Origin of the sequence: Microbispora amethystogenes, from assembly GCF_016863015.1 — a bacterium.
Taxonomy (GTDB): domain Bacteria; phylum Actinomycetota; class Actinomycetes; order Streptosporangiales; family Streptosporangiaceae; genus Microbispora; species Microbispora amethystogenes.
This window is the reverse complement of record NZ_BOOB01000017.1, coordinates 1-230686: the sequence shown is the minus strand read 5'-3', so window position 1 is coordinate 230686 and position 230686 is coordinate 1. Positions and strand designations below refer to the sequence as shown.

The 230686-nt window shown below is 72.4% G+C and carries 201 protein-coding genes (1 of these 201 cut by a window edge); 127 read left to right on the top strand and 74 right to left on the bottom strand.

Annotation, left to right across the window (positions count from 1 at the left end; all coding sequences use genetic code 11):
• Positions 1-178: the beginning of an MBL fold metallo-hydrolase gene (locus Mam01_RS13380; protein ID WP_204285655.1), read on the bottom strand. Its footprint begins 467 nt before the window's first position; the window shows 178 of its 645 coding nt (coding positions 1-178); its start codon is at positions 176-178; its stop codon lies off the left edge, out of view.
• A gap of 12 nt (positions 179-190) precedes the next feature.
• Positions 191-1027, bottom strand: a complete 837-nt coding sequence (locus tag Mam01_RS13375) for a maleylpyruvate isomerase family mycothiol-dependent enzyme (RefSeq protein WP_239101272.1) — start codon at positions 1025-1027, stop codon at positions 191-193.
• 268 nt (positions 1028-1295) lie between these two features.
• On the opposite strand from Mam01_RS13375, the gene uvrA reads away from it, so the two are divergent.
• The 11 genes from uvrA to Mam01_RS13325 all read left to right on the top strand — a co-directional run bounded on the left by uvrA (position 1296) and on the right by Mam01_RS13325 (position 14031).
• Positions 1296-4136: an excinuclease ABC subunit UvrA gene (uvrA, locus tag Mam01_RS13370; protein WP_204285653.1), complete on the top strand. Its 2841-nt coding sequence runs from the start codon at positions 1296-1298 to the stop codon at positions 4134-4136.
• Between the two features lie 202 nt (positions 4137-4338).
• A complete protein-coding gene (locus Mam01_RS13365) occupies positions 4339-4764 on the top strand; it encodes a Rieske (2Fe-2S) protein (protein WP_204285652.1) in 426 nt (141 codons plus the stop codon).
• Positions 4765-4947: 183 nt separating this feature from the next.
• Positions 4948-6957: an excinuclease ABC subunit UvrC gene (gene uvrC, locus Mam01_RS13360; RefSeq protein ID WP_239101271.1), complete on the top strand. Its 2010-nt coding sequence runs from the start codon at positions 4948-4950 to the stop codon at positions 6955-6957.
• Between the two features lie 91 nt (positions 6958-7048).
• Positions 7049-7918, top strand: coding sequence for an RNase adapter RapZ (rapZ, locus tag Mam01_RS13355; protein ID WP_204285651.1), 870 nt, complete (start codon positions 7049-7051; stop codon positions 7916-7918).
• Between the two features lie 90 nt (positions 7919-8008).
• Positions 8009-8989: a gluconeogenesis factor YvcK family protein gene (locus Mam01_RS13350; RefSeq protein ID WP_204285650.1), complete on the top strand. Its 981-nt coding sequence runs from the start codon at positions 8009-8011 to the stop codon at positions 8987-8989.
• A gap of 63 nt (positions 8990-9052) precedes the next feature.
• Positions 9053-10033, top strand: a complete 981-nt coding sequence (gene whiA, locus Mam01_RS13345; RefSeq protein ID WP_204285649.1) for a DNA-binding protein WhiA — start codon at positions 9053-9055, stop codon at positions 10031-10033.
• Positions 10034-10236: 203 nt separating this feature from the next.
• Positions 10237-11241 (top strand): type I glyceraldehyde-3-phosphate dehydrogenase, encoded by a 1005-nt coding sequence (gene gap, locus Mam01_RS13340; RefSeq protein ID WP_204285648.1) that lies wholly within the window; start codon positions 10237-10239, stop codon positions 11239-11241.
• Complete coding sequence (locus Mam01_RS36585; RefSeq protein WP_150934615.1) at positions 11241-12428, top strand: phosphoglycerate kinase; 1188 nt, start codon at positions 11241-11243, stop codon at positions 12426-12428. Before gap ends, Mam01_RS36585 begins: the two co-directional genes overlap by 1 nt.
• The gene (gene tpiA / locus Mam01_RS36580) at positions 12429-13208 is read left to right on the top strand and encodes a triose-phosphate isomerase (RefSeq protein ID WP_239101270.1); all 780 of its coding nucleotides are present in this window, start codon (positions 12429-12431) and stop codon (positions 13206-13208) included. It abuts the gene before it with no gap.
• Between the two features lie 172 nt (positions 13209-13380).
• Positions 13381-13611 (top strand): preprotein translocase subunit SecG, encoded by a 231-nt coding sequence (gene secG / locus Mam01_RS13330; protein ID WP_204285647.1) that lies wholly within the window; start codon positions 13381-13383, stop codon positions 13609-13611.
• A gap of 72 nt (positions 13612-13683) precedes the next feature.
• The gene (locus Mam01_RS13325; RefSeq protein ID WP_111699330.1) at positions 13684-14031 is read left to right on the top strand and encodes an RNA polymerase-binding protein RbpA; all 348 of its coding nucleotides are present in this window, start codon (positions 13684-13686) and stop codon (positions 14029-14031) included.
• A gap of 205 nt (positions 14032-14236) precedes the next feature.
• On the opposite strand, the gene Mam01_RS13320 is transcribed toward Mam01_RS13325, so the two are convergent.
• Positions 14237-14704, bottom strand: coding sequence for a MarR family winged helix-turn-helix transcriptional regulator (locus Mam01_RS13320; protein WP_204285646.1), 468 nt, complete (start codon positions 14702-14704; stop codon positions 14237-14239).
• An 80-nt stretch (positions 14705-14784) separates the two neighbouring features.
• Here Mam01_RS13320 and Mam01_RS13315 point away from each other — a divergent pair, with 80 nt between their 5' ends.
• Complete coding sequence (locus tag Mam01_RS13315) at positions 14785-15936, top strand: FAD-dependent oxidoreductase (RefSeq protein WP_204285645.1); 1152 nt, start codon at positions 14785-14787, stop codon at positions 15934-15936.
• A 42-nt stretch (positions 15937-15978) separates the two neighbouring features.
• On the opposite strand, the gene Mam01_RS13310 is transcribed toward Mam01_RS13315, so the two are convergent.
• On the bottom strand, positions 15979-16863 hold the full coding sequence (locus tag Mam01_RS13310) for a LysR family transcriptional regulator (protein ID WP_204285644.1): 885 nt from the start codon (positions 16861-16863) through the stop codon (positions 15979-15981).
• 116 nt (positions 16864-16979) lie between these two features.
• On the opposite strand from Mam01_RS13310, the gene Mam01_RS13305 reads away from it, so the two are divergent.
• Positions 16980-17948, top strand: a complete 969-nt coding sequence (locus tag Mam01_RS13305; protein ID WP_239101269.1) for an MBL fold metallo-hydrolase — start codon at positions 16980-16982, stop codon at positions 17946-17948.
• 22 nt (positions 17949-17970) lie between these two features.
• Here Mam01_RS13305 and Mam01_RS13300 read toward each other — a convergent pair whose 3' ends face one another.
• On the bottom strand, positions 17971-19575 hold the full coding sequence (locus Mam01_RS13300) for an amidohydrolase (RefSeq protein ID WP_204285643.1): 1605 nt from the start codon (positions 19573-19575) through the stop codon (positions 17971-17973).
• A gap of 52 nt (positions 19576-19627) precedes the next feature.
• Positions 19628-21025: an NAD(P)/FAD-dependent oxidoreductase gene (locus Mam01_RS13295; RefSeq protein ID WP_204285642.1), complete on the bottom strand. Its 1398-nt coding sequence runs from the start codon at positions 21023-21025 to the stop codon at positions 19628-19630.
• A 195-nt stretch (positions 21026-21220) separates the two neighbouring features.
• Between Mam01_RS13295 and Mam01_RS13290 the strand changes: the two genes are divergently transcribed.
• On the top strand, positions 21221-22285 hold the full coding sequence (locus tag Mam01_RS13290) for a GNAT family N-acetyltransferase (RefSeq protein WP_204285641.1): 1065 nt from the start codon (positions 21221-21223) through the stop codon (positions 22283-22285).
• A gap of 35 nt (positions 22286-22320) precedes the next feature.
• Here Mam01_RS13290 and Mam01_RS13285 read toward each other — a convergent pair whose 3' ends face one another.
• Entirely contained in the window at positions 22321-22509 is a 189-nt protein-coding gene (locus tag Mam01_RS13285; protein ID WP_204285640.1) for a hypothetical protein, read from the bottom strand.
• Between the two features lie 253 nt (positions 22510-22762).
• On the opposite strand from Mam01_RS13285, the gene Mam01_RS13280 reads away from it, so the two are divergent.
• Both Mam01_RS13280 and Mam01_RS13275 read left to right on the top strand, forming a co-directional pair.
• Positions 22763-24286 (top strand): SMP-30/gluconolactonase/LRE family protein, encoded by a 1524-nt coding sequence (locus Mam01_RS13280; protein WP_204285639.1) that lies wholly within the window; start codon positions 22763-22765, stop codon positions 24284-24286.
• A gap of 99 nt (positions 24287-24385) precedes the next feature.
• Positions 24386-25249, top strand: coding sequence for a hypothetical protein (locus tag Mam01_RS13275; RefSeq protein WP_204285638.1), 864 nt, complete (start codon positions 24386-24388; stop codon positions 25247-25249).
• A 17-nt stretch (positions 25250-25266) separates the two neighbouring features.
• Here Mam01_RS13275 and Mam01_RS13270 read toward each other — a convergent pair whose 3' ends face one another.
• The 7 genes from Mam01_RS13270 to tkt all read right to left on the bottom strand — a co-directional run bounded on the left by Mam01_RS13270 (position 25267) and on the right by tkt (position 35053).
• Positions 25267-26517 (bottom strand): ROK family transcriptional regulator, encoded by a 1251-nt coding sequence (locus Mam01_RS13270; protein ID WP_204285637.1) that lies wholly within the window; start codon positions 26515-26517, stop codon positions 25267-25269.
• Between the two features lie 207 nt (positions 26518-26724).
• Complete coding sequence (gene pgl / locus Mam01_RS13265) at positions 26725-27504, bottom strand: 6-phosphogluconolactonase (RefSeq protein ID WP_204285636.1); 780 nt, start codon at positions 27502-27504, stop codon at positions 26725-26727.
• Positions 27501-28448 (bottom strand): glucose-6-phosphate dehydrogenase assembly protein OpcA, encoded by a 948-nt coding sequence (locus Mam01_RS13260; RefSeq protein ID WP_239101268.1) that lies wholly within the window; start codon positions 28446-28448, stop codon positions 27501-27503. Before Mam01_RS13260 ends, pgl begins: the two co-directional genes overlap by 4 nt.
• Complete coding sequence (gene zwf, locus Mam01_RS13255) at positions 28445-30118, bottom strand: glucose-6-phosphate dehydrogenase (RefSeq protein WP_204285635.1); 1674 nt, start codon at positions 30116-30118, stop codon at positions 28445-28447. The genes Mam01_RS13260 and zwf overlap by 4 nt, the downstream gene beginning before the upstream one ends.
• Before the next feature lie 46 nt (positions 30119-30164).
• On the bottom strand, positions 30165-31790 hold the full coding sequence (locus Mam01_RS13250) for a phosphoglucose isomerase-related protein (RefSeq protein ID WP_204285634.1): 1626 nt from the start codon (positions 31788-31790) through the stop codon (positions 30165-30167).
• A gap of 7 nt (positions 31791-31797) precedes the next feature.
• Complete coding sequence (gene tal, locus Mam01_RS13245; protein ID WP_150934629.1) at positions 31798-32901, bottom strand: transaldolase; 1104 nt, start codon at positions 32899-32901, stop codon at positions 31798-31800.
• Positions 32902-32911: 10 nt separating this feature from the next.
• On the bottom strand, positions 32912-35053 hold the full coding sequence (gene tkt, locus Mam01_RS13240) for a transketolase (RefSeq protein ID WP_204285633.1): 2142 nt from the start codon (positions 35051-35053) through the stop codon (positions 32912-32914).
• A 198-nt stretch (positions 35054-35251) separates the two neighbouring features.
• Here tkt and Mam01_RS13235 point away from each other — a divergent pair, with 198 nt between their 5' ends.
• A complete protein-coding gene (locus Mam01_RS13235) occupies positions 35252-36205 on the top strand; it encodes a heme o synthase (protein ID WP_204285632.1) in 954 nt (317 codons plus the stop codon).
• A 6-nt stretch (positions 36206-36211) separates the two neighbouring features.
• On the opposite strand, the gene Mam01_RS13230 is transcribed toward Mam01_RS13235, so the two are convergent.
• The gene (locus Mam01_RS13230) at positions 36212-37780 is read right to left on the bottom strand and encodes a N,N-dimethylformamidase beta subunit family domain-containing protein (protein ID WP_204285631.1); all 1569 of its coding nucleotides are present in this window, start codon (positions 37778-37780) and stop codon (positions 36212-36214) included.
• 141 nt (positions 37781-37921) lie between these two features.
• On the opposite strand from Mam01_RS13230, the gene Mam01_RS13225 reads away from it, so the two are divergent.
• Both Mam01_RS13225 and Mam01_RS13220 read left to right on the top strand, forming a co-directional pair.
• On the top strand, positions 37922-39289 hold the full coding sequence (locus Mam01_RS13225) for a PrsW family intramembrane metalloprotease (protein WP_204285630.1): 1368 nt from the start codon (positions 37922-37924) through the stop codon (positions 39287-39289).
• Between the two features lie 245 nt (positions 39290-39534).
• Positions 39535-40638: a lytic polysaccharide monooxygenase auxiliary activity family 9 protein gene (locus tag Mam01_RS13220; protein WP_239101267.1), complete on the top strand. Its 1104-nt coding sequence runs from the start codon at positions 39535-39537 to the stop codon at positions 40636-40638.
• Between the two features lie 283 nt (positions 40639-40921).
• Here Mam01_RS13220 and Mam01_RS13215 read toward each other — a convergent pair whose 3' ends face one another.
• Together Mam01_RS13215 and Mam01_RS13210 are read right to left on the bottom strand one after the other, a co-directional pair.
• Entirely contained in the window at positions 40922-41641 is a 720-nt protein-coding gene (locus tag Mam01_RS13215) for a SanA/YdcF family protein (protein ID WP_239101266.1), read from the bottom strand.
• A 5-nt stretch (positions 41642-41646) separates the two neighbouring features.
• Positions 41647-42684 carry a COX15/CtaA family protein gene (locus Mam01_RS13210; protein ID WP_204285629.1) on the bottom strand — a complete coding sequence of 346 codons (1038 nt, stop codon included), beginning with the start codon at positions 42682-42684 and terminating at the stop codon, positions 41647-41649.
• Between the two features lie 292 nt (positions 42685-42976).
• Here Mam01_RS13210 and Mam01_RS13205 point away from each other — a divergent pair, with 292 nt between their 5' ends.
• Complete coding sequence (locus Mam01_RS13205) at positions 42977-43684, top strand: GntR family transcriptional regulator (RefSeq protein WP_225311594.1); 708 nt, start codon at positions 42977-42979, stop codon at positions 43682-43684.
• Positions 43685-43729: 45 nt separating this feature from the next.
• Here the strand turns inward: Mam01_RS13205 and Mam01_RS13200 are convergent, their stop codons facing one another.
• The 3 genes from Mam01_RS13200 to Mam01_RS13190 all read right to left on the bottom strand — a co-directional run bounded on the left by Mam01_RS13200 (position 43730) and on the right by Mam01_RS13190 (position 46445).
• On the bottom strand, positions 43730-44641 hold the full coding sequence (locus tag Mam01_RS13200; protein ID WP_204285627.1) for an EamA family transporter: 912 nt from the start codon (positions 44639-44641) through the stop codon (positions 43730-43732).
• A gap of 92 nt (positions 44642-44733) precedes the next feature.
• A complete protein-coding gene (locus Mam01_RS13195; RefSeq protein ID WP_204285690.1) occupies positions 44734-45462 on the bottom strand; it encodes an ABC transporter permease in 729 nt (242 codons plus the stop codon).
• 56 nt (positions 45463-45518) lie between these two features.
• On the bottom strand, positions 45519-46445 hold the full coding sequence (locus Mam01_RS13190) for an ABC transporter ATP-binding protein (RefSeq protein ID WP_204285689.1): 927 nt from the start codon (positions 46443-46445) through the stop codon (positions 45519-45521).
• Between the two features lie 318 nt (positions 46446-46763).
• Here Mam01_RS13190 and Mam01_RS13185 point away from each other — a divergent pair, with 318 nt between their 5' ends.
• The 9 genes from Mam01_RS13185 (at position 46764) to Mam01_RS13145 (ending at position 55406) form a co-directional block, all read left to right on the top strand.
• Positions 46764-47642, top strand: coding sequence for a helix-turn-helix transcriptional regulator (locus Mam01_RS13185; RefSeq protein WP_239101265.1), 879 nt, complete (start codon positions 46764-46766; stop codon positions 47640-47642).
• The gene (gene sufB, locus Mam01_RS13180; RefSeq protein ID WP_150934638.1) at positions 47639-49051 is read left to right on the top strand and encodes a Fe-S cluster assembly protein SufB; all 1413 of its coding nucleotides are present in this window, start codon (positions 47639-47641) and stop codon (positions 49049-49051) included. Before Mam01_RS13185 ends, sufB begins: the two co-directional genes overlap by 4 nt.
• Positions 49051-50175 carry a Fe-S cluster assembly protein SufD gene (gene sufD / locus Mam01_RS13175; protein ID WP_150934639.1) on the top strand — a complete coding sequence of 375 codons (1125 nt, stop codon included), beginning with the start codon at positions 49051-49053 and terminating at the stop codon, positions 50173-50175. The genes sufB and sufD overlap by 1 nt, the downstream gene beginning before the upstream one ends.
• Positions 50172-50501, top strand: coding sequence for a non-heme iron oxygenase ferredoxin subunit (locus Mam01_RS13170; protein WP_204285625.1), 330 nt, complete (start codon positions 50172-50174; stop codon positions 50499-50501). The genes sufD and Mam01_RS13170 overlap by 4 nt, the downstream gene beginning before the upstream one ends.
• Positions 50502-50508: 7 nt before the next feature.
• Positions 50509-51261, top strand: a complete 753-nt coding sequence (sufC, locus tag Mam01_RS13165) for a Fe-S cluster assembly ATPase SufC (protein WP_150934641.1) — start codon at positions 50509-50511, stop codon at positions 51259-51261.
• The gene (locus Mam01_RS13160; protein ID WP_204285624.1) at positions 51261-52526 is read left to right on the top strand and encodes a cysteine desulfurase; all 1266 of its coding nucleotides are present in this window, start codon (positions 51261-51263) and stop codon (positions 52524-52526) included. The genes sufC and Mam01_RS13160 overlap by 1 nt, the downstream gene beginning before the upstream one ends.
• Before the next feature lie 2 nt (positions 52527-52528).
• Positions 52529-52966, top strand: coding sequence for a Fe-S cluster assembly sulfur transfer protein SufU (sufU, locus tag Mam01_RS13155; RefSeq protein WP_117410045.1), 438 nt, complete (start codon positions 52529-52531; stop codon positions 52964-52966).
• A gap of 73 nt (positions 52967-53039) precedes the next feature.
• Entirely contained in the window at positions 53040-53432 is a 393-nt protein-coding gene (locus Mam01_RS13150; protein WP_373868694.1) for a metal-sulfur cluster assembly factor, read from the top strand.
• Between the two features lie 411 nt (positions 53433-53843).
• Positions 53844-55406 carry a DEAD/DEAH box helicase gene (locus Mam01_RS13145; RefSeq protein ID WP_204285688.1) on the top strand — a complete coding sequence of 521 codons (1563 nt, stop codon included), beginning with the start codon at positions 53844-53846 and terminating at the stop codon, positions 55404-55406.
• 135 nt (positions 55407-55541) lie between these two features.
• Here Mam01_RS13145 and Mam01_RS13140 read toward each other — a convergent pair whose 3' ends face one another.
• The 3 genes from Mam01_RS13140 to Mam01_RS13130 all read right to left on the bottom strand — a co-directional run bounded on the left by Mam01_RS13140 (position 55542) and on the right by Mam01_RS13130 (position 58813).
• Positions 55542-56489 (bottom strand): carbohydrate ABC transporter permease, encoded by a 948-nt coding sequence (locus Mam01_RS13140; protein WP_204285623.1) that lies wholly within the window; start codon positions 56487-56489, stop codon positions 55542-55544.
• Entirely contained in the window at positions 56489-57403 is a 915-nt protein-coding gene (locus tag Mam01_RS13135; protein ID WP_204285622.1) for a carbohydrate ABC transporter permease, read from the bottom strand. The genes Mam01_RS13140 and Mam01_RS13135 overlap by 1 nt, the downstream gene beginning before the upstream one ends.
• Before the next feature lie 129 nt (positions 57404-57532).
• Positions 57533-58813 carry an extracellular solute-binding protein gene (locus Mam01_RS13130; RefSeq protein ID WP_204285621.1) on the bottom strand — a complete coding sequence of 427 codons (1281 nt, stop codon included), beginning with the start codon at positions 58811-58813 and terminating at the stop codon, positions 57533-57535.
• A 336-nt stretch (positions 58814-59149) separates the two neighbouring features.
• Here Mam01_RS13130 and Mam01_RS13125 point away from each other — a divergent pair, with 336 nt between their 5' ends.
• The 7 genes from Mam01_RS13125 to Mam01_RS13095 all read left to right on the top strand — a co-directional run bounded on the left by Mam01_RS13125 (position 59150) and on the right by Mam01_RS13095 (position 64953).
• Positions 59150-60115, top strand: a complete 966-nt coding sequence (locus Mam01_RS13125) for an acetylxylan esterase (RefSeq protein ID WP_204285620.1) — start codon at positions 59150-59152, stop codon at positions 60113-60115.
• Between the two features lie 131 nt (positions 60116-60246).
• Entirely contained in the window at positions 60247-60510 is a 264-nt protein-coding gene (locus Mam01_RS13120) for a phosphoribosyl-ATP diphosphatase (protein WP_150934647.1), read from the top strand.
• A 67-nt stretch (positions 60511-60577) separates the two neighbouring features.
• Positions 60578-61423 (top strand): ATP phosphoribosyltransferase, encoded by an 846-nt coding sequence (hisG, locus tag Mam01_RS13115; RefSeq protein ID WP_204285619.1) that lies wholly within the window; start codon positions 60578-60580, stop codon positions 61421-61423.
• A gap of 106 nt (positions 61424-61529) precedes the next feature.
• Positions 61530-62414, top strand: a complete 885-nt coding sequence (locus Mam01_RS13110) for an ABC transporter ATP-binding protein (RefSeq protein ID WP_204285618.1) — start codon at positions 61530-61532, stop codon at positions 62412-62414.
• Between the two features lie 2 nt (positions 62415-62416).
• Positions 62417-63154, top strand: coding sequence for an ABC transporter permease (locus Mam01_RS13105; RefSeq protein ID WP_204285617.1), 738 nt, complete (start codon positions 62417-62419; stop codon positions 63152-63154).
• A 27-nt stretch (positions 63155-63181) separates the two neighbouring features.
• The gene (locus Mam01_RS13100) at positions 63182-64351 is read left to right on the top strand and encodes a sensor histidine kinase (protein WP_204285616.1); all 1170 of its coding nucleotides are present in this window, start codon (positions 63182-63184) and stop codon (positions 64349-64351) included.
• A complete protein-coding gene (locus tag Mam01_RS13095) occupies positions 64348-64953 on the top strand; it encodes a response regulator transcription factor (RefSeq protein WP_204285615.1) in 606 nt (201 codons plus the stop codon). Before Mam01_RS13100 ends, Mam01_RS13095 begins: the two co-directional genes overlap by 4 nt.
• A 16-nt stretch (positions 64954-64969) precedes the next feature.
• On the opposite strand, the gene Mam01_RS13090 is transcribed toward Mam01_RS13095, so the two are convergent.
• Positions 64970-66397 (bottom strand): EAL domain-containing protein, encoded by a 1428-nt coding sequence (locus Mam01_RS13090; RefSeq protein ID WP_239101264.1) that lies wholly within the window; start codon positions 66395-66397, stop codon positions 64970-64972.
• Between the two features lie 119 nt (positions 66398-66516).
• On the opposite strand from Mam01_RS13090, the gene Mam01_RS13085 reads away from it, so the two are divergent.
• From Mam01_RS13085 to Mam01_RS13065, 5 genes are all read left to right on the top strand, one after another.
• A complete protein-coding gene (locus Mam01_RS13085) occupies positions 66517-67197 on the top strand; it encodes an acVLRF1 family peptidyl-tRNA hydrolase (RefSeq protein ID WP_204285614.1) in 681 nt (226 codons plus the stop codon).
• Between the two features lie 129 nt (positions 67198-67326).
• The gene (locus Mam01_RS13080; RefSeq protein ID WP_150934654.1) at positions 67327-68925 is read left to right on the top strand and encodes an ABC-F family ATP-binding cassette domain-containing protein; all 1599 of its coding nucleotides are present in this window, start codon (positions 67327-67329) and stop codon (positions 68923-68925) included.
• A gap of 115 nt (positions 68926-69040) precedes the next feature.
• The gene (locus Mam01_RS13075) at positions 69041-69256 is read left to right on the top strand and encodes a helix-turn-helix domain-containing protein (protein ID WP_030904785.1); all 216 of its coding nucleotides are present in this window, start codon (positions 69041-69043) and stop codon (positions 69254-69256) included.
• A gap of 198 nt (positions 69257-69454) precedes the next feature.
• Complete coding sequence (locus Mam01_RS13070) at positions 69455-70309, top strand: enoyl-CoA hydratase/isomerase family protein (protein ID WP_204285613.1); 855 nt, start codon at positions 69455-69457, stop codon at positions 70307-70309.
• A 103-nt stretch (positions 70310-70412) separates the two neighbouring features.
• Positions 70413-72320 carry an ABC transporter ATP-binding protein gene (locus Mam01_RS13065; RefSeq protein WP_204285612.1) on the top strand — a complete coding sequence of 636 codons (1908 nt, stop codon included), beginning with the start codon at positions 70413-70415 and terminating at the stop codon, positions 72318-72320.
• Here Mam01_RS13065 and Mam01_RS13060 read toward each other — a convergent pair.
• Positions 72317-73195 (bottom strand): sulfotransferase family protein, encoded by an 879-nt coding sequence (locus Mam01_RS13060; protein ID WP_150934657.1) that lies wholly within the window; start codon positions 73193-73195, stop codon positions 72317-72319. The two genes, Mam01_RS13065 and Mam01_RS13060, sit on opposite strands and share 4 nt — an antisense overlap.
• A gap of 31 nt (positions 73196-73226) precedes the next feature.
• Here Mam01_RS13060 and Mam01_RS13055 point away from each other — a divergent pair, with 31 nt between their 5' ends.
• The 3 genes from Mam01_RS13055 to Mam01_RS13045 all read left to right on the top strand — a co-directional run bounded on the left by Mam01_RS13055 (position 73227) and on the right by Mam01_RS13045 (position 76258).
• Positions 73227-74189 (top strand): S66 peptidase family protein, encoded by a 963-nt coding sequence (locus Mam01_RS13055; protein ID WP_239101263.1) that lies wholly within the window; start codon positions 73227-73229, stop codon positions 74187-74189.
• 43 nt (positions 74190-74232) lie between these two features.
• Positions 74233-75138, top strand: a complete 906-nt coding sequence (locus tag Mam01_RS13050; protein WP_239101262.1) for a hypothetical protein — start codon at positions 74233-74235, stop codon at positions 75136-75138.
• A gap of 130 nt (positions 75139-75268) precedes the next feature.
• Entirely contained in the window at positions 75269-76258 is a 990-nt protein-coding gene (locus Mam01_RS13045) for a pirin family protein (RefSeq protein ID WP_150934658.1), read from the top strand.
• 3 nt (positions 76259-76261) lie between these two features.
• Here the strand turns inward: Mam01_RS13045 and Mam01_RS13040 are convergent, their stop codons facing one another.
• The gene (locus Mam01_RS13040; protein ID WP_204285611.1) at positions 76262-78016 is read right to left on the bottom strand and encodes a glycoside hydrolase family 15 protein; all 1755 of its coding nucleotides are present in this window, start codon (positions 78014-78016) and stop codon (positions 76262-76264) included.
• A 63-nt stretch (positions 78017-78079) separates the two neighbouring features.
• A complete protein-coding gene (locus Mam01_RS13035) occupies positions 78080-78694 on the bottom strand; it encodes a snapalysin family zinc-dependent metalloprotease (protein ID WP_204285610.1) in 615 nt (204 codons plus the stop codon).
• Positions 78695-78951: 257 nt separating this feature from the next.
• Between Mam01_RS13035 and Mam01_RS13030 the strand changes: the two genes are divergently transcribed.
• A complete protein-coding gene (locus tag Mam01_RS13030) occupies positions 78952-79443 on the top strand; it encodes a GNAT family N-acetyltransferase (protein ID WP_204285609.1) in 492 nt (163 codons plus the stop codon).
• A 15-nt stretch (positions 79444-79458) separates the two neighbouring features.
• On the opposite strand, the gene Mam01_RS13025 is transcribed toward Mam01_RS13030, so the two are convergent.
• A complete protein-coding gene (locus tag Mam01_RS13025; RefSeq protein ID WP_204285608.1) occupies positions 79459-81246 on the bottom strand; it encodes a glycoside hydrolase family 15 protein in 1788 nt (595 codons plus the stop codon).
• Positions 81247-81282: 36 nt separating this feature from the next.
• Positions 81283-81921, bottom strand: a complete 639-nt coding sequence (gene yczE / locus Mam01_RS13020) for a membrane protein YczE (protein WP_204285607.1) — start codon at positions 81919-81921, stop codon at positions 81283-81285.
• A gap of 64 nt (positions 81922-81985) precedes the next feature.
• Between yczE and yczR the strand changes: the two genes are divergently transcribed.
• Both yczR and Mam01_RS13010 read left to right on the top strand, forming a co-directional pair.
• Positions 81986-83479: a MocR-like transcription factor YczR gene (gene yczR / locus Mam01_RS13015; protein WP_204285606.1), complete on the top strand. Its 1494-nt coding sequence runs from the start codon at positions 81986-81988 to the stop codon at positions 83477-83479.
• Between the two features lie 735 nt (positions 83480-84214).
• The gene (locus Mam01_RS13010) at positions 84215-86557 is read left to right on the top strand and encodes a DUF222 domain-containing protein (protein ID WP_204285605.1); all 2343 of its coding nucleotides are present in this window, start codon (positions 84215-84217) and stop codon (positions 86555-86557) included.
• Between the two features lie 161 nt (positions 86558-86718).
• Here Mam01_RS13010 and Mam01_RS13005 read toward each other — a convergent pair whose 3' ends face one another.
• Entirely contained in the window at positions 86719-88224 is a 1506-nt protein-coding gene (locus tag Mam01_RS13005; protein ID WP_150934666.1) for a peptide MFS transporter, read from the bottom strand.
• A gap of 168 nt (positions 88225-88392) precedes the next feature.
• On the opposite strand from Mam01_RS13005, the gene Mam01_RS13000 reads away from it, so the two are divergent.
• Positions 88393-90252 carry an AMP-dependent synthetase/ligase gene (locus Mam01_RS13000; protein ID WP_204285604.1) on the top strand — a complete coding sequence of 620 codons (1860 nt, stop codon included), beginning with the start codon at positions 88393-88395 and terminating at the stop codon, positions 90250-90252.
• A gap of 126 nt (positions 90253-90378) precedes the next feature.
• Here Mam01_RS13000 and Mam01_RS12995 read toward each other — a convergent pair whose 3' ends face one another.
• On the bottom strand, positions 90379-90735 hold the full coding sequence (locus Mam01_RS12995) for a hypothetical protein (protein ID WP_204285603.1): 357 nt from the start codon (positions 90733-90735) through the stop codon (positions 90379-90381).
• A gap of 468 nt (positions 90736-91203) precedes the next feature.
• On the opposite strand from Mam01_RS12995, the gene Mam01_RS12990 reads away from it, so the two are divergent.
• The 3 genes from Mam01_RS12990 (at position 91204) to Mam01_RS12980 (ending at position 93603) form a co-directional block, all read left to right on the top strand.
• The gene (locus Mam01_RS12990) at positions 91204-91563 is read left to right on the top strand and encodes a hypothetical protein (protein WP_204285602.1); all 360 of its coding nucleotides are present in this window, start codon (positions 91204-91206) and stop codon (positions 91561-91563) included.
• 171 nt (positions 91564-91734) lie between these two features.
• Complete coding sequence (locus tag Mam01_RS12985; RefSeq protein WP_204285601.1) at positions 91735-92703, top strand: hypothetical protein; 969 nt, start codon at positions 91735-91737, stop codon at positions 92701-92703.
• 243 nt (positions 92704-92946) lie between these two features.
• Positions 92947-93603, top strand: a complete 657-nt coding sequence (locus Mam01_RS12980) for a response regulator transcription factor (protein WP_204285600.1) — start codon at positions 92947-92949, stop codon at positions 93601-93603.
• Here Mam01_RS12980 and Mam01_RS12975 read toward each other — a convergent pair.
• From Mam01_RS12975 to Mam01_RS12930, 10 genes are all read right to left on the bottom strand, one after another.
• Complete coding sequence (locus Mam01_RS12975; RefSeq protein WP_204285599.1) at positions 93505-95289, bottom strand: ATP-binding cassette domain-containing protein; 1785 nt, start codon at positions 95287-95289, stop codon at positions 93505-93507. The genes Mam01_RS12980 and Mam01_RS12975 overlap by 99 nt on opposite strands.
• On the bottom strand, positions 95286-97007 hold the full coding sequence (locus tag Mam01_RS12970) for an ABC transporter ATP-binding protein (RefSeq protein ID WP_204285598.1): 1722 nt from the start codon (positions 97005-97007) through the stop codon (positions 95286-95288). The genes Mam01_RS12975 and Mam01_RS12970 overlap by 4 nt, the downstream gene beginning before the upstream one ends.
• Positions 97008-97112: 105 nt before the next feature.
• Positions 97113-97247 (bottom strand): SapB/AmfS family lanthipeptide, encoded by a 135-nt coding sequence (locus tag Mam01_RS12965; protein WP_204285597.1) that lies wholly within the window; start codon positions 97245-97247, stop codon positions 97113-97115.
• A 150-nt stretch (positions 97248-97397) separates the two neighbouring features.
• Positions 97398-97529: a SapB/AmfS family lanthipeptide gene (locus Mam01_RS12960; protein ID WP_111698776.1), complete on the bottom strand. Its 132-nt coding sequence runs from the start codon at positions 97527-97529 to the stop codon at positions 97398-97400.
• Positions 97530-97600: 71 nt separating this feature from the next.
• On the bottom strand, positions 97601-97726 hold the full coding sequence (locus tag Mam01_RS12955; protein WP_150934675.1) for a SapB/AmfS family lanthipeptide: 126 nt from the start codon (positions 97724-97726) through the stop codon (positions 97601-97603).
• A gap of 6 nt (positions 97727-97732) precedes the next feature.
• Entirely contained in the window at positions 97733-100378 is a 2646-nt protein-coding gene (gene lanKC / locus Mam01_RS12950; RefSeq protein ID WP_204285596.1) for a class III lanthionine synthetase LanKC, read from the bottom strand.
• 254 nt (positions 100379-100632) lie between these two features.
• Entirely contained in the window at positions 100633-101346 is a 714-nt protein-coding gene (locus tag Mam01_RS12945; RefSeq protein WP_204285595.1) for a sensor histidine kinase, read from the bottom strand.
• Positions 101347-101587: 241 nt separating this feature from the next.
• Positions 101588-102649 carry an NAD(P)/FAD-dependent oxidoreductase gene (locus Mam01_RS12940; protein ID WP_204285594.1) on the bottom strand — a complete coding sequence of 354 codons (1062 nt, stop codon included), beginning with the start codon at positions 102647-102649 and terminating at the stop codon, positions 101588-101590.
• Positions 102646-103200, bottom strand: coding sequence for an isoprenylcysteine carboxyl methyltransferase family protein (locus Mam01_RS12935; protein ID WP_204285593.1), 555 nt, complete (start codon positions 103198-103200; stop codon positions 102646-102648). Before Mam01_RS12935 ends, Mam01_RS12940 begins: the two co-directional genes overlap by 4 nt.
• Before the next feature lie 55 nt (positions 103201-103255).
• Entirely contained in the window at positions 103256-104344 is a 1089-nt protein-coding gene (locus Mam01_RS12930) for a type III polyketide synthase (RefSeq protein ID WP_204285592.1), read from the bottom strand.
• A gap of 100 nt (positions 104345-104444) precedes the next feature.
• Here Mam01_RS12930 and Mam01_RS12925 point away from each other — a divergent pair, with 100 nt between their 5' ends.
• Complete coding sequence (locus tag Mam01_RS12925; protein ID WP_204285591.1) at positions 104445-105317, top strand: UbiA family prenyltransferase; 873 nt, start codon at positions 104445-104447, stop codon at positions 105315-105317.
• A gap of 28 nt (positions 105318-105345) precedes the next feature.
• Here Mam01_RS12925 and Mam01_RS12920 read toward each other — a convergent pair whose 3' ends face one another.
• Genes Mam01_RS12920 through Mam01_RS12910 form a run of 3 tightly spaced genes read right to left on the bottom strand, consistent with a single transcriptional unit; the run spans position 105346 to position 107284 of the window.
• Entirely contained in the window at positions 105346-105957 is a 612-nt protein-coding gene (locus tag Mam01_RS12920) for a methyltransferase domain-containing protein (protein WP_204285590.1), read from the bottom strand.
• A complete protein-coding gene (locus tag Mam01_RS12915; RefSeq protein WP_239101261.1) occupies positions 105954-106640 on the bottom strand; it encodes a TIGR04282 family arsenosugar biosynthesis glycosyltransferase in 687 nt (228 codons plus the stop codon). The genes Mam01_RS12920 and Mam01_RS12915 overlap by 4 nt, the downstream gene beginning before the upstream one ends.
• A complete protein-coding gene (locus Mam01_RS12910; RefSeq protein ID WP_204285589.1) occupies positions 106637-107284 on the bottom strand; it encodes a glycosyltransferase family 2 protein in 648 nt (215 codons plus the stop codon). The genes Mam01_RS12915 and Mam01_RS12910 overlap by 4 nt, the downstream gene beginning before the upstream one ends.
• A 92-nt stretch (positions 107285-107376) precedes the next feature.
• Between Mam01_RS12910 and Mam01_RS12905 the strand changes: the two genes are divergently transcribed.
• From Mam01_RS12905 to Mam01_RS12895, 3 genes are all read left to right on the top strand, one after another.
• A complete protein-coding gene (locus tag Mam01_RS12905) occupies positions 107377-108705 on the top strand; it encodes a hypothetical protein (protein WP_204285588.1) in 1329 nt (442 codons plus the stop codon).
• A gap of 145 nt (positions 108706-108850) precedes the next feature.
• Positions 108851-109780 carry a cellulose binding domain-containing protein gene (locus Mam01_RS12900; protein WP_204285587.1) on the top strand — a complete coding sequence of 310 codons (930 nt, stop codon included), beginning with the start codon at positions 108851-108853 and terminating at the stop codon, positions 109778-109780.
• Positions 109781-109866: 86 nt separating this feature from the next.
• Positions 109867-111183 carry a cytochrome P450 gene (locus tag Mam01_RS12895; protein ID WP_204285586.1) on the top strand — a complete coding sequence of 439 codons (1317 nt, stop codon included), beginning with the start codon at positions 109867-109869 and terminating at the stop codon, positions 111181-111183.
• Here the strand turns inward: Mam01_RS12895 and Mam01_RS12890 are convergent.
• Positions 111171-112325: an RtcB family protein gene (locus Mam01_RS12890; protein WP_204285585.1), complete on the bottom strand. Its 1155-nt coding sequence runs from the start codon at positions 112323-112325 to the stop codon at positions 111171-111173. The two genes, Mam01_RS12895 and Mam01_RS12890, sit on opposite strands and share 13 nt — an antisense overlap.
• A gap of 264 nt (positions 112326-112589) precedes the next feature.
• On the opposite strand from Mam01_RS12890, the gene Mam01_RS12885 reads away from it, so the two are divergent.
• Positions 112590-113039 carry a hypothetical protein gene (locus Mam01_RS12885; RefSeq protein WP_204285584.1) on the top strand — a complete coding sequence of 150 codons (450 nt, stop codon included), beginning with the start codon at positions 112590-112592 and terminating at the stop codon, positions 113037-113039.
• 77 nt (positions 113040-113116) lie between these two features.
• On the opposite strand, the gene Mam01_RS12880 is transcribed toward Mam01_RS12885, so the two are convergent.
• Positions 113117-113446: a cupin domain-containing protein gene (locus Mam01_RS12880; RefSeq protein WP_204285583.1), complete on the bottom strand. Its 330-nt coding sequence runs from the start codon at positions 113444-113446 to the stop codon at positions 113117-113119.
• Between the two features lie 128 nt (positions 113447-113574).
• Here Mam01_RS12880 and moaA point away from each other — a divergent pair, with 128 nt between their 5' ends.
• The 3 genes from moaA to Mam01_RS12865 are packed head-to-tail and all read left to right on the top strand — an operon-like array spanning position 113575 to position 115517.
• Positions 113575-114564, top strand: a complete 990-nt coding sequence (gene moaA / locus Mam01_RS12875) for a GTP 3',8-cyclase MoaA (RefSeq protein ID WP_204285582.1) — start codon at positions 113575-113577, stop codon at positions 114562-114564.
• A gap of 12 nt (positions 114565-114576) precedes the next feature.
• Complete coding sequence (gene mobA, locus Mam01_RS12870) at positions 114577-115266, top strand: molybdenum cofactor guanylyltransferase (RefSeq protein ID WP_204285581.1); 690 nt, start codon at positions 114577-114579, stop codon at positions 115264-115266.
• On the top strand, positions 115263-115517 hold the full coding sequence (locus Mam01_RS12865) for a DUF6457 domain-containing protein (protein WP_204285580.1): 255 nt from the start codon (positions 115263-115265) through the stop codon (positions 115515-115517). The genes mobA and Mam01_RS12865 overlap by 4 nt, the downstream gene beginning before the upstream one ends.
• Before the next feature lie 264 nt (positions 115518-115781).
• Here the strand turns inward: Mam01_RS12865 and Mam01_RS12860 are convergent, their stop codons facing one another.
• On the bottom strand, positions 115782-116105 hold the full coding sequence (locus tag Mam01_RS12860) for a DUF3099 domain-containing protein (RefSeq protein WP_204285579.1): 324 nt from the start codon (positions 116103-116105) through the stop codon (positions 115782-115784).
• 86 nt (positions 116106-116191) lie between these two features.
• On the opposite strand from Mam01_RS12860, the gene Mam01_RS12855 reads away from it, so the two are divergent.
• On the top strand, positions 116192-116407 hold the full coding sequence (locus Mam01_RS12855; RefSeq protein WP_204285578.1) for a dodecin: 216 nt from the start codon (positions 116192-116194) through the stop codon (positions 116405-116407).
• Between the two features lie 49 nt (positions 116408-116456).
• Here Mam01_RS12855 and Mam01_RS12850 read toward each other — a convergent pair whose 3' ends face one another.
• Together Mam01_RS12850 and Mam01_RS12845 are read right to left on the bottom strand one after the other, a co-directional pair.
• A complete protein-coding gene (locus Mam01_RS12850) occupies positions 116457-117875 on the bottom strand; it encodes a metallopeptidase TldD-related protein (protein WP_239101260.1) in 1419 nt (472 codons plus the stop codon).
• Positions 117872-119365: a TldD/PmbA family protein gene (locus tag Mam01_RS12845; protein WP_204285577.1), complete on the bottom strand. Its 1494-nt coding sequence runs from the start codon at positions 119363-119365 to the stop codon at positions 117872-117874. The genes Mam01_RS12850 and Mam01_RS12845 overlap by 4 nt, the downstream gene beginning before the upstream one ends.
• Before the next feature lie 76 nt (positions 119366-119441).
• Between Mam01_RS12845 and Mam01_RS12840 the strand changes: the two genes are divergently transcribed.
• Positions 119442-120146 (top strand): beta-ketoacyl-ACP reductase, encoded by a 705-nt coding sequence (locus Mam01_RS12840; protein WP_150934694.1) that lies wholly within the window; start codon positions 119442-119444, stop codon positions 120144-120146.
• Between the two features lie 79 nt (positions 120147-120225).
• The gene (gene fabI, locus Mam01_RS12835) at positions 120226-120990 is read left to right on the top strand and encodes an enoyl-ACP reductase FabI (RefSeq protein ID WP_150934695.1); all 765 of its coding nucleotides are present in this window, start codon (positions 120226-120228) and stop codon (positions 120988-120990) included.
• A 15-nt stretch (positions 120991-121005) separates the two neighbouring features.
• Here fabI and Mam01_RS12830 read toward each other — a convergent pair whose 3' ends face one another.
• Entirely contained in the window at positions 121006-122025 is a 1020-nt protein-coding gene (locus tag Mam01_RS12830; protein ID WP_204285576.1) for a hypothetical protein, read from the bottom strand.
• Between the two features lie 141 nt (positions 122026-122166).
• Positions 122167-123114 (bottom strand): aldo/keto reductase, encoded by a 948-nt coding sequence (locus Mam01_RS12825; protein WP_204285575.1) that lies wholly within the window; start codon positions 123112-123114, stop codon positions 122167-122169.
• A 35-nt stretch (positions 123115-123149) separates the two neighbouring features.
• Between Mam01_RS12825 and Mam01_RS12820 the strand changes: the two genes are divergently transcribed.
• The 6 genes from Mam01_RS12820 (at position 123150) to mshC (ending at position 128220) form a co-directional block, all read left to right on the top strand.
• Positions 123150-123968: an undecaprenyl-diphosphate phosphatase gene (locus Mam01_RS12820; protein WP_117409430.1), complete on the top strand. Its 819-nt coding sequence runs from the start codon at positions 123150-123152 to the stop codon at positions 123966-123968.
• Complete coding sequence (locus tag Mam01_RS12815) at positions 123965-124666, top strand: histidine phosphatase family protein (protein ID WP_204285574.1); 702 nt, start codon at positions 123965-123967, stop codon at positions 124664-124666. Before Mam01_RS12820 ends, Mam01_RS12815 begins: the two co-directional genes overlap by 4 nt.
• Positions 124667-124675: 9 nt before the next feature.
• Positions 124676-125242 carry a DUF3090 domain-containing protein gene (locus tag Mam01_RS12810; RefSeq protein ID WP_204285573.1) on the top strand — a complete coding sequence of 189 codons (567 nt, stop codon included), beginning with the start codon at positions 124676-124678 and terminating at the stop codon, positions 125240-125242.
• A 48-nt stretch (positions 125243-125290) separates the two neighbouring features.
• Entirely contained in the window at positions 125291-126067 is a 777-nt protein-coding gene (locus tag Mam01_RS12805) for an SCO1664 family protein (RefSeq protein WP_150934700.1), read from the top strand.
• A 94-nt stretch (positions 126068-126161) separates the two neighbouring features.
• Positions 126162-126998, top strand: coding sequence for an NRDE family protein (locus Mam01_RS12800; RefSeq protein ID WP_307820004.1), 837 nt, complete (start codon positions 126162-126164; stop codon positions 126996-126998).
• Positions 126999-127008: 10 nt separating this feature from the next.
• Entirely contained in the window at positions 127009-128220 is a 1212-nt protein-coding gene (mshC, locus tag Mam01_RS12795; RefSeq protein WP_204285571.1) for a cysteine--1-D-myo-inosityl 2-amino-2-deoxy-alpha-D-glucopyranoside ligase, read from the top strand.
• Positions 128221-128319: 99 nt separating this feature from the next.
• Here mshC and Mam01_RS12790 read toward each other — a convergent pair whose 3' ends face one another.
• The gene (locus Mam01_RS12790; RefSeq protein WP_204285570.1) at positions 128320-128460 is read right to left on the bottom strand and encodes a hypothetical protein; all 141 of its coding nucleotides are present in this window, start codon (positions 128458-128460) and stop codon (positions 128320-128322) included.
• A 14-nt stretch (positions 128461-128474) separates the two neighbouring features.
• Positions 128475-129137, bottom strand: a complete 663-nt coding sequence (locus Mam01_RS12785; RefSeq protein ID WP_239101259.1) for a class E sortase — start codon at positions 129135-129137, stop codon at positions 128475-128477.
• Positions 129138-129446: 309 nt separating this feature from the next.
• Here Mam01_RS12785 and Mam01_RS12780 point away from each other — a divergent pair, with 309 nt between their 5' ends.
• The 4 genes from Mam01_RS12780 to Mam01_RS12765 all read left to right on the top strand — a co-directional run bounded on the left by Mam01_RS12780 (position 129447) and on the right by Mam01_RS12765 (position 133749).
• On the top strand, positions 129447-130346 hold the full coding sequence (locus Mam01_RS12780) for a hypothetical protein (RefSeq protein ID WP_204285569.1): 900 nt from the start codon (positions 129447-129449) through the stop codon (positions 130344-130346).
• A 201-nt stretch (positions 130347-130547) separates the two neighbouring features.
• Positions 130548-131258 (top strand): hypothetical protein, encoded by a 711-nt coding sequence (locus tag Mam01_RS12775; RefSeq protein ID WP_204285568.1) that lies wholly within the window; start codon positions 130548-130550, stop codon positions 131256-131258.
• A 35-nt stretch (positions 131259-131293) separates the two neighbouring features.
• Positions 131294-133060 (top strand): DUF4012 domain-containing protein, encoded by a 1767-nt coding sequence (locus tag Mam01_RS12770; protein ID WP_204285567.1) that lies wholly within the window; start codon positions 131294-131296, stop codon positions 133058-133060.
• A 101-nt stretch (positions 133061-133161) separates the two neighbouring features.
• Entirely contained in the window at positions 133162-133749 is a 588-nt protein-coding gene (locus Mam01_RS12765) for an arsenate reductase/protein-tyrosine-phosphatase family protein (RefSeq protein ID WP_204285566.1), read from the top strand.
• A 51-nt stretch (positions 133750-133800) separates the two neighbouring features.
• On the opposite strand, the gene Mam01_RS12760 is transcribed toward Mam01_RS12765, so the two are convergent.
• The 5 genes from Mam01_RS12760 to Mam01_RS12740 form a co-directional block, all read right to left on the bottom strand.
• Positions 133801-135201 carry a tyrosine-protein kinase domain-containing protein gene (locus tag Mam01_RS12760; protein ID WP_204285565.1) on the bottom strand — a complete coding sequence of 467 codons (1401 nt, stop codon included), beginning with the start codon at positions 135199-135201 and terminating at the stop codon, positions 133801-133803.
• Between the two features lie 5 nt (positions 135202-135206).
• Positions 135207-136235, bottom strand: a complete 1029-nt coding sequence (locus tag Mam01_RS12755) for an MraY family glycosyltransferase (protein ID WP_204285564.1) — start codon at positions 136233-136235, stop codon at positions 135207-135209.
• Complete coding sequence (locus Mam01_RS12750; RefSeq protein ID WP_204285563.1) at positions 136232-137230, bottom strand: NAD-dependent epimerase/dehydratase family protein; 999 nt, start codon at positions 137228-137230, stop codon at positions 136232-136234. The genes Mam01_RS12755 and Mam01_RS12750 overlap by 4 nt, the downstream gene beginning before the upstream one ends.
• A gap of 65 nt (positions 137231-137295) precedes the next feature.
• Positions 137296-138240 carry an NAD-dependent epimerase/dehydratase family protein gene (locus Mam01_RS12745; RefSeq protein WP_204285562.1) on the bottom strand — a complete coding sequence of 315 codons (945 nt, stop codon included), beginning with the start codon at positions 138238-138240 and terminating at the stop codon, positions 137296-137298.
• Complete coding sequence (locus Mam01_RS12740; RefSeq protein WP_239101258.1) at positions 138237-139397, bottom strand: glycosyltransferase; 1161 nt, start codon at positions 139395-139397, stop codon at positions 138237-138239. The genes Mam01_RS12745 and Mam01_RS12740 overlap by 4 nt, the downstream gene beginning before the upstream one ends.
• A gap of 448 nt (positions 139398-139845) precedes the next feature.
• Between Mam01_RS12740 and Mam01_RS12735 the strand changes: the two genes are divergently transcribed.
• From Mam01_RS12735 to Mam01_RS12705, 7 genes are all read left to right on the top strand, one after another.
• Positions 139846-142053, top strand: a complete 2208-nt coding sequence (locus Mam01_RS12735) for a hypothetical protein (RefSeq protein ID WP_204285561.1) — start codon at positions 139846-139848, stop codon at positions 142051-142053.
• 133 nt (positions 142054-142186) lie between these two features.
• Complete coding sequence (locus Mam01_RS12730) at positions 142187-142918, top strand: class I SAM-dependent methyltransferase (protein WP_204285560.1); 732 nt, start codon at positions 142187-142189, stop codon at positions 142916-142918.
• Positions 142919-142955: 37 nt separating this feature from the next.
• Positions 142956-144059 (top strand): glycosyltransferase, encoded by a 1104-nt coding sequence (locus tag Mam01_RS12725; RefSeq protein ID WP_204285559.1) that lies wholly within the window; start codon positions 142956-142958, stop codon positions 144057-144059.
• A 6-nt stretch (positions 144060-144065) separates the two neighbouring features.
• On the top strand, positions 144066-145328 hold the full coding sequence (locus Mam01_RS12720) for a hypothetical protein (RefSeq protein ID WP_204285558.1): 1263 nt from the start codon (positions 144066-144068) through the stop codon (positions 145326-145328).
• Positions 145329-145338: 10 nt separating this feature from the next.
• Entirely contained in the window at positions 145339-146520 is a 1182-nt protein-coding gene (locus Mam01_RS12715) for a glycosyltransferase (protein WP_204285557.1), read from the top strand.
• Between the two features lie 5 nt (positions 146521-146525).
• Positions 146526-147845, top strand: coding sequence for a lipopolysaccharide biosynthesis protein (locus tag Mam01_RS12710; RefSeq protein WP_204285556.1), 1320 nt, complete (start codon positions 146526-146528; stop codon positions 147843-147845).
• Positions 147842-148969, top strand: coding sequence for a glycosyltransferase family 4 protein (locus Mam01_RS12705; RefSeq protein ID WP_204285555.1), 1128 nt, complete (start codon positions 147842-147844; stop codon positions 148967-148969). The genes Mam01_RS12710 and Mam01_RS12705 overlap by 4 nt, the downstream gene beginning before the upstream one ends.
• Before the next feature lie 4 nt (positions 148970-148973).
• On the opposite strand, the gene Mam01_RS12700 is transcribed toward Mam01_RS12705, so the two are convergent.
• A complete protein-coding gene (locus Mam01_RS12700) occupies positions 148974-152417 on the bottom strand; it encodes a DUF4082 domain-containing protein (RefSeq protein ID WP_239101257.1) in 3444 nt (1147 codons plus the stop codon).
• Between the two features lie 532 nt (positions 152418-152949).
• On the opposite strand from Mam01_RS12700, the gene Mam01_RS12695 reads away from it, so the two are divergent.
• The 7 genes from Mam01_RS12695 (at position 152950) to Mam01_RS12665 (ending at position 162973) form a co-directional block, all read left to right on the top strand.
• Positions 152950-154119, top strand: coding sequence for a collagen-like protein (locus Mam01_RS12695; RefSeq protein ID WP_204285554.1), 1170 nt, complete (start codon positions 152950-152952; stop codon positions 154117-154119).
• Between the two features lie 502 nt (positions 154120-154621).
• Positions 154622-156565, top strand: coding sequence for a DUF4082 domain-containing protein (locus Mam01_RS12690; RefSeq protein WP_204285553.1), 1944 nt, complete (start codon positions 154622-154624; stop codon positions 156563-156565).
• A gap of 180 nt (positions 156566-156745) precedes the next feature.
• Positions 156746-157885 (top strand): ice-binding family protein, encoded by a 1140-nt coding sequence (locus Mam01_RS12685; protein ID WP_204285552.1) that lies wholly within the window; start codon positions 156746-156748, stop codon positions 157883-157885.
• Between the two features lie 111 nt (positions 157886-157996).
• The gene (gene rffA, locus Mam01_RS12680) at positions 157997-159151 is read left to right on the top strand and encodes a dTDP-4-amino-4,6-dideoxygalactose transaminase (RefSeq protein ID WP_239101256.1); all 1155 of its coding nucleotides are present in this window, start codon (positions 157997-157999) and stop codon (positions 159149-159151) included.
• A complete protein-coding gene (locus Mam01_RS12675; RefSeq protein ID WP_204285550.1) occupies positions 159148-159723 on the top strand; it encodes a GtrA family protein in 576 nt (191 codons plus the stop codon). The genes rffA and Mam01_RS12675 overlap by 4 nt, the downstream gene beginning before the upstream one ends.
• A gap of 18 nt (positions 159724-159741) precedes the next feature.
• Positions 159742-160446, top strand: a complete 705-nt coding sequence (locus tag Mam01_RS12670) for a class I SAM-dependent methyltransferase (protein WP_204285549.1) — start codon at positions 159742-159744, stop codon at positions 160444-160446.
• A gap of 265 nt (positions 160447-160711) precedes the next feature.
• Complete coding sequence (locus tag Mam01_RS12665) at positions 160712-162973, top strand: hypothetical protein (protein WP_204285548.1); 2262 nt, start codon at positions 160712-160714, stop codon at positions 162971-162973.
• Here Mam01_RS12665 and Mam01_RS12660 read toward each other — a convergent pair.
• Both Mam01_RS12660 and Mam01_RS12655 read right to left on the bottom strand, forming a co-directional pair.
• Positions 162940-163656, bottom strand: a complete 717-nt coding sequence (locus Mam01_RS12660; RefSeq protein ID WP_204285547.1) for a WbqC family protein — start codon at positions 163654-163656, stop codon at positions 162940-162942. The genes Mam01_RS12665 and Mam01_RS12660 overlap by 34 nt on opposite strands.
• Positions 163653-164672, bottom strand: a complete 1020-nt coding sequence (locus tag Mam01_RS12655) for a glycosyltransferase family 2 protein (RefSeq protein WP_507762927.1) — start codon at positions 164670-164672, stop codon at positions 163653-163655. Before Mam01_RS12655 ends, Mam01_RS12660 begins: the two co-directional genes overlap by 4 nt.
• A 198-nt stretch (positions 164673-164870) precedes the next feature.
• Between Mam01_RS12655 and Mam01_RS12650 the strand changes: the two genes are divergently transcribed.
• Genes Mam01_RS12650 through Mam01_RS12635 form a run of 4 tightly spaced genes read left to right on the top strand, consistent with a single transcriptional unit; the run spans position 164871 to position 168755 of the window.
• Positions 164871-165386, top strand: coding sequence for a GNAT family N-acetyltransferase (locus Mam01_RS12650; protein WP_239101255.1), 516 nt, complete (start codon positions 164871-164873; stop codon positions 165384-165386).
• A 37-nt stretch (positions 165387-165423) separates the two neighbouring features.
• Positions 165424-166491 carry a glucose-1-phosphate thymidylyltransferase gene (locus Mam01_RS12645; protein WP_204285545.1) on the top strand — a complete coding sequence of 356 codons (1068 nt, stop codon included), beginning with the start codon at positions 165424-165426 and terminating at the stop codon, positions 166489-166491.
• The gene (gene rfbB / locus Mam01_RS12640; RefSeq protein WP_204285544.1) at positions 166488-167465 is read left to right on the top strand and encodes a dTDP-glucose 4,6-dehydratase; all 978 of its coding nucleotides are present in this window, start codon (positions 166488-166490) and stop codon (positions 167463-167465) included. The genes Mam01_RS12645 and rfbB overlap by 4 nt, the downstream gene beginning before the upstream one ends.
• A 6-nt stretch (positions 167466-167471) precedes the next feature.
• Positions 167472-168755 (top strand): nucleotide sugar dehydrogenase, encoded by a 1284-nt coding sequence (locus Mam01_RS12635; RefSeq protein WP_239101254.1) that lies wholly within the window; start codon positions 167472-167474, stop codon positions 168753-168755.
• Between the two features lie 20 nt (positions 168756-168775).
• Here Mam01_RS12635 and Mam01_RS12630 read toward each other — a convergent pair whose 3' ends face one another.
• Positions 168776-169591 carry a peptidoglycan recognition protein family protein gene (locus tag Mam01_RS12630; protein ID WP_239101253.1) on the bottom strand — a complete coding sequence of 272 codons (816 nt, stop codon included), beginning with the start codon at positions 169589-169591 and terminating at the stop codon, positions 168776-168778.
• Positions 169592-170128: 537 nt separating this feature from the next.
• On the opposite strand from Mam01_RS12630, the gene Mam01_RS12625 reads away from it, so the two are divergent.
• From Mam01_RS12625 to Mam01_RS12580, 10 genes are all read left to right on the top strand, one after another.
• Positions 170129-171499, top strand: coding sequence for an MFS transporter (locus Mam01_RS12625; protein ID WP_204285542.1), 1371 nt, complete (start codon positions 170129-170131; stop codon positions 171497-171499).
• A 248-nt stretch (positions 171500-171747) separates the two neighbouring features.
• Positions 171748-173868: a molybdopterin oxidoreductase family protein gene (locus Mam01_RS12620; protein WP_239101252.1), complete on the top strand. Its 2121-nt coding sequence runs from the start codon at positions 171748-171750 to the stop codon at positions 173866-173868.
• Positions 173865-175265, top strand: a complete 1401-nt coding sequence (locus Mam01_RS12615; RefSeq protein ID WP_204285540.1) for an FAD-dependent oxidoreductase — start codon at positions 173865-173867, stop codon at positions 175263-175265. The genes Mam01_RS12620 and Mam01_RS12615 overlap by 4 nt, the downstream gene beginning before the upstream one ends.
• 14 nt (positions 175266-175279) lie before the next feature.
• On the top strand, positions 175280-177733 hold the full coding sequence (gene nirB, locus Mam01_RS12610) for a nitrite reductase large subunit NirB (RefSeq protein WP_204285539.1): 2454 nt from the start codon (positions 175280-175282) through the stop codon (positions 177731-177733).
• Positions 177730-178086, top strand: a complete 357-nt coding sequence (gene nirD / locus Mam01_RS12605) for a nitrite reductase small subunit NirD (RefSeq protein ID WP_204285538.1) — start codon at positions 177730-177732, stop codon at positions 178084-178086. Before nirB ends, nirD begins: the two co-directional genes overlap by 4 nt.
• Positions 178083-179246, top strand: coding sequence for a uroporphyrinogen-III synthase (locus Mam01_RS12600; RefSeq protein ID WP_150934728.1), 1164 nt, complete (start codon positions 178083-178085; stop codon positions 179244-179246). The genes nirD and Mam01_RS12600 overlap by 4 nt, the downstream gene beginning before the upstream one ends.
• 112 nt (positions 179247-179358) lie before the next feature.
• Entirely contained in the window at positions 179359-180072 is a 714-nt protein-coding gene (locus tag Mam01_RS12595) for a sirohydrochlorin chelatase (RefSeq protein WP_204285537.1), read from the top strand.
• A gap of 134 nt (positions 180073-180206) precedes the next feature.
• Positions 180207-180605 carry an ArsR/SmtB family transcription factor gene (locus tag Mam01_RS12590; RefSeq protein ID WP_275408966.1) on the top strand — a complete coding sequence of 133 codons (399 nt, stop codon included), beginning with the start codon at positions 180207-180209 and terminating at the stop codon, positions 180603-180605.
• A complete protein-coding gene (locus Mam01_RS12585; RefSeq protein WP_204285536.1) occupies positions 180538-181020 on the top strand; it encodes an SRPBCC family protein in 483 nt (160 codons plus the stop codon). Before Mam01_RS12590 ends, Mam01_RS12585 begins: the two co-directional genes overlap by 68 nt.
• Positions 181007-181579, top strand: a complete 573-nt coding sequence (locus Mam01_RS12580) for a TIGR03086 family metal-binding protein (RefSeq protein ID WP_204285535.1) — start codon at positions 181007-181009, stop codon at positions 181577-181579. The genes Mam01_RS12585 and Mam01_RS12580 overlap by 14 nt, the downstream gene beginning before the upstream one ends.
• A 48-nt stretch (positions 181580-181627) precedes the next feature.
• Here Mam01_RS12580 and Mam01_RS12575 read toward each other — a convergent pair whose 3' ends face one another.
• Entirely contained in the window at positions 181628-182482 is an 855-nt protein-coding gene (locus tag Mam01_RS12575; protein WP_150934730.1) for a PAC2 family protein, read from the bottom strand.
• 219 nt (positions 182483-182701) lie between these two features.
• On the opposite strand from Mam01_RS12575, the gene metH reads away from it, so the two are divergent.
• From metH to Mam01_RS12535, 8 genes are all read left to right on the top strand, one after another.
• Positions 182702-186166 (top strand): methionine synthase, encoded by a 3465-nt coding sequence (gene metH / locus Mam01_RS12570; protein ID WP_204285534.1) that lies wholly within the window; start codon positions 182702-182704, stop codon positions 186164-186166.
• A gap of 100 nt (positions 186167-186266) precedes the next feature.
• On the top strand, positions 186267-186908 hold the full coding sequence (locus Mam01_RS12565) for an HAD family hydrolase (RefSeq protein ID WP_150934732.1): 642 nt from the start codon (positions 186267-186269) through the stop codon (positions 186906-186908).
• 74 nt (positions 186909-186982) lie between these two features.
• The gene (locus Mam01_RS12560; RefSeq protein WP_204285533.1) at positions 186983-187465 is read left to right on the top strand and encodes a cellulose synthase; all 483 of its coding nucleotides are present in this window, start codon (positions 186983-186985) and stop codon (positions 187463-187465) included.
• A 396-nt stretch (positions 187466-187861) separates the two neighbouring features.
• Positions 187862-188851: an ABC transporter permease gene (locus Mam01_RS12555; RefSeq protein WP_373868693.1), complete on the top strand. Its 990-nt coding sequence runs from the start codon at positions 187862-187864 to the stop codon at positions 188849-188851.
• Between the two features lie 78 nt (positions 188852-188929).
• The gene (locus Mam01_RS12550; RefSeq protein WP_239101251.1) at positions 188930-190687 is read left to right on the top strand and encodes an ABC transporter substrate-binding protein; all 1758 of its coding nucleotides are present in this window, start codon (positions 188930-188932) and stop codon (positions 190685-190687) included.
• An 86-nt stretch (positions 190688-190773) separates the two neighbouring features.
• The gene (locus Mam01_RS12545) at positions 190774-191793 is read left to right on the top strand and encodes an ABC transporter permease (protein WP_204285531.1); all 1020 of its coding nucleotides are present in this window, start codon (positions 190774-190776) and stop codon (positions 191791-191793) included.
• Positions 191790-192815: an ABC transporter ATP-binding protein gene (locus Mam01_RS12540; protein ID WP_204285530.1), complete on the top strand. Its 1026-nt coding sequence runs from the start codon at positions 191790-191792 to the stop codon at positions 192813-192815. The genes Mam01_RS12545 and Mam01_RS12540 overlap by 4 nt, the downstream gene beginning before the upstream one ends.
• On the top strand, positions 192812-193879 hold the full coding sequence (locus Mam01_RS12535) for an ABC transporter ATP-binding protein (protein WP_204285529.1): 1068 nt from the start codon (positions 192812-192814) through the stop codon (positions 193877-193879). Before Mam01_RS12540 ends, Mam01_RS12535 begins: the two co-directional genes overlap by 4 nt.
• A 243-nt stretch (positions 193880-194122) precedes the next feature.
• Here the strand turns inward: Mam01_RS12535 and Mam01_RS12530 are convergent, their stop codons facing one another.
• The 3 genes from Mam01_RS12530 to Mam01_RS12520 all read right to left on the bottom strand — a co-directional run bounded on the left by Mam01_RS12530 (position 194123) and on the right by Mam01_RS12520 (position 197330).
• Positions 194123-194806: a response regulator gene (locus tag Mam01_RS12530; protein ID WP_150934737.1), complete on the bottom strand. Its 684-nt coding sequence runs from the start codon at positions 194804-194806 to the stop codon at positions 194123-194125.
• 58 nt (positions 194807-194864) lie between these two features.
• A complete protein-coding gene (locus Mam01_RS12525) occupies positions 194865-196268 on the bottom strand; it encodes a sensor histidine kinase (protein ID WP_204285528.1) in 1404 nt (467 codons plus the stop codon).
• A 201-nt stretch (positions 196269-196469) separates the two neighbouring features.
• Positions 196470-197330 (bottom strand): RecB family exonuclease, encoded by an 861-nt coding sequence (locus Mam01_RS12520; RefSeq protein WP_150934739.1) that lies wholly within the window; start codon positions 197328-197330, stop codon positions 196470-196472.
• Between the two features lie 191 nt (positions 197331-197521).
• Here Mam01_RS12520 and Mam01_RS12515 point away from each other — a divergent pair, with 191 nt between their 5' ends.
• Positions 197522-198652, top strand: a complete 1131-nt coding sequence (locus Mam01_RS12515; RefSeq protein WP_239101250.1) for a site-2 protease family protein — start codon at positions 197522-197524, stop codon at positions 198650-198652.
• A 251-nt stretch (positions 198653-198903) separates the two neighbouring features.
• On the top strand, positions 198904-200526 hold the full coding sequence (locus Mam01_RS12510; RefSeq protein ID WP_204285527.1) for an FHA domain-containing protein: 1623 nt from the start codon (positions 198904-198906) through the stop codon (positions 200524-200526).
• An 80-nt stretch (positions 200527-200606) separates the two neighbouring features.
• Here the strand turns inward: Mam01_RS12510 and Mam01_RS12505 are convergent, their stop codons facing one another.
• Positions 200607-201200 (bottom strand): TetR/AcrR family transcriptional regulator, encoded by a 594-nt coding sequence (locus tag Mam01_RS12505; protein WP_204285526.1) that lies wholly within the window; start codon positions 201198-201200, stop codon positions 200607-200609.
• Positions 201201-201252: 52 nt separating this feature from the next.
• Between Mam01_RS12505 and Mam01_RS12500 the strand changes: the two genes are divergently transcribed.
• Positions 201253-202155: a carbohydrate kinase family protein gene (locus tag Mam01_RS12500; RefSeq protein ID WP_204285525.1), complete on the top strand. Its 903-nt coding sequence runs from the start codon at positions 201253-201255 to the stop codon at positions 202153-202155.
• Between the two features lie 76 nt (positions 202156-202231).
• Positions 202232-203455 (top strand): aminotransferase class III-fold pyridoxal phosphate-dependent enzyme, encoded by a 1224-nt coding sequence (locus tag Mam01_RS12495; protein ID WP_204285524.1) that lies wholly within the window; start codon positions 202232-202234, stop codon positions 203453-203455.
• 156 nt (positions 203456-203611) lie between these two features.
• Here Mam01_RS12495 and Mam01_RS12490 read toward each other — a convergent pair whose 3' ends face one another.
• Complete coding sequence (locus Mam01_RS12490; RefSeq protein WP_204285523.1) at positions 203612-204724, bottom strand: GNAT family N-acetyltransferase; 1113 nt, start codon at positions 204722-204724, stop codon at positions 203612-203614.
• Between the two features lie 118 nt (positions 204725-204842).
• On the opposite strand from Mam01_RS12490, the gene Mam01_RS12485 reads away from it, so the two are divergent.
• The 4 genes from Mam01_RS12485 (at position 204843) to dop (ending at position 210681) form a co-directional block, all read left to right on the top strand.
• Positions 204843-205706, top strand: coding sequence for a tRNA (adenine-N1)-methyltransferase (locus Mam01_RS12485; protein WP_150934746.1), 864 nt, complete (start codon positions 204843-204845; stop codon positions 205704-205706).
• A gap of 205 nt (positions 205707-205911) precedes the next feature.
• Positions 205912-207675, top strand: coding sequence for a proteasome ATPase (gene arc, locus Mam01_RS12480; RefSeq protein WP_117408706.1), 1764 nt, complete (start codon positions 205912-205914; stop codon positions 207673-207675).
• A 201-nt stretch (positions 207676-207876) separates the two neighbouring features.
• On the top strand, positions 207877-209088 hold the full coding sequence (locus Mam01_RS12475) for an acyltransferase family protein (RefSeq protein WP_204285522.1): 1212 nt from the start codon (positions 207877-207879) through the stop codon (positions 209086-209088).
• 75 nt (positions 209089-209163) lie between these two features.
• Complete coding sequence (dop, locus tag Mam01_RS12470) at positions 209164-210681, top strand: depupylase/deamidase Dop (protein ID WP_150934747.1); 1518 nt, start codon at positions 209164-209166, stop codon at positions 210679-210681.
• A 130-nt stretch (positions 210682-210811) separates the two neighbouring features.
• Here dop and Mam01_RS12465 read toward each other — a convergent pair whose 3' ends face one another.
• On the bottom strand, positions 210812-211456 hold the full coding sequence (locus Mam01_RS12465) for a hypothetical protein (protein WP_204285521.1): 645 nt from the start codon (positions 211454-211456) through the stop codon (positions 210812-210814).
• A gap of 157 nt (positions 211457-211613) precedes the next feature.
• Here Mam01_RS12465 and Mam01_RS12460 point away from each other — a divergent pair, with 157 nt between their 5' ends.
• The 3 genes from Mam01_RS12460 (at position 211614) to Mam01_RS12450 (ending at position 214142) form a co-directional block, all read left to right on the top strand.
• Entirely contained in the window at positions 211614-212294 is a 681-nt protein-coding gene (locus tag Mam01_RS12460; RefSeq protein ID WP_204285520.1) for a response regulator transcription factor, read from the top strand.
• A gap of 118 nt (positions 212295-212412) precedes the next feature.
• Positions 212413-213717 (top strand): sensor histidine kinase, encoded by a 1305-nt coding sequence (locus Mam01_RS12455; protein ID WP_204285519.1) that lies wholly within the window; start codon positions 212413-212415, stop codon positions 213715-213717.
• Between the two features lie 35 nt (positions 213718-213752).
• Entirely contained in the window at positions 213753-214142 is a 390-nt protein-coding gene (locus Mam01_RS12450) for a PepSY domain-containing protein (RefSeq protein WP_204285518.1), read from the top strand.
• A 48-nt stretch (positions 214143-214190) separates the two neighbouring features.
• Here the strand turns inward: Mam01_RS12450 and Mam01_RS12445 are convergent, their stop codons facing one another.
• A complete protein-coding gene (locus Mam01_RS12445; protein ID WP_204285517.1) occupies positions 214191-215351 on the bottom strand; it encodes a serine/threonine-protein kinase in 1161 nt (386 codons plus the stop codon).
• Positions 215352-215607: 256 nt separating this feature from the next.
• Between Mam01_RS12445 and Mam01_RS12440 the strand changes: the two genes are divergently transcribed.
• Positions 215608-215820, top strand: coding sequence for a ubiquitin-like protein Pup (locus Mam01_RS12440; RefSeq protein WP_117408698.1), 213 nt, complete (start codon positions 215608-215610; stop codon positions 215818-215820).
• Between the two features lie 98 nt (positions 215821-215918).
• Here the strand turns inward: Mam01_RS12440 and Mam01_RS12435 are convergent, their stop codons facing one another.
• From Mam01_RS12435 to Mam01_RS12420, 3 genes are all read right to left on the bottom strand, one after another.
• Positions 215919-217724, bottom strand: a complete 1806-nt coding sequence (locus tag Mam01_RS12435) for a phosphatase PAP2 family protein (protein ID WP_204285516.1) — start codon at positions 217722-217724, stop codon at positions 215919-215921.
• Between the two features lie 108 nt (positions 217725-217832).
• A complete protein-coding gene (locus tag Mam01_RS36575) occupies positions 217833-221351 on the bottom strand; it encodes a glycoside hydrolase family 38 N-terminal domain-containing protein (protein WP_239101249.1) in 3519 nt (1172 codons plus the stop codon).
• Complete coding sequence (locus Mam01_RS12420; protein ID WP_239101248.1) at positions 221311-222534, bottom strand: Gfo/Idh/MocA family protein; 1224 nt, start codon at positions 222532-222534, stop codon at positions 221311-221313. Before Mam01_RS12420 ends, Mam01_RS36575 begins: the two co-directional genes overlap by 41 nt.
• 371 nt (positions 222535-222905) lie before the next feature.
• Between Mam01_RS12420 and prcB the strand changes: the two genes are divergently transcribed.
• From prcB to Mam01_RS12395, 5 genes are all read left to right on the top strand, one after another.
• Entirely contained in the window at positions 222906-223721 is an 816-nt protein-coding gene (prcB, locus tag Mam01_RS12415; RefSeq protein WP_204285672.1) for a proteasome subunit beta, read from the top strand.
• 21 nt (positions 223722-223742) lie between these two features.
• Complete coding sequence (gene prcA, locus Mam01_RS12410) at positions 223743-224579, top strand: proteasome subunit alpha (protein WP_239101247.1); 837 nt, start codon at positions 223743-223745, stop codon at positions 224577-224579.
• Between the two features lie 192 nt (positions 224580-224771).
• Positions 224772-225458, top strand: coding sequence for a hypothetical protein (locus tag Mam01_RS12405; protein WP_204285515.1), 687 nt, complete (start codon positions 224772-224774; stop codon positions 225456-225458).
• A 69-nt stretch (positions 225459-225527) separates the two neighbouring features.
• A complete protein-coding gene (pafA, locus tag Mam01_RS12400; RefSeq protein WP_150934758.1) occupies positions 225528-226886 on the top strand; it encodes a Pup--protein ligase in 1359 nt (452 codons plus the stop codon).
• A 71-nt stretch (positions 226887-226957) separates the two neighbouring features.
• Positions 226958-227920 carry an FKBP-type peptidyl-prolyl cis-trans isomerase gene (locus Mam01_RS12395; RefSeq protein WP_150934759.1) on the top strand — a complete coding sequence of 321 codons (963 nt, stop codon included), beginning with the start codon at positions 226958-226960 and terminating at the stop codon, positions 227918-227920.
• A 138-nt stretch (positions 227921-228058) separates the two neighbouring features.
• Here the strand turns inward: Mam01_RS12395 and Mam01_RS12390 are convergent, their stop codons facing one another.
• Positions 228059-228946 carry a chitosanase gene (locus Mam01_RS12390; RefSeq protein ID WP_275408963.1) on the bottom strand — a complete coding sequence of 296 codons (888 nt, stop codon included), beginning with the start codon at positions 228944-228946 and terminating at the stop codon, positions 228059-228061.
• A 73-nt stretch (positions 228947-229019) separates the two neighbouring features.
• Between Mam01_RS12390 and Mam01_RS12385 the strand changes: the two genes are divergently transcribed.
• Together Mam01_RS12385 and Mam01_RS12380 are read left to right on the top strand one after the other, a co-directional pair.
• A complete protein-coding gene (locus tag Mam01_RS12385; RefSeq protein WP_204285514.1) occupies positions 229020-229721 on the top strand; it encodes a helix-turn-helix transcriptional regulator in 702 nt (233 codons plus the stop codon).
• A gap of 14 nt (positions 229722-229735) precedes the next feature.
• Positions 229736-230227 carry a DUF3291 domain-containing protein gene (locus tag Mam01_RS12380; RefSeq protein WP_204285513.1) on the top strand — a complete coding sequence of 164 codons (492 nt, stop codon included), beginning with the start codon at positions 229736-229738 and terminating at the stop codon, positions 230225-230227.
• Positions 230228-230686: the final 459 nt, after the last annotated feature.

Below are 230686 nucleotides of genomic sequence, written 5' to 3'. Positions count from 1 at the left end.
CGAGCAGCCGGTCCGGCTCGGCCGCCGCGTCGATCAGCAGCCCGTCGCCCGTGCCCGTGCAGCGCAGCAGGTACGCGTTGTTGCCGAAGTCGCCGACCTCGATCTTGGAGATCGTCAGCCCGGGGACATCCCGCACGTCGGCGGCCCCGCCCTTGGTGACGTTTCCGGTGTAGCTCATCGTCGTTCCTCTCTAACGGTGGACCGGCTCTGACGGCGGCCAGGTCGCCGGGGGCTCGGCGGGCAGTCCCTCCGGGGCGGACTCCGGCCAGGGCGGCGGGGCCGGCGGTCTCCTGTCCGGGATCCGACCCGGCAGCGCGCCGTCCGCCCCGGGGAGCGTGCCGGCCGGGGCGATCCGCAGCCGCTCGCCGGTGGTCCTTCCCGCGAGCCAGGCGAGCAGGTCACGGGGCGATCCCTCCACCGAAGGGCCGTCGCCGAGGTCCGTCCACACACCCGCGATCACGCCGGTCTCCGGTTCCCGCGCGACGACCACGCCCACCGGGCAGTCGCCGCCGAGCCAGCGCAGCGTGTCGTGGAGCTCCCGGCGCACGTACGCCTCGGGCCAGTCGGCCCATCCGTAGCCTGCCCCGAGGTCGGCGTGGTGCACCTCGATCTCCCTGAGCCGGCGGACGGGGACGTACCAGGCGGGATGCTCGGGCGGGGTCATCGCGGAGACCGGCGCGGTCCAGGCGGCGTCGGGCATGGCCGTGACCGCCGCGGCGAACCGCTCGGCACTGTCCCGCAGATCGGCGACCTGCTCCCCGGCCGGGCGCGCGGCGCCCGCCTCGATGCCGGCCTCGCGAGCCGCCGCGGAGGGGTATTGCGGCGTATACACCCCGGTACGCGCCCAGGTGAGCAGATTGACGCAGCTGTCGGCGTTGCGGGCGATGTGGGTGAGCACGTGCCCCCGGGTCCAGCCGGGCAGCGGGGACGGCGCGCGGAGATCCTCGTCGGTGAGGCGGGCGGCGGTCGCCAGCAGGCGCTCCGTCGCCTCGGCCAGCTCCCGCTCGATTTCGTCGATGACGGACATGGAGGAAATCATGCCCCCGGCGCCTCCGGCCGCTCCCCACGGCCCGCCGGGAAGAGCAGGACGTCTCCGGCGGTTGTATGAGCAGGGGTTTCGCGCGGAACGCGGGCGAGGGTTTGACGAAGCTCATACCCTGGTGACGGAGCGTGTCTCCGGACAGCACCCGGGATCGCCCCCTCCGGCCGCCGGACGACGTCCCCTGGAATTGTCGGTGGCTCTGGATAGCCTGCCCGTGCACCTCCATCAACCTCATCGACTTATCGGGACCACCGTGGCTGACCGCCTGATCGTGCGTGGCGCACGCGAACACAATTTGAAGGACGTCTCGCTCGACCTCCCGCGAGACGCTCTGATCGTATTCACCGGGCTCTCGGGCTCCGGCAAGTCCAGCCTGGCCTTCGACACGATCTTCGCCGAGGGGCAGCGGCGGTACGTGGAGTCCCTGTCCGCCTACGCCCGGCAGTTCCTGGGCCAGATGGACAAGCCCGACGTGGACTTCATCGAGGGCCTGTCGCCGGCCGTCTCCATCGACCAGAAGTCGACCAGCCGCAACCCCCGCTCCACCGTCGGCACGATCACCGAGGTCTACGACTACCTTCGGCTGCTGTGGGCCCGCATCGGCAAGCCGCACTGTCCCCAGTGCGGCCGCCCGATCGCCCGCCAGACCCCCCAGCAGATCGTCGACCGCGTGCTCGAACTGGAGGAGGGCACCCGGTTCCAGGTGCTCGCCCCGATCGTGCGCGGGCGCAAGGGGGAGTACGCCGAGCTGTTCCGCGAGCTGCAGACCAAGGGATACGCGCGGGCCCGCGTCGACGGCACGATCGTGCGGCTGGAGGAGCCGCCGACGCTCAAGAAGTACGAGAAGCACGACATCGAGGTCATCGTCGACCGGCTCTCGGTCAAGGAGAGCGCGCGGCGCCGGCTGACCGACTCGGTGGAGACCGCGCTGCAGCTGTCCGGCGGCACGATCACCCTCGACTTCGTCGACCTCCCGGACGACGACCCCAACCGCGAGCGCTTCTACTCCGAGCACCTCTACTGCCCCTACGACGACCTGTCGTTCGAGGAGCTGGAGCCCCGGTCGTTCTCGTTCAACTCGCCGTTCGGCGCCTGCCCCGAATGCACCGGCCTCGGCACCCGCATGGAGGTCGATCCCGACCTCCTCGTGCCCGACCCCGAGCGCACGCTCGGCGACGGCGCGATCAGCCCGTGGGCGAACGGCCACACCAGCGACTACTTCGTCCGCCTGATCGAGGCGCTCGGCAACACGCTCGGCTTCGACCTCGACACCCCCTGGGAACGGCTGACGAAGAAGGCGCGCAAGGCGATCCTGCACGGTCACGACGAGCAGGTGCACATCCGCTACAGCAACCGGTACGGCAGGCAGCGCTCCTACTACACCGACTTCGAGGGCGTGATCCCCTGGGTGCAGCGCCGGCACGCCGAGTCGGAGAGCGACGCCAGCCGGGAGCGGTTCGAGGGCTTCATGCGCGAGGTGCCCTGCCCGGCCTGCCGGGGCCGCCGCCTCAAGCCGGTCTCACTGGCCGTCACCGTGGGGGACGCCTCGATCGCCGAGGTCTCGGGGATGTCGATCGCCGACTGCGCGAGGTTCCTGACCGGCCTGCGCCTCTCCGAGCGTGACATGCACATCGCCGAGCGGGTGGTCAAGGAGATCAACGCGCGGCTGGGCTTCCTGCTCGACGTCGGCCTCGACTACCTGACGCTCGACCGCGCCGCCGGCACGCTGGCGGGCGGCGAGGCGCAGCGGATCCGGCTGGCCACCCAGATCGGGTCGGGCCTGGTCGGCGTGCTCTACGTGCTGGACGAGCCGTCCATCGGCCTGCACCAGCGCGACAACCAGCGCCTGCTGGAGACGCTGATCCGGCTGCGCGACATGGGCAACACGCTGATCGTGGTCGAGCACGACGAGGACACCATCGCCGCCGCCGACTGGGTCGTCGACATCGGCCCCGGCGCGGGCGAGCACGGCGGCCAGGTCGTCGTGTCCGGCACCGTGCCGGAACTGCTCGCCAGCGAGGAGTCGCTGACCGGCGCGTACCTGTCGGGCCGCAAGGCGATCATCGTGCCGGAGATCCGGCGCCCGCGCGACCGCAAGCGGCAGCTCGTCGTGAAGGGCGCCCGTGAGCACAACCTGAAGGGCGTGGACGTCGAGTTCCCGCTCGGCGTGTTCACCGCGGTCACCGGCGTCTCCGGCTCGGGCAAGTCGACGCTCGTCAACGACATCCTGTACGCCGCGCTGGCCAAGGAGCTGAACGGCGCGAAGACCGTGCCCGGACGGCACTCCCGGGTGGCCGGCACCGATCTGGTCGACAAGGTCGTCCACGTCGACCAGTCGCCGATCGGCCGGACGCCGAGGTCCAACCCCGCGACGTACACCGGCGTCTTCGACCACGTCCGCAAGCTGTTCGCGGCCACGGCCGAGGCGAAGGTCCGCGGCTATCTGCAGGGCCGGTTCAGCTTCAACGTCAAGGGCGGGCGCTGCGAGGCGTGCTCGGGCGACGGCACCATCAAGATCGAGATGAACTTCCTGCCGGACGTCTACGTCCCCTGTGAGGTCTGTCACGGCGCCCGGTACAACCGGGAGACCCTGGAGGTCCACTACAAGGGCAAGACGATCTCCGAGGTCCTCGACATGCCGATCGAGGAGGCGCTGGAGTTCTTCGAGGCGATCCCCGCCATCCGCCGCCACCTGCAGACGCTGAACGACGTCGGGCTCGGCTACGTACGGCTGGGCCAGCCGGCCACGACGCTGTCCGGCGGCGAGGCCCAGCGGGTCAAGCTCGCCTCCGAACTGCAGCGGCGCTCGACCGGCCGCACGGTGTACGTGCTGGACGAGCCCACCACCGGCCTCCACTTCGAGGACATCCGGCGGCTGCTCGGCGTGCTCAACCGGCTCGTGGACGCGGGCAACACGGTCATCGTCATCGAGCACAACCTCGACGTCATCAAGACCGCCGACTGGATCGTCGACATGGGACCCGAGGGCGGGTCCGGGGGCGGCACCGTCGTCGCCACCGGCACCCCCGAGGAGGTCGCGAAGGCCGAGGAGAGCCACACTGGCGCGTTCCTCAGGAAAATCCTGGCTGTATGAGAGTTCGTCTCATGATTTCTCCCTACTCTTTCCGCTCGGGCGGCGTCCCCCGGAACGTCCCACTGAACCGGCTCACCGAACGGGCCGGCTGAACCGGCCACGGGTGAAGGCCGTACCTGGACACACAGGGGTGACGCGTCACGCAAGGGGAGAACCCGGGACGGACATCCGTCCCGGGCCGCGGTACGAGGGAAGGAAGAGCATGACGGAATCGACACGCCGGGCCGTGATCTTCAGTGCCGGAGGGGCCGGGGTGGCGGCCGTGCTGAGCGCGTGCTCGGGCGGCGACAGCACGGCCACGTCCGAGCAGGCTCCGGCGGACGGCCAGGCCGCGGCGGGCGGCGGGGAGATCGCGAAGACCTCCGACATCCCGGTCGGGGGCGGCAAGGTCTTCAAGGACCAGGACGTCGTCATCACCCAGCCCGAGGCCGGCACGTTCAAGGCGTTCAGCGCGACCTGCACCCACAAGGGCTGCCCGGTCGGGAGCGTCGCGGACAACGAGATCGTGTGCCCGTGCCACAAGAGCAAGTTCAGCGCCAAGGACGGGTCCGTGACCAACCCTCCGGCGAGCAAGCCCCTCCCGGAGAAGAAGATCACGGTCAGCGGCGACAGCATCACCCTCGCCTGAGCCGCCCGCGGGCCGGTGGGGGCCGTCGCGCGAGATCGTGACGGCCGCCACCGGCCTGCGGCGTACCCGGGACGCGCGCGTCCTTCCGGGCTTTTGATCTACGACGTAAAGGCCGTCTCCCGGAACGCCAGAACGATCGCGGAGGCGGCGGGAATGTCGGTGGGGGCCAGTAGTCTTTGGGTTGTGGCGGACCCGGCAACCTACCGACCGGCGCCCGGATCGATCCCCGAATCGCCAGGCGTCTATCGCTTCCGTGACCCGGACGGCCGGGTCGTCTACGTCGGCAAGGCGAAGAGCCTTCGACAGCGGCTCAACTCCTACTTCGCGGACTTCGCCGGCCTGCACCCCCGGACGCAGACCATGCTCACGACCGCGGCCTCGGTGGACTGGACCGTGGTCGGCAACGAGGTCGAGGCGCTCCAGCTCGAATACTCCTGGATCAAGGAGTTCGACCCGCGGTTCAACGTCAAGTACCGCGACGACAAGTCGTATCCCTTCCTGGCCGTGACGATGGGGGAGGACTTTCCCCGGGTGCAGGTGCTGCGGGGGGCCAAGCGGAAGGGCACCCGCTACTTCGGCCCCTACTCGCACGCCTGGGCCATCCGGGAGACCGTCGACCTGCTGCTGCGAGTCTTCCCCGTGCGCACCTGCTCGGCGGGCGTGTTCAAGCGGGCCGGGCAGATCGGGCGGCCGTGCCTGCTCGGATACATCGACAAGTGCTCCGCGCCCTGCGTCGGCAGGGTCACCCCCGAGGAGCACCGCGCCCTCGCCGAGGACTTCTGCGACTTCATGGCCGGCAACACCGGGCGATTCATCAAGCGGCTGGAGCGCGAGATGCGCGACGCCGCCGCCGTGGAGGAGTACGAGCGGGCCGCCCGGCTCCGTGACGACGTGCAGGCGTTGCAGCGGGCGCTGGAGAAGCAGACGGTGGTGCTCGGCGACGACACCGACTGCGACGTGATCGCCCTCGCGGAGGACCCGCTGGAGGCGGCGGTCCAGGTCTTCTACGTGCGCGGCGGGCGCATCCGCGGCCAGCGCGGCTGGGTGGTCGACAAGGTCGAGGAGACCACTCCGGGCGAGCTGGTCGAGCAGTTCCTGCTCCAGATGTACGGCGAGGCGACGATCCCCCGCGAGATCCTCGTGCCCGCCCGGCCGCCGGACGAGACCGCGCTGGCCGAGCTGCTGAGCGAGCAGCGCGGCTCCCGGGTGGACCTGCGCGTCCCCCAGCGGGGCGACAAGAAGAGCCTCATGGAGACCGTCGAGCGCAACGCGAAGGAGTCGCTGGCCCAGCACAAGCTGCGCCGGGCGAGCGACCTGACCACGCGCAGCCGGGCCCTGCAGGAGATCGCCGACGCCCTCGACCTCGACCAGGTGCCACTGCGGATCGAGTGCTACGACGTTTCCCACATCCAGGGGGAGAACGTGGTCGCCTCGATGGTGGTCTTCGAGGACGGCCTCGTCCGCAAGAGCGAGTACCGCCGCTTCTCCATCCGGAGCGGCGAGGGCGACGTGGCCTCGATATACGAGGTCATCTGCCGCAGGTTCAAGCGCTATCTGGAAGAGCGCGTGGCGACCGGGGAGCTGGACACCGAGCCGGCGGGGGACACTGCAGCAGGCCCGGGCACGGAGGCGGCCGGAGTGGATACTGACGCCGGCTTCGACGACGGCGCGCGCGAACCGGCGGTGGGGACGCCGATCGACCCGGAGACCGGCCGTCCCCGGAAGTTCGCCTATCCCCCCAACCTCGTCGTGGTGGACGGCGGCCCGGCGCAGGCCGCGGCCGCCCGGCGGGCGCTGGACGAGCTCGGCGTCGACGACGTCGCGGTCTGCGGCCTGGCCAAGCGGCTGGAAGAGGTCTGGCTGCCCGGCGACGACCAGCCGGTGATCCTTCCGCGCAGCAGCGAGGGACTGTACCTGTTGCAGCGTGTCCGGGACGAGGCGCACCGGTTCGCCATCACCTACCATCGATCGAAGAGGTCGAAACCGCTCCGGGAGAGCGCGCTCGACCAGGTGCCGGGCCTGGGCCCGGCGCGACGGCAGGCGCTGCTGCGTCACTTCGGCTCGGTGAAGCGGCTGCGCGAGGCCAGCGCGGAGGAGATCCAGACGGTCCCCGGCATCGGGCCGGCGACCGCCGAGGCCATCGTGGCGGCGCTGCGCGGGCAGAGCCCGTCACCCGCCGGGCAGGGGTCGTGAACGGGCGATGCCCGGGTGCGTCGCGGGGTGCCGCGGGACGGCCGGTTGATAGGTTGGGCTGGACATCGGGCGGCAAGGCGGTGAGCGGGCGATGAGCACGACTGAGCCGGCATTCGTGGTGATCACGGGAATGTCGGGCGCGGGGCGCAGCACCGCTGCGAAGGCTCTGGAGGACCTCGGCTGGTTCGTCATCGACAACCTGCCGCCCGGCCTGCTGTCCTCGCTCGCCGAGGAGGCGGGCCGGGTGAACGTGGCCGCCGACCGGGTCGCGGCCGTGGTGGACGTGCGCAGCCTCGCCTTCACCACCGACCTCAACGCCGCGATCAAGGAACTCGACGGGCGCGGCGTCGGCGTCCGGGTGGTGTTCCTCGAAGCCAGCGACGAGGGGCTGGTGCGCAGGTTCGAGAACGTGCGGCGGCCCCACCCCCTGCAGGGCGACGGGCGGCTCGTCGACGGGATCGACCGCGAGCGCGGCATCCTCCGCGAGATCCGCGCCAACGCCGACCTGGTCATCGACACGTCCCTGCTGAACGTCCACGAGCTGCGCAAGAAGATCGTTTCGTTCTTCGGCGGCGAGGACCGTCCCGGCCTCAAGGTGAACGTGGTGTCCTTCGGCTACAAGTACGGCATGCCGGTCGACGCCGACCTCGTGGTCGACTGCCGGTTCCTGCCCAATCCCCACTGGGTGCCGGAGCTGCGGCCGATGAACGGCCTCGACGCGCCCGTGCGCGACTATGTGCTCGGCCAGCCCGGCGCCAAGGAGTTCCTCGACGGCTACGAGGAGGTCTTCGGCGTGGTGGCCGCCGGATACGCCCGCGAGGGCAAGAGCTACGCCACCCTCGCCGTCGGCTGCACCGGCGGCAAGCACCGCAGCGTGGCGATGGCCGAGCAACTCGGCGCCCGCTTCCGCGACCGCGGCATGGACGTCCAGGTCAGCCACCGGGACGTGGGCCGCGAGTAGACCTCGCCCGCCCGGCACGGAGTCCTCCGTCATGCTCGCGTGACGACGCATGTAGGGCGAATCACGCCGGAAGGGGCGTACGGTGACTGGATGCTGAACGACCCCCTCAGCGGCCCCCGGAATGACGCGGCACCCGCGAGCAGCGGTCCCAAGGTCGTCGCGCTCGGCGGCGGTCACGGCCTGTACGCCTCCCTGTCGGCCCTCAGGACCGTCACCGATGATCTGTCGGCCGTGGTGACCGTCGCCGACGACGGCGGCTCCAGCGGCCGTCTCAGGCGTGAGCTCGGCGTCCTGCCCCCCGGCGACCTGCGGATGGCGCTCGCGGCCCTGTGCGGCGACGACGAGTGGGGCAGGACCTGGAGCGAGGTGGTCCAGCACCGTTTCCGCAGCGAGGGCGACCTGCACGGGCACGCCGTCGGCAACCTGCTCATCGTCGCCCTGTGGGAGCTCCTGGAGGACCCCGTCGTCGGCCTGGAGTGGGTGGGCCGGCTGCTCGGCGCCCACGGCCGGGTGCTGCCGATGGCGTCGGTGCCGCTCGACATCCAGGCGGAGGTCGAGCTGGACGGCGCCGTCACGACGGTGCGCGGGCAGGTCGCCTGCGCGCTGACGCCCGGCCGGGTGCGCTCCATCTCGCTGCTGCCGCCCGACCCGCCCGCCTGTCCCCAGGCGATCGAGGCCATCGAGGCCGCCGACTGGGTGGTCTTCGGGCCGGGGTCGTGGTTCACCAGCGTGCTGCCGCACCTCAAGGTGCCCGAGCTCGCCCGGGCGCTGCACGAGAGCGCCGCCCGCCGGTTGCTGATCCTCAACCTGGCGCCGCAGGCCGGCGAGACCGATGGTTTCTCCCCCGAACGGCACCTGGAGGTGCTCAGGGAGCACGCCCCCGCCCTGCTCCTCGACGCGGTGGTCGCCGACCGTGCGGTCGTGGGCGACGCGAGGGCGCTGGAGAAGGCCGCGGGGGCGATGGGCGCCCGGGTCGTTCTGGCCGATGTGGCAGCGTCTGACGGATCTGCCCGGCACGACGGACCACGACTTGCCGCTGTCCTGGCCGAGATTTTCCGCGCGAAGCGGTGATTGCCTGCTCCCAAGGTGCGAGAGACTGACGGGCAGAGTCTGTTTGGGGGAGGACACGCGCAGATGGCCATGACGGGCGTGGTGAAAGACGAGCTGAGCCGCCTTCCGGTGCTCAAGCCGTGCTGCCGCAAGGCCGAGGTGTCGACGCTGCTGCGGTTCGCCAGCGGGCTGCACCTCGTGGGCGGGCGGATCGTGATCGAGGCCGAGCTCGACACCAACGCCACGGCCCGCCGGCTCATCAAGGACATCGGGGAGGTCTTCGGCCACAAGGCCGAGGTGCTCGTGCTGGCCCCGGCCGGGCTGCGCAAGGGCTCGCGCTACGTCGTACGGGTCTACAAGGACGGCGAGGCGCTCGCCCGGCAGACCGGTCTCATCGACAACCACGGCCGGCCGGTGCGCGGCCTGCCCCGGCAGGTCGTGTCCGGCGCCACCTGCGACGCCGAGGCGGCCTGGCGGGGAGCCTTCCTCGCCCACGGCTCGCTGACCGAGCCGGGCCGGTCGATGTCGCTGGAGGTGACCTGCCCCGGGCCGGAGGCGGCGCTGGCCCTGGTCGGCTCCGCCCGGCGCCTGAAGATCCACGCCAAGGCCCGTGAGGTGCGCGGGGTCGACCGGGTGGTCGTGCGCGACGGCGACGCGATCAGCGCGCTGCTGACCCGGCTCGGCGCGCACGACAGCGTGCTGGCCTGGGAGGAGCGGCGGATGCGTCGCGAGGTGCGGGCCACCGCCAACCGCCTGGCCAACTTCGACGACGCCAACCTCCGCAGGTCCGCCCGGGCGGCCGTGGCGGCGGGGGCGAGGGTCCAGCGCGCACTGGAGATCCTCGGCGACGACGCCCCCGAGCACCTGGTGATCGCGGGCCGGCTCCGGGTGGAGCACAAGCAGGCGTCCCTGGAGGAGCTGGGCCAGATCGCCGACCCGCCGCTGACCAAGGACGCCATCGCGGGGCGCATCCGGCGGCTGCTCGCCATGGCCGACAAGCGCGCCCAGGACCTCGGCATCGCCAACACCGAGGCCAACCTCACCGCCGACATGCTCGCGCACTGACCCGCTCCCGGCCGTCGCCGGGAGGGTTTCCGGGGCCGCCGCCTGGGAGAACGGAGCCGTTCACCGGCTCGCGGGGCCGGACACGCCGCCAAAACACGGCCCCGTGGTCTACACCAATTTGGGTCCGATAGGGTCTGTCATTGAGGTTTAACACAGCCCTGGCGCCGGTACACCGGCGCACGACGTACGAGGAGATCGGATCCGTGAGCATCCGCGTAGGCGTCAACGGCTTCGGCCGTATCGGCCGCAACTTCTGGCGCGCTGTGGCGGCCAGCGGCAAGGACATCGAGGTCGTGGCCGTCAACGACCTCACCGACAACGCCACGCTGGCCCACCTGCTGAAGTACGACAGCATCCTGGGCCGCCTGCCGTACGAGGTCAAGTCCTCGGCTGACGAGATCACCGTCGACGGCAAGGCGATCAAGGCCTTCGCCGAGCGCGACCCGGCCAAGCTGCCCTGGGGCGACCTGGGCGTCGACGTCGTCGTCGAGTCGACCGGTCTGTTCACCGACGCCGCCAAGGCCAAGGTGCACGCCGACAACGGCGCGAAGAAGGTCATCATCTCCGCGCCGGCGAAGAACGAAGACGTGACGATCGTCATGGGCGTGAACCACGACAAGTACGACCCGGCGGCTCACACGATCATCTCGAACGCCTCCTGCACCACCAACTGCCTGGCCCCGATGGCCAAGGTCATCAACGACACCTTCGGTATCGAGAAGGGTCTGATGACCACCATCCACGCCTACACGCAGGACCAGAACCTGCAGGACGGCCCGCACAAGGACCTGCGCCGCGCCCGCGCCGCCGCGCTGAACATCGTCCCGACCTCCACCGGCGCCGCCAAGGCCATCGGCCTGGTCCTGCCCGAGCTCAAGGGCAAGCTCGACGGCTACGCGCTGCGGGTGCCGATCCCGACGGGCTCGGCCACCGACCTGACCGTCGAGGTGGGCCGCGAGACCTCCGTCGAGGAGGTCAACGCCGCGCTGAAGGCCGCCGCCGAGGGCCCGCTCAAGGGCTTCCTGACCTACACCGAGGACGAGATCGTCTCCAGCGACATCGTCACCGACCCGTCGTCCTGCATCTTCGACGCCGGTCTCACCAAGGTCATCGGCAACCAGGTCAAGGTCGTCGGCTGGTACGACAACGAGTGGGGCTACTCCAACCGCCTCGGTGACCTCATCGAGTTCGTGGGCGCCTCCCTCTGATGATCGGAATCGACGAGCTCGACGTGAAGGGCCGGCGCGTGTTCGTGCGCGCCGACCTCAACGTCCCCCTCGACGGGGAGACGATCACCGACGACGGGCGCATCCGCGCGTCGGTGCCGACGATCAGGAAGCTGCTGGAGCGCGGCGCGAAGGTCGTCGTCGCCGCGCACCTCGGCCGGCCCAAGGGCTCCGTCACGCCGAAGTACTCGCTCGCCCCGGTCTCCCGGCGGCTGGCCGAGCTGCTCGGCGAGGACGTGGCGTTCGCCTCCGACACGGTCGGCGAGTCGGCCCAGAGCGTGGTCGCGGGCCTTCAGGACGGGCAGGTCGCCCTGCTGGAGAACCTGCGCTTCGAGCCGGGCGAGGAGTCCAAGGACGACGCGGTCAGGGCCGAGTTCGCGGAGCGGCTCGCCGCCCTCGCCGACGTCTACGTCGGCGACGGCTTCGGCGCCGTGCACCGCAAGCACGCCAGCGTCTACGACCTGCCCAAGCGGCTGCCGCACGCGGCGGGCGACCTGGTCCTCGCCGAGGTCGACGTGCTGCGCAGGCTCACCGAGGACCCGGCCAGGCCGTACGTCGTCGTCCTGGGCGGCGCGAAGGTCTCCGACAAGCTCGGCGTGATCGCCAACCTGCTGGCCAAGGTGGACCGCCTGCTCATCGGCGGCGGCATGGCTTACACCTTCCTCAAGGCCCAGGGCCACGAGGTGGGCAAGTCGCTGCTGCAGGAGGACCAGATCGACCAGGTGAAGGGCTTCCTCGACGAGGCGGCCTCCCGCGGGGTCGAGCTGGTGCTGCCGGTCGACGTGCTGGCCGCGACCGAGTTCGGGGCCGACGCCCCGCACGACGTCGTGGAGGCCACCGCGATCCCGGCCGACCGTGAGGGCCTCGACATCGGCCCCCGCACCCGTGAGCTGTTCGCCTCCAAGCTGGCCGACGCGCGGACCGTGTTCTGGAACGGCCCGATGGGCGTGTTCGAGTTCGACGCGTTCTCCGGCGGCACCCGCGCGGTGGCCGAGGCGCTGGTGGCGTCCGAGGCGTTCACCGTGGTCGGCGGCGGCGACTCCGCCGCGGCCGTACGCAGGCTCGGGCTGCCCGAGGACGGCTTCTCGCACATTTCCACCGGTGGCGGCGCCAGCCTCGAGTACCTCGAAGGCAAGACGCTGCCCGGACTCGCGGCGCTGGAGGACTAGATGGCGCGCAAGCCGCTTTTCGCCGGCAACTGGAAGATGAACCTCAACCACCTCGAGGCCATCAACCTGGTGCAGAAGCTGGCGTTCTCGCTGAACGACCGCGACCACGACAGGGCGGAGGTGGCGGTCATCCCGCCGTTCACCGACCTGCGCAGCGTGCAGACGCTGGTGGACGCCGACAAGCTGCGCATCGCCTACGGCGCGCAGGACCTGTCCGCGCAGGACTCCGGGGCGTACACCGGGGAGATCTCCGGGGCGATGCTGGGCAAGCTCGGCTGCGCCTACGTCCTCGTGGGTCACTCGGAGCGGCGGCAGTACCACGGCGAGGACGACGCGCTGTGCAACGCCAAGGTCAAGGCCGCCTACCGGCACTCGCTGACGCCCATCCTGTGTGTGGGCGAAGGGCTGCCGGTGCGCCAGGAGGGCCGCCAGGTCGAGCACACGCTGGCGCAGCTCGACGGCGCGCTGGACGGCGTGCCCGCCGACCAGGTGAAGTCGATCGTGGTCGCGTACGAGCCGGTCTGGGCGATCGGGACCGGCGAGGTCGCCACCCCGAAGGACGCCCAGGAGGTGTGCGGCGCAATCAGGACGCGACTCGCCGAGCTCTACGGTGACGATGTGGCCGCCGCTGTCCGTATCCTTTACGGTGGCTCGGTGAAGTCGGACAACGTCGCCGGGATCATGGCGGAAGCCGACATCGACGGCGCCCTCGTCGGAGGGGCCAGCCTCGATGCGGTGGAGTACGTCAAGATCTGCCGTTTCGGCGAAGTCTCCGGCTAGCTGTGCCGTTCGGGGGGTGCGACTTGACAACAAGTCGTACCCTCGAAGGACACAAATGAATCGTCACGCTGATGGCATCGTGCATCCGCAACGCTGACGGCATCGTGCACTCGCACGTTGATGACGCCGTGCACCGCGTCGTGCACGCCCGGATATTAGGAACAGGTCTACGGTGATAATCGGAATCTCCATCGCCCTCATCCTGGCGAGCGCCTTGATGGTGCTGCTCGTGCTGCTTCACAAGGGCAAGGGCGGCGGCCTGTCCGACCTGTTCGGCGGCGGCTTCTCGTCGTCCTTCGGCGGATCGTCGGTGGTCGAGCGCAACCTCGACCGCCTGACCGTCATCACGGGCACCGTCTGGTTCGTCTGCATCATCGCGCTGGGCCTGCTGCTCAAGCCGTAGACGGTCTCCGGCCACGCGTGACAGAGATTCACCTTCCCCCGTCCGCGGGGCGATCGAGCAAGGAGTTCATCGGTGGGTAGTGGCAACGCGATCCGTGGCAGCCGAGTCGGCGCCGGCCCCATGGGAGAGGCCGAACGCGGCGAGGCCGCCCCCCGTGTGCGGGTCCCGTTCTGGTGCGCCAACATGCACGAGACGCGCCCGAGCTTCGCCAGCGACGCGGCCGTCCCCGAGTTCTGGGACTGCCCGCGGTGCGGGCTGCCGGCCGGGCAGGACCAGTCGAACCCTCCGGCTCCGCCGCGCAACGAGCCGTACAAGACGCACCTCGCGTACGTGAAGGAGCGCCGCAGCGACAAGGACGGCGCGCAGATCCTCGCCGAGGCGCTGGAGCGGCTGCGCTCCTCCTCCCGCCCGATCTACTGACCGGCGAGGTCGCCCGGACGGCGTCCGCGGGGATCATCGATCCGCGGACGACGAGGAAGTAACCGGGTGCCCGGGGCCGCGAGAGTGGTCCCGGCAACCTGAGCAGGCCCGGAGCCTTCACGGCTCCGGGCTTTCGCGTTTCCGCCCACACCGCCGTTCCGCCCACGCCGGTCCTGCACGCAGCCGGCTCTCGCGGGCGGGCCGTTCAGGCGTCCTGTCTGAGGTTGCGCAGCATTCGCTCCAGCAGTGCCGTGAGCAGGCGCACCTCCTCCTCCGAGAGACCGGCGAGCAGCCGGGCGCTCGCCCTGCCGAACACGGGCGCGAGCCGCGGCACGAGCGCGCGGCCCTGCCCGGTCACCTCGACGACGACCGACCGGCGGTCGTCCGGGTGCCGGCGCCGCCGCACCAGGCCCTTCGCCTCCAGCCGGTCGAGCAGCCTCGTCATGCCCGCGGTGTCGGTGCCCAGCTCGGGCGCGAGCCGGTTGGGGCTGGTCTCCTGCCGCGCCGCGCTCAGCAGCAGCGCCGCCTGCTGGGCCGTCAGGTCGTACGGCGCCAGCATGCCGTCCACCACCGTGCGCAGTTCGCGCCCCACCTGGTTGAGCAGGGACCCGCCCCCGAGCACGAGCTGGATCGGGACGCCGTCGCCCCCGGGCATCCGTCGGTCGTTCGTCATCCCCGCATGCTAACTGACGCGACTGTTGCTGTCGTGACAGCTATTGTCGTACGCTGGACCGGCCCACCGAAAGGACCCGTATGCAGGTACTGATCATCGGCGGCGGCATCGGCGGCCTGTCCCTCGCCCAGGGGCTCAGGAAGGCCGGCGTCGGCGTCGCCCTCTACGAACGCGACGGCTCGCCGTTCTTCCGCGGCCAGGGCTGGCGCATCTCCATCAAGGAGGACGGCAGCGCGGGCCTGCGCGCCTGCCTGCCGGACGACCTGTTCGACCTGTGCGTGGCGACGTCCCTGCGCCCGGCCACGCGGATGGCGTTCCTCGACCACCGCCTCGTCCCCAAGTTCGAAAAGCCCATTCCGCCCCTCCCGCGGGACCGCTTCTTCGGGGTGAACCGGCTCACGCTGCGGGAGATCCTCCTCGCCGGGTTGGACGGGATCGTCCGCTTCGGCGCGGAGTTCGTCCGGTACGACCACCTGGCGGACGGCCGCGTCCGCGCGCACTTCGCCGACGGGACCTCCGCCACAGGCGACCTGCTCGTCGGCGCGGACGGGACCGGCTCCCGGGTGCGCCGCCAGTTGCTGCCCGAGGCGGTGGTCGACGACGCCGGCGTGTTCGTCTACGGCCGCACACCGATCACGCCCGGGATGCTGGAGCGGGTGCCTGGGATACTCGTGGACACCTTCAACCGGCTGATCGATCCCGCCGGCCCGGCGCTTTCGGTCGCCACCTGCCGGGCCGGCGAAGCGCCATCGGGGTCTCCCGCCGCACGGCTCACTCCGGTGCCGGCCTACTTCGCCTGGCAGGTGTCGTGCGACGGCGGCTGGGGGAACGCGGCGAGCCTGCGGCAGGCCGATGCCGCCACGCTGCACCGGGCGGCCCTGGAGGCGATCGCCGGCTTCCATCCCGCGGCCCGGGGGATCGTCGAGGAGGCCGACGTGCCCGCCACCTTCCCCGTCGCGCTCCGGACCGCCCGGCCCGTCGAGCCCTGGACCACCGGGAACGTCACCCTGCTCGGAGACGCGATCCACAGCATGTCTCCCGGGCGGGGGGAGGGCGCCAACGTCACGCTCCGCGACGCCGCTCTGCTCACCCGCACGCTGGCCGAGGCCGCCGCCCGGGACGTGCCGCCGCTCTCCGCCCTGGCGGACTACGAGCGGGAGATGCTCCGGTACGGCTTCGCGGCCGTCGCCGCCTCCCGCGACCAGCCGTTCATGCCCCGCCGGTCCGGCTGAACCGGCGACGGGCACGCGGCCATCTCCCCGCCGTACGGCCCTTCACAGCGCTGGTTCCCCGTGCGCGGAGCGGTACACGGCCGCGGCGATGTGGCCGAACGAACGCACCAGCGGGTTGGCGTCGGCGCTGTTCCAGGCCAGGACGAGGCGGCTGGGCGGCATGTCGGCCAGCGGGACCGACGTGAGCCCCTCGGGCAGCGTGTGGGCCGCGGGCGCCAGCCCGACCGTGCCGCTCCACAGAACGGCCTGCAGGCACTCGTGGACGGTGCGCACCACCGGGCCGTCCCGGAGTTCGCCGCCGGGTGGGGAGGCGTTCCAGTAGGCGCGCCAGACGGGGTCGGTGTCCTCGGGCAGCCGGAACCACCGGCGACCGGCGAGATCGCTCAGCCGTACGGTCTCGCGGCGGGCGAGCGGGTCATCGGTCCGCAGGACCACCCCCATGGGATCGGCGCGCAGCAGGCGGGTGGTGATCCCGGAGTCGTCGAACGGCGCCCTGGTGAGGGCGACGTCGACGAGGCCCGCCCGAAGGCCCGTGGTCGGGTCGGTGAAGTCGGCTTCGCGGACGCGGACCCGGACTCCGGGGTGACGCCGGCGGAAGGCCGCGGCGAGCCGTGCTCCGGCCTGCTCGGCGCTGTCCGCGAGCGTGCCGATGGTCAAGGTGGCGGCGCCGGCCGCGGCGGCGACCCGGGCGCGTGCCCGCTCCGCCTGCTCCAGCAGCGCACGGGCCTCGTCGTAGAGCGCGGCGCCGGCGGCGGTCGGCGTGACGCCCGCCGGCGACCGGTGCAGCAGGAGGACGCCGAGGTCGGTTTCCAACTGCCTCACGGCGCGGCTCAGCGGCGGCTGGGTCATGTGCAGCCGGGCGGCGGCCCGCCCGAAGTGCCGCTCCTCGGCGACGGCCACGAAATAGCGCAGCGAGCGTAGGTCCATCACCGGCGACGATACCGGCACGGTATCGGGCGTACGCAACCGGTGTTGGACCCGCCGGAGCGGCCCGTACTGGACTGGTGCGGCCCGGTTGTCAGGCTCTCCGAGGAGTGAACGCCATGCCCGAATACTCGCCGTCCGAACCCATGCGATCCGAACGCCCGCTGTCCGAGCCCGTCGTGCGGATCGAGGAGGTGTGGGAGCTCGCCCGCGACCTGGTGGTGATCCCCAACCGGCGGGTCCAGCTGGTGCCCAACATCGGCGTGATCGGCGGCACGCACTCCGTGCTGGTCGTCGAGACCGGGATGGGCCCGCGGAACGCCGAGACCGTGCTCGGGTTCGCGGCGGAGTACGCGGCGGGCCGCAGACTGTATCTGACCACGACGCACTTCCACCCGGAGCACGCCTTCGGCGCGCAGGCGTTCGCCGGGGAGGCGACGTTCCTGGTCAACCGGGCCCAGGCCGACGACCTGGCCACGAAGGGCGCCGCCTACCTGGAGATGTTCAGGGGCCTCGGCGAACCGGTGGCCCGGCAGCTCGCGGGCGTCGAGATCGCCGTCCCGGACGTCGTCTACGACGACGCGTACGACCTCGACCTGGGCGGGCGGACGGTGCGGCTGCGGGCGACCGGCCGGGCGCACAGCAGGGGCGACCAGGTGGTCACGGTCCCCGACGCCGGGGTGATGTTCACCGGCGATCTCGTGGAGGCCGGGCAGTTCGCCATCTTCCCCTGGTTCCCGCCGTACGACACCGACGTGTCCGGCACCCGCTGGATCGCGGTGATGCGGCGGCTGGCCGACGCGTCGCCGCGGGTGGTCGTGCCCGGCCACGGCGACCTCGGTGGCCCGGAGTTGCTCGCCGACGTGCGCGACTACCTCGAACTGCTGCGCGACGAGACCTGGGCGCGCCGGGACTCCGCCGTGAGCGAGCAGACGATCGCCGAGGAGGTGCGGGCGCTCATGATCGAGCGGCACCCGGAGTGGGACGGCCGGGAGTGGATCGAGAAGGGCGTCGGCTGCCTGTGCGCCGAGCACCCCGCGTCCGAGCACCCTGGCTCCCAGCACCCCGCGTCCGAGCACCCCGCGTGACGCACGCGGGCCGCCCGTCCCGTCAGCCGTGCACCTGTTCGCCGTCGAGGAAGGTCATGACGACCCTGGTCGTCCAGATGTCCTTCGGGTCGAGGGCGAAGGGGTCGCGGTCGAGGACGACGAGGTCGGCCGGGCGGCCCGCCTCGATCACACCGGCGGGGGAGCGGTTGATCCAGGCCGATCCCTCGGTGTAGGCGGTCATGACCGTCCGCAGGCCGAGGCTCTGCTCCGGCAGGAACGGCGTCTGCGCGGTGGGGTAGGTCGCGTGGACCGAGCTGCCCGGCTCGGTGCGGTTGACCGCCACGTGCATCGCCTCCATCGGGTTGGCCGAGGAGACGGGCCAGTCGGAGCCCCCGGCGAGGCGGGTGCCGTGCCGTACGAGGTCGGCGAACGGGTACTGCCAGGACGCCCGCTCCTCGCCCAGGTAGGGGATGCACAGCTCGTCCATCTGCAGGTGGTGCGTCGCCCACAGCGGCTGGAGGTTGGCCGTCACGCCGATCTCGGCGAACCGCGGCACGTCCTGCGGCGTGATGATCTGCACGTGCGCTATGTGGTGGCGGTTGGCGGGGTCGGTGCCGGTCAGCGCGTCGAGCGCCTCCCGCACGGCCCGCTCGCCGATGGCGTGGAAGTGCACCTGGAAGCCCTGGGCGTCCAGTTCCTTGACGTACCCGCCGAGCAGGGCGGGGTCGACGTACGACAGGCCGGTTCCGCCGCAGCGGCAGTAGGGCTCGATGACGGCGGCGGTGAAGTTCTCCGGGATGCCGTCCTGCATGATCTTCACGGAGGTCGCCCGGAACCGGTCCAGGCCCTCGGCCATGGCCCGCCGCTCGACCAGGCCGGGGATCTGCTCGGCGCCCTGGGCGCGGTCCCACCACAGGGCACCGACCACCCGTGCCTTCAGCCGCCCGGAGGACGCCGCGGACAGGTAGGCGGGAAGCTGGTCGTCCGACCCGGCGTACGAGCCGACGATGGCGTCCTGCCAGCCGGTGATGCCGAGGGAGAACAGGTGGGCCTGCGCGTCCATCAGGGCGGCGTCGACGTCGGCCGGGGTCGGGCGGGGGGTGAGCAGGCCGACGAGGTCCATCGCCCCCTCGTGCAGCACGCCGCTCGGCGTGCCGTCGGGGTCGCGCTCGATGCGGCCGTCGGCGGGGTCGGGGGTGTCCGCGGTGATCCCGGCGAGCTCCAGGGCCCGGGTGTTGACCCACGCCGCGTGGTGGTCGCGCTGGACGAAGTAGGCCGGCCGGTCGAGGAAGTCGAGCTGGGACCGGTGGGGAAGGCCGCCGGGGAAGGCGGCCATGTCCCAGCCCCCGCCGTCGATCCACTCCTTCTCCGGATTTTTCGCGGCATAGGCGGCTATCGCAGCTTTGTAGGCGTCGAGGCCGTACACCTCGGACAGGTCGCACTTGGCCCGCTCCAGCCCGGCCTGCACCGGGTGGATGTGGGCGTCGGTGAACCCCGGCGTCAGCAGGCCACCGCCGAGGTCGACCGGCTCGGCGCCCGGGGCCAGCCGTACGAGGTCGGCCTCGGCGCCGACGGCGGCGATGACACCGTCGCGGACGAGCACCGCCTCGGCGAAGCCGTCCGGGGTGAAGGCGCGGCCGCCGCGGAAGAGGAGGGTGGAACTCACGGGTGTCGTGTCCTTCTTTCTGGTGACTGGTGCACAGCCGGGCGGGACGCGGTCAGTGGCCGGTGATCCGGTCGGCGATCCGGGCCAGCACGGACGTCCTGGTCATGCCGTTGTTCTCGCGGGCGTCGGCGAGCCGGTAGAGACGGTACATCGAGTGGACGCCGAGCCAGCGCAGCGGCTCGGGCTCCCAGGCGCGCACCCGCCGGTCCACCCACGGCATCCGGGTGAGGCCGGTGTCGCGGCGCAGCACGAGGTCGCGCAGCGTGCGCCCGGCGAGGTTGGTGGTGGTCACGCCGTGGCCCGTGTAACCGCCGGCCCAGCCGAGGCCGGTCGCCGGGTCCAGGTGGACCGCCGAGCACCAGTCGCGCGGCACGCCGAGCACGCCTGACCAGGCGTGCGCCACCCGCGAGCGCGCGACGGCGGGGAAGAACGCGACCAGCAGGTCCCACAGGGCGTCCACGGTCCCGGCGTGGGTGTGCCCGCGCTCGTCGATCCGCGATCCGTAGAGGTACGGCCTGCCCCGGCCGCCGAACGCGATGCGGTCGTCGGCGGTCCGCTGGGCGTACATGTAGTAGTGCGCCATGTCGCCGAGCAGTTCGCGGCCCCGCCAGCCGATCTCGTCCCAGACCTCCGGCGGCAGCGGCTCGGTCACGATCAGGGAGCTGTTCATCGGCAGCCAGTCGCGGTGGTGGCCGTCGATGCCGGCGGTGAACCCCTCGGTGCAGCGCAGCACGTGGTCCGCCCGCACCGTGCCGTACGGCGTGACCGCCCGGCCGGGGGCGATCGAGGTCACCGGGGTGCCCTCGTAGACGTCCACGCCGAGGTTCCGTACGGCCGCGGCCAGCCCGCGGGCGAGCTTGGCCGGCTGGATCCGGGCGCAGTGGGGGGTCCAGGTCGCGGCGACCGCGCCCGCGACCCTGAGCCGGTCGTTCATCTCGTCGCCGGACAGCAGCCGGACGTCTTCGGGGCCCCAGCCCCACTCGCGCTGGCCGGCCAGTTCCTCGCGCAGCCGCAGCGCCTGCGCCGTGCCCCGCGCGACGGTGAGCAGGCCGCCCTTGACGATGTCGGCGTCGATGCCCTCCTCGGCGGCGACCCGGATCACCTCGTCGATCGACTCGAACATCGCGCGCTGCAGCCGCCGGGCGCCGTCCGCGCCGTGGGTCTTCGCGTAGCGCTCGGGAGAGCCGGCCAGCGCTCCGGTCAGCCAGCCTCCGTTGCGTCCCGAGGCCCCGAAGCCGGCGAACTCCTTCTCCAGCACGACGACCCGCAGTGAGGGATCGGCCTTCTTCAGGTAGTAGGCGGTCCACAGGCCGGTGTAGCCGGCGCCGACCACGGCCACGTCGGCCCGCGTGTCGCCGTCGAGGCGCTGGCCGGGCGCCGGGACCCCGGACGACCGGTACCAGAAGGACACCTCACCGTTGACGAAGCCAGGAGACAGGGGAGCGCTCATGCGACACATCCTGCTATATCCGTTCTGTTGTCGCCATTCGGCGACGGATGTCGTGGCGAATGGGGAGGAGTCGTGCGGATAACCATGGTCGTAACGTGCCGTACCGAACGGAAACGCTCGGCTCACCGCCGTGTAGCAAGCGTGTAACAGCGCTCCGGCAGGCTGAGGGTCAGCGCAACGGAGGGAGTGGCACCGATGGGGTTCTTCCGGATCCGGACCACCGTGGACGAGCGGCCGGGACGGCTGGCGTCGCTGGCGGCCGCCCTGGCCGACAAGGGCGGGAACATACTCGGCCTCTCGGTGCAGCCCGACACGGACGGCACGGTCGACGAGTTCGTCACGGAGATCCCGGCGTCCCCCGAGGCCGTGCGTGAGGCGCTGGAGGCGGCCGGTGGGCGGCGCGTGCGGATCGTCCCCGCCACCGCGCACGAACTGACCGACGAGCCGACCCGTACGCTGCTGCTCGCCGCCCGGCTGCGGTCGGCGCCCTGGCGCCTGCCGGAGATCCTGGGCGAACTGCTGCGCGCCGACGACGCCCGCTGGGTGTACGGCGCGGCCGCGGCGCGCCCCGGCGACCGGAACGAGGGGGAGACGCCGGAGCTTCCCGACCCCACGCTGCTGGTGGTGCCCGTGGCGCCGCGCCGGTCGATCCGGCTGCGCCGCGCCGGGCTCCCGTTCACCCTGACGGAGGCTGCCCGCGCCGCCGCGATGGTGAGGCTGGCGCAGCCGCCGGCCGAGCCGTCCGCGGCAGAGGGGCCGGTGCGGCTCGCCGACGGCGCGGAGGTGCAGGTCAAGCCGTTGACCCCGTTGTACCGCGAGGCGCTGCGCGACCTGCACGAACGCTGCTCGCCCGAGACGCGCCGGTTCCGCTACTTCACCTCGAACCCCAACCTGCCGCCGCGCATGCTCGACCGGCTGTGCGACCGGGCCCGCGGGCAGTCGCTCGTCGCCGGTCACGACGGGCAGGTGGTGGCCCTCGCGAGTCTGCTGTTCACCGCGGACCCGGGCATCGCCGAGATCGCGCTGCTGGTGGAGGACCGCTGGCAGGGGCGGGGCCTCGGCGGCACGCTCGCCCGCATGCTCCTCACCCAGGCGCGGGACCTCGGCTTCGCCGAGGTGCGGGTCACCCTGCTGTTCGACAACATGCGCCTGCGCAGACTGCTGAGCTCCCTCGGCGCGTCGCTCACCCACACCGAGGACCCCGGTGTGATGGAGGGGCGGATCGCCGTGGGCGTGATGGCGACGGCATCCCCGAGCTGACGCTTTCACGGGTGGTCCTCCTGGTCCGGTGTTGCTCAGGGCACCGGACCAGGACGGTCGCCGCCGTCGCCGGGCGTACGGCGGATCAGGTGGATCAGCCGCTTCCGGGAACCGCGCCGGGCCACCCGGCCCGCGCCTGCGCACGCCACCGCGCGCTCGACGCGGGCCGTTCGAGTCGCGCCCGCGCACGCCCCGGCGCGCTTGGCGCGGGCTGAACGTTTCAACGCCGTGGCCTGGGCTCCTTCGGGCCGGCGACGGGCTCGCCGGACGGGCCGGCGACCGCGTTCACCCAGGCTGAGGCGGCCGTCGGCGTGGCGCGTGACCGGCCGGCGCGACGCGGACGACGACACCGCGTCTCACAGGGCGAACGCCGCACCGGGCGGCCGATCGCGACCGCCTGCTCAGTGACCTAATTTCGGGACGGCACTCTGACCCGCGGCGGCAACCGCCCGTCGTCGTTCCCGAAAGGACTTCCAGATGAGACGAAGTCTCGCCACCGCCGCGGCCACGGGGCTCGCCGCCGCGTTGGTCGCCGCCGGTGGAGTCGCGACGGTGACAATGCCGGCCGCGGCCGCCGCGGGATGCAAGGTGACCTACAAGATCACCAACCAGTGGGGCGGCGGCTTCCAGGGCGACGTGGCCATCACCAACCTCGGTGACCCGGTCAGCAGCTGGAAGCTGGAGTTCGACTTCCCCGACTCCGGGCAGAAGATCGCGTCCGGCTGGAACGCCACCTGGACGCAGTCCGGCACGCGTGTGAGCGCCACCAGCCTGTCCTACAACGGCTCCATCCCCACCAACGGCACGGCCAGTGGCATGGGATTCACGGCGACCATCACCGGCGCCAACCCGATACCCACCACCTTCTGGCTCAACGGCGCCATGTGCAGCGGGCCCGTGACCCTCAGCCCGACCCCCACGCCCTCGGTCACTCCCACCGTCACCCCCACGGTCACCCCCTCTCCTACGCCGACACCGTCGCCGAGCCCCACGCCGACGCCCTCGGTCACCCCCACGGTCTCGCCTTCACCGACCCCGACGCCGACCGTCACCCCCACGTCGGGCACGCCGCGCCCCGGCGTCGGACCGTGCACGCCGGGCGCGAGCTACCCCAACCCGCTGCCGTCGTCGTCGGTGACCGCCACCAAGATCCGGGACGGGTTCAACTTCCTGGAGGGCCCGGTCTGGGACTCCGCCACCCAGACCCTGCTGCTGTCGCTCATGCGCGACGGCACCGGGTCGGAGAACGTCCAGCCCTCGGACGTGCTGCGGTTCACCGAGCCGAACACCTTCCAGACCTTCATCTCCGGCTCCGGCAGCAACGGCCTCGCCCTCACCCGGGACGGCGGCACCCTGCTGGCCGCGACGCACGACCAGCGCAGCGTCTCCTCCTTCCACCTGCCCGACCGGACCCGCGGTGTGGTCGCCTCCAACTACCAGGGCCGCGCCTTCAACTCGCCCAACGACCTCACCGTCGGCGCGGACGGCACCGTCTACTTCACCGACCCCGACTTCCAGCGCGCCAACCGGGCCGACCAGATGTCCGGCCGCACCGGCGTGTTCCGGGTCAAGAACAACGTCGTCTCGCTGATCGACGACACCATCCGGGAGCCGAACGGCATCGCGCTCTCCCCTGACGGCAAGACGCTCTACGTCGGCGGCAACGGCACGGGCCGGATCTACAAGTGGCCCGTCAACTCCGACGGCAGCGTCGGCGCCCGCTCCGACTTCGCGTCCCTGAACGGTTCGGACGGCGTGACCATCGACTGCGCCGGCAACCTCTACCAGGCCTCCTTCAACGACGGGAAGGTCCACGTGTACGCGCCCTCCGGCGTGCAGATCGGCACCATCTCCGCCGGGCAGAACACCACCAACCTCGCCTTCGGCGGCCCCGACGGCCAGACGCTGTACATCACCTCGGGCACGCCCTCCCGAGGCGGGAACACCGGCAACTTCGGCCTCTACCGCGTCCGGCTGAACGTCCCCGGCTGGCCGTACTGACGGTCGCGTGCGAGGCGTCCGTCCCGTCGACCGGACGGACGCCTCACACTGGAGGTCGACACCTTTGAACGCCGGGGGGAACTGAGGTAGAGGTGGTCTGTGGACCTCGACGAGGCGGCGGACCGGCTCTACGGCATGGTGCCCGAGGAGTTCACCACGGCCCGGGACGCCCTGGCGAAGGAGACGAGGGCCGCCGGTGACGCCGCGCTGGCCAAGCAGATCAAGGCGCTGCGCAGGCCGGCCGTCGTCGCCTGGGCGGTCAACCAGGCCGCCCGGCGGGAGGGGCTGCTCGAACCGCTGCTCGACCTCGGACGACGGCTGCGCGAGGCGTGGCGCGCCCAGGACGCCGAGGCGCTCGCGGAGGCCGGCCGCGAACGCACCCGGCTCGTCGCCCGCGCCGTCCGGTCCGTACGGGAGAACGCCGAGGCAGCCGGGCATCCGCTGGCTTCGGGGGCCGACCTGGAGATCGAACAGACCCTCGACGCCGCCGTGGTGGACGAGGACGCGGCCGAGCAGGTGCGCCGGGGCAGGCTGACCCGCCCCCTCAGCTACAGCGGCTTCACCCCGGCCCCCGTCGTACGCCCAGCCGGGAAGGCCGGCCGCGCGGGTGAGAGCCGGGAGGCGGAAGGGCGGCGCGCGAAGGCGGAACGCGAGCGACGGGTCGAAGACCTCGGACGCGCGCTCGCCGAGGCCGAGAAGGCGGCGGCCGAGGCGGAGCGGAGCCGCGCCGGCTGGGCGGCCGAGCGCGCCGACGCCGTACGCGAGCACGTGCGGCGCGTGGAGAAGGTGGAGACGCTGACGGCCAGGCTCGCCAAGGCGAAGGACAAGCTTAATGCCGCCTCCCACCGGCTCGACGTCGCCCGGCGCGAGGAGACGGGCGCGGAACGCGCCGCCCGCTCGGCCCGCCTCCGCGCCGACGAGGCACGCGATGCCCTCGACTCCGCACGGTCCGCCGAGGACTGAGACTACCCGGCCCGGCGTCATCGCATGTGGGCGAGCGCCTCCAGCGGACTGGTCATGAGGGAGGAGAACGCCAGCTCGGCGGCGCCGATGAGCGTCGCGTCGTCCCCGAGGGCCGAGACGCGCAGCCGCACCCGCTCGCGCGAGATGAGCAGCACGTTGGCCTCCACCCGGCGGCGGACGTGCTCGGCCGAGCCGGGGTAGACGTCCCTGAGCATGCCACCGAAGATCACCAGGCCGGGGTTGAAGAGGTTGATCAGGTTGGCCACCCCGATGCCCAGCCAGTCGCCGATCTTTCTCAGCGCCTCCGCGGCCGCCTCGTCGCCGCGCCCGGCCGCCGCAACCACGGCGCGCACTCCCTCGCGGCCGGTGAGCTCGCCGGACCGGCCGGCGGCGTCGATCAGGGCGTGCTCGCCGACCTCCGCCTCCAGGCAGCCGCGCGAGCCGCACATGCAGGGCCGCCCGTCGTACGGATTGATCACCATGTGCCCGAGCTCGCAGCCGTAGCCGCCGTCACCGCCGAGCAGCCTGCCGCCGACGATGATCCCGCCGCCCACCCCGACGTCGCCGTGCAGGTAGACGAGGTTGTCGAAGCCGACGCCGGCCCCGCGCTCGTGCTCGGCCAGCGCGCCCAGGTGGGCCTCGTTGCCCACCGAGACCGGCAGCCCGAGCCCGGCCGCGAGCTCGTCGCCGAACGCCTGGTCGACCCAGCCCATGTAGGGCCCGTACCGGACCGTCCCGTCGGCAGGCCGGATCATGCCGCAGTAGGCCGCGCCGACACCGGCGCACACCGAGCCAGGATCGGCCTCGCGGCGCAGTTCCCGGCCGAACTCCGCCAGCACGCCGACCACGTCGTCGAGGTCGGCGTCGGCCCGCCGCCGCCTGACCGCCTCCCTGCGGTCGAGGATGACCCCGCCGAGCCCCACCCTGGCGGCGACCAGCCGGTCCACCCGGACGTCGAAGGCCAGGACGTACACCCGGCCCGACTCGGGCCGCACCACCAGCGACGGCCGGCCCGCCCGGCGGGTGTCGGCGGGAAGCTCCTCGCGGACCAGGCCCGCGGCGGTGAGCTCGGCGGTCAGCGCCATGATCGTGCTGCGGTTCAGGCCCATCCGGCCGGCGAGCGCGGAGCGGGAGACCGGGCCGTTCAGGTGGACGTGCCGCAGCAGGGCGCCGAGGTTGCTCCGGCGGATCTCCTCCTGGGTCCGGCCGCCCCTCGGTGTCGGCGGACCCTGCGAGCCGTGCGGACCCTGTGGGCTGGGAGCGGTCATCGCCGTGTGTCGCCGTCACGCAGGGCGGACGAGCCCGTCGCGCCGACCTCACCGAACCCTGCCACCCCGTGAGATTACCAATCGAGGTGGCGGTCAGGAACATCCCGCGAGGCGGCTCAGCGAGTCTTGGCTTGTGGGGGATCGCGAAACGAAGCGGCCGGGCGGGGCGTGATGCCCGGCCCGGCCGCTTCTTTCGCGGACCAGGATTCAGGGTGAGGCGATCCGGCCGAGGCCGGGCGGGATCTTGGCGGCGGCGGCGCGGTCGAGCAGGAACAGCGTGCGCTGCCGCCCGCGCGCCCCGGCCGCCGGCACCTGGAACGGCCCCGCGCCGGACAGCGCGAGGTGGACGGCCTGCGCCTTGTCCTCGCCGGCCACCACGACCCAGGTCTCCCTGGCGGCCCTGAGCGCGGGAAACGTCAGCGACAGCCGGGTCGGGGGAGGCTTGGGGGAGCCGTGCACGGCCACCACCGGGCGCTCCTCCTCGTACACCGCGGGCTTGTCCGGGAACAGCGAGGCGACGTGGCCGTCCGGGCCCATGCCCAGCAGCAGCACGTCGAACGACGGCACCGGCCCGTGGTCCTCCGGCCTGGCCGCCTTGGCGAGCTCCACCGCGTACGCGTCGGCCGCCTCCTCGGCGGTCATCCCGGAGTCGGGGCCGGGCATGACGTGCACCCGCTCCGGGTCCACGTCGACGTGGTCGAGCAGCGCCTCACGCGCGCCTGTTTCGTTGCGCTCCGGGTGGCCGGTCGGCAGGAACCGCTCGTCCCCCCACCAGATGTCGAGCGCCCGCCAGTCGATCGCGTCGTGCGCGGCCGTGGCCGCCAGTGCCGCGAGCGTCGCGATCCCGACGGTGCCGCCGGTCAGCACCAGGTGCGCCGAGCCGCGGGCGGCCTGCGTGTCCACCAGCCTCGTGATGAGGCGGGCGGACACGGCCTGGGCCAGCACCCCGGCGTCGCGGTGGACGATGACCCCGGGGACGGCGGTCACGACCGCCTGCCCTTCTTCGCGTGACGATCCGCCTGCTCGTTCGTCTGGGCCAGACGGCGGATCGTGGCGGCGTAGATGTCGTCCGGGTCGAGCCGGCGCAGCTCCTCGGCGAGCAGCTCCGAGGTCGGGCGGCGGGCGAGGGCGACCCTGCGGTCCGGGTGGCCCGGCCGCGACAGCGTGGCCAGCCGGGCGTCGCTCCGGCTCACCGTCATCTCACCGCCGCCCTCGATCAGCAGCCGCACCCCGGTCAGCCCGGGGCCGCCGGAGTCGGTGACCTCGATCGGCGCCTCCAGGCGGTCGCAGAGCCAGGCGGCCAGCAGCGGCGCGCTGGGGTTGCCCGGCGAGGCCTCCACGACGCCCCGCTCGATCTTCCCGACCGGCTGGTCGAACGCGGCGGCCAGGAGGCTCCGCCACGGCGTCAGCCGGGTCCAGGCGAGGTCCGTGTCGCCCGGGACGTAGCTGGCGTCCCGGGAGGCGACGGCGGCCACGGTGTCCTGCGCCGACTTGGCGTCGGTGATCCTGCGGTTGGCCAGGTGCCCGATGGCGTCCTTCGCGGGAACCTCGGGACAGCCGCCCGGCCACCACGCCACCACCGGCGTGTCGGTGAGCAGCAGCGGCATGATCACCGAGTCGCCGTGCTCGGTCAGCTCGCCGTACAGGCGCAGCAGCACGACCTCGCCCGGCGCCGACTCGCCGACCCGGATCTCGGCGTCCAGCCGGTTGGGCTCGGCCGAGTCGCGGTTGATCACGATCAGGATGCGCGAGGGGTGCTCGCGCGCCGCGTCGGTGGCCGCGCGCAGGGCGTCGTACTGCCCGGCCTCGTCGACCACCACGACGAGCGTCAGCACCATGCCGACGGCGGGCGCGCCCATCTGGTGCCGCAGCCGGGTCAGCGTCGAAGAGATCTTCGACGCGGTCGTCTCGGTCAGGTTGAACGTCGTCACAGCCGCCTCCAGGCGCGTCCGTCCCTGGCCAGCATCGCATCGGCCGAGGCGGGGCCCCAGGAGCCCGACTCGTACCCCTCCGGCCTGCCCTGGGAGGCCCAGAACTCCTCGATCGGGTCGAGGATGCTCCAGGACAGCTCCACCTCCCGCTGGTGCGGGAACAGCGGCGGGTCGCCGATGAGCACGTCGAGCAGCAGCCGCTCGTACGCCTCAGGGGACGACTCCATGAACGACTCGCCGTAGGCGAAGTCCATGTTGACGTCCCTGACCTCCATCGCCGTGCCGGGCACCTTCGAGCCGAAACGCACCGTGATGCCCTCGTCCGGCTGCACCCGGATGACCAGCGCGTTGTGGCCGAGTATCTCGGTGTCGTCCTGGCTGAACGGCAGATGTGGCGCCCGCTGGAAGACCACCGCCACCTCGGTCATCCGGCGGCTGAGCCGCTTGCCGGTGCGCAGGTAGAACGGCACCCCCGCCCACCGGCGGTTGGCCACCTCCAGCTTCACCGCGGCGTACGTCTCGGTGGTGGAGTCGGGTGAGATGCCCTGCTCCTCGAGGTAGCCGACGACGGGTTCGCCGCCCTGCCACCCGCCGTCGTACTGCCCGCGGGCCGTGCCGGTGGACAGGTCGGAGGGCAGCCTGACCGCCCGCAGCACCTTCTCCTTCTCCCGGCGGAGGGCGTCGGCGTCGAAGGACGTGGGGTCCTCCATCGCGACGAGCGCCAGGAGCTGCAGCAGGTGGTTCTGGATCACGTCGCGGGCCGCGCCGATGCCGTCGTAGTAGCCGGCCCGGCCGCCGATGCCGATGTCCTCGGCCATCGTGATCTGCACGTGGTCGACGTAGCCGCGGTTCCAGATCGGCTCGTACAGCGTGTTGGCGAACCGGAGCGCCAGGATGTTCTGGACGGTCTCCTTGCCGAGGTAGTGGTCGATCCGGAAGACCGAGCTCTCCGGGAACACCGCGCTGGTGATCTCGTTGAGCTCGCGGGCGCTCTTCAGGTCGTGCCCGAACGGCTTCTCGATGACCACCCGGCGCCAGGACCCGTCGGGGGCCTTGGCGAGGTCGGTCCGCTTGAGCTGCTCGACGACGACCGGGAAGAACTTCGGCGGCACCGACAGGTAGAAGGCGTAGTTGCCGCCCGTGCCCCGGGTCTCGTCGATCTCCTTGAGCATCATGGAGAGCACGTCGAAGGCGCCGTCGTCGCCGAACTCGCCGGGGCAGAAGTGGATGCCCTCGCTGAGCTGCTTCCAGACCTCCTCGCGGAACGGCGTCCGCGCGTGCTCCTTGACCGCCTCGTACGTGACCTGCGCGAAGTCCTCGTGCGCCCAGTCGCGGCGGGCGAAGCCGACCAGGGAGAAGCCCGGGGGCAGCAGCCCCCGGTTCCCCAGGTCGTAGATCGCCGGCAGCAGCTTGCGCTTGGCGAGGTCTCCGGTGACGCCGAACAGCACCAGCACGCAGGGCCCGGCGACCCGCGGCAGACGCCGGTCGCGCGGGTCGCGCAGCGGGTTGGCCTCCGTGGTCAGGTCGGTCGTGGCGGTGGTGGTGGCGGCCTGCGCGGCGGTCACCGCCGCGTGCTCCGCCACCGGCAGCGCCACGTCGTGGACCTGGTCGACAGCCTGGTCCGGCGCCGCGCGGTCGTCCTCGGCCCGGGGCGCCTGCTGCTCCGTCATGTCTCCTCCCGGGGGACGGGCCCGTCGCCGGTAGCGCATCGCATGGTCAGAGCTCCTCGGCCACGGAGAGCAGGTGCCTGACTCCGGCGACGCGGTCGGTCAGGTGCAGGCGCACGGCCGGCCTGCCCCGGGAGGTCAGGGCCCCCAGGTCGCCCAGCGCCTGCGCGAGCTGGAGCCTGCCCAGCGTGTAGGGCTTGCCCGGCACCTCGACGTCGTCCGTCACGGCCCCGGTGACCTGCAGGAACACGCCTTCCGACGGCCCGCCCTTGTGGTACTGGCCGGTCGAGTGCAGGAAGCGCGGTCCCCAGCCGAACGTGACGGCGTGGTCGGTCCGGTAGTCGAGCAGCGCCCGCAGGGTGGCGACGTCGGCGCTCGCCCACGTCTCGGTCATCTCCTCGAAGGACGCCTCGCCGACGACCGCCGCGTCGAACGCCGCCTCGCGGTCGAGGTAGGCCATGATCGCCAGGTAGCCGCGCTCGGGGATCGAACGCAGCAGCCAGGTGAGGACGTCGGCGAGATTCTTCAGGTCGCCGGGGACGTCGCCGTACACCTCGACCGGGCCGTCGGTGAGCATCGGCGTGCCGGTCGGCAGGGGGCCGTCTCCGGCCTCCTCCAGGAGCCGGGTCGTGTTCTCCTTCGACTCGGCGACGTTCGGCTGGTCGAACGGGTTGATCCCGAGCACCCGGCCCGCGACCGCCGTGGCGTACTCCCAGACCAGGAACTGCGCGCCGAGCGGCCCGTCGACGGTCGTGCCGCTGTCGGGGCCGATCGAGACGAGGAACTGGTCGTCGGCCTCGGCCGCCTCGGCGCCGACGACGGGCAGGACGCCCTTGCCCTCCTTGCCGGTCGACTCGGCGATGAGCTGCTCGATCCAGTCCGGCAGGCCGGTGATGTCGGACATCGCGTCCCGCAGGATCAGCTTGTCGCGCCCGCGCAGGGCCTGCGCGCCGAGAAGCGCGCCGAGGTCGAGGCCGGGGTTGCCCTCGTCCTGGGCGAGCAGCGGCGCGACGGCGGCGGCGTCGTCGAGCAGCTTCGTCACGTCGGCGCCCGCCAGGGCGCTCGGCACCAGGCCGAACGCGGTGAGCGCGCTGTAGCGGCCGCCGACGTTCGGGTCGGCGAGGACCACCGGATAGCCGGCCTCGTTGGCCGTCCGCTCCAGCGGCGAGCCCGGGTCGGTGACGACCACGATCCGCTCGGCCGGGTCGATGCCCGCGTCGCGGAACGCCTGCTCGTAGACGCGCCGGTGGCTGTCGGTCTCGACCGTGCCGCCGCTCTTGCTCGACACCACGACGATCGTACGGTCGAGCCGGTCGGCGAGCGCCCGGCGCACCTGGTGCGGGTCGGTGGTGTCGAGGACGGTCAGCGGGACGTCCTCGGTGGCGCAGATCACCTCGGGGGCGAGGGAGGAGCCGCCCATCCCGGCGAGCACGACGTGGTCCAGGCCCGCGGCGCGGGCCCGCTCGACCAGCGTCGCGATCTGCGGCAGCAGCTCCCGGCTCGTGTTCGGCAGGCCGAGCCAGCCCAGCCGGATCGCGGCCTCGGGCTGCGCCTGCGGCCCCCAGAGGGCGGGGTCGCCCGCGGCGAGAGCCGCGGGCACCCCCTCGGCCACGAGCTTGTCCCTGACAGCGCCGACGGCGTCCGCCTCGTCGCCGAGGGTCACCTCGATAGTCATATGAAGATCAGGCCTTCCGCAGCTCGCCGTCGACGGTCTCCAGCAGCTCGCCCCAGGACGTCTCGAACTTCTCGACGCCCTCCTCCTCCAGCGCGCGGACGACGTCGTCGTAGTCGATGCCGGCCTGCTTGAGCGAGGCCATCACGTCCCACGCCTGCTGGTAGAAGGGGCGGATGGTGTCGCCGGAGATCCGGCCGTGGTCGGCCGAGGCGTCCAGCGTCTTCTCGGGCATCGTGTTCACCACTCCCGCGGTGACCAGTTGCTCGACGTACAGGGTGTCGGGGAAGTCGGGGTTCTTCACGCCCGTGGACGCCCACAGCGGACGCTGCGGGTGCGCGCCCGCCGCGCGCAGCGTCTGCCAGCGCGGGGAGTTCATGACCTCCTCGTACGCGGCGTACGCCAGGCGGGCGTTGGCCACCGCGGCCCGGCCCTTCAGCTCGGCGGCCTCCGGCGTGCCGATCTTGTCGAGGCGGGAGTCGATCTCGGTGTCCACGCGGCTGACGAAGAACGACGCGACCGACTCGATCGTGGCCAGGTCGAGACCGTTGGCCTTCGCCTTCTCCAGCCCGCTCAGCCAGGCGTCGAGCACCTGGCGGTAGCGCTCCAGCGAGAAGATCAGCGTGACGTTGACGCTGATGCCCTCGGCGATGGCCTGGGTGATCGCCGGCAGGCCCTCGACCGTCGCGGGGATCTTGATGTGCACGTTCGGCCGGTCGACCATCCACCACAGCGCGCGGGCCTCGGCGATGGTCGCGTCGGTCCGGCGGGCCAGGCGCGGGTCCACCTCGATCGACACGCGCCCGTCGACGCCGCGGGTGGCGTCGAAGACCGGCCGCAGCACGTCGGCCGCCCAGCGGATGTCGAACGTGGTGATCGCGCGTACGGCCTCCTCGACCGTCACCCCGCGCGTGGCGAGGTCGCGCAGCTGCGCGTCGTACGCGTCGCCCTTGCTGAGCGCGGAGGCGAAGATCGTGGGGTTGGAGGTGACCCCGGTCACGTTCTTGTCGCGAATCAGGGCGGAGAGGTTGCCGGAGCGCAGCCGCTCCCGGCTGATGTCGTCGAGCCAGATGGAGACTCCGGCGTCGGACAGCCGCTTCAGGTTCTCATTCATCCTTCGTCCCTCAGTTTCCGGTCGTCTCGCCCTTGTCGGCGCCGGTCTTGGCCAGGCTGGCCTTGGCGGCGGCGACGACGCGGTCGGCGGTGAGGCCGAACTGCTCGTAGATCGTCTTGTACGGCGCGGAGGCGCCGAAGTGATCGAGACCGAGGACCTCGCCCGCGTCACCCACGAACTCACGCCAGCCGAGCGGGATTCCCGCCTCGACGGCGACCCTGGCACGCACGGCGGGGGGCAGCACGGTCTGCTTGTAGGCCGGGTCCTGCGCCTGGAACCACTCCACGCACGGCATCGAGACGACGCGGGTGGGGATGCCCTGGGACTCCAGGATCGTGCGGGCCTCGACGGCGAGCTGGACCTCGCTGCCGGTGCCGATGAGCACCACGGCCGGCTGGCCGTTCGACGCGTCCTGCAGCACGTAGCCGCCCCTGGCGACGGTGTCGGCGTCGCCGGTGCCCTCCAGGGTCGGGACGTTCTGCCGGGTCAGGGCGAGGCCCGCCGGCCGGTCGTCGTGCTCCAGCACGGCCTTCCAGGCGGCCGCGGTCTCGTTGGCGTCCGCCGGGCGGACGACGTCGAGGCCGGGGATCGCGCGCAGCGCCCACAGGTGCTCGACCGGCTGGTGGGTCGGGCCGTCCTCGCCGAGGCCGATCGAGTCGTGCGTCCAGACGTAGGTCACCGGCAGCTTCATCAGCGCGGCGAGCCGCACCGACGGGCGCATGTAGTCGCTGAACACGAGGAACGTGCCGCCGTACGGGCGGGTGCCGTTGTGCAGCGCGATGCCGTTGAGGATCGCGCCCATGCCGTGCTCGCGGATGCCGAAGTGGAGCGTCCGGCCGTACCTGCTGCCGGGGAACTCCTTGGTCTGGTACTCGTCCGGGATGAAGGACGGCTCGCCCTTCATCGTGGTGTTGTTGGACTCGGCCAGGTCGGCCGAGCCGCCCCACAGCTCCGGCAGCACCGGCGCGAGCGCACTCAGCACCTCGCCGGACGCCTTGCGGGTGGCCACCTGCGAGCCGATCTCGAACGACGGCAGCGCCTTGTCCCAGCCCTCGGGCAGCTTGCGGCCGGAGATGCGGTCGAACAGCTCCGCCCGCTCCGGGTTCGCCGAACGCCAGGCCTGGTAGCCCTCGTCCCACTCGGCGCGCAGCGCCCGGCCGCGCTGGACGACCTCGCGGGCGTGGTCCAGCACCTCGCCGGGGACGTCGAAGCTCTTCTCCGGGTCCATGCCGAGGACGCGCTTGGTCGCGGCGACCTCGTCGGCGCCCAGGGCCGAGCCGTGGATCTTGCCGGTGTTCTGCTTGTTCGGCGCCGGCCAGCCGATGACCGTGCGGAGCTTGATGAACGTGGGCCGCTCGGTCTCCGCGCGGGCCGCCTCCATCGCCGCGTACAGCGCCTGGACGTCCTCCTGGTATTCGCCACTGGCGGTCCAGTCGACCTCCAGGACCTGCCAGCCGTACGCCTCGTAGCGCTTGGAGATGTCCTCGGAGAGGGCGATCTGGGTGTCGTCCTCGATGGAGATGTGGTTGGAGTCGAAGACGACGGCGAGGTTGCCGAGCTTCTGGTGGCCGGCGAGCGCGCTGACCTCGTGGCTGATGCCCTCCTCGAGGTCGCCCTCGGAGGCGAAGCACCAGATCATGTGGTCGAACGGCGAGGCGCCCTCGGCCGCGTCGGGATCGAACAGGCCGCGCTCGCGGCGGGCGGCCATGGCCATGCCGACCGCGTTGCCGATGCCCTGGCCGAGCGGGCCGGTCGTGGTCTCCACGCCGAGGGTGTGGCCGTACTCCGGGTGACCCGGGGTGAGGCTGCCCCACTGGCGCAGCGACTTCAGGTCGTCGAGGGTCAGGCCGTAGCCGGACAGGTAGAGCTGGATGTAAAGCGTCAGGCTCGAATGCCCGCAGGAAAGGACGAACCTGTCGCGTCCCGCCCACTTGGGATCCGATGGGTCGTGCCGCAGGACCCGCTGGAAGAGAAGGTAGGCGGCGGGGGCGAGGCTCATCGCGGTGCCGGGGTGACCCGATCCCGCCTTCTCCACGGCATCCATCGCAAGTGCACGTACGACGTCGACCGACTGCCGGTCAAGGTCACTCCACTCAAGGCTTGCGCTGCTCAACTGCTCGATCCCCTCTGGTTTTCGCGCCGGTTCTGGCATTTCCCGCCCACACGGGACCCTAACGGGTCGGCAGTAATACCGTTTGGTAGGCACCTCCGGTACGCGCCCGCGACTTCGCCCCCGGTTCGGGGACCACCCACTCCGGCGACTACAGTGAATGCTCAAGTGCCGGCCGCTGCCCGGAGATCCGCCCTAATCAGAAGGTTACGCGTTGACCTCGCACGTGTTGGAAGCGCCTTGACGGTCCTGACGAACAAGCAGGCGGTGGCCCCCCTCGGGCCGACCGCGACGGCCACGGCTCCCCGCTCCGCCGGGGCGCTCGTGAAGGCCTACGTGGCGCTCACCAAGCCGCGGATCATCGAACTGCTGCTGATCACGACCCTGCCGGTCATGTTCCTGGCGGCGCGCGGGCTGCCCGACCTGTGGACGGCCACCGCGACGATGGTCTTCGGCACGCTGTCGGCGGGCAGCGCGAACGTGCTGAACTGCTACATCGACCGGGACATCGACCGCACGATGCGGCGGACCCGCAGGCGGCCGCTCGCCAAGCACGACGTCTCCCCGGCGGGCGCGCTGGTCTTCGGTGTGATTCTCGGCACGTTGTCCACCCTCGGCCTCGCCCTCACGGTGAACGCGCTGGCCGCCGCGCTGTCGCTGGGCGCGATCCTGTTCTACGTCTTCGTCTACTCGCTGGTGCTGAAGAGGCGTACGTCACAGAACATCGTGTGGGGCGGCATCGCCGGGTGCATGCCGGTGCTGATCGGCTGGGCCGGCATCACCGGCGGGCTGTCGTGGGCCCCGGTCGTGCTGTTCGGCGTGGTGTTCTTCTGGACGCCGCCGCACACCTGGACCCTCGCCATGCGCTACCGCGAGGACTACGCGGCGGCCGAGGTGCCGATGCTCCCCGTGGTGGCCACCGAGCGCCGGGTCGTGCGGCAGGTCGTCGCCTACACCTGGGCCACCGTGCTGTGCTCGCTGCTGCTGTGGCCGGTCGCCGGCACCTCCCTGTTCTATCCCGCCGTCGCGCTCGTGCTCGGCGTGGTCTGCCTGGTGGAGGTCCACCGCCTGATGGGCCGGGTGAACGCCGGCAAGACCGGCGTCGACCTGCGGCCGATGCGGTTCTTCCACTGGTCGAACATCTATCTGGCGCTGCTGTTCCTCGCCGTCGCGATCGACTCGCTGCTCGTCTGAGCGGGGTCAGCGGCGGTAGGTGCTGCGCACGTTGTCGTCGGGCGCGGGCATGCGCTCACCCGCCGGGCCCTCGGCGAAGCCCTTCAGCAGGTTGGTCGTCGCGGTCGTGACGAAGGCCCGGGTGCGCGCGCCGATGCCGTGCGCCCGGGGCAGGTCCCGGGTGCCTGCCATGAGCGTCTCGGCCCACCGCATGGTCCCCGAGGCGAACACCCCGGCCCCGCCCGGCGCGGTGTAGTAGGCCGCGTCGGCGAAGCTGGGCCGTCCCACGCAGGTGACCGGCGAGTGGGCGAGGATCTGCAGCGGCCTCGGCGTCGGCACGCCGGTGTTCACCCGGTCGTACTCCACCCCCACGAGGTGGGGGAAGGCGTCGCCGCGGCGCGCGCCGGTGCCGGCGAAGATCCAGTGGCCGGGCTCGTGCACGACGAAGGGCGCGTCGACCGGATAACCGTCGTAGTAGACCCCGACGAGCGACGACTCGGGGTCGGCCTTCGGCGCCGCCCGGAAGTCGGTGGTCGCCAGCGACGGGCGCCTGCGGACCAGCGGGTCGAGGTCCACCGCGGTCTTGTAGCAGACCACCGTCCGGCCGTCGTCCTCCAGCCGCACGCGGCGGTAGCAGGTGTTGGCGCCCAGGAAGGCGAGGTTGACGCCCGCGTCACGGGCGTCGGCCACGGTGCGGCGGACCCCGGGCGTCCAGTACTCGTCGTGGCCGAGGAAGACCACGGCGGAGGCGCCGGACAGCACGTCGTGGCCGTCCTCCAGGTCGCCGTGCGTCGTGTAGGCCAGGGGCAGGCCGAGCCGTTCCGCCAGCGCCACCACCGGCCGTTCGTGGATCAGGAACTTCTCCATCCCGGTCCGGTCGTACGGCCGGTCGAAGCTGACCGCGAGCGACCGGCTCTCGTATCTGCCGTCCTCCCCGTAGTAGAGGCTGTAGCCGCCCCACCGGTTGTACGCCTGCCAGGTCGGGGTCGCGTGGACGAGCACCGTACGGCCGTCTCCGGAGGCCGAGCGCACGACGAGGGGCACGTACCGCTGGTGGCCGCGCTCGGAGTCGAGGCGCAGGAGATAGACACCCTCGGGCCAGCCCTCGGTCGGCACCGTCATGCTCCGCCGCCAACCGGCGCGCACGATGCGGGTGTCCCCGGCCGCCCCCTCGCCTCGGCCCTGGTCGCGGCCACGCGCCCACGCCGAGCGCCACACCCGGCGGGCCAGGGCGCCGCCGTACCAGCCCATCCGGTAGGCGGTGACCCGGAAGCGGTCCCCGGTTGTGGACACGTGCAGCCCGAAGGCCTCACCGGGCAGCACGCTCGCGCGGTCGCAGTAGCCCTCGATCGCCTCGTCGGGGCCGGTCCGGTGGATCCGCCAGTCCGGGTCGCCGGCCAAAAGCCGTTCCGGTGCGGGACCGCGGGACGATCCGGGCGAGGCGGCCGTTCCCGGGGACGCGGCCTGTCCTGATCCCCCGAGCTGTACGGCGGGCTCGCAGGCGGCGACAGTGCCGGCGACCGTGCCGACGGCCGCCGCGGCCGCGACGCGCAGGAAGCCGCGCCGCCCGAGCCCGCCGCGTGGTGCGACGTTCATGATCGACCATTGTGCCGTGGGTTCCGGGCCGCTTCGCCGATCCTCCGGTTCGACATGCGGGATACTTCCCGGCACGGGATCTTTGGGATCTCCTGGGACCGGAGGAGGACCGCAGCGGCCGTGTTCGGTTACAGTCGCAAAGTGGCAGGCCTCGACCCTCGCGCCGTCCTGAAGGAACGCCCGTCCGTCGGTCTGATCGCGGGCCTGGTCATCGCCGGGATCTGCGCCCTGGTGTCGTTCTCCTTCGACATCATCAACGGCGATCCGGTCCAGTTCTTCATCGCGCTCGGGCTCGCGGTGGCGCCGGTGCCGCTGCTGCTCGCGGGCGTGCTCGCGCTGGACCGCATGGAGCCCGAGCCGCGCAGCAACCTGGCCTTCGCGTTCGCCTGGGGCGCCGGCATCGCCGTGCTGCTCGCCGGGCTGCTGAACTCGCTCAACCTCGTCTACGTCGCCCACCAGCTCGGCGACGTCGGCAACGCGCGGAACCTCGTCGCCACCTTCGGCGCGCCGCCGGTCGAGGAGACGGCGAAGGGCCTGGTGCTGCTCGGGCTGCTGTGGTTCCGCCGGCACGAGCTCGACGGCCCGACCGACGGGATCATCTACGCCAGCATGGTCGGGCTGGGCTTCGCCATGTCCGAGAACGTCAGCTACTACATCGCAGCGCTGCAGGAGAACGGCGCCCAGGGGCTCGCCGCCACGCTCGTGCTGCGGGCCGTGCTCTCGCCGTTCGCCCACCCGCTGTTCACCTCGCTGATCGGCATCGCGGTCGCGTACGCCGCCCAGCGCCGGGGCGCGGTGGGCGTCATCGTGATCGTCGTCGGCTGGATCGGCGCGATGCTGCTGCACGGCCTCTGGAATGGCCTGGCCACCTTCGGCGGGCTCGGCGGGCTGGCCGTCGCCTACCTGCTGCTGATGCTGCTGCTCGTGGTCGAGCTCGTCGTGATCTTCCGGGACAGGCGGCGGATCGTCGGGCTGATCCAGCACTACCTGCCGCCGTACGAGCGCAACGGGCTGATCAACCAGGCGGACATCTTCATGCTGTCGTCGCTGCGCCGCCGGCGGCACGCGCGGGCCTGGGCCAAGGCCCTCGGCGGCCGGGCGGGGGCGCGCGCCATGATCGACTATCAGCTCGCCTCGACCGAGCTCGGGCTGCTGCACGCCCGCGCGGCCAGGGGAGGGGTCGACGAGGAGACCTTCCGCGCCCAGCAGCGGTCGCTGGCGGACCTGATGGCCTACGCCCGGATGTCGTTCCCGCTGCCGGAGCGCCACCAGGCGGACGCGGCGCGCGGGGTGCCGCCGCCGGGGTACGCCCCCGGCGCGCCGACGGCGGCGCCGGGCCGATGGCCGGGCGGCCCCGCCGTGCCGCCCTGGTACGGCCCGCCCGGTCCCGGCGGCCCTCCCTCCGGTGGCCATGCTTCCGGTGGTCCTACCCCCGGTGGCCTCCCTCCTGGCGGTTACGGGCAGCAGCCGCCGCCCGGTCCCGGAGGGTACGGCCCGCCGCCACCCTGACCGGGCCGGGAAGATCGGGCCGGGAAGATCGGGCCGGGAAGATCGGGGCAGGGTGATCGGCGGATTCGCCGGTCGTAGTTGGCCCGGGCGCCTCGCGCGTGTTTCAATCACTGTGCGCGGTGGCCACTGATGGGTGGGCTCAGGAGGGCGTGCGGCGATGCCGCACGCGTTCTTCTCGTACGACAGCTCAAGACGGCGCGACCTTCCTCACCGGAGGCGTGCCCGCCCATCAGAGGAGAACCCCTGTGAGATTCCTGCCCCTGCGAACTCCGCGGTTGAGATCCAGGCGCAACCTCGCCGTCTTCGCCGCGGTGGCGGCCCTGCTCGCCGGCGTCGTCGCGATCGTGACCCAGACCGCCGCCGAGGCCCACGGCGCCCTGCAGGCCCCCGCCAGCCGCACCTACGCCTGCTACACCGACGGCCTGACCGGCGGCCAGATCATCCCCAAGAACGCCGCCTGCAAGGACGCGGTGGCGGCGGGTGGCACCCAGCCCCTCTACGACTGGTACGGCGTGCTCCGCTCCGACGGCGGCGGCCGGACCCGGGGCTTCATCCCGGACGGCCAGCTGTGCAGCGGCGGTTTCAGCAAGTACGCCGCCTACGACGCGGCCAGGACCGACTGGCCGACCACCACGGTCAGGGCCGGCGCGACGTACGACTTCGTCTACGGCGCCTGGGTGCCCCACCCCGGCGGCTTCAAGCTCTACATCACCAAGGACGGCTACGACCCGACGAAGCCGCTCACCTGGGCGGACATGGAGGAGCAGCCGTTCCTCACGGCCGACCCCGAGCCCGCGGTCACCAACGGCGCCTACCGTTTCTCGGGCAAGCTGCCCAACAAGAGCGGCCGGCACATCATCTACGCCGTCTGGTACCGGTCCGACAGCCAGGAGACCTTCTACGGCTGCTCGGACGTGGACTTCGTCGGCGGCAACCCGTCGCCGAGCGCGTCCCCGAGCGCCAGCCCCAGTGCCAGCCCCAGTGGCAGCCCCAGTGCCAGCCCGAGCGTCACGCCCAGCCGGAGCCCCTCGGCGTCGCCGACGACCGGGAACCCGGCCTGCACCGCCACGGTGAAGCTGACCAACACCTGGCCGGGCGGCTTCCAGGGTGAGGCCACGATCAAGAACACCGGCACGACGCCGCTGAACGGCTGGTACATCCAGTGGCAGTTGTCGAACGGCGCGACGGTCACCCAGGCGTGGAACGGGACCTCGATGCAGAGCGGGCCGTTCGCGATGATCCACGCGCCGACGTACAACAACTCGCTGGCCCCGGGGGCCTCGGCCACGGCCGGGTTCCTCGGCTCCGGGTCGGCGGCGCCGACGATCAGCGACATCAGCTGCGGCTGAGCGGCGCGCGACGGTGAACTGAATCCGGATTCGCGGGAGACGCCGGGGAGGCCGCCGTGACGGCCTCCCCGGCGTCGCGCGATGGGTGGGCGGAGGAGGGTCCGCCTCGTACCCGCGGTGCGATAGCCACTGTGGTGTGGCCTCACCTCCCGTACGGACAGGTGGGAGCGCTCCCACGTGCCCCGGACCCTAACGCCGTCTTCCGCGACCGGCCAGCGGACCAGGCCCGCGCGCCCCTGTCCGCCCAGGTCACCGCAGGCGGCCGGATGAAAGTTTCGCGGCGTCAGGAGGCCAGCGCGTGGTCGAGGGTGACCTCGCGCCGGCCGAGGAACCGTGGCGAGGAGTGCAGAACCAGGCCGTCGAGCAGGGCCTTGGCGGTGGCGGGGAACTCCCGCACCGCGTAGGCCGCCGTCTCCACCGGCCAGTCGTGGCTGGAGTCGTCGCCGACGCCGAACGCGTCGAGCCCGGCGGTCCGGCACAGCGCGACGGCCCGGGGGAGATGGAACACCTGCGTGACCACCACGAGACGCGACGCCCCGAAGATCTCCTTGGCCCGGACGCAGGAGTCCCAGGTGTCGAACCCGGCGTAGTCGAGCACGATCCGCCCGGCGGGGACGCCTCTGGAGACCAGGTAGTCGCGCATGACCGTCGGCTCGTCGTAGCTCCTGCGGCTGTTGTCGCCGGAGAGTAGCAGGGCCCGCACCCGGCCCGCGCGGTAGAGCTCCGCCGCGATGTCGAGCCGGGAGCTCAGCATCGCGGAGGGGCGGTCGCCCATGACGCCCGCGCCGAGCACCAGCGCGGCCGGCATGGCGGGCACCGAGGCGGTCCACCGCGTGCCCGGCTCCGCCGTCACCCGGTGTGCCGCGCTCGTCAGCCAGGCCCAGGTGATCGGCGCCAGCGGCAGCACGCTCAGGGCGACGAGCGCCTGGAAGCCCCGGCGCCGGGCCGCACGCGACCAGGTCCAGGGCGCCAGGCGGGACAAGGAGTGGGGTAAGCCTCCCACCTCGGTCACACCCCCGCGTGGTGGAGCTCCGGCTGTTCGGCGGCCGGGACGGGCGCGGGCCCCCGGGTGCGCATGAGGAACACGACGCGGAGCGCGCAGATCCACACGAGCGCCGCTCCCAGCACGTGCAGGAGCACCAGGGCCGCGGGTACGGCGAGGAAGTACTGGACGTATCCGACCACGCCCTGCGACAGCTCCACCCCGAGCAGCACGAGCGCGGCGCGCCGGGCGCGGCCGGGGGAGTCGGTCACGTGCAGGGCGAACAGCAGGGCGAACGTCAGCCCGACGACGACGTAGGCGACGTCGGTGTGCAGCCGCACCACGGTCTGGATGTCGAAGCCGAACCGCGAGGCCGCCTCGTCGCCCGAGTGCGGGCCGGTTCCGGTCACCACGACCCCCGCGAGCAGCAGCGTGAAGGCGGCGGCGACCAGCACGTAGCCCAGCGTGCGGATGTCCTTGTGGACCAGCCGCTGCGCCGGGGCGTCCCCCTCGGAGGCCCGCGCGAACAGCACGACGGCGGCGGCGGTCATGCCGATCGAGAAGAGGAAGTGGACGCTGACGGTCACCGGGTTGAGCATGCTGTGCACCACCAGGCCGCCCCACAGCGCCTGCACGACGACCCCGGCCGGCTGGAGCAGCGCGAGCCGCAGCAGGACCGGCCTGCCCTGTCCCGGTTGGACGGGCCCGGGCCGGCCGCGCTCGCCGCGTCCCAGCCTCCAGGCGGCGACCACGCACGCGGCCGCGACCGCGAGCACCAGGAACGACAGCAGCCGGTTGCCGAACTCGATCGCCATGTTGAGCGGCGCATGGGTGTCGATCCGGGCCGGCACGAAGCTGCCGGGCGTGCAGCGCGGCCAGGTCGGGCAGCCGAGGCCCGAGCCGGTGACGCGGACGGCGGCGCCGGTGACGGTGATGCCGACGTTGACCACGATCGCCGCGAACGCCCACCGCCGCATCGACTCGGCCGTCGGGAACACGATCGAGCGATACAGGGCGAGCAGGGCGGAGCGGATCCGGTCAGTCGTGGGCTTCACGACACTCATGGTAGGTGGCCCGCGGGGTGGTCCCCTCTCCGCCCCGGGCGCCCGTGCCTGCGTGAAGGGCCCCCTCCCGGAGCCCGTACGCGTTGATCATCGCGGACGGGGAAACGGTACGATCGGCCGTGGAGCGTGAGGGGGCGGTGACCGGACGATGTCCGGGGCGAGGGGAAGGCCGATGCGCGGAGAACCGGTATCCGGCGAACCGGTGCGCAGGCAACCCGTGCCCGCGGAACCCATGCCTCCACAACCTGTGCCTCCACAACCTGTGCCTCCACAACCTGTGCCCCCGAAACGTGTGCTCCCGAACCCTGGGCCCGCGGGATCCGGCGACGCCCGCCCGGCGGTCCCGGCCACCCGGCAGAACCTGCGCGAGCAGGTGGCGCAGGCGCTGCGCGACGCGCTGGTGGCCGGAGAGATGCGGCCGGGCGTCGTCTACTCGGCGCCCGCCCTGGCAGCGAGGTTCGGCGTCTCCGCCACGCCGGTGCGCGAGGCGATGCTCGACCTCGCGAAGGAGGGCCTGTTCGAGGCCCTGCGCAACAAGGGCTTCCGGGTGGCCGAGGTGTCCGAGCGGGACCTCGACGAGATCATCGAGATCCGGCGGCTGATCGAGGCGCCCACGGTGGCCAAACTGGCCCGGGAGGGCCGCGGCGCCGAGGCCGAGGAGCTGCGCCCGCTCGCCCGGGAGATCGTCGCGGCGGCGGCCCGCGGCGACCTGCTCGCCTACGTCGCGGCGGACCAGCGGTTCCATCTGGCGCTGCTCGGCCTGTCGGGCAACGCCCGGCTGGTGGAGACGGTCAGGGACCTGCGTGCCCGGGCCCGGCTCTACGGGCTGCGCGGGCTGCCCGACACGCGCATGCTGGTGGCCTCCGCCCGCGAGCACCTCGGCCTTCTCGACGCCGTCGTACGCGGCGACGCCCCGGCGGCCGAGCGCCTGACGCACCACCATCTCCAGCACGTACGCGCGATCTGGTCGGCCGACCCGCCGCGGCAGGCGCCGCAGTAGGCCCCACGCGAGGGCGCGGTGGCTGAGGGACGGCGGCGGAACGGATCAGCCGCCGGCGCGGGTGGCGCCGATGGAGGCGACGACCACGCAGCCGATCGCCGCCCACTCGCGGCCCTGGAGCACCTCGTGCAGGACGAACAGCCCGACGAGCGCGGCGACGGCGGGTTCCAGGCTCATCAGGATCCCGAAGACCCGCTTGGGCATCCGGCGCAGGGCCTCCAGCTCCAGCGAGTAGGGGATGACCGACGAGAGCAGGCCGACGCCGGCCCCGAGGAGCAGGATCTCGGGCCGCAGTAGAGCGTCGCCGCCCGCCGCGACCCCGATGGGGGTGGTGAGGACCGTGGCCACGATCATGGCGAAGGTCAGCCCGCTCGCGCCGGGGAAGCGGGCGCCGGTGGCAGCCGAGAACACGATGTAGGCGGCCCAGAACGTCCCGGCCAGCGCGGCGAACGCGATGCCGGCCCAGCTCGCTGAGCCCGCCTCGCCCCAGGGCGCGAGCAGGATCACGCCGGCGGCGGCCAGCGCCACCCAGAGCAGGTCCAGCCGGCGGCGGGAGGACACCACGGCCAGGGTGAGCGGCCCGAGGAACTCGATGGACACCGCGATCCCGATCGGCAGCCGGGCCAGGGCCTCGTAGAACGACAGGTTCATCAGGCCCAGGCTGAGCCCGAAGGCGACGCCGACGCCGAGGTCGCGCCGCGACAGCCCGCGCACCTTGGGCCGCACCACGGCCAGGAGCATGACGGCGCCGGTGGCGATGCGCAGGAACACCATCGCCGCGGGGGGAACCTGCGTGAACAGGTTCTTGGCCAGCCCGGCCCCGACCTGGACCGACAGGATGGCCAGCAGCACCAGCCCCGGCGGCGGCACCGCGTCCGACGCCGCCCGCAGCGCTCGCCCGGCCCGCGGCCCCGCCCGGTACGGCTCGGCCGCCCCGGACAGCGATTCAGCCGTCATGCCCAACCCTCACCCGTCACTTGATCAGCGCAAACTCCGCAATCATACGGTGCCGACATACGGCGCAAAACGGGCGATGTCCCGGCCGGGGACTACTCCCAGCGGAAGGTGCGGGCGGCCAGGGCGAGGGCGGCGACGGCCCAGCAGAGCAGCACGAGCAGCGGGCCGCCGGGGAAGCCGCCGCCGTCGCTGAGGACGGCGCGCAGGCCGGAGGTGAGCGCGCTGATCGGCAGCAGTTCCAGCACCTGCCGCACCCCGCCAGGGAACCGGTCGAGCGGGAACAGCACGCCGCCGAGCCCGAGCAGCACCAGGTAGACGAGGTTGGCTCCGGCGAGCGTCGCCTCCGCCCGCAGCGTGCCCGCCATGAGCAGGCCGAGGCCGCTGAAGGCCGCCGTGCCGAGCAGCAGGAGCGGCACGGCCCACAGCGCGCCGAGCGACGGGCCGCCGTGCGGCGACCAGCCGAGGGCCAGGGCCACCACGGTGATCACCACGACCTGCAGCGCCTCCACCGCGACGACGGCGACGGTCTTGGCCAGCAGGAGCCCCATACGCGACAGCGGGGTGGCGCCGAGGCGCCGGAGCACGCCGTACCGCCGCTCGAAGCCGGTGGCGATGGCCTGGCCGGTGAACGCGGTCGACATGACCGCGAGCGCGAGGATGCCGGGGGCGACGAAGTCGACCCGCCGGCCGCCGCCGACGTCCACCAGCGGAGCGGCGGAGAAGCCGGCCAGGAGCAGGACCGGGATGATCATGGTGAGCAGGAGCTGCTCGCCGTTGCGCAGCATGGCGCGGATCTCCGCGCCCGCCTGCGCGAGCACCATCCGGTGCAGCGGCGCGGCCCCGGGCCGCGGGGTGAGGTCCAGCGTGGTGATCGCGCTCACCGCAGCTCCCTGCCGGTCAGTTCGAGAAAGACGTCCTCCAGCGTGCGCCGCTCGATGCGCAGGTCCTCGGTGGTCACGCCCTCGGTGGCGCACCACGCGGTGACGGTCGCCAGCAGCTGGGGGCCGACCAGTCCCTCGATGATGTAGTGCCCCGACGGCGACTCCTTGGCGGCGCTGCCCGGCGGCAGCGCCGCGAGCAGCTCCTCCAGGTCGAGGCCGGGACGGGCGCGGAACCTGAGCTGGCGCTCGGCCCCGGTCAGCGCCGACGGCGTGCCCTCGGCGACCACCCGTCCGTGGTCGATGACCACCACGTGGTCGGCGAGCTTCTCGGCCTCGTCCATCTGGTGGGTCGTCAGCACGACCGAGACCCCCGCGTCGCGCAGCGCGGTGACCAGGTCCCAGCAGGCGTGCCTGGCCTGCGGGTCGAGCCCGGCCGTCGGCTCGTCCAGGAAGACCAGCTCGGGCCGCCCGACGACGGCCGCCGCGAGCGACAGGCGCTGCTGCTGGCCGCCCGACAGCCGCCGGTACGGCGTGCGCGCGTGCGCGGTCAGCCCGAGCAGGGCGAGCAGGGCGTCCGGATCGAGGGGATGGGCGTAGAAGCGGGAGACCACCCGCAGCCACTCGCCCGCGCGGGCGGCCGGAGGCACCCCGCCCGCCTGCGGCATGATCCCCAGACGTGGCTTCAGCGCGGGATCGGCCGGGTCGAGCCCGAGCACCCGCACGGTTCCGCCGTCCGGCCTGCGGAACCCCTCGCAGATCTCGATCGTGGAGGTCTTGCCCGCGCCGTTCGGGCCGAGGATGGCGGTGACCGCGCCCCGGGCGCAGGTGAGAGCCAGCCCGTCGACGGCCGTGGTGCGGCCGTACCGCTTGACCAGTCCGTCGATCTCGACCGCCGGCGCAGTGTCACCGGCGCCGCTGTCAATCACCGCGCCGTCACCCACGCCGCCGGGCGTGCTGTCAACCCCGGTCACGCGACCGGCCTCCCCTCACAGACGCGACCGCGGAGCGGGACGGAAATCCGGACGCCGCTCCACGTCGCTGACTGCATCGAGTTTAGGGAGCGGGGGGCGCGCTCTCGTCGTCGGATGCCGCTCCCGGACGCCCGCGGAGTAAAGGACGCGGAAAACCTTCGCGGAGCCGTCGTCGCAGGTTAGGTAAGCCTTGCCTGCGTGAGAAATTGCATGCCCGTCGACCTCATCTTGGGTTTGTCGACCGGGAAGGAATTACGGCACACTGATGTTGTGAAAAACGTGCAGGGGAGACAGAGCGCGGAGAAGGCCGTGGCGACGCGGCCGTTCTCGGCGTCCCCGTCCCCCGCGCGTGCGGGCACCACCACCATCGCAGCCACCACCGTCGGCAAGGACATCAGCGCCGAGCGGGGCACCCGGGCCAGGGTGGCGCGGCTCATCCTGGAGCACGGCCCCGTGACCGCCGCGGCGCTCGGCGAACGGCTCGGGCTGACACCGGCCGCGGTGCGCCGTCACCTCGACGCGCTGCTGGCCGACGGCATGATCGAGCCGCGTACGGCCCGCCCCCGCGGTCAGCGGGGACGCGGCAGGCCGGCCAAGATGTTCGCGATCACCGACGCGGGCCGCAGCGCCTTCGTCCACGCCTACGACGACCTGGCCGGCAGCGCGCTGCGCTTCCTGGCCGAGCGCCTGGGCGGCGAGGCGGTGTCGGAGTTCGCGCAGGCTCAGGTGTCCGGGCTGGTCGGCAGGCTGGAGACGCTGATGCGCGAGGTCCCGGCCGAGCAGCGGGTCCGCGTGCTGGCGGAGGCGCTCTCGACGGAGGGCTACGCGGCGTCCGCGACCGCGACCGGCAAGGGCGGCGAGCAGCTGTGTCAGCATCACTGCCCGGTGGCGCACGTCGCGGCGGCGTTCCCGCAGCTGTGCGAGGCGGAGACCGAGGCGTTCGCCCGGTTGCTCGGCACTCCGGTGCAGCGGCTGGCCACGATCGCCAACGGCGACGGCGTCTGCACCACCCACGTCAGCTCGCCCGCGCTGGCCGCGCGGCACGCGCGTGCCGATCCATCGGGTCTGCCGGGTCCGCCCACACCGGCCGCACACATACCGACCGCACATATATCGAGCACATCGACGAGCAAGGAGTCCGGCAGGTGACTGTCACCGACCGCCCGGAGCTGGAAGGCCTCGGGAATTACAAGTTCGGCTGGGCCGACGCGGACGTGGCGGGGGCCACGGCCAAGCGTGGGCTGTCCGAAGAGGTCGTCCGCAACATCTCCGCGCTCAAGAACGAGCCGGAGTGGATGCTCGACCTGCGCCTCAAGGGCCTTCGGCTGTTCCATAAGAAGCCGCTGCCGACCTGGGGCTCCGACCTCACGGGCATCGACTTCGACAACATCAAGTACTTCGTGCGCTCGACCGAGAAGCAGGCCGCCTCCTGGGACGAGCTGCCGCCCGACATCAAGAACACCTACGACAAGCTCGGCATCCCGGAGGCGGAGAAGCAGCGCCTCATCGCCGGTGTCGCCGCCCAGTACGAGTCCGAGGTCGTCTACCACAAGATCCGTGAGGACCTCGAGGAGAAGGGCGTCATCTTCGTCGACACCGACACCGGCCTGCGCGAGCACGAGGAGCTCTTCAAGGAGTACTTCGGCACGGTGATCCCGGTCGGCGACAACAAGTTCGCCGCGCTCAACACCTCCGTGTGGTCCGGTGGCTCGTTCATCTACGTGCCGCCGAACGTGAACGTCGAGATCCCGCTGCAGGCCTACTTCCGGATCAACACCGAGAACATGGGCCAGTTCGAGCGGACGCTGATCGTCGTGGACGAGAACTCCTACGTCCACTACGTCGAGGGCTGCACCGCGCCGATCTACTCGTCCGACTCGCTGCACTCGGCGGTCGTCGAGATCGTCGTGAAGAAGGGCGCCCGCTGCCGCTACACGACCATCCAGAACTGGTCGAACAACGTCTACAACCTGGTCACCAAGCGCGCCGTGGCGTACGAGGGCGCGACCATGGAGTGGATCGACGGCAACATCGGCTCCAAGGTCACGATGAAGTACCCGGCCGTCTACCTCATGGGCGAGCACGCCAAGGGCGAGACGCTGTCGGTCGCCTTCGCCGGCGAGGGCCAGCACCAGGACGCGGGCGCCAAGATGGTGCACCTCGCGCCGAAGACCTCCTCGACGATCATCTCCAAGTCCGTCGCGCGCGGCGGCGGCCGCACGTCCTACCGCGGCCTGGTGCAGATCGACGAGGGCGCGGCCGGCTCGGCCTCGACCGTCAAGTGCGACGCGCTGCTGGTCGACCAGATCAGCCGGTCCGACACCTACCCCTACGTCGACGTCCGCGAGGACGACGTCTCCATGGGCCACGAGGCCACGGTCTCCAAGGTGTCGGAGGACCAGCTGTTCTACCTGATGAGCCGGGGCCTCGGCGAGGACGAGGCGATGGCCATGATCGTCCGTGGGTTCGTCGAGCCGATCGCCCGCGAGCTGCCCATGGAGTACGCCCTGGAGCTCAACCGCCTGATCGAGCTGCAGATGGAAGGAGCGGTCGGCTGATGGGCCTGGAGACCAAACCGCTGTCGACGCTGCACGAGAAGGCGTCGTACGACGTGGCGGACTTCCCGGTGCCGACGGGCCGCGAGGAGGAGTGGCGCTTCACGCCGCTCGCGCGGCTGAAGGGGCTGCACGACGGCACGGCCGCCGTCACCGGCGGGGTCGTGGTGGACGTCGAGGCCGCGCCCGAGGTGCGGGTCGAGACCGTCGCCCGCGACGACGCGCGGCTCGGCCGGGCCTACACCCCGGCCGACCGGGTCAGCGCGCAGGCGTACTCGTCGTTCGAGAAGGCCACCGTCGTCACGGTCCCGAAGATGACGGCCGCCTCCCGGCCCACCGTGATCACGCTGCGCGGGTCCGGGGACGGCGCCGCGGCGTACGGGCACATCCTCGTGTCGGTGGAGCCGCTGGCCGAGGCCGTGCTGGTCCTGGACCACCGCGGCAGCGCGGTCTACGCCGACAACGTCGAGTTCGACGTGGCCGAGGGCGCGACGCTCAAGGTCGTCAGCCTGCAGGACTGGGACGACGACGCCGTGCACGTCTCCCACCACCACGCGAGGCTCGGCAAGGACGCGACGTTCCGGTCGTTCGTGGTCACCCTCGGCGGCGACCTCGTACGGCTGTCGCCCTCGGTGTCGTACACCGCGCCGGGCGGCGACGCCGACCTCACCGGGCTCTACTTCGTGGACGCCGGGCAGCACCTGGAGCACCGCCTGCTGGTGGACCACAGCGTGCCGAACTGCCGCAGCAACGTGACCTACAAGGGCGCGCTGCAGGGCGACGAGGCCCACGCGGTCTGGATCGGCGACGTGATCATCCGGGCCGAGGCCGAGGGCACCGACACCTACGAGCTCAACCGCAACCTCCTCCTCACCGACGGCGCCCGCGCCGACTCGGTGCCGAACCTGGAGATCCTCACCGGCGAGGTCGCGGGAGCGGGCCACGCGTCCGCCTCCGGCCGCCTCGACGACGAGCACATCTTCTACCTGCAGGCCCGCGGCATCCCGTTCGACGAGGCCCGCCGCCTGGTCATCCACGGGTTCTTCGCCCAGTTGCTGGAGAAGATCCAGCTGCCGGAGCTGCGTGAGCGCGTGCTGTCCGCGGTCGAGGCGGAGCTGGCCCGATGAGCGGCGAGACGCCCCACTGGGAGAAGGTCTGCCAGGTCGCGGACATCCCCGACGGCGGCGTCGTCGGCATGGAGGTCGGGGACACGCCGGTCGCGCTGGTGCGGACCGGCGGCGAGGTCTTCGCCCTGCACGACGTGTGCTCGCACGCCGAGGTCCGCCTCAGCGAGGGCGAGGTGTACGACCACACGCTGGAGTGCTGGCTGCACGGCTCCTGCTTCGACCTGCGCAGCGGGAAGCCCACCGGGCCGCCCGCGACCAGGCCCGTCAACGTCTACCGAGTCAAGATCGAAGGCGACGACGTGTACGTCTCGCTCTCGAAGGAGTAAATACACAGTGTCCACCCTTGAGATTCGTGACCTGCACGTCGCCGTGGGCGACAAGGAGATCCTGCGCGGCGTCGACCTGACGGTCCGCAGCGGCGAGACCCACGCCATCATGGGCCCGAACGGCTCGGGCAAGTCCACGCTGGCGTACGCCATCGCGGGGCACCCCAAGTACACCGTCACCTCCGGCAGCGTCCTGCTCGACGGCGAGGACCTGCTGGACATGGCGGTGGACGAGCGCGCCCGCGCCGGGCTGTTCCTCGCCATGCAGTACCCGGTCGAGGTCCCCGGCGTCAGCGTGTCGAACTTCCTGCGCTCCGCGATCACCGCGGTCCGCGGCGAGGCGCCGAAGCTGCGCGAGTTCGCCAAGGAGCTGAAGTCGGGCATGGACGCGCTGTCCATCGACCCGGCCTTCGCCCAGCGCAACACCAACGAGGGCTTCTCCGGCGGTGAGAAGAAGCGGCACGAGATCCTCCAGCTCGAACTGCTCAAGCCGAAGATCGCGGTGCTGGACGAGACCGACTCCGGCCTCGACGTCGACGCACTGCGCGTCGTCTCCGAGGGCGTCAACCGGTTCCGCGCCTCCGGCGACACCGGCGTGCTGCTGATCACCCACTACACCCGCATCCTGCGCTACGTGAAGCCGGACTTCGTCCACGTCTTCGCCGCCGGGCGCGTGGTGGAGGAGGGCGGCCCCGAGCTGGCCGACAAGCTGGAGGCCGAGGGCTACGAGGCGTACACCTCGAAGGCGGCGTCCGCCTGATGAGTGCCGTGCCCGGCTTCGACGTGGAGAGGATCAGGAAGGACTTCCCGGTCCTCACCCGCGAGCTTCCCGGAGGCAGGCCGCTGGTCTACCTCGACTCCGGCAACTCCTCCCAGAAGCCGGCCCAGGTGGTCGAGACCATGCGCGACCACCTGACCTGGCACTACGGCAACGTCGGCCGGGCGCTGCACGTGCTCGGCAGCGAGTCGACCGAGGCGTACGAGGACGCCCGCGGCAAGATCGCCGCGTTCGTCGGGGCGCCGTCGCGGGACGAGATCGTCTTCACCAAGAACGCCTCCGAGGCCCTCAACCTCGTGGCGTACGCCTTCGGCAACCCCATCGGCGAGGACGAGCGGTTCCGGATGGGCCCCGGCGACGAGATCGTGATCTCGGAGATGGAGCACCACTCCAACATCGTGCCGTGGCAGATGCTCGCGCAGCGCACCGGCGCGACGCTGCGCTGGTTCCCGGTGACCGACGAGGGCCGCCTCGACGTCGAGGGCCTGGAGGAGCTGGTCAACGAGCGGACGAAGATCGTCTCGATCACGCACCAGTCGAACGTGCTGGGCACGGTCAACTCGGTCTCGCCGATCCTGGCGCGGGCGCGCGAGGTCGGCGCGCTGATGATGCTCGACGCGTCGCAGTCCGTGCCGCACCAGGCCGTGGACGTGGCCGAGCTGGGCGTCGACTTCGTCGCGTTCACCGGCCACAAGATGGTGGGCCCCTCCGGGATCGGCGTGCTGTGGGGCCGGCGTGAGCTGCTCGACGCGATGCCGCCGTTCCTGGGCGGCGGCGAGATGATCGAGGCGGTCTGGATGGACCACTCGACGTACGCGCCGGTGCCGCACAAGTTCGAGGCCGGGACGCCGCCCATCGTGGAGGCGATCGGGCTCGGCGCGGCGGTCGACTACCTGACCGCCGTCGGCATGGACCAGATCAAGGCGCATGAGAAGGAACTGGTGGCGTACGCCCTGGAGGCGCTGCCGGAGCTCCCCGGCCTGAGGATCATCGGGCCGCGAACGCCGATCGCCCGCGGCGGCACGATCTCGTTCACGCTGGAGGGCATCCACCCCCACGACGTGGGGCAGATCCTCGACGACGTGTACGGGATCGCGGTCCGGGTAGGTCATCACTGCGCCCGGCCGCTGCATCTCAGGTTCGGAATTCCGGCCACCACACGGGCGTCTTTCTACCTGTACAACACGACGGCCGAGATCGACGCACTGGTCCGCGGCCTCCACCACGTGCAGAAGGTGTTCGGCTGAACATGATCGCTGAATCCATGTACCAGGAGCTGATCCTGGAGCACTACAAGCATCCCCAGGGGCGGGGTCTGCGGGAGCCCTTCGACGCCGAGGTCCACCACGTCAACCCCACGTGCGGCGACGAGCTGACGCTGCGGGTGAAGGTGGCCGACGGCGGCAAGGTGCTCGACGTGTCCTACGACGGCCAGGGCTGTTCGATCAGCCAGGCCGCCGCCTCGGTGCTCCACGAGCTCGCCACCGGCTCCACGGTGGACGAGTCGCTGTCGGTGGTGGAGGAGTTCACCCGGCTCATGCAGGGCAGGGGCCAGGTGGAGCCCGACGAGGACGTGCTGGGCGACGCCGTGGCGTTCGCCGGCGTGGCGAAGTTCCCGGCCAGGGTCAAGTGCGCGCTGCTGGCCTGGATGGCCTACAAGGACGCGCTGATGCGGAGCCAGGGATGACCGGACGCCCCACCGGTGTCGACCGGCACGCGGAGAGCGTGACCCGGCCCGGGAGAAGAGCTGAGGAGACGACGTGAGCAAGCCCACCGAGACCCCGACGGGAACCGTGACGGAGGCCGCCGAGCCCGGCGCCTTCGACGGGTCTCCCAGCCTGGACGACCTGATGGAGGCGCTGAAGGACGTCGTCGACCCCGAACTCGGGATCAACGTGGTCGACCTGGGCCTCGTCTACGGCGTCAACCTCGACCCGGCCGGCGAGGGCGAGCGGCCGATCGCGACGATCGACATGACGCTCACCAGCGCCGCCTGCCCCCTCACCGACGTCATCGAGGACCAGGCCAACTCGGCGCTCGCCGACCTGGTCTCCAACGTGGTCATCAACTGGGTCTGGCTGCCGCCGTGGGGCCCGGACAAGATCACTGACGAGGGCCGCGACCAGCTCAGGATGCTCGGCTTCAACGTCTGATCCGTCCCGCCGCCCGTCTGCTCCGTCCGGTCCGTGGCGGCCTTCCACCGGGAGGCCGCCCGCCGGTGCTCATCCCGCCGCGCGGGTCCGTGTCGCTTTGTGTCGCCCCACGCGGCGCGGGAATGCCGTACAGTGATTCTTTGCTTCATCTTGTGCGACGCGAGTCGAGCGTCCGTGGGAGGCCGCCGCCTGGCGGCCCGCCGCACCGGACGCCCGCGCACGGTTCTCTGTGCGCACGGTTACTCGGGCGCACGGGCCGCCGGTGAGCCACCGGCGTGCAGCGCCCGAAAGGTACGGCTCGCCGTACGTCATGGGTCGTCCTTTCGCAGAAGTGACGCCCCCACGTGCTCCGGCACGTTCTCAACCCGTCCACGTGGCGGGATCTCCTACGAAAGGCACGATTACGTGACCATGCTTGACCTCGGTGACGGCACGACCGCCGGTATCACCGAGAACCCCGTTGAGTTCGCGGACCTGGGGCTGCCCAGGCCGCTCGTGACGGGGCTCGCCCGCCAGGGCATCACCGCGCCGTTCCCGATCCAGCAGGCGGCCATTCCCGACATCCTCGCCGGACTCGACGTCCTCGGGCGGGGCCGGACCGGTTCCGGCAAGACTCTCGCGTTCGGCCTGCCCACGCTGGTCAGGATCGCGGGGGAGCGGGCCCGCCCCCGGCGGCCCCGCGCCCTCGTCCTCGTGCCCACCCGCGAACTCGCGTTCCAGGTGGCGAGCGCTATCGAGCCGCTCGGCCGGGGGCTGTCGCTGCGCACCAGGACGGTCGTCGGCGGTATGCCGATGGGCCGTCAGATCGAGGACCTGCGCCGGGGGGTCGACATCGTCGTCGCCACGCCCGGGCGCCTCACCGACCTGATGGAGCAGGGCGAGTGCGATCTCGGCGACGTCGAGATCACCGTCCTCGACGAGGCCGACCACATGTGCGACCTCGGATTCCTCCCGGTGGTGACCGCGATTCTGGCGCGCACGCCGGCGGACGGCCAGCGGCTGCTGTTCTCCGCGACGCTCGACGGCGACGTGGACAAGCTGGTCCAGCGGTTCCTGACGGACCCGGTCGTCCACTCGCTGGACCCGGCCACCTCCCCGGTCGACACCATGGAGCACCACCTGCTCCAGGTGCACCGGGAGGAGAAGACGGACGTCACCGCGGAGATCGCCAACCGCGACGGCCGGACCATCCTGTTCGTGCGGACCCAGCACGGCGTGGACCGGGTCGTCAAGCAGCTGGCCCGCGCGGGAGTCCGCGCCGGCGGCCTGCACGGCGGCAAGCGGCAGAACCAGCGCACCCGCATCCTCGACGGGTTCCGCCGGGGCGACATCGGCGTGCTCGTCTGCACGGACGTCGCGGCCCGCGGCATCCACGTGGACGACGTGAGCCTCGTGCTGCACGTCGACCCGCCGGCCGACCACAAGAGCTACCTGCACCGCGGCGGCCGTACGGCCCGCGCCGGCGAGCACGGGGTGGTGCTGACGCTGGTGCTGCCGAGCGAGCGCCGCGCCACCGAGTCGCTGACCCGCAAGGCGGGGGTCACCGCGTCGCGGCACCGGGTGGCGCCGGGCGACCCGATCCTCGCCGACATCGCCGGGGCCAGGCGGCCGAGCGGCGACACGGTGCCCGTGTGGGAACCGGAGGTGCGCACGCCGCTGCGGTCCCGGCCGGACGACCAGTCCCGGGCCGGCCGCCCCCGGCGCTTCGGCGACCGCTCCCGCAGCGGTGGCGGCGGCGGTGGCACCGGACGCGGCGGTGGCGAGCGTTCCTACAGTGGCGAACGGTCGTACGGCGGCGACCGGCCGCACAGCGGTGACCGGCCCCACGGCGGTGAGCGCTCCTACGGCGGTGGCGGACGTCCTCGCGGCGGGAGCGGGAGCGGGAGCGGGGGCGGCACCGGCGGCGGATACAGCGGCGGCGGCCACAGTGCTGGCGGGCGCGGCAGTGGCGGCCGCCGTTACACCGGCCGCTGAGCCTGCTGTCTGAGCCGGCTCCTCTGAACCGACCCTGCTTCTGAGTCGACTCTGCTGAGCCTGGACCTCTGACCGAACCTTCCCGAGGGGAGGGATCGCGACCATCAGGATCGCGATCCCTCCCCTCGGTGCTGTTCAGCCCTTGAGGCCGCTCAGCACGATCCCTCGGGTGAAGTAGCGCTGGAAGGCGAGGAAGAAGGCGATCGACGGCAGGGAGGCGAGCAGGCCGCCCGCCATGATCGCCCCCTGGTTCTGCGCGCCCGTGAAGTAGGAGTTGAGGCGGGCGAGCGCGACCGGGATGTTCGCCATCTCGTCGCTCTGCACGAGGATCAGCGGCCACAGGAAGTTGTTCCACTCGGCGAGCACGATGAAGATCGACATCGCGGCGAGGGCGGGGCGCAGCAGCGGCAGCACGATCCGCCACCAGATGCGCCACTCCCCGGCGCCGTCGACCCGGGCCGCCTGGATGAGCTCGTCCGGGATCGAGTGGAGGAACTGCACCAGGAAGAACAGCACGAACGCCTTGGCCAGCGCCGGGATGACGTAGCCCTGGTAGGTGTCCAGCCAGCCCAGGTTCCGCATGATGACGTAGTTGGGCACGAGCGTGGTCTGCCAGGGCACCATCATCGAGGCGACGATCATCAGGAAGATCAGCCGCCGGCCCGGCACCCGGTGCTTGGTGATCACGTACGCCGCCAGCGAGGCGATCAGCAGCGAGCCCACCGTGATCGTGATCGTGATCACCAGGCTGTTGAACATGAACCGGCCGAAGCCGAAGTCGACCTGGAACCGCTGGAAGAGGCCCTGGAGATGTCCGGGGTTGACCTGGGTGGGGGAGTATCCGGGGTCGTAGAAGTTGTCCAGGGTGGGGTGCTCGGGCACGAACGACGGCGGCTGCCTGTCGAGCTCCGTCACCGGTTTGAACACCGTGATCAGCATCCAGTAGAACGGAGCGATCATGGTGAGCGACAGCAGGTAGAACGGCAGGCGCAGCAGACCGCCGCGCCGGGCGCCGGAACCCGGTCGCCGCGGCGCGGCCGCGGGAGGCGCGGTGACGGGGGCGGTGAGAGGAGCGGCGGCCATCACAGCTCCTTCAGCGCGCGGCCGATGCGGAGGTTGACCATGCTGATCGCGAAGATGATCAGGAAGAGCACCCAGGCGATCGCCGAGGCGTAGCCGAGCTTGAAGTGCGTGAAGCCCTGGTCGTAGAGGTAGGGCACGATCATCAGGCCCGAGTCGAGCACGCCGCCGATGTTGTTGGTGCCCCGGAACACGATGTAGACGGCTTCAAAGACCTGGAACGCCCCGATCAGGCCGGTCACGACCACGTACGTGGTGACCGGGCGGAGCAGCGGCAGCGTCACCCGGCGGAACTGCTGCCAGGGCGTGGCGCCGTCGATGCGGGCCGCCTCGTAGTACTCCTGGGGGATGGAGCCCAGCCCGGCGACGTACAGGACCATGCCGTAGCCCATCCCGCCCCACACCGACATGAGCACGAGGATCGGGATCGTGAGCCCGGGCGTGGCCAGCCACTCGACGGCCCGGCCGCCGAACCATCCGACGACGGTGTTGGCCAGGCCGAAGTCGCCCGGATTGAAGATCCACTTCCAGAGCAGCATGAGCGCGATGGACGAGGTCACCGAGGGCAGGAAGAAGACGGTCCGCATGACGCGGTGGGGCCAGCCCGACCCGCCGAAGGCCAGCGCGAGGCCGAGCGACAGCAGCGTGCCGATGCCGACCGACGCCACCACGTAGAGGAACGTGTTGCCGAGGGCGTGGCGGAACCGGTCGTCGTCGAACAGCAGGCGCCGGAAGTTCTCCAGGCCGGCGAACTCGGGGGCGGTCACCCCGTCGAACTTCGTGAAGCTGAGATAGAGCGAGTTGGCCAGCGGCCAGACCAGGAAGCCGGCGAACAGGGCGAGGAACGGCAGCAGCATCAGATAGGACGTGCCGTGGCGGCGCCATCGGTGCCGGGACACGGCGGCAGGGGTTGCCATGGAGTCTCTTCTCTCCAGTCGGAAGGGGCCGCCCCGCGATCCGTACGGACGCGGGGCAGCCGGTGAGGGGTGCCGCGAGCCGGTGAGAGGTCAGGTGTCACCGGCCGGTCGGTGGCGGTCGGCGGGGGGTCAACCGGCGTTGCGCTCCATGACCTTGGCGGCCTCGCCCAGGGCCGTCTTCATGTCGGCCTTGCCGAGGATCGCCGACTGGAGGTGCTTGGCCACGTCGCCCGCGCTCTCGTCCCAGCCGGGGCATCCGGGAGCCGCGGCGCCGGTGCTGATGATCTTCGCGAACACCTGGGAGTGCTGCGGCTGGAACGGCGAACCGGCCACCTTGTCCGGACGCGGCGGGATGTAGGCGACGTTGCGGGCCTTCGACTCGGCGTTCACCGCGTCGACCGCCTCGTCGGTGTAGAGGTACTTCACGAAGTCGGCCGCCTGCTGGATGTGCTTGCTGTAGGACGTCACCCCGACCGCCCGGCCGCCGATGAAGGTCGTCGGGCCCGCCGGACCGGCGGGCAGCGGGGCCACCGCCCACTTACCCTTCAGCTTGGGCTTGGAGGTGTCGATGACGAGCGCGTTCCAGGTGCCGCCGTAGACCATCGCGGTGCCCGCGTCCAGCGCGTCCGAGGTGGTCACCGTGTCGGTGGGCGCGCCGTACTTGCGGTGCAGGTCGATCCAGAACGACAGCGCCCGCTCGGCCTCGGGGGTGCCGAGCGAGGGCTTGCAGTCCGGCGTGTAGAAGCTGCCGCCGGCCTGGTAGAGGAAGTTGAAGTAGCCGATCCAGTCGAGGTTGCCCCAGTCGATGCTGAACGGGGTCTTGACCCCGGAGTCCTTGAGCTTCCCGATGTCGGCGGTCAGTTCGTCCCAGGACGTGGGCGGCTCCTTGATGCCGGCCTTCTCCAGCAGGTCGGTCCGGTAGTAGAGCGCCTCGGTGGACATGTCCAGCGGAATGCCGTAGACGGTGCCGTCGGGGGAGACGGCCGACTTCCACTGGGCGGGCTGCGCCTGGGCCTTGAGCTGCTCGACGCCGTACTTGCGCAGGTCGACCATCCCGCCGCGCAGGCCGAACTGGATGGTCCAGGTCATGCCGCCGGAGATGACGTCCGGCCCGCTCCGGCTGGTGGAGGCCGCGAGCAGCTTGGCGTACGCGTCGTCCCAGCTCAGCGTCTGCACCTTGATCGTCACATTGGGGTGCGACTTCGTGTAGAGGTCGGCCGCCTTCTGGAAGGCCGCGCTCTCGTCGTCGCCTCCGGTGGACCACCACGTGATCGCGGCGGGGGCGTTCGCGTCGGCCTGCCTGGTCTCCGGGGTGCCGCTCGTCGCGCAGCCCGCGCCGAGCCCGGTGATCAGGACGGCGATCAGGGTGGCGGGCAGAGCGGCCCGGCGGGCCGCCGGCGTTCGTCGCATGGAGGTCTCCGATCTGACGGACGGTTCTCACGGACAGTGATCGATTGACGTGTCGTGCCCCCGAGAGGCGGCCCGCCGCGAGATCGTGCCGTGCGGACGCACCTCACACGCGTGGAATTCGTGCAGAGTCCAGCACTAAACCGGATTAGTTGCAAGAGGGTGTTTCAGCCCGTCAATCCGGCCTTTACCGCACATCGGCCATGATTGCGCAGGTGAACGCCGTATCGGCCGACGAGATCCGGTGCGGACAGAGACCCTTAACCGGGTCAGAACGCTGAAACGAGGCACTTGTGTAGCCTTGACCGGCGTATGCCCCACCAGTTCACGGGAGCCCCCATGTTCGTTGACATGCCCCTCGACCAACTGCGTGCGTACCTGCCCGAGCGCCGGGAGCCGGCGGACTTCGACGCCTTCTGGGACCGCACGCTCGCCGAGGCGCGCGAGCACGACCTGAACGCCGTCTTCGAGCCGTACGAGGCCGATCTCGCGCTGGTGGACGTGGCCGACGTGACGTTCGCGGGGTTCGGCGGGCATCCGATCAAGGGGTGGTTCATCGCGCCGGCGGGTGCGTCCGGCCCGCTGCCGTGCGTGACGGAGTTCATCGGGTACGGCGGCGGGCGCGGCCGGCCGCACGACTGGCTGCTGTGGCCCGCCGCCGGGTACGCGACCTTCGTGATGGACACCCGCGGGCAGGGCGGCACCTGGCGCTCGGGCGACACGCCCGACCCGGTCGGCGGCAACGGCGCGCAGATCCCCGGCAAGCTCACCCAGGGCGTGTTCGACCGGGACGACTACTACTACCGGCGGCTCTACACCGACGTCGTGCGGGCGGTGGAGGCGGCCAGGTCGCATCCCCTCGTGGACGCCGGGCGCGTCGTCGTGGCCGGGGGCAGCCAGGGCGGCGGCATGGCGCTGGCCGCCGCGGCGCTCGTGCCGGACCTCGCGTACGCCTTCGTCAACGTGCCGTTCATGTGCGACATCCGGCACGCGGTGGAGATCACCGACGAGGACCCGTACGGCGAGCTGGGGCGGTTCTGCGGCATCCACCGCACCCGGGTCGAGGAGATCTTCGCCACGCTCGGCTACTTCGACGGGCTGCACTTCGCGGCGCGGGCCCGCACGCCCGCCCGGTTCTCCGTGGCCCTGCGCGACGGCGTCACCCCGCCCTCCACCGTGTTCGGGGCGTACAACCACTACGCGGGCCCGAAGGACATCACCGTGTGGCCGTTCAACGGCCACGAGGGCGGGGAGTCGCAGCAGGCGCTGGAGCAGCTCCGGCTGGCCCGCAAGATCCTCGGCTGAGACCGGCCCGGCGCAGGCGTGATCTCGCCCCGTGATCTCGCAGGGTGGACGCGGGGCGCGGACGCCCCGCGTCCGCAACTACCCTTGGGCCGATACCCTGAACGGGCAGTCCCACGATTCCGAGAGAGACCATGAAGACCTTCGAAGAGCTGTTCGCCGAGCTGGCAGACAAGGCCCGGACCCGGCCCGCGGGGTCCGGCACCGTGGCCGCGCTGGACGCCGGCGTCCATGCCATCGGCAAGAAGGTCGTCGAGGAGGCCGCGGAGAGCTGGATGGCGGCCGAGCACGAGTCGGCGGAGCGGGCGGCGGAGGAGATCTCCCAGCTCCTCTACCACGTCCAGGTGCTCATGCTGGCCCGCGGGATCGGGCTGGACGAGGTCTACAAGCATCTGTAGCCGCCGCGGCGGCCCCGGATGTCCGGAGACCAATCGACCTCGTCCTGCCTGAAAGGATCTTCAACTCATGCTGCGCATCGCCGTACCGAACAAGGGCGCGCTCTCCGAGGGCGCCCAGACCATCCTGAAAGAGGCGGGCTACCGCCAGCGCAGGGACAGCAAGGAACTCGTGGTCGTCGACTCCGAGAACTCCTGTGAGCTGTTCTTCCTGCGCCCGCGCGACATCGCCGTCTACGTCGGCGAGGGCACCCTGGACGCCGGCATCACCGGGCGCGACATGCTCTTCGACTCCGGGTCCCCGGCCGAGGAGGTCATGCCGCTCGGGTTCGGGCGGTCCACGTTCCGCTTCGCCGCCCCGGCCGGCGCCCACTCCGGCGTCGACGGCCTGTCCGGCCTGCGCATCGCCACCTCGTACGCCGGGCTGCTCGGCAAGTACCTCGCCGACCAGGGCGTGGACGCCCGGGTGATCAAGCTCGACGGCGCGGTCGAGACCGCGATCAGGCTCGGCGTCGCCGACGCGGTGGCCGACGTGGTGGAGACCGGCACGACGCTGCGCAACGTCGGGCTGGAGGTCTTCGGGGAGCCGATCGCGCACTCCGAGGCCATCCTGATCAAGCGGGCCGGGGCGCCGGAGGCCAACGGCTTCCAGCAGCTCATCCGCCGCCTGCAGGGCGTGCTGGTGGCGCGCGACTTCGTCATGATCGACTACGACATCCGGGCCGAGCGCATCGACGAGGCCATCTCCATCACCCCGGGCATGGAGGGGCCGACCGTCTCCCCGCTGCACCGCGAGGGCTGGGTGGCGGTGCGGGCGATGGTCCCGCGCAAGGGCCACCAGCAGGTCATGGACCAGCTCTGGGAGATCGGCGCCAAGGCGATCCTCGTCACCGCCATCTTCGCCTGCCGCCTCTGACGCGCCTGTGACCCGCCGCGACGGCCGCCCGCGATGACATATGTCATCGCGGAGGCCGGAGGCATCCCACTGCCGCCCTTCCCGGCCCGCTTCTAGTTTTGTCGGCATGAACGCCATCTCCTTCACGGACGTCACCAAGAGGTACGGCGACGTGCTCGCGGTCGACGGCCTCGACCTGGAGGTCCCGGCCGGCAGCACGGTCGCGCTCCTCGGGCCGAACGGGGCCGGGAAGTCCACCTCCATCAACATGCTGCTGGGCCTGCTGAGGCCCTCGGCGGGCGAGATCCGGGTCTTCGGCGAGCCGCCGGAGACCGCGGTCGCCCACGGCGAGATCGGCGCGATGCTCCAGGAGGGCGAGCTGATCCCCGAGCTGACCGTGGCCGAGACCGTGGACTTCGTCCGCCGGCTCTATCCGAACCCCCTGCCGCGCGAGGAGATCCTCCGGCTCGCCGACCTGACCGAGCTGGCCGGGCGGCGGGCGAACCGCCTGTCCGGCGGGCAGACGCAGCGGGTGCGGTTCGCCCTGGCGGTCGCGGGCGGGCCGAGGCTGCTGCTGCTCGACGAGCCGACCGCGGCCATGGACGTCGAGTCCCGCCGTACGTTCTGGGAGAACATGCGGCGCTACGCCGCGCAGGGGCGCACGATCCTGTTCGCGACGCACTACCTGGAGGAGGCCGACGAGAACTCCGACCGGGTCGTCGTGATCGCACGGGGGCGGGTCGTGGCCGACGGCACCGCCGCCGAGATCAAGGCAGGCGTGGCCGGGCAGTCGGTGAGCTTCCGGCTGGGCGACCAGCCGGCCGCCGGGCTGGCGAGCCTGCCGGGGACGACCGGCGTGGAGCTCCAGGCGGACCGCGTCACGCTGCGCACCACCGACCTCGACGCGACGGTCGAGGCGTTGTACCGGAAGACCACCCTCGACGTGCGCGATCTCCAGGTCCACGGGGCCGATCTGGAGGACGCCTTCCTCGCTCTCACCAAGGAGTCGTGACGATGCCGCACTACCTGAAGGTCGAAGTGCTGCGCATGCTGCGCAACAAGCGGTACGTCATCTTCGTCGTCGCGTTCCCGCTCGGCTTCTACCTGCTGTACTCGAACCTGTGGGGCGCGCAGACGGACGAGGCCACCGGGATCAAGGGCAGCGTGCTGCTGATGGTCAACATGGCGGCGTACGGCGCGCTCGCCTCGTCGGTGATGTCCACGGCCGTGCCCTGGGCGCAGGAGCGGCACAGCGGCTGGCTGCGGCAGCTCCAGATCACCCCGCTGCCCGCCTGGGCCATCCTCGCGACCAAGCTCGTCGCGTCGCTGCTGCTGGTGCTGCCCGCGCTGCTGCTGGTGGGACTGGCCGCGGTTTTCACCCAGCACGTGTCGCTGCCGGTGGGGCAGTGGATCGGGCTGATCGCGTTCATGTGGATCGGGACCATCCCCTTCGTGGCGCTCGGCCTCGCCATCGGCTCGGCGCTGCGGCCCGACACCGCCCAGCCGGTGGCCATGATCTCCATGTTCGGCCTCGCCCTGCTGGGCGGCCTGTGGATCCCCACGTCGCTCATGCCGGAGGCCATGCGGAACGTCGCCGAAGTGCTGCCGTCGTACGACTACGCGGGCATCGGGTGGCGCATCGTCGCCGGGCAGGCGCCGTACGGGTCCGACGTGGCGGGCATCGTCGCCTGGGCCGTCGCGCTGGGGGCCGTCGCGGTGCTCGCCTACCGCCGCGCCGTGGTGCGTGCCTGACCCGTCGGGGAGCGGAGGGACGACGCGATGAGCCGGCTGGCGAGGGTCTTCAGCTTCGGCGGGCCGGACGACGGCCCGTACCGCATGAGGCGGCTGATCGGCATGTCGCTCGGCCTGATCTACATGTTCTACCCGGTGGCCGAGGTGGTCGACGGCAGGGTGGGGACGGCGCAGGCGGTCTTGCGGATGGCCGCGCTCGCGGCCTTCGTGGGCGTCTACCTGACGCTCGTGCTGGGGCCGCGCGGCCTCAGCCACCATCCCCGGTGGCTGTTCCCCCTGTTCGGCCTCGCCACCCTGATGGGGGTCGCCTTCCCGCTGGTGTTCCACAGCGAGAACTGGCTGACCCTGCCGGTCTACCTGACGGTCGTCTACGCGATGGCCCTGCCGCCCCGGCGCGCCGTGCTCGGCATCGGGGCCATGACGGCGATCCTGGTCGCCGATGGCCTGGTGATCGGCGCCGAGGACGGGCTGCTGTGGATGCTCGTGCTGCAGAGCGCCGCCCTCGGCATGCTGTTCATGACCGTCCGGAACACCCGCGTCCTCATAGGCGAGCTCAGGGAGGCGCAGAGCGAGGTGGCCAGGCTGGCCGCCGCCGAGGAGCGGCTGCGCATCGCCCGCGACCTGCACGACCTGCTGGGACACGGCCTCTCGCTGATCGTGCTGAAGAGCGAGCTCGCCCGTCGGCTGGCCGAGCAGGGGTCGCCGAAGGCGGCCGCGGAGGTGGCCGACATCGAGGCGGTGGCGAGGCAGGCGCTGCTCCAGGTGCGCGAGGCCGTCACCGGCTACCGCCACAGCTCGCTGCCGGAGGAGATCGACGGCGCCCGCGCCGCCCTCGCCGCCGCCGGGATCGCCCTCACCGTCCGCACGTCCGGCGCCCCGCTGCCCGAGGACCTCGACGGCCTGTTCGGCTGGGCCGTGCGTGAGGCCACCACCAACGTCGTACGGCACGCCCGGGCCACCCGCTGCGAGATCACCGTGTCGTACGGCGAGCGGGGCGCCACGCTGGAGGTCGCCGACAACGGCCGGGGCGGGCCGTACCGGCCGGGCAACGGCCTGACCGGGCTCGGCGAGCGGGCCCGCGCCGCGGGCGGCGACCTGGAGGTCGAGAGCGGCGGGCGGGGGTTCCGGGTGCGGATCGCGGTCGCCCCGCCCCCGGACCTCACTCCCGAGATCGTCGCGGATAGGTTGGGCGAATGATCAGGGTCGTGCTGGCGGAGGACCAGAGCATGGTCAGGGGCGCGCTGGCCTCGCTGCTCGGCCTGGAGCCCGACATCGAGGTGGTCGGGGAGGCGGCGAACGGCGACGAGGCGGTCGCGGTCGCGGAGGCGACCCGGCCGGACATCGCGCTGCTGGACATCGAGATGCCCGGCAGGGACGGCATCGCCGCCGCCGAGGAGCTGCGCCGGCGGGTCCCCGGGTGCCGGGTGGTGATCCTCACGACCTTCGGCCGGCCCGGCTACCTGCGCCGGGCGATGGAGGCCGGGGCGGTGGCGTTCCTGGTCAAGGACAGCCCGGCGCGCGACCTGGCCGCCGCCCTCCGGCGGGTGCTCCGGGGCGAGCGGGTGATCGACCCCGGGCTGGCCGCCGCGGCGCTCAGCGCCGGGCCGAACCCCCTGTCGCCGCGCGAGCGGGACGTGCTGTCGGCCGCCGCGGACGGCTCGACCATCAACGACATCGCGCTGCGGCTGCACCTGTCGGAGGGCACCGTGCGCAACTACCTGTCGGCGGCCATCCAGAAGACCGGGGCGCGCAACCGCATCGAGGCCGTGCGGAAGGCCCAGGCGCAGGGCTGGCTCTGACCCGCCGCCGGGCGGGTCAGCGGGCGGCCTGCATCTCGGCGACGTGCCGCAGCAGGTCGCTGATCCGGACCACGCCCATGCACCGGCCCACCTCGTCGACCACGACCAGGTCGTCGTACGCGCGGGTGGTGTCGCGCCCGGCCACCTGCATGGCCGCGATCGCCGGGGTGGTCTTCGCCACGATCTTCGCGGGGTCGGCCAGGCGGCTGGCCGGCTTCTTCGCGTGCAGCGCGTGGCCGTACGCCCCGGCCATGAACAGCAGGAACCGGCTGCGGTCGACGCTGCCCTGCGGGCGCTGGTATTCGTCCACCAGGACCACGCTGGTGATCGACGGCTCCGCGCTGAGCACGCCGACGACCTCCTCGGCCGTCGAGCCGGCCGGCAGCGTCACGGCAGGAAGCAGGAACTCCTGCACGCGTGGTCCCAATCCGCTCGCGCCCGGTCCCATGAGGCCCGGCGCGGCGGGGACGGCCTCGGTCTCCGGCACCGGCAGCGGCACGTGGACGCGGTTGTGACCGTGGGAGGGCCGCCAGTCGGGCGGCGCGAGCAGGGGGCCCTGGGCGAGCCGGATGCCCCAGCCGCGCACCGCCGCGAGCTGCGTCTCCTCGCGTACGCCGGGGGCGAGCACGTGCGCCCCGGCGCCACGCGCCAGGCGGACGAGCGACTCCACGAGCGCGCCGCGCCGGGGGTCGCGCGTTCCCCGCGCCAGCAGATCGGCGGAGAGCGCGATCACGTACGGCGCGGCGTCGGCGAGCAGGTCGAGCGGCAGCGGGGACGTGCCGAGCTCGCCGAAGGCGACGAGATAGCCCACCGCGCGCAGGCCGTCGATACCGGACAGCAGGGCGGTGCGCCCCACGGCCGCGACATCGCCCTCGATCATCAAGATGACCTCGCGCGGACGGCGGTTGCACATCCGCAGCGCCTCGTGCAGCGGCGCCGTCCCGGCCGAACCGGCGGCGACCACGGCGGCGGAGATCGGCAGCACCAGCGGCAGGGCGGTCTCCTCGCGGGCCGCGGCCAGCACGCCGTTCACCGTGGCCGCGACGCCGCCCGTCACGCCACCCGTCACACCGCCCGTCACGCCGCCCGGGTCCGGCATGGCGTACGTGGCGGCGTCCGGCGCGGCGCCCCACGCGGGGTCCTCGGGGATCACCTGTACGGCGATCGCGCCGCCGGTGTCGAGGTCGACCACCGGCAGGAACAACGGGACGGGCGGGCGGGGAGGAGTGCCGTGGAGACCGCTGTGGAGACCGCTGTGGAGACCGCTGTGGGGAGTCCCCGGGACGAAGGACGAGGGCAGGGGCCCGGTTGCGGAGGCGGCGGGGGTGTACCGCCGCACGAGGCCCGCCGGGTGGTGTCCCTGCGGGTCGTCCGGATGGTATGCCGACGGGGCGCCCGGAACGGACGCGGCGACCGGCGACGCCGGCGAGGAGGGGAGCGTCACGGGGTGAATTGTGGGGCGGCTCCCCGGGGCCGTTGACCCTTACAGGGGGAAATTCACCTACATTTCCCCGCCAGTTGGACGGAATCCGGCAAACGACCACACCGGTAGGCTGATCAGCCATGACGGGACGGCCCGCCGCCGGAGGCGGCAGATGGGTCTCGGTGGCCCCCGAGCGGCTCGCGGGCTGGATCGCGCGCTTCGCCGCGCGGCACGGCGCGATCGAGGCGGTCATCCTGCCGGACGTCGTGCGCCTTGACGCCGCCGACGGCGCGGTCGCCGAATGCCACGTGCCGTTCCCGCCGCTGCGCCCGTCCCCTGTCACGCCGCCGACCCCCGCGGCCCTGCCGGCTCCGGCGGCGGCGCTGGTCGCCCACGCCTGCCGCGAGCGGACCGTCGGCGTGCTGCTGGCCCGGCTCGGCGGGCACGCCGCCGGCGTCTTCACCGGCACCCGCCTGGTCGCGGCCAAGGTCGGGTCGCGTCAGGTCCACGGGCGCAGCGCGGCGGGGGGATGGTCCCAGCAGCGCTTCGCCCGGCGCAGGGACAAGCAGTCGGCCGAGGCGCTGCGGGCCGCCGCCGACGTGGCCGTCCGGCTGCTGACGCCGCGGCTGGCCGACCTGGAGGCGGTGGTGCTCGGCGGGGACCGGCGGGCGGTCGACGAGATCAGGGAGGACCGGCGTCTCGCGCCGCTGTTCGCCCTGGAGGCCGGGCCGTTCCTCACCGTTCCCGATCCGCGGCTGGCCGTTCTGGAGGGCGCACCGGACCTGTTCCGCGCCGTGCGGATCCGGCTGCTCGACCCCTGACCGGCGGGCGGGGCTCGGCGAAGCCGGTCGCGGTGACGGCGGCACTACACTTGAGCCCATGAGCGCTCCCGACTGATCGCTCCCGGCACCGGTCCTGTCCGCATCACCCACGGGAGTGTCCCCTCCATCATGATCATCGCTACCGACGTCGAACTTCGCGCGGGCTCCCGCCTGCTCATCGAGGGCGCCTCGTTCCGGGTGAACCCGGGCGACAAGATCGGGCTGGTCGGGCGCAACGGCGCCGGCAAGACCACCCTCACCAAGGTCCTCGCGGGTGAGGGCCTGCCCGCCACGGGCTCGGTCACGATCTCCGGCAGCGTCGGCTACCTGCCGCAGGACCCCCGTACGGGAGACCTGAGCGTGCTGGCGCGCGACCGGATCCTGTCGGCCCGCGGGCTCGACGAGGTGTTGCGCGACCTGCGCGCGGCCGAGACCGGGATGGCCGCCGACGACCAGCGCGTGCGCGACCGGGCGGTGCGCGCGTACGGCCGGCTGGAGGACCGCCTGCACGTCCTCGGCGGTTACGCGGCGGAGTCGGAGGCGGCCTCGATCGCCTCCAGCCTCGGGCTGCCCGACCGGGTTCTCGGCCAGCCGCTGCAGACCCTCTCCGGAGGCCAGCGCAGGCGGGTCGAACTGGCGCGAATCCTGTTCAGCGGGGCGGAGACTCTCCTGCTCGACGAGCCCACAAACCACCTCGACGCGGACTCGATCGGCTGGCTTCGCGAATTTTTGCGCTCCCACCAGGGCGGCTTGGTGATCATCAGCCACGACGTCAACCTTCTTGAAGCCACGGTAAACCGGGTGCTCCACCTGGACGCGAACCGCTGCGTCATCGACACCTACAACGTCGGCTGGAAGGCCTACCTGGCGCAGCGGGAGACCGACGAGAAGCGGCGCAAGCGGGAGCGCGCCAACGCCGAGCGGCAGGCGTCCGCCCTGCTGTCCCAGGCCGACCGGATGCGGGCGAAGGCCACCAAGGCCAAGGCGGCCCAGGACATGGAGCGCCGTGCCCGGCGGCTGCTCTCGGGCGTGGAGGGTGAGCGCCGGTCCGACCGGGTCGCCAAGCTGCGCTTCCCCCAGCCGGCGCCCTGCGGCAAGACGCCGCTGACGGCCCGCGGCCTGTCCAAGTCGTACGGCTCGCTGGAGGTGTTCACCGACGTCGACGCCGCCGTCGACCGCGGCTCCCGGATCGTCATCCTGGGCCTGAACGGCGCGGGCAAGACGACCCTGCTGCGCCTGCTCGGCGGCATCGAGACGCCCGACACCGGCGAGGTCCTGCCCGGCCACGGGCTCAAGCTCGGCTACTACGCGCAGGAGCACGAGACCCTCGACGCCGGGCGCACCGTGCTGGAGAACATGCGCTCCGCGGGCCCCGACCTCGCCGACGTCGACCTGCGCAAGGTGCTCGGCTCGTTCCTGTTCACCGGCGACGACGTGGACAAGCCGGCGGGGGTCCTGTCCGGCGGTGAGAAGACCCGTCTGGCGCTCGCCACGCTGGTGCTGTCGAGCGCCAACGTGCTGCTGCTCGACGAGCCCACCAACAACCTCGATCCGGCCTCCCGTGACCAGGTGCTGACCGCCCTCGGCTCCTACACGGGCGCGATTGTGCTGGTCACCCATGACGAGGGCGCCGTGGAGGCGCTGAAGCCGGATAGGGTGATTCTGTTGCCAGACGGAGTGGAAGACGCATGGAGCGACGAATTTTCCGATCTTGTGGCGCTTGCCTGATCTTAATTTGAGCGGGTAGGGATCTTTTCCCGCGGAGTAGGTAGCCGATCCCGTCGAAATGACTGATCATGGGCTGAAGTAACGCTGCGGAAGTCTGGCACTACAGGAGGTACTCGTGGCCGAGACTCTGAAGAAGGGCACCCGGGTGACCGGGGCCGACCGGGAAAAGCTGGCCAGCGATCTCAAGAAGCGCTATTCCGCGGGTGAGAGCATCCGCGCTCTGGCCGCTTCCACTGGCCGGTCGTACGGGTTCATCCACCGCATCCTGAGCGAGTCCGGAGTGACTCTGCGCGGGCGCGGCGGAGCGACCCGGGGCAAGTCCAAGCGCTAGATCCACCTCAAGACGCGCGACCGCAGCCGCTCGTTCCTGTGAGAGGGCGTGGCCGGGTCCGGCTAACCAGAACGTCGTTCGGTAGGCTCGGGCACGACCGCGGGTCGAACAGGAGCGCGGACGCCCGGCACGGGCGGTGCGCCGCACCGGACCGGCCGTGCGAGGCGACGTGGCTCCTCATCGAAGGCAGGAGCAGGCATGGCGGAAGCGGCAGTGGGGGGGGATCCGGAGCACGCCCCTGAGACGGGCGAAGGCTCCGATGTGTCGACGGTCTCGGCGGCCGCGCCGGCCGAGATCGGACTGCGCTGCGAGGTGGACGGCGAGATCGCGACCGTCACCCTGGACCGGCCGGACAAGCGCAACGCGCAGACGTTCGCGACCTGGTCGGCTCTGGCCCGGATAGGGGACACCCTGCCGGAGCGGGTGAGAGTGGTCGTGGTCAGAGGCGAGGGGCCGTCCTTCTCAGCCGGAATCGACCTGCGCATGTTCACGCCCGAGGGAGTGCCCGGGCAGGAATCGTTCGCGAGCGCCGCGGCGCTCGGCGACACCGAACTGGAGAGGCTGATCGCGGAGGCACAGAGGGGCTTCCTGTGGCTGCGCAGGCCGGAGATCGTGTCGATCGCGGCCGTGCAGGGCCACGCGATCGGGGCGGGCTTCCAGCTCGCGCTCGCGTGTGACCTGCGTGTCGTCGCGGACGACGTGAAGTTCTGCATGAAGGAGCCCGCGCTGGGGCTGGTTCCCGACCTGACCGGGACCAAGCCCCTGGCTGACATCGTCGGGGTTCCCCGCGCCATCGAGATGTGCCTGACCGCCCGCGTCGTCGGGGCCGAGGAGGCCGTACGGCTCGGCCTGGCCGAGATCGCGGTGCCGGCGGGCGAGCTCGACCAGACCACCCGTGACCTGGTCGCCGCGCTGCTGGCCACCGACCACGCCGCCGCGACCGCCACCAAGCGCCTGCTGCGGGCCGCGCCGGGGCGCACGCTGGAGGAGCAGGCCGCCGCCGAGCGGGCCGAACAGGTGGCGCGCATCCGCGCACTGTTCGCGTCGAACTGACGGGCAGTGTTCGCGTCGAACTGACCGGCGCTGTTCGCTTCGAGCTGACGGGGGAATCGGGGGAGTCCTCCCATCGCTGCACGCCTGGGAGGATGTACGGCATATGTCGATGATGAACGGGGGCTACGGCTTCCAGGTGATGCGGTCCCTGCGGCGTGACAGCTCCGTGACGAAGGAGCGCATCGCGCCGGGGACCGTCCGGCGCATCGCCGGGTACGCGCGGCCCTTCCGGGCGCAGATCGCCGGTTTCCTCGCGCTGGTGGTGGTCGACGCGGTCATCGTGGTCGCCAACCCGCTGCTGATGAAGGCGATCATCGATGAGGGCATCATGCCCAAGCGGGTCGAGGTGGTGCTGTGGCTCGCCGTCACGATCGCCGCGCTGGCCGTCGTCGACGCCGGGCTCGGCCTGGCGCAGCGCTGGTTCTCCGCGCGCATCGGCGAGGGCCTGATCTACAACCTGCGCACGGAGGTCTACGACCACGTCCAGCGCATGCCCGTGGCGTTCTTCATGCGGGCCCAGACCGGCGCGCTGGTCTCCCGGCTGAACACCGACGTGATCGGCGCGCAGCGGGCGCTGACCAGCACGTTGTCGTCGGTGGTCTCCAACGTGATCAGCCTGGTGCTGGTGCTCGGCACCATGATCGTGCTGTCGTGGCAGGTCACGCTGGTCGCGCTGGTCCTGTTACCGATCTTCATCTTCCCCGCCAAGTGGGTCGGCCGCCGGATGTCGGTGCTGACCCGCGAGCAGATGCAGCTCGACGCCGAGATGAGCTCGGTGATGACCGAGCGCTTCAACGTGGCCGGGGCGATGGTCGCCAAGCTGTACGGCAGGCCGGACGACGAGGCGGCGTACTTCGCCGAGCGGGCGGGCCGGGTCCGCGACGTCGGCGTGACCGTCGCGATGTACGGCGCGGTGTTCCGCATCGCGCTGGGACTGGTCGCCGCGCTCGCCACCGCGCTCGTCTACGGCCTCGGCGGCTCCCTCGCGATCTCCGGGGCGTTCGCGCTCGGCACCCTGGTCGCCCAGTCGTCCCTGCTCATGCGCCTCTACGGCCCGCTGACCAGCCTGTCGAACGTGCACGTCGACGTGATGACCGCGCTGGTGAGCTTCGACCGGGTCTTCGAAGTGCTGGACCTCAAGCCGATGGTCGCCGAGAAGCCGGGCGCGCGGCCGATCCCCGAGGGGCCGGTGACGATCGAGTTCGACGACGTGCGCTTCCGCTACCCGGCCGCCTCCGACGTCTCGCTGGCGTCGCTGGAGTCGGTGGCCCGCCCGGACACCGGTCCCTCCCAGGAGGTGCTCAAGGGCGTGTCGTTCACCGCCCGCGAGGGCGAGCTGGTGGCGCTCGTCGGCCACTCGGGCGCGGGCAAGACCACCATCACCTCGCTGGTCTCCCGGTTGTACGACGTGGACGAGGGGGCCGTGCGGATCAACGGGCTCGACGTCCGCGACGCCACCCTGGACGGCATCAGGGACACGGTCGGGGTGGTCATGCAGGACGCCCACCTGTTCCACGACACGATCGGCAGCAACCTCCGCTACGCCCGTCCCGACGCGACCGACGAGGAGGTCTGGGAGGCCCTGCGCGCGGCCCAGATCGCCGACCTGGTCAAGAACCTGCCCGAGGAGCTGGAGACGGTCGTCGGCGACCGCGGATACCGGCTGTCGGGCGGGGAGAAGCAGCGCATCGCCCTGGCCCGGCTGCTGCTCAAGGCGCCCCGGGTCGTCGTGCTTGACGAGGCCACCGCCCATCTCGACTCCGAGTCCGAGGCGGCGGTGCAGCAGGCGCTGAAGACGGCCCTGCGGGGACGGACCTCGCTCGTGATCGCCCACCGGCTGTCGACCATCCGCGAGGCCGACGCGATCCTGGTCATCGAGGACGGCCGGGTGGTCGAGCACGGCCGGCACGAGGAGCTGCTGAAGCAGGGCGGCGCCTACGCCGAGCTCTACCGCACCCAGTTCACCGGCTCGGGGTCGGGCGGCTCAGGGTCCGGTGGCTCGGGACGCTAGCGGTAGCCGAGGCGGGCGAGTTCCTCCCTGGCGACCTTCTCCACCAGTTCGGCGTCCTCGCCGGACAGGCGGGTGCGCCAGCCGCCCGGCCGGGGGATCGTCGCGCCGTACAACGCGATCATCGAAACCTTGGTCTCCAGGAAGGACGACACCGCGTCGATCGCCTCGCCGGGCGCGGCCACCAGGTCCTCGTACCGGAGCGTGAGCAGGTGCTCGGCGGGCAGTTCGCGGCGCAGGGCCGCGTTCAGCCGTACGGCGCCGCGCCAGCGCAGGGCGCACTTGCCCGCGGCCGGCATCTCGGCCCAGCGCTGCCGGTGCTCGGCCGAGCGCACGCCGAGGAACGGGTTGGGAAACTCGGCGTCCTCGCTCAGCATGTGCGGCTTGACCCAGGCCATGCAGGCGGGGTCGGCCAGCATGTCGGCGACGACGTCCCGGCCGTCGCGGACGACCTGGATGAACCGGGCGTCCGGAAACGCCCGCAGCAGCACCGGCGTGCTGTAGATCAGGTCGGGGCTGGCGTCGCCGAACCGCGTCAGCGTCCCCGGCCCGACGCAGGGCCCGGCGCCGATGATGCCGCCGGCCTCCCGGCAGGCGGTCGTGCACTCCGCGCAGGACGCCGGGACGACCTGCCAGGCCTCCGCCAGCACGTCGCGCAGCACCCGGGGCGCCCCGCCACTGCGGGCGATCGATGGCCTCCGGGCGAAGGCGTAGACGACCCGGGTCACCGGGCCCCTGCCCATGGTCACGTGGAAGCCGGGGGAGCGCTTGAGCGCACGGCCCAGCAGGTCCGCGCCGGAGTGCGGGGCCGCGATCACGAACACCGGGCGACGGACCTTGACGCCGTTGACCACGAGGATGTGCGTCGGAGGTCGCATAGATACCGCTAAGTCTGACACCCTTTGAAGGGTGAGCGAGCGCATCCGCGGCGGGGCGGGGGGTGTCGCCTCGGTAACGGTGCCGGAGGCGCCCCGGCGGTTGCGGCCGGGAGACACCGTCGCGCTGGTCGCGCCCGCCGGCCCGGTGGATCCCGTACGGCTGGAGCGCGGTGGGGCGGTCCTGGAGGCGCTGGGCCTGCGGGTCGTGCACGGAGCGTCGGTGCGGGCCCGGGAGGGCTATCTCGCGGGGCCGGACGCCGCGCGCGCCGCCGATCTCCAGGCGGCCTGGTGCGACCCCGGGGTGGCGGCCGTCATCTGCGCGCGGGGCGGCTACGGCGTGACCCGGCTGCTCGGGCTGCTCGACTGGGACGCCATGGCTGCGGCCGGTCCCAAGATCCTGCTCGGGTCGAGCGACGTCACCGCGTTGCATCGGGCCTTCGCCGCCAGGCTCGGCCTGGCGACGCTCTTCGGGCCGATGCCGGCCTGCGCGACGATCAGCGATCCCGAAGGGCCCGAACCGGTCACGTTCGCCCATCTGCGGCAGGCCCTGTTCGAGGGCGGCGCGCCCGCTCCGATCACCGGCGACCGCGTCATCGTGCCGGGACGGGCCGAGGGACGGCTCACCGGGGGCAACCTCGCCCTGCTCGCCGCCCTGTGCGGCACGCCGTACGCGATGCGGGGGGAGGGCCGGATCGTCCTGCTGGAGGACGTGACCGAGGAGCCGTACCGGATCGACCGGATGGTGACGCAGCTGCTCCAGGCGGGCTGCCTGGACGGCGCGGCGGGAATCGTGCTCGGGTCGTGGGTGGACTGCGGCGACCCGCTGCCGGTGCTGGCCGAACGCCTGTCGCCCCTGGGTGTGCCGGTCCTCGCGGGGCTGCCCGTCGGGCATGGATCACCACAACTGAGTATGTGGTTGGAGACGAATGTGGCTATTGTGACCGAATCGTGCCCAGCCTCGGGCGCATTCCGCGACTCGGACGCGGCAACCTGAGACGCGCCCGGAGGCGCCCGGGCGGTGGCGAAGGGATGGTGCGTTGGGACTCTTGCGGCGACTGCTCAGCCGGACGCGGCCGGACGATCCCGCTCCGAGAGCCGTCGAGGACGTCGATCTCGACTCCCTGCTGGGGCTGGTCGCCGAGACCATGGGCTACACCTGCGGGTTCGCCGCCGACGGCACGTCGATGACGCTGGCCTCCCCCGAGCGCGAGCGGGTCGTGAACCTCGTCGGCCTGCGCCGTGAGGCCGCCCGGCGCACCCGCGAGGACTGGCCCATGCTGGTCTCCGAGCACCTGGCCCACGCCGTGTCGGGCGAGCCGTTCGACGCCTGCAACCTCAAGCCGATCAAGCCGTTGCTGCGCACGCGGGTGCACGCCGCCGACGACCCGGCCTTTCCCGACCCGTCCCGGATCATCGGCCGTCACCTGAGCGCCGACCTGATCGAGGTGCTGACGATCGGGGCCCGCCCCGTCCGCCCCGAGGAGGCCTTCTGCTGGCCGATCCCGCCGGGGGAGGCGCTCGACGTCGCGGTGGGCAACGCCCTGGCCGACGAGCGGCCCACGGTGTCCCGGCTGGACCTGGGCGGCACCGAGGTCACGCTGCTCACCGCGCCCAGCGCGGCCGCCCATCTACGCCGCCTGCCCGCCCACACGCACGTGCCCGAGGACGGCATGCTCGCCGTGCTGCCGCACCGGGGGCTGGTCGCGGTGCATCCGGTGGCCGGCATCGGGGTGGTGCGGGCGATCGAGCGGCTGCGGCTGTTCGCCCACCGGGAGCACGCCGGTCACGCCGACGGGCTCAGCCCGCACGTGTACTGGTGGCGCCGGGGCAAGCTGACCCGCATCCAGGCCGACCTGATCAGCCACGACGGGCAGACCCGGCTCGTCGTCGCGCCGCCGCCGGAGTTCGCCCGGCTCCTCGCCCGCATCGCCGGCCGGTCCTGAGCCGCCGTTCCTGAGCTGCCGTTCCTGAGCTGCCGTTCCTGAGCTGCCGTTCCTGAGCTGCGGGGAATGTCCTGCGGGCGGGCTTGGTTCAACGCGTAAGAAGTTGAACTTTAAACCAGGAGAGGTGGCCATGCCCGCCGTCACCGCAGACACCCTGACCCTGCCCCGCGTCGCCGCACCCGATCCGGCCGTCGCCGGACCCCGCCCCGTACGGTCGGTGACGACCGCCCCCAGCGGTTTCGAAGGCGAGGGCTTCCCCGTACGGCGCGCGTTCGCCGGGGTGCCGCAGTCGCTGCTCGACCCGTTCATCCACATGGACCAGATGGGCGAGGTCGAGTACGCCCCCGGCGAGCCGAAGGGCACGCCGTGGCACCCGCACCGCGGCTTCGAGACCGTCACCTACATCATCGACGGCGTCTTCGAGCACCAGGACTCGAACGGAGGCGGCGGCACCATCACCAACGGCGACACCCAGTGGATGACCGCCGGGTCCGGCCTGCTGCACATCGAGAAGCCCCCGGAGCACCTGGTGGTCTCGGGCGGGCTCTTCCACGGCATCCAGCTGTGGGTCAACCTCCCCCGCGCGCACAAGTTCCACCTGCCCCGCTACCAGGACATCCGGGGGCGTGAGGCGGCCCTGCTCGCCTCGGCCGACGGCGGCGCGCTGCTCCGGGTAATCGCCGGAGACCTGGACGGGCACGCCGGCCCCGGCGTCACGTTCACCCCGATCACGATGGTGCACGCGACCGTCAGCCCGGGCGCCCGGCTCGACCTGCCCTGGAACCCTGACTTCAACGCCCTCGCCTACGTGCTGGCCGGTCAGGGCTCCGTGGGCGCCGAGCGGCGGCCGGTCCGCAAGGGCCAGCTCGCCCTCTTCGGCCCGGGCGGGTCGCTTACCCTCGCCGCGGACACCGCCCAGCCGCAGGCCGAGCCCGCGCTGGAGGTGCTGCTCCTCGGCGGGCGGCCGATCCGCGAGCCGGTCGCGCACTACGGCCCGTTCGTGATGAACACCCGCGCCGAGATCATCCAGGCGATGGAGGACTACCAGGCGGGACGCCTCGGCGTCATCCCCGCCGAGCGGGTCCCGCACGCCGACGGCCCGCTGCCTGAGACACCCTGACGGCTACTGGAGAGCCAGCGCCGTATTGATCAGGTGGATGTGGCTGAAGGCTTGGGGGAAGTTGCCGAGTTGGCGTCTGGTGTGGGGGTCGTATTCCTCGGCGAGGAGGCCGACGTCGTTGGTGAGGTTGATGAGGCGTTCGAAGAGGTGGACGGCTTCGGTGTGGCGGCCGGTGAGGGCGCGGGCTTCGGCGAGCCAGAAGCTGCAGGCGAGGAAGGCGCCTTCGCCGCCGGGGAGGCCGTCGACGGGGTTGTGTTCGGCGGTGGGGTAGCGGAGAACGAAGCCGTCGGTCATGAGTTCGCGTTCGACGGCGTCGATGGTGCCGGTGACGCGGGGGTCGTCGGGGGGCAGGAAGCCGACGATGGGGATCTGCAGGAGGGCGGCGTCGAGTTCGGTTGAGCCGTAGGACTGGGTGAAGGTGTTGCGGACCGGGTCGTAGCCCTTCTCGCAGACCTCCGCGTGGATGCGGTCGCGCAGCGCCCGCCACCGCTCCACGTCGCCCTCCCGGCCCAGCTCCTCGATCACCCGGACCATGCGGTCGGCCGCGACCCAGGCCATCACCTTCGAGTGGACGAAGTGGCGGCGCGGCCCGCGCACCTCCCACAGCCCCTCGTCGGGCTGGTCCCAGTTGTTCTCGAAGAACCTCATCACCGCGGTGATCATCGCCCAGGCGTGGTCGTCGGGCGGCATGCCCTGCTTGCGCGCCTCGTACAACGCGCTGACGACCTCTCCGTAGATGTCGAGCTGGAGTTGCGTGGCCGCGCCGTTGCCGATCCGCACCGGCCGGGATCCCTCGTAGCCGGACAGCCAGTCGAGCGTCGTCTCCGGGAGGCGGCGCTCGCCGGCCACGCCGTACAGGACCTGGATGTCCTCCGGGCGGCCGGCGATGGCCCGCAGCAGCCAGGAGCGCCAGGCGTCGGCCTCCTCGACGTACCCCGAGCCGGTCAGCGCGTCGAGCGTCATCGCCGCGTCGCGCAGCCAGCAGTAGCGGTAGTCCCAGTTGCGCACCCCGCCGAGGTGCTCGGGCAGCGACGTGGTCGGTGCGGCCACGATGCCACCGGTCGGGCTGTAGGTCAGGGCCTTGAGCGTGATCAGCGACCGGACCACGGCGTCGCGCCACGGGCCGCGATAGCCGCACCGGGACGACCACGCCTCCCACATCGCCGTGGTCTCGCCGAGCTGCTCCAGGGGATCGATCCGTTCGGGCTCCGGGTGGTGGGAGGGGTGCCAGGTGAACACGAACGGCACCCGCTCCCCGGCGGAGACCGTGAAGGTCGCCTCGTGCCGGTAGTCGCCGCCCCGCAGGTGGACGGGGGAGTGGATCCAGACCGAGTCGGGCCCGCCGACCGCGTGCAGGTGGCCGCCGGTGCGGCGCACCCAGGGCACGATGCGCCCGTAGTCGAAGCGGATGCGGATCTCGGTGCTCATCTCGACCGTGCCCGACAGGCCCTCCACGATCCGTACGAGATCGGGGTTGGCGGAGCGGGGCGGCATGAAGTCGATCACCTTGACCGCGCCGGTGGACGTCTCCCAGACGGTCTCCAGGACGAGCGTGTCCCCCGCGTACGCCCGGCGGGTCGCCTCCTCGTGGCCGGTGGGGGCCAGGCGCCAGAACCCGTTGGACTCGTCGCCGAGCAGGCGGGCGAAGCACGACGGGGAGTCGAAGCGCGGCAGGCACAGCCAGTCGACCGAGCCGTCCCGGCCGACGAGGGCGGCCGACTGCATGTCGCCCACGAGGGCGTAGTCCTCGATCCGCATGCCCGCCACGCTACCCGGGGGGCGCGGTGCGTACGCCGTTCCTACCCTGCTCATACGCTGTTCCTATGCCGCTGGAGCCAGGCTCGCGGCGTCCGGGCGGTCGACGAAGAGCGCCGCGGATCCGCCGAGCAGGGCGGAACCGGCGAAGTTGGCGTTGACGGCGCTGCGCTCCGCCGCGCTGGGGTTGGCGTTGGTGCAGCTCACCGGGGCGCTGGAACCGGACATCAGGTCGGAGCACAGGCCGGTGCGCCGGTCGGGCAGGCCGAGGATGTGGCCGATCTCATGGGTGGCGATCCGCAGCGGGTAGTAGCCCTCGCTCGTCGCCTCCCGGCCCATCCAGATGGTGCCCCGGCCGAGGCTGGTGCGGCTCGTACGCGGCCAGCCGTTGTCGGCGAGCACGGCGAAGTCGGCCGGTGTGCCCGCCACGAGCCGGACGTTGGTCACACTGGCGTTCCACACCTGGGCCGCCTGGTCGATCACCGTGCGGAACTCGGCCGCCCGGCTCGCGTCGTACCGGAGCACACGCACGGCGCTCACTGTGGTCGCCCCGCTCACTGTGGTCGCCCCGCTCACTGTGCTCGCCCCGCTCGCTCCGGCGTGGGCGGACGGCACGGGTGACAGCAGGACGAGGCCCAGGACCAGGGCCGGGAGGGCGCGGAGGAACCGTGACAGGCGCATCGGGGTCTCCTCGATCGGGGGGTTGCCACCGCGAGGCGCGCCTCGGGTGGGGCTGCCGTCACCGTACGCGCGGCCGGGCCCGCCGGGGACAGGCCAATTTCCCCCTACTACTGCGGTATAGGGGGCCTTGATATTATTCGTGCACGACTGAGAGCCTCCCGGCCGGACATTCCGCCGGGAGGCTCTCGGCGTTTCCGGTGCCTGTTTCCGGCGCCCGCTTCCGCTCTTGCTCCCGTTCCTGTCGTGAAGGACCCGTCATGCCCGATCTGGCCGTCCGCCTCGCCGATGCCGCCGACCATCCCGTGCTGGAGCGTCTGTGGCTGATGTTCCGGCATGACATGTCGAAATTCGGCGGAGTGCTGCCCAATCCCGACGGGACCTTCCGCGGGGAGCGGCTCCAGGCGGCGTTCCGTGACCCGGACTGGGCGGCGTACCTGCTGACCAGCGGCGAACGCCCCGCCGGTCTCGCTCTCGTCCGCGGCCTCACCGCGCGGACGCGCGTCCTGAGCGCCTTCTTCGTCGTACGCGGCGTGCGCAGGTCGGGGATCGGGCTGCGCGCCGTGCGGCAGGTGACGGCCAGGCACCCCGGCTCCTGGGAGGTGGCCTTCCAGGACGCCAACACGGCCGCCGTACGCTTCTGGCGCCGCGTCGCCGGGGAGATCGCCCCGGGCGCGTGGACCGAGGAGCGCAGGCCCGTGCCGGGGCGGCCCGACCTGCCACCGGACGTGTGGATCGCGTTTTCCGCCTGAGAGCTCTCCGTACGGTCACAGGGCGCCCGGCTCCGGGCGCGCGGGCGCGCCGCTCAGCGCCTGGGCGGTGTGGATCAGGTGGATGTGGCTGAAGGCTTGGGGGAAGTTGCCGAGTTGGCGTCTGGTGCGGGGGTCGTATTCCTCGGCGAGGAGGCCGACGTCGTTGGTGAGGTTGATGAGGCGTTCGAAGAGTTCGACGGCTTCGGTGTGGCGGCCGGTGAGGGCGCGGGCTTCGGCGAGCCAGAAGCTGCAGGCGAGGAAGGCGCCTTCGCCGCCGGGGAGGCCGTCGACGGGGTTGTGTTCGGCGGTGGGGTAGCGGAGAACGAAGCCGTCGGTCATGAGTTCGCGTTCGACGGCGTCGATGGTGCCGGTGACGCGGGGGTCGTCGGGGGGCAGGAAGCCGACGATGGGGATCTGCAGGAGGGCGGCGTCGAGTTCGGTTGAGCCGTAGGACTGGGTGAAGGTGTTGCGGACGGGGTCGTAGCCCTTCTCGCACACCTCCGCGTGGATGCGGTCACGCAGGGCGCCCCACCGCTCGAACGGCCCGGTGCGGCCCAGCTCGGCCGCGCCCCGGGTCATGCGGTTCATGGCGAGCCAGGCCATGATCTTCGAGTGGACGAAGTGGCGGCGCGGCCCGCGCACCTCCCACAGCCCCTCGTCGGGCTGGTCCCAGTGACGTTCGAGGAACTCGGCCCCTTTCACCAGCAGCGCCCAGGTGTAGTCGTCCGGCGCCATGCCCTGCTTGCGGGCCCGGTAGAGCGCGTTGACCACCTGGCCGTAGACGTCGAGCTGGAACTGGCCGGCGGCGCCGTTGCCGATGCGGACGGGCCGCGCGCCCTCGTAGCCGGACAGCCAGTCGAGCGTCGTCTCCGGCAGGCGGCGCTCGCCGGCCACGCCGTACATGATCTGGTGGTCCTCGGGGCGGCCGGCGATGGCGCGCAGCAGCCACACGCGCCAGGCGTCGGCCTCCTCGACGTATCCGGCCCGCAGGAGCGCGTCGAGCGTCATCGCGGCGTCGCGGAGCCAGCAGTAGCGGTAGTCCCAGTTGCGCACCCCGCCGAGGTGCTCGGGGAGGGACGTGGTCGGCGCGGCCACGATGCCGCCGGTCGGGCTGTACGTCAGAGCCTTGAGCGTGATCAGCGACCGGACTACGGCGTCACGCCACGGGCCGCGGTAGCCGCAGCGCGCGGCCCAGTCCTGCCACAGCCGGACGGTCAGGCCGAGTTCGGCGAGAGGGTCGATGGCCTTCGGCCGCGGCTGGTGGGAGGGGTGCCAGGTGAACACGAACGGCACCAGGTCCCCGGCGGAGACGGTGAAGGCGGCCTGGTGCCGGTAGTCGCTCCCCTGCAGGTGGATGGGGGAGTGGATCCAGACCGAGTCGGGCCCGCCGACCGCGTGCAGGTGGCCGCCGGTGCGGCGCACCCAGGGCACGATGCGCCCGTAGTCGAAGCGGATGCGGATCTCGGTCGTCATCTCGACGGTTCCCGCCAGGCCCTCCACCACCCGTACCAGGTCGGGGTTGCCGGACCGGACCGGCATGAAGTCGAGCACCCTGGCCGTCCCGGTGGAGGTCTCCCAGTCGGTCGCGAGCACCAGCGAGTCGCCGACGTACGCCCGCCGGGCGGCCGTGTCCCGCCCCGCGGCGGCCAGGCGCCAGAAGCCGTTGGACTCGTCGCCGAGCAGGCGGGCGAAGCACGACGGGGAGTCGAAGCGCGGCAGGCACAGCCAGTCGACCGAGCCGTCCCGGCCGACGAGGGCGGCCGACTGCGTGTCGCCGACCAGGGCGTAGTCCTCGATCCGCATGCGCTCACCTCCCCGCGCGGCGTGTCCTGTCCCGCGTCATGACGGCTGCGTACCCGGTGACCGGGTAGTGACCCCGGCCGGGGCCCACAGCTTCATGAAGACCTGCGTCAGCGGGCCGATCGCCAGGGCGAAGACGACGGTGCCGATGCCGACGGTGCCGCCGAGCAGCCAGCCGGCCGCGAGCACGGTGAGCTCGACGATCGTACGGGCGAGCCGGATCGACAGGCCCATCCGGTGCAGGCCGGTCATCAGGCCGTCGCGCGGCCCTGGGCCGAAGCCGGCGTGGATGTAGAGCCCCGAGGCGGCGGCGATGGCCACGATCCCGCTCAGCAGGAAGGTCCACTGGACCGGCCACACGCCGGGCGCGGGCACCAGCCACATCACGACGTCGGCGCTCGTGCCCACCACCAGGACGTTGCTGATCGTGCCGAGGCCGGGCCGCTGCCGCAGCGGAATCCACAGCAGCAGCACCAGCGCGCCCACCAGGTTGATGCACATGCCGATCGACCAGCCGGTGCGGATCGAGAGGCCCTGGTGGAAGACCTCCCAGGGGTCGAGGCCCAGGCCCGACTCGACGAGCAGCGCGATCCCGCCGCCGTAGAGCGCCAGGCCGACATAGAGACGGACGAGCCGGAACGTGAGCGAGCGAGGGCGCGAAAGGGAGAGTTCGGTCATAGTGGGCTCAATGGTGCAGGCCAATGGCTTGCCATAAAAGGGCCAATCAGCGAAATTGGTCCGCATGGACCGGTATGTCAGCGCTCCTCAGCTCGCCAGGCTCGTCCGGGTGCCGCCCGGCGCGCGTCCGTACTACCGGGCGCTCGCGCACGCCGTACGCGGCCTGATCCTCGACGGGAGGCTCGCCGTGGGGGTGCGCGTGCCGCCCGAACGACACCTGGCCGAGTCGCTCGGGGTCAGCCGCACCACCGTGACCACGGCGTACGACCGGTTGCGCGAGCAGGGCTACCTGGAGAGCAGGCAGGGGTCGGGAAGCCGCACCGCCCTGCCGGACCCCGGCGCGCTGGGCGCCGACAACCCGTGGCTCGCCTCCGACGAGGACGGGCTGCTGCCGCTGCACGCCGCCGCCCCGCCCGCGACCGGCCTCCTCGGCGAGGCCGTGGAGGAGGCGGGGCGGGTCTACCACCGGTACGCGCTGGGCACGGGCTACCACCCGCTCGGGCTCACGCCGCTGCGGGAGGCGATCGCCCGCCGGTACGGCGAGCGGGGGCTGCCCACCCGGCCCGAGCAGATCCTCGTGACGGGCGGGGCGCAGCAGGCCGTCCACCTGGTCATGTCCCTGCTCGCGGGGCCGGGGGACCCCGTGCTGGTCGAATCGCCGACGTACCCGCACGCGATCGACGCGGCCCGCCTGCGGTCGGCACGACTGGTGCCGGTGGGCGTCCAGGAGGACGGCTGGCACCTCGACCTGGTGAGCGGCGCGATGCGCCAGTCGGCGGCCCGCCTCGCCTACGTCATCCCCGACTTCCAGAACCCCACAGGGCACCTGATGGACGACGCCGGCCGCGCCGCGCTGGTCGGGGCCGCCCGGCGTCACGGCACGACGCTCATCGCCGACGAGGTCTGGGCCGAGATGGCGCTGGACCCCGCCGTACGCGCGACGCCGCTGGCCGCGTTCGACACCGACGGACGGGTGATCAGCGTGGGATCGGCGTCGAAGCTGTGGTGGGGCGGCCTGCGGGTCGGCTGGATCCGGACGACCGCGGCGATGGTGCGGCGTCTGGCCCTGCTGCGTGCCGCCGTGGACATCGCGAGCGCCGTATTCGACCAGCTCGTGGTGGCGTGCCTGTTCGAGCGCATCGAGGAGGCGCGGGCCGAGCGCCGCCGCACGCTCGGCGCCTCGCTCGCCGCGCTCATCGAGTTCCTGCGCGAGCAACTACCTGGATGGGCCTTCACCCCGCCGCCCGGCGGCGGGTCGCTCTGGGTACGGCTCGACACGCCGGTGGCGAGCGCGGTCGCCGAGGCCGCCGCCGCCCGGGGCGTACGGCTGGCCCCGGGGCCGTGGTTCGGCGTGGACGGCACGCTGGAGCGATACGTGCGGCTGGCGTTCACCCAGCCTCCGGCGGTGCTGGAGGATGCGGTACGCCGCCTCGGCGCCTCCCCGGCTGCCTCATCTGCCGCCTCGCACGGGGTCTCCGGCGCGGCCTTCCCAGGAGGCTCTCTGGCCGGCTTCCGATCGGGCTACCAATCCCGGGAGCCGCTCACGCCGACGCTGTAGCTGTTCTGGCTGACTATTCAGAGATAGATCGACAATCGATCGACAGAGCCGCATATTCGACAATTGGGAATCAGTCTGTGGCTCCAACCTAATCGTCGCGCGGGGCTGTTCTTGAGCGGCCGATGTGGAAGAATTAATACAGGATTTCGAATCTAGCAGGGAGGTGTGATGGATCTGTTCGACGCTGATCCTGAGTGCCTCACTCGTTCGAACGATACTGGTACGGACGGCTGGTGGGAGCAGCTCATCGCCCGCTCGCCCCTGTGGTCCGCCGAAGATTCGCTCGCCCGCGCATATGTGCCGATTGTCGACCCTGCGACACGAAAGTGCGCGAGCCGGTTCAACGACTCGGCAGAATCGACGGAATCGCCCGACTCTGCCCGTCCATCCAATACTCGTCGCGGCAATGTCCCCGGTGCTGAATACAGCGGAAACGGGACCGCGAGCCGTGTCTCTCCTGACGGTGTCTCTCCTGGCGGCATCAGGCGCGCCGGCAGCGGTGGCCCTGCTGATGCTTTCGGCACCGCTTCCGACGGTGCGTCCGGTAGCGCCTCTGACACTGCCCGCGACGCTGCGGGCCAGAATCGGGATGAGGGCCCTGAAGGGGATACCGGTGGCGCTTCCTGTGGCGTCCCTGGTGGCGCCGCCGGTGCTGCTTCTGCTGGTGCCTTCGGTGGTGCTTCCGGTGGTGCTTCTCCTGGTGCGTGTGGCGCGGGGTCGTCGTCGTGGGTGGCGGTGGCTGCGGTTGCTGAGGCGGCGCGGGTGGTGGCGCTGGTGCCGGTGCCCGAGGCGGCGGAGATGTGCCTGGCCGAGGCCGGGGAGTTGCTGTCGGCGCGCGACCGGATCACCTCGGCGCTGGCGGCCCGAGTCGGCCGCGTCCATCGGGCCGGCGAGGCGAAGGGCCATGGGCATGCGTCCACCAAGTTGTGGTTGCGTAGCGCCGGGGGGATGACGCCTGCGGGAGCCGGCCGGTTGCTGACGATGAGCATGGAATTGCACCGCCTGCACGAGGTGCGTCGCCTGTTCGCGGAGGGCGGCTTGCCCGAGGGGGTCGTGGAGGCGATCTGCACGGCCACCGCCGGGCTGACCGACGACCAGGCCGCCACCGCCGAAGGGATCCTGCTGGAGCTGGCGCGGTCGGCGGGTGCGGCGGAGGTGGCCAAGGCGGGGCGGTATCTGCGCGCGGTGCTGGACCCCGACGGGCATGAGAAGGACGAACAGGCGGACTTCGACCGCCGGTTCTTGAGGGTGCGCCGACGTAGGAGCGGTGGTGTGGAGGGGGAGTTCTACCTGCCGGTGGAGGCCGCCGCGCGGCTGCAGCAGTTGCTGGACGTCTACGCCAAGCCCAAGGCCGAGGGTGATGACCGCACGCTGAGTGTGCGGAACGCCGACGCGCTGATCGCGTTCCTGGAGAACAAGATCGCGACCGAGCTTCTGGTACTGGTCAACGCCGAATCCCTCCCCGACGACCCCACAGCTGATCCCGCAACCGACTCCCCAGGCACCGAACCCGCAGGCACGGACCCCACAGACGATCCCACAACCGACTCCCCAGGCACCGAACCCGCGAGCACCGAACCCGCAGGCACGGACCCCACAGACGATCTAGCAGACGACCCCGCAGGCACGGATCCCTCAACAGACCAGCCCGCCGACCCCGACGACGAGCGCCCGGGCCCTGAGCACTCCGCGGCTGCTCCCGGCGGCGAACCCCGCGCTGATGATGTGCCAGGGCGTGACAGGGTGCGCTGCGAGAGCGACATATCCCAGTGCGACAGTGACCGGTCCGAGAGCGATGCACCGATGCGGAGCGATGAGCAGTGGGCTGAGGCACCCGTCGGCCAAGACCCTGTCAAGGATGCTCCCACCCGTGGCGGCGAGCGTTCCGCTCAGGGGTGCTCGGCCACGGGCGGCCTGGACCCCGCCGGGCCGCGCTCCCACTCGGCCGACCCCGCCGACTCCGCCGACCCCGTCGGCACCGTGGACCCCGCCGACCGTGGCGGGGTTGGTGAGGTTAGTGACACCTGGCAGGGCCGCGCCGACGAGACAGACACGCGGAGACACCGAGCGAGGGATTCGCGGCGCACATGTGCGCAGCAGGCGCCTGCCCCTGATCCCTCACCCGAGCGTGACGACGCGCCTGGCCCCCACACCGAGGACAGGCCCAGCGAGGGCGGCCCCAGCGGGGACTGTCCCGGGGACCGCCGTGCTCACAGTTGCCCTAACGGAGACCGCCCGAGTGAGTGCCGTGCTCCCGGCTTGCCCGGTGAGGACCGCTGCGGTGGCGGCTGTCCTGACTGTGAGGCGGTGGACTACCGGCATTCCTCCGCGCCGGGTGCGGCGCCGCGCGGGAGGCCGGGGGTGGGAGCCGACGCTCCGCCGGGTGCGGAACATGGCGGCGGTGCCTGGCCGGGTGAGCCCTGGCCGGGAGGTGACACCTGGTCGGAAGCGGGAGCCGACGCGCCGCCGGGTTCAGAATATGGTGGCGGTGCCTGGCTGGGAGGTGACGCCCGGCTGGGTTGTGGCAGTGCCTGGCTGGGCGGTGAGGCCTGGACGGGGGTGGGAGCCGACGCTCCGCCGGGTGCGGAACGTGGCGGCGGTGCCTGGCCAGGAGCCCACGCTCGGCCTGGGGTGGGGGTGAATGGTCCGCCGGGGGTGTGGTTGCGGGGGTTGCCGGGGCTGATCCTGGCGACCGGGCATCTGCTGCCCGTCTCCAGCGTGCACCGGCTGGCTCGCACCAGCACTTTGGTGAGGATCGTCATGGACGCCGCTGGGCAGGTGCTGGACATGGGCCGCAAGGTCCGCCTGGCCACCCCGGCCCAGCGCCGGGCGGTCTTCGCCCGGTATGCCACCTGCTGGGTCGACGGCTGCCCGCTGCCCGCCACCCTGTGCCAGATCGACCACGCCGACGACTGGAGCCGCGGCGGACTGACCGACCTCAAGCTGCTCGGACCGGCCTGCCAGTTCCACAACCGCGACCGCTACCGCCACCCCACTCGCTACACCCGCCGCAAGATCGGAGACGACCGCTGGGCCTTCACCTACCGCAACCCCCGAACCACCCGATTGCGGGTGTAGAGGCGGACGCCGGCAGGGCCGGATTCTGCGTACGGTGCGGGCCGGGCTGGGCCGGTCCGGAAGCCAGGGTCCGTAGGGGCCCGGCCTGTCTGGTCGCGGCGCGATAGTCCCCTATCAGCGTCCTGACCCGGCTTCGGCTGACGGGGTTCCAGTCGAAGTGGTCAGGACGAGGCGGGCACGGGGGGCAGGTGGTGTTCGGCCATGAGGACGCGGAGCCTGCGGACGAACAGGAGCATGAGGAGGCCCGCGGCGACCGCGGCGAGCGCGAGGACCAGGTAGTACACGGGCATGGGCACGACCGTGGTCAGCCGGTAGGTCTGGCCGCCGACGGAGTCGCCGAGGGCCATCGCGAGGTACCACACGCCCATGAGCTGGTTCTCGAAGGCGCGGGGGGCGAGCTTGTTGGTGGCCGAGAGCCCGGCCGGGCTGAGGAACAGCTCGGCGATGGTCTGGATGAGGTAGACCGACAGCAGCCACATGATGGAGACCTTCACCCCGTCCGAGGCGACGCCCGCCGCGACGGACATCACGACGAAGCTCAGCCCGACGATCACCAGCCCGATCGCGAACTTGAGCGGCGTGCTGATCCGGGTGCCCGCCCTGAGGAACATCTCGGCGAACAGCGGGGCGAGCACGATGATCGCGAGGGAGTTGATGTTCCCCACCCAGCCCGGCGGGATCGTGAAGCCGAACACGTCGAGGTCGGTGTCCTTCTTGGCGAACAGCAGCAGCGAGCTTCCTGCCTGGTCGTAGACGAGCCAGAAGATCGCGGCGCCGAGGAACAGCCACACGTACGCGAACAGTCCCCTGCGCTCCTCCGCGGTGACCTCGTGGGACGAGAACAGGAAGGCGAAGTACGCGATCGGCACGACGGCCGTCACGACCGTGAGCACGAGGGCGAAGCGGTCGACGGTGAGCGTCCCGCTGACCGCCCACAGGGCCAGCCCGCCCGCGGCGACGGCGAGGCCGAGCCCGGCGACGAGCTTGAAGCGGTGTTCCTCGGCGGGCGTGAGCCGGTGGTCGGGCTCCTCGCCGGCGCCGCACAGGGTCGCCCGGCCCCGTATGTACTGCACGAGGCCGAAGAGCATGCCGACCGCCGCCGCGCCGAAGGCGAGGTGCCAGCGGCCGCCGGTCTGCAGCCAGGGCACGATCATGATGCCGAGGAACGCGCCCAGGTTGACGCCCATGTAGAAGATCGTGTAGCCGGAGTCGCGCCGGGCGTCGTCCTCGTGCCGGTACAGCTCGCCCACCAGCGCCGCCATGTTCGGCTTGAGCAGGCCGCTGCCCAGCGCGATGAGCACGAGTCCGAGCCAGACGAAGCCGCCGCCCATGGGCATCGCCATGCTGAGGTGGCCACCCATGATCACCGACGCGCCGACGAGGACGGTTCTGCGCGCCCCAAGCAGCCGGTCGGCCAGCCAGCCGCCCACGAGGGCCAGCAGGTACACCGAGGCGACGTACACGCCGTAGACGCCCACGGCGGTCGTCTCCGGCAGGCCCATGCCGCCACGGGTGGCGGGCGCCGTCAGGAACAGCACGAGCACGGCGCGCATGCCGTAGTAGCTGAAGCGCTCCCACATCTCCGTGCCGAAGAGGGTGGCCAGTCCTCGCGGATGGCCGAAGAACGTCCGCTCCCCGGCAGGCGGCCCTGGTTGTCCGGATGCCATGCGTACCCCCCGATCACGCATCATCTCAGCAACTTTATATGCCTTTATGTCCTGTTTGTCCGTTTGAGATGACGCTTTCGTGCGCTCCCCGCCCGCGGAGTCTTGTCCTCGGTGATCCGCTGTGATGCGATGCAGGCCACGCGTGCGACATACCCGGTGGGAGGCACGATGGCCGGTGTTCTCGAGGAGCGGGCCGCGATCGAACGCGAAATCGCGGGCAGGACCCTCTGCGAACAGCTCAGATGGGCCGCGCAGGAGCACCCGGACGTGCCCGCCTACTCCGATCCCGCCCCCTCCGATTCCGACGCAGCCGGCGGCTGGCGCACGCTGACGTACGCCGAGGCGCGGCGGCGCGTGCTGGAGATCGCCGCCGGCTACGCCGCGCTCGGCCTGCGGCCGGGTGAGGCGGTCGCGCTGATGCTGGTCAACCGGAGCGAGCACGTGCTGGCCGACCTCGGCGCCGTCCACGCGGGCGCCGTCTCCTGCTCCATCTACGCGACCTTCGCCCCCGAGCAGGTCGCGTACGTCGCCCGGGACGTCGGGGCGCGCATCGCGGTGCTCGGCGGCCCCGGCGACCTGGCCCGCTGGGCGCCCGTGTTCGGTGAGCTGCCCGGGCTGACCAGGATCATCATGCTGGAGGGCGCCCCAGAGGGCGACGACCGCTTCATGAGCTGGGACGACTTCCTGACGATCGGCGCGCGGGCGTACGCCGCCGACCCGGAGGCGGTCGAGCGGCGCTCGCGGGAGGTGGCCCCGGACGACGTCCTCAGCGTGCTGTACACCTCGGGCACGACCGGCATGCCCAAGGGCGTCCCGCTCACCCACGCGAACGTGCTCTTCGAGATCGCGGCGACGCAGCGGATGATCGACCTGCCCGAGCAGGGGACTCAGATCTCCTATCTCACCTACGCCCACATCGCCGAGCGGGCGCTCAGCCTGTACCTGCCGTTGTTCAAGGTCAACCACGTGTACTTCTGCACGGACCTGAACGCGCTCGCCACGACGCTGGGCCAGGTGCGCCCGGTGCTGTTCTTCGGCGTGCCCCGCGTCTGGGAGAAGATGGCCGCCCGGCTGCAGGCGCTGCTGGCCTCCCAGCCCGCCGACCAGCAGGAGAACGTCCGCGCCGCGATGGCCGCCGGGCTCGCCTACATCGAGGGGCAGCAGTACGGCCACACGGTCTCGTCCGAGGTGCGGGAGGCGTACGAGCGGGCGGACGCCGCGCTGCTGTCGCTGATCCGCGGCCTGATCGGGCTCGACCGGGCCCGCTGGTGCGCCACCGCCGCCGCGCCGATGCCGCCGGAGGTGCAGCGCTTCTTCGGCGGTCTGGGCCTGAAGGTGATCGACGTCTACGGCATGACCGAGACGACCGGCGCCTTCACGGTCAACAGCCCGGAGGTCTTCCGGCTCGGCACGGTGGGACGGGCCGAGCCCGGCGTGGAGGTGCGGGTGGCGGAGGACGGCGAGATCCTCACTCGCAGCCCGCTCAACACCCGGGGCTACCTGGGCCTGCCCGAGGCGACCGCCGAACTGCTGGACGCCGACGGCTGGCTGCACACCGGCGACGTGGGGTCGATCGACGAGGACGGGTTCGTCCGCATCGTCGACCGCAAGAAGGAGTTGTTCATCACCTCCGGAGGGGAGAACGTCTCCCCGGCCGGCATCGAGGGCCACCTCAAGGAGCACCCGCTCATCGGGCAGGCACTCGCCTACGGCGAGGGACGGCCGTACCCCGTGGCGATCCTCACCCTCGACGGGGAGGTCGCCCCCGAGTGGGCGCGCGCCCGCGGCATCGCCTTCGAGTCACTCGCCGACCTGGCCGGGCATCCGGACCTGCTCAAGGAGATCGAGGCGGCGGTGGAGGCCGCCAACCGCAAGCTCGCCCGGGTGCAGCAGGTCAAGCGGTGGCGGCTGCTGCCGGTCGAGTGGACGGCCGAGACCGAGGAGCTCACCCCGAGCCTCAAGCTCAAGCGCCGCGTCGTGCACGCCAGGTACGCCGACCTGATCGAGGAACTGTACGCGGAGGGCTGAGCCGGGGGAACTTTTACCGGCCGGGGAGAGTGTCGGGGGCGGGACGCGCGCCGGTCGTGCGTACGGTCTCGGGGCATGACGACGCCTTTCCTCGTGCCCGCACTTGTCGCGTCATCTCTCGCCGCGTCACCCCTCGCGCCGGTGGCTCCAGCGGGCGGTGAGACGGCGATCCGCTCGGTCGTGGTGCGGCCGGCCGACCCCGTCGTCGGGCCGGCCGGATCGGTGCGGCTGGTCGTCGACGTGGTGGCGCGCGGCGCGAACCGCGTCTCGGTCGTCCTCGAACCCGGCCGCGCGCCCTCCGCCGGTGGTGACGAACCCGGTGGCGGGGAACCGGGTGGTGACGAATCCGGTGGTGAGGGCCCGGGTGGGGGAGAGCACGGTGGAGGGGAGCACGGTGGAGGGGAGCCGGGCGACGGCCCCCTGCCGCCGTCCGGTGACGCCGTGCCGCTGCCGGGTCCTGTGCAGGGTCATGAGCAGGGTCATGAGCAGGGTCCCTTGCCGGGCCCGGTGCTCGGGCCGGGTGGTCTCGGGCCGGGTGGTCTCGGGCCGGGTGGTCTCTGGCAGGGATCGCCGCGTTCGAGGCCCGAACCCATGCCCAGGTCCCCGGCCGTGCGTCCGCGCTTCCCCGTACGACCTGGCGTGCCCGGCGCCTTTCCCGCGACGGTGCCCGGGGTTCCGGGGGTGCCCGGGTTGAGCGGCCTGGCTTCCGCGATGCCCGGCATCGTCGGCGCGGCCAGAGACGGACAGGCCGCCGGGCCGCTTCGGGCCGGGACCGCCGGGAGAGGCAGCACCGCCGATGAGCACGGCGTAGCCGGTGAAAACAGCGCAGCCGGGAGAGACAGTGCTGCCGGGAGAGACAGCGCAGGGGGATGGGAGACGTGGCGCTTCCTGCCCGACCGGCCTCTGTCGCGGTGGTATCCGAGCGGGCCCTGGACGGTCACCGCGACCGCCGTGGACGCCCGGGGCGGTACGGCCGTCGCGCGGGCGGTGTTCCATCTGCGGCGGGCGACCGAGATCGAGGGGCTCAAGGTCGCACGCGGCCGGGGCGGGGACGAGACCCGGGTCACCGGGACGCTGCTGCGCGTCGACCCGGGCGGGCGGGTCGACTACCGGCCCTTCCCCGGGCAGCGGGTCAGGATCTCCTTCCGGCCCAGCGGGTCGTCCGAGTGGCGGCCCGTCGGCGAGGCGGTCACCCGGAGGGACGGCTGGTTCAGCGCCCGGACGCGGGAGGACGGCCAGGGCGCCTGGCGGGCCGAGTACGCGGGCTCGCCCCGCTACGCCGCCGACGTCAGCTCGGAACGAGAGGCATAAACCACCCTTGAATGCCATATAAAGGACAGAAGTGGCATATAAGGGACAGTTACAGACTTGTTACAGTTTACTCTGAGAAACCTGGCAACTTTCCTTTTCCTTTTTACGTCTATGACGTTGGCGCGCCCCAACCCGGGGGCGCGAGTGAACACGGGGAGAGGACACACCCTCATGGTGAAACGAGCTGCTACCGCCCTGGCAGTGATCGCCATGGGCGCCACGGCGCTCGCGACCGCGCCCGCGTACGCGGACCCGGTCACATCAACGCCGACGCCCACAGACTCGGCCACACCGACGCCGACCCCCACGCCCACCCCGACCCCGGAAGGCCGGCGCCCGTACGTGCCCCAGGCGCGCATCCTCGGGTTCAGCGTCAACCCCGACGTCGTCGTCGTGAGCGGACGTGGCTCCGCCACGGTCTCCGCCTCGGTCAGGACCAAGGACGTCAGGAAGGTCACCTTCACCCTGTCCGGGTCCCGCGGGCACGGTGATGGTCACGGCGGCGGCCACGGTGGCCACGACGGCCCCTGGTGGGGCAAGCGTAAGGGCGGCCCGCACGACGGCCCGTCCTTCGACACCTTCTCGCAGTCGTGGAGCTTCGACAGGCACGACCGGGAAGGCGTCTACAGCGTGCGGATCGAGGCCGAGGGCCTCGACGGCCGGACGCTGACCGCGGAGCGTTCCTTCAGGGTCAAGCGCACGGACTGGCACGCGCCGCGTCCGTCGGGCCCGAAGGCGACCCGCATCGTCGGCTTCGACGCCACGCCCGAGCCGGTCCGCAAGGGCCGTGCGCTGACCCTCAAGGGTGAGCTGCAGGTCGCGCAGTGCTACTCCGACTGGTACTTCGGCTGGGACGGCTACAGCGGCCGCCGCGGCGGGGACGACAACTGCTATGACAGCCGTGACTACTGGCACGACTGGCACTGGCTGGGCTCCCAGGAGGTCGGCGTCTACTTCCTGCCCGCGGGCTCCCGCAAGTGGCGGTACGTCGACACCATCAGGACCGACGGCGACGGCGACTTCGCCACGCGGGTGCGGGCCTACCAGTCGGGCACCTGGGGCGTGCGCTTCGACGGCACCCGGCGTCTCAAGGGTTCCGAGGCCACCGACTACGTCAAGGTGATCCGGCACCACCACTAAGAGGCACACCCCAGCCCAGAGAGACAACCTGGGAATATCCTGGGAAAACGAACAGATTTGCAGTTCACGGACGCCCGGCTTCCTCAGGGAGCCGGGCGTCCCGTTTTTTCCTGACTCATCCGCAGATTAAAGATGACAGTTCGGGTAGAGAGGTCCCGGTGCTCACATTCGGCGGCCATAGTGGGTGAGGTCGCGGTCACACAGGGCGAGCACCCGCTCGCTTCACGTGGTAGGGAGTCTGGGTTGATCCGACTGATGCTCGCCGAGGACATGCACCTCATCCGCAAGGCGCTGGTCGCTCTGCTGTCGAGCGAGGACGACCTGGAGGTCGTGGCCGAGGCGGACAAGGGGGAGGACATCGTGCGGCTGGGCTGTCTGCGGCGCCCCGACGTCGCGGTGCTCGACATCGGGCTGCCCGGCGTCGACGGCCTCACCGCGGCGGCCGAGCTGCACCGCCGATTACCCTCCTGCAAGACCGTCGTGCTCACCGGGCTCGGCACGCCCACGGCCCTGCGCAAGGCCCTGGACGCCAACGTGCGCGGCTACGTGGTGAAGGACGCCTCCCCGGCCCATCTCATCGACTGCATCCGCCGGGTGGCCGCGGGGGAGCGGGTCATCGACCCCGAACTGGCCGTGGCGGCACTCGACGCCGACAGCAACCCGCTGACCGCTCGCGAGCTGGACGTCCTGGAGACCGCCGCCGGAGGGGCCACCGTCTGCGAGATCGCCGCCCGCCTGTCCCTGTCGCAGGGCACCGTGCGCAACTACATGTCCCGCATCCTCGGCAAGGTGGGCGCCCGCTCACGCGTCGAGGCGATTCAGATCGCCTCCGAGTGCGGCTGGCTCTGGCCGTCGGCCGGGCGTGACATCGGCATCCTCCGCTACCGCCCCCGCCGGTAGCTCCTCGCTCCGGCCGGCCCGGTGACCGGTCCAGTGGCCCACGAGGTCGGCGTACAGCGGTGACGCGGCCACCATCTCCTCGTGGGAGCCGAGCCTGACCCGGGTGCCGTCCATGACGAGCACCCGCCTGGCGCGCAGGGCCGACGAGATGCGGTGGGCCACCACGACCAGCGTCCCGCCGCGCGCCGCGAACGCGGCCTCCGCCCGCGCCTCCGCCGCCGGGTCGAGGTGACAGGTCGACTCGTCGAGCACGACCAGCCGGGCGGGGGACAGGTACGTCCTGGCCAGCGCGACCAGCTGCCGTTCGCCCGCCGACAGCTCGGCCGGGTCGAGCGGGCCGCCCGCGCAGCGCTGTGCGAGGTCCGTGAGCCCGAACGCCGCGACCGCCTCGTCCACCTGCTCCGGCGTCGCGCCGGGCGCGAGATAGGTCAGGTTCTCGGCCAGGGTGCCGGGGAAGACGTACGCCTCCTGGGGGATCAGCGCGCGGGCGGCCGGGCGGACCTGGGCGGCCGGGACGCCGCCGACGAGGACCTCGCCCTCGTCCGGCGTGAGCAGGCCGGCGACCAGCGCGGCCAGCGTGGACTTGCCGATCCCGCTCGGGCCGACGACGGCCAGGTGGTCGCCCTCCGGCACGTCGAGGTCCAGGCCGTCGATGACCGGCTCGGGGGCCTTCCGGCCGGCGGCGCCGTACGCGAAGCGGACGCCCCGCAGCACCAGGCGGGCGCTGTCCGGCTCGGTGTCGCCATGCAGAGCCGGCTGCCCGGGCACGTGCAGGATGCGCTCCAGCGTGACGGCGAGGCGTACGCCGCTGACGCCGAGGCCCTGCACCAGGCCGCCCAGCGCGGGGGCGAGCGACTGCATCACGTAGGTCAGCGTGCCGAGGATCACCCCGCCGGTGATCCCCTGGCGGACGAGCCAGGGCGCGCCCGCGAGCAGCAGCACGACCGGCAGCCACGCTCCCACCGCCAGTGACAGCGTCCGCGTCGCGGTCACCCGGGCGAGCGCCCGCGCGGACGCCGCCTGCCGGGCCACCGCCTGCCCGACCTCGGCCGCGACCCGCTCCTCCGCGCCGCAGGCGGTCACGTCGCGCAGTCCGCTCGCCATCGCGGCCACGGCGGCCGCCGTACGCTCGTCGGCGACGATGAACTCCCGCTGCCGCCGGGCGAGCGAGGGCAGGGAGACGAGGAACAGGCCCAGCCCGAGGGCCACCGGGGGCAGCACGAGCGGCACCACGGCGGGCGCCAGGGTCGACAGCCCCACTGCCACGCTGACCAGCGTGAACACGAACGACCTGACCACCGTGATGATGGCGCCGAAGGAGTCCCTGGCCAGCTCGACCTGATGGTTCATCCGGGCGACGGCCGCGCTGTCGCCGCCCCGCCCGGCCCGCAGCGCCCCGGTCACCACCCGCCTGAGCAGGTCGTCGCGGAACGGCTCGACGATGCCGGCGATCAGCAGCAGCACCTGCCGGGCGGACACCGCGGCCACCGCCCACGCGGCGGCGAGGACCCCGAGCCAGGCCATCCCGAGGCCGGGCCGGCCGGCCACGAACCCGTCGTCCACCGCGCGTGCGACGGCGTACCCGCCGGTCAGCGAGGGCAGGGCTTCCGCCACCGACCAGCAGGCCAGCCGCAGCAGCCGGGACGGCTCGCGCCACAGCGCGTCCAGGACGACCCGCCGCCTCACGACGCCTCCTGTTCCTGGAAGACGGGCGCCTGGAAGACGGCCCGGTAGCCGGGATCGGCCCACAGCCGTTCGTGCGTGCCGATCGCGCGGACCCGCCCGTCCTCCAGCCACACGACCTGGTCGGCCTGGGCCGCGGTCGTCACCCGGTGGGCCACCACCAGGCGGGTGCGGTCGGCCAGGCTGCCCGTGAGCGCGCGCCCGACCTGCCGCTCGGTCACCGTGTCGAGGCTCGACATGGCGTCGTCCAGGATCAGCACCCGCCCGGCCTGGGCGAACGCGCGGGCGAGGCCGATCCGCTGGATCTCGCCCCCGGACATCGGCGCGTCCTCGACCGGTGTGGCGTACCCGAGGGGCAGCCTGCGGACGAACGGGTCGGCGCAGGCGGCGACGGCGGCGGCCCGCACCGTGTTCTCGTCGTTCTCGTCGTGAGCCGGGAGTCCGAAGCCGACGGCCTCGCCCAGGGTGCGGCCGAACAGGGCCGGGCGCTCGAAGGCGTACCCGACCGCGCGCCGCAGCGGCTCCCTGGCGAGCTCCCGCAGCGGCACGCCGTCCAGCAGCACGACGCCCCGCTCGGGGTCGGCGAGCCGACCGGCGACGGCGGCCAGCGACGACTTGCCCGAGCCGGAGCGGCCGACCACCGCCGTGCAGGTGCCTCCCGGCACCACGAAGCTGATCCCGCTCAGCAGCTGGACCCCGTCGGCCCGTACGGTCACGTCACGCAGTTCCAGGGTCCCCGGGCCCGGCGGCAGCGGGCGGGATCCGTACGCCGGGGGCGGCACGGCGAAAAGCTGCTCCAGGCGCTGCGCGGCCGATCGGGCGCGGGCGATGCGCGCGGCGTAGCCCAGCGCCGATCCGAGGCCCGCGCCGAGCACGACGTAGCGTGCGGCGGCGAGCAGTTCGCCGACGGTGAGGCCGCCCGCCGACAGGCGGAGCCCGCCGACGGCGAGCACCGCGATCTCCAGGAGCGGGACGACGACGGCGGCCTGCACACCGGCCCGCGCCTGCAGCCGCCACAGCGCGAGGCCGTGGGCGCGCAGCCGGGGGAGCGGGGCCAGCACCCGTGCGGCCTCGCGGTCCTCCGTGCCGGCCGCGCTGATGGTGCGGGCCCCGGCGAGCGCCCCGACGAGCATGCCCGCGATCTGGCCCTGCGCCTCCTGGTAGCCGCCGGAGGCCGCGGTGGTCTTCCGCATGAACGCGCGCAGCACGGCCACGATCAGCAGCAGGCCGGCCACCAGCGTGACCGCGAGCCACGGGTCGATCAGCGCGAGGGCGACGACGCTGCCGGCCGACGGGATGACCAGAGTGGCGGCCGTCACGACGGCCTCCGGGGTCCGCCCCGCCTCCTCGACGTTCACGCCGGCGCGGGTGACGATCTCCCCGGGCGCGAGATGCCGGGTCATCCCGGTGCCGGCCGACAGGGTGTGGGTCACGACCCGGGTGCGAAGCCACCGGGCGGCCCGCGCGCCGCTCACCCCCGCGGCGAGCACGCCCAGCGCGTCGCACACGACGACGAGCCCGGCCAGCAGCGCGGCGGCGGCGACCGTCTCCGGGAGGTCGGGGGAGGCGCGCACGACGGCGTCGAGCGCGCGGCCGAGCGCCGCCGGGACGAGCAGGTCGGCCGCGGCGCCTGCCAGCGCCGTCACCGTCAGCACCGCGAGCCAGGGACCGCCGCGCCGGACGGCCCGCGCGATCAGCAGGTCCGCCGTACGGGAACTCACCAGGGGTCCTCCAGTCCCGAAACGCCTTCAGCCCGGAAACGCGGAAGCCTGGGCGGCCGCGACGACCGCCCAGACCTTCGCTTCATGCGTCAGCAGCCGCGACTGTCAGCCGCAGATGATGCTCAGGCTGCTGTTCTCGTGCGGGGTGCAGCCCAGCAGGCTCAGGTTGCTGCCCGTGGTGCCACCGCCGCCGCCGTGGCCGCCGGGGATCTCGAGGGTCTGCAGGTCGAGAAGCGCCATGTGGATCATCTCCCTTTGCGTGGATGGTTCGCTGCCTGGATGGTTGACCCGGCACCGTGCTGCAACACGGTGTTGGAACCGGTGTTGGAACCGGTGTTGGAACACGGTGCCGGAAGTCGGGTCGAGCAGGTCGGGTTGAGCGAGGTGCCGTCAGCCGCAGATGATGCTCAGGCTGCTGTTCTCGTGCGGGGTGCAGCCGAGGAGGCTCAGGTTGCTGCCCTGGGTGCCACCGCCGCCGCCACCGGTGGGGGCCTCGAGGGTCTGCAGGTCGAGAAGCGCCATGTGGATCATCTCCCTTTGGGATGGTTCACTGCCTGGATGGTTCACCCCGGAAGTGGGGTCGAGCGGGTGCGTCAGCCGCAGATGAGGCTGAGGCTGCTGTTCTCGTGCGGGGTGCAGGCGAGCAGGCTGAGGTTGCTGCCGCCGCCGCCACCGTGGCCACCGGGGGCCTCGAGGGTCTGCAGGTCGAGAAGCGCCATTGCGATTCACCTCCTTCCGGGGCTGGTCGGGACATGCGACCCGGCGGCGGTACGCAGGGGGGCCTGCGCCTGGGACCGTCCGGGGGGTTCAAGGAACGGGAGGCGGACCGGCTCGTCGTGCAGCGCGGTGCCGAGCGCGAACAGCACGCCGGCGCTCCCTGTGGCGAAGTCCATGGACAGGCGGAGCAACTGGGCCCCGGGGAAGGCCAGCCCGCCCTGGTACGGAAGCTCCTGCCAGGCCAGCCGGGCGATCTGCGCCTCGGCGGCCCCGGGGTCGGGGCGCGAGCCGGACGACAGGCAGGCGATCATGCCCGCCCGGCCGGCGAACAGCCCCGACTGGACGTAGTACGGAAGGGTCAGCACCGACCGGATGGCCGCCAGCGACCCGGCGAAGTCGTCGTCCTCACAGTGAGCGAGGTAGCGGTCGAGCACCAGCCCAATGCCGGCCGACCCCTCGTCCAGGTAGGGGTTGGTCCGCCAGCCCTGCTGCACCTGGAGCTGCCCGTCCTCGCGGCCGACGCACCGGCGCAGGTCTTGGCGCAGCGCGGTGGCCGCGAGGTCGAGCAGACCGGGGTCGCCGGTGCGCTCGTAGGCGTGCAGGAACATCAGGGCGGGCCCCGACGAGCCGTACATCAGCCCCGCGTGCGGATACCTGCCTCCGCTGATCTCGGGGACGTCGTCCGGGCCGCCGAGCCGGTCGGCCACCGCGGTGACGACGCGCGCGGCCCGCTCGCGGAACTCGGGCTCGCCGGTCGCGTCGTGCAGGCGCATCAGGGCGAGGGCCACGCCGGACAGGCCGCGGTAGAGGCTGAGGTCGAGCCCCTCCCAGGGCTCCCGCAGGCACCGCTCGGCCACGCCGAGCGCGTCCTCGCGCCGGCCGAGCTCCTCCAGCGCGTACGCCACGCCGTGCAGCCCGTTGTAGAAGCCGATCCCGATGCCGGGCTCCGCCGCCCGCCTGACCAGCCACTCCTCGTGCTCGGGGAAGCGCCCGGCCCCGGTCGCGGCCAGCGTGTAGAGCACGCCGGCCGCGCCGTTGGCGAGGCTCACGCCGCCGCCGGGCTCGAACTGGACGATGTCCCCGGGGAACAGCCGGTCGTCGCGCCCCGGCGTCGCCGAGGCGAGGATCGCCGTCGCCAGGGCGTCCCGGAGCGCGGGCCAGCCCTCGGAGAGCCGGCTCGGCTCCGGCTCGGCGGAATGGACGGCGGAATGGACGGCGGAATGGACGGCGGAGTGCACGCCGGTCGTGTCGCCGAGGAGCGTCGCCACCGCGCCGTCGATCAGCTCGGGCGGCACCGGGAACGTCTCCTTCACCAGCCTGCCGAGCTGGGCGGCCTTGGGCCGGTGGAGCTGCAGCAGCATGGTGGTCATCGGGGCGAAGATCCCGAGGTGCAGACAGGCCAGGGCGTACTCGTCGGCCTCGACGCCGGCGAGGCCGCTCGGCGGGACGAAGCCGGGGTTGGCCAGTGTGGGCCGTCTGCGCTCCTCGACCGGCGAGGAGACCTCGAAGTCGATCAGCACCACCCGGTCGCCGTCGACGAGGATGTTGAAGGGGTGCAGGTCGCCGAACACCACGCCGCGCTCGTGCAGGGCCGCGACCGCCGCCCGCACCTTGCCGAGCATCGTGACGGCCCACTCCGCGTAGTCCGTGCTCATCTCCGGCGTGCGGTCGGCCCGCGTGAGGGGGTGCTTCTGCGCGATGAGCTGGCTGAGCGAGGTGCCGTCGACGTACTCCTGCGCGAGGAAGTGGTGCTCCCCGACGGTGAAGTGGCTGTGCAGGCGGGGGACGCAGTCCAGCCCGGCGAGGCGCTCCATGATCTCGGCCTCGTGCCGGAGGCGGGTGACCGCGTCGCGTCCCTCCACGTCGAGGCCGGCGTGCGGGCGCGCCTCCTTCAGCACCACCTTCTCACCGGTGCGTGTGTCGTGCGCGAGGTAGACGCCGCCGCCGTTGGAGAAGTGCAGGACGCTGTCGACCTGGTACGGCACGCCTTCCATGGTCACGGCGTTGCGCGCGGCCAGGTGGGGTTCGAGGAAGGCCGGCAGGGGCACCCAGGAGGGCAGGGAGAACCCCGGGCCGCGCACGTCGGGGACGAGCTCGCCGTCGGCGTTCTCGATCGCGAGGACCTGCTCGCCGCTCTCGTCGAGGCAGTGGCGCTCGGCGAACCCGCCGTACCGCACGTACATCGGTCCGTCGCCGTAGCGCAGGTCGCTGAGGATGTACGGGCCCTCGACGCCGTCGAGGACCTCGGCCAGCTCCTTGAGCGTCAGCTCGAGCTGGGCCTCGTCGACCGGGTAGACGGTGACCAGCTTGCCGCTCGACCCCCGGAAGGCGTACTTGGAGTTCTGCATGGTCATCACGCGCCGGCCGCGCAGGAACTTGAAGGCCAGCCCGCGGGGCACGCAGTAGTCCCACGCCGCGGCGATCACCCGCTCCGCCTCCCGTACGGAGGAGGAGATGTGGATCTTCCAGCCCTGGGTGGGCAACGTGGCGCCGGCCGGCGCGTAGTGCAGCCACGTTCCGGTCGCGAGATGCGCCCACCCCTCGGGGGTGGGCCGCGCGGCCACGGAGAAATCCGGATGCTCCGCGCGCTTGCTGTCGAGGGTGTCGTAGAACAAGGGATCTGCGAGGCAGTAAATCTCGTACTTACTAATCACCAGATGTCCCCTTAGGCCGGTCACAAGTAAGAATTCCGGAATTGCGGGGACGGGCCAAGTTACGCCCGTCAACTGCGCCATGTGAAATCTGCACATAACGAACCATGACGCGGTCACGGGTCAGGTGGTGACGCTCTCCACGGTCACCGGGAGGCCGCGGGTGAGGTCGCGGTGAGGTCATCTGTCAAACGGCAGGTCAAGAGCGCGGGGGGATGCCGAAGGAGGCGTGGAGTGCTTTGGAGCGGTCCGTCCGCTCAGCGGCGGATGTTGCCCCTGCTGGGGATCTCGGCGACCAGGCGGAACCAGCCGTCGGGGTCGAGGACCGTTCCCACGACGCCGTCGAGCGCGGCCGCGCGGGTGCGGAGGTTGTCCAGGCCGCTGCCGGCGCCGGACGGGGCGGAGGGGTCGACGCCGTCGTTGGCCACGGTCAGCGTCACCGTGCTAGCGCGCAGGGCGATCTCGATGACGCACAGGGTCGCCCGGCTGTGCCGCACGACGTTGGTCACGGCCTCGCGCACCATGATGGCGAGCGTCGCGCCGATCTCGTCCGAGAGCTCCGCGTCGGTCACCTCGATCTTGCAGTCGGTCCCGTATGCGCGGAGCACGGCACGCGCGTTGGCCAGCTCCGACGGCAGCGAGACGTCCTGGAACGAGCGGGTCACGTTGCGGATGTCCGCGGCGGCCTGGCGGATCGCCTGCACCACGTCGGCCAGGGCGGGCCGCAGCGGGTTGTCCTCCTCGGCGAGGCGGTAGGCGAGCTCGCTGCGCAGGGTGGCCAGCCACAGCCGGCTGCTCACGAGGTCGTGCACGTCCCGGCCGAACTGCTCCCGGGCCTCGGCCGCGGCCTGGCGGACGGCCTCGGCCTGCATGGCGCGCAGCCGGCGCAGCCGGAGAGCCAGGATCGCCAGCGCGGCGACGGGGAGCGCGCCGAGTGACGCGAACAGGGCGAGTATCGCGAAGTCAGGCAAGTGACGACCCTCCAGTCATCCTCGCCGTAACATCGGACTCGCCTTTCGGTGCATGCGCTATATCCTTGCATACCTGTCACAAAAGATGGCCACTTCGTTCATGTCGAAGTAAGTTCTAACGTCCAGGGATATAAGCCGGTGCGGCCGCACCTAAAAACGGGCGTTCGCGAACTGTGAATTCCGGCCATGGACAAATTGCGCTATGTCCCGATTTATCCCACGGGCCGCTTTCCCGGGCCGCTCAGGCGAGCGATCGGACGGCGGCGCGGAACAGCACCGGCAACCGCCGGGCGGCCGGCACGATCATCCGGGCCGCCGGGGGGTGCCGCCGCGCCTCCAGCAGCGTGGCGGTGAGCAGCCGGGACCGCCGCGACAGGCGCCGCCAGGCGGCCTCGTACTCCTCGGGTCGGCCGGCGCGCAGGCAGCCGACCAGCGCGCGGGCCGACAGCAGCGCGAGCGACAGGCCCTCGCCGGTGAGCGCGTCCACGTAGCCCGCGGCGTCGCCCACGAGCAGGACCCGCCCGGCCACCCGCCGGCGGACCCGCTGGCGCAGCGGCCCGGCTCCGCGCACCGGGGTGGCGGGCGGCCCGTCCAGCTGGGCGAGCAGGTCCGGGAACGCCGCGAGGTGCTCGTGGTATCCCCGGCGCTCGCCGCTCAGCACGGCCACGCCGACGAGGTCGTCGCCCACCGGGGTGACGTACGCCTCGCCGTCCGGCGCCCAGTGCACCTCCACGAAGTCGGTCCACGGCGTCACCCGGTAGTGGCGGCGCAGGCCGTACCGGCGGGGGCCGCCCGCGGGCAGGTCCAGCCCGAGGGACGCCCTGATCGGCGAGTGCAGGCCGTCCGCCGCGACCAGCCACCGCGCCCGCAGATCGAGACCGCCCGGGACGCCACCGGAGGGCGGCACCCGCGCGTGCACGTCGTCGTCACCGGCGCGCACGCCGGCGACCCGCCCGGAGACCACCCGGACTCCGGCCTCCCGGGCGCGCAGGGCCAGGGCCGCGTGCAGCGCGGTGCGCCGCACGCCGAGCCCGGTGCCGTCCCGGAACTCCGCCTGCACCCGGTGCCGCCCGTCGACGTAGCGGATGCCCAGGAACGGCCTGCTCTCCGGCAGCGCGATCTTGGGGTCGATCCCCAGACCGGCGAGGGCGGCGACGCCGGTGGGCATCAGACCCTCCCCGCACGCCTTGTCGACCGGGACGGCCCGCGGCTCGACCACGACCGTCTCCAGGCCGGCCAGCGCCGCGTGGATGGCCGTGGCCAGCCCCGCCGGCCCGCCTCCGGCCACCAGTACGTCGATCACTGAGCGTGCCGCAGGGAACCGGGAGCGGCGGCCGGGGCGGCGGTCGCGAGAGCGGCGTTCTCGCACCGCAGGCGGACGACCATGAGCGGGACGTTGAGCAGGGTGAAGGCCAGTGCGGTCAGCCACGCGGAGTGCACGAGCGGCAGGGCGGCGCCCTCCACCGCCACGGCGACGTAGTTGGGGTGCCGCAGCCACCCGAGCCGGTACGGCCCACGCGTCACGAGCGGCAGGCCGGGCACGACGATGACCTGGGTGTTCCACTGGTGGCCGAGGCTCGTGACACACCACCAGCGCAGCCCCTGCGCGGCCAGGACGAGCGCCAGCATCGGCCAGCCCAGGGCCGGGACGAACGGCCGGTCCGCCAGCGCCGCCTCCAGCAGGCACCCGGCGAGCAGGCCGGTGTGCAGGGCCACCATCCAGGGATAGTGCCCGGCGCCGTACAGCACCCCGCCGCGCTCCATGCTCCAGCGGGCGTTGCGGCGCGCCACGAACAGCTCCGCGAGGCGCTCCACGCCGACGAGCGCGACGAGCACCGCGTACCAGGGCGACATCGGTCCCCTCCATCCCTCCCGGCCGGCTCCCGCCGGCCCCCCTTCACCAGTGCATTCACCAGCGCAGCAGAACGAGCTCGGAGCAGAATCCCGGGCCCATCGCCAGGAGCATCCCCGGGGTGTCCGGCGGTGGTGGCCGCAGGGCCAGGGTGTCCCGCAGCACGTGCAGCACGGACGCGGACGACAGGTTGCCGATGGCGGCGAGCGAGCGCCAGGTGAGGTCGAGCGCGCCCTCCGGCAGCGCGAGCGTCTCCGCGACCGCCTCCAGCACCTTGGGGCCGCCGGGATGGCACACCCACGCGGTGATGTCGCCGACGTCCAGGCCGTGGTCGCCGAGGAACCCGCCCACGTCTCCGGCGAGGTGGGTGCGCACCACGTCGGGCACCCCGGCGTCGAGGACGACCCGGAACCCGCTGTCGCGGACGTCCCACCCCATCACCCGTTCCGAGCCGGGGTAGAGGCGGCTGCGGGTGGCGACGACGGCCGGGTCCGGCCGTCCCCCGGGGAGCTCAGGGATGTCACGGCCGGGGATGTCACGGTCGTCGCCGTACGCGACCACGGCGGCGGCGCCGTCACCGAACAGCGCGCCGGCGACGAGGTTGGCCGTGGAGGAGTCGTCGCGCTGGAGGGTGAGGGAGCACAACTCGACCGAGAGCAGCACCGCCACATGGCCGGGCCACCCGCGCAGGTAGTCGTGCAGCCGGGCGATGCCCGCCGCCCCCGCCACGCAGCCGAGGCCGAACACCGGCACCCGCTTCACGTCGGGACGCAGCCCGATGCGGTTGGCCAGCCGGGCGTCCAGGGACGGCGCGGCGACGCCGGTGACCGAGGTGCACATGATCATGTCGACGTCCGCCGGGGTGAGGCCGGCGGCGTCGAGCGCGCCGGTCACGGCCTCCGCGCCCAGGTCGAGGGCGGCCTCGATGAACAGGTCGTTGGCCATGCCGAAGCCGTCGAGCTTGCCGTACCGGTCGAGCGGCTGCACGAGGTTGCGGTGCTCCACCCGCGCGCTCGCGTGCAGCCGGTCGAGGAGCCGGCGGTCGGCGCCCGGAGGGAGGCAGACCCGCGCCAGCGTGTCCGTGATCTCCTTCTGGGAGTGGCGATGGGGAGGAAGGACACCATGGACGGCCGCGATCCGCGTCATCTCACATCCCACTGGCTGGCGGAGGAAACTACCTGCACTCTTGCCCGTCCAGGCGGCTCACATACCTCCCAACCCGGATCATCCGGTTACGCTCGTCACGATGACCTGCTCCAGAGCACTCCCCGGCGACGGGCCGCGGCAGGTGGCCGGGCTGGCCCGCGCGTGCCATCCGGGCCCGGCCGTCGCGGTCACGGTTCTGGTCACGGCGCTCGTGGTGCTCGCCGGGCGCGGCCTCGCGGGGGCGGCGCCGGTGGCGCTCGCCGTGCTGACCGGCCAGCTCTCGGTGGGCTGGTGCAACGACGCCGTGGACGCCGCCAGGGACGCCGCGGCCGGGCGGACCGGCAAGCCGATCGTCGCCGGCCTGGTGACCGCGGGCACGGTGCGCGCCGCGGCCTTCACGGCGCTGGCGGCGTGCGTGCCGCTCTCGCTCGCCTGCGGGCCGCTGCCGGCCGCGGCGCACCTGCTCGCCGTCGCCGCGGCCTGGGCCTACAACCTGTGGCTGAAGGGCACGGCCGCGTCGTGGGCGCCGTACGCGATCGGGTTCGGCGCCGTGCCGGTGTTCGTGGCGGGGGGCATGCCGGCCCACCATGACGGCCCGCCCCTGCCCGCGTGGTGGGCCGTGCTCGCGGCGGCGCTGCTCGGCTGCGGAGCGCACCTCGGCAACGTGCTGCCCGACATCGCGACGGACCTGGCGACGGGCGTGCGGGGCTGGCCCCAGCGGCTCGGCGAGGCCCGGGTCAGGGCGCTGATGCCGGTGCCGCCGCTGGCGGCGTCCCTGCTGCTGGTCGTCGCACCGCCTGGCCCGCCCGGCCCGGCGGAGTGGCTCGCCCTCGCCGGGGTGGCCGGGTGCGCGGCGGCCGGTCTGGCGCTCGGCCGGCGCCTGCCCAGGGCGCCCTTCGCCGCCGCGATCGCCGCCGCGGGGATCGACGTCCTGCTCCTCGCCGCCACGGGCGCCGGCGTCGTCGCCGCCTGAGCCACGAGCCTGCGTTCTGGGGGAACTCTCAGCCGAGGACGCAGAACCAGCGTCCCGCCTCGGTCCACACCTCCGCGCGGCCGAAGCCCGTACGCCGGGCGAGCGGGCCGATGCCGTCCGCCCCGACGCGGGCCCAGGCGAACCACCCGGTGACCGTGTCGTCCCGGCGCAGCCTGACCCGCTCCGAGCGGGTGGCGGTGCCGGGAGGGCCGAGCTCGGCGACCACCTCGCCACCGGGCCGCAGCAGCTCGCGGGCCCGCCGCAGCAGGGCCTCGGGGTCCCCCCCGATGCCGATGTTGCCGTCGGCCAGCAGCACCGTCGCCCAGCGCCCGCCGCCCGGCACGTGCCCGAACACGTCACGGCACAGGGCCCGCCCGCCGGCCAGGCGGGTGAGGCGGACGGCCCGGGGCGTGACGTCGATGCCGAGCGCCCCCACCCCGCGCCGGGTCAGCGCCACTGTGAGCCGCCCGGGGCCGGAGCCCACGTCGAGCGTGGGGTCGCCGCAGCGGGCCAGCATGGCCTCGTCCCCTTCGGCGCCGTCGAGCCAGCGCCACGACTCCAGCGGCCACGTCCTGCCGTCGGCCGCCTCGACGTCGATCCGTGCGCCGTCCAGCGACTCGGCGTAGAGGGGGCCGATCACGCCGGGACGCCCGCGCCGAGGCTCGCCAGCACCGCCGCGAACCGTGAGGAGGGGGCCCGCTCGGCCACCGCGCGGGCGTCGGCGGCGGTGTCCACGTCGGTCAGCTCGGGCAGCAGGGCGGTCCGCAGACCCGCCTCCCGGATCCGGCGGAGCAGCAGGGCTCCCGTGTCGGAGCGCGACATCGGCAGCCCGGAGAGCAGCGCGGGATCGGGTTCGCGCTGCCCGAGCAGCCAGAACCCGCCGTCCGCGGCCGGGCCGACCACGACGTCGTGCCCGTCCAGCAGCCGTCCCGCCTCGGCCAGCAGGCCCGGGGTGACCTGCGGAGTGTCCATGCCGATCAGCACGGCCGGCGCCGGGCAGGCGCTCCGGGCGTCGTCGAAGGCGTGAGTCAGCCGCTCCGCGAGGCCGTCCCCCCGCTGCGGGACCACGTCGTACCCGGCGGGCAGCCAGGGCCCGGCCTCGCCGAGCAGGGCCAGCACCCGGCGTGCCGCCGGAGCGGCGGCGACCGCCGCCAGCGTGTCGCGCAGCGCCGCCTCCGCGAGCACGGCGGCCTGGCTGGGCGTGTAGGGCGGGGTCAGCCGCGTCTTGACCCTCCCCGGCCGGGGCTCCTTGGCGATGACGATGACCTGCGGGGAGATCTGTGGAGGGCTCTGCGGGGGGAACTGTGTCGCGACGGATGTCACGCCGCCGCCCGCCACATGTCGCGCACCGTCCGCGCGGTGCCGAGAACGGTGCCGGTGACCTTGGACCGGCCCACGCGCGGCAGGTAGTCGACCTCGACCTCCCCGATGCGCCAGCCCGCCTCGCTCGCCCGGAGCACCATCTCCAGGGGATAGCCGAACCGGCGGTCCCGCAGGCCCAGGCCGAGCAGCGCCGTACGGCGGGCCGCGCGCATCGGCCCGAGGTCGTGCAGCGACGCGCCGGTGCGGTGGCGCAGCCGCCAGGCCAGCAGCCGGTTGCCCAAGCGGGCGTGGGCGGGCCACGCCCCGCGGGTGACGGGCCGGCGGCGGCCCAGCACCAGGTCGGCGGTGCCGTCCAGCACGCTCTCCGCGACGTACGGCAACTGTCGCGGGTCGAGCGAGGCGTCCGCGTCCATGAAGCAGACGACGGGCGCGGTCGCGGCCGCGAGACCCGCGTGGCAGGCGGAGCCGAAGCCGGGAACGGACTCGGTCACGACGAGCGCGCCGTGCCGGGCGGCGACCTCGGCCGACCCGTCGGTGGACCCGTTGTCGACCACGATGGCCCGGCAGCCGTCCGGCATCCGACCGAGAACCCAGGGCAGGGCCTCCGCCTCGTCGAGGCAGGGAAGCACCACATCGATCTCCATTCCGCAGACGGTAGGGCCGCCCGGGTCGCTCAGTTCTTACGAAGTGACTACGTGACGGGGCCCACCGCTCCGGTGTGCCTAGCCTGTGGGTCGTGATCACACGACGGGGCCTGCCGGTGGCCTGGGCCGGTCTGGTGGCGGGCGCGTTCGCGGCAGGCGGGGTGCTGCACGCGCGCGGGGTGCTGTCCATCGACCATCTGCCGCCGCTGCACGCGCTCGCCCGGCGGCCCACGGCGGCGAGCATGGCCGCGCTCGTTCCGGCGGCCGTGCTCGCCGCCGTCGCGGTGCCCGTGCTGCCCCGGCTGACCGCGCACCTGCCCCTGCGGGCGGCGCTCGCGGCGGCCTTCGGCGTGTCGCTCGCGTGGACCGTCCTGCTGGCGGTGTCCGGGGAGGGACTGGCGTGGCCGTTCACCCATCCCCAGGAGTACCTGGCCGTGCTGGGGGTGGTGGGCGACGACCCGCTCGGCTGGCTGGCCGGGTTCACCCGCGACCTGCCGGCCTACCCGACGCACGTGCGGGGACACCCGCCGCTTCCGGTGCTGGTGCTGTGGGCACTGGACGCGGTCGGGCTGCCGGGACCGTTCTGGGCCGCTGTATTCGTCGTCACCGTCGGATGCTCGGCCACGGTCGCGATCGGGCTGGCGGTGCGGCGCGTCTCGGGAGAGGAGGCGGCCCGGCGCGCGCTGCCGTACCTCGCCCTGTCTCCGGCGGCGGTGTGGATCGCGACGACGATGGACGCGTTCTTCGCGGGGGTGGGGGCGTGGGGGACGGCGCTGCTGCTGCTCGCGCTGCCGGAGGACGGATTCCGGGCTGGCGGACCCCGGGCGCGCGGGCGGGCGGGCCGGATCGCGCTCGGGCTCGGCGCGGGGACGGCGCTGGGCGCGTTGCCGTACCTGAGTTACGGCCTGGTGCCGTACCTGCTCATCCCGTGTGTCGCGGCAGCCGTCGTGCTGGGCGGCACGGGGGTGAGGGCGGCGCGGGCGGCGGTGCTCGCCTGCCTGGCCGGGATGGCCGCGGTGAGCGCGCTGTTCGCCGCCGGAGGCTTCTGGTGGCCCGACGGGGTCGCCGCCACGCACGCCGAGTGGGCGGCCGATCCCGGGGCGGCCCGGCCGTACCTGTACTTCCTGTTCGCCAACCTGGCCGTGCTCGCCCTGGTCACGGGACCCGCCACCGCCGCCGGGCTCACCGCGCCCCGGTTGTCCGCAGGGCCGTCGGCGGGGCGGGTGCTGCCCGTGGCCGCGCTCGTCGCGGTGCTGGCCCTCGACCTCAGCGGAGTCACCAGGGGCGAGGTGGAGCGCATCTGGCTGCCCTACGCCCTGTGGCTCACCGCCGCGGCCGGTCGTGTGGGGGACCGCCGCCTGCTCGCCGCGCAGGCGCTGACGGGCCTGCTGCTGCAGGGGCTCGTCCGGTCGCCCTGGTGACAGGGGAGTGAAAGTTGCACGTTAGCTGCCGGTGCGACCGGTGGTGAACGCGGAGCGGGCGAGTGATTCTTTGACGGCCGTGCCGGGCCGCCGGATGATCCGGGCGATGTCATAAGCCGATCTTCGCCGACGAAGAGGTGAGAACGTGCCCAGACTTTCGTGGCCGGTCGCGTGGACGGCGGCGGGCGCCGCAGCCGTCGCACTGCTGGCGGCCAACGTCGCCGCGCCGCCCGTCCTCGCGGTGAGCGCGCCACCGGTGAACGCCGCCGTGTTCGCGGACCACGCGGCTCCGCGGCCGGTCGCGAGCGGGACCGGGGGAACGGACGTCACCCCGCCCATCAGCACCCCGGCGGTCACGGGCACGTCCGTGTCGCCGACCCCCGTCGCCGGGGACACGACCCCGCCGAGCAAGCCGGCCGGCCTCCGGGCCAACTGCCTGCCCGACTTCCGCGGCACGTCGCTGTGCTGGTCGGAGTCCACCGACGACGTCGGCGTCGCCGCCTACGACATCTACCGGCGCACGGACACCGCCTGGATTCTCGTGGGCACCAAGCCCGCGGGCACCTGGAACTTCCTCGAGGGCAACCTCGTCACCGGCCAGACGTACACCTACGTCATCGTGGCCAGGGACGCCGCGGGCAACCTCAGCCTCCCCTCCGACCCGATCGACGTGATCGCGTCCGGAGGCTACCCCGGGACGAACTCGCCCCCGGCATCACCGCCGGCCTCACCCTCGGTCTCGACTTCGCCCCCGGCCACCTGCAAGGTCGAGTACGGCTCCTGGAGCTTCCCCGGCGGTTTCACGGCCCGTGTGAAGATCACCAACACCGGCTCGTCCGCCGTCAGCGGCTGGACGCTGCGCTTCGCCTTCCCCGACGCGGGACAGAAGGTCGCCCAGGGCTACTCGGCCACCTGGTCGCAGTCGGGCAAGGACGTCACCGCCGTGAACCTGAGCTGGAACAAGGTGATCGATCCCGGCAAGTCCGTCCTGATCGGCTTCACAGGCAGGCAGACGGGGGCCAACCCCGATCCGGCCGCGTTCACGCTGAACAACCGCACCTGCGTGAAGAGCTGATCGTCTCGTGCCCGCCGTACGGACCCCGTCGCAGGGTCCGTACGGCGGGATCGTTTCTCCGGGACGAGTGCGGGCAGTCAGGACATATGGCGCTGTTTGACACCACGCTGCTTCTGCTGCTAGAGGGCTACTCCTGGCTGCCGGCCCGGTGGCGGGAGGCCCAAGGGGAGATGATCCGGACCCGCCTCCTCGGCCAGCGCGCCGTGGTGCTGCGCGGTCCCGACGCCGTCCGCTTCTTCTACGACGACAACCACGTCCAGCGCGCCCCCGCGCTGCCCGAGCCGATCAAGAGCACGTTGTTCGGCCACGGAGCCGTGCACAGTCTCGACCAGGCCGCGCACCGGGCGCGCAAGGCCCTGTTCATGGGGCTGATGACCCCCGAGAGCGTCGCCTCCCTCGTACGGGAGACCACCGCGGCCTGGGACGAGGCGGTGGCGACGTGGCCCGGCAGGGGAGAGGTCGTGCTCTTCGACGAGGCCGCGCGCGTCCTGACCACGGGGGTGTGCCGCTGGGCGGGCATCCCCCTCGGTGAGGAGGAGGCCGGCCCGCTCGCCGCGGACCTGGTCGCGATGGTCGACGGCTTCGGCTCGCCCGGCGCCCGGCACTGGCGGGCCCGCGGCGCCCGGGCCCGGCGGGAGGCGTGGCTCGCGGAGATCGTCGAGGAGGTGCGGCGCGGAAGCTCGCGGGTGCCACCCACCTCGGCGCCCGCGAACGCGCTCGGCGCGGTCGCCTTCCACCGGGAGCCCGACGGGGAGCCGCTCGCGCCCCGGCTCGCGGCGGTCGAACTGCTCAACCTGGTGCGTCCCACCGTCGCCGTGGCCTGGTTCCTCACGTTCGCCGCGCACGCCATGCACTACTGGCCGGTCACCCGGGTCCGCATGAACGACGACCTGGACGGCACCTACGCCGAGGCGTTCGCGCATGAGGTGCGGCGCTTCTATCCCTTCGTCCCGTTCGTCGCGGGGAAGGCGGTCAAGGACCTCACCTGGAAGGGCGAGCCGATCCTGGCCGACTGGCTCGTGCTGCTGGACGTCTGGGGGCAGAACCACGACCCCGCCCTCTGGCCGAACCCGTGCTCGTTCGACCCGCAGCGGTTCGTCGGGCGGGAGATCGGGCCGTACGACCTGATCCCGCAGGGTGGGGGCGATCCGGCGGCCGGGCACCGGTGCCCGGGGGAGCCGGTCGCCGTGGGCCTGCTGGAGGCGCTCGCGCCCCGGCTGGCCCGGCTGGACTACACCCTGCCTCCGCAGGACCTCACCGTCTCGCCGTACCGGATCCCGGCCAGGGTGACCAGCGGCTTCGTACTGCGGCCCGTGGGCGCGGCCGTCCCCCGCGAGCCGGTGGCCGCACGGTCGGTATCACGGTCGGTATCACGGTCGCGCCCCCAGGTTCATCCCTTGTAGTTGAACACCTGGCGCAGTGTGTGCCGGACCTCGACGAGGTCCTTCTGGTCCGCCATCACCTGGTCGATGGGCTTGTACGCCTCGGGGTGCTCGTCGACCAGGGCGGCGGCCCGGTCGGCGTTCCAGGTCCGGCCGCGCATCGCCTCCCGCAGCGACGCCGCGGACAGCTCGCGCTTGGCCCGGGACCGCGACATCCGGCGCCCCGCGCCGTGGGAGCACGAGTTGTACGACAGCGGGTTGCCGCGCCCGCGGACGATGTAGGAGCGGGTGCCCATCGAGCCCGGGATCACGCCCTCGTCCCCGGTGTCCGCCTTGATCGCCCCCTTACGGGTGATCCACAGATCCCTGCCCTCGTGGGTCTCCATCTGGGTGAAGTTGTGGTGGCAGTTGATGGTCCGGACCCGGGAGCCGGAGCCGACGACCCGGAAGAGCGCCTCGCCCAGCACCCGGTCCATTCGCGCCCGCGACGCCATCGCGTACCGCTGCGCCCACAGCATGTCCTCGACGTACGCCGTGAACTCCGGGGTGCCCTGGGTGAAGTAGGCGAGGTCGGGGTCCTCCAGCCCGATCTCCATGCGTCGCATGAGCTGCTTCGCGCCCTTGATGTGCGCGGTCGCGAGCTGGTTCCCGATGCCGCGCGAGCCCGAGTGGAGGACCGTCCACACCCGGTCGCGCTCGTCGAGGCAGACCTCCACGAAGTGGTTGCCCGACCCGAGGGTCCCGAACTGGCAGGCCACGGTGGTCTCCTGCTTGGGCGTGAGACCGGTGTGCGGCCGGCCCAGCTCGCCGAGGGCGCGGTCCACCGCGCGGTCGGCGTGCCCCTTGCCCACCCCCGCCGGGATGCGCCGCTCCACCAGCCGCATCAGCGGATCGAGCGAGTCGGGCAGGTCGGCGGCGGTGAGCGTGGTCTCGGTCGCGACCATGCCGCAGCCGATGTCCACCCCGACGGCGGACGGAATGATCGCGCCCTCGGTGGGGATGACGGAGCCGACCGTCGCGCCGATGCCCACGTGCGCGTCCGGCATGAGCGCGACGTGCCCCGGCACGAACGGCAGGCGCGCCGCGCGGGCGGCCTGGACAGTCGTCCCGTCGTCGATCTCGCTCGCCCAGGACAGTACCTTGGGGGCGATGTGCTTCGGCATCGTGGTTCTCCTCCTCGGTCGAGATCCACACCGGGATCCGTACCGAGATCCACTGTGCCGGGCGTCATGCGGGAATCCCAACCGAATTATCGGCGGTCGTCGTCGGCATCGTCGTCACCGGCATCGCCGTCAGGCATCGCCGGCGGCGGAAAGCCGGTTGCCGCCCTACCCCTCCAGGCCGGATCATGCCGCGATGGGGCGACACGGGAGGCGACGCGGTACGACGAATTCCGGCCCCGCGGCCGGACGACGGGAAGGCGCACGATGAACCACACCTCGGCGGCCGTGGCCGCGGCCGCCACCTTCGTCTGGCTGGGGATGGTGCTGGCGATCTCGTTCCTGGAGGCGCCGCTGAAGTTCCGCGCGCCGGGGGTGACGGTCCCGATCGGCCTGGGCATCGGCCGCCTCGTCTTCCGCGCGCTGAACGCCGCCGAGGCGGTGCTGGCGGCGGTCGTGATCGGCACGGTCGTGATCGCGGCGGTCGTGATCGGGTCGCCCGCCACCATCGTGGTGGTGCTCACCGCCGTCGCCGCGGCCGTCCTGGTGATCCAGCTCGTGCTCGTACGCCCGCCGTTGAACCGCAGGTCCGACCGGGTCCTCGCGGGCGAGGACCCCGCGCGGACGCGGTCGCGGGCCCACCTGTGGTACGTCGCGCTGGAGATCGTGAAGGTCCTGTCGCTGGCCGCCCTGGGATGGGTCCTCCAGGGCGTCTGACGCGCTCCCGGACGGGGTGGACCTCCGGTCCTCTTCGATCCCCGATCCGAGGGCCGGAGCACTGCGGACGAGTGCGGTCAGGGGCCTTTGACGACGGTGAGGACCGCGCTGTCCTCGACGGCGTCGAGCGCGTGCCGGGCGCCGGGGATGGCCAGCAGATCACCGGACCGCCCTTCCCAGGAGGCGTCGCCGCTGCTCAGCCGTACATGACCGTGCAGCACCAGCAGGGTCGCCTCACCCGGGCTCTCGTGCTCGGCGAGGCCGGCGCCGGCGGTGAGAGCGAGCAGCGTCTGGCGCAGCGCGTGCTCGTGGCCGCCGTACAGGGTCTCCGCGGCGCGGCCGCCGGAGGTTCCGCGCGCGCGTTCCAGCAGTTCGCGTACGCGTGCTTCGAGAGCGATCGTCTCCATCCCCCCAGTCTGCCCCCTGCGGCGGCGGGGCGTATCCGGCCTCCCGGGGAATCGCGGCGGCGGAACGGAGGTTGTCGTCGTCGTGACGGCAGGGCTTAGGCTGGTGGCTCTGATGACGGAGGTCCTTTGTGCTGGTTGACTCCTTCGGCCGGGTCGCGACCGATCTGCGAGTGTCGCTGACCGACCGGTGCAACCTGCGGTGCGCGTACTGCATGCCGCCCGAGGGCCTCGACTGGCTGCCCAAGCCCGACCTGCTCACCGGTGAGGAGGTCGTCCGCCTGGTGCGGATCGGCGTGGAGCGGCTGGGCATCCGGGAGGTCCGCTTCACCGGCGGCGAGCCGCTGCTCAGACGCGAGCTCGTGGACATCGTCACCGCCGCCGCCGCGTTGCGCCCGCGTCCGCAGGTGTCGCTGACCTCGAACGGCATCGGCCTCGCCCGGCTCGCCGAGCCGCTCGCGAAGGCGGGGCTCGACCGCGTCAACATCTCGCTCGACACGCTCGACCGGGAGGTGTTCGCCCGGCTCGCCCATCGCGACCGCCTGCACGACGTGCTGGACGGCCTCGCGGCGGCGGCCGCCGCCGGGCTCACGCCGGTCAAGGTCAACGCGGTGCTGATGCGGGGGATCAACGAGCACGACGCCGTGCCGCTGCTGCGTCACTGCCTCGACCGGGGATACGAACTGCGCTTCATCGAGCAGATGCCGCTCGACGCCCAGCACGGCTGGCGCCGCGACGACATGGTGACGGCCGACGAGATCCTCGGGCTGCTGAAGGACTCCTTCGACCTCACGGAGGACGACCCGCGCGAGCGCGGCAGCGCTCCCGCCGAGCTGTTCCTGGTGGACGGGGGGCCCGGGAGGGTCGGCGTGATCGGCTCGGTCACCCGCCCGTTCTGCGGTGCCTGCGACCGCGTGCGGATCACCGCGGACGGCCAGGTGCGCAACTGCCTGTTCGCCACCGAGGAGTCCGACCTGCGTACGGCGCTGCGCTCGGGCGCCTCCGACGACGACCTGGCGGCGCGCTGGGTCGCAGCGGTGCGGGGCAAGAAGGCCGGGCACGGCATCGACGACTCCGCCTTCCTCCAGCCGGCCCGGCCGATGTCGGCCATCGGCGGCTGACCGGGGGTCTCCGTGCGGCTATCCGGCACAGAAGAGTCCGGCACAGAAGAGTCCGGCACAGAAGAGTCCGGCACAGGCCAGTCCGGCGCAGGCGAGGCCGGCGGCGGTCAGCCGTACGACGCGGTGATCCTCGCGGGCGGCCGGGCCGAGAGGCTCGGCGGCGCGGACAAACCGGGCGCGCTGGTCGGCGGGGTGCCGCTCGTCGAGCGGGTGGTGGCGGCGGTCCGCGCGGCCCGCGCCGTGATCGTCGCGGGCCCGCCCAGGGACCTGCCCGGAGTGGTCTTCACCAGGGAGGACCCGCCGGGCGGCGGGCCGGTCCCCGCGCTGCGCGCCGGGCTCGCCGAGGTGACGTCTCCGTCGGTCGTCCTGCTCGCCGCCGACCTGCCGTTCCTCGAGGCCGCCCACGTCGCCGAATTGCTGGCCGCGCTGCGCGAGGGCGGTGGTTCGGCCGGTGCGGCGGGGGCGGTGCTCGTCGACGACACGGGCCGGGAGCAGTGGCTCGCCGGAGCCTGGCGGACGGCCGCGCTGCGGGCCGCGCTGGGCGCGTACGAGGGCCGGTCGCTGCGGGGGCTGCTCGGCCCGCTCACGCCGGTGCCGGTGCGCCTGGCGGCGGGGGCGGCGCCGCCGTGGTTCGACTGCGACAGCATCGAGGATCTCCGCGCGGCCCGTGTCCGGGCCGGCGAACGAAGGGAGCGCGCGTGAACGTGCTGGAGGAGTGGACGGCCCGGGTCTGCCGCGAACTCGGCGTCGACCCCGCCCAGGTGGACCGGACTCTGGTGCTCGACCTCACCAGGGATGTCGCGCACGGCGTGGCGCGGCCGGCCGCGCCGCTGACCGCCTACCTGCTCGGGCTCGCGCAGGGAGCCGGCACCGCCGGGCCGGAGGCCGCCGGGCGGCTGTCGCGGATGGCGAAGGACTGGGCGAAGGAGACCGCCGAGACCCTGGGCGACTGACCCCCGTAAGTGGCGCGGGAACGGGCGCTTTCCGGTCGCCGGGCGAAAAGGGTGCACATAGCAAACATCGCAGGCCGGAGAAAGCCGGAAAGGGAAAGATCCTGGAAAAGGGCGACGCCGGGTGGTTACGGGGGCAAACCACCCGGCGTCGCTTCATCGGCGTTCCGACGGGGGCCCGGAACGCCGGCACTAGCGCTCCGACGGGGGACCAGAGCGCTTGGCTAAACTGTACACCTCCAACCCATGGGTTGCGTCAAGACTTTGTCACGACCCGATCTCGCGTCGATGCCGTGGTATCTCGTTTTGGTTAGGCGAGGTCAAGTCCATGCGCGGTGGGGGCTCGTGACCTCTCTGATTGGCCCCGAGAACGGCAACGTACGGCAAAAGAACCGCCCCGGCGACGAAGAGGGCCTTGACAGGCCAGGGGGAGGGGACCGCGACGGCCAGGATGAGACAGACGATCCGGATGCCCATCTTGATGAGATAACTGATCTCACGCTTGCGGATGTCGTTGGACAGGGAGGGCTGCGCGTCCGTCACCTGGTGAACGACCGGGCGGTCTTTTCTGAACCAGCGCCATGGATTCACGTTTTCCACGGTAGACCCCGAAGGGAGCGGGGGGACGTCCGCGGGGGGGTTACGATCACGCGGACAGGCACAGGCAGGAGGACGTGATGTCGGATCGCACCTATCGGGTGACCGAGATAGTCGGCACCTCGGAGGAGAGCGTCGACCAGGCCATCCGCAACGGCGTCAAGCGGGCCGCGCGGACGCTGCGGCACCTGGACTGGTTCGAGGTGACCGAGGTACGCGGCCACATCGTGGACGGCGAGGTGGCCCACTTCCAGGTCGGCATGAAAGTGGGCTTCCGCCTCGAAGACGCCGAATAGCGTCGAACAACGCCGATCAGAGTCGAACGGAGCGGCAGGGCAGGCGGGCTCAGCTCGCCTGGCTGACCGTCGACATGTTGAAGTCGGGCACGCGGACCGGCGGCATGACGGCGCGGTTGAACCAGTCGCCCCACTCGCGGGGCAGCGTGGGCACGCTCGCGCCGACCTCGGTCAGGCGGCCGAGCAGGTCCACCGGCGACTCGTTGAACCGGAAGTTGTTGACCTCGCCGACGACCTCGCCGTTCTCGACCAGGTACACCCCGTCTCTGGTCAGCCCGGTCAGCAGCAGCGACTGCGGGTCGACCTCCCGGATGTACCACAGGCAGGTCAGCAGCAGTCCCCGCTCGGTCGAGGCGACCATCTCCTCCAGCGAGCGGCCGCCCGCCGGGCCCTCCATCACCAGGTTGTCGATCTGCGGGGTCGCGGCCAGGCCGGTCAGCTCCGCCGAGTGCCGGGTCTGCACCAGGTTGGCCAGCGTGCCGTCACTGATCCACTCGGTGCGGCCGAGGGGCATGCCGTTGTCGAAGACCGACTGCTCGCGGCCGGAGGCGTGCGCGACCACGAACGGCGTGCACGCGATCCCGGCGTGGGCCGGGTCGCTGTAGAGCGAGATCGGGTGCGGCGACAGCCGCTCGCCGACCCGCGTGCCGCCACCCGGCCGGGAGAACACCGTCCGCCCGTCGGCGGCGTCGCGCGCGCCGGACGACCAGTACAGGTAGATCATCAGGTCGGAGACCGCCGTCGGCGGCAGGACCGTCTCGTAACGCCCCGGCTCCAGGTCGATCCGCCGCTTGGCCCAGTCGAGCCGCCGGGTGAGCGTGGCGTCGAGCGCGGCCACGTCCACGTCGGCGAAGTCGCGGGTGGAGACGCCCGTCCAGGCCGAACGCGCCAGGTCCGCCGACTTGGCGTTCAGCTCCAGCCGGCCGGTCGGCTGGTCGTGGCGCAGCCGCAGGCCGGTGGACGAGCCGACGAAGGTGGAGGTCACGATGTGCTCGGCGAAGCCGTACAGCTTGCGCCCCGAGGCGTCGGCGGCGGCGAACGCCTCGCCGAGCGCGGGGGCGAACTCGCCGAAGACGTCGATGGACGTCGGCTCCACGGGCCGGTCCCAGCCCGCGCCCGCCGAGCCCGCCGCGTCCGCTTCCACCAGGGGCCGCGCGTCCTCCGACGGGCGGGCCTCGCGGGCGGCGCGGTCGGCCGCCGCCACCACGTCGGCGAGCTGCCCGTCCCGTACGGCGGAGCGCGACACGACCCCGACCCCCGCGCCCACCACGGAGATCACGGTGAGCCGCGAGGAGCGGGCGACGCCGTTGGTCGTCAGCGTGTTTCCGGCGAACCGGAGGTTGGCGGTCGACCCCTCGTCCACGATGACGACGCAGCCGTCGGCCTCGCTCAGCGCGAGCGCCCGCTCCACCGTCTCCTGCGGTGTGGTCACCCCGCTGCTCACCCCGTCGCTCAAATGGTCGCTCACTTGCCACCCTCCTGGACGGTGTTGAGGATCCGTACGCCGCGGAACAGCGCCGCCGGGGCGCCGTGGCTGACCGGCGCGACCTGGCCCGGCTGGCCCTTGCCGCAGTTGAAGGCGCCGCCGAGAACGTACGTCCCGGGGCCACCCACGGCCTCCATGGAACGCCAGAAGTCCGTGGTGGTCGCCTGGTAGGCCACGTCGCGGAGCTGCCCGGCCAGCCGGCCGTTCTCGATGCGGTAGAACCGTTGCCCCGTGAACTGGAAGTTGTATCTCTGCATGTCGATCGACCAGCTCTTGTCGCCCAGGATGTAGACGCCGCGCTCCACCCGGGAGATCAGCTCCTCGCTGGACGGGCCGTCCGGGGCCGGCTGGAGCGACACGTTCGCCATCCGCTGGATCGGCATGTGCCCGGGGGAGTCGGCGAAGGCGCAGCCGTTCGACCTGCCGAGGCCCTTCAGCAGCGCCATCCGGCGGTCGAGCTGGTAGCCCACCAGCGTGCCCTCCCGGACGATGTCGAACGACTGGCCAGCGACGCCCTCGTCGTCCCAGCCGACGGTGGCGAGGCCGTGCTCGACCGTGCGGTCCCCGGTCACGTTCATCACGGGCGAGCCGTAGTGCAGGCTGCCGAGCTGGTCGAACGTGGCGAACGAGGTGCCCGCGTAGGCCGCCTCGTATCCGAGCGCCCGGTCCAGCTCGGTCGCGTGCCCGATCGACTCGTGGATGGTCAGCCACAGGTTGGACGGGTCGACCACCAGGTCGTACCGTCCGGCCTCCACCGAGGGCGCCTTGAGCTTCTCGTCCAGCAGGTCGGGCAGCTCGGCCAGCTCGGCGGGGAAGTCCCAGCCGGCGCCGGTGAGGTACTCGTACCCCCGGCCGACCGGCGGCGCGAGCGTGCGCATGTCGTCGAACCGGTCGCCGTCGGTCTTCATCGCCGTCACCACGGGGTGGAGCCGCACACGCTGCTGGGTGGTCACCGTGCCCGCCGAGTCGGCGTAGAACTTCTGCTCCTTGACCTGCATGAGCGAGGCGGAGACGTGGTCGGCCCGGCCGAGCGGGCCGGACGACCACTCCGCGAGCAGCGCCGTCTTGTCCGCCAGCGGCACGTCGAACGGGTCGACGTCGTAGGCCGACACCCAGGTCACGTCGTCGTACACCGGCTCGGGGGCGAGCCCGACCGGCTCGCGGTTGATCGGCGCGCTGACGGCCGCCACCCGCACGGCCTCCTCGGCGGCGCGCGCCGCCGCCTCCGCGGTCAGCTCGATGCCGGACGCGAAGCCCCAGGTGCCGTCCTTGATCACCCGTACGGCGAACCCGAGGTCGTCGGCGTCGGAGGACCCTTCCAGGCGGGCGTCGAACAGGCGCAGCGTCTCGGCGCGCACCCGTTCGAGACGGAAGGAGGCGTGCTCGGCGCCCAGGTCACGGGCGCGTTGCAGGGCCGCGTCCGCCAGCCGCCGCAGTGGCAGGGCGAGGAAGTCCGGGTCGATCTGGCGCATGTCCACGATCCTAGCCCTGTGATCTTGTGTCCTGCGGACAAGCGGTTACCGTCGGGTAGCCGATACGGTCGGTTGCATGGCTCGTTCTGTTCTCGTCACCGGTGGAAACCGCGGTATCGGCCTCGCGATCGCTCGTGAGCTCTCCGCCGCGGGAGACGCCGTCGCCGTCACCTACCGTTCCGGAGAGCCCCCGGAGGGCCTGTTCGGGGTCCGCTGCGACGTGACGAGAGCCGCCGACGTCGACGCCGCCTTCGAGAAGGCCGAGGCCGAGCACGGCCCGGTCGAGGTGGTCGTCGCCAACGCCGGGATCACCAAGGACACCCTGCTGCCGATGATGAAGGAAGAGACCTTCACCGACGTCATCGACACCAACCTGACCGGCGCCTACCGTGTCGCCAAGCGGGCCGTGCGGCCCATGCTGCGGATGCGGCGCGGGCGCGTCATCCTGATCTCCTCCGTCGTCGGCCTCTCCGGTTCGGCCGGCCAGACGAACTACGCCGCCTCCAAGGCCGGGCTGGTCGGCTTCGGCCGCTCGCTCGCCCGCGAGCTCGGCTCGCGCGGCATCACGGTCAACGTCGTGGCGCCCGGGTTCGTGGAGACCGACATGACCGCGGTGCTCGACGAGGCGCAGCAGGAGCAGATCCGCAAGAGCATCCCGCTCGGACGGCAGGCGCACGCGGAGGAGATCGCGCGGGTCGTCAGGTTCCTGGCGAGCGACGACGCCTCCTACATCACCGGGGCGGTCATCCCCGTCGACGGCGGCCTCGGCATGGGCCACTGAGCCGTCAAGCCACTGGGGCACTGGGGCGCTGGGCCACTGGGTCGCCGGGTCACTGAGCACTAACTGAGCGGAGCAGGACATGGGTTTGCTGGACGGTAAGCGGCTGCTGGTCACGGGGGTCCTCACCGACTCGTCGATCGCCTTCAACGTCGCCAGGCTGGCCCAGGAGGAGGGCGCGCGGGTCGTGCTGACCGGCTACGGCCGCCTCAGCCTGGTCGAGCGCATCGCCAAGCGGCTGCCCGAGCCGCCGCCGGTGATCGAACTCGACGTGCAGGACACCGACCACCTCGACACGCTCGCCGACCGCGTCGGCGAGCACCTCGACGGGCTGGACGGGGTCGTCCACTCCATCGGCTTCGCCCCGCAGTCCTGCCTGGGGGGCAACTTCCTCAACACCTCGTGGGAGGACGTCGCCACGGCGATCCACGTCTCGACGTTCTCGTTCAAGTCGCTCGCCGTCGCCTGCCTGCCGCTGATGAAGGAGGGCGGCGCGGTCGTCGGCCTGGACTTCGACGCGACCAAGGCGTGGCCGGTCTACGACTGGATGGGCGTCGCCAAGGCCGGTCTGGAGTCGTGCTCCCGCTACCTGGCGCGCGACCTGGCCAGGCACGGCATCCGGGTCAACCTCGTCGCCGCCGGCCCGCTCCGCACGATGGCGGCCAAGAGCATCCCCGGGTTCCAGGAGTTCGAGGACTCCTGGCCGGAGCGCGCGCCGCTCGGCTGGGACCTGACCGACACCGCCCCCGCCGCCAAGGCGTGCGTCGCGCTGCTGTCCGACTGGTTCCCCGCCACGACCGGCGAGATCGTCCACGTGGACGGCGGCGTCCACGCGATGGGCGTCTGACGGCGAAGGGCGCGCTCAGGCGAGCCGGTGGCGGCCCGACCGGTCGGGCAGTCGCAGGCCGCCCTCGAACGGGATCGACTCCTGCGGCTCCTGCTGCCCGGCGCGGGCCCGGCGCGCCGAGACGACCCGGGTGGCGAGCACCGCCGACAGCAGCAGCGCCGCCGTGAGGGCCGTCCCCACGGCGTCGTACGGCCGCTGGTCCCGCAGGGGCGCGCCGGTGACCCTGCCGGGCAGCCACGGCATCTCGGGCATCTTCTGCCCGGGCCACAGGAGAGGGATCAGGCCGTCCGCGTCCGGGTCCACGACGGGGCGGGAGGGCGCGACCGGCGTCCGGCCGCCCTCGACGGCCGGGCCCGGCCGGTACGGCTCCGTCGGGAGGGCGCCCTCGGGGGCGTGCGAGGCCTTCGGCCGCGCCGAGTGGCCGGCGGTCCCGGCAGGGCGGCGCTTCCGGCCGTTCTCGTCGTCCCCGGCGCCCGTCTCGCCGCCGTCCGCGCAGCGCTCGCCGGCCACCAGGGGCAGGCAGGTGTCCTGGATCGTCTGGTTCAGCCCGTCGGTGAGGTCCTGCACGGGAGCGGGGGCGCTCCCGGACGACGAGCCTCCCGAGCCGCCTCCGGTCACGCCACCGGTGACTCCGCTGCCCGCCGAGCCCACCGCGTCCGACGCCGCCCCGGCGGCGCCGCCCGCCGTCTTCACGGTGTCCTTCACCGTGTCCTTGACGGTGTCGTCCACCGTCTTGCCGATGTCGTCCACGGCCGTGCCTGCGGCGCCGGTGACGGTCTGCACGGTGTCGTCCACGGCCTGGGTGACCGGCTTCGTCGCCCCTCCGGTGGCCTTGTCCGCGACGTCGGTGACGCCGTCCGCCACGCGGCTCACGCCGTCCACCAGGTTGCAGACGCCGCCGGTGAGGCCCGACACCAGCCCGCCGCCGGTGGTGCAGTCGGCCCATGCCGGGGACGCGGCGAGGGGGAGCCCGCCGCCCAGGGCGATCGTGAGAGCCCCGGCGGAAATGGCGGAGGCCTTGCGTGCGGTGCCCATGTGTCCCCTTCCGCGGTCGTCTGGTCCGTCTCCCGACATACCCGCCACTCTTCGCCAGAGCGCGGGGTTATGCAGTAAAAAGTTGCAGTTCGGTATCGATGTGTGATACGTGAAGACGATTCTCGTTCGGTCCGTGGCAGGTCAGGGGTCGGAGACGTCCGACACGTCGTCCAGGGCCTCCCTGATCTCCCACGGCAGGGTCAGCTCCTCGGCCTGCAACACGCCGAGGAGCTGTGCGTGGGTGCGGGCGCCCACGATGGCCGACGACACGCCCGGGCGGTCGCGCACCCAGGCGAGCGCCACGGCGAGCGGCGAAACGCCGAGCCCCTCGGCCGCCGTGGTCACCGACTCCACGATCCGGCGGCACCGCTCGTCGAGATAGGGCCGTACGAACTCGGCGAAGTGCGGGGTGGCGGCGCGCGAGTCGGCGGGGATCCCGGTGCGGTACTTGCCGGTCAGCACGCCGCGTCCCAGAGGCGACCAGGCGAGCAGCCCGGCGCCCACGTGCGCGGCGGCGGGGATCAGCTCCTCCTCGGGCTCCCTGGCGAGCAGGGAGTACTCCGCCTGCGCCGCGACGAGGGGGGCGCGCGCGTCGCCGCACCGTTGCCAGGTCGCGGCGGCGGCGAGCTGCCAGCCGGTGTAGTCGCACACCCCGGCGTAGGCCGTGCGGCCGGTCGAGACGGCGAAGTCGACGGCCGCGAGCGTCTCGTCGAGCGGCACCCGGTCGTCGAACGCGTGGAGCTGCCAGAGGTCGACCTCCTCCAGCCCGAGCCGGGCCAGGGACGCGTCGAGGGCGCGGATGAGATGACGGCGGGAGGCGTCGCGCTCGCCGCCGGGCGTGAGGACCGCCTTGGTCGCGATCACCAGCTCCGAGCGCGGCACCACGTCGCGGATGAGCCGGCCGATCAGGCGCTCCGCGTCGCCCCCGCCGTACACGTCGGCGGTGTCGATCAGCGTGCCGCCGGCCTCGGCGAACGCGGTGAGCTGGGCGGTCGCCTCCTCGGCGGAGGTGTCGCGGGCCCAGGTCATCGTGCCGAGCCCGATCCGGGACACCGAGAGCCCGCTGCGCCCGACAAGTCGCTGGTCCATTGTGCGGACAGACTAGCCGATAGGCTGTCCGCACCATGGACGTACTACAGGCCATCGTGCTGGGAGTCGTGCAGGGTCTCACCGAGTTCCTGCCCATCTCCAGCTCCGCCCATCTGCTGATCGTGCCCAAGCTGGCCGGCTGGGGCGACCCCGGCGCCGCCTTCACCGCGGTGATCCAGCTCGGCACCATGCTGGCCGTGCTGCTCTACTTCTGGCGCGACATCGTCCGGATCCTCTGGACCTGGCTGCGCAGCCTGTGGACGCCGGAGCTGCGGGGCGACCTCGACGCGCGCATGGGGTGGTACATCGGGCTCGGCACGATCCCGATCGGCGTGGCCGGCCTGCTGTTCAAGGACGCGATCGAGGGCCCGGCCCGCAACCTGTGGCTCAACGCCACCATGCTGATCGCGTTCGGCCTGCTGCTGCTCGCGGCCGAGCAGTTCGGCAGGAAGAAGAAGGAGGTCGCCGACCTCACCATGCGCGACGGCCTGATCGTGGGGCTGTGGCAGATGGCGCCGCTGATCCCGGGCGCCTCCCGCTCGGGCTCCACGATGACCGGCGCGATGTTCCTCGGCTACACCCGCGAGGCCGCGGCCCGCTACTCCTTCCTGCTGTCCATCCCGGCCGTGGTGCTGTCGGGCCTGTTCGAGCTGCGCGACGTCGGGGACGGCGGCGGCCCGCCGCTCGTGCCGACGCTGATCGCCACCGTCGTCTCGTTCGTGGTCGGGTACGCCTCGATCGCCTGGCTGCTGCGTTATGTGGCGCGGCACTCCACGATCGTCTTCGTCGTCTACCGCGTCTTCGCCGGAACGTTCCTCCTCACCCTCCTCTACCTGGGGGTGCTCCAGTCATGACGACCGTCCTTCTCGTACGGCACGGCCTGACCGACCTGACCGGCCCGGTGCTCGCGGGCTGGACGCCCGGCGTCCACCTGGACGAGCGCGGCCGGGAGCAGGCGCGCGCGGTGGCCGAGCGGCTCGCGCCGCTGGAGCTGGACGCGATCGTGTCGAGCCCGCTCGACCGGTGCCTCGAGACGGCCGCCGCCATCGCCGAGGGCCGGCCGGTCACCGTGCAGAACGACGACAGGTTCGGCGAGTGCGGCTACGGCGACTGGACCGGCAGGCCGCTGAAGGAGCTCGCCGAGGAGCCGCTCTGGCGGGTCGTGCAGGCCCATCCCAGCGCGGCGGTCTTCCCCGCCGGAGAGGCCATGGCGGAGGTGCAGAGCCGGGCCGTGCGGGCCGTACGGGACTGGAACGAGCGGCTCGGCGAGAAGGCCACCTACCTCGTCTGCAGTCACGGGGACGTCATCAAGGCGATCGTGGCCGACGCGCTGGGGCTGCACCTGGACCAGTTCCAGCGCGTCACGGCCGACCCCGCCTCCGTCACCGTGATCCGTTACACTCCGCTGCGTCCCTTCCTGCTGAGGGCCAACGACGTGGGTGGGGGAGTGGCCAACCTGGTGCCCCCGCCCGAGGTTCCGTCGCGGGACGACGGGGGAGAAACCATCACCGGAAGCGACGCCGCCGTCGGCGGCGGAGCAGGGAGCACATAAGGTCGGGCTATGCCGGTCTTCGATTACGATCCGCCTGACAGGTTCGTGGCCGGTGCCGTTGGGCAACCGGGCGCACGAGCCTTCTTCCTGCAGGCCCGCGGCCACGGCAGGATCACCACCGTGGCGCTCGAGAAGTTCCAGGTCGCCGTGCTGGCCGACCGTCTCGACGAGCTGCTCGACGAGGTGCTGCGGCGCAGCGGCGGGCGCGCGCCGGTCCCGGCCGTCGCCCCCGCCGATCTGACCGACGAGGGGCCGCTCGAACTGCCGCTCGACGAGGACTTCCGGGTGGGGACGATGGCGCTCGCCTGGGACCCGGAGACCTCCCAGGTGGTCATCGAGGCGCAGGAGGCGGGCGAGGGCGACGAGGAGGACGAGCCGCCGGCCGACGACCGGCCCGATCCCGCCGTCCTCAGGGTGCGGATCAGCGCCGCCGCCGCCCGCGCGTTCAGCCGCAGGGCCCTGGAGGTGGTGGCCGCGGGCCGGCCTCCGTGCCCGTTGTGCGGCCGGCCCCTCGACCCGGAGGGCCACATCTGCGTACGGCTCAACGGCCACCATCCCGGAGGGCTGTCCGCGTGAGAGGCAGGTCCTTGTGAGAGGCGGGGCCGCACGCGCGGCGGGATCCGGATGACGGCTGAGGACGAGGCGAGCATCGGCGGCGTGGACAGAGCCGGACCTGACAGGACAGGGCTGGATGACGCGGCGGCGATGCGCCTGCTGCGGGAGGGCACCTTAGAAGTGGCCGGACGACTCGTCGAGGCCACGAACATGACGCTCTACTGCTCCGTCGCCACCGGCGAGCACGCGGCGGCGTGCGTGTACAAGCCGGTGCGCGGCGAGCGGCCCCTGTGGGACTTCCCCGACGGCACGCTCGCGGCCCGCGAGGTGGCCGCCTACGAGGTGGCGGCGGCCACCGGCTGGCGCATCGTGCCGCCGACGGTCCTCCGGGACGGCCCCTTCGGCCCGGGCATGGTGCAACTGTGGATCGACGCCGATCCCGACGCTGACCTGATGACCCTGATGCGCAGCCGCAACCCCGCCCTGCGCCGCATGGCCGTCTTCGACGCGGTGGTGAACAACGCCGACCGCAAGGGCGGTCACCTGTTGCCGCTGCCGGACGGCCACGTGTACGGCGTCGACCACGGAGTGTGCTTCTCGGTGGACGACAAGCTGCGCACCGTGCTGTGGCAGTGGCGGGGCAGGACGCTGCCGCGCGAGGCGGTCAACGTGCTGGAGCGGCTGGAGCGCGAGATCGAGCGGGGCCGTCTCGGGCGGCGGCTGCGCGAGCTGCTGACCCAGGCCGAGGTGGAGGCGACCTGGGAGCGGGTCAAGAGACTGCTGGCCACCGGCGTCCACCCGCATCCCTCCGACGACTGGCCCGCCATCCCGTGGCCGCCGATCTGATGGTCCGCCCGGAACTTGCGCAGAACGTACGTATTGTGCACTCTGCAGGAGTCTCTACCGTTTTTGGAGGGAACACGCATTGTGTACGGTCATCGTGAGCGTCGACCCGGAGGCCGGCACACCGGTGCTCCTGGTGGGCGTGCGTGACGAGTTCGTCACGCGGCCGTGGATGTCGCCCGACCGGCACTGGCCCGATCACCCCGGGCTGGTCGGGGGCCGCGACCTGGAGGCGGGCGGCACCTGGCTGGCCGCCGGCCCGGCGGAGCGGCGCGTGGCCGCGCTGCTCAACGGCGAGGGAACGGCGGCCCCCGCGGCCGGGCGCCGATCCCGCGGCGAGCTGCCGCTGCTGGCCGCCGAGGCGGGGGAGCTGCCGCCGGTCGACCTGTTCCGCTACGACCCCTTCCACCTCGTCCTCGGCGGTCTCGACGGCGTGCGGCTGTGGAGCTGGGACGGCGAACGACTCGCCGAGGAGAAGCTGCCCGGGGGCGTTCACATGATCGTGAACACGGGCTGGGACCGGTCCGACAGTGACCCGCGGACCGCCTGGTTCCGGCCCCGGTTCGCCCGCGCCGCCCGGCCGGAGTGGACCGCCGGCGGCTCCACGGAGCGTTTCTGGGGGGAGTGGCTGGACCCGGCCTCCGGCGCCGGAATGGGGGGCACGGCGGGCGGCACGGCAGAGGGCGCGGCAGAGGGCACGGCGGGGGACGCCGTGGGAGGCGCGGTGGCCTGGGACGACCCCCGGGCCCTGATCGTGCGGCGGCGCCTCCCGGACGGGCGGATCTTCGCGAGCCTGTCGGTGACGCTGGTCGCCCTGGCCCCGGAGGGGCTGCGCTACGACTTCTGCCCCCAGCCGGACGACCCCTCCACCTGGCACGAGATCGACACGTCCCGGGGCAGGCCGCCCGGCCGGCGTCGTCGGGCGCGCGGATAGGCTGCACACCATGCGATCGTGGTCTGCTCCGAATGTCCCCAGGCTGCCTGGTCCGGGCCTTCCGCTCCGTTTGTACGACACCGCCGCCCGAGAGGTGCGGGAGACGGCCCCCACAGGAGAGGCCCGGATGTACGTCTGCGGCATCACGCCGTACGACGCCACGCATCTCGGGCACGCCAACACCTATCTCGCCTTCGACCTCGTGAACCGGGCCTGGCGCGACGCGGGCCACGACGTGCACTACACGCAGAACGCCACCGACGTGGACGACCCGCTGCTGGAGCGGGCGGCGGCGACCGGCACCGACTGGCGCTCCCTGGGCGAGCGCGAGATCGAGCTGTTCCGCTCCGACATGGAGGCGCTGCGGATCCTGCCGCCCCGTGAGTACGTCGGGGTCACCGAGACGATCGACGAGATCACCGCGGTGATCGGCCGGCTGACCGAGCGCGGCGCGACCTACGACATCGACGGCGACGTCTACTTCTCCGTCACGGCGGCGCCGAAGTTCGGCGCGGTCTCGGGATACTCCGAGGAGACGATGCTCGCGTTGTTCGCCGAGCGCGGGGGAGATCCGGGCAGGGAGGGCAAGCGCCACCCGCTCGACTGGCTGCTGTGGCGGGCCGAGCGGCCCGGCGAGCCCTCCTGGGACTCGCCGTTCGGCCGGGGCAGGCCGGGCTGGCACGTCGAGTGCACGGCCATCGCCCTGCGCAACCTCGGCACCGGGTTCGACGTCGCCGGCGGCGGCTCCGACCTGATCTTCCCCCATCACGAGATGGGCGCCTGCGAGGGTCACGTGGCGACCGGCGAGTGGCCGTTCGCCCGGGCGTACGTGCACGCCGGCATGGTCGGCCTCGACGGCGAGAAGATGTCGAAGTCCAAGGGCAACCTCGTGTTCGTCTCCCGGCTGCGGCCGGTGACGGACCCCATGGCCGTACGGCTCGCCCTGCTGGCGCACCACTACCGCACCGACTGGGAGTGGACGGCGGACCAGCTCACCGAGGCGGAGGCCCGGCTGGCGCGGTGGCGCGCGGCGGTGGCGCGTCCGGCGGGGCCCGCGGGCGACGCCGTGCTCGCGGCGGTTCGCGAGCGGGTCGCGGACGACCTCGACGCGCCCGGCGCGCTCGCCGCGATCGACGCCTGGGCGGCTGGGGAGGGTGACGACGCCTCCTCACCCGCGCTGGTCCGCGACGTCGCCGACGCGCTGCTCGGCATCGCCCTCTGACCGCCCTCTGACCGCCCTCTGACCACCTGTGGCCGCCGGGCGGTGCCGTGAGCCCGGCGGCCGGCTCACCCCGTCTGCAGGCTCATCCCATCGGCAGGCTCATCCCATCGGCAGGCGTGGTGCCAGCCAGGGGAACACGACGTACCACAGCGCGGCCACCACGGCTCCGGTCAGCAGCACGGTGATCGTCAGCCGGAGCGGGGTGCCGCCGGGCAGCCGCCGCCAGAGGAGTCTGTACACGAGGGATCTCCCGGTCAGTCATTGCGTGCCTCGCGGCGGACGAGCACGCTCTGGACGATCAGGCGCTGCGCCGCGGAGAACTTGGGGTTGCAGGTGGTCATCGTCATGAGCGCGGTGGTGGGCCGCCGCCCGGGGTGGCCCGGAACGGGATCGACGACGTCCAGGTCGCCGGGGTCCACGACCTCCTTGCCCCGCACCTGGTAGGTGTAGCGGGCATCCGGCGCGTCCACCACGACGTCGTCGCCGGGCCGCAGTTCGTCGATGCGGTTGAACGGCGCGGCGTAGGTGGTGCGGTGCCCCGAGAGCACGAAGTTGCCCACCTGGCCGGGCAGGGCGGTGCCGGGGTAGTGACCGGGACCCTTGCGCAGCGCGTCGGGGCTGACGCCCTCGACGACGGCGAACCGGTAACCGGCGCCCAGGCGCGGGATGCGCAGCAGCGCCAGGGCGTCGCCGATCCGGGCCCCGCCCGGGGAGCCGTGCGCCTCGTGCCGCAGGAATACCTCTCCCAGCCGCGACTGCAGGACGCGCTGCTCCCGTTCGGTCTCCGCGCCGGTGCCCCAGAGCAGGTACGCGTAGAACAGCAGCAGGACCAGCCCGGCGGGCAGGCACAGCTCGCCGACCACCCGGACGGTCGCCGTCACGGCTCCGCCGCCCTCTCCGCCCCCATCTTCGCGCACGGACCGAGTATCGCCTTCCGGTGCCGATCGGCGGCCGTCGCGCGGGGGCGTTGACGAAATCTTTGGCACGCGATCTTTGGCACGCGCGGTCACGGCAGGGGTGGTCACGGCAGGGGCGCGGGAGCGGTGAGCGAGTCGCGGTCAACGTACCGAGAACCCTGACCGATCGTTCGGTAAGTGCCGTGCGCCGCGACCGGGCCGATCTTCGGCGCCACTTATAACAGTCGCCGGGCAGATGCTCATTTATGTGAACGCCGTTATCGGGAGTCCAAAGTGGCGCGAAAAAACACCCTACCCATTCTTCTGGCGGTGACGGTCGCGGGTGGCCTGACGCTCGGGATCCCCGCGGCCGCGGCCGCGCGGACCGTCATGTCACCGGCCGGCCCGGCGGAGGACGAGCCGGGCCTCTCGCCGGAGCCCGTCACCCTGGAGAACGCCGAGGAGCCGGGCGAGGACGTCGACGTGAGCCCGGTCATGCAGGAGAGCGAGCCGGGAACGGCCGCGCAGCAGCCCGTCTGCACGGGCAACACGTGTAACAACAACGGCGGGATCTGGAACCAGAACGTCGGCGGCTGGAGCTACCCGCTGGCCTACACCTACAACGACACCAAGTCGGGCAACGCGCAGCCCATCGCCGCGGGCGCGGGCACGGGTCTCGGCAGGGGTCTCAGCACGGGGGGCCCCGGCGTCACCGGCATCGGCCCGGCCATCGGCCCGGGCACCGGTGCGGGTGCCGGTGCGCCCGAAGGCGCGGTCGCGCCGCTGCAGAACGCGACGCAGACCGCGGAGCAGTGGCCGGAGGCTCCGGTGGGCCCCGGTAAGGCGTCGGCCGTCGAGGGAGAGCCGGAGGAGCTTCCCGGGCAGGAGGCGACCGGCGCGGAGGGACTCCCGGAGAAGGAGCCCGGGAAGGAGCCCGGGGAGGAGATGGACGAGGAGGGGTTCCCCGAGAAGGACATCTCCGACGAGGAGGAGGCCGACGAGGACGACGAGGACGAGGCTGACGAGGCGGACGAGGCTCCGGCCGGCATGACCCCCGGGGAGATGGCCGGTCCCGCGCCGGCCGCCGCGGCCGGCCCGGCGGGCGGCGCCCGGCTTCCGTTCACGGGCGCCCCGGTGAGCGTGGCCGTCGCGGGTGCGGGCCTGCTGGCCGTCGCGCTCGGCAGCACCCTCGTCGCCGCGCGGCGGCGGCGCTCCACCGATGCCGGGTAGGGCCGGTCAACGAAGCGAGAACCCTGCGCGATCGTTCGGTAAGCGCCGTGCGCCGGGGCGGAGCGGCCGGCCACCGGACGCATATAACAGTCGAGCAGCGACATGTCGCTGGCAATCCGGGCAAATGCTCAATCAGCAGAATGGCCGTTATCGGGAGTCCAAGTGGCGCGAAAAAATAAACGACCAATTTTTCTGGCGACGGTGGTCGCAGGCGGCCTGGCCCTCGGGATCCCCGGGGCCGCGGCCGCGGAGTCCGTCGGGTTCACGGTGCTGCCGTCGGGCGACGGCGTCTACCCCCCCAGGCCCGTCAGCGTGGAGAACGTGGTGGACCCGGGGATCGTGACGCCGGCCGTGCAGGAGAACGAGCCGGCCGTGGCGCAGCCCGTCTGCCAGGGCAACGCGTGCAACAACAACCAGCCGGTCTGGTGGGGCGGGCAGCCGATCTGGGGCGGGAACGGCCCCGGCGTCTGGACCACCAACGAGACGAAGAACGGCAACGCGCCGGTCCAGCCGGTCGTCGCGCCCCTCGGCGGTGCGGGTGGCGAGGGGACCGGCCCGGTACAACCCCTGCAGAACGCCGCGCAGCAGAGTGAGGCCCTGCCCGCGGGTGCTGCCGAGTCCGAGGAGGTGCCGGAGGAGCGCGCCGACGAGAAGGCCGACGAGGAAGAGGACATGCCCGCCGAGGAGGAGTCCGAGGGCTTCCCCGAGGAGGAGGCCGGGCCGCCCATGGCGGGCGCGCCGGCCGGTGAGGCTCCCACGGAGGCCGGGCCGGGCGGCGGAACCGGTGGCGGCCCGCTTCCCTTCACGGGCGCCCCTGCGGGCGTGGCCGTCGCCGGGGCGGGTCTGCTGGTCGTCGCGCTCGGCTACACCCTGCTTTCCGCGTGGCGTCGGCGGTCCGGCGATGCCGGATAGAACCGGTGCCCGGCGGTCCGGGGCGCAGTAGTCCGGTGACACGTGGAAGAACTCGCAGGCTGGCCGTCGTCGGCCTGCCGTCGCTGGCCCTCGGCCTCGTACTGGCCGGGGGCTGGGCGGCCCACCTCGGGCTGAGTACGCGCGACCATCTGGAGGCGGCGCGGGCCGCCCTGCTCCGGCTGCGGCCGGGCGCCGTCGGGCCGGCCCGCTCCGTCGCCGCGACGCTCGCCGAGGCCCGCGCTCACGCGGCGGAGGCGCGGCGGCTGACCGGCGGCCCCTACTGGGCGCTGCTCACCCACCTACCGGTGGTGGGCGACGGCGCGGCGACGACCCGGGGACTGGCCGCGTCCGTCGCGGACATCACCGATGTGCTGGGCCGGGTGGAGCGTACGGCCGCGCCGTTGCTGTCCGCGGGCGCGCGGGCGCCGGGGGACCTGCGGCGTGCGCTGGCCGTCCTCGACGCGATGGCGCCGGTGCTGCGCGACGGCGCCGTCCGCGTGGACGCGGCGAGGTCGCGCGTGGCGGGCACCCCGGCGGCGACGGGGCTGGCGGCCCTGGACGGGGCGCGCGCGACGGCGCTCCGTGAGGCGGGCCGGCTGCACGCCATGCTGAGCCAGGGGGCGGACGCCGCCGCGCTCCTCCCGCCCATGCTCGGCGCTGACGGTCCCCGTCGCTACTTCCTGGCGTTCGAGACCAACGCCGAGGCCCGCGGCACCGGCGGCCTCGTCGGCGCGTTCGGCATCCTGAAGGCCGACGGCGGCAGGGTGTCGGTCGCCCGGCTGTCCGCCGACACCGGCATGGCGGCGGGCACCGAGCCGGTCGCCGACCTCGGCTCCGCCTTCGCCTCCCGTTACGGGCGGGGGGCGACCACGACGCTGTCGGTGTCCAACCTGTCCCCCCACTTCCCGTACGCCGCGGCCACCTGGACCGGACTGTGGCGCCGCCAGACGGGCCAGGAGCTGGACGGGGCCGTCGCGACCGACCCGGTCGGCCTCTCCTACATCCTGGGCGCCATCGGGCCGGTGAAGCTTCCCGGCGGTGGGACGGTGACGGCCGGCAACGTGGTCGACCTGACGGAGCGGGAGGCCTACGCCCGCTATCCGGACTCCCGCGAGCGCAAGAAGTACCTGGTCAGGATCGCCGGGGCGGTCAGCGAGGCGCTGACCGGCCGGCTGGGGGAGCCCACGCGGTTGCTGCCCGCCCTCGCGCGCATGGTGAGCGAGCGCCGGCTCACCGTCTGGAGCCGGGCCGAGGACGAGCAGCGCCGTCTCGCCGCGACCCCGGTCGGCGGGGCGCTGCCCGAGCGGCGCGAGCCGTACGCCGGGCTCGTGGTGAACAACTCGGCCGGCACCAAGCTCGACTACTACCTGGACCGCTCGCTCACCTACGAGCTCGGCCCGTGCCGCCCGGACGGGCTGCGCACCTCGCGGGTGCGGGTCCGGCTGACCAACGACGTGCCGCGCGGGCCGTTGCCCGCCTACGTCACCGGCCGGCTCGACGACCCGCGCCGTCCCCACGCCGCCGGTTCCAACGTGCTGTGGGTGTCGTTGTACGCGGGGCTCGGGGCGAAGGCGACGGCGGTCCGGCTCGACGGCCGGCCGATCTCGTTCTACTCGGAGACCGAGCGGTCCCATCCCGTCTACTCCAAGGTGCTCGAGTTCGCGCCGGGCCAGTCGAGGACGCTGGAGTTCGACCTGCTCGAACCGTACTCGGCGGCGGCCCCCGCGGTCCCCGTGCAGCCGCTCGTCCGCCCGCAGCGCACACTGGTGACGGCTGACGGCAGGGGCTGCCGGTCCTCCTGACCCGGTCCTCCCGAGAACCGCCTGCGAGGGAACCGACAGGAACCGTAAAGCCCGGCGTGCCGCGAGCGGTGGCGCGCCGGGCTCGGCCTAGCGTCCCGGCCATGGAGCGTACGCATCCGCCGGAGGGTTCGGGGACCTTCCGCATCCTGTTCGTGTGCACGGGAAACATCTGCAGGTCGGCCATGGCGGAGCGGCTCACCCTGGCCGCGCTCGGGCCGGGCTCGCCGATCCTCGTGGGCAGCGCGGGCACCCACGCCAGGCCGGGGCTTCCCATGACCGAGCGGGCGTGCGGGGTGCTGCGGCGGCTCGGCGGCGATCCCGAGGGGTTCGCCTCGCGCCCGCTCACCGCCGACGCGGTGACCGGCGCCGATCTCGTGCTGGCGGCCTCCTCCGAGCATCGCGCCGCGGCGGTGGCCCTGCATCCCGTCGCGGCCGCGCGCGCGTTCACCATCGTCGAGTTCGGCGCGCTGGCCCGGGCGCTCCCCGCCGGGCGAGTGCCGGACCACGAAGATCCCGTACGCCGGGCGCGGGCACTGCTGGAGGAGACCGGGGCGCTGCGCGGGCTGGTCCGGGTGGAGCACCCCGACATCGCCGACCCCTACGGAGGCTCCCGCAGGGCCTACCGGGCCGCGGCTCGCCGCATCGCGGACGCGCTCGCCGCCCCGATCCGCGTGCTGACGCATACGTGAGGCGTGGGGCCGCGTCACCCGACGCGGCCCCACGCCCCTGCTTTGCCGGCGCTACACCGGTATGGGCGCCTGGGGCTGCGGCGTCTCCGGCGCGGCCTCCTGGACCGCCGAGTCGTATCCGTACCCGTATCCGTAGCCGTAGTAGGAGCCGTGCTTGGCGGGCACGAAGTTCAGCACGGTGCCGACGAGGCGGGCGTTGATCGACGACAGCAGCTCACCGGCCCGGAGCACCTGCTCGCGCCGGGTCTTGCCGTGCCGCACGACGAGCAGCGCGCCGTCGCAGATCGCGCCGAGTGCGGCGGCGTCGGTGACGGGCAGCAGCGGCGGCGCGTCGATGATGACCATGTCGTACTCCTCGGTGAGCTGGGCCAGCACCGAGCGCATGCCCCGCGACCCGAGCAGCTCGCTGGGGTTCGGCGGGATCCGGCCGCTGGGCAGCACGGCAAGGCCCGGCTGCCCCCACGTCTGGATGACGTCGTGCAGCCGCGCCCGCTCGATGAGCACGTCGGTGAGCCCGGTTCCGCCCTCGATGCCGAGATAGCGGGGGACGCTGGGACGCCGCAGGTCGGCGTCGACCAGGACCACCCGCCAGCCCGCCTGGGCCATGGTGATCGCGAGGTTGGCGGACGTGGACGACTTGCCCTCGCCCGGCAGGCAACTGGTCACGACGAGCGACCTGGGCTGCCTGTCCACACCGATGAACTGGAGGTTCGTCCGCAACGACCGGAACGCCTCGGCGCGCGACGACCGGCCCTGGTCGCGCAGGATCAGCGGATGCCGCCGGGCGTCGCGTTCGTAGCCGATGACCCCGAGGATCGAACTGCCGGCGACCTTCTGCAGCGTCTCGGCGGTCTTGACGGTGGTGTCGAGCCGGTCGCGCAGGACGAGGCCCGTGACGGCCGCGAGCAGCGCGAGCAGCGCGCCGAGCGCGACGTCGACCGGAGGCCGGGGGGACTCCGGGGTCTGCGGGACCTCCGCCGGGTCGACCACGGTGACGCGGACCGTGGGCGGGCTCTTGGGTGTGGGCCGCTCGATCTCGTCGATCACCCGGGTGAACGCCGAGCCCAGGGCGTCCGCCCGGTGGGCGGCGCGCACGGGGTCGCTGTCGGCGACGGTGACCCGGAGCAGAGTGGTGCTGGGAATCGCGCTGGCGGAGATGGCGTCCCGCAGCTCGCGGACGTCCTCGGCGCCGGCGACCCGGCCGACCACCCGGCGGCTGGTCAGCAGGGCGGCGTACGACTGCACCCGCTGCTGGGACAGCGCCCCCGCCTGGAGAGCGGTGGAGAGGCTGCCCTCCCGGTCGTCCGCCGAGACCAGCATGGTGATCCCGGCGACGTACCGCGGCGTGGCGTGGGTGGTCACGGCGAAGGCCACTCCCGCTCCCGCCGACAGCGAGAGCAGCAGAAGCAGCCAGTGTCTGCGCATCAGCCGCGCGTAATAGAGCAGTTCCATGGGTGTCAGCCCCTTACACGGATAGAGGTCCGGGGACGGATCGGCGGATAGACCGGGACGCGCTGCGGCAGCACGACGGCGACGCAGGCGGCGGCGACTCCGCCGATCGCCGCGCCGGCCGGCGCGACCCAGCCCAGCGTCATCGCCAGGTCGGCCAGGCCGGCGGCGGCGGCGAGCGCGGCGAGCGCGAGGGCCGTGGGCCGCTTGCCGAGACCGAGCCGGTGCAGCCGGTGCGAGAGGTGGTCGGAGCCGCCCTGCAGCAGCGGCCGGCCCGCCCTGCGCCTCGACAGCAGCACGATCCCGGTGTCGACGGTCGCGACGAAGGTCGGCAGGAGCAGGCCCGCGACCGCCGTACCGGTCCCGGTGCCGGTGATCACCAGTGCCGTCGAGGACGCGAGCACGAACCCGATGAACAGCGAGCCGGCGTCCCCCATGAAGATCCGCGCCGGCGCCCAGTTGTACAGCAGGAACCCCAGCACGGCGGGGGACAGGGCGGCCAGGAGCAGGCCGATCTCCGGACGCCCGGACACGAAGGCGGCGGCAGAGAGAAGCGCGGTGCTGACCACGGCGACGGCGCCCAGCGCGCCGTCCATGTTGTCGAGCAGGTTGAACGAGTTGGTGACCACGACGATCCACAGCAGGGTGATCGGCACGTCCGGCCAGGATCCGGTCACCGGCGCCACGACCCCGCTCGTCACGGCCACCCCGGCCGCCAGCGCCTGTACGGCCAGCCGGGTCGGCGGGGGGAGCGGCGCGACGTCGTCGATCAGCCCGAGCAGGGTCATGGCCACGGCGCCGACGAGGATGCCGGCGATCCGCTGGCCGGCCGCGCCGGCGAGCGCCACCGGTGGGACGACGGTGCACAGCATGATGGCGATCCCGCCCAGATAGGGTGTCGGCCGCCGGTGCGACTTGTGCCCCCCGGGCTTGTCGGTGAGTCCCCAGCGCAGCGCGAGGCGCCGCATCACGGGGGTCGCCGCCGCGCAGCCGGCGAAGGCGCTTGCCGAGGTGGCCAGGACGGTCGCGCCGTTCACCGGCCCGGGGCCGCGAGTTCGGCGCGGGCGTCGGCGATGGTCTCCAGCAGGATGTCGTCCAGCGACAGGGCCGGCGTCCACCCGGTCAGCGCGCGCAGCCTGCCGGTGTCGGGAACCCGGCGCGTCATGTCCTCGAAGCCCTTGCCGTACGCCTCGGCGTACGGGACGAGATCGACGCCGGAGGTGCTCCCGGTGAGCTCGACGATCAGCTTGGCCAGCTCCAGGATGCTCACCTCGTCGCTCGAGCCGACGTTGAACGTCCCTCCGACCGCGCGGTCGTCGTCGAGCAGCAGGAGGAGAGCCCGCACGACGTCGCGCACGTGCGCGAAGCAGCGGGTCTGCGTGCCGTCGCCGTGCACGGTGAGCGGCACGCCCGCCAGCGCCTGCCGGACGAGCCGGGGGATGACCATGCCGTACGCCGGGCTCTGCCGCGGCCCCACCGTGTTGAACAGCCGGACGACGACCGTCGGCAGGCCGCGCTCGCTGTGGTAGGCGTTGGCCAGGATCTCCTCCACCGCCTTGGCCGTGCTGTAGGCCCAGCGGACGACGTCCGGACTGCCCAGGATCCGGTCGGACCCCTCGGGGAGCGGGCCGGCCGAGTTCTTCCCGTAGATCTCGCTCGTGCTGGTCACCAGGGTCTTCCGCCGGTGGCGGTACGCCGCCTCGACGACGATCTCCGAACCGCGGATGTTGGTGGTCAGCGAGCGGAGCGGTCGTTCGACGATGAGCTTCACCCCCACGGCGGCGGCAAGGTGGATCACCACGTCGCACGCGTGCACGAGCTCGTCCACCATGAGTTCGTCCAGGACCGAGCCCTGGACCACGCGCAGCCGCGGGTCACCCGCGTGGTGCGCGAGGTTGGCCGGACGGCCGGTCGACATGTCGTCCAGGACGACGACCGAGTCGCCGCGAGCGAGCAGGGCATCGGTCAGGTGGGATCCGACGAAGCCGCTCCCGCCCGTGATCAGATAGGTGTTCCCGCTTGACGTGGTCAAGGACTTCTCCCAGCACGTGGAGGTGGACAGGATCGCAATAGGACTTCGTGCGCAAAGGCGGTGTGTCAGGCGTTCCGGGCGTCGGACGTCTTCTCGAACCAGGTCACGGTGAGGCGGAGGCCCTCCTCCAGCGGCACCGGCCGGACGCCGGGGAACCGGTCGAGCAGCAGGCGGGCCGACGCCTGCGACTCGCGGATGTCGCCCGCGCGGGCCGGCCGGAACTCCGCCCCGACCGGCCGGCCGAGGACGGCGGCCAGGGCGTCCTTGAGATGGAGCAGGGACACGCGGGTGCCGAAGGCCAGGTTGAGCGGCGTGCCGCTGGTGACCCGGCGGATCGCGGCGTCGGTGAGGACGTCCACCACCGAGCCCACGTAGGTGAAGTCACGCGCCTGCCGCCCGTCGCCGTGGATCGGGACCGGCAGGCCCGCCAGCGCGGCGCTGACGAACGCCGGGATCACCGCGGCGTACGCGTGCCCGGCCGGCTGGAGCGGGCCGTACACGTTGAAGAAGCGGAACGGCAGCACGGGGAGGCCGTAGCTGGAGGCGTACGCCAGCGCGTACGCCTCGCCGGCGAGCTTGCTCGCGCCGTACGGGCTCAGCGGCCGGGCCGGCAGGTCCTCGTGCTTGCGCGCCTCGGCGCGGTCGCCGTACACGGAGGACGACGACGCCAGGATCACGTGCGGGCGGGTGGCCCGGCACGCCTCCAGGACGTGCAGCGTCCCCGTCGCGTTGACGGCGTGCGAGGCGAGCGGGTCCCTCACCGACCGGGGCACCGAGGGCCGCGCGGCCAGGTGGATCACGTGCGTCGCGCCGGGCACGAGGTCGGCCAGCAGGTCCCGGTCGAGGATGCTGCCGGTCACGAGGTCGGCCCCGACGTCGGCGAGGTTGGCCGGGTCCCCGCTGCTCAGATCGTCCAGCACGGTGACGCTCTCGACCTCGGGCCGGACGGTCAGCGCCCGGCAGAGGTTGGCGCCGATGAACCCGGCGCCTCCGGTGACCAGGACTCTCATGCGATGCTCCTTGGGAACGACGACGGGCTGGACGCGGCGTACAGCGACCGGTAGAGCGCCTCGGTGTCGGCCACCAGGCGCTCGACCGCGAAGGACTCCGTCGTCCAGCGGCGGGCGGACTCGCCCATGCGGCGGGCGAGCACCGGGTCGGTCAGCAGCCGGAAGGCGTGCTCGGCCAGTTCGCCCGCGTCCGGGGCGGCCAGCAGGCCGGTGACCCCGTGCCTGACGACCTCCTCGACGCTGCCCACGCGGGTGGCGACGACGGGAGTCCCCGCCATGCCGGCCTCGATCAACGTCAGCGGCGTGCCCTCGTTGTCGGAGGTGAGCAGGACGACGTCGGCCGCCGCGTAGACGGTCTCGACGTCCGCCCGCCACCCGAGCAGGTGGAAGGCGCCCGGTGCGGCGCCGGCGGCCCGCTCCACCTCGTCCGTGAGCTCGCCGCCGCCGCAGACGACGAACCGGCAGGCGGGCAGGCGGGCGAGCACGGCCCGCGCGGCCGCGAGGAACCGGTCGGGCCGCTTCACCCTGGTGAGCCTGCCGACGAAGGCGACGACCGGCGCGTCCGGTGGAAGCCCCAGCTCCGCGCGGGCGGCCTCGCGGCCGGGCACCCCGCCCAGCCGCACGCCCGGCGGTATCACGACGTACTGCCCGGGACGGCCGATCCCGGCCGCGAGCAGATCGTCGCGCACGTTGGCGCCCACCGTCACCAGCCGGTCGGTCATGGCGGCCAGCCGCCGCTCCGCCCCCACGTAGAGGCGGCGTTTCGCGGGCGAGAAGTAGCCGTGCAGCAGGTGGCCGTGGAAGACGTGCACGGTCCGCCCCCCGCCCCACGCCGCGCCGACCCGGGCGAGGCGGGCGGCCACCCGGCCGAGCGCGCCCGCCTTGGCCGTACGGGTGTGCACGATGTGCGGCCGGAAGGCCCGCATCTCGGCGGCCAGCCGCAGCAGCGCGCGGCAGTCGTCGCCGGGCCGGACCGAACGGCCCAGACCGGGGACGCGGTGCACCCGTGCCACCGTGTCCCCGAGCCGGTCGCCCTCCGTCTCCTCGACCTGCCCGGTGTAGAGGCGGTGGTCGAACTCCTCGGTGTTCAGCCGTTCGCACAGCCCCAGGATCTGGGTGGCCGGGCCGCCGATGTTCATGCGCGCGATGATTTCCATGACCCGAATTCGGCCGTCCGGTCTCACCACGGGCTCTTCGGTGATGAGCCTGTTCACGTCGGAGAAGCTAACCCGCGATTTGAGCTTTTCGCCGACACCGTCACGGCGGCGGCGAAGCCTTTCCGCATTCCCTACCGAGGCATGATTCAGGCCGATCGGCACGGGCCGGACGGAAAGGTAAAGCAATGGCGGGCAGCGGAATACCGCCGATCGCGCGGTCTCCACGGCCTTTTCGGCGTGGCAGGGGCGTTCCCCCGGGACAAAGGAGTGGCAAGGACTCCGCCGGGGGCAGGCGTCGTGCCCCGGGCGGACCGGCGGCGGTCGCGAGGCTTGCCGCATGGCCGAGACAGCACTCACCACACCGCGACCGGTCGAGGGGCGGAGGCCTCACCGCCGGACCGGCCGATCCGCACCGGCCCCTCGCCTGAGATGGCTGCCGGCGGTGTCGGTGACCGTGTTCACGGCGGGCGTGACGCTGTTCTACGGCGTGTCGCCCAGGGATCTCGGCCTCTTCGCGGCGTACCTCGCCGTCTGCGTGGCGCTGCCGGGGACGCTTCTGGTGCGGGCCCTCTACCGGGGCCGCCGCACGATGGCCGAGGAGATCGCGCTGGGCGTGGCGCTCGGCTACGCCGTGGAGGTCGTCGTCTACGCCGCCGCCCGGGCCGCCGGGGCGCCGCTGCTCGTCCTGGCGTGGCCGGTCGCCACGTTCGCGGCCGTCGCCGGGGTCCCCCGGCTGCGCGGCCGCGGGTCGAGGGCGCTCCGTACGCCGGCGCCGTTGTGGTGGTCGTGGGCGCTGGCGCTGACCGTCGCGAGCCTGGTCGCCTGGAGCGCGGTGACCTTCTTCCGGCACACCGCCCTGACCTGGCCGGGGATGGCCTCGGTCAACGTCGACCTGCCGTACCACCTGGCGCTCGTGGGGGAGCTGAAGCACCACATGCCGCCCGCGACCCCGATGGTCGCGGGGGAGCCGCTGCTGTACCACTGGTTCGTGTACGCGCACCTCGCGGCGGCGAGCTGGATCACCGGCGTCGAGCCGCTGGTGCTGCTGTTCCGGCTCGGCATGCTGCCCGTGCTGGCCGCGCTCGTCGTCCTGCTGGGGATGGTCGCCAGGCGCGGCGCGGGCTCCCGGGCAGGCGCGCTGGCGGCCGTCGCGGGCACGTTCTACGTCGTGGCGCCCAACCTGTACCTCGGGCCGGGCACGGGAGTGTTCACCTGGAAGGCGGAGTCGTGGACGAGCCCGTCCCAGACGTTCGGGGCGCTGCTGTTCGCGCCCGTCGTCCTGCTCGTGGCCGACCTCCTGCACGGCCGCGGCGGCGCGGGCCGGTGGATCATGCTCGGCGTCCTCCTCGTCGGGGTGATGGGCGCCAAGGCCACCCAGTTGCCGCTGCTCGCCGCCGGGCTGGCGACGGCCGGCGCGGTCGAGGCGGTCAGGCGCCGCCGGGTCTCCCCGGCGCTGCTCGCCGTGGCGGCGATGACCGGGGTGTGCCTGCTCTACGCGCAGTTCGTGCTGTTCGGCGGCGCGCGCAACGGCATCGTCGTGGATCCTCTCTCGCTGGTGCGCGTCACCTGGGGCCAGCTGACCGGCCGGGGCGACGCGCGTCCGGGGACCGCCTCGCTGCTCGGGGCCGCCGGCCTGTACGCGGTGTGCTGGGCGCTGATCTGGTTCGGCGTCCTCGGGCTGCTCGCGGGCCGGCCGGGGACGCGGACGCCGCCGGGCGTGCTCCTCATGCTCGGCATGGGCGGGTCAGGCCTCGGCGCGGTGCTCCTGCTCGGGCACTGCCAGATGAGCCAGATCTACTTCCTGGCCGGGTCCTATCCCTACCTGATGGTCGTCGCGGCACGCGGGCTGTCCGCGGCCCGGGCCCGGGCGCGCCTGCCGTACCGCACCGCGGGCGTCGCGGTCGCGGCCGGGGTGCTGATCGAGGTCCTGGTGCGGTGGCTGTGCGGCGTCCGGGTCCCCCTGGAGCCAGGGCGGCCGGAGGCGCTCCTCTATCTGCCGTACGGCGTGCTGGCCGTGGCCGTGGCCCTGGTCGTGGGCGTCCTGGCGCTCAGGGGGTGGCGGGGGGCGCGCCTGTGGGCCTGGACGGTGTTCCTGGTCGGCGCTCTCGGCCTGCCCGCCGCGTGGGTCACCAGGGCGCTTCCGTCCGGCGACGCCCTTCCGGGCGGCGCGGGCGCCGCCGAGGCCGGGGTGCCCGGCGGGACGGTTTCGGAGGGGACGGTCCAGGAGGAGACGGTCCCTGAGGGGACGGTGGCGGCGGCGAGGTGGCTGCGGGCCCATTCGAGCCCGGACGACCTGGTCGCGACCGACGCCCACTGCCGATGGGGCCATGAGAGCCCGTGCGACAGCCGGCACTTCTGGCTGGCGGCGCTGGCCGAACGGCGTGTGCTGGTCGAGGGCTGGACGTACACCTCGGCGAACATGGCGCGCTGGCGCCCCGGCGTGCGGGTGCAGGACATCCCGTTCCGGGACCCGCGGCTGCTGCGGGAGAACGACGCCGCGGTCCGCGATCCCGCCTCTCCGGCGGCCCGGCTGTTGCGGGACGGGTACGGCGTGCGGTGGCTGGTGTCCGAGCGGCGGGCGGGAGATCCGGACGCGCCGTCCGCCGCGACACCGGTGTACCGCTCCGGCGGCTACGCGGTCTACCGGCTTCGGTGAATTTTTCCTCCGCTCCGTTTTCCGAGAAATTCCGGTTGCGCTCCCGATGTCAAATCAACGGCGCTCGTAGCATTCGACTATGAATATTCGCGTCGTCGCCAGGAATGCCGCCCGTCCCGCTTATCTCCCCGTGATGACGCGGAAAATATGGTCGCGGCTGAGCCATGGGCACGACCGGGAGCGGAACGCCGCCCGTGCCTGGGCGGCGGAGCACGCGGAGAATCTGGACGCGTGGGGAAACGCCGTCGACCCGGTCCTGTGGCGGGAGGGCGGGGAGTTCGCCCGGGCCCTCGCGGACCGCGTCCGGCCGCGGATGGAGGCGCTCGCCGCCATGGGGGTGGACCTGGGCGGGGGTGGCGGCGTGGAACTGCTCTATCTGCTGACCAGGATCGTCCGGCCCGCGCTCGCCCTGGAGACGGGAGTGGCGGCCGGCTGGTCCACGGCGGCGATGCTCGCCGCGATGCGGGCCAACGGGACCGGGCGGTTGATGTCCAGCGATTTCCCATTCTTCCGGCTCGCCAATCCGGAGCGCTACATCGGATATGTCGTGCCGAACGACCTGAGAAGCCGGTGGTCTCTGAGGACGAAGGGCGACCGTCGCAATCTCGAGGAATTCCTGTCTCCGGACACGATGGTCGACCTGGTCCACTACGACTCGGACAAGACCAGAGCCGGGCGGGAGTTCTTCCTCCGGCGCGTGCGGCCCCATCTGACCGGCAGGCATGTCATGGTCATGGACGACATCCAGGACAACCTGGTGTTCCGGGAGCACGCGGAGCGGCAGTCGCTCTTCCGCGTCTTCGCCTACGAGGGCAAGTACATCGGCGTCACGGGCTCCGGGCTGCGGGCCGTCGAGCGCCGCTAGCACCCCGATGGAACGCCTTTCGAGGGGATTGAGCGCGATGCGCGGTGTCCATGTCTGTGAAGTGATCAAGACGCTCGACGTCGGCGGGGCCGAGGTGCTCCTCGTCGAACGGCTGCTGGCCACGTCGCGCCCGGCCAGCCGCTACACGGTGGTGTGCCTGAGCGCGTCCACCGGTGAACTGACCGGTCGGCTCCGGTCGGCGGGGATCGAGGTCGTGGACCTCACCGCCTGCCCGCGGCCGCTGCGGCTCGCGCGCCTGCTCCGCGAGGTCGGGCGGCTGCGGCCGGACGTCGTCAACCTGCACTCGCCGCTGCCCGGGGCGCTGCTGCGGCCGGTGTCCCGGCTGTGGCGGCCCCGGCCGGTCCTGGTCTCGACGGTGCACAACGTGCGTTACCGCCCGCTCACCATGCTGCTGGACCGGCTCACCGGGTGGCTGGACAACCGCACCGTGGCGGTCTCGCCCCAGGTCGCCCGGGCGCGCACCGGCAGGCGCGGGCGCGCCCCGGACACCTGCGTCCACGGGGTGCGCGTGGCCGAGCAGCGGCACCGGGTCACGCTGGCCGCGGGCACCCGGCGGGAGTGGGGTGTCCCCGGCAACGCCTTCCTCATCGTGAACGTCGCGAACTTCCGGCCGCAGAAGAACCACGCGCTGCTGGTCGACGCCGCCGCCAGGGTCGTGGCGGCCGATCCTCGTGCCGTGTTCCTGCTCGCCGGGTCCGGCCCGGAACTGGAGCCGACGAGCCGCCGCATCGCCGGGCTCGGGCTCGGCGCCGCCGTCCGGATCGCCGGCCACGTGCCCGACGCGGGACGGCTGATCGCCGCCGCCGACCTGCTCGTCCTCAGCTCCTCGTACGAAGGGCTGCCGGTCGTCGTGATGGAGGCGCTCGCGGCCGGGGTGCCCGTGGTGTCCACCGCCGTCGGAGGCGTGCCCGATCTCGTCGAGAACGGGCGTAACGGCATCCTCACCCCGCCCGGCAGCGCCGGCGCGCTCGCCGAGGGCATCCTGCGGGCGATGCGGCCCGGCACGCTGGCCCGGCTCCGGGCGGGAGCGGAGGAGAGCGCCGGCCTGGTGGACATCGGGCGGGCCGCGGAGTGGTTCGAGGCGCTGTACGCCGAGGCGTGCGCCGGGAACTCCAGGTGATTCCGGGTGGAGTACATCGTCGTCATCGCCGTCACCGTGCTGCTGGTCGTGATGGTGCACACGACCCTGGCCCCGCCGGTGGCGCGGCGCGCGCTGCCCGTGTTGCTCGCCGCCTTCGGGCTACGGCTGGCCGTCCACGTCCTCGTCCTGCGTTCGGGCGGCTTCGGGTACGGCGGTGACAACCTCTCCTACGAGGCCAGGGCGCTCGGCATCGTCGAACTGTGGCGGCACAGCGGGGTCCACTACGTCACCTCCGAGGAGCTGGGCTCCGTCTACGGGGTGGCGGTGCCGTGTCACGTCTTCGCGCTCGTCATGTACCTGTGCGGGGGACCGGCCCCGCTCGCCTGCACCGCGGTGGTGGCGCTGGTCGCCTGCGCCGCGTGTGTGGTTCTCTACCGGTTCGCCCGGGTCGTCGGCGCCGACGACCGGGCGGCGTTCCGGCTGCTGGTCATCACCGCGTTCCTGCCCGGCTTCCTGCTGCACACCTCCGACACCTTCAAGGACGGCTTCAACGCGTTCCTCGTGGTGGCCTGCCTGGGTCTCGCCGCGTCGAACATGCAACGCTTCGACCCGCGCAAGGTGATCGCCCTGGCGCCGCTGCTGTGGGCGCTGTGGAACGTGCGGCCGTACATGGTGTTCATGTGCGCCCTGCCGCTGCTGGTCGGCGTCGCCCGGGTCAGGCGCGCGCTGTCCGGTCGCGGCCTGGTCGTCTTCGCCGCGCTGCTGATCCCGGTCCTCCTGCTCCTGCAGGGCGTCGACCGGGGCGCCGAGCGGGGCGCCGACCCGGGCGGGCCGTTCGGCACGGTGCAGGAACAACTCGACCGGGGGCAGGCGGAGCACACCCGGCTCGCGAACGCGGAGGGCGGCTCGGGCGTCGCCTTCGACGACGAGGGCAACGCCTGGAACGCCCTGGGCCCGAAGCTCGTCTACACGCTGCTGTCCCCCTTCCCGTGGATGAGCGGGAGCATCGCGCTCCAGCTCGGGAAGATGGACACGCTCCTGTGGTACTGGCTGCTGTGCTGCGCCGTGCTCGGGGCGCGCCGGCTCTGGCGGCAGGACCGGCGGATGCTCCTGATCATCCTGCTGTTCGTCGTCCCCGGCTCCGTCGCGTACGCCACGACCATGTCGAACATCGGCCTCATCTTCCGGCAGCGCATGCCGATCGTGATGATCGCGAGCCTGCCGGCCGCGGTCGCGTGGACCAGGACGCCGCGGGGCGACGGGTCCGCCGTTCCCGGCCCCTCCGACTCACTCGTACACAGAACCTGAGGTCCCTCGAATGGCAACAGCGGATGACGGCACAGGCGAGGGCATGGGCGAGGGCATGGGCGAGGTCATGGGCGGTGAGGGCAAGGTGCGGCGCGTCGTGCTCCTCATCGGGCACCTGGGCCTCGGGGGCGCGCAGCGGCAACTGTGCCTGCTCGCCGAACGGCTCCGCGACCGCGGCGTCGAGGTCCACGTGTTCGTCCTGTCCAGGGGCGGCCCGCACGAGGACGACCTGCGCGCGGCCGGGATCCCGGTGCACCGGCTCGGCTTCTCCCGGGGCGTCACGTCACCGGCAGGCAACCTGCGGGCGTTCGCCCGCCTGGTGCGATCGCTGCGCCGCCTGCGGCCCGAGGTCGTGCACGGCTTCCTCTATGAGAGCTACCTGCTGGGCACGCCCGCCGCCCGGCTGGCCCGGGTCCCCGTGGTCGTCACCGCCCGCCGCACGCAGGGGTACCTGAGGCCGAAGGCGCCCTGGACGGCCGCGTTCGAACACCTGGTGAACCTGATGACCGACCACGTCGTCGCCAACTCCGTGGCCATCGCGCAGGGCACGCGCGCGGTCGAGGGCGTGCCCGCCGGCAAGGTGAGCGTGGTCTACAACGGGCTCGCGCCGTCGGCCTTCGACCGGGCCGGGCCCGAGCCGGTCGGCGGCGCGCTGCCGGTGGTCGCGTGCGTGGCCCGGCTGAGCGGGAACAAGGGGCAGCGGTTCCTCGTCGAGGCGGCGGCGCTGCTCGCCCGGCGGGGCCGGCCCTGCACGTTCGTGCTCGTCGGGGACGGCCCCGAGCGTGGAAGCCTGGAACGGCAGGCCGAGGAGGCCGGGGTCGACGTGCGGTTCCTCGGCTTCCGGCAGGACAACGCGGGACTGCTGGCCCGCGCCGACGTGGTGGCGCTCCCGTCGCTGGAGGAGGGTCTGAGCAACGCGGTCATGGAGGCGATGGCGGCGGGCCGCCCGGTCGTCGCCACGGCCGTGGGCGGCACCCCGGAGCTGCTTGAGGACCGCGGCGTCCTGGTGCCGCCCGCGGCTCCGGAGGCGCTGGCCGACGGCATCGCCCGGCTGCTCGACGACCCCGCGCTCGCCGCGTCACTGGGCGCGGCCGCGCGGGCGTGGGCGTGGAAGAACCTCGACATGGAGGCCGTCACCGAGGAGCACCTCGGCCTGTACCGGCGGCTGCTCGCGGCTCGCCGGGGGAGGTAGGCCCGATGAGGACGGGCGTCAGGACCCTCCTGCAGACCATGGCCAGCCAGGCGGTTCCGCTGGTCCTGGCGGCGGTGGCGGGCGTGTTCCTCGCCCGCTGCCTGCAGCCGGAGGGGCGCGGGGTCTACGCGACGATCACCACCACGGCCGGGATCGCGACCGTGGCGGGCCACCTGTCCGTCGGGAGGTCGCAGATCGCGCTGTGGCCGGTCCTGGAGCGTCACCGGTCCCTGGCCGGCAACGCCGCCGTTCTCGGGCTGGTCCTCGGCGCCGCGTCCGCCCTGCTGACGCTGGGCGCGGTGAGCGCCCTGGCCCTGACCGCCGCCACCCACCTGATGGTCGTGGCGCTGCTCGCCGTTCCGTTCGGCGTCGCGGCGGTCAACCTCAGGGGGATCGCGCTGCTGGAGTCGCGGGTCGGGCTGGCCAACCGGGCGGTCGTGCTGTCCGCCGTGGCGCTGTATGTTCCGATCCTGCTGCTCGCGGTGGCCGGCCGGCTCACGCTCACCTCGGTGGTCGCCTGCTGGGCCGTCTCCACGATCCTGCCGTTCGTGGTGTTCGCCCGCCCGCTCGGGCTGCCCGTACGCGGGGAGGCGGCCCTCGCCCGCAGGCAACTGGCGCTGTCGGGCCGGTATCACCTGGGGACGGTGGCGTTCCATCTGCTGCTGACCGTGGACGTCCTGCTGCTGAACGCGTGGGCGGCGCCGGCCGAGGCCGGCCTCTACACGGTGGCGACGTCGTTCCTCTCGCTGTCCAGGGTGCCCACCGACGCGCTCGCGCAGATCGTGCTGTCCCGCCAGGCGGTGCGGGACGAGTCCGACGCCCGGGCGGTCACGGCGCGTGCCGTCCGGCTCAACCTGATGCTCTCGTCGGCCGCCGTCGGCGTGCTCGCGTGCGCCGCGCCGCCGCTGATCCCGGGACTGTACGGCGCGGCCTTCACGGGCAGTGTGCTTCCGCTTCTCGCTCTCGCCCCGGGGACCGTCGCGTGGTCCCTGCTGCGGCCGGTCGAGCAGTACCTGGTGCGGGTGGGCCGCCCGATGGCGATGACCGCCGTCGCCGCCGGCGCCCTCGCCTCGAACGTCGCGTTGAACGCCGTGACCATCCCGTTGTGGGGACCGGCCGGGGCGGCGCTGGCCTCCACCGTGAGCTACGGCGCCATGGCCGTGGTGGAGGTCGGATGGTTCGCCCGGGTGGCCGGGCTGGGCGCTCGTGACCTGCTGCCCGGCGCCCGCGACGTCCGATGGGCGGCCGCCGCCGTGCTGCGGGGAAGCGGTGCCCGGCACGCCTCGCGCGGAGCGGAGAGATCGATCTCGGGGAGGACGACGTGAGGATCCTGCACATCGGATATCGGCTGCCCCCGGACCCCGGGGGCAAGGAGCGCTACATCGCGCGGCTGGCGCGCGAGCAGGTGCTGCGCGGGCACGAGGTGCTGGTCGCCCGGCGGCGCGGCGACGTCCCTCCGGGTGTGGAGGCCGTGACGCCGGCGCCGACCCACCTCGGCCGCCTCGCCGCCCGCAGGTCCGACCCGGTCGCGTTCGCCCTGGAGTGCGCGGCGGCGCTCCCCGGCCTGGGGCCGGTGGACGTCGTCAACCTGCACGGCGACCACCGTGAGGCGCTCTTCCTCGGCCCCGCCGTCCGGCGGCTGCGCGTCCCGCTGCTGGTCACCGTCCACGGCGCGCTCGCGATGGGGCAGCGCGCGGTGATGCCGTGGGCTTTCCGCCACGTCGCCGGGTTCGTCGCCATCGGCGCCAGGCCGGCGGCCGACCTGGGCAGGGCCGGTGTCCCGGCCGACGCGATCCGCACGATGTCGAGCGGCCTCGACCTGCCCCGCCTGGACGCGATCAGGGCGCGGACGGTCGTGGAACCCGGTCTGATCGTCAGCGTGGGCAGCCTCGTGCCGGTGAAGAACCACGCCCTGACGATCGAGGCCTTCCACCGGCTGCGGGCCGTACGCCCGGGGGCGCGCCTCGTCATCGCGGGGGAGGGCCCCGAGCGCGCCCGGCTCGAACGGCTCGCCGGAGCGGGCGTCGAGTTCGCCGGGCAGCTCCCGGCCGACGACGTCCACGCGCTGGTCGGCCGGGCGGAGGTCTTCGTGCTCGCCTCCCGCAGGCTCGCGTCCATCGGTGAGGGGATCCCGACGGCCGCCCTGGAGGCCCTCGCCCTGGGTACGGCGGTCGTCGTGTCCTCCGACGCCACCCTCGGCCCGGTGGTGGCGGACCGGGACGCCTACCGGGTGTTCCGCAGCGGGTCGGCCGATGACCTGCTGGCGCATCTGAGGTGGGTGCTCGACGCCGGCGCCGCCCGCGCCCGGATGGCCGAGCGCGGGCGGCGGGCGGTCGCCGATCTCGGCTGGCCGCGCACGGCCGCCGTCATCGAGGACTGGTACGAGGCGGCCCGTGCCGGTGAACCGGCGCGTCACTCCCGATCCAGCCCCGAGACCGCGCGCGGCTGACCGCTCACGACGGGGAGCCCGGCCGCCCGCCGCCGGGCCGCCGTGCGTGCCCGCCGCCTCCTGGGTGGTGGAACGCCGCGGACTGCGGGGGCCGCGCCAGGTAGGGGAACCTCTCCAGCATCGGCGCCCGCGCGGCGTCGCGCCGCGCCCGGCCGGTCTCGCGGACGAGCGGGGCCGGCGCGTACGGCATCGCGGGCCGCCGCCGCCCCGGAAGCGACTGCGGCGCCGAATGCGGGACCGGGTTCCCGTACGGCCGGCCGGCTCCGTGACGCGGGGCCCGGCGGGCGGCGGCCTGCGCCTGGGCGGCGTCGAACAGCACGTCCACCCAGTAGTTGGAGGCGCGGTAGGTGGCGGTCGGGAACGTGTTCGTCCCGGCGTAGGTGTAGACGCCGTTGCCGCCGGACGCGGCGTCGGCCAGAGCGGTGAGCGGGCCGCGGCTGTACTGCGTGGTGAAGTAGAACCGGTCCAGCGCGTAGAACCCGGTCGGCGTGAAGTACGACGCGATGTACGTGGTGCCCGGCGTGATGTTCACGGGTGTGGAGAAGAGCGCCTGCTGCCACCCGGACGGCGTCTCGTTGGTGAACGTCACGTTCGCCAGCAGCTGACCGTCGACGGTCCACAGGCTGCCGACGTGGACCCCCGTGTTCTGGGTGCTCTTGTAGAACCGGATCCCCCGGATGGCGCCCGAGACGGAGGACTGGAACTTCACGCCGAGCGTGACCGCCTTGGTGTCGGGCTGGGCGACGACGTCCGGTGTCGCCGACTCGTCCCACAGCGTGGTCGCCTGCGAGTAGACCACGTCGACCCAGGCGTTGCTGGCCCGGTAGGTGCTGGTCGGGAACGTGCTCGTCTTGCTGTAGGTGTAGAGCCCGTTGCCGCCGTCCACGCCGTCCGCCAGCCCGGTGATGAGGCCGTTGGAGTACTGCGTGACGAAGTAGTCCCGGTTGACCGAGTAGAACCCGGTGTTGGTGTGGTAGGAGGCGACGTAGCTGACGTCGTTGTTCACCGGCACGGGCGTCGAGAAGTTCACCTGCTGCCAGCCCGTCGACGTCTCGCTGGTGAAGGTCGCCTGCGCCAGCAACTGCCCGGTGTTGGTCCACAGGCTGCCGACGTGCGTGCCGGTGTTCAGCGGGCCCTTGTAGAACCTGATCCCGGAGATGTAGCCGGGGCTCCGGACGCGGAACCGGACGCCGACCTCGACGGCCTTGTTGTCGTCCTTGGTGACGTTGGCGGGCACGGTGTCGGGCGACCAGATGGAGCACGGGCAGCCCGCGTTGACGGTCACCGATCTGCTGGCCGGGGTCCGCTGGATGTTGCCGATGTCGTCGACGGCCCGCGAGAGGATCGTGACCGGGCCCTGGCCGCTCGTCGTCGTCCAGGCGTACTGCCAGGCGGTCCGGCCGGTCGCCCGGTGCCACGTGGTGCCGCCGTCGACCGACACCTCGATCCCCGCCACGACGCCGCCCCCGGTGTCGGCGGCGGTTCCGGCGATCGTCACGGTGGTGCCGCCGGGCACCGAGGCGCCGCTCGACGGGGTGGTGATCGTCGAGGTCGGGGGAGCGGTGTCGGTCGACGGTGTGGCCGGGACCAGGCCCGGCTGCAGGGTGGCCGGCTGCGTGCGCATGTCGGCGAGCAGGTTGACGGTGGCCTGCTGCATCCGGATGTCCGTCGGCGTGCCCGGCCGGTCGTGGACCGCGTCCAGACCCCACGACCACTGGATGGTCCCCGCGCCGAAGACGTACGCGCCGCTCGGATCGCGGTAGAGGACGAGGCTGTGCGTGGCGATCCCGGCGCCGTACGTCGCGCCGAAGTCGAGCAGGAACTTGGTGGTGGTGGCCACGGTGGTCCTGGAGAACAGGACCAGCCCCGCCGGGGCGAAAGCGTTGTCCGGCGCCTCGTCCCACTCGTAGCCAAGAGTCCCGTTGGGGAAGGTGGCGACCTGCCCGGGCTGCAGGTTCGCGACCGAGGTGTTGCGCCACAGGCGCATCGGGGCGTACTCCGCCGGAACGGTGATCGCGTTGTTGACATTGCCGTTGACCATGAAGAGCGTCCCGGTCATGGCGTTCTCCGGATAGCCGCCGTTGGGCGGCTGGGCGAAACGCGGGTCGCGCCAGGTCCCGGTCCAGGTGGGACTCGGGTCGATCTTCATGTTGGCGACGGTCTCCTTGTAACAGACCATCGTCCGGTTCGGGGTCGCCGAGGGGTCGATGCTGCTCTCCCACCTCGTCTTCCAGAACATCTCGTTGCCGGTGAAGAAGGCGATGTTGACGCCCTTGTTCTTGGCGTTGACGACGTTGTCGCGCGCCTCCTGCGACCAGTACTCGTCGTGGCCGGAGGAGAAGAACACCTTGTGGTTGAGAAGTTGCGCGCCGCTGGTCACCGTGTCGACGCTGCTGCTGTAGCTCACGTCGTAGCTGTTGGACTCCAGCCACCTGATCATCGGGTATTCGGCGTTGAAGAAGTAGGTCTCCGGCCATCCGGCGCGGGTGATGACCGGGCGGTTGTAGCTGACCTTGAAGGCGCGGCCCACCGGAAGGCCCTTGTACAGGCTGTTGCCTCCGTACGTGTTGTACGCCTGCCAGGTCGCGTCGGAGGTCTGCACGAGGATGTCGGAGTTACGCGCGTCGTTCCTGACGACGAAGATGTTCTGGCTGACGCCGCTGGTGCCGTCGGTGCGGGTGAAGTTCGCGAGGTAGACGCCGGAGACGGCGTCGGCCGGCACCGCCCAGGAGGCCGAGAGGCTCCAGTTGCCGCAGTCGACCAGTCCCGTCGTCGCGTCGTTGAGGCAGGCCGGCTGCGACTGCGGCAGCGGCACCGAGGGGTTGACGGTCGCGATCTTCCGCGCGCCCAGGCCGCTGTAGTAGCCGACCCGGTAGATGTCGATCCGGTAGGAGGTGACCGAGGGGGCGTTCACCTTGAACTGCTGGGTCTGCCCCGCGTTGACGCTCATCTGGGTGGCGTAACCGGTGATCGCCGGGCTGCCCGCACCGGGCACGTCCCATTCCGAGGGCGGGCTGCCCGGCAGGCTGTTCTCGATGCAGATGATCGACGTCGGCGGGCAGGTCTGACGGGACGCCCGGCGCTGTCCCCTCCGGAGGTGCCGCCGGCCGCCGAGGCGTGAGGCCCGCGGGTCCGTCGTGGGGTTCGCCTCGGCCGCGTCGGCGGACTGCACCGTCCCGGGCGGCTCGGGCGCCGCGGGTCCGGCGGGGCCGCCGGGCGTGCCGGGCATGCCGGGTGGGGTGAGGGTCGCCGGGGCGTGACCGTCCGCGGAGGCACCTGCGGAGGCGCCTGTGGAAGCACCGGGGGAAACCTTGGCGTCGGGGGCGGGCGTGCCCTGCGGCGAGCCGGAGGGGCTCGTGCTTACGATCCTCACGTCACCTCGGCCCAGGTCTTCGGCGGGCACCGGAGCCCAGGCGGTGGCGAGCAGAACGGCCGCGGCCGTCAGCATGGTGCCGAAGATACGCGCGGCGCCGGGAAATCCTGTTTTCCGGGCAGCGCCGATTGTTTTCCATTCGCCTGGCATGTACAACCTCTGGTTCGCGCGGCGGAACGCCTTAAGGTGAGGACGGCCAGCGAAGGCTAGCGGGGACCGAATATCGCCCGGCGGCACGCGCGGAAGCGGCGAGTTCCCGGCAGGGCGGACACCGTTTCGCATTTCGCGCGCCCGGCGGGTGCCGCCGGCGTGGGGCCGGGTAAATCGCCGTCAAAAAGCCGGACAGGGGATGCGCGTGAAATCGGCACACCCCGGCCGCGCGGCCATCGGAACGCCCATGCCGCGGTTCGCCCGGGAAAAGAATTCGCCGGGATTTCGCGCCGGCCCGGGAGCGGGCGTCAGAAGCTGGATTTTCTCGCTGGAAGGACGGGTTCGCGTGAATCCTCGGGAAAGTGGGGCGATGTCGCGGTCGCCCGTCGGGGCGGGCGCACTACGACGTGCCGCCGCCGTCGTGGGAGCCACCGTGGGAGCCACCGTGGGAGCCGCTGTGGGAGCCGCTGTGGGAGCCGGGGCGGTCGCCACGATGGTCGCCGGCATGGTCGCCGGCGGAGGTATGGCGCCGGCCGCCTCGGCCGCTCTGGCCGCCCAGAACGTCGCGCGCGTCGCGCGCGTCGCGGCGGGTGGGACCGCGTACGCGAGCCACGGCTCCCGAGGGCCGGAGGCGGACACCGCTTGCGCCCCCGGGCGCCCGCACGGTCCGGCGGACCGCGGCGTGAAGAAGGCGAGGAAGCGGCCGTGCGCGCCGCGCGGCGCACACGCGACGAACGGTGCGGGCCGGGGCGCGCGGGGAGGGACCGGCACCGAGACCGCCGCGCCGCCGTGGCCCTGGGACGACGCGGCCGGAGGAGACCGCCCCGCGGCCGCCCCGCGGCCCGCGCCTCCGGGCGGGGCGGGGGCCTCCGCGCCGGTCCGGCCGGTCGGTCTCGCGGGAGTCGTGCCCCTGTGGGACGACGACAGCGGGTCCCGCGACTCGGGAGGCGCCGCCTGGCCTTTCATGAGCGCGCCGCCCTGGCTGTCCGGAGCGGGCGGCCCCGCCGGTCCGTTCGTCCCGTCCGGCTCGTCCGGCGAGGGGGGAACCGCGGGCCCGGCCGGACCCACGGGGGAGACCGGCGAGCGGGGACCGCAAGGGACGCCCGGGCCGGAAGGCCCCCGGGGGCCCGCGGGACCGGAAGGAGCCGAGGGCCCGGCCGGACCGGAAGGACCCGCGGGACCGGAGGGAAAAACAGGCCCGGAAGGACCGCCCGGGCCCGCGGGGCCTGCCGGACCGCAGGGACCGCCAGGGCCGGAGGGGAAGGCGGGCCCGCAGGGACCGCCCGGGCCCGCCGGTCCGACGACGAGCGTCGACTCGAGCTCGTTCGTCGGCAATCCCGGGTCGCTCCTGACGTTCCTCGGCCGCGTGCCCGGTGACGGCAGGACGCTGGTGCGGGATCCCCGCACGAACACCTGGTACGACCTGTCCCACGTCGCGGGCTACCCCGCCGGTGTGCTGGCCGTCTCGGTGGACGCCGAGCTCGCGGGCACCGGCGACGACCTGTACGTGACCGTGGCCACCGCCGGCGACGTGGCGCAGACCCGGTGCACGGTCTTCCCGGCTCCGGGCACCGGCGGCGTCCCCGCCTGGCCGGGCAACTGCCGTCCGTTCACCGTCCTGTCCTGACCGTGTCGGTGGGCCGGGCGGCGGTCCCGCCCGGCCCACCGCACCCGTGGCCGGAAATGTCCGACACGAGAAGGGTCATTCGCGTATCTGGAAATGTGATGAAAGAAGAGCCGGGCGTAGCAAAAGGAGTGGGCCGTATGGAAACTCCGCAGGCCCGGGAGTACCATCCAATCCGAGCGGGCATTTCATAGATCTTTTCCGCCCGCGTATAGATCCTGTTCATCCGCGCGGCAATCATCCATTCCGCGGCGGCCTTCCTCGCGTCATCGTTTGCGTGTCGCGTCTCTCGGCTCCCTGAGTCGGTTCGCATAGAAATTCCTCCTGCGACGTGCATGATTATGTGGCATTCGTCCGATTGTGCGAGAAAGGTCAGGAAATGAATGCAAATGCTATGAAACGCGGGCGGGAGCCCGCCGTACGGAAGACGGGTCGCGGACGCCGTCCCGGCGCGGGCGGAACCGTCCGGCGCCGCCTCTCGGCCCTTCTCACGACCCTGTTCGCCATGCTCGCACCGGGGGTCGCGATCCCCGGCGGCGCGAGCGCCGGCCCGTCCCTGACGATCGGCGACGCGGACACCTACGCGGTGCTGGCGGGGACGTCGGTGACGAACACCAACCTCACCTCGATCACCGGAGACCTCGGGGTCAGCCCCGGGACCACGGTGACCGGCTTCCCGCCGGGCACCGTGAGCGGCTCCATCCGGACCGGCGCCGCCGCCGCCGGCGCGAAGGCCGACGTGACCGGCGCGTACAACGCCATCACGGCCATGTCCTCGAACGCCACGATCCCACCCGCCCTCGGCGGGACGACCCGGACCCCCGGGGTCTACGACTCCACCGGCGGACCCTTCACCATCAACGGCACGCTCACGCTCGACGCGCAGGCCGATCCCGACGCCGTCTTCGTCTTCCGGGGCACCACCCTCACCGCCGCCAACGTGAGCAACATCGCCCTGGTGAACGGCGCCCAGGAGGACAACGTGTACTGGCAGCTCACGGGCACCGCGTCGCTGGGCACGTTCTGCACCTTCCGCGGGAACGTGCTCGCCTCCGGCGCGGTGTCGGTGAGCTCGGGCGCCGCGGTGTACGGACGGCTGTTCTCGCTGAACAACACGATTGGCCTGCAGGGCACCATGGGCCTTCCGGCCACCCGCGTCACGGTGCCGAACAACCCGCCCACGACCACGAGCCTGACCTCCTCGCTCAACCCGTCGAACACGGGGGACGCGGTGACCTTCACGGCCAACGTCCAGGCGCAGTCGGGTTCGATCGTCCCCGCGGGCTACGTGGCGTTCAAGGACGGGACGACGGTCATCGGCACGGACTACCACGACGACGGGCATCCCGCCAGGCTCACCACGTCGAGCCTCGCCGCCGGGCAGCACCGCATCACGGCCGTCTACCTCGGCGGCGACACCTTCGACGGCGAGGCGGTCATCCACTTCGCCCCGAGCACCTCACCCGAGCTGGTGCAGAGCGTGTCGAGCGTCGGCCTGTGGAGTGACAGCGCGACTCCCGACCAGGCGTCGCGCAACGACCCGCAGGCCGTGGTGGTCGGCGTGAAGTTCCAGTCGGCGGTGGACGGCGTCGTCACCGGCATCCGGTTCTACAAGGGCCCGCAGAACACCGGCACCCACACCGGCAGCTTATGGACGGCCGACGGCCAGAAGCTCGCCACCGTGACCTTCACCAACGAGACCGCGACCGGCTGGCAGCGGATGGACTTCCCCAACCCCGTCGCCATCAGCTCCGGCACCACGTACATCGCCTCGTACCACACCACGTCCGGCTTCTACGCGCTGAACCGGCCCTACTTCACCTCCGCGTACACCAACGGCCCGCTCACCGCGCCCGCCGACGGTCCCTCGGGCGGCAACGGCGTGTACGCCTACAGCGCCACCGACACCTTCCCGACCAGCAGCTACCGGGCGTCGAACTACTGGGTCGATGTGATGTTCACCCCCGCGCAGACGCTCTGGGACAACACCGCGACCCCCGCGGTCGCCAACCAGCCCGACACCCAGGACGCGGTGCTCGGCGTGAAGTTCATCGCCGCGACCGCCGGCCTGGTCACCGGCGTCCGGTTCTACAAGGGCCCGCTGAACACCGGCACCCACATCGGCAGCCTGTGGACCTCCGGCGGCACGCAGCTGGCGACCGCGACCTTCACGAACGAGACCGCCTCCGGATGGCAGCAGGCCGACTTCCCCAACCCCGTCGCCATCACCGCGGGCGCCACCTACGTGGTCTCGTACCACACCTCGGGGCGCTACTCGGTGACCAGGCCGTACTTCACCTCCGCGTACACCAACGGGCCGCTGACAGCGCCCGCCGACGGCACGTCGGGCGGCAACGGGGTGTACGCCTACAGTCCGACCGACACCTTCCCGTCCAGCACCTTCCGCGCGTCGAACTACTGGGTCGACGTCGTGTTCCAGCAGAGCTGAACGAACGGCCGGCGCCGGGCAAAGAACGGGCAACGAAACGCCCCGGCCCGGTGTCCGGCCGTGCCCCTGCCGGTCCCTTACCCAATGCTTACGCGCGGGCAGGCCACCGCGACCCGCCGATCGTCCCATCCGGGCCGGCCACGCGGCAGGGCCGGATCCCCGAGAAGGAGGAGTCCTCTCATGGCGGCAGTCGCCGGTCACCGCCGGTTTCTCCCACGCGGCGCCACCGCGGTGTGGTTGTACGCGGCCCTTGCCGGGGCCCTCGTCGCGGCCCTGATAGCGGGCGTCCTCGTCGTGACGGACGGCCGCGCGAGCGCCGACCAGCCCCCGGTGGACCTCGGCGCCGCCGAGCACACCGCGGTGCTCGCGGCGGGCACGGTCATCAGCGCGAACGCGACTCTGATAACCGGGGACGTCGACGTCAGCCCCGGCACCGCCGTCACCGGTTTCCCGCCGGGCGTGATCGAGGGGGACGTCCACGCCGGCGACGCCGAGGCGGCGCAGGTGATGGCCGACGCGACCGCCGCGTACGACGACATCTCGGCTCGGGGCCCCGCCGTCACCGTGCCCGCCGAGCTCGGCGGCACCCGCAGGACCCCCGGCGTCTACGACTCGGCGGACGGGACGTTCCGCATCGACGGGACGCTCACCGTCGACGCCGGAGGGAACCCGGACGCGGTCTTCGTCTTCCGCGCGGCCACGCTGACCACGGCCAGGGTCAGCAACATCATGCTGATGGGCGGAGCGCAGGCGGACAACGTCTTCTGGCAGGCCACCGAGGGCGCCGTCCTCGGGACGTACTCCACCTTCCGCGGCACCGTCCTGGCCCGCGGCTCGATCAAGGTCACGGAGGGCGCCGTCATCGACGGCCGGACCCTCCTCCTCGACAACACGGTCACGATCGAGGGCACCACCGAGGCGGACAACGGAATCGACCGCGCGAACGAGGTCGATGCGATCGTCCCGCCGCCGACCCGCGTCACGCTGCCGTTCGACCCCGGCACCACGACTCAGCTGACCTCCTCGCCGAACCCCTCCCGGGCGAAGTTCCCGGTCACGTTCACCGCGCGGGTCCGCCCCCGCAGCGGCTCGCTGGCGCCCGCCGGGAGGGTGGTTTTCAAGGACGAGGGCGTCGTCATCGGCTCGGGCACGCAGACCGGCGCCGACACGCCCGCCACGTTCACGACCTCGGCGCTGTCGGTGGGGGAGCACCACATCACCGCCGTCTACCTCGGCGGTCTCACGGCGCAGGCCGAGGCGTGGGTGCGCTTCGCACCCAGCACCTCGAACGAGGTGGTGCAGGTCGTCACCGCGCGATAGCCCGGCCTGTCCCGCCCCGCCCCCGCCCCCGCCGTAAGGGTTGCGCCATGATTCGCCAGCCACGCGCGGCGGCGGCGGGGTGGGGACGCGGGGGCGTTGTTCACTACGGCGGTGAGCACAACGAGCCTGAAGGCCGTCCCCTTCAACCGGACCCACGTGGCGGACAACGAGCTCGCCTACCTCGCGGAGGCGGTGCGCCAAGGCTTCACCTGCGGGGACGGGCCGTTCACCGAGCGGGCCGGCCGGCTCCTGTGCGAACTGACCGGCGCCGGCCGCGCACTGCTGACGACCTCGTGCACGCACGCCCTGGAGATGTCGGCGATCCTGCTGGACCTGCGGCCCGGCGACGAGGTCCTCATGCCCTCGTTCACGTTCGTGTCGACCGCCAACGCCTACGCGCTGCGCGGGGCGGTGCCGGTGTTCGTGGACTGCCGGCCCGACACCCTGAACATCGACGAGCGCCTGATCGAGGCCGCGATCACCGGGCGGACCAGGGCCGTGGTGGTCGTCCACTACGCCGGGGTGGGCTGCGAGATGGACGCGATCGGCGCGGTGGCGCGACGGCACGGCCTCGCCCTGATCGAGGACAACGCGCACGGGCTGGGCGGGTTCTACCGCGACCGGCCCCTCGGGTCGTTCGGGCTCATGGCGACGCAGAGCTTCCACGCGACGAAGAACGTGCAGTGCGGGGAGGGGGGCGCCCTGCTCGTCAACGACGCCGTCCTCGCCGCGCGCGCCGAGATCGTCCGCGAGAAGGGCACCGACCGCAGCCGGTTCTTCCGGGGACAGGTCGACAAGTATCAGTGGGTCGACATCGGGTCGAGCTATCTGCCCTCGGACGTCCTCGCGGCCATGCTGACCGCGCAACTGGAGTCGTTCGACGCGATCCAGCGACTGCGTCAGGCGGTGTGGCACGGCTATCACGAGGGCCTGGCGGACTGGGCGGCCGAGAACGGGGTGGCGCAGCCGGCGGTCCCCGCCGACCGCGCGCACCCCGCCCACCTCTACCACCTGCTCCTGCCCGACCTGCGCAACCGGCAGGCGTTCATCGCCCATCTCGCGGCGCACGGCGTGCAGGCGGCGTTCCACTACCAGCCGCTGCACAGCTCCCCGGCCGGTCCGCGGCACGGCAGGACCGCCCCCGGCGGCTGCCCGGTCACCGAGAACGTCGCCGACCGGCTCGTACGGCTGCCGCTGTTCGCGGGCCTCGGCGAGGCCGGAGCGGCCCGTGTCGTCGACGCGGTGCGCGGCTACGAGGTGCGATGACGGTGCGCCCGAACACGGCCGGGCTCGCGCCGGAATCCGCTCGGGGACCTGCCCGAAGTCCAGGTCCGGGACACGCTCCCCAGCCGGTCCCGCCCTCCGCCGACCGGTGCGGCGCGGACGCCGGAGGCGGCCGGCCCGCAGGGCGCCGTCACCTCGCGCGGCGGGTCCTGTCCGCGGCGCTCGACCGGCGGCGCGTGCTCTACCTGGGCAGCGGCGCGCTGTCGGCCGGGGTGTACTACGCGGTCCTCGGCGTCCAACTGGCCGCGCTCGGGCACCGGGTCCCGTACCCCGTCCTGCTCGTGACCAGCCAGTTCGTCGCCTCGGTCGTCGTCTACCCGTGGTACCGGCTGATGGTCTTCCGCGTGTCCGGATCGTCCTGGGTGCTGGGCCACCTGCGGTTCTACACCGTCGGGCTGGGCTTCCTGGCCGCGTCGGTCACCGGCGTTCCACTCCTGGTGGAGCTGGCCGGGATTCCGATCATGGTGGCGCAGGCACTGGTCATCGTCGTGAACGTGCCGCTGGGCTACGTGGTGCACAGACTCTGGACGTTTCCGTCCCGCCGTAAGAACTGATCACTAGGGAAGGATGCCATGGAGGCCACGGACATCCGCCGTACGGTCGAGCTGGAGGACCGGCACTGGTGGTATCGGGAGCGGCGCGCCATGCTCGCCCGGGAGCTGCGGCGGCTCGGGCCGCCCGGCAGGGCACTCGACATCGGCGCCGCGGGCGGCGGCAACACCCGTGTGCTGGTCGAGCACGGGTGGGACGCGCTGGCGGCCGACTACTCCGAGACCGCGGTCGAGCTGGCCTTGCGGCGGGGACTGCGGGCGATCCACGCCGACGCGTGCGACCTGCCGCTGCCTGGTGAGTCCTTCGGTCTCGTGCTCGCGTTCGACGTGCTGGAGCACATCGAGGACGACCACACGGCCGCCCGCGAGCTGGTGCGGGTGCTGCGGCCGGGTGGCCGGGCGCTGATCACCGTCCCGTGCGACATGGCCCTGTGGTCGGCGCACGACGTGGCCTCCTTCCACTTCCGCCGGTACGCCCGGGAGGAGCTGGCCGCGCTGCTGCGCGGGGCCGGGCTGGTCGTCGACCGCATGTGGAGCTGGAACGTGCTGATGCGGCCGATCGTGGCCTGGCGCAGGAAGCGCATCGGCGGCTCCGACGTCACGGACGTGCCGCGCCTGGTCAACCTGGGGCTGGGCGCCGTGGTCGCGGCGGAGAGATATCTGCCCGTCAAATCGCTTCCGGGTGTCACCCTGGTCGTGCGGGCGCACCGTCCCGTGTTTTCGTGACGGCTGCCGGGAGAACGGGTCCCGCGCAAAAGAATGTCAAGGACTCCGCCCGGAACGAGGTCGCGGGCGAATGCGCGCGGCCGCCGCCGCGAGAATCGCACGCATGGCTGACACCTCGCCTCGGGAGATCCCTGCGACGGGCCCGTCCCGACCGGATGAGAAAGCACTGTTCGATTCGGTCACGGGCGCGACCGGGGGAGGTCCGCGGACCCGGAGCCGGGTGAAATCCCCGCAGGCACCGATGCCGGCCGCGCCGGTGAGACGAATGCCGGTGAGATGGGTGCCGGCCGTCGTGGTGCTCGCGCTGACGGCGGCCGCGCTGAGCCGCTACGGTGTCCGCGTCTCCGACACGGCCCGTTTCTGCGGCTACGTCCTCGTCTGTCTCGCGATCCCGGGAACGCTGCTGGTCCGCGCCCTCTACCGGGGTGACCGCTCCCGGGGCGAGGAGGTCGCGCTCGGGCTGGCCCTCGGATACGCGCTGGAGGTGTTCGCCTACATCGCGGCCAGGGCCGTGGGGGCGCCGCTGCTCGTCCTCGCCTGGCCGGTCACGACGTACGCGGCCTTCCTCCTCGTGCCCCGCCTGCGGCGGCACTGGCGAAGCGCCCCCGCCACGGCCCGGTCGCCGATCTGGTGGTCCTGGTCGCTGGCCCTCGTCGTCGCCTACCTGGTGGTCTGGAGCGCGGTCAACTTCTTCCGCACGCAGGCCCTCGCCTGGCCGGCGCTCGGGGCGTCGTACCCCGACATGCCCCTCCACCTGGCGTTCATCGGCGAGCTGCGGCACCACGTGCCCCCGACGATGCCGATCGTCGCCGGGGAGCCCCTGCCGTACCACTGGTTCGTCTACGCCCACTACGCGGCGGCGAGCTGGGTGACCGGCGTGGAGCCGCTGGTCCTGCTGTTCCGCCTCGGCATGCTGCCGATGATCGCCGCGCTCGTGGTCCTGCTGGGCATGGCCGCCCGGCGCGTGATCGGGTCGCGGGCCGGAGCCCTGGCCGCCCTGGCCGCCGTCTTCCTCGTCGCGGCGCCGAACCTCTACATCGGCCCGGTCGGCGGGGCGCTGGTCTGGAAACCGGTCCAGTCCTGGTCGAGCCCCACGCAGACCTTCGGCGCGCTGCTGTTCGTCCCGGTCTTCCTCCTGCTGAGCGATCTGCTGGAGAACGGGCGGCCGCTGGAGAACCGGCGGCGGAACCCGCGCGAGTGGCTCCTGCTCGGGATCTTCCTGGCCTCCGTCATGGGGGCCAAGGCGACATACCTGCCCCTGCTCACGGCGGGCCTGGTGGCGGTGGCCGTCGCCGGGACGGTGCGGCGCCGACGCCCGGACGGCCCGGCCCTGGTCGCGCTGGGCATGAGCGCGGCCTGCCTGCTCTTCGCCCAGTTCGTCCTGTACGGCGGGGTGCGCGGGGGAACGACGGCCGCCCCGCTGTCCCTGATGCGCGTGACGTGGGGCGGCGTGACCGGCGACGGGAAGCCGCTCGCGGGGCCGGTGGCCACGGTCCTCGGGCTCACCCTCCTGTGCGTCCTGTCCGGAGCCGTCGCATGGTGCGGGACGCTCGGCCTGCTCACCCGGCCCCGGGCGCTCGGTCGGCCCGCCGTCGTGCTGACCCTCGGCATGAGCCTGGCCGGGCTGGGCGTGGCGCTCTGGTTCGGGCATCCCGGCCTGTCGGAGATCTACTTTCTCCAGGCGCCCTATCCCTACCTGGCGATCGTCTCGGTCTACGGGCTCGTCACCGTCCTGCACGGGTCGGGGACGTCGCCGCTGTCCCTCGTGTGCGCCGCCGTCGCCGGAGCCGTCGCCGCCTACTGCATCCGGATCCTGTGCGACGTGCGGGTCCCGCTGCCCGACGGCGAGCCGCTCGGCGTGCTCGCCCTGCCGTACGCGGCCCTGCTGGTCTTCGTGGCGCTGACGGCGGTCGCGCTGGTCGCCGCGCGGCGCGGCACGCTGCCCCCGTTCGCTCTCACGCTCGTGGTGACCTCGGCGTTCGCCGCGCCGGCCGCCTGGTTCACCCGGGTCCTTCCGGTGACGTACAAGGCCCCGGTGGTCGCGGCGGAGGACGCCGACCGCGCGGTACGGGCCCAGGCGATGCCGCGGGGCATCGTCACCGCCGCGAGGTGGCTGCGCGACCATTCCCGCCCCGGCGACGTCGTCGCGACGAACCTGCACTGCCGTCTCGGCGTCGACGGCCCCTGCGACAGCCGCGCGGCCTGGGTGTCGGCGCTGACCGAGCGGCGGGTGCTCGTCGAGGGATGGGCGTACGCGACGGCGAACCTGGACCGGTGGAGTCCGGGTCGGGTGCTCTGGAACCAGCCGTTCTGGGACCGCGAGCGGCTCCGGGCGAACGAGGCGCTGTTCGCCGCGCCCTGGGCGCGGGCGGTCCGGTCGGTGCGTGACCGTTACGGGGTGCGCTGGCTGTTCGTGGACGAGCGGCTGACGGCCCCAGGCACGGACCTCGGGAGCGTGGCCGCCCCGCGCCTGCGCTCCGGGGACTTCGCCGTCTACGAGATCGCCGGCCCGGCGGCGCGGCCCTGAGCGCTCTTGAGATGTCCGGCGGCGGCCGGCCCGGTGTTGAAGATCAGGTCGAGGACGCTGACGTGGTGGTCGAACGGCGGATGCGCCTGCGGATACTCCGGATAGCCGGAGTAGTCGAACCACCGGACCGCGATCCCGGCCCGGTCGAAAAGGCTCTCGTCCAGGTAGGCGCGGGCGGCCGGGCCGGTGAGGTACTCGTCGGCGCCCGCCTTGCGGCACAGGTCCACGAGCCGCTCGGTCCTGGCGCCCGTCGCGGCGTAGTCCTCGGCGCGGGTCAGGTGCGCCGGGATGCCGAGCACGTCGAGCAGCCCTTCGAGGAAGTGCCGGTTGATGTCCGAAAGCCGGTCGTGGCGGCAGCCGAGGTAGAGCCGTTCGATCGCCGGCGCGACCGCCTCGAAGCAGGGGGCCTTACGGTAGGTCTGCGCGAGCAGCAGCCAGTGCGCGCGGGGCCAGTCCGGGTCGCTCGCGACCACCTCGTTGATCAGGCGGCCGCGCGGGCCCCGCCGCACCGGGACGGACAGCCACTTCGGACCGGCGGCCGTCTTGACCAGGTTGCGGTTGCGCCAGTCCCTGTCGGTGTACTGCACGTCGTCGAACAGGATGAACTCGTCGACGTGCGCGATCAGGTCGAAGTACCCCTTCCAGGGGATGTAGTTCGACTGCACGACGGCGACCCGCTTCACGCGCTCCACCCCTCCGGGCCGCCCGTCACCGTCATCGGCTGCGCCGCACCGCTCTCGGCCCGGCTGCGGACGATGTAGGTGGGGCGTCCCATCCTCTCGACGTGGATCCTGCCGAGATACTCCCCGATGATGCCGAGCGCGATCATCTGGGCGGACGCGAACAACGCGATCATCGACGCGGTCGAGGTGAAGCCCTTGACGGTGCTGTCGCCCGACCAGTACGTCCAGAGGAAGACCGTCAGCAGGACGATGCCGAACGCCCCGGTCAGCAGGCCGAAATAGGTCACCAGGCGCAGCGGGAGCGTGCTGTACCCGACGAACACGCCGATCGCGTGGCGGACGAGCATCGCGGGCGTGTAGTTGGAGCGGCCGGCGAGCCGGCTGTCCATCCGCACCTGCACGCTGCCGACCCGGGTGGTCGCCCAGGAGAAGGCGATGTCGATCTGTGTGTGCGGCCCTCCGACCCCGTCCAGCGACTCCCGCAGAAAACTCCGGAAGGCGCGGAACGCGGAGATGTCCCCGCCGTTTTCCGCGCCGAACCGCCCGGAAAGCCCGCACTTCAGGGATTTGGAGGCGAAATCGCGAATTCGTCCGTGCGTTCCGCCGGTCGGCACGCCGTACACGATGTCGAGGCCGGGCTCCAGGCCCGTCAGGAGCCGGGGGATCTCCTCCGGCGGATGCTGCAGGTCGTCGTCCATCGTCACCATGACCTCGTAGCGCGCGCAGCGGATGCCCGCGACCAGGGCGTTGTGCTGCCCGTAGTTGCGGGCCAGCAGCACGGCGCGGACGCTGCCGTGCCGCTCGGCGAGGCCCTGGGCCACCTCCCACGTGTCGTCGGGCGAGCCGTCCACGACGAGCACGACCTCGAAGAGGTCCGCGGCGGTGGGCAGAACGGCGAGAAGGCGCTCCACCAGGGCCGGCAGCGTCCGGGCGGATCGGTAGCAGGGAATCACAACGGATACGTTGGTCATGGCGTCATTGTGATGAGCGGCTGCCGGCCTCCTCGTGCCGCACATCCGAATTTGCGGGATATTGAGAAACCCGATCCGCACCTTTCACGCTTGTTCGCAATGTGGCCCGCCGGCTTCGCGCGGATCCGCGCATAGCATTGGCGACTGGCGGGCGGCCGGATGGAATTCCCGCGGCCCCGCCCGGGAGAAAAGGCGCCGGACATTCCGTTCCTTCCGCGCGGCTCCCGCATGCGAGGGGAGATCATGGACGTCACATTGAGGCCGGTCCGCGAGGCGGACCTCGACGTTTTCGAAGCGGAACGGGCGACGCCCGAGGCGCGGGGCGAATTCCAGTGGTACGGACATCGCCACTCCGGGGCGCTGCGCCGCCGGTTCGCGGACGACGGACTGCTCGGCGACGACTACGGGCGGCTGGCCGTCGAGTCCGGCGGGGACACCGCCGGATGGGTGGCCTGGTGGAAGACGGCCTGGGGACCCGAGACGACGTGCTGGTGCTGGACGATCGGAATCTGCGTCTTCACGGGTTTCCGCAACCGCGGCATCGGCACCGAGGCACAGCGTCTGCTGGCGGACTACCTGTTCGCGCACACCCGGGCCGAGCGCCTCCAGTGCTTCGCCGACGTGGCCAACATCGGCGAGCAGCGCGCGGTGGAGAAGATCGGATTCGTGCGTGAGGGCGTCCTGCGGCGGGCCCAGTGGCGTGACGGCGGCTGGCATGACCAGGTCCTCTACTCGCTGCTCCGCGGTGAGCCGCGGTGAGCCGCCCACCGGATGCCGGGGAAGGACGCGGACAGCGGTGAAGGCACTCGTTCTGGCGGGCGGCAAGGGCACGAGGCTGCGCCCGCTGACCCACACCTCGGCCAAGCAGCTCGTCCCCGTCGCCAACAAGCCCGTGCTCTTCTACGGACTGGAGGCGATCAGGGGCGCCGGCATCACCGACGTGGGGATCATCGTCGGCGACACGGGCCGGGAGGTCCGTGCGGCCGTCGGCGACGGATCCGCGTTCGGGCTCGACGTCACCTACATCCCCCAGGAGGCTCCGCTCGGGCTGGCACACTGCGTCCTCGTCGCGCGGGAGTTCCTGGCCGGCGAGCGGTTCGTCATGTACCTGGGCGACAACTTCCTGGTCGGCGGCATCCGCGGCCTGGTCGACGCCTTCCGCGCCGAGGAGTGCGACGCCCGCATCCTGCTCACCCGGGTGGCCGAGCCGCAGTTCTACGGGGTGGCCGAACTCGGGCCGGACGGGGAGATCGTCGCGCTGGAGGAAAAGCCCGAGCACCCGCGCAGCGACCTCGCGATCGTCGGGGTCTACACGTTCTCGCCCGCGATCCACGAGGCCGTACGCGCGATCGGGCCGTCCGCGCGGGGCGAGCTGGAGATCACCGACGCGATCAAGTGGCTCATCGACACCGGGCACCGCGTGCGGTCCCACTTCGTCACCGGCTACTGGCGCGACACCGGCCGCCTGCAGGACATGCTGGAGTGCAACCGCATCGTGCTGGAGGCGGTCGAGCCCGGCGTGGCGGGGACCGTGGACGGGCTTTCGGAGGTGACCGGGCGGGTGGTGATCGCCCCCGGCGCCGTGGTGGAGGGCTCGGTCATCCGCGGCCCGGTGGTGATCGGCGCCGACACCAAGATCATCGGTTCGTACGTCGGGCCGTACACCTCGATCGGCGAGGGTTGCGTGATCGAGGACGCCGAGGTGGACTACAGCATCGTGCTGGCCGACTCGGCCATCCGGGGCGTCCGGGGCATGACCCACTCGCTGATCGGCCGCAGCGCGGAGGTCACGAAGGCGACCGGGGTGCCCAACGCCTACCAGCTCATGATCGGAGACCACAGCAAGGTGCAGGTGCGCGCGTGAAGATCCTCGTCGCCGGCGCGGCCGGCTTCATCGGCTCCCACTACGTCCGCTCGCTGCTGTCGGGCGCCTACCCCGGGTACGAGGACGCCCGGGTCACGGTGCTGGACAAGCTCACCTACGCCGGCAACCCGGCCAACCTCGCCCCGGTGGAGACCAGCCCCGCCTTCACGTTCGCGCGCGGCGACGTCTGCGACGCGGCGCTGCTGCGCAAGCTGGTCCCCGGGCACGACGTGGTCGTGAACTTCGCCGCCGAGACCCACGTCGACCGGTCGATCAGCGGCGCGGGCGACTTCGTGACGACCAACGTGCTGGGCACGCAGCGGCTGCTGCAGGCCGCCCTGGAGGCGGGCGTGCGCACGTTCGTCCAGGTGTCCACCGACGAGGTGTACGGCTCGGTCGACGAGGGGACGTGGACGGAGGCGGAGCCGCTGCTGCCGAACTCGCCCTACTCGGCCGCCAAGGCCGGGGCCGACCTGCTCTGCCGCGCCTACCACCGCACGTACGGGATGGACGTCCGGGTGACCAGGTGCTCCAACAACTACGGGCCGTACCAGTATCCGGAGAAGGTCCTCCCGCTGTTCGTCACCAACCTGATCGACGGGCGTCCCGTGCCGTTGTACGGCGACGGCGGCAACGTGCGGGAGTGGCTGCACGTGGACGACCACTGCCGGGGCGTCCAGCTCGTGCTGGACAAGGGGGAGCCCGGCGAGGTCTACAACATCGGCGGCGGCGTCGAGCTGAGCAACCTCGACCTCACCCGCCGCATCCTGGACGCCTTCGGCGTCGGATGGGAGATGGTCGAGCACGTACCCGACCGGCCGGGGCACGACCGGCGGTACGCGCTGGACAGCGGAAAGATCCGGGCCATCGGCCACGAGCCCCTGACGGGGTTCGACGAGGGGCTCGCGGACGTCGTGCGCTGGTACCGGGACCACCAGGACTGGTGGCGCCCGCTGGTGCACCGCCGCGGCTGAGACATCGTGACTGCCAGGGGACGGGGGTCCTACATGGAGAAGCTGGTCGTGGTCGGGCAGGGGTACGTCGGCCTGCCGCTGGCGGTTCGCGCGGTGCGGGCCGGGTTCGACGTGGTGGGCGTCGAGGTCGACGAGCTGCGGGTCAAGCGGCTCAACGCCGGTCAGTCGTACGTCGAGGACGTCGGCGACGACGCGCTCGCCGCCGCCCACGGGACGGGCCGCTACCGGGCCAGCGCGGACTACGCCGACGCCGATGGCTTCGACGTCTGCGTGATCACCGTGCCGACGCCGCTGACCGACGGCGTGCCCGACCTCACCCACATCGCCTCGGCGGGCCGGTCGCTCGCCCCGCTCCTGCGGCCCGGCGCGACCGTGGTGCTGGAGTCGACCACCTATCCGGGCACGACCGAGGAGTATCTGCGGCCGATCCTGGAGGAGGGCTCGGGCCTGCGCGCTCCCGGCGACTTCCACCTCGGCTACAGCCCCGAGCGGATCGACCCCGGCAACCCGCGCTGGCGCCTGGAGAACACGCCGAAGGTCGTCTCCGGCGTCGACGAGGCGTCCCTCGCGAAGGTGCGCGCCTTCTACGAATCGGTCGTCGAGCGGGTCGTCCCGGTGTCGTCGCCGCAGGTGGCCGAGTTGTGCAAGCTGCTGGAGAACACCTTCAGGCACGTCAACATCGCGCTGGTGAATGAGCTGTCGGTCTTCGCCCGGCAACTCGGCATCGACGTGTGGGAGGCCATCGACGCGGCGTCCACCAAGCCGTTCGGCTACATGCGCTTCACTCCGGGGCCCGGCGTCGGCGGCCACTGCCTGCCCATCGACCCGTCGTACCTGTCCTGGAAGGTCAAGCGCAGCCTGGGGCACAGTTTCCGGTTCGTGGAGCTCGCCAACGACGTCAACGAGCACATGCCCGCGCACGTCGTCGACCGGCTGGTGCTGGGGCTGAACGAGCGGCGCAAGCCCGTCAACGGCAGCCGGGTGCTCCTGCTCGGCCTGTCGTACAAGAGGAACACCGGCGACTGCCGCGAGTCTCCCGCATTGGAGGTGGCGAGGCTCCTGCGCAGGCTCGGCGCGCGGGTGTACGCGGCGGATCCGCACGTCGACCTCGCCTTCGTGCCGGAGGGGGTGGCGATCGCCGAGCCGACGGCGCGGGAGGCGGCCGCGGCCGACGCCGTCGTGATCCTCACCGACCACGACTGCTTCGACTTTGCGATGGTCCGGCGCGAGAGCGCCTTCGTCCTCGACACCCGCAACCGCTGCCGCGGGCCCAACGTAGAAGTGCTCTGAGGCCGCCGCCCCCGCGTACGTCAGAGGACGCGGGGGTGCCGGGTCAGGTCGTGCGGGCCGACCGCCGGGCCGTGCTCGAACGGCAGGTCGCCGACGAGCGCCGTGCCCTCGACGGAGCCGTCCGGCAGCGCCGGCCACGGCGGCACGGCCCCGAGGCGGCGGGGCGCCCGGCCGCCCAGGCGGCGCGCCACGTCGGCCCGCAGCTGCGGCAGGTACGCGTAGAGGCGGTCGCCCGGGCAGGCGGTCCGGTTGAGGTCGCGGTGGCCGACGATGGCCACACGGGGGTCCAGCTCGTACGTGTCGCACAGCCACGCCAGCAGGGAGGTCAGCGCGGCAAGCTGCCGGGCGGGCGGCAGGCAGGAGGTGTAGGTCCCCTCGGTCTCGATGCCCAGCGTGTGGTCGTTGTGGTCGGCCGCCTGCGCCCCCAGCACGTGCTTACCCGCCTCGGCGGCCGGCAGCGAGCGGTTGCGGCCTTCCAGGACGTAGCCGCCCCGGCTGACCGTGAACTGCTCGCCGATGTCCTCCCAGCCGTTGCGCCGCATGTGGTAGCGCTGGATCGCCCGGGACAGCCGGAAGGCCGCCTCGAGGTCGGCCGCGCCGGTGTTCGCCGTCGCCGTGTGGTGGACGACGAGCCGGTCGGGGGCCCGGTCGAGCACCTCGGCCTTGCTCCTGGGCGGGTCGGCCTGCCACTCGGAGCGGGTGTACACGCGCGGCCGCCGGGGGCCGCGGGCCGCCAGGGCGGGCCCGGCCAGTGCGGTGATCCCGCCCTGCGCGGACAGCAGCGCCACGGACAGGTACGCCGACGACAGGAACGCGCGACGCGAGATCGCTGGCAATCCGTCCTCCCGGGTGGGTGCGGGCCCTCGCGGGCCCGCATCAGGCGGGAGGCGGCTTCGATATCCCCGTCCGTCACCGCGGATATTCCTGCGGCCGGGAAACCGGTCACATGTCAGCCGAAATGTCCGTGCCATGCCGGTGCCACTCCGGGGGCGGAAACGGCGCACCCCGGTCACGAAACAGCAGTACCGTGATCACGGGAATGTCGTGAAATGGCCGCATGAGGTGCTCCGCGAATTCTCTGTGGCCAGGGCGCCGGCCTTCCGTGACGGCGTGCGACCACCGCGTACCGGGCGCCGGGCGGCACGGGTGCGGCCGGTGACACGCGGCCTTAACGCGGAGCCCCGCGCGGGCGACCGATCGTTTCCGCGGTGTTGCATCCGTTATGCCTGTGGATTGCATGTTTCCGGGGTGCGGCACATGTAACGGCCGCACGATCACACATCGTCAAAGTGCGTAACGACCCCTTCCTAGCGTCGGTACCGGTCCCCAGCTGAGAAAGACGCCCCCAGCTGACACGAGACGCAGGAGGAACGATGACCGTGACGCAGGCGGCGAACACGGCTACCGGCGAGCCAGGGAAGGGCCGGTGGATCGGTGACTGGCGGCCGGACGATCCCGCGTTCTGGGAGGGCACCGGGAAGAGGACGGCCCGGCGCAACCTGGTGTTCTCGATCCTGGCCGAGCACCTGGGCTTCACGCTGTGGACCGTCTGGAGCATCGTCGCCGTCAAGCTCGGCGGCTACAAGTTCTCCACCGACCAGCTGTTCTGGATCGTCTCCCTGCCCAACCTCGTCGGCTCCGCGCTGCGCATCCCCTACACCTTCGCGCCCGCGCGGTTCGGCGGGCGCAACTGGACGGTGGTCAGCGCGCTGCTGCTGCTGGTGCCGGCGGTGCTGCTGGCGTTCGCGGTGAACGACCCGGGCACGCCCTACTGGGCGTTCCTCGCCATCGCGGCGACGGCCGGGTTCGGCGGCGGCAACTTCGCCTCCAGCATGGCCAACATCACCTACTTCTACCCGCAGAACAAGCAGGGTGCGGCCCTCGGCCTGAACGCCGCGGGCGGCAACATCGGCGTCAGCTCGGTGCAGTTGCTGATGCCGCTGGTCATCGGGGGCTTCGGGCTCGCCGCGGCCGGACTGTTCTGGGTGCCGTTCATCCTGCTCGCCGCCGCCGGGGCGTACTTCTTCATGAACAACCTCACCTCGGCCAAGGCCGAGCCGAGGGAGATGGCCAAGGCGGCCGGCCGGGCCCAGACGTGGATCATGTCGCTCCTCTACATCGGCACATTCGGCTCGTTCATCGGCTACTCGACGGCCTTCCCGCTGCTGATCAAGTCGCAGTTCGCCGAGCACGCCTCGATGGTCTCGCTGGCGTTCCTCGGCCCGCTGATCGGTTCGCTCATCCGGCCCGCCGGCGGCTGGCTGTCGGACCGCCTCGGCGGCGCCTCGGTCACGTTCTGGAACTTCGCCGCGATGATCGGCGCGGTGCTCCTCGTGTGGCAGGCCATGTCCGTCCACAACTTCGCGCTGTTCTTCGTGGCCTTCATGCTGCTGATCGGCACCGCGGGGATCGGCAACGGCTCCACGTACCGGATGATCCCCGCCATCTTCCGCGCCAAGGCCGTCGCGGGCGTCGAGCCCGGCACGCCCGCGTACGAGGAGGCGCTGCGCACCGGCAAGCGCGACGCGTCGGCGGCCATCGGCTTCATCTCCGCGATCGGCGCGTTCGGCGGCTTCTTCATCAACCGCGGGTTCGGCAGCTCCATCGCCGCCACGGGCGGCGCGGGCGCGGCGCTGGCGGCCTTCGCCGCGTTCTACGCGCTGTGCTTCGCCGTCACCTGGTTCTGCTACATGCGGACCCTCGGCGCGAAGACGGCCCCCAGCCTGGCGGCGGCGCGCGTCTGACCCGTCACCGGACCCCCAACCCCGGCGGGCGCCCGTGCGGCGCCCGCTCTTTTCCGCCGTACGTCTCACCGGCGGCGACAGCACAAGTGAGCTCCGGAGACGACGAGGTCTCTCACCACGCCGCGATCGCCGAAGTTAGCGCGGTTGGCGCCTTGTAGCACAGCGGTAACAGAAGGGACCCAGCGGTGAAACCGCCTGTACCCACCATCGGATCCATGCCGATCTCACTACACGCTCCCGGTCCTGTGATGTCACAGGTCCACGGGGACACCACAGTGGGCTCGGCCACGCACTGCCCGTACTGCGCCCTGCAGTGCGGCATGCACGTCGCGAACGGCGAGATCACCCCGAGGGAGGACATCCCGGCCAACGCCGGCGGCCTGTGCCAGAAGGGCTGGACGGCGGCCGAACTGCTGACCTCACCCGAACGGATCACCACCCCGCTGCTCCACGGGAAGCCGGTGACCTGGGAGGAGGCGCTCGACTACACCGCCGGGCGCCTGCGGGCCGTCCGGGCCGAGCACGGCCCGGACGCCGTGGCGGTGTTCGGCGGCGGCGGGCTGACCAACGAGAAGGCCTACCAGCTCGGCAAGTTCGCGCGGGTGGCGCTGCGGACCAGCCAGATCGACTACAACGGCCGGTTCTGCATGTCCTCGGCGGCGGCCGCCGTCAACCGCGCCTTCGGGATGGACCGCGGCCTGCCGTTCCCCATCACCGACATCGGCCGGGCGGACGCGGTGCTGCTCGCCGGGGGGAACGTCGCCGAGACCATGCCCCCCTTCGTGCGGCACCTGACCGCGATGCGGTCCCGGGGCGGCCGGCTCGTCGTGATCGACCCCCGCCTCACGCAGACCGCCCGGCTGGCCGACCTGCACCTGCAGGCCACCCCGGGCACCGACCTCGCGCTGGCGCTGGGCCTGCTGCACATCGCGGTCGCCGAGGGCTACGCCGACCTCGGCTACCTCGCCGCGCGCACCACCGGCTTCGAGGCCGTGCGCGACTCCGTGTCGGCCTGGTGGCCCGAGCGGGTGGAGCGCCTCACCGGCGTCCCCGTCGCCCGGATGCGGGAGGCCGTACGCATCCTCGGCGAGGCCGGACGCGCGATGATCCTGACCGGCCGGGGTGCGGAGCAGCACGCCAAGGGCACCGACACCGTCACCGCGTTCGTCAACCTGGCGCTCACCCTCGGCCTGCCGGGCCGGGAGGGCTCCGGGTACGGCTGCGTGACCGGCCAGGGCAACGGCCAGGGCGGCCGGGAGCACGGCCAGAAGGCCGACCAGCTCCCCGGCTACCGCAAGATCGACGACCCGGCGGCGCGGGCGCACGTCGCGGCCGTGTGGGGCGTCGACCCCGCCGACCTGCCCGGACCCGGCAGGTCGGCGTACGAACTGCTCGACGCGCTCGGCACTCCGGAGGGGCCGAGGGCGCTGCTGCTGTTCGGCTCCAACCCCGTCGTCTCCGCGCCGCGCGCCGGGCACGTGACGGAGCGGCTGGCCGCGCTGGACCTGCTCGTCGTCGCCGACTTCGTGCTGTCGGAGACCGCGGCGATGGCCGACGTCGTGCTCCCCACGACCCAGTGGGCCGAGGAGTCGGGCACGATGACCAACCTCGAGGGCCGGGTGCTGCTGCGCCGCCAGGCCGCCGCGCCGCCGCCGGGCGCGCGCAGCGACCTGCGGATCCTCGGCGGCCTCGCCGAGCGGCTCGGCTGCGGCGAGAAGTTCCCCGCCGACCCGCGCACCGTCTTCGACGAGCTGCGCCGGGCCTCCGCCGGAGGCGTCGCCGACTACTCCGGCATCACCTACGAGCGGATCGCGGCCGAGACCGGCGTGTTCTGGCCCTGCCCCGCCACCGAGACCGAGACCGAAGCCGGGACGGAACCGCACCCGGGGACGCCGCGGCCCTTCCTGGACCGCTTCGCCACCCCCGACGGCCGGGCCCGCATGGTGCCGGTGGACCACCGCCCGCCTGCCGAGGACGTGGACGAGGAGTTCCCCCTCTACCTGACCTCCGGGCGGGTGCTCGCCCACTACCAGTCGGGGGCGCAGACGCGCCGCATCCGGCCGCTCAACCAGGTCGCGCCGGAGGTCTTCGTGGAGGTGCACCCCGAGCTCGCCGAACGGCTGAGCATCGCGTCCGGCGACCTCGTGCGGGTGCGCAGCCGCCGCGGCGCCGCCGAGGCGGTGGCCCGCGTCAACGCCTCGATCCGGCCCGACACCGTGTTCATGCCGTTCCACTGGGAGGGCGTCAACCTGCTCACCAACCCGGCACTCGACCCGATGTCGCGGATGCCGGAGTTCAAGGTCTGCGCCGCCGCTCTCGAACGGTGCACAGGTGGGGACTCCGCCGAGGACAGGGAGCGTGACGCGTGAGGCTCGTCGTGGTGGGGAACGGCATGGCCGGCGCGCGTCTCGTCAGCGAGGTGCGCGCCCGGGACCGGCACGTCAAGATCACCGTGTTCGGCGCCGAGGCCTGGCAGCCGTACAACCGGGTGCTGCTGTCGAACGTGGTGGCCGGCACGTCGCGGCCGGACCAGGTCCGGCTGCTCGGCCCCCGCTGGCACGCCGAGCACAACGTGACCGCGCACCTCGGCGTCGAGGTCACCGCGATCGACCGTGACGCCCGGACCGTCGTCGCGGCGGACGGGACGCGCGAGCCGTACGACGTGCTCGTGCTGGCCACGGGCAGCGAGCCGGTGATCCCGGCGATCCCCGGCGTGGAGCGGGCGACGGCGTTCCGCACGCTGGACGACTGCGACCGGATCAGGGAGGCCGCCGCGAGCGCGCGCAGCGCGGTCGTGATCGGCGGCGGGCTGCTCGGCATCGAGGCCGCGCGCGGGCTGGCCGGCCGGGGCGTCCCGGTGACGCTGCTGCACGTGCGCGACCACCTGATGGAGCGCCAGCTCGACGCGGAGGCCGGGCTCATCCTGCGCGAGACGCTCGGCTCGCTCGGCGTCGCCATCCGCACCGGCGTCACCGTGACCGCGGTGCGGGAGCGGCACGTCGAACTCGCGGGGGAGGAGCTCGTCGACGCCGACCTGGTGGTGGTCGCCTGCGGCGTGCGCCCGGTCGTCGGGCTCGCCCGCGACGCGGGGCTGGAGGTCGAGCGCGGCGTCGTCGTCGACGACGAGCTGCGCACCGACGATCCGTCGATCTTCGCCGTCGGGGAGTGCGCGCAGCACGCCGGCCGGGTCTACGGCCTGGTGGCGCCGGCCTGGGAGCAGGCGTCGGTGCTCGCCGACCTGCTGACCGGGGCCGACAAGGGCGCCCGCTACCGGGGCTCGCGGCTGGTCACCCGGCTGAAGGCCAAGAGCGTGGAGCTCGCGGCGATGGGCGAGACCCACCTGACCGACGAGGAGGCGGAGATCGTCCGCTTCTCCCACCGGCACAAGGGCACCTACCGCAAGCTCGTCATCCGCGACGGCCGGCTGGTCGGCGCGATCCTGCTGGGCGAGACCTCCGCCGTGGGCACGCTCACCCAGCTGTTCGACCGGGGCGGGCCGCTCCCGGGCGACCGGACCGGCCTGCTGTTCCCCGGCGTGGGCGCCGCGGCGACGGCCGACAACCCGACCCGGATGCCGGACTCGGCCCGGGTCTGCCAGTGCAACAACGTGACGAAGGGCCAGATCAGGGCGTGCTGGGAGTCCGGCGCGCGTGACGTGGAGGCCGTGGCCGCCGCGACGAGGGCCACCACCGGGTGCGGCGGCTGCCGCGACGCGGTCGAGGGCATCGTCGGCTGGCTGTGTGAGCAGGAAGGCGTGAGCGCATGAGGGAACGTCCGGGCATGAGACTCGTCGTGGCGGGACACGGACCGACCGCCCACCGCCTGATCGAGACGCTCGTGGAGCGGGGCTTCGACGGGACGATCACGGTGTTCGGGGAGGAGCCCCGCCCGGCCTACGACCGGGTCGCGCTCACCTCCTATCTCAGCGGCAAGAGCGTGGACGACCTCACCTACCGGGTGCCGGACGGCGTGAGCCTGCGGACCGGCGTGAAGGTGGTCTCCGTCGACCGCGCCGCCCGCACCGTCACCACCGACGCCGGCTACACCGAGCCGTACGACGTGCTGGTGCTGGCCACCGGGTCGGCGCCGTTCGTGCCGCCGGTGCCGGGCAAAGACCTGCCGGGCTGCTTCGTCTACCGCACCATCGACGACCTGGACGCGATCAGGGAGGCGTCGCGGGACGCCCGCGCCGGGGTGGTCATCGGCGGCGGCCTGCTCGGCCTGGAGGCGGCCGACGCCCTGCGCGGGCTCGGCCTGGAGACCCACGTCGTCGAGATGAGCGGCTGGCTGATGCCCCGCCAGGTGGACGAGGGCGGCGGCTCGGTGCTGCGCAACCACATCGAGGCGCTCGGGCTCACCGTCCACACCGGCGCCGGGGTCCGGTCGATCGAGGCCGGGCCGGACGGCAGGGTGGCCGCGCTGGTCAGGCCGGACGGCGAGGCCGTCGACGCCCAGGTCGTCGTCTTCTCCGCGGGCGTGCGGCCGCGCGACGAGCTCGCGCGCGGCTGCGGCCTGGAGGTCGGCGAGCGCGGCGGCATCGTGGTGGACGAGGGCATGCGCACCTCCGACGAGCACATCTACGCGGTCGGCGAGTGCGCGCTGGCGGCCGGGATGGTCTACGGCCTGGTCGCGCCGTGCTTCGCCCAGGCCGAGGTCGCCGCCGACCGCATCCTGCGCGGCTCGGCCGCCTTCACCGGCGCCGACATGTCCACCAAGCTCAAACTGCTCGGCGTCGAGGTGGCGCAGTTCGGGGCCATGTCGGGCGCGCTCGACGTCACCTACATGGACCCGGTCGCCGGCGTCTACAAGCGCCTGTTCGTCAGCGACGACGCCACGACCCTGCTCGGCGGCATCTGCGTCGGCGACGCGGGGCCCTACAACACGCTGCGGCCCTTCGTCGGCAGGCCGCTGCCCGGCGCGCCGAGCGACCTGCTGTTCGCGGGCGCGGGCACCACGTCGACCGACCTGCCGGACGACGCCCAGGTCTGCTCCTGCAACAACGTCACCAAGGGAAAGATCTGCGCGGCCATCGCCGACAAGGGACTGACCGACGTGCAGGGCATCAAGGACTGCACCCGGGCCGGCACCACCTGCGGCAGCTGCGTGCCGATGCTCAAGCAGATCCTGGTGAAGTCGGGCGTCGACGTCGGCAAGGCGCTCTGCGAGCACTTCGCCCACAGCCGGGCCGAGCTGTTCGACATCGTGAGCGTGCGGGGGATCACCACGTTCTCCCAGCTCATCGCCGAGCACGGGACGGGCCGCGGCTGCGACATCTGCAAGCCGGTGGTCGCCTCGATCCTCGCCTCCCTCGGCCGCGGCCACATCCTCGACGGCGAGCAGGCCACGCTGCAGGACACCAACGACCACTTCCTCGCCAACATCCAGAAGAACGGGACCTACTCGGTGGTCCCGCGCATCCCGGGCGGCGAGATCACCCCGGACAAGCTCATCGTGATCGGCGAGGTGGCCCGTGACTTCGGGCTCTACACGAAGATCACCGGCGGGCAGCGCATCGACCTGCTCGGGGCCCGGGTCGAGCAGCTGCCCGCCATCTGGCGCCGCCTCGTGGACGCCGGCTTCGAGTCCGGGCACGCGTACGGCAAGGCCCTGCGCACGGTGAAGTCGTGCGTCGGGTCCACCTGGTGCCGGTACGGCGTGCAGGACTCGGTCGGCCTGGCCATCGCGCTGGAGCTGCGCTACCGCGGGCTGCGCTCGCCGCACAAGCTCAAGTCGGGCATCTCCGGATGCGCCCGCGAGTGCGCCGAGGCCAGGTCGAAGGACTTCGGCGTCATCGCCACCGAGCAGGGCTGGAACCTGTACGTCGGCGGCAACGGCGGCTTCACGCCCCGCCACGCCGACCTGCTGGCCGCCGACCTGTCCACCGACGACCTGGTCAGGACCATCGACCGGTTCCTGATGTTCTACATCCGCACCGCCGACCGGCTGCAGCGCACCGCCGCGTGGCTGGAGGGCCTGGACGGCGGTCTCGGCTACCTCCGTGAGGTGATCATGGAGGACTCGCTCGGGATCTGCGCCGACCTCGACGCGCAGATGGAGCGGCACGTGGCCACGTACGTCGACGAGTGGCGCGCCGCCATCGAGGACCCCGACAAGCTGCGCCGCTTCGTCAGCTTCGTGAACGCCCCGGGCATCCCCGACCCCTCGATCTCCTTCGAGACCGAACGCGACCAGATCAAGCCGGTGCTGATTCCTCTGGAGGCAGTGCGCTCATGACCATCCTCAACGAGACGGCGACCCGTACCGACCGCTGGACCCCGGTCTGCTCCTACACCGACCTGCTCCCCGAGCGCGGCGCGGCCGTGCTGGTCGGCACCATGCAGGTCGCGGTGTTCCGCACGTTCGACGGCGCCCTGTACGCCCTGGGCAACTTCGATCCCTTCAGCGGGGCGTACGTGCTGAGCCGGGGCATCGTCGGCACCCGGGGCGGCGAGCCGACCGTGGCCTCGCCCATGCACAAGCAGGTGTTCTCACTGGTCACCGGCGTGTGCGTGGACGACCCCGGCGTCGCCGTGCCGACCTATCCCATTCGTGTGACGGACGGAACCGTGGAGGTGAGCGTGGCATGACCGCGCTGCTAGAGGAGGCCCCGATGACCCTGGAGACGGCGCCGGACGCGCTGGCCGGGTTCACGATCGGGGTGACGGCGACCCGCCGCAGCGAGGAGCTCTCGGCGCTCCTGGAACGGCGGGGCGCCCGGGTGGTGCGGGCGCCCGCGATCCGCATCGTGCCGCTGGCGGAGGACACCGGGCTGCTCGCCGCGACCCGGGCCTGCCTGGAGGCGCCCATCGACGACGTGGTCGTCACCACGGGCGTGGGGTTCCGCGGCTGGATGGCGGCCGCGGAGGGCTGGGGCCTGTCCACCGACCTCAACGCCCACCTGGCCGGCGCCCGGCTGCTGGCCCGCGGCCCCAAGGCGAGGGGAGCCGTGCGCGCGGCCGGGCTGGCGGACTACTGGACGCCCGGCACCGAGTCGTGCGAGGAGGTCAAGGAGTACCTGCTCGCGCAGGACCTGCGGGGCCGCCGCATCGCCGTGCAGCTGCACGGCGAGCCGCTGGACGGCTTCGTCGCCGCGCTGCGCGAGGCGGGGGCCGACGTCATCGAGGTGCCCGTCTACCGCTGGCTGCCCTACCGCGACACCTCGCCGCTGCGCCGCCTGATCAGCCAGGCCATCACCGGCTCGGTGGACGCGGTCGCCTTCACCAGCGCGCCCGCCGTGCTGGCCATGCTGGGCGCCGCCCGCGCCGACGGGCTGGAGGACGCTCTGCTCGCCGCGTTCGACACCCGGGTGGTCGCGGCCTGCGTCGGCCCGGTCACGGCCGGGCCGCTGACCCAGCGGGGCGTACGGGTCGTCCAGCCCGACCGGGCCCGCCTGGGCGCGCTCGCCCGGACCCTCGCCCGACACCTGCCGGAGAGCGGGGTCACCCGGCTCGTCGCGGGCGGCCACGAGCTGGAGATCCGCGGCCACGCCGTGGTGGTCGACGGCGACCTCAAGCCGCTGCCGCCCGCCCCGATGGCCGTGCTCAAGCGGCTCGCCGAGCGCCCCGGGCACGTGGTGGGCCGCGCCGACCTGCGGGTCGTGCTGCCCGGCGGGCCCTCCCGCGACTCGGCCGAGCACGCCGTCGAGATGGCGATCACCCGGCTGCGCCGGGCGCTCGGCCCCTCCGGCATCGTCGAGACCGTCGTCAAGCGCGGCTACCGCCTCGCCTGCGGCCGCGACGACCGGTGAGGCGGCCCGTGGTGAGGCGGCCCGTGGTGAGGCGGCCCGTGCGGTGAGGCGGCGGCTGGGCGGCGGGAACGACGGCGGAGGCCCTGTGGGCCCCGGGGCGGAGGAGTGCGAGATGGAGACCCCAACTCTGGTGATGGCGGCGCACGGCGCGCGCAGCGGGCACTGGGAGTCGGTGATGGAGTCGCTCGCGGCGCGGGTGCGCCGGGCCCGGCCCGGCGCGCGGGCCGAGCTGGGGTTCCTGGAGATCAGCTCGCCGCTGCTCGCCGACGTTCTCGCGGGGGCGCCGGGACCGGTCGTCGTGGTCCCGATGCTCCTCGCCGGGGGATACCACGCGCACATCGACCTGCCGGCCGTCGTCGCCCGCACCCGGCCCGACGCGGTCGTCGCCGGCCAACTCGGCCCGCACCCGCTGCTGACCTCGGTGCTGGCGCGGCGCCTGGCCGCCGCCGGCCTGCGGCCCTGCGACGCCGTCATCCTCGGCGCGGCCGGGTCCTCCGACCCCGCCGCCCTGGACGACGTCCGCGCCGCCGCGCGCCTGCTGTCCGTACGGCTGTCGCGTCCCGTCACCGCCGCCTTCGCCTCGTCCGGCACCCCGACGGTCGCCGAGGCGATGGAACGGGCCCGGTCGGGCCTCGCGCCGCGGGTCGCCGTCGCGTCCTACCTGCTCGCGCCCGGCTTCTTCCACGACCGCCTGGAGATCGCCGGGGCCGACCTGGTCAGCGCGCCCCTCGGCGTGGACGACGACCTCGCCGCCCTCGTCTGGACCCGCTTCGACGAGGCCCTCACCCGCCGCCACCCCACCGGTCTGCCCGCCCTCGCGGGGTGAGACGGTCTTTCCTTCCCGTTCCGCCAGCTCTCCGGCGGCGGCCTTCTCCGGTATGAACTGCTCTTTCAACCACTCGGTTGACGGAGGGGCGGGGCGCGGCCTAGGGTCCTTTCAACCAGTGGGTTGAAAGAGGGGTGAGGGTCACGGACGCGCTGTCCCGGGTCTTCGCGGCCCTCGCGGATCCGACCCGGCGTGACATGGTCGCCCGGCTCTCGGAGGGCGACGCGACCGTGAGCCGGCTGGCCGAGCCGTACCGGATGACGCTGCAGGCCGTCTACAAGCATCTGCGGGTGCTGGAGGACGCCGGGCTCGTCAGCCGGCCGAGCGGGCCGCAACCCCGGCCGGTACGCCTGGAGGCCGACGCCTTCGCACTGGTGGACACCTGGATCGAGCGCCACCGGGACCGCGTCGAGCGGCGCTACCGCCGTCTTGAGGCGGTCCTGGCGGAGATGGATGGGGATGAGGATGGACAGGATCACGGAGACGACCATCGAAAGCGACCCGAGCGTGCCGGTGATCCGGACGAGTCGTGACTTCGCGGCGACGCCCGAGCGGCTGTTCCGCGCGCACACCGATCCCGTGGTGTTCGCCCGGTGGGTGGGTCCCGACGCCACGGTCACCCGGATCGAGCACTGGGACGCGCGCACCGGCGGCAGCTGGCGGTACGTCTCGACGCACGACGGCGTCGAGTACGGGTTCCACGGGTGCTTCCACGAGGTACGGCCGGACCGCATCGTGCAGACCTTCACGTTCGAGGGCGACCCCGACGGAGTCGCGCTGGAGACGCTGTGGTTCGAGGACCTGGGCGACGGCCGGACGCGGCTGCGGACGCAGTCGCTGACCGAGAGCTTCGAGAGCCGCGACGCGTGGCTGCGCAGCGGCATGGAGGCCGGTGTCGACGAGGGGTACGCGAAGCTGGACAGGATGCTCGGCGATGACGCTGTCTGACCACCCCGCCGAGCGGCATCGGCAGGTCGCCGGGCTGTTCACCGAGCGGGTCCGCGGCGCCCGGTCCTGGGACGCGCCGTCCCCGGTCGACGGCTGGGCCGCCCGCGACGTCGTACGGCACCTGACCGAATGGCTCCCCGCGTTCCTCGCCTCGGGCGCCGGCGTCGACCTGCCTCGTGGGCCGTCCGTGGACGAGGACCCGGTCGCCGCGTGGCAGGTGCACTGCGACGGGGTGCAGGCGGTGCTGGACGATCCCGAGACGAAGCGCCGGGAGCTCGCCAATCCCCACATCGGCAGCCTGCCTCTCGACCGCGCGATCGACCGGTTCTACACCGCCGACGTGTTCATGCACACCTGGGATCTGGCCCGGGCCACGGGCCAGGACGACCGGCTGGACCCCGGCTTCTGCGCCCTGCTCCTCGCCGGGATGGAGGGGATGGAGGAGGCCATGCGCTCCTCCGGGGAGTTCGGCGCCCGGGTCGAGGTGCCCGCCGACGCCGACGCCCAGACCAGGCTGCTGGGTTTCATCGGCCGGGACCCGTTCTGGCCGGGGCGCTGAACGCGTACCGGCAGCGCGGCTACCCCGCCGCCGGGGGCCTGGGCCGGGTCAGCGGTCGGTGCCGCGGTCGCGGCGGCGCAGGTAGCGCTCGAACTCGGCGGCGATCGCGTCTCCGCTGGCCTCGGGGAGTTCGGCGGCGTCCTTGCGCTCCTCCAGCTCCCTGACGTACTCGGCGACCTCGGTGTCCTGCGCGGCGAGCTCGTCCACGCCGTGCTCCCAGGCCCGCGCCTCCTCGGCCAGGTCGCCGTACGGCATGGGGATGTCGAGCATGTCCTCGATGCGGCGCAGCAGCGCCAGCGTCGCCTTGGGGTTGGGCGGCTGGGCGACGTAGTGGGGGACCGACGCCCACAGGGACACGGTCTGCAGCCCGGCCGTGCCCAGGGTGTGCTGGAGCACGCCGACGATTCCGGTGGGGCCCTCGTACTTGTTCAGCTCCAGGTTGAGCGCGCGGGCCATGCCGAGGTCGCTCACGGAGCCGGTGATCGGCACCGGGCGGGTGTGCGGCGAGTCGTTGAGCAGCGCGCCGAGCAGGATCGCCAGCTCGACGCCGAGGTCGTGGCAGAGCCCCACGAGCTCCGCGCAGAACGAGCGCCACCGCATGTTGGGCTCGATGCCGCGCAGCAGCACCACGTCGCGCTTGGCGCCCGGCGGGCGGGCCAGCAGCAGCCGGGTGGTCGGCCAGACGACGGAGCGGGTGAGGCCGTCGCCGAGCTCGATCACCGGCCGCGTCACCTGGAAGTCGTAGTAGTCCTCGGGGTCCAGCTCCACGAGTGGCGTGGCCTTCCACTCGGCCTCGAGGTGCGCGAGCACACCGCTGGACGCCTCGCCGGCGTCGTTCCACCCCTCGAACGCGGCGATCAGCACCGGGTCGACGAGCTCGGGGAGCCCTTCGAACTCGATCACGCGCCGCCTCCCTCACTGGCCCTATGCAGTATGGCTCACTCCAAGACTATTCGGTGAGGGGCCCCGCCCGTCACCTTCGCCGGGCACACCCGCCCGTGGCGCGGCCCCGGCCTGCGGTGATGTCCGAAGGTGCGGAGAGGCCCCGCCCCCGTCCCCACCGGTCTTTCTCTTTCCGCGCGCGGAATCGGTGATCCGCCCGCGGGCCGATAGTCTTGCTCCATGACCAGCAGACCGTCCTTCCGTACCGTGCTGTCCGAGCGAGTTCTGATCGCCGACGGGGCCATGGGGACGATGCTGCAGTCCTACGACCCCACTCTTGACGACTTCCAGGGCCACGAGGGCTGCAACGACGTGCTCAACGTGAGCCGTCCCGACATCGTGAGTGCCGTCCACGACGCGTACCTGGAGGTGGGTGTCGACTGCGTCGAGACCAACACCTTCAACGCCAACCGCGCGGCCCTCGGCGAGTACGGCATCGAGGACCGCATCTTCGAACTGTCCGAGGCCGGCGCGCGGCTGGCCCGGGAGCGGGCCGACCACTGGTCGACGCCGGACCGGCCCCGGTTCGTCCTCGGCTCGATGGGCCCCGGCACGAAGCTCCCCACGCTCGGCCACCTGCCGTACGAGACGCTGCGCGACGCCTACCGGGACAACGCGGCCGGCCTGATCGCCGGCGGGGCCGACGCCCTGATCGTCGAGACCTGCCAGGACCTGCTCCAGGTCAAGGCGGCCGTCGTCGGCGCGAAGCGGGCCGTCGAGGCCGCCGGGCGGGACGTCCCGATCATCACCCAGGTCACCATCGAGACCAACGGCGCGATGCTGCTCGGCTCCGAGATCGGCGCCGCGCTGACCGCGATCGAGCCGCTCGGCGTCGACCTGATCGGGCTCAACTGCGCCACCGGCCCCGCCGAGATGAGCGAGCACCTGCGCTACCTGGCCAGGCACGCCCGCGTGCCGCTGTCGTGCATGCCCAACGCCGGGCTGCCGCAGCTCACGTCCGACGGCGCCTACTACCCGCTGAGCCCGGGCGAGCTGGCGGACGCCCACGAGACGTTCACCCGCGACTACGGGCTCGCCCTCGTGGGCGGCTGCTGCGGCACCACCCCCGAGCACCTGCGCCAGGTGGTCGAGCGGGTCGGCGGGCGCACTCGCGGGGAGCGCCGCCCCCGCCCCGAGGCCGGCGCGGCCTCCCTCTACCAGCACGTGCCGTTCCGGCAGGACACGTCGTACCTGGCCATCGGCGAGCGGACCAACGCCAACGGCTCCAAGGCGTTCCGCGAGGCGATGCTGGCGGGCAACTACGAGGAGTGCGTCGAGATCGCCCGGGCGCAGGCCCGTGACGGCGCGCACCTGCTCGACCTGTGCGTCGACTACGTCGGCCGCGACGGCGTGGCGGACATGAAGGAGCTGGCGTTCCGCTTCGCCACCGCCTCGACGCTGCCGATCGTGCTCGACTCGACCGAGCCGGCCGTGCTGGAGGCGGGCCTGGAGATGCTCGGCGGCCGGGCCGTGGTCAACTCGGTGAACTACGAGGACGGCGACGGCCCGGACTCGCGGTTCCAGAAGGTCATGCGCCTGGTGCGGGAGCACGGCGCGGCCGTGGTCGCGCTGACCATCGACGAGGAGGGCCAGGCCCGCACGGCCGACTGGAAGGTGCGGGTCGCGTCCCGCCTCATCGAGGACCTGGTGAACAACTGGGGCATGCGGGTCGAGGACATCATCGTCGACTGCCTGACGTTCCCGATCGCCACCGGCCAGGAGGAGACCCGGCGCGACGGCCTCGAGACGATCGAGGCGATCCGCGAGCTCAAGCGCCGCTATCCCACCGTGCAGACCACGCTGGGCCTGTCCAACGTGTCGTTCGGCCTCAACCCGGCCGCGCGCATCGTGCTGAACTCGGTGTTCCTCAACGAGTGCGTCAACGCGGGGCTCGACTCCGCGATCGTGCACGCCTCCAAGATCCTGCCGATGAACCGGATCCCGGACGAGCAGCGCCAGGTCGCGCTCGACCTCGTGTACGACCGCAGGCGCGAAGGCTACGACCCGCTGCAGCGGTTCATGGAGCTGTACGAGGGCGTGGACGCCGCGTCGATGAAGGCCGGGAAGGCGGCCGAGCTGGCCGGGCTGCCGCTGTGGGAGCGGCTCAAGCGGCGGATCATCGACGGTGAGCGCAAGGGCCTGGAGGCCGACCTCGAAGAGGCCCTCACCCAGCGGCCCGCACTGGAGATCATCAACGACGTGCTTCTCGACGGCATGAAGGTCGTCGGCGAGCTGTTCGGCTCCGGCGAGATGCAGCTTCCGTTCGTGCTGCAGTCGGCCGAGGTGATGAAGACGGCGGTGGCCCACCTCGAACCGCACATGGAGAAGGTCGAGGGCAGCACCAAGGGCCGCATCGTGCTCGCCACGGTGAAGGGCGACGTGCACGACATCGGCAAGAACCTCGTCGACATCATCCTGTCCAACAACGGCTACGACGTGGTGAACCTCGGCATCAAGCAGCCGGTGTCGGCGATCCTGGAGGCCGCCGAGGAGCACCGGGCCGACGTGATCGGCATGTCCGGGCTGCTGGTGAAGTCCACCGTCGTCATGAAGGAGAACCTCGAGGAGCTGAACTCCCGGGGTCTTTCGAGCAAGTTCCCGGTGCTTCTCGGCGGCGCCGCGCTGACCAGGGCGTACGTCGAGCAGGACCTGGCCGATCTCTACCGGGGCGAGGTCCGCTACGCCCGCGACGCCTTCGAGGGCCTGCGCCTGATGGACGCCTTCATGGCGGTCAAGCGCGGAGAGGACGGCGCGTCGCTGCCGCCGCTGCGGGCGCGCCGGGTGAAGACCGGGGCGGTGCTGGCGCGGACCGCCGAGGAGGACGTGCCGGCCCGCTCCGACGTCGCGGCGGACGCTCCCGTGCCCGTCCCGCCGTTCCTCGGCGACCGGGTGGTGAAGGGCATCCCGCTGGCCGACTACGCCGCGTTCCTCGACGAGAGGGCGACGTTCATGGGCCAGTGGGGCCTCAAGGCCGCCAGGGGCGGCGACGGCCCGTCGTACGAGGAACTGGTGGAGACCGAGGGCCGGCCCCGGCTGCGGATGTGGCTGGACCGCCTGCAGACGGAGAACCTGCTGGAGGCGGCGGTCGTCTACGGCTACTTCCCCTGCGTGAGCGAGGGCGACAACCTGATCATCCTTGACGAGGACGGCAAGGAGCGCACCCGCTTCACCTTCCCGCGCCAGCGCCGCGACCGCCACCTGTGCCTGGCCGACTTCTTCCGCTCCCGCGAGTCGGGTGAGGTGGACGTCGTCGGCTTCCAGATCGTCACGATGGGCAACCGCGTCAGCGAGGCCGCGGGCGAGCTGTTCGCGAAGGACGCCTACCGCGACTACCTGGAGCTCCACGGCCTCTCGGTGCAGCTCACCGAGGCGCTGGCGGAGTACTGGCACGCGCGGGTGCGCTCGGAGCTGGGCATCGGCGGCGACGAGTCGCTGGCGGACATGCTCAAGGTGAACATCACCGGCTGCCGCTACTCCTTCGGTTACCCGGCCTGCCCCAACCTGGAAGACCAGGTGCAGGTCATGGAGCTGCTCGACCCCGGGAGGATCGGCGTTCGGCTGTCGGAGGAGTTCCAGCTCCACCCCGAGCAGGCCACCTCCGCCCTCGTCGTCCACCACCCCGAGGCGAAGTACTTCAACGTCTGACGGATATGTGGAAGGCCTGACCGGCCGTCGGCGCGTCCACGCGGCCCCCGTACCATGTCAGTCCCCCCTCATCGGGGGGTCGCCGGGGGGAAGGGGCCACGTGGACGCCGTGCTGTTCGACATGGACGGGCTGCTCGTCGACACCGAAGGGGTCTGGTTCGAGGTCGAGACCGAGGTGGTCACCCGCCTCGGCGGCACCTGGGGCCCAGAGCACCAGGAGCAGCTCGTGGGCGGCTCCTGGGACCGCACCGTCAGTTACATGCTGGAGCTGACGCGGACGGACGTCGATCCCATGGTGGTGGGGCAGTGGCTGATCGACGGGATGGAGAGCAGGCTGTCGGCCGACGTGACGCCGATGCCGGGCGCCCTGGACCTGCTGCGCGGGCTCGCCGACCACGGGGTGCGCACCGCGCTCGTCACGTCGTCGCTGCGGATCATCGCCGACGCCGTGCTCAAGGCCGTGGGCCGGGAGCACTTCGAAGTGATCGTGACGGCCGACGACGTCACGTGCACCAAGCCCCACCCTGAGCCGTACCTCACGGCGGCGGGCCTGCTGTCGGTGGACCCGGGGCGGTGCGTCGCGCTGGAGGACTCGCCGAACGGCGTGGCGTCGGCGACGGCGGCCGGTTGCCGGGTCGTCGCCGTGCCGAGCGTGCTGCCGATCGCGCAGGCGCCGGGGCGGGTCGTCATGCCGTCGCTGCTCGACGTGGACGTGGACTTCCTCCGGGCCCTCGTCCGCTGAATCGGGGTGGCGCGGGCCCCGCATGATCGCGTCGCGGATGCCAGGATGGAGGTACGTGACGAAGGGGCCCCGCCATGAATTACAACGACATCGCCTGGCTGCCGGTGTGCGGCGGCCTGACGGCGGTGGGACTCGTGCTCACCTATCTGGCCTTCCGCCGCAGGGGAGCGGCCGCGGGCCTGCGGGCCGCCGCCTGGTCCCTGCTGCCGCTGGCCGCCTATCTCACCGGCGCGCAGGCCACGTTGTGGAACATCGGCACGGCCGCCGTGCGCTTCGTGACCGGCCTGGTGCTGTCGCCGCTCGCGTGGGCCGGCGTGGCGGTGGCGGGGCTGTCGGCGGTGCTGTTCGTCGTGTCCGGGGCGATGCGCGGCCGCTCGCTCTCGCGGGCCCGTACGCCCCGCCCCGGCGCCGCCGAGGCGGCACCGGCCGCCGCGCCCAAGGCTGAAACGCCCAAGAAGGTGCCGACCGCGAAGACGGCGCCACGTCAGGTCGAACAGCCCGCGGCGGATGATTTCTCCGAGATCGAGGACATCCTGAAGCGGCGCGGGATCGGCTGAGCCCCCCCGCCCAACATCCCACGCCGAACATCCCACATCGTGGGACCAAGTTACCCGTGGGTGCAATGTTACAGTTCCACGACACAATCGAAACGGGACTCCGACAATCCTTTCAAGATCAACACGAATAAGTTTCTGGTGAATCACAGTTGAGCCACAGGCCTGCTCTGGGGACTGGTCATCCCAGCTCAACGCATACATTGTCCGTTTGCGGGGAGCCGTACACAGCGGACCCCGCGGGACAATGTCGTCTGGGACCCAGGGGGCCGTACACCAAATGGCCGCGCGAAGCAAGGTCATGAGCGAACTTCGCTCCTCCGCCTCAGCGCCGTACTCCGGCTCTCCTGAGCGCGCCGCCCGCCGCACGCTGGCCGCGGGCGGGCCCGGAGGGGCCTGGTGAGCGCCCCTCTCGACGTCTCCGGTCAGGAGATGCGCGCCGAGCCGGAGGCCGTCGCCATCGCCGGCGGCGCCCCCATCCAGGGCCGCTCGCTCGGTCAGATCGCCTGGATGCGGCTCAGGCGCGACAAGGTCGCCCTGGCGGGCGGTCTGCTCGTCGTCTTCCTGATCCTGGTCGCCGTCTTCGCGCCGTTGATCGTCGGGGCGTTCGGGCAGGACCCGACGCAGTTCAACTCCGACCTCATCGACTCCTCCACGATGGCGCCCAAGACGGGCACCGGCATCGGCGCCCAGCACCTGTTCGGCATCGAGCCGGTGAACGGCCGCGACATCTTCAGCCGGATCGTGTACGGCGCGCGGATCTCGCTGCTCATCGCCTTCCTGGCCACGCTGCTCTCAGTGATCATCGGCACCCTGCTCGGGGTCACCGCCGGCTACTTCGGCGGCCTGGTCGACTCGATCATCAGCAAGACGATGGACGTCTTCCTGGCGTTCCCGATCCTGGTCTTCGCGATCGCGCTGGCGGGCATCGTCCCCGACTCGGCGTTCGGCCTGACCGGCGACACGCTGCGCGTCTCCCTGCTGGTGTTCATCATCGGCTTCTTCAACTGGCCGTACATCGGGCGGATCATCCGGGGGCAGACGCTGTCGCTGCGCGAGCGCGAGTTCGTGGACGCGGCGCGCAGCCTCGGGGCGCGCGGGCCGTACATCATCTTCCGCGAGCTGCTGCCGAACCTGGTCGCGCCGGTCCTCGTCTACTCGACGCTGCTGATCCCCACGAACGTGTTGTTCGAGGCGGCGTTGTCGTTCCTCGGCGTCGGCGTGCGCCCGCCCACCCCCACCTGGGGCGGCATGCTGTCGGACGCGGTGCGGTTCTACACGATCCCGCACTTCATGTTCTTCCCCGGCATGGCGATCTTCATCACGGTCCTGGCGTTCAACCTGTTCGGCGACGGACTGCGGGACGCCCTCGACCCGAAGGCCCGCTGAGCGGTTCCCCCCTCCCCCCTAAAAAGTCCCCCGGCTCCTATCACCAAGGGGTTTGCAATGCTAAGAAGAAGACTGGGTATGGCGGCCACCGGCGCCGTGCTCGCCCTCGCCGTGGCCGCGTGCGGCGGCGGTTCGGGCAGCAGCACGCCGTCGTCCTCCGGCGGCGCCGCGGCCGGCGGCTCGGACTCGAAGAGCGAGTTCAACGCCGCGATGACGGGGGTGGTCAACCCGTCGGACAAGAAGGGCGGCATCCTCAAGTTCGCCAACGGCGGTGACTGGGACTCCCTCGACCCGGGTGACACCTACTACGGCTACTCCTGGAACTTCATCCGGCTGTACGGCCGGTCGCTGCTGATGTTCAAGTCGGCGGTGGGCAAGGAGGGCAACCAGCTCGCCCCCGACCTCGCCGAGGACCTGGGCAAGCCGAGTGACGACGCCAAGACCTGGACGTACAAGATCAAGAAGGGCGTCAAGTTCGAGGACGGGACTCCGGTCACGTCCAAGGACGTGAAGTACGCCGTGGAGCGGTCGTTCGACAAGGAGGTGTTCCCCGACGGGTACACCTACTTCAACGACTTCCTCGCCTGGCCGAAGGACTACAAGGGCGCGTACAAGTCCAAGGACGTCAACACCGACAGCGCGATCGAGACGCCCGACGACTACACGATCGTCTTCCACCTCAAGCAGCCGCTGAGCAACTTCGACTACTTCGCCCAGCTTCCCGCCACGATCCCGGTCCCCAAGGACAAGGACACCGGCGCGAAGTACAAGGAACACATCATCGCCACCGGGCCGTACAAGTTCGAGAAGAACGAGATCGGCAAGGGCTTCACGCTGGTCCGCAACGACCAGTGGGACCCGGCGACCGACCCGAACCGCAAGGCGCTGCCGGACGGCTACGAGGTCTCCACCAACGTCAACGCCGACGACATCGACAACCGGATCATCGCCGGCGACCTCGACATCGACGTCGCGGGCATCGGCGTGCAGTCGGCGGCCCTCGGCCGGGTCCTGTCCGACCCCGCCATGAAGGCCAACGCCGACAACCCGACCAGCACCCGTCTCTGGTACACCTCGATCAACGGCAACGTCCCGCCGTTCGACAACATCGACTGCCGCAAGGCCGTCCAGTACGCCGTGGACAAGGTGGCCCTCCAGACCGCCTGGGGCGGCGAGTTCTCCGGCGGGCAGATCGCGACCAGCATGCTGCCGCCGGCGATCCCCGGTCACGAGGACTTCAACCTCTACCCGCCGGGCGCCGACAACAAGGGCGACGTGAACAAGGCCAAGGAGGCGCTGACCGCCTGCGGCCAGCCCAACGGCTTCGAGACCAACATCTCCTACCGCGCCGAGCGGCCGAAGGAGAAGGCGGCCGCCGAGGCGCTGCAGCAGTCGCTCGGCCGGGTCGGCATCAAGCTCACGCTCAAGCCGTTCCCGCAGGCCGACTACTTCGCGCTGTACGCCGGCAAGCCGGGCTACGCCAAGGACAACAAGATCGGCCTGGCCATGAACGGCTGGCAGTCCGACTGGCCCGACGGCTTCGGCTTCCTGCAGCAGATCACGGACAGCCGCGTCATCCGCGAGACCGGCGGCTCCTCCAACATCAGCGTCCGCGACCCCGAGGTCGACAAGCTGGTGGACAAGGCGATGCTGGAGACCGACACGGACGCCCGCAACGCGATCTGGACGCAGATCGACAAGAAGGTCATGGAGGACGCCTTCGTCCTGCCGAACGTGTGGACGAAGACCCTGCTCGTGCGGAGCAAGAACGCGACGAACATCTTCGTCAACGAGGCGTACGGCATGTACGACTACCTCGGCATGGGCGTCAAGTAAGCGCCCCGGCCAGACACATCCGATAGACGCGTGAACGCGGCAGGGGGGCCGGGCCGACCGGACCGGCCCCCGGAGCCGGGGGGACTGTGGTCACATACATCATCCGGCGGCTGATCTGGGCGGTCGTGATGCTCTCCATCGTGAGCATCATCACGTTCGCCATCTTCTTCCTGGTGCCGCGCCTGGCCGGCGCCACCTCGGAGAGCCTGGCCGCGCGCTACGTCGGGCGCACCGCCTCGGCGGAACAGGTCAAGGTCGCGGCCGAGAAGCTCGGCTTCAACGATCCGCTGATCGTGCAGTACGGGCGGTTCGCGAAGGGCATCGTCGCCGGCGCCGACTACGACTACGGTCCCGGCGTGGAGCACTGCCCGGCGCCCTGCTTCGGCTACTCCTTCCTCACCCGGCTCCCCGTCTGGCCCGACCTGCTGGACCGGCTGCCCGTCACGATGTCACTGGCCTTCGGGGCCGCCGTCATCTGGGTGATCGCCGGCGTGGCGACCGGCGTGCTGTCCGCCCTGAGACGCGGCAGCCTGTTCGACCGCGCCGCCATGGGCGTCGCCCTGGCCGGCGTGTCATTGCCGATCTTCTTCACCGGCATCGTCTCGCTGGTCGTCTTCAGCTACGGCCATCCGTTCCGCATCACCGCCCCGGGGGGCAGCTTCACGCCGATCGAGGAGAACCCGGCGATGTGGGCGTACAACCTGATCCTGCCGTGGATCACGCTGGCTTTCCTGTACGCCGCCGGATACGCGCGGCTCACCCGGGCGGGCATGCTGGAGACGATGAACGAGGAATACATCCGCACAGCACGGGCCAAGGGCCTGAACGAGCGGGTGGTGGTGGTCAAGCACGGCCTGCGCGGGGCGCTCACCCCGATCCTCACGATCTTCGGCCTCGACCTCGGCCTGCTGCTCGGCGGCGCGGTGCTCACCGAGAGCACCTACTCGCTGCCCGGCATGGGCAAGTACGCGATCGACGCGATCACCAACCAGGACCTGCCGAAGGTCATGGGCGTGACGCTCGTCGCCGCGTTCTTCGTGGTCTTCGCGAACCTGATCGTCGACCTCCTGTACGCCGTCGTGGACCCGAGGGTGAGGCTGGGATGAGCTTCCTGGAACTGAAGGACCTGCGGATCCACTTCCCGACCGACGACGGCCTGGTCAAGTCCGTCGACGGGCTGTCGTTCACCCTGGAGCGGGGCAGGACGCTCGGCATCGTCGGCGAGTCCGGCTCCGGCAAGAGCGTGACCAGCCTCGGCATCCTCGGCCTGCACAAGGGCGGCCGGGCCCGCATCTCCGGTGAGATCTGGCTGGACGGCGAGGAGCTCGTCGGCGCGAGCCAGGAGCACGTGCGGACGCTGCGCGGCAAGAAGATGGCGATGATCTTCCAGGACCCGCTGTCGGCGATGCACCCCTTCTACACGGTGGGCGACCAGATCATCGAGGCCTACCGCATCCACAACGACGTCAGCAAGAAGGTCGCGCGCAAGCACGCGATCGACATGCTGGGCCGGGTGGGCATCCCGCAGCCGGCCCGCCGGGTGGACAGCTATCCCCACGAGTTCTCGGGCGGCATGCGGCAGCGCGCGATGATCGCGATGGCGCTGAGCTGCGACCCCGAGCTGCTGATCGCCGACGAGCCGACGACCGCGCTCGACGTGACCGTGCAGGCGCAGATCCTCGACCTGATGCGCGACCTGCAGCGCGACTTCGACGCCGCGCTGATCGTCATCACCCACGACCTCGGCGTGGTCGCCGAGCTGTCCGACGACATCCTCGTGATGTACGGCGGCAAATGCGTCGAGTACGGCACGTCCGACGACATCTTCGAGCGGCCCGAGCACCCCTACACGTGGGGCCTGCTCGGCTCGATGCCGCGGCTGGACCGCGAGCCGACCGAGCGGCTGATGCCGATCAAGGGCTCGCCGCCGTCGCTGATCAACGTGCCGTCCGGCTGCGCCTTCCACCCGCGCTGCGCGTTCGAGGAGCGTACGGCCGGCCTGGCCAAGGTGGAGGTCCCCGAACTGCGGGAGACCGAGGGCGGCCACCTGGTGCGCTGCCACCTGCCCGCCGAGCGCAGGCGCGCCATCTGGCGCAACGAGATCAAGCCGAACCTGGAGGCTTCGTGAACGAGGAGCCCTTGCTGTCCGTACAGGGGCTGGAGAAGCACTTCCCGGTCACGAAGGGCCTGCTCCAGCGGCAGGTCGGCGCGGTCAGGGCCGTCGACGGCATCAGCTTCGACGTCAGGAAGGGCGAGACCCTCGGCCTGGTCGGCGAGTCGGGATGCGGCAAGACCACCACCGGGCGCCTCATCACGAGGCTGATCGAGCCGAGCGCCGGGAAGATCGTCTACGCGGGCCAGGACATCACGCACATGTCCCAGGGGCGGCTGCGCCCGCTCCGGCGCGACGTGCAGATGATCTTCCAGGACCCCTACAGCTCGCTCAACCCCCGTCACACGGTCGGCGCCATCGTCGGCGCGCCGTTCCGGATCCAGGGGATCAAGACCGAGCAGGGCACGAAGAAGGCGGTCCAGGGAATCCTGGAGCTCGTCGGCCTGAACCCCGAGCACTACAACCGCTATCCGCACGAGTTCTCCGGCGGCCAGCGGCAGCGCATCGGGATCGCCCGGACGCTCGCGCTGAAGCCCAAGCTGATCATCGCGGACGAGCCGGTCTCCGCGCTCGACGTGTCGATCCAGGCCCAGGTCGTCAACCTGCTGGAGGACCTGCAGGGAGAGCTCGACCTGACCTACGTCGTGATCGCGCACGACCTGTCGGTGGTGCGGCACATCAGCGACCGCGTCGCGGTGATGTACCTCGGAAAGATCGTCGAGATCGCGGACCGCAAGGGCCTGTACGAGTCGCCCATGCATCCGTACACCAACGCCCTGCTGTCGGCGGTCCCGATCCCGGACCCGAAGCGGCGCAAGGAACGGGAGCGGATCCGGCTGCAGGGCGACGTCCCCTCGCCGCTGAACCCGCCGCCCGCCTGCCGGTTCCACACCCGCTGCTGGAAGGCGCAGGAGATCTGCACGCAGGTCGAGCCTCCGCTGGAGACACTCGCCCCCGGCCACCAGGTGGCCTGCCACTTCCCCGAGAACGCCCCCGGTCTCGCGGGCGGCCTCGCGGACGGTGTCTCGGGAGGCGCGGCCTCCGCGGGCGCGGTCCCGGCTGGAACCGACCCCGCCTGATCGTCCTCGGCCTGATCGTCCTCCGCCGGTACGGCTCCCGCCGTCTTCCCCCCACACGGCCCGCGGGAGCCGTACCGGCGCGGCGTGTGCCGCGCCCCCACGGCCACGCCCTGTCTCCGACGCTACCGGGCGCGGGCCCCGCCGGGCATCGGCCGCGCGTACGGCCTGCGCCTGCGCCCGGGGGAGGATCCGCAGGGCTTCGCTACTCCTGGAGGAGGAGCGCGCGCCCGCCCGCCGGGAGGCTCAGGAGAAGGCGCCGGGGATGATCAGCCCGGTCTCGTAGGCGAGCACGACCGCCTGCACCCGGTCGCGCAGGCCGAGCTTGGTCAGCACGTTTCCCACGTGCGTCTTGACGGTCGTCTCGCTGACCACCAGCGTGGCGGCGATCTCGGCGTTCGACATGCCCTTGGCGATGAGGCGCAGGACCTCCAGCTCGCGTTCGGTGAGCCGGTCGAGCCGCGCGGGGGTGGCCTGCTGGTGGGCGGAGGGCAGCCGGGCGGCGAACCGGTCGAGCAGCCGCCGGGTGACGCTCGGCGCCACGATGGCGTCGCCCGCCGCCACCACCCGGATCGCCTGGATCAGGTCGTCCGGGGGCACGTCCTTGAGCAGGAACCCGCTCGCGCCGGCGCGCAGCGCCTCGACGATGTACTCGTCCAGGTCGAACGTGGTCAGCACGAGCACCTTCGGCACGTGGGCGGTGGGCGCGGCCTCCCGCACGATGCGGCGGGTGGCCTCGATGCCGTCGGTGCCGGGCATGCGGACGTCCATGAGCACCACGTCGGGCAGCAGGGCGCGCGACTGGTCCATCGCCGTCGCGCCGTCGCCGGCCTCGCCCACGACGGTGACGTCGGGCTCCGCCTCGAGGATGAACCGGAACCCGGTGCGCAGCAGCGGCTGGTCGTCGACCAGCAACACCCGGATCGTCATGATCCGTACGTCCTGGGCGGGGCGGTGACCCGCTGGGCGGGGGAGAAGACCCTGATTGTCATGCTGTGTCCTTTAGAGGGCCGTGCGTGAGGGGGTCGTCCACGGCGGGGGCGTGTCCGGGGGCGCCGTGCTCGCCCGTGTCGTAGTCAGCCGTGTCGTGTTCGGTCGTGCCGGGTTCGGGGGCGCCGTGCCTGGGGGGACGGTCCTTGCCCGCACCGCCCTTGAGGGAGCCGTTCCTGGCGGGGCCGTCCTTCAGGGGGCTGTCCTTCAAGGGGAACCGGGCGCGGACCTCGAACCCGCCCCCGACGCGGGGTCCGATCCGCAGGACTCCACCATAGAGGGCCACGCGCTCGCGGATGCCGACGAGCCCGTGACCTTTTCCACCGATCCGCACCGATTCCTCGGCCGCGCCGCGCCCGTCGTCCTCGACCTGGAGGGTCAGCTCGTTCCCCTCGTGCCGCACGGTGACCCACGCGCGGGCGGCGGGCCCGGCGTGCCGCAGGCTGTTGGTGAGCGCCTCCTGCACGAGGCGGTAGGCCGCGAGGTCGACCCCGGGCGGCAGGCGGCGGTGGTCGCCCTCGACGCGCAACTGCGTGCGCAGGCCCGCCTCGCGCATCTGCTCGACCAGTGCCGGCAGGTCTCCCATGCCCGGCTGCGGCCCGCGCTCGGCCGGGCCGTCGGTGCGCAGCACGCCGACGATGTTGCGCATCTCCGCCATCGCCGTACGGCCCATCTCCTCGATGGCGGTGAGGGCGTCGCGGGCGACGTCGGGCTTGGTGTCCAGCATCCGGCGCGCCGCGGCGGCCTGCACGGTCATCACGCTCACGTGGTGGGCCACCACGTCGTGCAGCTCACGGGCGATCCGGGAGCGTTCCTCGGCCCGGGCGGCCCGCGTGTCGGCGTCCCGCGCCCGCTCCAGCCGGTGCGCCCGCTGGACCAGTTCGTCGAGGTAGGCGCGGCGCAGCCGCAACGCCCGGCCGCACACCCAGCACAGCAGCAGGACGGCGGTGACGACGGCGTGGTCGGTCCAGGTCGGGGTGATGACCCCGCTGACGGCACTCGCGAGGTAGGAGGAGAAAGAGACGCCGAGGGCGGCCAGGCTCAGCGCCAGCCCCCGGTAGACGGCCACGGAGTAGAGCAGGACGAGCCCGCCGAACTCGCTCAGGCCGGGGTCGTAGTGAAGGGCGTCGAGCGCCGCCTGGGGGACGCAGGTGGCCATGAGCAGAAGGAGGGGCCGGTCGCGCCGCAGGGCCACGGGCAGCGTGCAGGCCGCCGCGAGGACCAGGTTCAACGCGTCCGCCGGCCGGGGCGTGGCGGACCGGAGCCAGCCGGCCCCCTCACCGGGGCCGGCCGAGGCGATCCACCAGAGGGACGCGGTCGTCAGCACCACCGCGAGGATCGCGTCGAAGACCAGGGGATGAGCCCGAAGCCAGGACCGCGTACTGCCGGGGGTGGTGCGCACGTACCAAACTTAGGCCGTCCCCGCGCGTGTCCACCCTGCCCGGGAGGGAAATCCCGCCTCCTCCGTACGGAGGATGCGCGCCCTGGCCCGGTGAGCGCCGGCCGGGGCCCGATGTCACGGCCGCCGGAACCCGCCCCGGCGGACCGGTGCCGACGCTCCGCCCGGGGCGACGCGAGGGGGCAGGGATCGGCGGGAGGGGCGCTAGATCTCGTCGGCGGCGGACCGTCTGTTCACGCGGGCCGACAGGCCGGGCTCGCGGTCCGGCACGGGCGGCGGGGTGCCGCCGAACTCCGGGCAGAGCGCCTGGTGGTCGCACCAGTCGCACAGCCGCGAGCGGCGGGCGCGCCACTCCCGGGTGCGCACCGCGCGCTCGATCGCCGCCCACAGCGCCTCGACCTTGCGCTCGGTGGCCCGCAGGTCGGCCTCGTCGGGGACGTAGCGGAGGATCTCGCCGTTGCCGAGGTACATGAGCTGGAGCATCCGGGGGACCTGCCCCTTCAGCCGCCACAGCGCCAGCGCGTAGAACTTCATCTGGAACAGCGCCTTGGCCTCCCACTCGCGGCCCGGCGCCGTGCCCGTCTTGTAGTCCACGATCCGCGTCTCGCCGGTCGGGGCCACGTCGAGCCGGTCGATGTAGCCGCGCAGCAGCAGCCCGCTGTCGAGCACGGCCTCGACGTACATCTCCCGCTCGGCCGGCTCCAGCCGCTGCGGGTCCTCCAGCGTGAAGTAACGCTCCACCATGCCGCGGGCCTGGGTCAACCAGGCGTCGCGCTCCTCGTCGCTCTCGAACAGCCCCGCGTAGTCGGGCTCCTCGGTCAGCAGCCGCCGCCACTGCGGCTCCAGCAGCTCCTGCGCCGCGGCCACCGTCCGCGCCTCGGCCGGCAGGTCGTACAGCCGTTCCAGGACGGCGTGGACGAGGGTGCCCCGGACCGCGGCCGCCGAGGGACGCTCGGGCAGCTGGTCGATCACCCTGAACCGGTAGAGCAGGGGGCAGGTCATGAAGTCACCGGCCCGGGAGGGGGACAGCGCCCCGATAACGGCGCGCTCTTCGGCGAGGGTCATGCCGGAACTGTAGGACATCGAGCCGACAGAACGTGTCCGCGCGGGCCGTCTCCCCCTCCCTTATCCCGTCTCCCCACCGCCGTTCCCGTGCAGCCGGGACGATCGCGTGCTCCGCGGCGGGCGGGCAGCTCTTAGGCTGATCTCACGTCGCGCCGCGTAGCATCGAGGGGCGCGGGAGGGAAGGCGGCCACATGAGCACACCTGTCAAGGAGTCCACCGGACTGCGGATGGGGCGGCCGTTCGGCATTCCCGTCTACGTCTCGCCGACGTGGCTCATCGTGGCGGCGTTCATCACGATCAGCTTCCAGCCGCGGTTCGCCGACATGCTGCCCGGCTACGGCGAGTCCGCCACCTATCTGGTCGCGCTGGCCTTCGCCGTCCTGTTGTACGTCTCGGTCCTGCTGCACGAGCTGGCGCACTGCGTGGTGGCCAAGCACTACGGCCTGCCGGTGCGCCGGATCACCCTCTACATGCTCGGCGGCGTCTCGGAGATCGAGCGCGAGCCCGAGACGGCGGGCCGGGAGTTCAACGTGGCCTTCGCCGGGCCGCTGCTGTCGCTGGGGCTGGCGGGGATCGGGGCCCTGGTGGAGGCCTTCGTGGTGCCGCCGGGCGGCCTGGCCCAGGTGCTGATGTGGCAGCTCTGGCTGTCCAACCTGATCGTCGGCGTGTTCAACCTGCTGCCCGGCCTGCCGCTCGACGGGGGCCGGATGCTGCGGGCGGCCGTGTGGAAGGTCAGGCGCGACTCGGGCACGGGCACGATGGTCGCCGCCTGGGTGGGGCGCGGCGTGGCGGTCGCGGTGGTCGTGGTGCCGCTCCTGATGAACGTGATGGCCGGGCAGGAGCCCGGCATCGGCAGCATGCTCTGGACGGTTGTGCTGGCGTCGTTCATCTGGCTCGGGGCCTCCCAGTCGCTGCGGGTCGCCCGTGTGCGGGCCCGGCTGCCGCAGTTGCGGGCCAGGGCGCTGGCGCGCAGGGCGATCCCGGTCACCGCCGAGGTGCCGCTCTCCGAGGGCCTGCGCCGGGCGCGCGAGTCGGGCGCCGGGGCGATGGTGGTGGTGGACCACGACGGGCACCCGGTGGGCATCGTGAACGAGGCGGCGGTGAACGCCACTCCCGAGCAGCGCAGGCCGTGGGTGAACGTGGGGGCCCTGTCCCGCAGCCTGGAGCCCGCGCTGGTGCTCGGCGCCGACCTGGAGGGCGAGTCGCTGATCGACGCCATGCGGGGCTCTCCGGCGCCCGAATACCTGCTCGTCGAGCGGGGCGGCGAGATCTACGGCGTGCTCGCCACCGCCGACGTCAACCGCATGTTCAGCGGGGTGTGAGCGGCGCCACGGCCCTCCGGGCGGCGCGCGCCGGGGCGGCCTGGAGCGCGGCCCGCGCACTCGTCTTCGGGGCGGCCGGGGACTAGGGTGCTGAGCGAGACCGGGGCCCGAGCACGCTCGGTCACCCGTACGCGCGCTCCGGCAGGCCGGTTCACCATAGTTTTTGCTACTTTCTGGGGTGATCGATCCGGCACACGGCGTGCCGGCGATGATGCCGGACATCCGGTGGCGTTTCCGGAGGGAGAACTTCTGTGACGGAACAGGGCGTGGGGGTGGTCCGCCCGCTGCCGGGAGAGGGCGTGGTCGCCCATCTGAACGGTTTGCTGCTCGTGTGCGCCACAGGCGCCGACCAGCCGGTCGAGGACCTGCTGAGCGCGATGCACGAGACCGCCACGACGGGCGGGGACGGCCGTGCGCTGGCCCGGCGCGTGGCCCAGGTCCTCGCACGCGCCATGGACCGCTCGACCGGTGAGCCGGTGGCCTGCGCGGTCGCCGGGCCCGCCGGGGGAGGCGTGGCCGTGCTGGTCAGCGGGGCAGCGTACGCGACCGTGTCCGGCCCCGAGGGCGAGGTGCGCCTCGCCGGGCACGACGCGCTGACCTGGACCGACCGCCTCGTCAACGGCCCGGTGTCCACGGTGCTGCTGCGCCTGCCCGGAGCCGGCCCGTCAAGCCCGTACGCCCGGCTGGACGGCGGCGTCGTCACGGGAGCCGGGCTGGAGTGCGACCTGACCCGGCACGGCGACCTCGCCTTCCCGCCGCTGCCCCCGCGCCCGCCGCAGCATCAGTCGCAGCATCAGGGGCAGCACCCGGGGACGCAGCCCCCGCCGGGCGGGGTGCCGGAGCCGATCGGCCCCCGGGGGCCCGTGGTGCCGCCCCCTCCCGTCTCCCCGCCCGCCCAGCCGCCCCTCTCGCCGCCCGTCTCGCCGTTCGGCGGTGGGCCGTTGTCCGGCCCCGGGCCGTCGGGCGAGCACGCGCCGCCCCAGCCGTCTCCGCAGTCGTCCGGGCTGTCGTCCCCGCCCGTCCCCCCGCCTTCCCAGCCGCCGCACGTCTCGCAGCCGCTGCCGCCGGTGCCGTCCGGGCTGTCGGACCCGGCGCCCGCGCACCACTCCGGCCCCCAGCCGGCCCCGCCCTACACCCCGTCCCACTCGGGCCCGCAGCAGCCCCCGGGGCTGCCCGAGCCGCCCGACGACCGCGGCGGGCCCCAGGACGCCCAGGACGGGCCCGCCCAGGACCGGGGAGCCCAGGAGAGGGGCCAGGATCGGGGCGGATCGCCGGACGGGCCGGGCACCGGACCGCTCGGCGGCCTGTTCGACGGGCCCTTCGAGGGGGCGTCGCAGGCCTCCGACGAGGAGCCGGGTGAGGCGACCCAGCTCGACATGGCGCCCGACCCGGAGCAGCGGCCCATGGTCTACGGCGTCGACTGCAAGAACGACCACTTCAACGACCCGCGTGCGCCGTACTGCGCGGTCTGCGGCGTCCCCATCGACCAGCGGGCGGTGGTGCCGTACAAGGGCCCGCGCCCGCCGCTCGGCGCGCTGCTGCTCGACGACGGCATGGCACTGCCGCTGGAGGCCGACTACCTGCTGGGCCGTGACCCGGAGCGGGCTCCCGAGGTGCAGTCGGGCGAGGCCAGGCCGGCCAGGGTCACCAGCCCCGACGGCTCGGTGTCCCGCCGGCACCTGCGGGTGTTCCTGGAGAACTGGGACGTCAACCTGCTCGACCTGGGCTCGGTGAACGGCACGCAGATCCAGCCGCCGGGCGACCCCAACTTCTACGACATCCCGCCGAACGAGCCGGTGTCGATCCTGCCCGGCACGACCGTGCGCATCGGGGTCTCCCGCACCATGCGCTACGAGGCGCACCGGCCCGCCTGACGCCGGCCTGCCGGACCTCTGACGCCGCGTGACGCGGCCGGACCGCCGGGGACCCTGGAGTATGGGCTCCCGGCGGCCGGTCAGCCGTCGCGCAGGCGGTCGATCTCGCGCAGCAACAGCCGCTCCAGCCGGTCGGCGGTGACGTTCGCGGGATACAGCAGCCGGTGCACGCTGAGGCCGTCCACCAGCGCGAGGAGCCGTTCCGCCACGTCCTCCGGGTCCTCGTCCGTACGGATCTCACCCGCCTCGGCGGCGGACCTCAGCAGGCTGGTCACCACGTAGCGAAGCTCGGCGGCCTCCCGCCGCTGCACCTCCAGCAGCGCGGGACTGGTCAGGCTGCGCCCCCAGAAGCCGACTTCGAGCCCGGTCTCCCCGGCGCGCTCGCCGTCGAGAGGGACGTTGTCGAGCAGCAGTTCCCGCAGCGCCGCCAGGCCGGTGAGGCCGGACAGCTTCTCCCGCAGCCGGTCGGCGATGCGCCGGTGGGAGGCCTCCAGCGCCGACAGCAGGATCTCGTCCTTGTCGGCGAAATAGTGCGTGAGCACCCCGTTGGAGTAGCCGGCCTCCTTCGCGATGGCCCGGGTCGTCGCGGCCTCGATGCCGTCGCGGAGGATGATCCGGCGGGCCGCCGCGACGACCTCCTCCCGGCGTTCCTCATGGTTGACGATCTTCGGCATGCTCCCTCACCTCGGTTGACATTTTAGTCGGGCGCCCGTCTATTATCCGCACATGACGGTTGTGACAGTCGGCGTGCAGATCGTCGACGTCCTGGCCCGCCCGGTCGAGTCCATCCCGTCCGGCCAGGACACCCACCTGCTGGAGCAGATCCGCATCACCGCCGCGGGGGCGGCCGCCGGCACGGCCGTGGCCCTCGCCAAGATCGGGGTGCCGGTGGCCACCATGGGCGCCGTCGGCGACGACGAGCTGGGCGACTTCCTCCTGATGATCATGGCGCGCCACGGCGTCGACGTGAGCGGCGTCGTGCGCCGGCCGGGGGAGCAGACCGCCGCCTCCATCCTGCCGATTCGGCCGGACGGGGGACGGCCCTCGTTCCACGTGCCCGGCGCCAACCTGGGCCTCGCGACCGCCGACCTCGACGCCGGTCGCCTGACCGCCGCGAAGCTGGTGCACCTCGGCGGCATGGACGTCACCTGGGGCCTGCACGACCCCGAGTTCTACGCGCTGCTCGGCAAGGCCCGCGAGGGCGGCACGATCGTCACGCTGGACCTGCTGTCGAACCTGCCGGACCTCATGCCCGCCGTACGGGCGTTCCTGCCGCACGTCGACTACCTGCTGCCCAACGAGGAGCAGGCGCTCATGCTCAGCGGCGCCGCCACCCCGGAGGAGGCCGCCGCCGCGCTGCTCGGCGAGGGCCCGAAGGGCGTGATCGTCACGCGGGGGAGCGAGGGAAGCCTGGTGGCCACCGCCGGCGGCGTCACGGCCGTCCCCGCGCTGGACGTGCCCGTGGTCGACACCACGGGCTGCGGCGACGCGTACTGCGCCGGGTTCGCCGCCGGCCTGCTGCGCGGCCGGGACGTGCTCGGCGCCGCCCGCCTCGGCACGGCCGCCGCCGCGCGGGTCGCGGGCGGGCTCGGCTCCGACGCCGGCCTGGACGGCCCCCTCGACGACTGAGGTCCCTCTTCTTCCGGTCCCCCTCCGGTCTCTGCCTCTTCGGTTCCCCTTCCTCCGAAACCCCGGGAGTCCGCCCATGTCCGTCGACGCGTCCCTGCGGGCCCGTGCCGCGAAGGTCATCCCCGGTGGCATGTACGGCCACCTCAACGCGGTCCTGCACGGAGACCGCTATCCCCAGTTCTTCGTCCGGGCCGAGGGCGCCCGTCAGTGGGACGCCGACGGCCGCGAGTACGTCGACCTGATGTGCAGCTGGGGCCCGATGATCGTCGGCCACCGCGAGCCGCGGGTCGAGGCCGCCGCCGCGGCGCAGCAGGCGTCGGGCGACTGCCTCAACGGCCCCGGGCCGGTCATGGTCGAGCTGGCCGAGCTGCTGGTCGACCTGATCCCGTCCGCGGACTGGGCCATGTTCTCCAAGAACGGCACCGACGCCACCACGCAGGCCCTGATGGTCGCCAGGGCCGCCACGGGCCGGACCAAGGTCCTCGTCGCCCACGGCGCCTACCACGGCGCCGACCCCTGGTGCACGCCCGGCCTGTCGGGGGTCACCCCCAACCAGCGGGCGGACACGGTCGAGTTCACCTACAACGACCTCGCGAGCGCCGAGGCCGCGGCGGCGGAGGCGGACGGCGACGTCGCCGCGATCCTCGTCACCCCCTTCAAACACGACTCGTTCGAGGACCAGGAGCCCGCCGACGCGGAGTTCGCCCGGGGCGTGCGGGCGCTGGCCGACCGCCTCGGCGCGGCGCTGGTGATCGACGACGTGCGGGCCGGGTGGCGGCTGGACCTGCGCGGCTCGTGGGAGCCGCTCGGCGTGCGCCCCGACCTCACGGCCTGGAGCAAGGCGATGGCCAACGGCTTCCCCATCGCCGCGCTCACCGGCGCCGACGCACTGCGGGGGGCGGCCCAGTCGCTGTACTCGACCGGCTCGTTCTGGTTCTCCGCGACCGCGATGGCCGCCGCCAAGGCGACGATCGAGATCCTGCGGGAGAGCGACGGGCCCGGGCTCATGCACCGGGCGGGGACCCGGCTGCGCGAGGGGCTTGCCGCCCAGGCCGCCGCGCACGGCTTCGTGGTGCGGCAGACCGGCCCGGTGCAGGTGCCGTGGCTGTCCTTCGAGGGCGACGACACGCTGGAGAAGGGCATCCACTGGGCCGGGGCCTGTCTGGAGGAAGGCGTCTATCTGCATCCCTGGCACAACTGGTTCCTGTCGGCCGCCCACACCGACGAGGAGATCGACCGCGCGCTCCAGGGGACCGACGCCGCCTTCGCCAAGCTGCGGGCCGCGTACGGCGCCGACTGAGGACCTGGCCGTCATCGGCGGGCCGTGACGCCCCTGCGGGCGTGGCGGGCCGCGAACACACCGCGCCCGGGCGCCGGGTTCCGGGCGGCACCCGGGCGCGGTGCGGCCCGTTCCGCGATCCTTCCCGAGCCCGGTCTCCCGACGTCCGGGAACGGCTCAGTCGCGCGTACGGGCCCACTGGAGGTCGTCGACGCGGGTGCCCCCGGGGCCGGGCAGCAGTCCGCGTACGAGATGCTCACGGGTGAAGCCGGCCCGCTCCAGCACCCGATGCGACGCCGTGTTGCCGGTCTTGGTGCCGGCCACGATCCTGCGCAGCGGCGTGTGCCCGAACGCCCAGTCGGTCAGCAGCGTCACGGCCCGCGTCACCAGGCCGCGCCCGCGGAAGGCGGGGAGCAGGCTGTAGCCGAGCATGGCCTGCCCGAGGGGCGGGACGACGCCGGTCAGCTGGATGTCCCCGGCGAACTCTCCGGTGCGGGCGTCCCTGATGGCGACGTCCAGCCGCTGCCCGGTCAGCCATCGATGGCCCGCGTACCGGCAGATGAGCTCGCTGACGGCGTACTCGGCCCGGGCGAGCGACACGTGCGAGTCCATCACGTCGGGCACGGACGCCAGGGCGAAGAGATCGCCGGCGTCGGCCGCGGTGAGCGGCGTGAGCCGCGCCACGCCGTCGGTGAGCGAGCCGCCGGGGAACCCTCCGGGAAAGAACGGCAGGAAGGGCGTGATCGGATCGCCGGGGTCGGTGCTCACCCGCCCGAACGCGGCGATGTCGGCGTGGCCGCGGCCCCAGGGAGCGCCGGCCCCGCGCAGCACGCCCTCGTAGGCGAAGCCGGAGCGCAGGGCGACCTGCTGGCTCGCGACGTTCTCCACATTGGCGAGCAGCGCGATCCGGGAGACGCCCAGGGCGAAGGCCCGCTCCGCGAGCGTCCGCACGGCGGCCGTGGCGACACCGCGCCCCCGGGCCCACGGCGCCAGCCAGTAGCCCACCTCCGAGGCGCCGAAGCGGTCCGGCGGCTGGAGTCCCGCGGTGCCGAGGACCTCGTCCGTCCCGGGATCGGCGACGACGAAGCCGGCGCCGCCGTTCTCCCACATCGCGGGCAGGGTCTTGGTGATCCACGTCAGCGCGTCGTCCCAGGTGTACGGCGAGGGTATGAACGGGATGAACCGCGCGATCTCGGGGTCGGAGCAGGCACGGGCGATCTGGTCGGCGTCCCCCTCGGTTGGCAGGCGCAGGACGACCGGACCGGCGGGGATGGCCTCTTGGGGCAACATGTCCCATTGTTACCAGCGGTGTCCCCGCCACGGCCAGGCGTTTTCCGCCACCAGAGACACCCGGGGCCACCGCTCCACATGGGCAAACCTCGACGGTCGCGGCACTAGCCTTTTCCGCATGGGTTTTCGCAGGCACGGTCCGTTCCGGGCTGGAGATCAGGTTCAGCTCACCGACCCCAAGAACAAGCGGCACACGGTGACGCTCAAAGAGGGCGGCGTCTTCCACACGCACAAGGGGTCGATCCCGCACGACGACCTGATCGGGCAGCCCGAGGGGTCCGTGGTGCGGTCCTCCGGCGGCACGTCCTACCTGGCGTTCCGGCACCTGCTGGCCGACTACGCGGTCTCGATGCCGCGCGGCGCGGCGGTGGTCTACCCGAAGGACGCGGCGCAGATCGTGGCCATGGCCGACATCTTCCCCGGCGCGCGGGTCGTCGAGGCCGGCGTGGGATCGGGCGCGCTCACCTGCTTCCTGCTGCGGGCGGCCGGGCCGGAGGGGAAGGTCACCTCCTACGAGCGGCGCGCGGACTTCGCCGAGGTGGCCACCAAGAACGTGGAGAAGTTCTTCGGCGGCCCGCAGGGACAGTGGCGCCTGGTGGTCGGCGACTTCGTCGACGCGCTCGACGAGACCGACGTGGACCGCGTCGTCCTCGACATGCTCGCTCCCTGGGAGTGCGTGGACGCGGCGGCGAAATCCCTCACACCCGGGGGAGTTATCTGCTGCTATGTTGCGACAACGACCCAGTTGTCCAGGACGGTGGAGGCCCTGCGAGAGCACGGGAGTTTCACCGAGCCCCACGCGTGGGAGACCCTGGTTCGCGACTGGCATGTCGAGGGTCTCGCGGTCCGGCCGGACCATCGGATGGTCGGCCACACGGGTTTCCTCGTCATGGCCCGTCGCATGGCGGACGGCGTCACGCCCCCGCCGCGGCGCAGGCGTCCCGCCAAGGGGGCGTACGGAGAGGGGACCGAACAAGTGTGACGATTCGGCCACATCCCGGCAAAGCCCCGTGACACGGGAGCATTCGGATGCGTTGCTAATGCTGATCCGAAGATTCGGTCCATAAGGCATCAAACGCCGAACACCCAACGTAACTACACGAACACTGCCCGGCCAGGTTACGTACAGCGCCAAGATAGGTAGGGTCTTGAGTAGTCGTTCTCGACGGGGAAGGAGGTGACGGGGCGTGGCAGCTCGCGACGACGCTGAGGCTCGAGCCGCGCAGCGCGAACGGGAGGTCGCCGATCTCACAACACAGGTCTCCTTCCTGCAGGAGGAGATCACCGCGTTGCGCCGGAAGCTGGCCGAGTCTCCCCGGCAGGCCAGGGTCATCGAGGAGCGCCTTCATGAGGCGCAGGCACAGGTGGCCGCTCTCACCAGCCAGAACGAGCGTCTGGTCGCCACTCTCAAAGAGGCCAGGGACCAGATCGTCGCCCTGAAGGAGGAGGTCGACCGGCTGGCGCAGCCGCCGTCCGGTTTCGGCGTCTTCCTGGAGGCCAGGGACGACGGCACGATCGAGGTGTTCACCGGCGGGCGCAAGCTCCGGGTGAACGTCAGTCCGGCCGTCGACGCCGACTCGCTCAAGCGTGGCCAGGAGGTCATGCTGAACGAGGCGCTCAACGTCGTCGAGGCCCTCGGATACGAGGACGTCGGCGAGATCGTCATGCTCAAGGAGTTGCTGGAGAGCGGCGACCGAGCGCTGGTCATCTCCCACGCGGACGAGGAGCGGGTCGTCAAGCTCGCCCACTCGCTGCTGGACCAGCCGCTGCGCGCCGGTGACTCCCTGCTTCTCGAACCCCGTTCCAACTACGTCTACGAGCGCATCCCCAAGTCGGAGGTGGAGGAGCTCGTCCTGGAGGAGGTCCCCGACATCTCCTACGAGGAGATCGGCGGCCTCAGCCGGCAGATCGAGCAGATCAGGGACGCCATCGAGCTGCCCTACCTGCACGCCGACCTGTTCCGCGAGCACCAGCTGCGCCCGCCGAAGGGCGTGCTCCTGTACGGCCCGCCCGGCTGCGGCAAGACGCTGATCGCCAAGGCGGTGGCCAACTCCCTGGCCAAGCAGGTCGCGGAGAAGACCGGTCAGTCCGGCAAGAGCTTCTTCCTCAACATCAAGGGCCCCGAGCTCCTCAACAAGTACGTCGGTGAGACCGAGCGGCACATCCGCCTGGTGTTCCAGCGGGCCAGGGAGAAGGCCTCCGAGGGCACCCCGGTGATCGTGTTCTTCGACGAGATGGACTCGATCTTCCGGACCCGCGGCTCCGGCGTCTCCTCCGACGTCGAGAACACCATCGTCCCCCAGCTCCTGTCGGAGATCGACGGTGTCGAGGGCCTGGAGAACGTCATCGTCATCGGCGCCTCCAACCGCGAGGACATGATCGACCCGGCGATCCTGCGGCCCGGCCGCCTGGACGTCAAGATCAAGATCGAGCGGCCGGACGCCGAGGCGGCCAAGGACATCTTCTCGAAGTACCTGGTCAGCGAGCTTCCGCTGCACCCGGAGGATCTGAGCGAGCACGGCGACAGCCGTGAGGGCACGATCGCCGGGATGATCCAGCGGACCGTCGAGCGGATGTACGCCGAGAGCGAGGAGAACCGCTTCCTCGAGGTGACCTACGCCAACGGCGACAAGGAAGTCCTCTACTTCAAGGACTTCAACTCCGGCGCGATGATCCAGAACATCGTCGACCGGGGCAAGAAGATGGCCATCAAGGAGTTCCTCGACACCGGGCAGAAGGGCCTGCGGATCTCCCACCTGCTGGCCGCCTGCGTGGACGAGTTCTCCGAGAACGAGGACCTGCCCAACACCACCAACCCCGACGACTGGGCCCGCATCTCCGGCAAGAAGGGCGAGCGGATCGTCTACATCCGCACGCTCGTGCAGGGCAAGCAGGGCACCGAGGCCGGCCGTTCGATCGACACGGTCGCCAACACCGGTCAGTACCTGTAGGACCCGTAGGAGGCATCGTCGGCCCTGACGGGCCGACGGCGAGGAGCGGCGCGATCCCGTATCGCGCCGCTCCTCCGGTTTTCCGGGTCGTCCGGAGATCGCGGATCACGTGTCGATCTCGGAGGGAACCGGAACGGCATGTGATCACGTCAAAGGTGGCGTGATCTTTCTTGGCGCGCGCGGGTGGGCCCTGTGAGGCCTGTGCGACATTCCGTTCCCCCTGCGGGCGCGCCGGACGCGCCCGGCGACGGCCGGGGCGAGAGGGGCCGGCGCCTCGTCGAACTCGACGTCCTGCGCTTCGTCGCCGCGTTCGCCGTCATGTCCTTCCACTACATGGCGGCCAGCAGATCCCTGTGGGACGAGTTTCCGACGAAGCTGTTCGCGCCGGTCGCCCGCCTCACCACGCTGGGCATCCTCGGCGTCGAGTTGTTCTTCCTCATCAGCGGGTTCGTCATCCTGATGAGCGTGTGGGGTCACACGGTCGGCGAGTTCGCCGTGTCCCGGGTCTCCCGGCTGTATCCGGCGTACTGGTTCGCCGTGATCGTGATCTTCATCCTGTACCGCTTCAGCGGCGTCTCCGGGTTCGATCCCAAGCTCAGCACGGGGGAGTACCTGCTCAACCTGACCATGCTGCAGGGGGCGTTCGACGTCGGGCACGCCGGTGGCGTCTTCTGGTCGCTCTGGGTGGAGCTGCGGTTCTACGTCCTCCTGGCGCTGTTCTCCCTCGTGGGGATCACGCTGCGGCGCTGCCTGGTGTTCCTGGCGGCCTGGGCCGGCCTGGCCCTGCTCGCCGAGGTCACCCAGAACGACGTGCTGGTCTTCGTCTTCATGCCGCGGCAGGCGCCGTACTTCATCGCGGGCATGGCCTTCTTCCTGATCCACCGCTTCGGGGCGCGGTCGGCCGCCCTCATGCCGTGGCTGCTCGTGGCGGTGGGCTACGGGATGTCCCTGCACGCCGCCACGGAGCGCGTGGGGGAGCGGGTGCGCCTGATCGGCATCGCCCGCTACCCGGCGCCGCCCGAGGCCGTCATCGTCGCGATCACGGTCGTCTACCTCCTGATGGCCGCGGTCGCCCTCGGCTGGTTGCGGTGGCTGCGGTGGCGTCCCCTCGTCACCGTGGGGGCCCTCACGTATCCGCTCTATCTGCTGCACCAGACGATCTCCGCCGTCCTGATCCCGGCGTACCGGGACGTGCTGGATCCGTGGCTGCTGACGGGGATCACGATGGCGGTCTCGATCGCGCTCGCGTACGCGGTCTACCGGCTGGTCGACCGGCCCGGCCAGCGGTGGCTCCGGTCCAGGCTGGGGGCCCTGCTCGACCGCTCGCGCGGGTCCCGCCGGCGCGGCCGGGGCACCCCTTCCCGGACGGTGCCGCCGATTCCGGCGCAAAGTCCCGAGGCATCTGTGCCGTAACTGTTCGGTAGCAGGGCATAGAGAAAGGGCTAGGCTCGGATATGACGACGACGGCCTGACACGGGCGGGGTGGGAATGACGGTTCGGCGGGTGATGGGCATCGAGACCGAGTACGGCATCGCCGTGCCCGGTCAACCGGGGGCGAACGCGATGGTGACCTCCTCACAGGTCGTCAACGCGTACCTGGCGGCATCGGCCGCCCGCGCCCGCCGGGCCCGATGGGACTTCGAGGAGGAGAACCCGCTCCGCGACGCCCGGGGATTCGATCTCGCCCGTGAGGTGGCCGACCAGAGCCAGCTCACCGACGAGGACCTCGGGCTCGCCAACGTGATTCTCACCAACGGCGCGCGTCTGTACGTCGACCACGCCCATCCGGAGTATTCGACGCCCGAGTGCACCAACCCCAGGGCGGCGGTCATCTGGGACAAGGCGGGCGAGCGGGTGATGTACGACGCGGCGGTCCGGGCGTCGGCCGTCCCCGGCAACGCCCCCATCCAGCTCTACAAGAACAACACCGACGCCAAGGGCGCGTCGTACGGGTGCCATGAGAACTACCTCATGCGCCGGGCCACGCCGTTCGCGGACATCGTCCGGCACCTGACCCCGTTCTTCGTGTCCCGGCAGGTCATCTGTGGCGCGGGGAAGGTCGGCATCGGCCAGGACTCGCGCGGCGACGGCTTCCAGATCAGCCAGCGCGCCGACTTCTTCGAGGTCGAGGTCGGGCTGGAGACGACGCTCAAGCGGCCGATCATCAACACCCGGGACGAGCCGCACGCCGACCCGGAGAAGTACCGTCGCCTGCACGTGATCATTGGCGACGCCAATATGTCGGAAATTTCGACATATTTGAAGCTTGGTACGACGGCCCTGGTCCTGGCGATGATCGAGGAGGGGTTCCTCACCATCGACCTGGCGCCGGAGTCGCCGGTCGCCGCGCTGCGCGCGGTGTCCCACGACCCGACCTGCAAGTACGAGATCGCGCTGCGCAACGGGCGGAAGATGACCGCCGTGCAGCTGCAGATGGAATACCTGGAGCAGGCCCGCAAGTACGTCGAGGACCGGTTCGGCTCGGGCGTGGACGACCTCACCAAGGACGTGCTCAACCGCTGGGAGTCGGTGCTCACCCGGCTGGCCGAGGACCCGATGCAGCTCTCCCGGGAGCTCGACTGGGTGGCCAAGCTGGAGATCCTGGAGGGCTACCGCACCCGCGACAACCTGCCGTGGTCGCACCCTCGCCTGCAGCTGGTGGACCTGCAGTACTCCGACATCCGTCCCGACCGCGGGCTGTACAACCGCCTGGTCGCCCGGGGCCGGATGCAGCGCCTGGTGACCGACGAGGACGTCGACCGCGCGGTCGAGACGCCGCCGACCGACACGCGGGCCTACTTCCGGGGCCGGTGCCTGCGTCAGTACAGCGAGTCGGTCGCCGCGGCCTCCTGGGACTCGGTGATATTCGACATCCCCGGCCGCGAGTCGCTCCAGCGCGTGCCGACCTTGGAGCCGCTGCGCGGCACCAAGGCGCACGTGGGCGACCTGCTCGACCGGTGCCGCACCGCGGCCGACCTCGTCGCCGCCCTCACCGGCGAGGCCTGACGCGCCACCGGCTGAGGCCCGGCGGCTCCGACCGCCGCGAATGCGGTGGTCGGGCGACCGCTCAGCCATGCCGGGAATGCCGGGAGAACGTGGATCAGGCGGGCCGGTCGTGCGGGGTCGCCGTGACAGGTCAGCCGTGCCGGGAGATCCGCGGGGTGGGCACGCCGCCGGCGCAGCGCACCTCGATCTCCAGCTTGCCCTCGTCCGACTCGAACCTCACGCGGGCGCGGTCGTCCGGGCCCGGGTCGACGTCGTCGACCCGGAACCCCTGGGCGGGGGTCCATGACTGGAGGCGCGCCAGCCCGCCGTCACAGCGGGCGATGACGCTGCCCGCGCCCGTGGAGATCAGCTTGCGTGCCGCCGCCGGCTCCGCGCCGCGCGTACGGGTGGCGGGTGCCCGGGTGTCCGGCGTACGGGTGTCCGGCGTACGGGTGTCCGGCGTGCGGGTGTCCGGCGTGCGGGTGCCGGGGGACCGCGCCGCACCGGACGCCTCCGGCGGCGCCGCCGCGGACGCCTCGCCCTGCCCGCCCGAGGAGTCGGCCGTGGAGCCGTCCGAGGAGTCGTCGGTGGAGCCGCCGGGGGCCAGGGCGCCGGACGCGTCCGGGAGAGGGGTGGCCCGGGCGAGCGCGAGGCGGATCTCCTCGGCGGCCATCGGCCGCTCCGCCGGGCCGGCCGGCGGCCGTCCGAGCAGGCCCAGCACCGCGACGCCCGCGCCGGTGGCGAGCGCGGCGGCCAGAAGCCATCCGGCGACGGCGAGTACGAGACGGCTGTGCACGCCGCCACTCTCCCACCGCGAACGCTAAGGGCTCGCTAAGGTCCGGATAACGGACTCATGCCGCTTCCGCTCCGGCAACGCCGGACGCTAAGGGATCGCTAAGACCCGGATAACGGACTTATGTCGCATCGGATCCGGCGGATACCGTAACGGGCAAATGCCAAGCGTGCTCCTCGTCGAAGACGACGCCCCCATCCGCACCTCCCTCACCCGGGGCCTGCGTGATCGCGACCATGCCGTCTCCTCCGCCTCCACCGCCCTCGACGGCCTCCGGTCGGCCGTGGAGGACCGCCCCGACCTCATCGTGCTCGATCTCGGCCTGCCCGACATGGACGGCGCCGACCTGTTACGCATGCTCCGCGCCGTGAGCCGTGTCCCGGTCATCGTGGCCACCGCCAGGGACGGGGAGGCGGACATGGTCCGCCTGCTCGACGCCGGCGCCGACGACTATGTGGTCAAGCCGTACAGCGCCGCGCAGCTCGACGCCCGCATCCGCGCGGTGCTGCGCCGGGTGGACACCGGCCGTACGGACACCTCGCTGACGGTCGGGACGCTGCGGGTGGACCCCGCGACGCGCGAGGCCACGCTGGACGGTGCGGCGCTGGACCTGACGCCGCGCGAGTTCGACCTGCTGCACTATCTGGCGGCACGGGCCGGGCAGGTCGTCACCAAGCGTGAGCTGCTCACCGAGGTCTGGCGGATCCCCTACGGAGGCACGGACAAGACGGTCGACGTCCACCTCTCCTGGCTCCGCCGCAAGCTGGGCGAGACCGCCCAGGAACCGCGCTACCTCCACACCGTGCGAGGCGTGGGCGTACGCCTCGCCGCCCCCTCATGACCGGTCCGGCAACCGGCTCGGGGAGCGGCCTACCGATCGGCCCGGCGACCCGCCTCGTGACCCACGTGGTGATCGGCCCTGACCGAGGGCTGGCGACAGCCGTCCGCCGGAGCGGGCGATGAGGCGCTGGCTCGCGGCCCTCGTGGCGGCGACCACGTCGCTCGTCCTGGTGTCGCTGCTGGTGCCGCTCGCCCTGCTGGTGCGGTCGGTGGCACGGAGCGAGGCGATCGGCTCCGCGACCCGGGCGGCGGAGTCGGTCGCGGTGGCCGTCGGCGCGGTGGACGAGGACACGCTGCGGTTGACCGCCGAGCAGGCGGGCGCGTCGAGTGGCCACCCGGTCACCGTGTTCCTCGCGGACGGCCGGGTGCTCGGGGCTCCCGCCGCCCGCACCCCCGCTGTGGAACTCGCCGCCCGGGGGCGCAGTCTCACCGCGTCGGCGCCGGGCGGGCGGGAGATCCTGGTGGCGGTGCAGGGCGCGCCAGGCGGCACCGCCGTCATCCGCGCCTTCCTCGCCGACGAGGACCTCGACGAGGGCGTCCACCGGACGTGGCTCGCGCTGCTGGTCCTCGGGATCGTCCTCGTCGGCGTGGGGATGCTGGTGGCCGACCGGCTCGCGCGTGCGATCGTCGGGCCGACCACGGCCCTCGCCGAGGTCTCCCATCACCTCGCCACGGGCGACCTGACGGCCAGGGCGCGCCCCCAGGGCCCGCCTGAGGTGCGTACGGCGGGTCTCGCGCTGAACCACCTCGCGGAGCGGATCTCCGACCTGCTCGCCGAGGAGCGCGAGATGGTCGCCGACGTCTCCCACCGGCTGCGCACCCCCCTGACCGGCCTGCGGCTGGAGGCGGAGTCGCTGTCGGACCCCGGGGAGGCGGCGAGGATCGAGGCCCGCGTGGACGCGCTGGAGCGGGCGGTGACAGTCGTGATCAACGACGTCCGCCGTCGTTCCCGGGAGCGGGCCTCCTGCGACGCCGTCCCGGTGGTGCGCTACCGGGTGGCGTTCTGGTCGGTGCTCGCCGAGGACCAGTCGAGGACCGTCACGCTCGACCTGGCGGCCGGCCCGCTGCGGGTGGCGGCCTCCGCGGACGATCTCGCCGCCTGTGTGGACGCGCTGGTGGGCAACGTCTTCGCCCACACCCCGGACGGCGCGTCGTTCCGGGTCCGCCTGGCCGCCCGGGGGATGACCGGCTCGGACGGGGACGGCACGGACGGCCGGGGCGGCGGGGTCCTGCTGACGGTGTCGGACGCCGGGCCGGGCTTCGGCCCCGGTGACCCGTCACGGCGCGGGGAGAGCGGAGCCGGGTCGACCGGCCTCGGCCTCGACATCGCCCGCCGCGTGGCGGAGCAGTCGGGGGGCCGCCTGACTCTTGGAGACTCCGATCTGGGCGGCGCGGAGGTGCGCCTCCTTTTAGGGATCGCTTAGCGCGGCTCTAGCGTGATCGCTGCGACGGTGGGGTCATGAGGAAGACAACGAGCATCGCCATCGCAGCCGCCGCCACCATCGCCGCCCTGGCCGCCGGGGGAACGGCGGTCGCCTCGGCCTCCGCCCCGGTCCAGGCGCCTACTTCCGTCCAGGCCGCCCCTGTTCAGGCGCGCGCCCACACCCCGGCCGTGTCCTCCGCGACCCCGGCACGTTCGGCCGTCTCCAGATCCGGGTTCACCCGGCGGGAGGCGATCGTCATCGCGAAGAGGCGGGTGCCCGGCGCGCGGGTGACCAAGGTCGAGCGGGAGTGGGAGCACGGCCACCGCACCTGGAAGGTCGAGCTGCGCAGGGGCCACCGGGAGTATCGGGTCTACGTCTCGATCGCCACCGGACGGATCGTCAAGTTCCGCAGCCACCACAGCTGACCGAGCAGGTGGATTCCGGCCACCCCCGGACGGCCTGGACGACAGGCGTCATAGAGGGGCGGCCGGCGGGCGCGGGCCGTCCGGGTGACCTCCACCGAGATTCGGGGGATAGCCCGGACCGCCCGGACTACCCGAACCGCCCGGACTACCCGAACCGCCCAGACCGCTCGGACTGCCCGGACTGCCCGGACCGGCGTGACGGCGTGGACGGCTTGGGGGCGCGGGCCAGCGCGGGGCGCTCCCACGCTGGCGGCTCTCGCCGTACGAGGACCCGGTGGTCAGCTCTGGCTGCCGCGGGGGCGCGCCGATAGCGGGGGAGTGCCCGTACGGGTTCGTCCGGGCGCGGCTGGGCAGTTCGCCGGAGGTCCGGCCCGGCGCCGCGGCGGGGATGCCCTGCCGCCCCAGCATCTCCACGAGCATGTCCATGGCCTGCCCGATCGTGAACCGTTCCAGCGGGTCGCGTCGCAGCAGGCCCTCGATCAACGGCCGCAGCGGGCCCGCACGGCGCGGCGGGTCCGGCTCGCGGCCGGACATCATCCCGGCCGACAGCGGGCCCATGCTCGGGTACGGCGGCCTGCCCTCCACACCGCAGTACAGCGTGGCGCCGAACGACCACAGGTCGGCGGAGGGGGTGAGGGCCTCGCCCCGGAGGCGCTCGGGCGCGAGATAGGCCCCCGACCGCGTCACCGGCACCGTCGTCGGTCCCGTCGGGTCCCGGTCGAAGGCGGCGATGCCGAAGTCGGTCAGCACCACCCGGTCCTCGGTCAGCGTCACGTTGCCCGGCCGGATGTCCCCGTGGACCACGCCCATCGCGTGCGCGTGCCGTACGCCCGAGAGAAGCTGGAAACCGACCCAGGTGGCCCAGTGGACCGGCAGCCGCCCGAGATGCCGCACGGTGTCCCCGAGCGTGAGCCCCTGGAGCAGCTCGGTGACGATCCAGAGCCGGCCCTTGTCCTCCAGGAGGTCGTGCACGGTGATCACGGCCGGATGGCTCAGCCGGGCCGCCGAGCGGGCCTCCCGCAACGCCTGCCTGCGGGCGGCGGGCAGGTCCGCCACGTCCACACGGTACGGCGGCTGCACTTCCTTGATCGCGACATCGCGCTTGAGGCGAAGATCATGGGCCTGCCACATGATCCCTCCGCCGTCCCGCCGGAAGGGCGTCAGCAGCTTGTACCGATCCGCCAGCAGTTGCCGTGCGTGCGATGCCATCGACCACCCGTGCGCTAGAGCCAGCCCAGATCCGTGATCCCCCATTGTCGTCCCGCGGGTGGGGGTACGACGCCGAAAGGCGGCCACGAAGAGTGTGACGTCGATAACGATCCGATGTAGAGAAGGCCCGCGCCGAGGGCCGGCACGCCCGCCGCGGACACCGTTCCAAAGATCGCGTGCCCCGGCGCGCGCATTGTCGGTCGGTTCGGGGAAGATATGGGGAGAGGCGTCCCCCCGAGCAGCGGAGGTGTCAGGGATGGCGACCAAGGAAACCGGCGGCGGCCAGAAGCAGACTGGCCGCCAGGAGAACGAGGTCGAGGAAGTCGAGGCGCAAGCGTCTTCGGACGTGCAGGAGCGCCACGAGAAGCTCACTGACGATGTCGACGCGATCCTGGACGAGATCGACGAGGTCCTGGAGGAGAACGCGGAGGAGTTCGTCCGCTCCTACGTGCAGAAGGGCGGACAGTAACCCAGGGGGGAGACGTCTGGGCCGGTGGCGGCGCCCGGAGCTTTCCGGTCGCCGGCCGCCGCGCCCCCGATGTGCCGGCCGGGCGACAGCCCGGCCGGTCACACGCGTCGGCTGTCGGGCGTATCGCACTGTGCCGGGCGGGCGGTGTCGAGCGGCCGGTGCGGCCGGTCGCGGAGCAGCACCCACCACGCCGCGGCGACCCACGGAAGCGCAAGCAGCGCGCTCGCGAGCACGCCTACGGGGTGCTGCGTTCCACGATAGATCTGCGACAGGGCGCACAGCAGCGGGACGAGCACCGCCGCCACGCCGGCCGCCAGTCGCCATCCACGGCGTGTCGTAGCGCGCCGGACCAGGACCACGATCGCCGTGAACAGGGCCACCACGCCGGCGACCTGGCTGGAGGGGAAACCTGACGCGAGCGGCGGCCATGACTCGTGCACGGCGATCGCCAGGTCGGCCGCCGGATCGCCGGGTGGCACGACCGGCGGGCTGGTGGGCGGGACGATCGTCAGGTCGCCGGGCAGCTGGACCGGTGTGGCGGGGTGGGAGCGGCCGACCGCCGCCGAGGCGGTGAGGAACAGGGCCAGTTGCCCCACCGTCACCACGAGCAGGAACACCGCCGGCCATGGGCGCCGCAGTACGGCCAGGGCGAGAGCGCAGGCCGCGAGGGTGCCGACGAGGATCCACGGAGCGCCGCCGATCCGGCCGCCGAACGCGGCCACCGCGTCGAGCACAGGGGTTCGCAGGCCGGCGACCCACCGGACGACCGTGTGATCGGCGACAGCCAGGACCGTGCTCCCAGACGCCTTCGTGAGCAGCAACCCGGTCCCGAACAGCGCCCCGAGGACGAGCACCCAGGCCGTCAGCGCCTCCGCCGCGACGCGCCAGGGATGGGACAGCGGCTCCCGGGGCAGCGGCTCCCGGGGCGGCGACTCCTGGGGCGGCGACTCCTGGGGCGGCGATTCCTGGGGCAACGGCTCCCGGGGCGGCGACTCCTGGGGCAACGGCTCCCGGGGCAGCGGCTCTCGGGCCCCGTCGGGGCCGGGCCGCAGGGCCGATCCTTCACCCGGCCATTTGCCGGGCCGGGCGAGCGGGACCGGCCCTTCTCGTGGCGCCCGAAGTGACGCGGGGTCATCCGGCGGGAGCGGTCCTTCGCTCGGCCGAGGTGGCATCTCCGGCTCGGGATACGGAACCGGTCCCTCACCCCGCTGCGCGCCGTGCACGGGCTCCGGTCGCCAGGGCCGGAAGGCCGCGGCGGTGATCCAGAGCCAGACCAGCCCCAGAAGCCAGCCGCCGATCACGTCGCTCAGATGGTGCACGCCGAGCGCGACGCGGGTGAAGCCGACGAGCACGACGAGGGCGGCGACGGCCGCGACGGCGAGGGCACGTGCCCGCCGGGGCGCGAGCGGCGCGAAGACCAGCAGGAGCACACCGTAGGAGACCAGGGAGCTCATCGAGTGGCCGCTGGGGAAGCTCATCCCGGTCGCCGTGGCCACCGGCTCGGCCACGACGGGACGCAGCCTGCCGATCAGCAGCTTCAGCACGGGGTAGAGGATCAACGCGCCCAGCGACGTGGCCACGACGTAGGCGGCCGGCCGTACCTCGCGCCGGACGAGCAGGAACACGGTGGCCAAGGCCAGCACACAGGTCAGGACGGTGCCGCCGCCGAAGTCGGTCAGCGTCCCGAGGACGTCCAGGACGAGTGTGTCGCCGGCCACCAACTGGTTGAGGTCGTCGGTCACGGCCCGGTCGGCGGCGTACAACGGCTCCCACCGGCCGGCCACCAGACCGGTCAGCAGTGCGAAACCGGTGCCCGCCAGGGTCACCACCGCCAGTCCCGGCGCGCCGCGGAGAGTGAAGTGTTCAAGACGGCCCTGCTCCAGGCGGTGCGACCGGTCCAGCATGCCCTCCTCCTGCCCCACTGGTGCTCGTCGGTGCCTCAAGGCGAGTGAATATCTCCACTACCCGGGCCGGGCCGGAAGAAAAACCGCAGTACGAGCGAGTACGGCTGCTCAGTCCTCCGACAGGTGGATCGTGGCGATCTCGAAGGGCCGCAGGGGGAGCCGTACGCATCCGTCCCGCACCGGGAGCGGGTCCACGGGGAAGCCCAAAGCGTCGGCCGTCCAGGCGGCGGTGAAATCGCCCTGTACGACCGCTTCGGTGGCCGTAGGGTGCTCGGCCACCAGGCGGGCCTCCAGCCGTCCGTCCCGCTCGCGCAGCGCCGCCATCACCACCCCCTCTCCCGACACCGAGAGCGCCGGTCCACGGTCCGGCGGGGCCGCACTGCCGGCGCCGCTGCCCGGTACGGCGAGCAGATCATGGCGGAACTCCTCCGCGAGTCTCGGCAGCCCCGCCTCGTGCCACTCGCCCGCGTACGGCAGGACGGCGAAGCGCACCGACAGCGGCCCCTGGCACTGGGCGGCCGGAGCCGGCATCTCGGGGCCCGCCGGCTCGTCCCGGTAGGGGTTGCGGTTCCTGGACAGGTAACCGACGGACCGGACCAGCGTCACCGCCATCTCCGTCCCGTCCCCGGTGATCTCATACTCGCTGACGTGGTCGAGCAGCACGGCCAGGCCGCCCGCGGCGGCGAACGACTCCGCGGGGAAGACCGGGATCGGCCGCTCGCCGCCCCCGCCCTCGGCGGTCAGGCCCCGCCGCACCACCGCGAACTGCCCCTCCGCGTACGACTCCGCAGCCGCCCGAGGCAGCGGCGCATGCCAGCGGACACGGTGGTCGCGGCAGCGCACGTCCATGCTGATCTCGCACCGCGCGAACGGCTCGCCCGCCCGCAGTTCCACCCGCGTGGTCACGACCGTACGGACGTCCTCGCCGCCGGATCGCTCAGTGCCGCCGCCGAATCGCTCGGTGCCGCCGGACCGCTCGGGCCCGCCCCCGGTCGCGGCCGGCCAGTCGTACGCCCGGACGATCTCGTACACGCCGGTGAGCGGGCCCGAGCAGATCTCCTCGACGGAGACGTCCACGGGCCGGTCGAGCAGCCGGTCGATCGGTGGTGGGGCGTAGTTGTAGGTGTCTCCGACGTCCCCGCCGTGGACGACCCGCCCGACCCCGTGGACCTCGGTGCCGTCGGCGGCGAGCAGCGAGAGCGTGCCGTCGCCGGCCACACACACCCGCAGCAGCCCGTTGTCGAGCACCGGCTCGAAGCCGTACGGATCGACCCGCAGCGGATGCGCCACGGCAGCCGGCCCCGCGGGCGAGGCGGCTTCCCCCGGAACGGCGACTCCGTCAGGCGCCGTGGGTTCTGCGGGCTCCCTGGCTTCCGCGGGCTCCCTGGCTCCCGAAGGCTCTGGGGCGTCGGTGCGGAGGGCGGCGTCGTCCCGCTCTCCGGCGGGCGCGGGGGAGCCGGAGGTGAGGACGGCGCGGCCGAGCGGCGGCACGGTGACGAGCGCCGCCACGGTGACGACGGGTTCGGCCACCGTGCGGACGACCCAGAACCCCGGGCCCGCCTCCAGGATCGCCCGCCGCAGGTCCTCATAGGAGTGATGGCCGGAGGCGTGACGGCTCACGGTCACGGTGAAGACGCCGCCCGCCGCGTCCCAGGAGACGATCTCGTGGCCGTAGAGCTCACGCTCGTGGATCCGTCCGAGGAGCAGCCGCAGGTCGTCCATGACCGTCTCGTCGAGCAGCGTGGGCGCGTGCCCGAGCCGCTGGAGCGGGACCGGGCGCCCCGCCGCGTCCACCAGCCGGGCGCGGCTTTCCGGCAGGTCGGCGAGCACCAGGCCGGTCCGCTCGAACGGTGAGGGGTTGACGACCACGAGGGAGCCCTTCGGCGCCGCCCCGGCGAGCGCGGCGGAGACGAGGTCCACGACCGCCTGGGCCGTCTGCCCGGCCTCCGCGATCCTCGCCGCCACCTGGAGGGCGGTCTCGTCGGAGCAGCATCCCGTGACGGAGTCGTGCCCGCTTGAGGTGATGATCGCCCGCCACGCCATGTCCAGCAGCCGCTGCACGGGAGCGTCTCCGGGAGGTTCGTGGCGGGGGCCGAGGGACCTCGCGCGTGCAGCGCACCCGGGCGGCCGTTCCTCGTGCGCATGGCCAGCGGCGTGGGGTCTGGACGGCGGCCTCGTGAGCCACAGCGCGGACAGCGGCTCGGCGTAGCGGACGAGGGTCCGCTCGGCCCGCGCCATGGCCTGCTTGAGCGGGACACGCGCCGAGATCACGCCGGGCAGGATGTTCGCCCGCGCGTGCGAGCGCAGCTCACCCCGGACCCGCGGCGCCACCGGGCCGTTTCCACCGGACCGGCCGTCACCCGCGGCGTCCGGGCGACCACCCGCGTACGCACGGCCGCCCGCTTCCGGAGGGTCGCCCGCTTCCGGGTGCGGGCGCTCCCACCCCGCCCGGCGCCCTGGCCCGTCTTCCGGACCCTGTCCCGGCCCCTGTCCCGGCCCCTGTCCCGGCCCGTGGTGAGGTTCGTGGGGAGGCTTGTGCTCCGGCTTGTCGCCGAGCGCCGGTGCGAGGCCGTCGCCGGCGAGAGCCTCGGTGAGGGTCGCGACACGCAGCCCGGACGTGGTGACCTCCCGGACGGGGGCAGAGTGGTCGCCGCCGCACATCGCGAGCAGGCTTCCTCCCGTCGCCCAGCCCTCCATGGAGGCGGCGAAGGCGGCCACCCGGTCGGGGAGGCCCTCCGGCGGGCCGGTGAACAGGCCGGACGCGTTGCCGTACCCGCCGGGCAGATATCTCGTCCTGATCGCCGTGCCGTCGGCGCCGGTCCAGTCGAAGACGTCGCGGTCCACGCGGGCCGGCACGCCGCGCCACAGGCAGGCCCGGCGCAGCCCGGCCAGCGCCAGCATCTGCGGCATCTGCGCGCAGTGGCCGAACTGGTCGGGCAGGTAGCCGACCGGCATCGCCCCGCCGAGCGCGGCGGCGCCGCGCATGCCGTACTCAAGGTTGCGCAGCAGGGTCTCGCCCGAGCACAGGAACTCGTCGGCGAGGATCAGCCAGGGCCCGGCGGCCAGCCGTCCCTCGGCCACGAGACGCGCGACGTCGCCGCGCCGCGACGGCCGGAGCTCCAGGTAGTCCTCGATCGCCGTCAACTGGCCGTCCATCGTGAACCGGTAGGCGGGATCGGCCGCCATGGCGTCCAGGACCTCGTCGAGCACGCGCACCAGCCCGGCCCGGAACCGCTGGAAGGGGAGATACCACTCGCGGTCCCAGTGTGTGTGCGGAACCACCACGATCTCCGGGTCCGCGCCCGATCCGTTCCCCGAGGGCACGGGTTCCGCCGCGCCGGCCGTGGCGGGGACGGCCGGGGGTTCGGGGTGGCCCGTGCTCGTGGCCCGCGGCGCGGAGCCGGTGGCGGCTGGGGCGGGTAGGGGCTCGTCCGCGTTCCCGTTCGCGGGCCGGAGGTCGGCGTCGGTGGGCGCGGGATCGGATTCGTCCGCGTTCGCGAGCGCAGACGCGGCATCGGCGGGAGCGGGTTCGTCCGCGTTCGTGGGCTCTGGCGCGGCGTCGGTGGGCGCGGGGGCGGCGGGGGGTTCAGGGTCGGCTGACGCGCTCCTCGGCGTGACCGGCTCCACTCGCGCCCTCCTCGGCGTCGCTGCTGTCGGCGCCCCCGGCGGTCGCCTCCGGGGGAGCGCCCGTGGTCTCGCCCGCGCACTCTCCGGCGATGGGGATGCCCGCCCACCGGGCGTACCGGTGGACGATCCGCTGCGCCGTGACGATATCTTCCAGGGCCCCGTCCAGTCCGGTGAGTGGACGTTCGTCCTGGGTGACGAACCGGTGGAAGGCGAGAAGCTGCCGCTCGAAGGACTCCGCGACGTCCTCGTGGACGATCGTCCGCTCGGTGGTCCCGACCCGGCAGGCGACCGTCAGGCGGGTGGGCGCGTTCAGCAGGTACGGCGAGGGGAAGCGCAGCTCCATCGAGCCGTGCTCGTGGTGCAGCGTCACGATCTCGTGGTAGGCGGGGTAGCTCGGCAGGTGGTGCCAGCGGACGCCGTACCTGCCGGAACTCCCGGCGGGCAGGGTCCCGCTCAGCTCGACCGACGGCGGGAAGACGTCGGGAGGCCACACGGCGACGTGGTCCACGGTGTCGGGCGACCCGGTGAACAGCCGCATGAGCGACAGTTCGTGACAGAGGCTGCCCAGCACGACCTCGGCGTACAGCCGCCGCAGCCGCTCCGACGACGTGCCGAGCGCGGCGGTGAGCGCCGCCTCGTCGGCCTCGGCGTAGGGGGCGGCCCGCTCGGGCGCGGGCCGTCCGCGGCGCACGCGGGCGAACAGCAGCTGGGAGTCCTCCGACGGATGCAGCACGGTGGCGTCCAGGTGGCGGACGACGTCCGGCCCGCCCGCCTCGTGCAGCGCCTCCAGCAGCCGCTGGGAGGCGGGGTCGTACTGCTTCATGTAGGCGACCATCAGGCGGTCGCCGGGCAGGCCGTCCAGCTCGGCGCGGCTGTAGGCGAGCGGTTTCTCGGCCAGCACCCACAGACCGCGTTCGAGCGCGGCCCGCACGAGCGCCCCGTGGGACCCCGGCGTCAGCACGAGCACCGCGTCGAACCCGCCGGACCCACCGTCGGCGAGCATCCTCGCCGGGTCGTCGTACGCCGGTGCGCCGGCCTCCCGGCCGACGGCCTCGGCGAGGTCGCGGTCGAGGTCGCAGACGGCGGCGATCCGGAACAGGTCACGCCGTCGCGCCAGCAGGGGCAGGTAGACGGCCTGCGCGATCACCCCCAGCCCGGCGATGCCCACCTTCACCGTCTCCACGTCGTCACCCTCCCCGGCTCGGCGCCCCGTGTCTGAATTCCCGTGTCTGACGTCCCGTGTCTGATGTCCGGCGTCCCGTGCCCCTGCACCTTCCCCACCGGCGGCGGCGCACAACCTCACCCTCCCCGCGCGCTCCTCCCGCACGCCCTTTCCGTACACCCTGACGTGCGGACACACCGGTCCAGGCGGACGAGCGCCACCGCGTAAAGAGAGGGTCCGGCGAACGAGCCGGGGTCGTGGACCGGCGCGCCGGTTGATCTCGGTTCGCGCTGAGCTGATCGGGAAGAGTGCAACCAGTGCGCCTACCTGAGTAGGGTCGGGCGTAACAACGCATGCTTGGAGGGAGTCGCGTGGCATCTCAGCCGGCCTGGATGAACAGCCTCTTCATAGATACGGGGTCGTCGTCGTTCACCGAGTTCCTCGGCGCGCACGCGCCGAACCTGCTGCCGACCCGCGCGCAGACGCTGGCGGCCCCGGTGGGCGAGCAGATCCCGCACGCGACCACCATCGTCGCGGCGACCTGCGAGGGCGGCGTGGTGATGGCGGGCGACAGGCGGGCGACCTCCGGGAACATCATCTCGCAGCGGGACATCGAGAAGGTGTTCCGCACCGACGACTACTCCTGCATGGGCATCGCGGGCACGGCGAGCCTCGGCATCGAGGTGGCCCGCCTCTACCGCGTGGAGCTTGAGCACTACGAGAAGCGGGAAGGCCGCTCGCTGTCCACGGAGGGCAAGGCGCACCGCCTGGCCACCATGATCCGCGAGAACCTGGCGATGGCGATGCAGGGCCTGGCGGTCGTGCCGCTGTTCGCGGCCTACGACCCGGCCCGCGACGGCGGCCGGATCTTCAGCTACGACGTGGGCGGCGGGCCGTACGAGCAGTTCGGCTACCACTCGATCGGCTCGGGCTCGATCTTCGCCCGGGGCTCGCTGAAGAAGCTGTACCGGGAGAACAGCAGCGCGCAGGACGCCGTCCTGGCCTGCCTGCACGCGCTGTACGACGCGGCGGACGACGACTCCGCGACGGGCGGGCCCGACGTCACGCGGCGGATCTGGCCCGTCGTGTCGGTGATCACCGCCGACGGCTTCCGCCGCCTGCCGGACGACGAGGTCGCCGAGTTCGTCGAGTCGATGCTGGAGACGCGGATGGCGGCTCCAGAAGGCCCGACCGCCCCGCTGCGCTAACCCAAGAGAGGATCACCCCCGGTGTCCATCCCCTTCGGAGGATATGCCTCACCCGAGCAGATCATGCGGGACAGGGCGGAGTACGCCCGCAAGGGCATCGCCCGAGGCCGCAGCGTGGTCGTCATGCAGTACGCAGACGGCATCCTGTTCGTGGCGCCCAACCCGTCCAGGGCGCTGCACAAGATCAGTGAGATCTACGACCGCATCGGCTTCGCCGCGGTCGGGCGGTACAACGAGTTCGAGTCGCTGCGGCTCGCCGGCATCCGCTACGCCGACATCAACGGCTACACCTTCAACCGCAGCGACGTCACCGGGCGCGGCCTGGCCAACCTGTACGCCCAGCACCTCGGCATGATCTTCACCGAGTCGATCAAGTCGCTCGAGGTCGAGATCGTCGTGGCCGAGGTCGGCGACGGGCCCGAGGACGACCAGATCTACCGGCTCACCTTCGACGGCTCGGTCTTCGACGAGCAGGGCATGGCCGTGATCGGCGGCCAGGCCGAAGCCGTGGCGGGGCGGCTCAAGGAGCGCTACCAGGAGGGGCTGCCGCTGCCGCGGGCGCTCGACGCCGCACTGGCCGCCCTCACCGAGCCCGGCGGCGAGCGTCCGCCCGCGACGCAGCTCGAGGTCGCCGTGCTCGACCGGGCCCGGGAGCACCGCAAGTTCCTGCGCCTGACCCCCCCGCGCCTGGAGCGGATCCTGCGGGAGAGCCGGGAGGGCGGAGGAGGAGCCGCGGGCGAGACGCCCGCGGACGACGCCACCGCCGAGCACGCCCCCGACACCACTCCCGCGGTGCCGCCGCCCACGGCTCCGCCGATCGCCCCCGAGGGCGACATCGACACGGGTTCCGGCGAGTAGGGTCCTGCTCGCCGTACGCGCGGCGGCGCCGCGTCCCCTCCCCGGGGGCGCGGCGCCGCCGCGTCTCCAGCCGCCTCGGGGATCCGGCGGCCTCAGGGATCGGGCGGCCTCGGGAATCTGGGCTGTCTGGGATCGGGCCGCCTCAGGGATTCCGGCTCAACCAAAGCCCTGTTTCGGTAGTCTCATCCGGTTGTGACGACATTTGATCTTTTCCGGCGTGCGGGCCTCCCGGCCGCCGCCGTCGCCCTCCTGTCGCTGACCGCCTGCTCCGGCTCCTCCGGCGCCACGGCCACGGCCACCGCCACGGTGACCGTGACGGCCCCGGCCTCCCCGGCGGAGCCGTCCAGTAGCACCCCGGAGGTCTCGCAGAGCCCCGGCACGGCGGACACCCCCGAAGCCACGGCCACGACCCCCACACCCCGGAAGACGGAGAAGGCCGGTCCGCCGATCACCGCCGCGACGCCGAACATCTTCGGCGAGACCTTCCAGTCGGACCCCGGGCACGACTTCACCAAGGGCCTCAGCCCGAGCAGGGACGGCGTGCTGCGCGGGCAACTGGTCACCATGCAGGACGAGAACGTGGCGGAGTACCGGCCGATCAAGTTCGTGCCGGAGGTCGGCGGCAGCACGAACGGCCACTTCGAGGGGCCGCCCGAGGGCGACGTGATGGCCTTCGCCGCGCCCCTCGCGAAGGACGTCGTGTTCCTCAGCGCCGTCGGATGCAAGGGGAACGACCAGACCATCAACAGCCGTTATGTGGGCACGCAGCGCTGCCCCCGGGACAAGCTGATCCTCCGGGCCGACGCCGGTGACCTGCGGGCACTCATCACTGTGCGGAGGAGTCAGATCGTCAAGGTGGTGGAGATTTACGCCCCCTGAGCCCGTCGCCGCCGCATTCCCCCGCCTGATCACTGTTCGGCCGCCGGTTCCGGGGAATAGGGTGAGGTGATGGATCGACGCATATTCGGGCTGGAGAACGAGTACGGCGTCACCTGTACGTTCCGCGGGCAGCGGAGGCTGTCGCCGGACGAGGTGGCGCGGTACCTGTTCCGGCGAGTGGTGTCCTGGGGCCGATCGAGCAACGTCTTCCTACGCAACGGCGCACGTCTCTACCTGGACGTGGGCAGCCATCCCGAGTACGCCACCCCTGAGTGTGACAACGTCGTGGAGCTGGTGACCCACGACAAGGCGGGGGAGCGGATCCTGGAGGGTCTCCTCGTGGACGCCGAGAAGCGGCTCCGCGAGGAGGGCATCGCGGGAGACATCTACCTGTTCAAGAACAACACCGACTCGGCCGGCAACTCCTACGGCTGCCACGAGAACTACCTCGTGGGCCGGCACGGGGAGTTCGGGCGGCTGGCCGACGTCCTGATCCCTTACCTGGTGACGCGGCAGATCATCTGCGGCGCGGGCAAGGTGCTGCAGACCCCGCGCGGAGCCGTCTACTGCGTCTCTCAGCGGGCCGAGCACATCTGGGAGGGCGTCTCCTCGGCGACCACCCGGTCCCGGCCGATCATCAACACCCGCGACGAGCCGCACGCGGACGCCGAGCGGTTCCGCCGCCTGCACGTCATCGTGGGCGACTCGAACATGAGCGAGACCACCATGCTGCTCAAGGTCGGCGCCACCGACCTGGTGCTGCGCATGATCGAGGCCGGAATCGTGATGCGGGACCTGTCCCTGGAGAACCCGATCAGGGCGATCCGGGAGGTGTCCCACGACATGACCGGGCGGCGCCGGGTGCGCCTCGCCAACGGCAGGGAGGCGTCGTCCCTGGAGATCCAGCAGGAGTACCTCACCAAGGCGCGCGACTTCGTCGACCGCCGAGGCGGGGACGAGACCGCCAAGCGGGTGCTGGAGCTGTGGGAACGCACGCTGCGCGCGGTCGAGACCGGCGACCTCGACCTCGTCTCGCGGGAGATCGACTGGGTCACCAAGTACCAGATGATTGAACGTTACAGGCAGAAGTACGACCTGCCGCTGTCCTCGCCCAGGGTGGCGCAGCTCGACCTCGCCTACCACGACGTCCACCGCAAGCGCGGCCTGTTCTACCTCCTGCAGAAGAGGGGAGCGGTCGAGAGGGTGGCCGACGACGTCCGGATCTTCGAGGCCAAATCGGTTCCGCCGCAGACCACGCGGGCCAAGCTGCGCGGAGAGTTCATCCGCAAGGCGCAGGAGAAGCGGCGTGACTTCACCGTTGACTGGGTCCACCTGAAGCTCAACGACCAGGCCCAGCGGACGGTGCTGTGCAAGGATCCGTTCCGCAGCGTGGACGAGAGGGTCGACAAGCTCATCGCGGGTATGTGATCTCTTACACCGCTCTGACGGCGGGTTCGGGTAGCCTGGCCCGGACCCGCTGTCTGTTTGAGGATTCCCATATGCGCCGTCGTACGGCACTCGTCGCCGCCCTGCCTCTCCTGCTCGCCGCCGCCTGCGGAACCGCGCAGAAGAGCACGTCCACCGCGAGCCCGGCCTCCAGCGGCCAGGCGGCCGCCTCGGCCATCAAGGTGACCGGTGAGGCCGGCCAGAAGCCGACCCTGACCTTCCCCTCGGGCAAGCCCTCTCTCACCTCGGCCTCTATCAAGGTGCTCGAGGGTCAGGGGACGCCCGCCGTGGACGGTGACGTCCTCACCGCGAAGGTCACGGTCTACAACTGGGACGGCAAGGAGAACAAGGCGGCCGGTTCCGACTACGACCAGGGCAAGTCGGAGTTCGTGACGGTCAGCCCGCAGCTGCCCAAGGCGCTGCACGAGGCGCTGGTCGGCGCCAAGCCCGGCGGCCGGGTGATGGCCGTGGTCGCCAAGGACAACCTCTCCGCCGACCAGGTCACCCAGGCCAAGCAGCAGGGCCAGGACTTCGACAGCACCTCACAGGTGCTGGTCATCGACGTCGTCTCGGCCACGCTGAAGTCGGTCCAGGGCACCGCGGTCGACCCGGGGGTCACCGGCGTCAAGCTGGACGGCTCCGCCGGCGACAAGGCCCCGGGCCTGACCACCAAGACCAGCGAGAAGGCCCCGAAGAAGCTCACGGTCAAGACCGTGATCAAGGGCGGCGGCCCGGAGGTGAAGGCCGACCAGACGGTCCTCGCCCACTACGTCGGCAAGATCTGGGGCACCGACAAGAAGTTCGACTCCAGCTGGGACCGCGGCCAGCCCGCGACGTTCGCCCTCAACCAGGTCGTCAAGGGCTGGGCGCAGGGCCTGACCGGCGTCCCGGTCGGCAGCCGCGTGCTCCTGACGATCCCGCCGGACCTCGGCTACGGCAAGAAGGGCAACGAGCAGGGCGGCATCAAGGGCACCGACACCCTCGTCTTCGTCGTCGACGTCCTCGGCGCCGCCTGACCGCACCCCGCCCCGGCCCCGCCCGCGCGCCGGGCGGGGACACCGGCCGCGTGGGTGCCTTCGTCTCGCCGGAGGCACCCGGCGGCCCCGCCAGGTCCGGGCCCGTGGCCGGCGGATCAGCGACGAATCAGCGACGGATCAGCGGGGGATCTCGTAGGCGTCGCCGTAGACCTTCCAGCGCAGCGGAGGGTCGAGGTCGAGGTTGCCGCTCCTGAGGAACACCCGCTGGGCCGTGTCTACCCGGCTGGTGTCGGCGTGCGCCTCCTCGGTCCTCATCGCCGCCTTCCGGGCGTCGAGGAACGCGTTGAGATAGGTCACCTCGTCGCCGCCCTGGGCGGGGGTCCTCGCCTTTCTCATGGCCGTCCCGCGGATGCCGCCGAAGCTGACCGGGTCGGCGCCGGGACCGTGCATGACCATCGCGTCGTAGTAGACGAACTGGCCGAGGGCGCGCAGGCCGTCGGCCTCGGCCCGCGCGACGGCCGGGCCGAAGTAGACCCGGTCGCGCTCGTCGTCCTGCGCCCGCCGGAAGACCGGGTCGGCCGCGGCGGCGCGCCAGGCCTTCACGAAGCCGGGGCCGAGTCCCCGGTGCGAGTCGGTGCCGTTCACCTTCCGCAGCGCCGGCAGATATCCCGCGAGCGGGTTCCCGGGCCTGCGCCTGGTGTAGAGGCCGACCAGGCCGAGCATGTCGCCGGTGCCGGAGCAGAACCCGATGATCCCCGCCGTGTAGCCGCGCCCGTCGTCGATGTCCTCGATGTACGCGTACTGCGCCTTCCAGTCGAGTGACGAGTTCTCCGCGCTGGAGACGAGCTCCATCGCGATCTCCTTCTTCCTCGCGTCCGTGAGGCCGGTCGGCGCGGGCCGTACGGTGATCGACAGGGCGGGCCCGGGGGATGCGCCGGGGCTAGGCGCCGCGTGCGCGCCCGGCGCCGCCGTCGCGGGGGCGACGGCCGCGAGTGCGGTGACGGCCGCGAGGGCCGGCAGCAGGGCCGCCCGCCGGGGGACAGGCCTGATGAGGGGGGATTTCACGCGTGTCGCTCCGATCTCCGCCCGCGCCGGTACGGCCGCGGGAGATCCGCAGCTTACGACCTAGACTCCCGCTGTGGTGAGCGACGACCTGGAGTCGATGAGCGCGCTGGGCGATCCGGTGCGGCGGGCGCTGTACGGGTTCGTGAGCGAGCGCGGGCGGGACGTGGGCCGCAACGAGGCGGCCGAGGCCGTCGGGATCCAGCGCACGCTGGCGGCCTTCCATCTCGACAAACTGGTGGAGGCGGGCCTGCTGGAGGCGGGCTTCAGACGGCTCACCGGACGGACGGGCCCGGGCAGCGGGCGCCCGGCCAAGGTCTACCGGCGGGCGCGCGAGGAGCGGTCCGTGAGCCTGCCGCCCCGCGACTACCGCACGCTCGCGCTCGTGCTGGCCGAGACCGTCGACCTGCTGGGCGGCGAGGAGAAGGCCGAGGAGGCCGCCCGCCGGGCCGGGGAGCGCCTGGCCTCCATAGCGGCCTCTGGGGACGCCTCCGGCGAGGCCGGAGATCTCGTTGAGGTGCTGCGGGAGCGGGGTTACGAGCCGTACGAGGAGGAGGGGCGGATCCGGCTGCGCAACTGTCCCTTCCACGTGCTGGCGGAGACCCATCCGGTGCTCGTGTGCTCGATGAACCTCGCGCTGTGCCGGGGACTGCTGGCCGGGCTGGGCGAGACGGGGATCACCGCGATGCTCGACCCGCGCCCGGAGGAGTGCTGCGTCGCCTTCGGCCCAGGAGCCCCCTCCCAGAGCGCCGCCTCTTCTAAAAACAACGAAGATTGATTTAGAATCGGGGCATGCATCTCGCCCAGCTCAACATCGCCCGTCTACGGGAGCCCATCGACTCGCCCGCGCTGACCGGCTTCCTCGAGGCCCTGGAACCGATCTACCAGGTGTCGGACTCCGCGCCCGGCTTCGTCTGGCGCCTGCAGGAGGGCGATCTGGCCACGGACCTGATCCAGTACGAGGACGACCGGCTGCTGCTCGTGAACCTCTCGGTCTGGGAGTCCCGCGAGACGTTGTGGAACTTCGCCTACCGCAGCGCCCACCTCGAGGTGATGCGGCGCCGCCGGGAGTGGTTCCACCGGATGGCCGAGCCGTACATGGTGCTGTGGTGGGTGCCCGAGGGGCACCTTCCGACGGTCGACGAGGCCATGGCGCGCCTGAGCGTCCTCCGGGCCGAAGGGGCGGGCCCGGAGGCGTTCACGTTCCGTGAGTTCTACGGAGCTGTGGACCAGTGCTCCAGTGTTAACGCCGGGGGCGAAGGCCCACGCGGGAGTGCTCGCTAGGGCGCGAGCGTGCCCTGGCCTTCCGCCCGTGACCAGGGTCAGCTCACATGGGTCGTTTCTGCTGTTCGATGTAGTGCTTGAAGACCGTGAGCGGTGCGCTGCCCACGCTTCCGGCGAGGTGGCAGCCGGACCGGAAATGCCCGCTCCACGGGTATTGGCGGACGCGAGCGCTGTATCGCGGGCCTTGTGCATGAATCCCTCGCAGCGGACCTTCGCTGGGTCGGTGAAGGTCCCGCGCCGGCTTTCGTCACGCGCACCCCGTGGGCATGGAGGTGGCGGGCGCCATAGCGCTCGGCGCGTAGATCGATGTCACTCAGCGTGTGGATTCCGTCACGCGGGCGTAAGTCCGGGGATACGATCCGGGTGTGGAGGGGGCCAGGCAGGCGCGGGCGCACGTGGCGCGACTCGACCTCAGTGCCGCCCAGGTGGCGGTGCTAGATGGTCAGGCGCACACCGCCC

Coding starts and splice junctions, on each gene's coding strand:
- pafA (WP_150934758.1), top strand. CDS start 225,528: ATGGATCGACGCATATTCGGGCTGGAGAACGAGTACGGCGTCACCTGT.
- Mam01_RS12670 (WP_204285549.1), top strand. CDS start 159,742: ATGGAGGCCACGGACATCCGCCGTACGGTCGAGCTGGAGGACCGGCAC.
- Mam01_RS13170 (WP_204285625.1), top strand. CDS start 50,172: ATGAGCGGCGAGACGCCCCACTGGGAGAAGGTCTGCCAGGTCGCGGAC.
- Mam01_RS12955 (WP_150934675.1), bottom strand. CDS start 97,726: ATGGCGCTTCTCGACCTGCAGACCCTCGAGGCCCCCGGTGGCCACGGT.
- yczR (WP_204285606.1), top strand. CDS start 81,986: ATGGACCGGTATGTCAGCGCTCCTCAGCTCGCCAGGCTCGTCCGGGTG.
- Mam01_RS12515 (WP_239101250.1), top strand. CDS start 197,522: ATGAGCACACCTGTCAAGGAGTCCACCGGACTGCGGATGGGGCGGCCG.
- Mam01_RS13065 (WP_204285612.1), top strand. CDS start 70,413: ATGTCGATGATGAACGGGGGCTACGGCTTCCAGGTGATGCGGTCCCTG.
- hisG (WP_204285619.1), top strand. CDS start 60,578: ATGCTGCGCATCGCCGTACCGAACAAGGGCGCGCTCTCCGAGGGCGCC.
- Mam01_RS13280 (WP_204285639.1), top strand. CDS start 22,763: ATGAGACGAAGTCTCGCCACCGCCGCGGCCACGGGGCTCGCCGCCGCG.
- Mam01_RS13110 (WP_204285618.1), top strand. CDS start 61,530: ATGAACGCCATCTCCTTCACGGACGTCACCAAGAGGTACGGCGACGTG.
- Mam01_RS13375 (WP_239101272.1), bottom strand. CDS start 1,027: ATGTCCGTCATCGACGAAATCGAGCGGGAGCTGGCCGAGGCGACGGAG.
- Mam01_RS12885 (WP_204285584.1), top strand. CDS start 112,590: ATGAACCACACCTCGGCGGCCGTGGCCGCGGCCGCCACCTTCGTCTGG.
- sufD (WP_150934639.1), top strand. CDS start 49,051: ATGGGCCTGGAGACCAAACCGCTGTCGACGCTGCACGAGAAGGCGTCG.
- Mam01_RS12760 (WP_204285565.1), bottom strand. CDS start 135,201: ATGGAACTGCTCTATTACGCGCGGCTGATGCGCAGACACTGGCTGCTT.
- Mam01_RS12490 (WP_204285523.1), bottom strand. CDS start 204,724: ATGTTGCCCCAAGAGGCCATCCCCGCCGGTCCGGTCGTCCTGCGCCTG.
- Mam01_RS13230 (WP_204285631.1), bottom strand. CDS start 37,780: ATGAACGTCGCACCACGCGGCGGGCTCGGGCGGCGCGGCTTCCTGCGC.
- Mam01_RS12825 (WP_204285575.1), bottom strand. CDS start 123,114: ATGGACCAGCGACTTGTCGGGCGCAGCGGGCTCTCGGTGTCCCGGATC.
- Mam01_RS12650 (WP_239101255.1), top strand. CDS start 164,871: ATGGACGTCACATTGAGGCCGGTCCGCGAGGCGGACCTCGACGTTTTC.
- Mam01_RS12460 (WP_204285520.1), top strand. CDS start 211,614: ATGCCAAGCGTGCTCCTCGTCGAAGACGACGCCCCCATCCGCACCTCC.
- Mam01_RS12995 (WP_204285603.1), bottom strand. CDS start 90,735: ATGACCCTGCTCATGACCCTGCACAGGACCCGGCAGCGGCACGGCGTC.
- Mam01_RS13160 (WP_204285624.1), top strand. CDS start 51,261: ATGAGTGCCGTGCCCGGCTTCGACGTGGAGAGGATCAGGAAGGACTTC.
- Mam01_RS13045 (WP_150934658.1), top strand. CDS start 75,269: ATGCCCGCCGTCACCGCAGACACCCTGACCCTGCCCCGCGTCGCCGCA.
- Mam01_RS13035 (WP_204285610.1), bottom strand. CDS start 78,694: ATGCGCCTGTCACGGTTCCTCCGCGCCCTCCCGGCCCTGGTCCTGGGC.
- yczE (WP_204285607.1), bottom strand. CDS start 81,921: ATGACCGAACTCTCCCTTTCGCGCCCTCGCTCGCTCACGTTCCGGCTC.
- Mam01_RS12530 (WP_150934737.1), bottom strand. CDS start 194,806: ATGACGATCCGGGTGTTGCTGGTCGACGACCAGCCGCTGCTGCGCACC.
- Mam01_RS13125 (WP_204285620.1), top strand. CDS start 59,150: ATGTTCGTTGACATGCCCCTCGACCAACTGCGTGCGTACCTGCCCGAG.
- mshC (WP_204285571.1), top strand. CDS start 127,009: ATGCGATCGTGGTCTGCTCCGAATGTCCCCAGGCTGCCTGGTCCGGGC.
- nirB (WP_204285539.1), top strand. CDS start 175,280: ATGAGACTCGTCGTGGCGGGACACGGACCGACCGCCCACCGCCTGATC.
- Mam01_RS13025 (WP_204285608.1), bottom strand. CDS start 81,246: ATGCGGATCGAGGACTACGCCCTGGTCGGCGACACGCAGTCGGCCGCC.
- Mam01_RS12500 (WP_204285525.1), top strand. CDS start 201,253: ATGACGGTTGTGACAGTCGGCGTGCAGATCGTCGACGTCCTGGCCCGC.
- Mam01_RS12880 (WP_204285583.1), bottom strand. CDS start 113,446: ATGGAGACGATCGCTCTCGAAGCACGCGTACGCGAACTGCTGGAACGC.
- fabI (WP_150934695.1), top strand. CDS start 120,226: ATGGGTTTGCTGGACGGTAAGCGGCTGCTGGTCACGGGGGTCCTCACC.
- Mam01_RS13140 (WP_204285623.1), bottom strand. CDS start 56,489: ATGGCCGCCGCTCCTCTCACCGCCCCCGTCACCGCGCCTCCCGCGGCC.
- Mam01_RS13200 (WP_204285627.1), bottom strand. CDS start 44,641: ATGACGGCTGAATCGCTGTCCGGGGCGGCCGAGCCGTACCGGGCGGGG.
- metH (WP_204285534.1), top strand. CDS start 182,702: ATGACCAGCAGACCGTCCTTCCGTACCGTGCTGTCCGAGCGAGTTCTG.
- Mam01_RS12960 (WP_111698776.1), bottom strand. CDS start 97,529: ATGGCGCTTCTCGACCTGCAGACCCTCGAGGCCCCCACCGGTGGCGGC.
- Mam01_RS13005 (WP_150934666.1), bottom strand. CDS start 88,224: ATGGCATCCGGACAACCAGGGCCGCCTGCCGGGGAGCGGACGTTCTTC.
- Mam01_RS12910 (WP_204285589.1), bottom strand. CDS start 107,284: ATGGAGATCGATGTGGTGCTTCCCTGCCTCGACGAGGCGGAGGCCCTG.
- Mam01_RS12935 (WP_204285593.1), bottom strand. CDS start 103,200: ATGTCGCCCTGGTACGCGGTGCTCGTCGCGCTCGTCGGCGTGGAGCGC.
- Mam01_RS12505 (WP_204285526.1), bottom strand. CDS start 201,200: ATGCCGAAGATCGTCAACCATGAGGAACGCCGGGAGGAGGTCGTCGCG.
- Mam01_RS13135 (WP_204285622.1), bottom strand. CDS start 57,403: ATGGCAACCCCTGCCGCCGTGTCCCGGCACCGATGGCGCCGCCACGGC.
- Mam01_RS12455 (WP_204285519.1), top strand. CDS start 212,413: ATGAGGCGCTGGCTCGCGGCCCTCGTGGCGGCGACCACGTCGCTCGTC.
- Mam01_RS12595 (WP_204285537.1), top strand. CDS start 179,359: ATGGAGACCCCAACTCTGGTGATGGCGGCGCACGGCGCGCGCAGCGGG.
- Mam01_RS12730 (WP_204285560.1), top strand. CDS start 142,187: ATGACGCGGAAAATATGGTCGCGGCTGAGCCATGGGCACGACCGGGAG.
- Mam01_RS12925 (WP_204285591.1), top strand. CDS start 104,445: ATGACCTGCTCCAGAGCACTCCCCGGCGACGGGCCGCGGCAGGTGGCC.
- Mam01_RS12765 (WP_204285566.1), top strand. CDS start 133,162: ATGGAGCGTACGCATCCGCCGGAGGGTTCGGGGACCTTCCGCATCCTG.
- Mam01_RS12540 (WP_204285530.1), top strand. CDS start 191,790: ATGAGCTTCCTGGAACTGAAGGACCTGCGGATCCACTTCCCGACCGAC.
- Mam01_RS13305 (WP_239101269.1), top strand. CDS start 16,980: ATGCCCGAATACTCGCCGTCCGAACCCATGCGATCCGAACGCCCGCTG.
- Mam01_RS12855 (WP_204285578.1), top strand. CDS start 116,192: ATGTCGGATCGCACCTATCGGGTGACCGAGATAGTCGGCACCTCGGAG.
- Mam01_RS12815 (WP_204285574.1), top strand. CDS start 123,965: ATGACGACCGTCCTTCTCGTACGGCACGGCCTGACCGACCTGACCGGC.
- Mam01_RS13210 (WP_204285629.1), bottom strand. CDS start 42,684: ATGAGTGTCGTGAAGCCCACGACTGACCGGATCCGCTCCGCCCTGCTC.
- Mam01_RS12685 (WP_204285552.1), top strand. CDS start 156,746: ATGGCGGCAGTCGCCGGTCACCGCCGGTTTCTCCCACGCGGCGCCACC.
- Mam01_RS12895 (WP_204285586.1), top strand. CDS start 109,867: ATGGCGCTGTTTGACACCACGCTGCTTCTGCTGCTAGAGGGCTACTCC.
- Mam01_RS12675 (WP_204285550.1), top strand. CDS start 159,148: ATGACGGTGCGCCCGAACACGGCCGGGCTCGCGCCGGAATCCGCTCGG.
- Mam01_RS12890 (WP_204285585.1), bottom strand. CDS start 112,325: ATGCCGAAGCACATCGCCCCCAAGGTACTGTCCTGGGCGAGCGAGATC.
- Mam01_RS12445 (WP_204285517.1), bottom strand. CDS start 215,351: ATGGCATCGCACGCACGGCAACTGCTGGCGGATCGGTACAAGCTGCTG.
- Mam01_RS12520 (WP_150934739.1), bottom strand. CDS start 197,330: ATGACCCTCGCCGAAGAGCGCGCCGTTATCGGGGCGCTGTCCCCCTCC.
- Mam01_RS12845 (WP_204285577.1), bottom strand. CDS start 119,365: ATGCGCCAGATCGACCCGGACTTCCTCGCCCTGCCACTGCGGCGGCTG.
- tpiA (WP_239101270.1), top strand. CDS start 12,429: ATGGCGCGCAAGCCGCTTTTCGCCGGCAACTGGAAGATGAACCTCAAC.
- Mam01_RS12440 (WP_117408698.1), top strand. CDS start 215,608: ATGGCGACCAAGGAAACCGGCGGCGGCCAGAAGCAGACTGGCCGCCAG.
- Mam01_RS12380 (WP_204285513.1), top strand. CDS start 229,736: ATGCATCTCGCCCAGCTCAACATCGCCCGTCTACGGGAGCCCATCGAC.
- Mam01_RS12810 (WP_204285573.1), top strand. CDS start 124,676: ATGCCGGTCTTCGATTACGATCCGCCTGACAGGTTCGTGGCCGGTGCC.
- Mam01_RS12965 (WP_204285597.1), bottom strand. CDS start 97,247: ATGGCGCTTCTCGACCTGCAGACCCTCGAGATCCCCGGCGGCCACGGC.
- nirD (WP_204285538.1), top strand. CDS start 177,730: ATGACCATCCTCAACGAGACGGCGACCCGTACCGACCGCTGGACCCCG.
- Mam01_RS13315 (WP_204285645.1), top strand. CDS start 14,785: ATGCAGGTACTGATCATCGGCGGCGGCATCGGCGGCCTGTCCCTCGCC.
- Mam01_RS12745 (WP_204285562.1), bottom strand. CDS start 138,240: ATGAGAGTCCTGGTCACCGGAGGCGCCGGGTTCATCGGCGCCAACCTC.
- Mam01_RS13085 (WP_204285614.1), top strand. CDS start 66,517: ATGACGGGACGGCCCGCCGCCGGAGGCGGCAGATGGGTCTCGGTGGCC.
- Mam01_RS12620 (WP_239101252.1), top strand. CDS start 171,748: ATGTCACAGGTCCACGGGGACACCACAGTGGGCTCGGCCACGCACTGC.
- Mam01_RS13105 (WP_204285617.1), top strand. CDS start 62,417: ATGCCGCACTACCTGAAGGTCGAAGTGCTGCGCATGCTGCGCAACAAG.
- Mam01_RS13310 (WP_204285644.1), bottom strand. CDS start 16,863: ATGGACCTACGCTCGCTGCGCTATTTCGTGGCCGTCGCCGAGGAGCGG.
- Mam01_RS12830 (WP_204285576.1), bottom strand. CDS start 122,025: ATGGGCACCGCACGCAAGGCCTCCGCCATTTCCGCCGGGGCTCTCACG.
- rapZ (WP_204285651.1), top strand. CDS start 7,049: ATGAGCACGACTGAGCCGGCATTCGTGGTGATCACGGGAATGTCGGGC.
- Mam01_RS13040 (WP_204285611.1), bottom strand. CDS start 78,016: ATGCGGATCGAGGACTACGCCCTCGTGGGCGACATGCAGTCGGCCGCC.
- Mam01_RS12840 (WP_150934694.1), top strand. CDS start 119,442: ATGGCTCGTTCTGTTCTCGTCACCGGTGGAAACCGCGGTATCGGCCTC.
- Mam01_RS12550 (WP_239101251.1), top strand. CDS start 188,930: ATGGCGGCCACCGGCGCCGTGCTCGCCCTCGCCGTGGCCGCGTGCGGC.
- Mam01_RS13350 (WP_204285650.1), top strand. CDS start 8,009: ATGCTGAACGACCCCCTCAGCGGCCCCCGGAATGACGCGGCACCCGCG.
- Mam01_RS13130 (WP_204285621.1), bottom strand. CDS start 58,813: ATGCGACGAACGCCGGCGGCCCGCCGGGCCGCTCTGCCCGCCACCCTG.
- prcB (WP_204285672.1), top strand. CDS start 222,906: ATGAACAGCCTCTTCATAGATACGGGGTCGTCGTCGTTCACCGAGTTC.
- Mam01_RS13250 (WP_204285634.1), bottom strand. CDS start 31,790: ATGACTATCGAGGTGACCCTCGGCGACGAGGCGGACGCCGTCGGCGCT.
- Mam01_RS13290 (WP_204285641.1), top strand. CDS start 21,221: ATGGGGTTCTTCCGGATCCGGACCACCGTGGACGAGCGGCCGGGACGG.
- tkt (WP_204285633.1), bottom strand. CDS start 35,053: ATGCCAGAACCGGCGCGAAAACCAGAGGGGATCGAGCAGTTGAGCAGC.
- Mam01_RS12560 (WP_204285533.1), top strand. CDS start 186,983: ATGAATTACAACGACATCGCCTGGCTGCCGGTGTGCGGCGGCCTGACG.
- Mam01_RS12725 (WP_204285559.1), top strand. CDS start 142,956: ATGCGCGGTGTCCATGTCTGTGAAGTGATCAAGACGCTCGACGTCGGC.
- Mam01_RS12495 (WP_204285524.1), top strand. CDS start 202,232: ATGTCCGTCGACGCGTCCCTGCGGGCCCGTGCCGCGAAGGTCATCCCC.
- zwf (WP_204285635.1), bottom strand. CDS start 30,118: ATGACGGAGCAGCAGGCGCCCCGGGCCGAGGACGACCGCGCGGCGCCG.
- Mam01_RS12740 (WP_239101258.1), bottom strand. CDS start 139,397: ATGGAAATCATCGCGCGCATGAACATCGGCGGCCCGGCCACCCAGATC.
- Mam01_RS12625 (WP_204285542.1), top strand. CDS start 170,129: ATGACCGTGACGCAGGCGGCGAACACGGCTACCGGCGAGCCAGGGAAG.
- Mam01_RS13080 (WP_150934654.1), top strand. CDS start 67,327: ATGATCATCGCTACCGACGTCGAACTTCGCGCGGGCTCCCGCCTGCTC.
- tal (WP_150934629.1), bottom strand. CDS start 32,901: ATGAATGAGAACCTGAAGCGGCTGTCCGACGCCGGAGTCTCCATCTGG.
- Mam01_RS12805 (WP_150934700.1), top strand. CDS start 125,291: ATGACGGCTGAGGACGAGGCGAGCATCGGCGGCGTGGACAGAGCCGGA.
- Mam01_RS13120 (WP_150934647.1), top strand. CDS start 60,247: ATGAAGACCTTCGAAGAGCTGTTCGCCGAGCTGGCAGACAAGGCCCGG.
- Mam01_RS13100 (WP_204285616.1), top strand. CDS start 63,182: ATGAGCCGGCTGGCGAGGGTCTTCAGCTTCGGCGGGCCGGACGACGGC.
- Mam01_RS12930 (WP_204285592.1), bottom strand. CDS start 104,344: ATGACGCGGATCGCGGCCGTCCATGGTGTCCTTCCTCCCCATCGCCAC.
- Mam01_RS12690 (WP_204285553.1), top strand. CDS start 154,622: ATGCTCGCACCGGGGGTCGCGATCCCCGGCGGCGCGAGCGCCGGCCCG.
- Mam01_RS13320 (WP_204285646.1), bottom strand. CDS start 14,704: ATGACGAACGACCGACGGATGCCCGGGGGCGACGGCGTCCCGATCCAG.
- Mam01_RS12450 (WP_204285518.1), top strand. CDS start 213,753: ATGAGGAAGACAACGAGCATCGCCATCGCAGCCGCCGCCACCATCGCC.
- Mam01_RS13000 (WP_204285604.1), top strand. CDS start 88,393: ATGGCCGGTGTTCTCGAGGAGCGGGCCGCGATCGAACGCGAAATCGCG.
- Mam01_RS12580 (WP_204285535.1), top strand. CDS start 181,007: ATGACGCTGTCTGACCACCCCGCCGAGCGGCATCGGCAGGTCGCCGGG.
- Mam01_RS12715 (WP_204285557.1), top strand. CDS start 145,339: ATGGCAACAGCGGATGACGGCACAGGCGAGGGCATGGGCGAGGGCATG.
- Mam01_RS13145 (WP_204285688.1), top strand. CDS start 53,844: ATGCTTGACCTCGGTGACGGCACGACCGCCGGTATCACCGAGAACCCC.
- Mam01_RS12585 (WP_204285536.1), top strand. CDS start 180,538: ATGGACAGGATCACGGAGACGACCATCGAAAGCGACCCGAGCGTGCCG.
- Mam01_RS13365 (WP_204285652.1), top strand. CDS start 4,339: ATGACGGAATCGACACGCCGGGCCGTGATCTTCAGTGCCGGAGGGGCC.
- Mam01_RS12485 (WP_150934746.1), top strand. CDS start 204,843: ATGGGTTTTCGCAGGCACGGTCCGTTCCGGGCTGGAGATCAGGTTCAG.
- Mam01_RS12600 (WP_150934728.1), top strand. CDS start 178,083: ATGACCGCGCTGCTAGAGGAGGCCCCGATGACCCTGGAGACGGCGCCG.
- dop (WP_150934747.1), top strand. CDS start 209,164: ATGACGGTTCGGCGGGTGATGGGCATCGAGACCGAGTACGGCATCGCC.
- Mam01_RS12820 (WP_117409430.1), top strand. CDS start 123,150: ATGGACGTACTACAGGCCATCGTGCTGGGAGTCGTGCAGGGTCTCACC.
- Mam01_RS12710 (WP_204285556.1), top strand. CDS start 146,526: ATGAGGACGGGCGTCAGGACCCTCCTGCAGACCATGGCCAGCCAGGCG.
- Mam01_RS12435 (WP_204285516.1), bottom strand. CDS start 217,724: ATGCTGGACCGGTCGCACCGCCTGGAGCAGGGCCGTCTTGAACACTTC.
- Mam01_RS13295 (WP_204285642.1), bottom strand. CDS start 21,025: ATGAGCGCTCCCCTGTCTCCTGGCTTCGTCAACGGTGAGGTGTCCTTC.
- Mam01_RS12700 (WP_239101257.1), bottom strand. CDS start 152,417: ATGCTGACGGCCGCGGCCGTTCTGCTCGCCACCGCCTGGGCTCCGGTG.
- Mam01_RS12665 (WP_204285548.1), top strand. CDS start 160,712: ATGCCGGTGAGATGGGTGCCGGCCGTCGTGGTGCTCGCGCTGACGGCG.
- Mam01_RS13095 (WP_204285615.1), top strand. CDS start 64,348: ATGATCAGGGTCGTGCTGGCGGAGGACCAGAGCATGGTCAGGGGCGCG.
- Mam01_RS36585 (WP_150934615.1), top strand. CDS start 11,241: ATGATCGGAATCGACGAGCTCGACGTGAAGGGCCGGCGCGTGTTCGTG.
- whiA (WP_204285649.1), top strand. CDS start 9,053: ATGGCCATGACGGGCGTGGTGAAAGACGAGCTGAGCCGCCTTCCGGTG.
- Mam01_RS13070 (WP_204285613.1), top strand. CDS start 69,455: ATGGCGGAAGCGGCAGTGGGGGGGGATCCGGAGCACGCCCCTGAGACG.
- Mam01_RS13270 (WP_204285637.1), bottom strand. CDS start 26,517: ATGACCGCTCCCAGCCCACAGGGTCCGCACGGCTCGCAGGGTCCGCCG.
- Mam01_RS12395 (WP_150934759.1), top strand. CDS start 226,958: ATGCGCCGTCGTACGGCACTCGTCGCCGCCCTGCCTCTCCTGCTCGCC.
- Mam01_RS13060 (WP_150934657.1), bottom strand. CDS start 73,195: ATGCGACCTCCGACGCACATCCTCGTGGTCAACGGCGTCAAGGTCCGT.
- Mam01_RS12655 (WP_507762927.1), bottom strand. CDS start 164,672: ATGTGCGGCACGAGGAGGCCGGCAGCCGCTCATCACAATGACGCCATG.
- Mam01_RS13195 (WP_204285690.1), bottom strand. CDS start 45,462: ATGGTGCTCGCGCAGGCGGGCGCGGAGATCCGCGCCATGCTGCGCAAC.
- sufU (WP_117410045.1), top strand. CDS start 52,529: ATGATCGCTGAATCCATGTACCAGGAGCTGATCCTGGAGCACTACAAG.
- Mam01_RS13030 (WP_204285609.1), top strand. CDS start 78,952: ATGCCCGATCTGGCCGTCCGCCTCGCCGATGCCGCCGACCATCCCGTG.
- Mam01_RS12985 (WP_204285601.1), top strand. CDS start 91,735: ATGGTGAAACGAGCTGCTACCGCCCTGGCAGTGATCGCCATGGGCGCC.